The 176,995-nt window shown below is 35.5% G+C and carries 166 protein-coding genes, 1 rRNA gene and 3 pseudogenes; 51 read left to right on the top strand and 119 right to left on the bottom strand.

Going from position 1 to position 176,995, the window contains the following annotated elements:
* The 7 genes from DKK79_RS01505 to murA all read right to left on the bottom strand — a co-directional run.
* A 16S ribosomal RNA gene (locus DKK79_RS01505) occupies nt 1–94 on the bottom strand; the annotation flags it as partial.
* 547 nt (nt 95–641) lie between these two features.
* Nucleotides 642–1,712, bottom strand: a complete 1,071-nt coding sequence (locus DKK79_RS01500) for an acyltransferase family protein (RefSeq protein WP_110422540.1) — start codon at nt 1,710–1,712, stop codon at nt 642–644.
* Between the two features lie 147 nt (nt 1,713–1,859).
* On the bottom strand, nt 1,860–2,111 hold the full coding sequence (locus DKK79_RS01495; RefSeq protein ID WP_034883010.1) for a GNAT family N-acetyltransferase: 252 nt from the start codon (nt 2,109–2,111) through the stop codon (nt 1,860–1,862).
* Nucleotides 2,112–2,291: 180 nt separating this feature from the next.
* Nucleotides 2,292–3,254 (bottom strand): 6-phosphofructokinase, encoded by a 963-nt coding sequence (gene pfkA / locus DKK79_RS01490; RefSeq protein ID WP_034883011.1) that lies wholly within the window; start codon nt 3,252–3,254, stop codon nt 2,292–2,294.
* Nucleotides 3,255–3,348: 94 nt separating this feature from the next.
* Complete coding sequence (locus DKK79_RS01485) at nt 3,349–4,245, bottom strand: cation diffusion facilitator family transporter (RefSeq protein WP_034883012.1); 897 nt, start codon at nt 4,243–4,245, stop codon at nt 3,349–3,351.
* Between the two features lie 11 nt (nt 4,246–4,256).
* Nucleotides 4,257–4,832, bottom strand: a complete 576-nt coding sequence (locus tag DKK79_RS01480) for a DJ-1 family glyoxalase III (protein WP_034883014.1) — start codon at nt 4,830–4,832, stop codon at nt 4,257–4,259.
* 42 nt (nt 4,833–4,874) lie between these two features.
* Nucleotides 4,875–6,128: a UDP-N-acetylglucosamine 1-carboxyvinyltransferase gene (gene murA / locus DKK79_RS01475; RefSeq protein WP_110422539.1), complete on the bottom strand. Its 1,254-nt coding sequence runs from the start codon at nt 6,126–6,128 to the stop codon at nt 4,875–4,877.
* A 303-nt stretch (nt 6,129–6,431) separates the two neighbouring features.
* Between murA and DKK79_RS01470 the strand changes: the two genes are divergently transcribed.
* The 4 genes from DKK79_RS01470 to can all read left to right on the top strand — a co-directional run bounded on the left by DKK79_RS01470 (nt 6,432) and on the right by can (nt 9,590).
* Complete coding sequence (locus tag DKK79_RS01470; RefSeq protein WP_034883017.1) at nt 6,432–6,629, top strand: YbdD/YjiX family protein; 198 nt, start codon at nt 6,432–6,434, stop codon at nt 6,627–6,629.
* Nucleotides 6,630–6,646: 17 nt separating this feature from the next.
* Nucleotides 6,647–7,678, top strand: a complete 1,032-nt coding sequence (locus DKK79_RS01465) for a CobW family GTP-binding protein (protein WP_110422538.1) — start codon at nt 6,647–6,649, stop codon at nt 7,676–7,678.
* 138 nt (nt 7,679–7,816) lie between these two features.
* Entirely contained in the window at nt 7,817–8,875 is a 1,059-nt protein-coding gene (locus DKK79_RS01460; RefSeq protein ID WP_034883020.1) for an FAD-binding protein, read from the top strand.
* Nucleotides 8,876–8,930: 55 nt separating this feature from the next.
* Nucleotides 8,931–9,590, top strand: coding sequence for a carbonate dehydratase (gene can, locus DKK79_RS01455; RefSeq protein WP_034883021.1), 660 nt, complete (start codon nt 8,931–8,933; stop codon nt 9,588–9,590).
* A 2-nt stretch (nt 9,591–9,592) separates the two neighbouring features.
* Here the strand turns inward: can and nrdG are convergent, their stop codons facing one another.
* The 5 genes from nrdG to trxA all read right to left on the bottom strand — a co-directional run bounded on the left by nrdG (nt 9,593) and on the right by trxA (nt 16,098).
* Nucleotides 9,593–10,057, bottom strand: a complete 465-nt coding sequence (gene nrdG, locus DKK79_RS01450) for an anaerobic ribonucleoside-triphosphate reductase-activating protein (protein WP_110422537.1) — start codon at nt 10,055–10,057, stop codon at nt 9,593–9,595.
* A 17-nt stretch (nt 10,058–10,074) separates the two neighbouring features.
* A complete protein-coding gene (nrdD, locus tag DKK79_RS01445; RefSeq protein WP_110422536.1) occupies nt 10,075–12,210 on the bottom strand; it encodes an anaerobic ribonucleoside-triphosphate reductase in 2,136 nt (711 codons plus the stop codon).
* Nucleotides 12,211–12,586: 376 nt separating this feature from the next.
* Entirely contained in the window at nt 12,587–14,002 is a 1,416-nt protein-coding gene (gndA, locus tag DKK79_RS01440) for an NADP-dependent phosphogluconate dehydrogenase (RefSeq protein WP_034883025.1), read from the bottom strand.
* 168 nt (nt 14,003–14,170) lie between these two features.
* Nucleotides 14,171–15,433: a transcription termination factor Rho gene (gene rho, locus DKK79_RS01435; protein WP_034883026.1), complete on the bottom strand. Its 1,263-nt coding sequence runs from the start codon at nt 15,431–15,433 to the stop codon at nt 14,171–14,173.
* Nucleotides 15,434–15,771: 338 nt separating this feature from the next.
* On the bottom strand, nt 15,772–16,098 hold the full coding sequence (gene trxA, locus DKK79_RS01430) for a thioredoxin (RefSeq protein ID WP_110422535.1): 327 nt from the start codon (nt 16,096–16,098) through the stop codon (nt 15,772–15,774).
* A 153-nt stretch (nt 16,099–16,251) separates the two neighbouring features.
* Here trxA and rhlB point away from each other — a divergent pair, with 153 nt between their 5' ends.
* Entirely contained in the window at nt 16,252–17,478 is a 1,227-nt protein-coding gene (gene rhlB, locus DKK79_RS01425; RefSeq protein ID WP_110422534.1) for an ATP-dependent RNA helicase RhlB, read from the top strand.
* Between the two features lie 105 nt (nt 17,479–17,583).
* On the opposite strand, the gene DKK79_RS01420 is transcribed toward rhlB, so the two are convergent.
* Nucleotides 17,584–18,189 (bottom strand): TfoX/Sxy family protein, encoded by a 606-nt coding sequence (locus tag DKK79_RS01420; protein WP_034883028.1) that lies wholly within the window; start codon nt 18,187–18,189, stop codon nt 17,584–17,586.
* Nucleotides 18,190–18,555: 366 nt separating this feature from the next.
* Between DKK79_RS01420 and DKK79_RS01415 the strand changes: the two genes are divergently transcribed.
* Nucleotides 18,556–19,164 carry a hypothetical protein gene (locus DKK79_RS01415; protein WP_146211974.1) on the top strand — a complete coding sequence of 203 codons (609 nt, stop codon included), beginning with the start codon at nt 18,556–18,558 and terminating at the stop codon, nt 19,162–19,164.
* Here the strand turns inward: DKK79_RS01415 and glnB are convergent.
* Nucleotides 19,157–19,495, bottom strand: a complete 339-nt coding sequence (gene glnB / locus DKK79_RS01410) for a nitrogen regulatory protein P-II (RefSeq protein WP_034883030.1) — start codon at nt 19,493–19,495, stop codon at nt 19,157–19,159. The genes DKK79_RS01415 and glnB overlap by 8 nt on opposite strands.
* A 23-nt stretch (nt 19,496–19,518) precedes the next feature.
* Nucleotides 19,519–21,126, bottom strand: coding sequence for an NAD+ synthase (locus tag DKK79_RS01405; protein WP_110422532.1), 1,608 nt, complete (start codon nt 21,124–21,126; stop codon nt 19,519–19,521).
* A gap of 113 nt (nt 21,127–21,239) precedes the next feature.
* Here DKK79_RS01405 and aroB point away from each other — a divergent pair, with 113 nt between their 5' ends.
* Nucleotides 21,240–22,319 (top strand): 3-dehydroquinate synthase, encoded by a 1,080-nt coding sequence (gene aroB, locus DKK79_RS01400; RefSeq protein WP_110422531.1) that lies wholly within the window; start codon nt 21,240–21,242, stop codon nt 22,317–22,319.
* Nucleotides 22,320–22,416: 97 nt separating this feature from the next.
* Here aroB and DKK79_RS14810 read toward each other — a convergent pair.
* The 3 genes and pseudogenes from DKK79_RS14810 to DKK79_RS01385 form a co-directional block, all read right to left on the bottom strand.
* Nucleotides 22,417–23,101 (bottom strand): annotated as a pseudogene (locus DKK79_RS14810) (hypothetical protein).
* Nucleotides 23,085–25,541, bottom strand: coding sequence for a flavocytochrome c (locus tag DKK79_RS01390; protein ID WP_110422530.1), 2,457 nt, complete (start codon nt 25,539–25,541; stop codon nt 23,085–23,087). Before DKK79_RS01390 ends, DKK79_RS14810 begins: the two are co-directional and overlap by 17 nt.
* A complete protein-coding gene (locus tag DKK79_RS01385) occupies nt 25,538–26,164 on the bottom strand; it encodes an NADPH-dependent FMN reductase (RefSeq protein ID WP_110422529.1) in 627 nt (208 codons plus the stop codon). Before DKK79_RS01385 ends, DKK79_RS01390 begins: the two co-directional genes overlap by 4 nt.
* A 244-nt stretch (nt 26,165–26,408) precedes the next feature.
* On the opposite strand from DKK79_RS01385, the gene DKK79_RS01380 reads away from it, so the two are divergent.
* The gene (locus DKK79_RS01380) at nt 26,409–27,332 is read left to right on the top strand and encodes a LysR family transcriptional regulator (RefSeq protein ID WP_110422528.1); all 924 of its coding nucleotides are present in this window, start codon (nt 26,409–26,411) and stop codon (nt 27,330–27,332) included.
* Between the two features lie 46 nt (nt 27,333–27,378).
* On the opposite strand, the gene DKK79_RS01375 is transcribed toward DKK79_RS01380, so the two are convergent.
* Complete coding sequence (locus tag DKK79_RS01375) at nt 27,379–28,299, bottom strand: FAD:protein FMN transferase (protein WP_110422527.1); 921 nt, start codon at nt 28,297–28,299, stop codon at nt 27,379–27,381.
* Nucleotides 28,300–28,556: 257 nt separating this feature from the next.
* Here DKK79_RS01375 and DKK79_RS01370 point away from each other — a divergent pair, with 257 nt between their 5' ends.
* Nucleotides 28,557–29,627: a 3-deoxy-7-phosphoheptulonate synthase gene (locus DKK79_RS01370; protein WP_034883042.1), complete on the top strand. Its 1,071-nt coding sequence runs from the start codon at nt 28,557–28,559 to the stop codon at nt 29,625–29,627.
* Nucleotides 29,628–29,684: 57 nt separating this feature from the next.
* Here the strand turns inward: DKK79_RS01370 and purL are convergent, their stop codons facing one another.
* A complete protein-coding gene (purL, locus tag DKK79_RS01365; RefSeq protein ID WP_110422526.1) occupies nt 29,685–33,587 on the bottom strand; it encodes a phosphoribosylformylglycinamidine synthase in 3,903 nt (1,300 codons plus the stop codon).
* Between the two features lie 338 nt (nt 33,588–33,925).
* Here purL and DKK79_RS01360 point away from each other — a divergent pair, with 338 nt between their 5' ends.
* Both DKK79_RS01360 and DKK79_RS01355 read left to right on the top strand, forming a co-directional pair.
* The gene (locus DKK79_RS01360; protein ID WP_110422525.1) at nt 33,926–36,943 is read left to right on the top strand and encodes a DUF2339 domain-containing protein; all 3,018 of its coding nucleotides are present in this window, start codon (nt 33,926–33,928) and stop codon (nt 36,941–36,943) included.
* A 132-nt stretch (nt 36,944–37,075) separates the two neighbouring features.
* Nucleotides 37,076–38,485 (top strand): DUF3999 family protein, encoded by a 1,410-nt coding sequence (locus tag DKK79_RS01355; protein ID WP_110422524.1) that lies wholly within the window; start codon nt 37,076–37,078, stop codon nt 38,483–38,485.
* 54 nt (nt 38,486–38,539) lie between these two features.
* Here the strand turns inward: DKK79_RS01355 and glnS are convergent, their stop codons facing one another.
* The 4 genes from glnS to DKK79_RS01335 all read right to left on the bottom strand — a co-directional run bounded on the left by glnS (nt 38,540) and on the right by DKK79_RS01335 (nt 43,854).
* On the bottom strand, nt 38,540–40,210 hold the full coding sequence (glnS, locus tag DKK79_RS01350; protein WP_034883046.1) for a glutamine--tRNA ligase: 1,671 nt from the start codon (nt 40,208–40,210) through the stop codon (nt 38,540–38,542).
* A 237-nt stretch (nt 40,211–40,447) separates the two neighbouring features.
* Entirely contained in the window at nt 40,448–41,665 is a 1,218-nt protein-coding gene (locus DKK79_RS01345) for an MFS transporter (RefSeq protein WP_110422523.1), read from the bottom strand.
* Between the two features lie 120 nt (nt 41,666–41,785).
* Nucleotides 41,786–43,129: an ATP-binding protein gene (locus DKK79_RS01340; protein ID WP_110422522.1), complete on the bottom strand. Its 1,344-nt coding sequence runs from the start codon at nt 43,127–43,129 to the stop codon at nt 41,786–41,788.
* Complete coding sequence (locus tag DKK79_RS01335) at nt 43,126–43,854, bottom strand: winged helix-turn-helix domain-containing protein (RefSeq protein WP_110422521.1); 729 nt, start codon at nt 43,852–43,854, stop codon at nt 43,126–43,128. The genes DKK79_RS01340 and DKK79_RS01335 overlap by 4 nt, the downstream gene beginning before the upstream one ends.
* A gap of 159 nt (nt 43,855–44,013) precedes the next feature.
* Between DKK79_RS01335 and DKK79_RS01330 the strand changes: the two genes are divergently transcribed.
* Genes DKK79_RS01330 through DKK79_RS01315 form a run of 4 tightly spaced genes read left to right on the top strand, consistent with a single transcriptional unit; the run spans nt 44,014 to nt 46,342 of the window.
* Nucleotides 44,014–44,742 carry an MtnX-like HAD-IB family phosphatase gene (locus tag DKK79_RS01330; protein ID WP_110422520.1) on the top strand — a complete coding sequence of 243 codons (729 nt, stop codon included), beginning with the start codon at nt 44,014–44,016 and terminating at the stop codon, nt 44,740–44,742.
* A 10-nt stretch (nt 44,743–44,752) separates the two neighbouring features.
* Nucleotides 44,753–45,586 (top strand): alpha/beta hydrolase, encoded by an 834-nt coding sequence (locus DKK79_RS01325; protein ID WP_110422519.1) that lies wholly within the window; start codon nt 44,753–44,755, stop codon nt 45,584–45,586.
* Complete coding sequence (locus DKK79_RS01320) at nt 45,586–45,942, top strand: EamA family transporter (protein ID WP_110422518.1); 357 nt, start codon at nt 45,586–45,588, stop codon at nt 45,940–45,942. The genes DKK79_RS01325 and DKK79_RS01320 overlap by 1 nt, the downstream gene beginning before the upstream one ends.
* Nucleotide 45,943: 1 nt before the next feature.
* A complete protein-coding gene (locus tag DKK79_RS01315; protein WP_110422517.1) occupies nt 45,944–46,342 on the top strand; it encodes a DMT family transporter in 399 nt (132 codons plus the stop codon).
* A gap of 53 nt (nt 46,343–46,395) precedes the next feature.
* Here the strand turns inward: DKK79_RS01315 and DKK79_RS01310 are convergent, their stop codons facing one another.
* From DKK79_RS01310 to DKK79_RS01300, 3 genes are all read right to left on the bottom strand, one after another.
* Nucleotides 46,396–47,268: an arginase family protein gene (locus DKK79_RS01310; RefSeq protein ID WP_110422516.1), complete on the bottom strand. Its 873-nt coding sequence runs from the start codon at nt 47,266–47,268 to the stop codon at nt 46,396–46,398.
* Entirely contained in the window at nt 47,265–48,314 is a 1,050-nt protein-coding gene (locus tag DKK79_RS01305) for a GNAT family N-acetyltransferase (protein WP_110422515.1), read from the bottom strand. Before DKK79_RS01305 ends, DKK79_RS01310 begins: the two co-directional genes overlap by 4 nt.
* A gap of 73 nt (nt 48,315–48,387) precedes the next feature.
* A complete protein-coding gene (locus tag DKK79_RS01300; RefSeq protein WP_110422514.1) occupies nt 48,388–49,797 on the bottom strand; it encodes an aspartate aminotransferase family protein in 1,410 nt (469 codons plus the stop codon).
* 170 nt (nt 49,798–49,967) lie between these two features.
* On the opposite strand from DKK79_RS01300, the gene DKK79_RS01295 reads away from it, so the two are divergent.
* From DKK79_RS01295 to gyrB, 7 genes are all read left to right on the top strand, one after another.
* Entirely contained in the window at nt 49,968–50,717 is a 750-nt protein-coding gene (locus DKK79_RS01295) for a MipA/OmpV family protein (RefSeq protein ID WP_181415210.1), read from the top strand.
* A 115-nt stretch (nt 50,718–50,832) separates the two neighbouring features.
* Complete coding sequence (locus DKK79_RS01290; RefSeq protein WP_110422512.1) at nt 50,833–51,741, top strand: recombination-associated protein RdgC; 909 nt, start codon at nt 50,833–50,835, stop codon at nt 51,739–51,741.
* A 195-nt stretch (nt 51,742–51,936) separates the two neighbouring features.
* Nucleotides 51,937–53,043 carry a porin OmpA gene (gene ompA, locus DKK79_RS01285; RefSeq protein WP_110422511.1) on the top strand — a complete coding sequence of 369 codons (1,107 nt, stop codon included), beginning with the start codon at nt 51,937–51,939 and terminating at the stop codon, nt 53,041–53,043.
* Between the two features lie 162 nt (nt 53,044–53,205).
* A complete protein-coding gene (dnaA, locus tag DKK79_RS01280) occupies nt 53,206–54,561 on the top strand; it encodes a chromosomal replication initiator protein DnaA (RefSeq protein WP_110422510.1) in 1,356 nt (451 codons plus the stop codon).
* A 15-nt stretch (nt 54,562–54,576) separates the two neighbouring features.
* Nucleotides 54,577–55,680 carry a DNA polymerase III subunit beta gene (gene dnaN, locus DKK79_RS01275; protein ID WP_110422509.1) on the top strand — a complete coding sequence of 368 codons (1,104 nt, stop codon included), beginning with the start codon at nt 54,577–54,579 and terminating at the stop codon, nt 55,678–55,680.
* A gap of 47 nt (nt 55,681–55,727) precedes the next feature.
* Nucleotides 55,728–56,798, top strand: coding sequence for a DNA replication/repair protein RecF (recF, locus tag DKK79_RS01270; RefSeq protein WP_110422508.1), 1,071 nt, complete (start codon nt 55,728–55,730; stop codon nt 56,796–56,798).
* 42 nt (nt 56,799–56,840) lie between these two features.
* Nucleotides 56,841–59,252, top strand: a complete 2,412-nt coding sequence (gene gyrB / locus DKK79_RS01265) for a DNA topoisomerase (ATP-hydrolyzing) subunit B (protein WP_110422507.1) — start codon at nt 56,841–56,843, stop codon at nt 59,250–59,252.
* Nucleotides 59,253–59,684: 432 nt separating this feature from the next.
* On the opposite strand, the gene DKK79_RS01260 is transcribed toward gyrB, so the two are convergent.
* The 13 genes from DKK79_RS01260 to gss form a co-directional block, all read right to left on the bottom strand.
* Entirely contained in the window at nt 59,685–61,181 is a 1,497-nt protein-coding gene (locus DKK79_RS01260; protein ID WP_110422506.1) for a VWA domain-containing protein, read from the bottom strand.
* A gap of 56 nt (nt 61,182–61,237) precedes the next feature.
* Nucleotides 61,238–62,653, bottom strand: a complete 1,416-nt coding sequence (locus DKK79_RS01255; RefSeq protein ID WP_110422505.1) for a VWA domain-containing protein — start codon at nt 62,651–62,653, stop codon at nt 61,238–61,240.
* A gap of 61 nt (nt 62,654–62,714) precedes the next feature.
* On the bottom strand, nt 62,715–63,200 hold the full coding sequence (locus DKK79_RS01250) for a hypothetical protein (protein ID WP_110422504.1): 486 nt from the start codon (nt 63,198–63,200) through the stop codon (nt 62,715–62,717).
* Nucleotide 63,201: 1 nt separating this feature from the next.
* Nucleotides 63,202–63,891: a hypothetical protein gene (locus DKK79_RS01245; protein ID WP_110422503.1), complete on the bottom strand. Its 690-nt coding sequence runs from the start codon at nt 63,889–63,891 to the stop codon at nt 63,202–63,204.
* Nucleotides 63,891–65,498, bottom strand: coding sequence for an SUMF1/EgtB/PvdO family nonheme iron enzyme (locus tag DKK79_RS01240; RefSeq protein ID WP_220018966.1), 1,608 nt, complete (start codon nt 65,496–65,498; stop codon nt 63,891–63,893). Before DKK79_RS01240 ends, DKK79_RS01245 begins: the two co-directional genes overlap by 1 nt.
* A complete protein-coding gene (locus DKK79_RS01235) occupies nt 65,455–66,678 on the bottom strand; it encodes an ABC transporter permease (protein ID WP_110422502.1) in 1,224 nt (407 codons plus the stop codon). The genes DKK79_RS01240 and DKK79_RS01235 overlap by 44 nt, the downstream gene beginning before the upstream one ends.
* Before the next feature lie 15 nt (nt 66,679–66,693).
* The gene (locus DKK79_RS01230; protein ID WP_110422501.1) at nt 66,694–67,398 is read right to left on the bottom strand and encodes an ABC transporter ATP-binding protein; all 705 of its coding nucleotides are present in this window, start codon (nt 67,396–67,398) and stop codon (nt 66,694–66,696) included.
* 3 nt (nt 67,399–67,401) lie between these two features.
* A complete protein-coding gene (locus DKK79_RS01225; protein ID WP_110422500.1) occupies nt 67,402–69,372 on the bottom strand; it encodes a vWA domain-containing protein in 1,971 nt (656 codons plus the stop codon).
* A 12-nt stretch (nt 69,373–69,384) separates the two neighbouring features.
* Nucleotides 69,385–70,410, bottom strand: coding sequence for an SPOR domain-containing protein (locus DKK79_RS01220; protein WP_110422499.1), 1,026 nt, complete (start codon nt 70,408–70,410; stop codon nt 69,385–69,387).
* A gap of 132 nt (nt 70,411–70,542) precedes the next feature.
* The gene (locus DKK79_RS01215) at nt 70,543–73,209 is read right to left on the bottom strand and encodes a putative virulence factor (protein WP_034884711.1); all 2,667 of its coding nucleotides are present in this window, start codon (nt 73,207–73,209) and stop codon (nt 70,543–70,545) included.
* Nucleotides 73,206–76,232 carry a virulence factor SrfB gene (locus DKK79_RS01210; protein WP_110422498.1) on the bottom strand — a complete coding sequence of 1,009 codons (3,027 nt, stop codon included), beginning with the start codon at nt 76,230–76,232 and terminating at the stop codon, nt 73,206–73,208. The genes DKK79_RS01215 and DKK79_RS01210 overlap by 4 nt, the downstream gene beginning before the upstream one ends.
* A gap of 8 nt (nt 76,233–76,240) precedes the next feature.
* Nucleotides 76,241–77,845, bottom strand: a complete 1,605-nt coding sequence (locus DKK79_RS01205; protein ID WP_110422497.1) for an SrfA family protein — start codon at nt 77,843–77,845, stop codon at nt 76,241–76,243.
* A gap of 246 nt (nt 77,846–78,091) precedes the next feature.
* Nucleotides 78,092–79,984: a bifunctional glutathionylspermidine amidase/synthase gene (gene gss, locus DKK79_RS01200; protein WP_110422496.1), complete on the bottom strand. Its 1,893-nt coding sequence runs from the start codon at nt 79,982–79,984 to the stop codon at nt 78,092–78,094.
* Nucleotides 79,985–80,172: 188 nt separating this feature from the next.
* Between gss and ybeD the strand changes: the two genes are divergently transcribed.
* A complete protein-coding gene (gene ybeD, locus DKK79_RS01195; RefSeq protein WP_034883735.1) occupies nt 80,173–80,439 on the top strand; it encodes a DUF493 family protein YbeD in 267 nt (88 codons plus the stop codon).
* Nucleotides 80,440–80,615: 176 nt separating this feature from the next.
* Nucleotides 80,616–81,327, top strand: a pseudogene (locus DKK79_RS01190) (PLP-dependent transferase); the annotation flags it as partial.
* Nucleotides 81,328–81,378: 51 nt separating this feature from the next.
* Here the strand turns inward: DKK79_RS01190 and adk are convergent.
* The 11 genes from adk to putP form a co-directional block, all read right to left on the bottom strand.
* Nucleotides 81,379–82,023 carry an adenylate kinase gene (gene adk / locus DKK79_RS01185; protein WP_034883695.1) on the bottom strand — a complete coding sequence of 215 codons (645 nt, stop codon included), beginning with the start codon at nt 82,021–82,023 and terminating at the stop codon, nt 81,379–81,381.
* 39 nt (nt 82,024–82,062) lie between these two features.
* Entirely contained in the window at nt 82,063–82,314 is a 252-nt protein-coding gene (locus DKK79_RS01180) for a YfgJ family double zinc ribbon protein (RefSeq protein WP_110422495.1), read from the bottom strand.
* Between the two features lie 3 nt (nt 82,315–82,317).
* A complete protein-coding gene (gene der / locus DKK79_RS01175; RefSeq protein WP_110422494.1) occupies nt 82,318–83,784 on the bottom strand; it encodes a ribosome biogenesis GTPase Der in 1,467 nt (488 codons plus the stop codon).
* Nucleotides 83,785–83,802: 18 nt separating this feature from the next.
* Entirely contained in the window at nt 83,803–84,975 is a 1,173-nt protein-coding gene (bamB, locus tag DKK79_RS01170; protein ID WP_110422493.1) for an outer membrane protein assembly factor BamB, read from the bottom strand.
* A 26-nt stretch (nt 84,976–85,001) separates the two neighbouring features.
* Nucleotides 85,002–85,769: a YfgM family protein gene (locus DKK79_RS01165; RefSeq protein WP_110422492.1), complete on the bottom strand. Its 768-nt coding sequence runs from the start codon at nt 85,767–85,769 to the stop codon at nt 85,002–85,004.
* Nucleotides 85,770–85,792: 23 nt separating this feature from the next.
* Nucleotides 85,793–87,070 carry a histidine--tRNA ligase gene (hisS, locus tag DKK79_RS01160; RefSeq protein WP_110422491.1) on the bottom strand — a complete coding sequence of 426 codons (1,278 nt, stop codon included), beginning with the start codon at nt 87,068–87,070 and terminating at the stop codon, nt 85,793–85,795.
* 24 nt (nt 87,071–87,094) lie between these two features.
* Nucleotides 87,095–88,204 (bottom strand): flavodoxin-dependent (E)-4-hydroxy-3-methylbut-2-enyl-diphosphate synthase, encoded by a 1,110-nt coding sequence (gene ispG, locus DKK79_RS01155; protein WP_034883704.1) that lies wholly within the window; start codon nt 88,202–88,204, stop codon nt 87,095–87,097.
* 86 nt (nt 88,205–88,290) lie between these two features.
* Nucleotides 88,291–88,704: a helix-turn-helix domain-containing protein gene (locus tag DKK79_RS01150; protein ID WP_258363423.1), complete on the bottom strand. Its 414-nt coding sequence runs from the start codon at nt 88,702–88,704 to the stop codon at nt 88,291–88,293.
* Nucleotides 88,705–88,817: 113 nt separating this feature from the next.
* Nucleotides 88,818–89,684 (bottom strand): pyridoxal kinase PdxY, encoded by an 867-nt coding sequence (gene pdxY, locus DKK79_RS01145; protein WP_110422489.1) that lies wholly within the window; start codon nt 89,682–89,684, stop codon nt 88,818–88,820.
* A 4-nt stretch (nt 89,685–89,688) separates the two neighbouring features.
* Nucleotides 89,689–90,960, bottom strand: a complete 1,272-nt coding sequence (gene tyrS, locus DKK79_RS01140; protein WP_220018964.1) for a tyrosine--tRNA ligase — start codon at nt 90,958–90,960, stop codon at nt 89,689–89,691.
* Between the two features lie 49 nt (nt 90,961–91,009).
* Complete coding sequence (putP, locus tag DKK79_RS01135) at nt 91,010–92,503, bottom strand: sodium/proline symporter PutP (RefSeq protein ID WP_110422487.1); 1,494 nt, start codon at nt 92,501–92,503, stop codon at nt 91,010–91,012.
* A 265-nt stretch (nt 92,504–92,768) separates the two neighbouring features.
* On the opposite strand from putP, the gene nth reads away from it, so the two are divergent.
* Together nth and smrB are read left to right on the top strand one after the other, a co-directional pair.
* Nucleotides 92,769–93,407, top strand: coding sequence for an endonuclease III (nth, locus tag DKK79_RS01130; RefSeq protein WP_110422486.1), 639 nt, complete (start codon nt 92,769–92,771; stop codon nt 93,405–93,407).
* 6 nt (nt 93,408–93,413) lie between these two features.
* Entirely contained in the window at nt 93,414–93,959 is a 546-nt protein-coding gene (smrB, locus tag DKK79_RS01125; protein WP_110422485.1) for an endonuclease SmrB, read from the top strand.
* A 324-nt stretch (nt 93,960–94,283) separates the two neighbouring features.
* Here smrB and cgtA read toward each other — a convergent pair whose 3' ends face one another.
* From cgtA to rplU, 4 genes are all read right to left on the bottom strand, one after another.
* Entirely contained in the window at nt 94,284–95,447 is a 1,164-nt protein-coding gene (gene cgtA / locus DKK79_RS01120; protein ID WP_110422484.1) for an Obg family GTPase CgtA, read from the bottom strand.
* The gene (locus tag DKK79_RS01115; protein ID WP_110422483.1) at nt 95,447–96,412 is read right to left on the bottom strand and encodes a DMT family transporter; all 966 of its coding nucleotides are present in this window, start codon (nt 96,410–96,412) and stop codon (nt 95,447–95,449) included. The genes cgtA and DKK79_RS01115 overlap by 1 nt, the downstream gene beginning before the upstream one ends.
* An 86-nt stretch (nt 96,413–96,498) precedes the next feature.
* Nucleotides 96,499–96,759, bottom strand: a complete 261-nt coding sequence (gene rpmA, locus DKK79_RS01110; RefSeq protein WP_034883716.1) for a 50S ribosomal protein L27 — start codon at nt 96,757–96,759, stop codon at nt 96,499–96,501.
* 15 nt (nt 96,760–96,774) lie between these two features.
* Nucleotides 96,775–97,083, bottom strand: a complete 309-nt coding sequence (gene rplU, locus DKK79_RS01105; RefSeq protein WP_034883717.1) for a 50S ribosomal protein L21 — start codon at nt 97,081–97,083, stop codon at nt 96,775–96,777.
* A 232-nt stretch (nt 97,084–97,315) separates the two neighbouring features.
* Between rplU and narX the strand changes: the two genes are divergently transcribed.
* From narX to DKK79_RS01090, 3 genes are all read left to right on the top strand, one after another.
* Nucleotides 97,316–99,124, top strand: a complete 1,809-nt coding sequence (gene narX / locus DKK79_RS01100) for a nitrate/nitrite two-component system sensor histidine kinase NarX (protein WP_110422482.1) — start codon at nt 97,316–97,318, stop codon at nt 99,122–99,124.
* 3 nt (nt 99,125–99,127) lie between these two features.
* Nucleotides 99,128–99,781 carry a two-component system response regulator NarL gene (narL, locus tag DKK79_RS01095; protein ID WP_110422481.1) on the top strand — a complete coding sequence of 218 codons (654 nt, stop codon included), beginning with the start codon at nt 99,128–99,130 and terminating at the stop codon, nt 99,779–99,781.
* Nucleotides 99,782–99,996: 215 nt separating this feature from the next.
* The gene (locus tag DKK79_RS01090; protein WP_110422480.1) at nt 99,997–101,019 is read left to right on the top strand and encodes a DUF4272 domain-containing protein; all 1,023 of its coding nucleotides are present in this window, start codon (nt 99,997–99,999) and stop codon (nt 101,017–101,019) included.
* Between the two features lie 132 nt (nt 101,020–101,151).
* Here DKK79_RS01090 and cysG read toward each other — a convergent pair whose 3' ends face one another.
* From cysG to nirB, 4 genes are all read right to left on the bottom strand, one after another.
* Nucleotides 101,152–102,525: a siroheme synthase CysG gene (gene cysG, locus DKK79_RS01085; protein ID WP_110422479.1), complete on the bottom strand. Its 1,374-nt coding sequence runs from the start codon at nt 102,523–102,525 to the stop codon at nt 101,152–101,154.
* 119 nt (nt 102,526–102,644) lie between these two features.
* Nucleotides 102,645–103,412 (bottom strand): nitrite transporter NirC, encoded by a 768-nt coding sequence (nirC, locus tag DKK79_RS01080; RefSeq protein ID WP_110422478.1) that lies wholly within the window; start codon nt 103,410–103,412, stop codon nt 102,645–102,647.
* Nucleotides 103,413–103,434: 22 nt separating this feature from the next.
* Nucleotides 103,435–103,767, bottom strand: coding sequence for a nitrite reductase small subunit NirD (nirD, locus tag DKK79_RS01075; protein ID WP_110422477.1), 333 nt, complete (start codon nt 103,765–103,767; stop codon nt 103,435–103,437).
* Between the two features lie 3 nt (nt 103,768–103,770).
* Entirely contained in the window at nt 103,771–106,293 is a 2,523-nt protein-coding gene (gene nirB, locus DKK79_RS01070; protein WP_110422476.1) for a nitrite reductase large subunit NirB, read from the bottom strand.
* A 280-nt stretch (nt 106,294–106,573) separates the two neighbouring features.
* Between nirB and DKK79_RS01065 the strand changes: the two genes are divergently transcribed.
* From DKK79_RS01065 to DKK79_RS01055, 3 genes are read left to right on the top strand one after another with little or no spacing between them, the layout of a single operon-like run.
* On the top strand, nt 106,574–107,071 hold the full coding sequence (locus tag DKK79_RS01065) for a MarR family winged helix-turn-helix transcriptional regulator (RefSeq protein ID WP_034883728.1): 498 nt from the start codon (nt 106,574–106,576) through the stop codon (nt 107,069–107,071).
* A gap of 58 nt (nt 107,072–107,129) precedes the next feature.
* On the top strand, nt 107,130–108,272 hold the full coding sequence (locus tag DKK79_RS01060; RefSeq protein WP_181415208.1) for an HlyD family secretion protein: 1,143 nt from the start codon (nt 107,130–107,132) through the stop codon (nt 108,270–108,272).
* Nucleotides 108,269–109,429 carry an ABC transporter permease gene (locus tag DKK79_RS01055; RefSeq protein WP_220018962.1) on the top strand — a complete coding sequence of 387 codons (1,161 nt, stop codon included), beginning with the start codon at nt 108,269–108,271 and terminating at the stop codon, nt 109,427–109,429. Before DKK79_RS01060 ends, DKK79_RS01055 begins: the two co-directional genes overlap by 4 nt.
* A 322-nt stretch (nt 109,430–109,751) precedes the next feature.
* Here the strand turns inward: DKK79_RS01055 and DKK79_RS01050 are convergent, their stop codons facing one another.
* From DKK79_RS01050 to gatA, 8 genes are all read right to left on the bottom strand, one after another.
* Nucleotides 109,752–110,417 (bottom strand): HAD-IA family hydrolase, encoded by a 666-nt coding sequence (locus DKK79_RS01050; protein WP_110422475.1) that lies wholly within the window; start codon nt 110,415–110,417, stop codon nt 109,752–109,754.
* Nucleotide 110,418: 1 nt separating this feature from the next.
* On the bottom strand, nt 110,419–111,273 hold the full coding sequence (locus DKK79_RS01045; protein WP_110422474.1) for a tagatose bisphosphate family class II aldolase: 855 nt from the start codon (nt 111,271–111,273) through the stop codon (nt 110,419–110,421).
* 21 nt (nt 111,274–111,294) lie between these two features.
* Nucleotides 111,295–112,233, bottom strand: a complete 939-nt coding sequence (locus tag DKK79_RS01040) for a hexose kinase (protein ID WP_110422473.1) — start codon at nt 112,231–112,233, stop codon at nt 111,295–111,297.
* Nucleotides 112,234–112,417: 184 nt separating this feature from the next.
* The gene (locus DKK79_RS01035; protein WP_110422472.1) at nt 112,418–113,191 is read right to left on the bottom strand and encodes a DeoR/GlpR family DNA-binding transcription regulator; all 774 of its coding nucleotides are present in this window, start codon (nt 113,189–113,191) and stop codon (nt 112,418–112,420) included.
* 92 nt (nt 113,192–113,283) lie between these two features.
* Nucleotides 113,284–114,327, bottom strand: a complete 1,044-nt coding sequence (locus DKK79_RS01030; RefSeq protein WP_110422471.1) for an alcohol dehydrogenase catalytic domain-containing protein — start codon at nt 114,325–114,327, stop codon at nt 113,284–113,286.
* Nucleotides 114,328–114,435: 108 nt separating this feature from the next.
* Nucleotides 114,436–115,785 carry a PTS galactitol transporter subunit IIC gene (locus DKK79_RS01025; RefSeq protein ID WP_110422470.1) on the bottom strand — a complete coding sequence of 450 codons (1,350 nt, stop codon included), beginning with the start codon at nt 115,783–115,785 and terminating at the stop codon, nt 114,436–114,438.
* Nucleotides 115,786–115,789: 4 nt separating this feature from the next.
* Nucleotides 115,790–116,074, bottom strand: coding sequence for a PTS galactitol transporter subunit IIB (gatB, locus tag DKK79_RS01020; RefSeq protein WP_086359401.1), 285 nt, complete (start codon nt 116,072–116,074; stop codon nt 115,790–115,792).
* A 17-nt stretch (nt 116,075–116,091) separates the two neighbouring features.
* Complete coding sequence (gene gatA / locus DKK79_RS01015) at nt 116,092–116,544, bottom strand: PTS galactitol transporter subunit IIA (protein WP_110422469.1); 453 nt, start codon at nt 116,542–116,544, stop codon at nt 116,092–116,094.
* 442 nt (nt 116,545–116,986) lie between these two features.
* Between gatA and DKK79_RS01010 the strand changes: the two genes are divergently transcribed.
* A complete protein-coding gene (locus DKK79_RS01010) occupies nt 116,987–117,517 on the top strand; it encodes a gluconokinase, GntK/IdnK-type (RefSeq protein WP_034883731.1) in 531 nt (176 codons plus the stop codon).
* 45 nt (nt 117,518–117,562) lie between these two features.
* A complete protein-coding gene (edd, locus tag DKK79_RS01005; RefSeq protein ID WP_110422468.1) occupies nt 117,563–119,368 on the top strand; it encodes a phosphogluconate dehydratase in 1,806 nt (601 codons plus the stop codon).
* 96 nt (nt 119,369–119,464) lie between these two features.
* Here the strand turns inward: edd and DKK79_RS01000 are convergent, their stop codons facing one another.
* Entirely contained in the window at nt 119,465–121,186 is a 1,722-nt protein-coding gene (locus DKK79_RS01000; protein WP_110422467.1) for a thiamine pyrophosphate-dependent enzyme, read from the bottom strand.
* A gap of 260 nt (nt 121,187–121,446) precedes the next feature.
* Between DKK79_RS01000 and DKK79_RS00995 the strand changes: the two genes are divergently transcribed.
* The 3 genes from DKK79_RS00995 to fmt all read left to right on the top strand — a co-directional run bounded on the left by DKK79_RS00995 (nt 121,447) and on the right by fmt (nt 124,816).
* Nucleotides 121,447–123,315, top strand: a complete 1,869-nt coding sequence (locus tag DKK79_RS00995; protein WP_110422466.1) for an SLC13 family permease — start codon at nt 121,447–121,449, stop codon at nt 123,313–123,315.
* 66 nt (nt 123,316–123,381) lie between these two features.
* Nucleotides 123,382–123,723 (top strand): hypothetical protein, encoded by a 342-nt coding sequence (locus DKK79_RS00990; protein ID WP_110422465.1) that lies wholly within the window; start codon nt 123,382–123,384, stop codon nt 123,721–123,723.
* Nucleotides 123,724–123,850: 127 nt separating this feature from the next.
* Entirely contained in the window at nt 123,851–124,816 is a 966-nt protein-coding gene (gene fmt, locus DKK79_RS00985; RefSeq protein WP_110422464.1) for a methionyl-tRNA formyltransferase, read from the top strand.
* A gap of 34 nt (nt 124,817–124,850) precedes the next feature.
* On the opposite strand, the gene tehB is transcribed toward fmt, so the two are convergent.
* On the bottom strand, nt 124,851–125,711 hold the full coding sequence (gene tehB, locus DKK79_RS00980; RefSeq protein ID WP_110422463.1) for an SAM-dependent methyltransferase TehB: 861 nt from the start codon (nt 125,709–125,711) through the stop codon (nt 124,851–124,853).
* 193 nt (nt 125,712–125,904) lie between these two features.
* Between tehB and fabI the strand changes: the two genes are divergently transcribed.
* A complete protein-coding gene (fabI, locus tag DKK79_RS00975) occupies nt 125,905–126,693 on the top strand; it encodes an enoyl-ACP reductase FabI (protein WP_034902336.1) in 789 nt (262 codons plus the stop codon).
* Between the two features lie 108 nt (nt 126,694–126,801).
* Here fabI and ppnP read toward each other — a convergent pair whose 3' ends face one another.
* Nucleotides 126,802–127,092 carry a pyrimidine/purine nucleoside phosphorylase gene (gene ppnP, locus DKK79_RS00970; RefSeq protein WP_110422462.1) on the bottom strand — a complete coding sequence of 97 codons (291 nt, stop codon included), beginning with the start codon at nt 127,090–127,092 and terminating at the stop codon, nt 126,802–126,804.
* 272 nt (nt 127,093–127,364) lie between these two features.
* Here ppnP and slyD point away from each other — a divergent pair, with 272 nt between their 5' ends.
* The 3 genes from slyD to DKK79_RS00955 all read left to right on the top strand — a co-directional run bounded on the left by slyD (nt 127,365) and on the right by DKK79_RS00955 (nt 129,032).
* Entirely contained in the window at nt 127,365–127,940 is a 576-nt protein-coding gene (gene slyD, locus DKK79_RS00965) for a peptidylprolyl isomerase (protein ID WP_034885230.1), read from the top strand.
* A 168-nt stretch (nt 127,941–128,108) separates the two neighbouring features.
* A complete protein-coding gene (gene radC / locus DKK79_RS00960; protein ID WP_034884205.1) occupies nt 128,109–128,780 on the top strand; it encodes a RadC family protein in 672 nt (223 codons plus the stop codon).
* 48 nt (nt 128,781–128,828) lie between these two features.
* The gene (locus tag DKK79_RS00955; RefSeq protein WP_034884207.1) at nt 128,829–129,032 is read left to right on the top strand and encodes a SlyX family protein; all 204 of its coding nucleotides are present in this window, start codon (nt 128,829–128,831) and stop codon (nt 129,030–129,032) included.
* 477 nt (nt 129,033–129,509) lie between these two features.
* On the opposite strand, the gene DKK79_RS00950 is transcribed toward DKK79_RS00955, so the two are convergent.
* The 38 genes from DKK79_RS00950 to iscR all read right to left on the bottom strand — a co-directional run bounded on the left by DKK79_RS00950 (nt 129,510) and on the right by iscR (nt 153,462).
* Nucleotides 129,510–130,139, bottom strand: a complete 630-nt coding sequence (locus tag DKK79_RS00950) for a hypothetical protein (protein WP_034884209.1) — start codon at nt 130,137–130,139, stop codon at nt 129,510–129,512.
* Between the two features lie 1,718 nt (nt 130,140–131,857).
* Nucleotides 131,858–132,244, bottom strand: a complete 387-nt coding sequence (rplQ, locus tag DKK79_RS00940) for a 50S ribosomal protein L17 (protein WP_110422459.1) — start codon at nt 132,242–132,244, stop codon at nt 131,858–131,860.
* Nucleotides 132,245–132,273: 29 nt separating this feature from the next.
* Nucleotides 132,274–133,263: a DNA-directed RNA polymerase subunit alpha gene (locus DKK79_RS00935; protein ID WP_034884212.1), complete on the bottom strand. Its 990-nt coding sequence runs from the start codon at nt 133,261–133,263 to the stop codon at nt 132,274–132,276.
* A 25-nt stretch (nt 133,264–133,288) separates the two neighbouring features.
* Nucleotides 133,289–133,909 (bottom strand): 30S ribosomal protein S4, encoded by a 621-nt coding sequence (rpsD, locus tag DKK79_RS00930; RefSeq protein WP_034884213.1) that lies wholly within the window; start codon nt 133,907–133,909, stop codon nt 133,289–133,291.
* A 46-nt stretch (nt 133,910–133,955) separates the two neighbouring features.
* Complete coding sequence (rpsK, locus tag DKK79_RS00925; protein ID WP_025314405.1) at nt 133,956–134,345, bottom strand: 30S ribosomal protein S11; 390 nt, start codon at nt 134,343–134,345, stop codon at nt 133,956–133,958.
* A gap of 15 nt (nt 134,346–134,360) precedes the next feature.
* Entirely contained in the window at nt 134,361–134,717 is a 357-nt protein-coding gene (gene rpsM, locus DKK79_RS00920; RefSeq protein ID WP_034884217.1) for a 30S ribosomal protein S13, read from the bottom strand.
* 170 nt (nt 134,718–134,887) lie between these two features.
* Complete coding sequence (rpmJ, locus tag DKK79_RS00915) at nt 134,888–135,001, bottom strand: 50S ribosomal protein L36 (protein WP_034884218.1); 114 nt, start codon at nt 134,999–135,001, stop codon at nt 134,888–134,890.
* Between the two features lie 26 nt (nt 135,002–135,027).
* A complete protein-coding gene (gene secY / locus DKK79_RS00910) occupies nt 135,028–136,365 on the bottom strand; it encodes a preprotein translocase subunit SecY (protein ID WP_034884220.1) in 1,338 nt (445 codons plus the stop codon).
* Between the two features lie 8 nt (nt 136,366–136,373).
* Nucleotides 136,374–136,808, bottom strand: a complete 435-nt coding sequence (gene rplO / locus DKK79_RS00905) for a 50S ribosomal protein L15 (protein ID WP_034884222.1) — start codon at nt 136,806–136,808, stop codon at nt 136,374–136,376.
* 5 nt (nt 136,809–136,813) lie between these two features.
* Complete coding sequence (gene rpmD / locus DKK79_RS00900; RefSeq protein WP_025314400.1) at nt 136,814–136,993, bottom strand: 50S ribosomal protein L30; 180 nt, start codon at nt 136,991–136,993, stop codon at nt 136,814–136,816.
* Between the two features lie 6 nt (nt 136,994–136,999).
* Nucleotides 137,000–137,500: a 30S ribosomal protein S5 gene (gene rpsE / locus DKK79_RS00895; protein WP_034884224.1), complete on the bottom strand. Its 501-nt coding sequence runs from the start codon at nt 137,498–137,500 to the stop codon at nt 137,000–137,002.
* A gap of 14 nt (nt 137,501–137,514) precedes the next feature.
* Nucleotides 137,515–137,868 (bottom strand): 50S ribosomal protein L18, encoded by a 354-nt coding sequence (rplR, locus tag DKK79_RS00890; RefSeq protein ID WP_025314398.1) that lies wholly within the window; start codon nt 137,866–137,868, stop codon nt 137,515–137,517.
* Nucleotides 137,869–137,877: 9 nt separating this feature from the next.
* Nucleotides 137,878–138,411, bottom strand: a complete 534-nt coding sequence (rplF, locus tag DKK79_RS00885) for a 50S ribosomal protein L6 (protein ID WP_034884226.1) — start codon at nt 138,409–138,411, stop codon at nt 137,878–137,880.
* A gap of 11 nt (nt 138,412–138,422) precedes the next feature.
* Nucleotides 138,423–138,815 carry a 30S ribosomal protein S8 gene (gene rpsH, locus DKK79_RS00880; RefSeq protein ID WP_034884228.1) on the bottom strand — a complete coding sequence of 131 codons (393 nt, stop codon included), beginning with the start codon at nt 138,813–138,815 and terminating at the stop codon, nt 138,423–138,425.
* A gap of 17 nt (nt 138,816–138,832) precedes the next feature.
* Nucleotides 138,833–139,138 carry a 30S ribosomal protein S14 gene (rpsN, locus tag DKK79_RS00875; protein WP_025314395.1) on the bottom strand — a complete coding sequence of 102 codons (306 nt, stop codon included), beginning with the start codon at nt 139,136–139,138 and terminating at the stop codon, nt 138,833–138,835.
* Between the two features lie 11 nt (nt 139,139–139,149).
* Nucleotides 139,150–139,689 (bottom strand): 50S ribosomal protein L5, encoded by a 540-nt coding sequence (rplE, locus tag DKK79_RS00870; RefSeq protein WP_025314394.1) that lies wholly within the window; start codon nt 139,687–139,689, stop codon nt 139,150–139,152.
* 17 nt (nt 139,690–139,706) lie between these two features.
* A complete protein-coding gene (rplX, locus tag DKK79_RS00865; protein ID WP_034884230.1) occupies nt 139,707–140,021 on the bottom strand; it encodes a 50S ribosomal protein L24 in 315 nt (104 codons plus the stop codon).
* A 10-nt stretch (nt 140,022–140,031) separates the two neighbouring features.
* Complete coding sequence (gene rplN / locus DKK79_RS00860) at nt 140,032–140,403, bottom strand: 50S ribosomal protein L14 (protein WP_025314392.1); 372 nt, start codon at nt 140,401–140,403, stop codon at nt 140,032–140,034.
* A gap of 195 nt (nt 140,404–140,598) precedes the next feature.
* On the bottom strand, nt 140,599–140,859 hold the full coding sequence (rpsQ, locus tag DKK79_RS00855) for a 30S ribosomal protein S17 (protein WP_025314391.1): 261 nt from the start codon (nt 140,857–140,859) through the stop codon (nt 140,599–140,601).
* Nucleotide 140,860: 1 nt separating this feature from the next.
* Nucleotides 140,861–141,052 (bottom strand): 50S ribosomal protein L29, encoded by a 192-nt coding sequence (rpmC, locus tag DKK79_RS00850; RefSeq protein ID WP_034884233.1) that lies wholly within the window; start codon nt 141,050–141,052, stop codon nt 140,861–140,863.
* The gene (gene rplP, locus DKK79_RS00845; protein ID WP_025314389.1) at nt 141,053–141,463 is read right to left on the bottom strand and encodes a 50S ribosomal protein L16; all 411 of its coding nucleotides are present in this window, start codon (nt 141,461–141,463) and stop codon (nt 141,053–141,055) included.
* Nucleotides 141,464–141,475: 12 nt separating this feature from the next.
* Nucleotides 141,476–142,213, bottom strand: a complete 738-nt coding sequence (rpsC, locus tag DKK79_RS00840) for a 30S ribosomal protein S3 (protein ID WP_034884234.1) — start codon at nt 142,211–142,213, stop codon at nt 141,476–141,478.
* 14 nt (nt 142,214–142,227) lie between these two features.
* Entirely contained in the window at nt 142,228–142,560 is a 333-nt protein-coding gene (gene rplV / locus DKK79_RS00835; RefSeq protein WP_034884235.1) for a 50S ribosomal protein L22, read from the bottom strand.
* A 13-nt stretch (nt 142,561–142,573) separates the two neighbouring features.
* Nucleotides 142,574–142,852, bottom strand: coding sequence for a 30S ribosomal protein S19 (gene rpsS, locus DKK79_RS00830; protein WP_024496505.1), 279 nt, complete (start codon nt 142,850–142,852; stop codon nt 142,574–142,576).
* A gap of 19 nt (nt 142,853–142,871) precedes the next feature.
* Nucleotides 142,872–143,696, bottom strand: coding sequence for a 50S ribosomal protein L2 (rplB, locus tag DKK79_RS00825; RefSeq protein WP_065561019.1), 825 nt, complete (start codon nt 143,694–143,696; stop codon nt 142,872–142,874).
* 18 nt (nt 143,697–143,714) lie between these two features.
* Nucleotides 143,715–144,017, bottom strand: coding sequence for a 50S ribosomal protein L23 (rplW, locus tag DKK79_RS00820; protein ID WP_034885052.1), 303 nt, complete (start codon nt 144,015–144,017; stop codon nt 143,715–143,717).
* On the bottom strand, nt 144,014–144,616 hold the full coding sequence (rplD, locus tag DKK79_RS00815) for a 50S ribosomal protein L4 (protein WP_034902381.1): 603 nt from the start codon (nt 144,614–144,616) through the stop codon (nt 144,014–144,016). Before rplD ends, rplW begins: the two co-directional genes overlap by 4 nt.
* Before the next feature lie 16 nt (nt 144,617–144,632).
* The gene (rplC, locus tag DKK79_RS00810; RefSeq protein WP_034884715.1) at nt 144,633–145,259 is read right to left on the bottom strand and encodes a 50S ribosomal protein L3; all 627 of its coding nucleotides are present in this window, start codon (nt 145,257–145,259) and stop codon (nt 144,633–144,635) included.
* 31 nt (nt 145,260–145,290) lie between these two features.
* Nucleotides 145,291–145,602 carry a 30S ribosomal protein S10 gene (gene rpsJ, locus DKK79_RS00805; RefSeq protein WP_006120582.1) on the bottom strand — a complete coding sequence of 104 codons (312 nt, stop codon included), beginning with the start codon at nt 145,600–145,602 and terminating at the stop codon, nt 145,291–145,293.
* 451 nt (nt 145,603–146,053) lie between these two features.
* A complete protein-coding gene (locus DKK79_RS00800; protein WP_034884716.1) occupies nt 146,054–146,989 on the bottom strand; it encodes a pseudouridine-5'-phosphate glycosidase in 936 nt (311 codons plus the stop codon).
* A complete protein-coding gene (locus tag DKK79_RS00795; protein WP_110422458.1) occupies nt 146,986–148,077 on the bottom strand; it encodes a PfkB family carbohydrate kinase in 1,092 nt (363 codons plus the stop codon). The genes DKK79_RS00800 and DKK79_RS00795 overlap by 4 nt, the downstream gene beginning before the upstream one ends.
* A gap of 168 nt (nt 148,078–148,245) precedes the next feature.
* Nucleotides 148,246–148,584 carry an ISC system 2Fe-2S type ferredoxin gene (gene fdx, locus DKK79_RS00790; protein ID WP_034884110.1) on the bottom strand — a complete coding sequence of 113 codons (339 nt, stop codon included), beginning with the start codon at nt 148,582–148,584 and terminating at the stop codon, nt 148,246–148,248.
* Nucleotides 148,585–148,598: 14 nt separating this feature from the next.
* Nucleotides 148,599–150,458: a Fe-S protein assembly chaperone HscA gene (gene hscA / locus DKK79_RS00785; protein ID WP_110422457.1), complete on the bottom strand. Its 1,860-nt coding sequence runs from the start codon at nt 150,456–150,458 to the stop codon at nt 148,599–148,601.
* Between the two features lie 38 nt (nt 150,459–150,496).
* On the bottom strand, nt 150,497–151,015 hold the full coding sequence (gene hscB, locus DKK79_RS00780) for a co-chaperone HscB (protein ID WP_181415207.1): 519 nt from the start codon (nt 151,013–151,015) through the stop codon (nt 150,497–150,499).
* Nucleotides 151,016–151,029: 14 nt separating this feature from the next.
* A complete protein-coding gene (gene iscA, locus DKK79_RS00775) occupies nt 151,030–151,353 on the bottom strand; it encodes an iron-sulfur cluster assembly protein IscA (RefSeq protein WP_065577888.1) in 324 nt (107 codons plus the stop codon).
* A complete protein-coding gene (gene iscU, locus DKK79_RS00770; RefSeq protein WP_034884104.1) occupies nt 151,353–151,739 on the bottom strand; it encodes a Fe-S cluster assembly scaffold IscU in 387 nt (128 codons plus the stop codon). The genes iscA and iscU overlap by 1 nt, the downstream gene beginning before the upstream one ends.
* A 15-nt stretch (nt 151,740–151,754) precedes the next feature.
* On the bottom strand, nt 151,755–152,969 hold the full coding sequence (locus tag DKK79_RS00765; RefSeq protein ID WP_110422455.1) for an IscS subfamily cysteine desulfurase: 1,215 nt from the start codon (nt 152,967–152,969) through the stop codon (nt 151,755–151,757).
* Nucleotides 152,970–153,006: 37 nt separating this feature from the next.
* Nucleotides 153,007–153,462, bottom strand: a complete 456-nt coding sequence (gene iscR / locus DKK79_RS00760) for a Fe-S cluster assembly transcriptional regulator IscR (RefSeq protein ID WP_110422454.1) — start codon at nt 153,460–153,462, stop codon at nt 153,007–153,009.
* A gap of 163 nt (nt 153,463–153,625) precedes the next feature.
* Between iscR and sltY the strand changes: the two genes are divergently transcribed.
* Nucleotides 153,626–155,566, top strand: coding sequence for a murein transglycosylase (gene sltY, locus DKK79_RS00755; RefSeq protein ID WP_110422453.1), 1,941 nt, complete (start codon nt 153,626–153,628; stop codon nt 155,564–155,566).
* Nucleotides 155,567–155,577: 11 nt separating this feature from the next.
* Nucleotides 155,578–155,868 (top strand): trp operon repressor, encoded by a 291-nt coding sequence (trpR, locus tag DKK79_RS00750; RefSeq protein WP_220018960.1) that lies wholly within the window; start codon nt 155,578–155,580, stop codon nt 155,866–155,868.
* Between the two features lie 38 nt (nt 155,869–155,906).
* On the opposite strand, the gene robA is transcribed toward trpR, so the two are convergent.
* The 3 genes from robA to DKK79_RS00735 all read right to left on the bottom strand — a co-directional run bounded on the left by robA (nt 155,907) and on the right by DKK79_RS00735 (nt 158,266).
* Nucleotides 155,907–156,827, bottom strand: a complete 921-nt coding sequence (gene robA, locus DKK79_RS00745) for an MDR efflux pump AcrAB transcriptional activator RobA (protein ID WP_110422451.1) — start codon at nt 156,825–156,827, stop codon at nt 155,907–155,909.
* A gap of 85 nt (nt 156,828–156,912) precedes the next feature.
* Nucleotides 156,913–157,497, bottom strand: a complete 585-nt coding sequence (gene nfuA, locus DKK79_RS00740) for a Fe-S biogenesis protein NfuA (protein ID WP_309146324.1) — start codon at nt 157,495–157,497, stop codon at nt 156,913–156,915.
* Between the two features lie 97 nt (nt 157,498–157,594).
* On the bottom strand, nt 157,595–158,266 hold the full coding sequence (locus DKK79_RS00735) for a phosphoribosyltransferase family protein (RefSeq protein ID WP_034884096.1): 672 nt from the start codon (nt 158,264–158,266) through the stop codon (nt 157,595–157,597).
* Nucleotides 158,267–158,480: 214 nt separating this feature from the next.
* On the opposite strand from DKK79_RS00735, the gene DKK79_RS00730 reads away from it, so the two are divergent.
* Entirely contained in the window at nt 158,481–159,050 is a 570-nt protein-coding gene (locus tag DKK79_RS00730; protein ID WP_034884095.1) for a peptidylprolyl isomerase, read from the top strand.
* Nucleotides 159,051–159,125: 75 nt separating this feature from the next.
* Here DKK79_RS00730 and DKK79_RS00725 read toward each other — a convergent pair whose 3' ends face one another.
* The 4 genes from DKK79_RS00725 to DKK79_RS00710 all read right to left on the bottom strand — a co-directional run bounded on the left by DKK79_RS00725 (nt 159,126) and on the right by DKK79_RS00710 (nt 164,783).
* Nucleotides 159,126–160,049, bottom strand: a complete 924-nt coding sequence (locus DKK79_RS00725; protein WP_110422450.1) for an SEL1-like repeat protein — start codon at nt 160,047–160,049, stop codon at nt 159,126–159,128.
* A gap of 337 nt (nt 160,050–160,386) precedes the next feature.
* A complete protein-coding gene (locus tag DKK79_RS00720; RefSeq protein ID WP_110422449.1) occupies nt 160,387–161,634 on the bottom strand; it encodes an SEL1-like repeat protein in 1,248 nt (415 codons plus the stop codon).
* Between the two features lie 292 nt (nt 161,635–161,926).
* Nucleotides 161,927–162,742 carry an SEL1-like repeat protein gene (locus DKK79_RS00715; RefSeq protein WP_220018959.1) on the bottom strand — a complete coding sequence of 272 codons (816 nt, stop codon included), beginning with the start codon at nt 162,740–162,742 and terminating at the stop codon, nt 161,927–161,929.
* A 793-nt stretch (nt 162,743–163,535) separates the two neighbouring features.
* A complete protein-coding gene (locus DKK79_RS00710; protein ID WP_110422448.1) occupies nt 163,536–164,783 on the bottom strand; it encodes an SEL1-like repeat protein in 1,248 nt (415 codons plus the stop codon).
* Nucleotides 164,784–165,325: 542 nt separating this feature from the next.
* Here DKK79_RS00710 and DKK79_RS14805 point away from each other — a divergent pair.
* Nucleotides 165,326–165,471 (top strand): annotated as a pseudogene (locus DKK79_RS14805) (peptidylprolyl isomerase); the annotation flags it as partial.
* Nucleotides 165,472–165,530: 59 nt separating this feature from the next.
* Here DKK79_RS14805 and DKK79_RS00700 read toward each other — a convergent pair.
* Both DKK79_RS00700 and pepB read right to left on the bottom strand, forming a co-directional pair.
* Nucleotides 165,531–166,253 carry a tetratricopeptide repeat protein gene (locus tag DKK79_RS00700; RefSeq protein ID WP_110422447.1) on the bottom strand — a complete coding sequence of 241 codons (723 nt, stop codon included), beginning with the start codon at nt 166,251–166,253 and terminating at the stop codon, nt 165,531–165,533.
* Between the two features lie 66 nt (nt 166,254–166,319).
* A complete protein-coding gene (gene pepB / locus DKK79_RS00695) occupies nt 166,320–167,600 on the bottom strand; it encodes an aminopeptidase PepB (RefSeq protein WP_110422446.1) in 1,281 nt (426 codons plus the stop codon).
* Between the two features lie 101 nt (nt 167,601–167,701).
* Here pepB and DKK79_RS00690 point away from each other — a divergent pair, with 101 nt between their 5' ends.
* Together DKK79_RS00690 and ftnA are read left to right on the top strand one after the other, a co-directional pair.
* Nucleotides 167,702–168,466 (top strand): tyrosine-protein phosphatase, encoded by a 765-nt coding sequence (locus tag DKK79_RS00690; protein ID WP_086353756.1) that lies wholly within the window; start codon nt 167,702–167,704, stop codon nt 168,464–168,466.
* Between the two features lie 102 nt (nt 168,467–168,568).
* Nucleotides 168,569–169,090, top strand: a complete 522-nt coding sequence (ftnA, locus tag DKK79_RS00685; protein WP_034884515.1) for a non-heme ferritin — start codon at nt 168,569–168,571, stop codon at nt 169,088–169,090.
* Between the two features lie 48 nt (nt 169,091–169,138).
* On the opposite strand, the gene DKK79_RS00680 is transcribed toward ftnA, so the two are convergent.
* Nucleotides 169,139–169,756 (bottom strand): 4'-phosphopantetheinyl transferase family protein, encoded by a 618-nt coding sequence (locus DKK79_RS00680; protein WP_110422445.1) that lies wholly within the window; start codon nt 169,754–169,756, stop codon nt 169,139–169,141.
* 97 nt (nt 169,757–169,853) lie between these two features.
* On the opposite strand from DKK79_RS00680, the gene metC reads away from it, so the two are divergent.
* The 3 genes from metC to DKK79_RS00665 all read left to right on the top strand — a co-directional run bounded on the left by metC (nt 169,854) and on the right by DKK79_RS00665 (nt 173,883).
* A complete protein-coding gene (gene metC, locus DKK79_RS00675; RefSeq protein WP_110422444.1) occupies nt 169,854–171,071 on the top strand; it encodes a cystathionine beta-lyase in 1,218 nt (405 codons plus the stop codon).
* Between the two features lie 11 nt (nt 171,072–171,082).
* Nucleotides 171,083–172,387, top strand: coding sequence for a tRNA lysidine(34) synthetase TilS (gene tilS / locus DKK79_RS00670; protein ID WP_110422443.1), 1,305 nt, complete (start codon nt 171,083–171,085; stop codon nt 172,385–172,387).
* A 326-nt stretch (nt 172,388–172,713) separates the two neighbouring features.
* The gene (locus DKK79_RS00665; RefSeq protein WP_110422442.1) at nt 172,714–173,883 is read left to right on the top strand and encodes a serine hydrolase domain-containing protein; all 1,170 of its coding nucleotides are present in this window, start codon (nt 172,714–172,716) and stop codon (nt 173,881–173,883) included.
* Between the two features lie 321 nt (nt 173,884–174,204).
* On the opposite strand, the gene DKK79_RS00660 is transcribed toward DKK79_RS00665, so the two are convergent.
* Nucleotides 174,205–176,406: a heavy metal translocating P-type ATPase gene (locus DKK79_RS00660; protein ID WP_110422441.1), complete on the bottom strand. Its 2,202-nt coding sequence runs from the start codon at nt 176,404–176,406 to the stop codon at nt 174,205–174,207.
* A 120-nt stretch (nt 176,407–176,526) separates the two neighbouring features.
* On the opposite strand from DKK79_RS00660, the gene DKK79_RS00655 reads away from it, so the two are divergent.
* Nucleotides 176,527–176,931: a winged helix-turn-helix transcriptional regulator gene (locus DKK79_RS00655; protein WP_110422440.1), complete on the top strand. Its 405-nt coding sequence runs from the start codon at nt 176,527–176,529 to the stop codon at nt 176,929–176,931.
* The last annotated feature ends 64 nt before the right edge of the window (nt 176,932–176,995 follow it).

Genomic DNA, 176,995 nt, shown 5'->3' with positions numbered 1-176,995 from the left:
TCATCAAGTGCAAGCACTCATGTTACCGTTCGACTTGCATGTGTTAAGCCTGCCGCCAGCGTTCAATCTGAGCCATGATCAAACTCTTCAATTTAAAGTTTGATGCTCAATAACTGTCTCTGACATAATTCAAATGAATCTTCAGTGTCACTTATTAAGACTTAATTTTTGAGTCCGTAGACTTTTAATTTTTCGTCTCGTAAGTGCCCACACAGATTGTCTGTTTCTTCTTTTTAAAGAGCTGACAGCTTATTAATTAACTTCACAATTTCTTGTTTTAGTTTGCTGTCTCAAGGGCTGCGTATACTACGCTACACTTTTTCATTCGTCAAGATCTTTTTTAAAAATTTTTGACCTTGCTCACTAACACTTGTTTTGTCTGCTTATCGCTGACGTTGTGTCAGTGGATGCGCATTATAGGCGCTTCATTTTTTTTGGCAAGTGAAAAATAACACTTAAAATTCTGTTTGTTTTTTATTTGTTCAACGGCATTGTTGACACATATGTGATAATGAAAGATATCCTATTATAAACATTAAAAAAAATAAAACTTTGATGTTTGTCACATTTATTAATTCTTTCAACCATAAAAAAGTTAAATGTTTTATCTAAAAAACGCCCAGCTGTAACTATTAAGAATATTAACGATTACCACCAATTAAATATTTTGCTTTATCTTTAAATATGAATTTAATGGTATTGGCAATAAAAATACTGATAGTCAACGTGCATATTAAAAAGCTTATAGCACCAAACGACGCCAATTGGCCATTATCTGTTTTAATAATGTAACCAAAAGGAGAGTTAACTAATTGTTGTTCCAAAAATAATACTATAATTTGGTGAATAAAGTAGATTGGAAAACTGACATTAGCAAGATATGAAAAAAACTTATATATTCCACCTTCATTATTTTTATGATTCAAACCATCTAAAAAATAAAGTGCTAAGATAAATAAAATAATTTTTTGTAATGTATCGTAGTAAAGTCTTTCAACACCAAAATAATCAACATAACGATAAGCAAATGGAATAAAAAGACATAAACCAAAGAAAAATATAACTAAAGCCAAATTGTCTTCAACTAGTTTCATAATTTTTTCATAATTCTGTTTTATCATCATACCGGTTAAATATACCGGTCCATAATGCAACAAATTCAATAACGGTTGTTTATAATCAGGTTTAGTAAACATTACCACCCAAAACATCGAAACTAACCCTATGATAATCAAACTCTTTTTTGACCATTTATATAATAAAGGACTAATTGCAAAAATAATGATAATCATCGGCATAAACCACAGGGGTAAAAGCTGAGTTCCAGTCAACATCATTTTAACAATTGAAATACTCGAACTAGGTTCAGTTAACGAAAAAACAGGTAATTTGGACAAATATTGGTAATGGAAATATAAAAAACAAAATATTGATACAGAGATATAAGGGCATACTACCGTTTTAAATTTAGATAAGTAATATCCTTTTACATCATATTTATAAGTTAAATGCTGAAATAAAAAACCTGCAATTAACACAAAAAACGTTGTAAAATTAAAAGCAAATAAATTTAAAAAAGAAAATAAATAACTATTAGCTATTAAATGACTATTTTTAAATACACCTAAACAATGGCTAAAAACAATCATGATAATGGCTACGCCACGTAATAAATGAATAGAATGGATTTTTTTGGGTCTTACTGTTGTCATTTCAGTTATCAAAATATAACAAAAAAAATTTGTTATACATTAGCACAAAATCATTAGATAGAAACTAGTATTATTTTAGAAATCACTGAAAATATTACTTGACAACTTTATGAATAAATTACAAATATTTATCCAATATAAACTCCATTAATTAGTTAATTTGCCGGCAGCAAAAGAACATAAAGGTATAATTTCGCGTTTTTCTTGCATTAATACGTTTACCAAAAGCTCAAGTAACTTATCTGCAATTCCTTGTCCACGATAATTAGGATCCGTATAGGTATGATTGATGGTTGCTTTATCTTGCCCAACTCGAGTAAACGTTATTTCAGCTATTTCTTGATTATTGTCATTACACACATAGAAACGCTCGTTGTCTTGCTTATATTGTAATGTCATAAAATCCCTCAATTGGTATGATTTTTAGCTAATTTAGTTAAAAATAAGAAGAAATTACTTTTGAAATTAATTCGATTTTAAAGTTTTTATAAATTAATAATGTGAATAATAGATAGACTAAATTTAAACCATAGTATTACCAATTATTCACATCTTATTAGATTATCAATACTGCAACTTTTAGAATAAACGTTTTGCAGTATTGTAAAGATCCATATCAAATGGTCTTTTCATATTATTGATAGCATCAATAATATCATGATGCACTAATTTACCATTTTGGATACCAACACAACGGCCTGCATGACCATTAATAAGTAATTCAACAGCATAAGCACCCATTCGCGAACCTAAAATTCGGTCATAAGGCACCGGTGAACCACCGCGCTGTACATGACCCAAAATTGTTGCTCGAGTTTCATGATGGACAGCTGCTTCAATATCCTTAGCCAATTGGTTCACATCACACATATGCTCCGTAACAGTCACAATTGCATGTTTTTTACCTTTGGCAAAGCCTAATTTTATCTCTTCAATTAAGTCTTCTTTAGTATAAGAAACTTCAGGGATGATCATAAATTCACAACCGCCAGCCACTGATGCACTTAATGTCAAATCACCACAATCACGCCCCATGATCTCAATAACAGAAATTCGATGATGAGAAGAACAAGTGTCTCTTAATCTATCAATAGATTCTACAACTGTGCTTAGTGCAGTGAAATAACCAATAGTATAGTCAGTTCCACGAATATCATTATCAATGGTGCCAGGTAAACCTATGCATGGAAAACCTTCTTCAGTTAATCGCATAGCCCCCATATATGAACCATCTCCACCAATAACCACTAAGGCGTCAATTTGATGTTTCTTTAAATTCGCGATCCCTTTTTTTCTAACTTCTGGATCTTTAAATTCAGGAAACCTCGCAGATCCTAAAAATGTGCCACCTCGGGTGATAATATCTGAAACACTGGCGCGATCTAACTTAACAATGTGATCTTCACAAAGTCCCAAATAACCATCATAGATACCGAAAACCTCTAGACCTTCAGTTAACGCGGTTCTCACAACGCCACGAATAGCTGCATTCATCCCTGGGGCATCACCACCACTGGTTAAAATACCTATTTTTTTTATCATAAAAAATAACTCCAATTTATAAACCTTTGGCTATTATAGAGTCATAATAATTAACTAACAATATAAAGTTTAGGAGCTATTTTGAATAGTTTTTCTACTGATTCATTTCTAAAGGAACAACAGACACAGGATCTTGATGGATAATTACTGTTGCTGGGGAAAATTCTCGAGAGATATGTTTTTCAATTGCATCAGCAACTGCATGAGCTTTTATTAATGGCATGTCATCATCTAATTCAAGATGCAATTGTATAAATTTTAGCGGCCCTGATTGTCTAGTTTTCAAATCATGGAAACCACGTACATTTGCATAAGAAGAAACAATATCTCTGATTTTCTGATTATCACTTTCTGGTAAAGCTTTATCTAACAAGTCTTGAATTGCACTATAAGCTATTTTACAAGCATTATAAAAAATATATAACGCAATAAAAAATGCAAAGCAAGCGTCAGCATAAGTAATCCCATACCAATTTAAAAATAGCGCCATAATAACCGCAATGTTCATAAACATATCTGAAGAGTAATGTAACATATCTGCTTCTATCGCTTTGCTATTTGTCTCTTTTATAACATGTTTTTGATATAAAACTAATATACCTGTCACAATAACCGAAATGATAGATACGCTAATACCTAATAAAGGTGACTTTATCACAGTAGGATGAATAATTGATTTGATACTAGAAAGTAACAAAATGCTCGCTGAACCAATAATAAAGGTACTTTGCGCTAATGCGGCTAACGATTCGGCTTTCCCGTGACCAAAAGTATGATCATCATCAGCCGGTTTTAATGCATAACGAACCAAGAAAAAATTAAGCCCGGATGCCAGCAAATCGATACTAGAATCTAAAAGCGAAGCAAATAAACTCATTGAGCCGGTAAACCAGCACGTAAGTAATTTGATAATAATAAGGAAAACAGAAATTAAAACGGCACATAATGTTGCCGTTTTAATTAATTTTTCGTACAAATGTGATTTTGACATTTGTTACCTATTTATTGGTAAGATTCTATCCCTTGTGGAAGCACCAATTGTGCAGCTACTTCAGCCGCAGTCTTTTTATCTAACAGAACTTCAATTATTTTTAATGCAAAATCAATAGATGTTCCAGGACCTTGACTTGTGATAAGTTTATATTGAGCATCAAAATAAACTCTATCCGATTTCCAATTTTTAATTGTATCTTTGGTCGTTGGATAACCTGTCATATAAGCATTTGGGAATAAATTGTGATGTTGGAAAACCATGGCAGGTGTTGCACAAATAGCAGCAATGACGACCTTAGCCTGATGTGCTTGTTTTAATTTTTTAATTAATTGTTGAGAGTCTCGAAAGTTTTCAGCTCCAGTTAATCCGCCAGGTAAAATAATCACATCAAAATCAAGATTATCAACTTCTGAAAAGGTTTTTGGGGCTAAAATAGTGACACCACGAGAACATTCAACTTTTTTATCTTCAGTGATACTGGCGTAAGTAACTTTAATTCCAGCGCGTGTTAATAGATCAATAGTTGTAACCGCTTCGGTTTCCTCACAGCCATTTGATAAAAAAACTAATGCTTGCTTTGTCATATTCCACTCCGTTCTAATATTTAAATAACGTTAAACACGGCACTATTTTACACGCTCAATCTTTGCGCCTAATTTTCTCAACTTATCTTCAATATTATCATAACCGCGATCAATATGGTAAATACGATCAACAATTGTTGAACCTTCGGCTATACATCCGGCTAAAACCAAACTTGCAGAAGCACGTAAATCTGTTGCCATAACTTGGGTACCACTAAGTTTTTCAACTCCGTGAGTAATCAAGGTATTACCTTCGATTTCACCATGAGCTCCCATACGAATAAGTTCAGGAACATGCATAAAACGATTTTCAAAAATCGTTTCTTTAATAATTCCGGTTCCTTCTGCCACCATGTTTAATAATGAAAACTGGGCTTGCATATCGGTTGGAAAACCCGGATGAGGGGCTGTATGAATATTGACAGCCTTGGCTCGTTTACCTTGCATATCTAAGCAAATCCAATCTTCACCTGTTTCAATATTAGCACCCGCTTCTTTCAGTTTCGATAATACGGCATCAAGTAAATTAGGATCTGTTTTACGGCAAGTTATTTTACCGCGCGAAATAGCAGCTGCAACCAAAAAAGTTCCTGTTTCAATGCGATCAGAAACCACTTCGTGTACGCCACCACCTAGATTAGTAACGCCTTCAATTTCAATACGCATAGTACCAACACCGGTAATTTTAGCACCCAGCATATTTAAAAATTTTGCTGTATCAACAATTTCTGGCTCACACGCTGCATTTTCAATTATCGTTTTACCTTCAGCTAACGTTGCTGCACACATAATAGTGACTGTCGCACCAACACTAACCTTATCCATTACAATATGAGCACCTTTTAAACGACCGTCAACTGATGCTTTAACATAACCTTCATCTAAGGTAATCGTCGCGCCTAACTGTTGTAGACCAGTAATATGTAAATCAACAGGCCTTGCACCTATCGCACATCCTCCAGGCAATGAAACCTGACCTTGACCAAATCGAGCAACTAGTGGACCTAAAGCCCAAATTGAAGCCCGCATAGTTTTAACAAGTTCATAAGGTGCACAATAGTTATTAATCTCTCCTGCATCAAGATGAATAGAGCCATTACGTTGGTATTTCACACCTAATTGTGCTAGCAGTTCCAGTGTAGTATCGATATCTTTTAATTTAGGAACATTTTGTAACTCGACTGGTTTTTCAGCCAAAATCGCAGCAAATAAAATAGGTAGCGCTGCATTTTTAGCGCCAGAAATAACAACTTCCCCGTTTAAAGAGGTCGGGCCTGTAACATGAAACTTTTCCATTATTAACTCTTATTCATTTCAAATGGTCGATATTATAGAAGTTATTTACTAATAGATAAATGAATTTTATTAAAATATAATAATCAATTTATATGTACTAAAGTCATTCGAAGCAATTTCAATTATTTAATATATCTCTTTTATTAATTTTAATTTTAATTTAACAAATTAGATTAAAATTATTGTTAATCAGAGATTGACTCGTTTCACATCGGCATTTATAGTGAGATGGATATTTTCAAAATATCATCTGGTTAAAAATCAAATTAATCTATACTGATTTGTTTAATAAAAGAGATAAATATGTTTGACTCAATCGCTAAAGCAGGTAAATATTTAGGTCAAGCAGCCAAGTTAATGGTTGGGATTCCCGATTACGATACTTATGTTCAACATATGAAACTGACCCATCCTGAACAGACTCCTATGACTTATGAAGAGTTTTTTAAAGAACGACAAGATGCACGTTATAGTGGCAAAGGTGGCTTTAAGTGCTGTTAAATATAAAGAGATAATGTATGACACAAAATAATACATCATTATTACCTGCCACTTTATTAACCGGATTTCTGGGTTCAGGAAAAACCACTCTCATCAATTACCTGCTTGAAAATAATCATAACGAAAAAATAATGATTATTGAAAATGAATTTGGCCCAGTAAATCTCGATAGCAACTTACTTACACCAAATCATGATATTCAAGTGATTGAAATGACTAATGGTTGCATTTGTTGTACAGTGCAAGGAGAATTGACCAAGGCCCTTCATCAATTATATGCAGAAAGGCTAGCAGGTAAATTGCAATTTGATAGGCTTATTATCGAAACCACGGGACTCGCTGACCCAGCGCCAATTATTCAAACTTTTTTTATTGATGAGCTAATTAGACAAACCATCAGACTTGATGCGATTATTACTATTGTTGATTCTCAGCATATTTTGCAGCATTTAAATGAACATCGAGTTGCTGTTTCTCAAATTGGTTTTGCCGATCGTATTATTTTATCTAAAACTGATTGTATAACTGAACAACAACAAACTGAGATTGTAAATCGGATTCAAAAAATCAACAGTAAAGCAGTTATCTATCAAGCGGTTAATGGGAAAATAGCCAAATCACAATGGTTAGATATTCATGCCTTTGATTTAGATGAAGAGTTAGTTCTCAATAAAGGCTTATTTATCGTTGATCCTTCAAAAAAATTAGAAACTAAGTTTAAAAAAATTCCCTATCAAACCTCATCATGGAATGATGACATCTGTTCTTATTATTTTGAAGCAGGAGAACTTGATTTAAAAAAAATTGGTTCATTTATGGAAAATTTAGTTGAAAAATATGGCAATGATATGCTGCGCTATAAAGGTATACTTGCAATTAAAGACAATACTCAAAAACTGATCGTTCAAGGTGTCCATAAAATCGTCGGTTTTGATTATGGTTCACCTTGGCAACAAGCTTCGGAAAAAATATCTCGCTTAGTCGTGATTAGTCGAACATTACCATTTGATGAATTGAGCAAGGCATTTTTGCAAAGTGCCGCCAGTTAACTGGTTTTCAGCAATTCCCCTTTTTTCTCAAAAATTTTAATAAAATCGAAAAATCATCAATTTTACTATTAACTGCCTTTTTATCAAATATGATAGAATGAACAGTTTTCAACCTGTTATAACATACAATACAAAAATATGGACTACGATATTGCAATCATTGGACTTGGACCTGCCGGTAGTACGCTCGCACGCTTACTTAATTCCTCTTTTAAAATTATTGCACTAGATAAAAAACATCAAACGGGTAATGAAGGCTTTCATAAACCTTGTGGTGGTTTATTAGCTAACGACGCCCAAAAAGCCTTTGTGCGCCAAAAATTAAATTTACCTGCTGATATATTAACTGAACCGCAAATCTTTAGTGTTAAAACGATTGATCTTCAAACTAAACTAATTCGTAATTATCAGCGCAGTTATGTCAGCTTTGATAGGCATAAATTCGATCTATGGTTAAAATCACTGATTCCAAACAATGTTAACGTTTTACATAACACGCTATGCAAAGAAATTAGAAGAGTCATCGATGGATATCAAGTCACTTATATTGATGAAAATAACGTAGAGTATAAAATTACCGCTAAATATGTAGTTGGTGCCGATGGTGCTAACTCAGTTGTTAGACGTATGCGCTATCCTCATCATTCCATCAGGCAATATGTTGCGATTCAACAATGGTTTGCTGAAAAACATCAACGTCCTTTTTATTCTTGTATTTTTGATAATCAATCTACTAATTGCTATGCATGGAGTATTTCTAAAGATGGATATTTCATTTTTGGCGGTGCGTTCCCGAAAAAAACAGCGAATCAACATTTTGAATTATTAAAACAAAAGCTAACTAAGCAAGGTTTTATTTTTGGTGAATCGTTAAAAACTGAAAAATGTCTTGTGGTTTATCCAAATCGCTTCCGAGATTTTTATACCGGTAATGAAAATATTTTTTTAATCGGTGAAGCTGCTGGTTTCATTAGCGCAAGCTCGTTAGAAGGGATCAGTTATGCACTTGATAGTGCTGAGATTTTAAGCAAAATATTAAATAGTGGTCTAGCGAAACCAAACAAACATTATTACCAAAAAACTATACCTTTACGTTTAAAGCTCTATAGTAAAATTATCAAAGCCAAAATTCTTACTACGCCAATATGGCGAAAGTTAATAATGAAAAGTAAGATTCAGCATGTAAAAACAATTTAGCTATACAAAATAACAAACATTATTAACACAACAAAATATAATAAGGAATAGATATATGTTTGATGTAAGTGATTTAATTCGTTTTAACCATGAATGGTCAGAAAAAATAGAGCAGGAAGACCCTGAATTTTTTAAACAACTTGCTATTGCACAAAATCCAAAATTTTTATGGATTGGTTGTTCTGATAGCCGGGTTCCTGCAGAAAAATTGATTAAACTAAAACCAGGAGAAATGTTTGTTCACCGAAATGTTGGCAACCAAGTAATTCATACGGACCTAAATTGCCTTTCGGTTGTTCAATATGCAGTTGATGTACTTAAAATCGAAGATATTATTGTTTGTGGTCATTTAGATTGTGGTGGCATTCGCGCTGCGGTTGAAAATCCGGACTTAGGTTTAATTAATAATTGGTTACTTCATATTCGAGATTTATGGTTTCGTAATAGTTCTTTACTTGGCAAATTCCCTGCTGATATTAGAATGGATATTTTATGTGAACTTAATGTAATTGAACAGATCTATAACTTAGGACATTCCACAATCATTCAATCGGCATGGCAACGAGGTCAAAAAGTCAATTTGCATGGTTGGGTCTATGGGATCGATAATGGCAAGATTACCGATTTACACATTACATCATCAAGTAGTGAAAATCTTGAAATCAACTATCGCGAAGCGATTTCTTATTTGTTAAATCTGCATAAATTACAGTAAATTTATTTGAAACGATGGATTATTTGATTGCTGCTTCCTCGCCATAATAGTTTAGGATCAGCCAGTTCTTGCACAAATTTTCCATCAATCAATACATCAATATAAGGAATTACCGCTTGCTGATCATCGGTTAATTCATCAAGTTTATAACCTGTCCATAACCAAATATCTTTATTATCGCATTCGGTTTTAACTCGTTTAACCAATTTTAAAATAGCTGGGATATTTTGAGGGTGCAAAGGATCACCACCAGAAAGTGATAATCCTTGGCGTTTTATTTCGGTATCTTGTAAATCTTTAATAATTTGATCTTCAACTGTTTGTGTAAATGGCTTACCAGAGTTTACGCCCCATGTGCTTTTGTTATAACAGCCTGGACATTGATGTACACAACCTGCTACAAAAAGTGCACAACGAGTCCCCTCGCCATTAACGACATCCACAGGATAATAACGATGATAATTCATAATGACAAAATTATTGATTAACCTATTTGACCATTATCCAAATGTTTAACCCGACGTTTTACTTCCTCTTGCTTACCGGCATTAAATGGGCGAGCATCAGGACTACCTAAATATCCACAAACACGGCGAGTAACAGAAACTTTTGATGAATCATGATTACCACAACTAGGGCAAACAAAACCCTTGCTAGTACAGGAGAACTCACCGGTATAACCACATTCATAACATTCGTCAATCGGGGTATTGGTACCATAATAAGGTACTCGAGTATAGCTATAATCCCATACATCTTCTAATGCCTTAACATTATTAATCATGTTAGGATACTCGCCATAACAGATGAATCCACCACTAGCTAAAGCGGGGTAAGGTTTTTCAAATTCAATTTTTTCATATGGATTAACCTTTTTCTCAACATCAAGATGGAAACTATTAGTATAGTAGCCTTTATCGGTTACTCCAGGAATAATACCAAATTCAGCTGTATCTAAACGGCAGAATCGGTCACATAAATTTTCACTTGGTGTACTATATAAGCTAAAACCATAGCCAGTCTCTTTTTTCCACTGATCGACAGCTTTGGCTAAGTGTTCAACGATTGCCACACCTTTTTTACGTAAAGTTTCGCTATCAAATGGGTGAGTTTGGTTACCATAAAGAGCATTTAATGTTTCATGTAGACCAATATAACCTAATGAAATTGATGCGCGACCATTTTTAAAGATTTCAGAAACATTATCATCTTCTTTTAATCGAACGCCACATGCGCCTTCCATATATAAAATCGGCGCAACACGTGCTTTTACACCATCAAGACGAGCAATACGCGTCATTAATGCTTTTTTACAAAGGTTTAAACGTTTATCTAAAATTTCCCAGAAACGGGCTTCATCACCTTTAGCTTCAATTGCAATACGAGGTAAATTTAGGCTTATTACCCCTAAATTGTTACGTCCATCATGAATTTGTTGGCCATCTTCTTCATAAACACCTAAAAAGCTTCGGCATCCCATTGGCGTTTTGAATGATCCGGTTACGTCAACAACTTTATCATAGTTTAAAATATCCGGATACATACGTTTACTCGCACACTCTAACGCTAACTGTTTAATGTCATAATTAGCATCTCCTTGCTTATGGTTAATACCATCTTTAATAGCAAAAACCAGTTTCGGGAATACGGCTGTTTTATGATTTTTACCTAAGCCTTTTATACGCACTTTTAAAATCGATTCTTGAATTAATCGTGATTCCCAACTGGTTCCTAAACCAAAACCAAAAGTAACAAAAGGAGTTTGTCCATTAGCGGTATGGAGTGTATTAACTTCATACTCTAGAGATTGAAATGCATCATAACACTCTTTTTGGGTACGGCTTTCTGCATAAGCTTCAGGATCTGGAATATTCCATTCTTCTGCAACTTTTTTATGTTTTTGATAACTGATAGTCACGAATTTTGCTAAAATTTCATCAATTCGATTAATGGTGGTACCGCCATAAATATGACTGGCTACTTGCGCAATAATTTGAGCGGTTACCGCAGTTGCAGTTGCAATAGACTTTGGCGGCTCAATTTCAGCATTACCCATTTTAAAACCATTAGTTAACATTCCATCTAAATCAATTAACATACAATTGAACATTGGGAAAAATGGGGCATAATCAAGATCATGGTAATGAATTTCACCACAATCATGAGCATGAGAAATATCTTTGGGTAATAAATATTGTTTAGCATAATGTCGAGCAACAATACCAGCTAGTAGATCACGTTGAGTTGGAATAACTTTACTATCTTTATTGGCATTCTCGTTCAAAATGGCGACGTTACTTTGTTCTATTAAACCACGAATATCTTGGTTCAAACGGCTACGTTCTTCACGGGCACGATCACGATCATGTCGATATTCAATATAAGCTCTGGCCAATTTTTTATAAGGACCTGACATGAGCTGATTTTCAACCATATCTTGAATTTCATTAATATCAACACTGTCCCGATCCTTCATTTGATTGGTAACAACGCGAGCAACAGCAGCACAATAATCTGGGTCCTCAACATTGGCCGCAACAGCCGCTCTTATAATAGCATCTTTAATGCGATTCTCATTAAATGCAGTTTGACAGCCATCACGTTTGATTACTATGGGCATATATACTCCTTGATATTCATTAATAGTTAGCGTTCGGCATGATTTTTATATCAACCTTCATAGTTTTTGTAATAATTCAAAACTATTGATTTTTTGTTGAAATATGGGCTTTTTGATATAAAGTCGGATTTTCACATTGCTAAAGAAAACACTATATGTAGTAAATATGCGTGAATTATACACCATATATTGTGTTTTTCTAGTTTTTTAAAAAATAAATTTTCTTGACAAGACCAACGCCAATAACCACAAGTTTTCCCGAGAAATAAACTTCGGTAAATTTGGCTAAAAAGAGTGTAAAAGGTGTATAAATTTTGTAAGAGTGCAACCTATTTTGCACTCTTAAACTCAATATAAGAAAAAATAACAATCAAAATTAAGATTCAATATTTAACCAATCTGTATGGAACACGCCATCTTTATCGATACGTCTATAAGTATGTGCACCAAAATAGTCTCGCTGGGCCTGAATTAAATTAGCTGGTAATACTTCCGAGCGATAACTATCATAATATGCAATTGCTGCAGATAAAGTAGGAACTGGGATGCCATGTAAAACGGCTAAACTGATAACGTCACGCAATGGTTGTTGATAAGCTTCAACGGTTTTAGAAAAATATGGTGCTAAAAGTAAGTTATCAATATTATTATTTTCAGTATAAGCATCAGTAATTTTTTGTAAAAATTGTGCGCGAATAATACAACCCGCTCTAAAAATCTTAGCAATTTCGCCATAATCCAATTGCCAATTATAATGTTCTGATGCGGCTTTTAATTGCGCAAATCCTTGAGCATAAGAGATAATCTTACCCATATAAAGTGCTTTACGAACTTTTTCAATTAACGCTTGCTTATCCCCTGTAAATGCCTCTTTACTAGGTCCTTTTAGTATTTTTGATGCAGCAACGCGTTGATCTTTAATCGCGGAAATATAACGTGCAAATACCGATTCAGTAATTAAAGATAATGGTTCACCTAAATCTAATGCGCTTTGGCTTGTCCATTTGCCAGTACCTTTATTGCCTGCCGCGTCAAGGATTTTATCTATCAGATAATCGCCATTTTCATCTTTATATTTAAAGATATCAGCCGTGATTTCAGTTAAATAACTGTCTAACTCGCCTTTATTCCAATCAGAAAAAACATCAGAGAGTTCATCATTAGTTAACCCTCCTACATGTTTTAGCACACTATAGCTTTCGGCAATTAATTGCATATCACCATATTCAATTCCATTGTGAGCCATTTTCACATAATGTCCTGCTCCATCAGGGCCGATATAAGCTACGCAAGGTTCCCCATTCGCTTTTGCAGCAATTTTTTCTAAAATTGGGGCAACCAGTTCATAAGCTTCTTTTTGACCGCCTGGCATTATTGAAGGGCCTTTTAGTGCACCTTCTTCACCACCAGAAACACCAGCCCCTATAAAATTAAAGCCTTCATTTGATAACATCTTATTACGACGAATAGTGTCTTCAAAATAAGCATTACCACCATCAATAATAATATCACCTTTATCTAACAAGGGTCTAAGTTCATCAATGACAGCATCGGTACCTTTACCTGCTTGCACCATAATTAAGATACGGCGAGGTTTTTCTAAAGAATTAACAAAATCTTCAATACTATAATAAGGAACCAATTGTTTATCAGAATGTTCTGCTATAACCTCTTCTGTTTTGTTTCTAGAGCGATTGTAAATTGATACTGAAAATCCACGACTTTCAATATTCAGTGCTAAGTTTCGCCCCATCACGGCCATTCCAATGACACCGATTTGCTGTTTTGACATAATTTGGCTCCTTTATTTAATCTCTATACCCTTAATAAGGTTTTGCTACTAGTATATTAATTCAATGGAATATTACCATTAAGTTATATATTGCCATAAAAAAAACCGTATCAATACATAATACGGTTTTTTCATTATTTTAATTAAATTGTTTTGCAATTAAACGAATCATGAACGTTTCATCATTTCAAAAAACTCGTCATTAGTTTTCGTCATGGCAAGTTTATCAATTAAAAATTCCATTGCGTCAATTTCACCCATTGGGTTAAGGATTTTACGTAAAATCCACATCTTTTGTAGTTCATCAGGTGAAGTCATTAAATCTTCTTTACGCGTACCTGAACGGTTAAAATCAATCGCAGGGAAAACACGTCGCTCTGCAATTTTGCGCGATAAATGAACTTCCATATTACCGGTACCTTTAAACTCTTCGTAAATAACTTCATCCATTTTAGAGCCGGTATCAATTAGAGCTGTAGCAATAATTGTTAAGCTACCACCTTCTTCCACATTACGTGCCGCACCAAAAAAGCGTTTAGGGCGATGTAGTGCATTAGCATCAACACCACCTGTTAATACTTTACCTGATGATGGAATAACCGTGTTATATGCACGAGCTAAACGCGTAATCGAATCTAATAAAATAATTACATCTTTTTTATGTTCAACTAGACGTTTTGCTCGTTCAATTACCATTTCGGCGACTTGAACATGCCTTGCTGCTGGCTCATCAAACGTAGAAGCCACAACTTCCCCTTTGACTAAACGTTGCATTTCGGTAACTTCTTCTGGTCGTTCATCAATCATCAATACCACTAATTCACATTCTGGATGATTTACCGCTAAGCTTTGAGCAATGTTTTGTAATAACATTGTTTTACCTGCTTTTGGCGGAGCTACGATCAAACCACGTTGACCTTTACCAATTGGTGAAGCTAAATCAAGAACTCTGGCGGTAATATCTTCGGTAGAGCCATTACCACGTTCCATACGTAAGCGAGAATTAGGATGTAGAGGAGTTAAGTTTTCGAAAAGGATTTTATTGCGAGCGTCTTCAGGTTTATCGTGATTAACTTCATTTACTTTTAATAACGCAAAGTATCGCTCACCTTCTTTCGGTGGTCTAATTTTACCGGCAATGGTATCTCCCGTTCTCAAATTAAATCGTCTAATTTGACTTGGTGATACATATATATCGTCAGGACCAGCTAAATAAGAACTATCAGCTGATCGCAAAAAGCCAAAGCCATCTTGCAAAATTTCAAGAACACCATCGCCAAAAATATCTTCACCACTTTTTGCGTGCTGTTTTAAAATTGCAAAAATAATATCTTGTTTTCTAAGGCGGGCAAGATTTTCAAGCCCCATTTTTTTCTCACCAAGCGCTACAAGCTCGGAAACAGAAGTGTTTTTTAATTCAGTTAAATTCATAGTTTATAAATTCTTGAGGATAAAATTGATATGTTTGCAATTACTGCTATTTTTGTATATTTCTTTCATTTACTTATAAAAAATTCTCTTTCTAGCAATATGTAAAATTAATTTATTACCTAGCTTTCGATGATAATTATATACTTTGGATATTGAATTCTCACCACTTTATCAAGAAAAACAATGGATTGCTGAAAGGGGTCTATGTAAGAGTTTAGCAATTTACACTAAATTTATAGGGATGTCTATATTTTTAATTATATTTTATTGGAATAAAAAATAATAAGCGCTATTTTAAACGCTTATTATTATATTTACTGAACAAATTTAGATTTTTATTAAAGGAATGGCTCAATAAAAGCTTTAAGTTGCGCTTTTAATGATTCGCCTACATGAGTAGCAACAACTTGACCGTTTTTAAAAATTAATAACGTCGGAATACCACGAATACCAAATTTAGGGGCAACACTAGGATTTTGTTCCACATTTAATTTAGTAAAAATAATGTTGTCACCGTATTCTTCAGCAAGTTCCTCTAAAATAGGGGCAATTTGTTTACAAGGTCTACACCAGTCAGCCCAAAAATCGACTAGAATCGGTTTAGTTGATTCATTTATCGTCTTATCAAATGTAGCTTCAGTAAGTGCAACAATGTTATGACTCATTTAATTATCTCCTAAGGAATTTATCTAAAAATATATTAGAATATTTTCATATCTACCGCTAGTAATTATTCTAATAGGACATAATTATTAGTGAAGTTGTTGTATTTAGTGTGCTACAATTGCGACACTCTGATAATTATATTCTAAACAATAATGATTCAATCATATCTTACAAAAACAACTTTCAATCAATTTCCCTTACACCCTTCAGTCATCAAAGCATTGGAGACAAAAGGTTTCGTTTACTGTACCCCAATTCAAGAGCAAACATTGCCATTAACAACCAAAGGAATTGACATTGCAGGACAAGGACAAACCGGTACAGGTAAAACGATTGCGTTTTTGGCATCAACATTTAATCATTTATTGAATAATGATCCATTACCCGATCATAAACCTAATCAACCAAGAGCTATCATTATCGCGCCTACACGCGAATTAGTTGTACAAATATATAATGATGCTCAGCCTCTTTCAGAAGAAACAGATATTAAATTAGGATTAGCTTATGGTGGTGATGGTTATGATAAACAATTAAAAATGCTTTCTGCTGGTGTGGATATATTGATTGCAACTACAGGGCGCTTAATTGATTATGCGAAACAAAATTATATCAATTTAGGGGCAATCCAAGTTGCTGTTTTAGACGAAGCCGATCGTATGTTTGATTTAGGCTTCATTCGTGATATCCGATGGATATTTAGACAGATGACCCCACCACAAAATCGTCTTACCATGTTATTCTCAGCAACCTTAACCCACAACGTGCGTGAACTTGCTTTTGAATACATGAATGAACCACAATATGTTGAAGTAGAACCGGAACAAAAAATTGGTCATAGAATAAAAGAAGAGCTATTTTTTCCATCAAATGAAGATAAATTAGCTTTATTACAAACCCTTATTGAAGAAGAGTGGCCTGAGCGAAGCATTGTGTTTGCTAACACCAAAGTTGCTTGTGAAAAAATTTGGCGCCATTTAGTTGCTGATGGCCATCGTGTTGGATTACTTACCGGCGATATCGCACAAAAAAAACGTTTATCCATTCTTGATAAATTTACTCAAGGCGAACTTGATATATTAGTAGCAACAGACGTCGCCGCTCGTGGCTTACACATTCCAAATGTAACTCATGTTTTTAACTACGATCTTCCTGATGATTGTGATGATTATAGGCATCGAATCGGTCGTACCGGACGCGCCGGCGCTGAAGGCTATTCAATTTCATTAGCTTGTGAACGTTATTCACAAAACTTACCCGCTATTGAAAAAGCTATTGATCACTCAATTCCAGTCAGCCAATATGACCCTCAGGCGCTATTATCTGGCTTACCAACACCTAAACCATTTAAAAGAACCAACCGCAGAAAACCATCGTAAAAAAGATCATCGCTAAGTTTCTAAAAAATTAACACAATACCATTATTAAAAATAACACATTTAATGATGGTATTCTTCTTAATTAATAATTAATTAATTTAAAACCTATTTTGTCTTCAAAAAATCCTGATAAGCTAATTCGATTTTTTGTTTCGATTCGGATGATAATGTTCCAGCATGTCGACCATGTAATGCGCCAAATAGTCCAAATAGAATATTAATCGACAACTTTGAATTTTTACTTTTTATACGATAATAAGTTTCCAAATAGCCGACCTCTTTGAAAATGTTAATATCGATAATACCAGCACTTACCATTAATTTTTCCAAAGAAACTGTCATATTGGGTAAAGATTTTAAACGACTTTGGCTTTTAGCTAATTTCTCCTCAAGATCTTGTTTAGCATGTTTAATAACCATTTTTACAATAGTATGCAATTTTTGTCTATCTTGGCGTAATTCATTTTCAACTTTATAGTAATCAAGTAGTTTATGTGATCCATCAAAAATTAAATCAAGTGGCTGCATACCTAAATCAATAAACATTGACCGATACTTATCATGAGCCCTCAAATAAATATTATTTTGATCTATCCAGGCAAACATAATTGATTCGCTATTTAGACTAAATCCGCCAAAAAATGAACGCAAAGTAACGTCTTTGACGTAAGAAAACTCATGTTTAATATTTATTGCTAATGTCTTAAGCATAAAAATTCCCTTTTTCACTTACTATTATATGTAACTCCAAAGAATGAGTTTATGCTAAACTATAGTAATTTTTTTGATATTCAAACAATTATTTAGTAAAAATTAATAAATATGGGATCTGTCTTCCATAAATGAATATTTGTTTGATTTGTACTTGATTAATTATCTTTTTTTGTTCTAAAGATTTTTAGCAACTTTTTAACAGTTAACTATTTGTTCGTATCTTAATATTTCTTTAAAAAAGAAAAGACGCCTTAAGATTGTTATTCTGTTGTAATAATTATACAATCAAAGATATTAGCTAAATGGTATCCAATATTGTCAATTTCAATCAATATGTTTAAAAACGCTATATTAACGCTTTTTATGATTTTTTCATTTTTCGCATCAGCAGATAAATTACCACTGATTCAAGAATTGACATCTTGTAGTCCAGACTTTTTTAATCATGTCTACGAGCATAAAGAAGAGTTAAAAAACCATACTAATATTGAGGTTTTTAACCAAAGTCAAGCTTTTATTCCCGTTGAAAATCGCACGGATACTAACAAAAACTTTGTGTATTTCAATTCGCCTATTCAATATAAAAATCTAAAACTCATTGGCTATTATGATAGTGCAATGGATTTAAAAAAAATGGGTAAATACTATTTTTGGGGTTTTATTATTGAAAATGATATAAATGAGATCCGTGACAGTTTAGATTTTCTAGAATGGAAAAATATGGAGGATAATCTTCTGTATATCGCCAACCCAATGATTCGAAGTATTAATGATGATATTCAAGTCTGGCATAAAAACACAGGAACAGTTGTTGGAGTAAAAACGATTCCAGCGCCCAATACTACCGAAAAGTTATTATTACTTGAAAAGGGGGATAATATGCAACTTCTTATCTGTTCTATTCAAGGCGTTGTCACCAATAATCTACTTCGGCAAGAACGCCCTGATATTCAAATCGATAAAATTAAATAGCTGACTCGTCCATTTCGCCAGTACGAATACGTATTACTTGTTCAACATTATAAACAAATATTTTTCCATCACCAATTTTACCGGTTTGCGCTGTTTTCATGATAGTTTCAATGCATGTTTCTAAAATATCATCAGCAACAACAAGTTCTATTTTCACCTTTGGTAAAAAATCAACCATATATTCTGCCCCCCGATAAAGTTCAGTATGTCCTTTTTGACGACCAAACCCTTTCACTTCAGTGACTGTCATGCCGGTAATTCCTTGATCGGCAAGTGCTTCTCGAATATCGTCTAGTTTAAAAGGTTTAATAATTGCTTCAATTTTTTTCATATCTCTTTGCCCTTAATTCGAGATTACCAATTCTTAAATCCAAAAGCAGAAGTTATTGGATAGCGCCTGCCTTTACCAAAGTTACGAGCAGTTATTTTCGGCCCCACTGCTGATTGCCGTCTTTTATATTCGTTAATATCAACTAATTTAATCACTCGTCTTACAGTTGCTTCATCATAACCTTGCGAAATCAGTTGTTCAACGGAAAAATCTTGTTCAACATAACCTTTTAATATTCCATCTAAAATATCATAAGGAGGTAGGCTGTCTTCATCTTTTTGATCCGGCGCAAGTTCAGCTGATGGAGGACGAGTAATAACGCGTTCTGGGATAACATAAGATCGGCTATTTCGATATTTAGATAATGCAAATACCATGGTTTTAGGCACATCTTTAAGCACATCAAAACCACCAGCCATATCACCATACAATGTAGCATAACCAACCGACATTTCGCTTTTATTACCAGTCGTTAATACTAACCTTCGGCGTTTATTTGAAAGCGCCATTAAAATGACGCCTCGACAGCGCGCTTGTAGATTTTCTTCTGTAGTATCTTTTTGTGTTCCTAAAAACATTGGTGTTAAAGAAGACATAAAAGCATCAAACATCGGTTCAATTGAAATAATATCAAATTCAACACCTAATATTTCCGCCTCTTCTTTTGCATCAGCGATACTGATGTCAGCCGTATAACGAAACGGCATCATAACTGCTTGTACTTTATCTTTACCCAAAGCATCAACGGCAATTGCCAAAGTTAAAGCAGAATCAATTCCACCAGATAACCCCAATACCGCTCCTTGGAAACCATTTTTGGTAATGTAATCGCGAGTTGCAAGAACTAACGCCTCATAAACTTCGGCTAATGGTTCACTTTTAGAAACTGAGACAGGTTTATGGTTATCCCCCATTCGAAAAACGGAAATTTGTTCTTCAAAAGAGTTTAATTTATGAATAATATTGCCTTTTTCATTACATACAAATGAGCCGCCATCAAAAACAAGCTCATCTTGACCGCCAATCTGATTAACATAGATAATTGGTAAACCGGTTCTTAAAGCATGTTGTTTAATCAGTTCTTGGCGATATTTCTGTTTTTGATAAGCATAAGGTGACGCATTGATAGAGATAACCAAATCTGCACAATTTGCACCAATTCGATCGATAGGCTCAGATTGCCAAAGATCTTCACAGATTAATAAACCAATTTTTTTTCCTTTAAAATCGACAACACAAGTATGTTCACCGGCCGTGAAATAACGTTTTTCATCAAATACATCATAATTAGGTAACTGCTGTTTGTGATAACATGCTAACTGCTGCCCTTCAAAAAACAGTGATAACGCATTATAAACTACCCCATCTTGCCAATAAGGATGTCCAACAATCACTCCACATTGTTTACTGGCTTGTTTAATAGTTGATAAAGCATGTTGGCAACGAATTTTAAAATCATCACGATAAATTAAATCCTCTGGAGGATAACCACAGATTGCAAGTTCAGAGAAAATAATAAGATCATGCGATGAATGGTTTTGTATCACTTCAATGATTTGCTGAGTATTACCTTCAATATCACCTACACACCAATTTTTTTGTGCTAACACCAACGATAAAGACATATAAATTCAACATTACAGATAAAAATTACGGGTAAGTTTAAATGATTCTAAGTTGCACTGCTACTTTTTTATCGTTAACATGCAAGATTAAATTGGTATCAACTTATCTGGAAAAAATTATGCAAAAGATCTTAAATGTAGCGTTAGACAATCGCAGTTATCCCATTACAATTGGTGAAAACTTACTTAGTCAATTTGAACATTTTAAACTGCATAGTAGCCAGAGAGTTCTTATTGTCACCAATGACACCATTGCTCCGATTTATCTAAAACATTTGATGGATATGCTTGAGGCTCATGGCGTCAAAACTGACTTTGTCATTGTACCTGATGGTGAACAATACAAAACGATGGAAACATGGAATCAAATTTTAACTGCTTTACTTGCCAACAATCATACTCGAAGTAGTATACTTGTTGCCCTTGGGGGGGGAGTTATCGGTGATGTAGCGGGATTTGCGGCTTCTACTTATCAACGTGGAATTAAATTTATTCAGGTTCCGACAACCTTATTATCTCAAGTCGATTCTTCTGTTGGCGGTAAAACTGCCATTAATCATCCTCTAGGTAAAAATATGATTGGCGCATTTTATCAGCCTCAATCAGTGGTAATTGATATTAATTGTTTAAAAACCTTACCACAAAGAGAGCTCTCTGCCGGTCTAGCTGAAGTAATTAAATATGGCATTATTATGGATTCTGCATTTTTTGATTGGTTAGAGACTCATATTGATGATTTACTTAATTTAGATGTCGATGCCTTAAGTTATTGTATTTATCGCTGCTGTGAATTAAAAGCTCAAGTGGTTGCCGCCGATGAAACCGAACAAGATATGCGCGCTATTTTAAATCTTGGTCATACCTATGGGCATGCCATTGAAGCCGAGCTCGGCTATGGCAATTGGTTACATGGCGAAGCAGTTAGTGTTGGTATGTTAATGGCAGCACAAACAGCTAAATTACTAGGTCTGTTGGCAGATAAAGATATTGAAAGAATAAAAAATTTATTAATTAAAGCTAAATTGCCAGTTAAAAGACCAGGACAGATGGCAATCGAATCTTATATTCCCCATATGTTACGAGATAAAAAAGTTATTTCTGGTAAGCTTCGGTTAGTGATTCCAACTAAAATTGGTCAGGTTGAAGTAATAGATGGAATAGAGAAAAGTGTGGTACTAGAGTCAATAAACAACTCATAAAATTTATTTAACTATGTTAAATGATATTGTATATGTAAATAAAAGAGCACTAACAGTGTGCTCTCTTTACCAATATAATAGACAATAAACTTGACTATTATTGTCTATTCTTTAGTGATTTATAGATTATATTTAATATTAAACCAACAAATGCTACTGAAATAGCGATATAAAAGGCATAAGTATAACTTCCACCATTATTTGCCCAAATATCAGCAATTACTTTGGGGGCAAAAAAGACCGCTGAAGAATAGCCAATAAAAATGACACCATAGTTTATAGCTTGATTAACTGAATCATAACTTTATATTAAATGATGATCTATCGGTGCAATGATAATAGATTCACCGCCCATCCCGGCGGTGATAATTCTGGATGCAAGCCCTTTTTTATCCGGAAAGAACCTTATGGTATTACTCAAACAGCCTGAATTGACCAATCCTTGGTCAAAACCAATTAATAATCCATAAGTTATATACAACATAATTGAACTGGTAACAAAACCAGATAGGAAAAAAACAAGTCCAAATAACCGTCCATCAATAATATTAGACCATTTGCTAACCCTTTATCGGTTAAAAACCACCTAGTATCATTGGAATAGGACCAACTGCTAAATTAATTGAAAATGCAGTCATGATTTCCGCTTTACTCCAATTTTTTGCAAAACTTAATGGTTAGACGACTACACTCAAAGCATAAATTGTCCCAGTACAAAGTAAAATCAAAATTGAGGCAATCAGAACTAACCAATAATTTATCGTTTTACTTTTTTGCTCTATGGTTGGTATTCATCCTTAGATTTATGTCGTGTGAAGCCGTTTTTCCTGCAATTCGACCGAATGTGAAAATATCAGTTAGAGAGTTACCACCCAAACGATTACCCGCATGGATACCTCCTGCCACTTCACCTGCAGCATATAAACCTGAAATTTTTTGTCCCTTACTATCTAATACATGTGTTTGTGTATCAATTTTTAACCCGCCCATTGTATGATGCACTGCCGGTTTTCTTGGCGTTGCATAGAATGGCGGAATTTCAACTTTTAGATCAAACACATCTTTACCAAATTCAGGATCGTGTCCAGCATCAACATAAGCATTATAATCAGCAATAGTTTGTTTAAAGACTGTCGGATCCATTGCTAGTTTTTCAGCTAACTCTTCTAGGGTATTCGCACAAAATAGCGTTCCGGCAGCAATTTGCTTATCAATTTTTTCTTGCGAAGTGTTGTAAGCCGTTTTTTTAATTTGTTCATCAGCAATTAAATAAAATAACCCTCCATTATCAATAGCGGCTTGAGTAAGTTTATCTCGACTACCATATTCATTCACAAATCGCTTACCTTGTTTGTTTACCATAATGAAATTTTGTGGTGGTACTTGTAATCCACTGAATAATGCACCTGTGTCAGGATCGGAAACCGGCATCATTTGTGAAAAGCCCATACCAACCAAATCAGCGCCAACACTTTGCCCTAAAATAATACCATCACCTGTAATAGCTGGTGAGTTAGAGGTTTTAATATCATCGTCAATCTCTGTCCAATAAGTATTATACTCTTTTAACATTTTAGTATTTGCACCAAAACCGCCTGATGCCAAGATTACTGCATTAGCTCTAATAGTAATTTTTTTACTATTTAAACCAATACCAATAACTCCAGATACATGTCCCTCCTCAACTATCAGCTCTTTAACCGCCGTATCAGTGATGATAATGCCACCATGATTTTCAACATATTTCTGTAAAGCAGAAACATATGCATAGCCTTCACTTTTTAACGGTTTATGACCTCTACGCCATAAAGCACCAACTGGCATTGTCACGTCGTGTTTGTCAAACTCAACACCAACATCTTCAAGCCACTTGACCGATTCTAACGCCTCGTCAGTTAAAATTTTAACCAAATCATATTGACCATAAATAATATTACCTAATTGGTCTGTACGTTTACCACCAAGATAAGTTTGGATACGATGCAATAATGCTGAATCAAACAAATAACCTGTTTTACCGGTATTTTCAGCTAAATAGTTGGTAATTTGTTGTTTTAACTCTTTAAAATCATCAAGATATTCACTATCAATCGTTGACTCATCAATAGTAGAAATTTCCTGTAAAGTATGACTTTCACCCGCAATAGCATCAAAAGTATTTTGCCATTGTGGATTTGCTGCATTCATTGGACCGCCAGTCCGTACAGTATTACCGCCAATAGCTGGGAATTTTTCCACAACTATGACCTTTTTACCTTCCTGCAAAATACTTGCAGCGGCAGATAATCCAGCCCCACCAGCACCAACTACCACTACATCAGTTGTATACTGTTCATCTGATGTATCGACCGCACTCAGTGCTTTCGGTCTTTTACGTAATACATCCGGGTTAGCTCCTGCCATTTTTATTGCTTTAGCCACGCCGTCGATGACACCATTACTCGTTACTGAAGCACCTGATAAAATATCAACATTAAGTGTCTGACCTTCAAGAATTTGTGAAGGAATACGTTTAAATACGACATCAGCAATTCCCTCTGATTCACCTTCAGTATCAATATCAATTGATTCAATACGATCCATTGATAACGTAACTACCATAGGTAAATCACCATTATGTCCAGGCGCAGTTACACAATATTGACCCGGTTCATAGGTAATCTCTTCCGGCTCATTAAGTAAATTAGCAACTTGAGTGAAACGTACAAAACGCAAAAAGCAACTTTCGAGAAAATCGATAGTACGTTCTGATTTAATATTACCCTGTTCATCAAAAGCATGATGTGCCTGACCGAGCAAAAATTCATAGCCGGGCATGACGGTTGCATTAACACCTGGAGCATCAAGAATTTGGCGTAAATGTAATTGAGCACGTGACGAACCTTGTACATCATAAGACGCACCAACAATCATAACAGGTTTACCATCAAAAGGATGTAAATTAAATGAAAGCCATTCAAGAATACTTTTCAAGGCTGAAGGAATCGAATGATTATGTTCTGGTGTTGCGATAATAACACCATCAGCCTCAATAATTTTATTATTAAAATGCTGAATAATATCACTATTGGATTGATCATCTGACTCATTAAACATTGGGACATCAGTCAATTCTAATATTTCAATTTCTGCTTTATGCTTAAAATGCTTTTGCATAAATTGTAATAGCATTCGGTTATAAGATTCTTGAGCATTAGTTCCAACAATTCCAATTAATTTCATGACAATGCTCCTTCTTCTGCTGTTTTTAACCAACTAAATTTTTTATTTTGTTCGGTATTAAATTTTTCTGTCGCTAGCAATTGGTTAGTTAATTTTACAAATAATAAAAATTCGTCAAAACACGCTTCCAATTCTTTTACTTTATCTAAATAAACCAGATTACCTTTTTCATCAAATGCTTGCAGAGATTTTCCTAATAAAAATTCAGAACTAGGCATAATACGGGCTTTCAATTCTGGAGCATCTAAGATTTGCCTTAAATGAGCTTGGGCTCTTGAAGAACCTAACATACCGTGCGATGCACCAACAATCATGACACATTTATTAACCAACGGTCTGGTGGTATAAGACAGCCATTCTATAGCACTTTTCAACGCGGCTGTTATTGAATGATCATATTCTGGGGTCGCTATGATGATTCCATCAGCCAATTCAATTTTATCCGATAACGCTTTAACCGCTGGTGGAGGAGTTTTATCCTTTGGTTCATTAAATGCCGGTAACGATTTTATTTCACAAACTTCAATTTCTGCTTTATCAACAAAATGTTCTCTCATATAATGAAGTAATTTTCTATTAGTAGAACTATCTGAATTAGTTCCAACTATACCAACGAATTTCACTTTATAACCTCACTTAGTAGCTTACAGTACAATTAAATCAATATTAAAAGTTTAGTAATACAAATTTTTTAGTCGACAGCACAAAGTGATAGATAGAATTTTAGTTATATTAGTCCTATTGACTATTGTGCAAATCATTATGTAAGCTAGTGTAGAACAGAAAAAAAGGTTTGTGAAATAGCTGATTAATTATGGGGTTATAAGTAATTTATTATAATGAGGTTTAATAAAAGAATTTAAACAAATGGCTAAAATTAATTCGCTTAGTATGTTGCAATACATTGATGTTTTACTTAAGCACGGCAATTACACCAAAGCTGCGCAAAATTTGTATATTTCTCAATCATATCTAACCCAAACAATAAAAAAAATAGAAAATGAACTAGGTATTGATATTATCAATCGACAAAGTACCCCCTTACAATTAACCGAAGCGGGAAAGATCTATTATCAGTATTTAACATCATTAGTTAACGAACAAGAACAATTTAAAAGAAAAATCAAAAAATATACTGATAGTGATTATACCGTCATTCAAATTGGTGTATTACCAAGTTTAGGGACTTATCTGCTGCCGCTATTTTTACCTAAATTTATGAATAAATATCCTGATATTAAAATAGAATTGCATGAATATATTCCTAAAAATAGTGAAGAAAAAATTGAAAATCAAACCCTTGATTTTTTTATAGGACAGAATCCAGAAACAATATCCCAAAATTTAATTTGTCATAAATGTGGTAAACACCGATACTATGCCTTAATACCAGAAACCTCAAAAATATATCAAAAAGAAGTTAATGCTAATAAATATAATCCTAGATTCATGAAATCCTTATTACAAGAAAAGCTTATTTTGACTGCACATGGCTCAGCAATTCGTCAACAAGTTGATTATCTTATTCAAAAATATCGGATTCAACCCAATATTATTCTCGAAAGTAGTAACATTTTTACACTTGTTGAGTTAGCTAAAAAAGGGCTAGGAATTACTTTTATTCCTGAAAGCGTCTGTGTCAATGAAAAACAAAGTGATCTAGCATATAACTTAATACCACTGCCTTTGGATCTTATTTCGTTGAGTTATTTTATTGCCTACTCTAATCATAAAATGCTAAGCAGTGTGGAAAAAGAGCTCATTGAGCTATTCATCTCTTCTATACCATAAATTATCGGGTTAATGACCAATCTTAAGTAACCAAATTAGCTTTAGATTACGTCAATAACCCATTTGAACAAGCAAATTCTTTATTGGTGGTAATTACCATTCCTTCAATATTGGCTAATTGATTAATTTTTTTAATAGCATTCTCGGCACTATAACCATAGAGTTGCGTTGTCAAAATTTCACCATCTATTGAATGCGTTGATACAATAGTTAGGCTTTCGATGTCTGTTTCTACAGGATATCCAGTTTGACTATTGAAAATATGATGATAAGTTTTACCTTTACAATTAAATGTTCTTTCATAAATCCCTGATGTGACTACTGATTGATTTTTAATTTTTAATACCTTTATTACATTACCGCGACTTTGAAACGGATTTTGAATACCTACTCGCCAAAATCCATCATCATGAAAGGGGCACTCACCATAAGTTAATACATTGCCCCCTAAATCAATAAATGCCGATTTTGCGTTCAGTTTTTTAAAAATTTGCAGTATGTTATCGGCAAAAGACCCTTTAGCTAAAGCCCCTAAATCAATGGCCATACCCTGGTATTTTAAAAATACCGACTTATTTACCTCATCCAAAACAATATCATTAGGATCGATGAGAGTTAAAAGTTGCTGAATTTCTGAATCGAGTGGGTATCTAGCGTCATGAAATCCGACACGCCATGCTTGAATGAGCGGACCAATTGCAATATTTAAAAAACGATTATTAATTAGACTTCGTGCCTTACCTATTTTAATCAAGGTAAAAAGATCGGATTTTACCGTAACAGGCTTAATACCGGCATTGAGATTGATTTGCATTAAGTCTGAATTGTAACAATTTGCGCTAAAACGACGCTCATAATCAATCAATTTTTTTTCAGCTATATCTAATAAATCTTTCGCTCGATCATGTTCGACCCAAATTTGAATTATGGTCCCCATTAAATTGAGGAATCGTTTATTATTCTTCATGCTGATGAATTCCCAATAGTAAAAATATGCTGGTCACAACTACCTAATCTTAAAGTCAGTTATAACAAAAAAATAATCGGCTATCAAATCACAGTTTCACAGAAAAATGTAAACATTTTATTACAGAATTAAATTAGTTAAGTTAAATATTAAAAAATAAGTTTACTATAATGTAATTTTGTGTTTACATACACCATGTTTATGTATTTAATATTTTACATATAAAAAATATGAATGATTTTAACAAGGAAAATAAAATGTTAAAAGACACACTAAATAATGTTCGAATCAGAGATGAACACATGTTAATCACCCCAGAAGATATTAAAAATCTTTATCCATTATCTTCGGAATTAGAAAACCAAATTGCCGCTTCACGCCAAACTATCGTAAATATTTTAGAACGTCGTGATCACCGTTTATTAATTGTTTGCGGTCCTTGCTCTATTCACGATACTCAAGCCGCAATTGAATATGCGCATAAACTAAAAAAACTTTCTGATGAAGTTAAAGATAACTTATTTATTGTCATGCGTGTCTACTTTGAAAAACCAAGAACGACCGTCGGTTGGAAAGGTATGATCAATGACCCGCATATGGATAGTTCGTTTGATATTGAACATGGTCTGAAAAAAGCTCGTAAATTACTTCTTGATATCACTAAAATCGGCTTACCCATTGCCACTGAAGCATTAGACCCAAATACACCTCAATACATTGGTGATTTAATCAGCTGGTCGGCTATTGGAGCCAGAACCACTGAATCACAAACTCACCGCGAAATGGCGTCTGGGTTATCAATGCCTGTTGGCTTTAAAAATGGTACTGATGGCAGTTTAGATGTGGCAATTAATGCCATGAAATCAGCTTCCATGTCTCATCGATTTGTGGGTATTAATCAACAAGGACAAGTTACCGTATTACAAACCTTAGGCAACCCGCACGGTCATGTAATCCTAAGAGGTGGCAAAGCACCTAATTTTGATGCTGAAAATGTTGCATTATGCGAATTGCAAATGGATAAGGCTAAATTAGTACCTAACCTAATGATAGACTGTAGTCATGCCAACTCAAACAAAGATTACCGTAATCAACCAATTGTTGCTGACTCAATTATTGAGCAAATTAAGCAAGGTAATAATTCAATTATTGGTGTCATGATAGAAAGTAATTTATTTGAAGGAAATCAATCATCCGAACAACCAAAAGAAAATTTCAAATATGGCGTATCAGTTACTGACGCTTGCATTAACTTTGAAACAACTGAGCAATTATTGCGAAGAATGAATAATGATTTAGCTCAGCCGTTAAAGAGTAGAAAAAAGTAAACGGTTAAAGCTAAAATTATGTTTATAAATCGCCGACTATTGTCGGCGATTTTTTTACTAACCAAGTTGCTTACGAGCATTACGGAAAATACGCATCCACGGGCTATCTTCACCCCAATTATCAGGATGCCACGAATTGGTTACCGTTCTAAATACTCGCTCTGGGTGCGGCATCATAATCGTTGCTCGACCATCACTTGAGGTTACTGCGGTAATACCATTTGGTGAACCATTTGGATTTGCCGGGTACTGCTCTGTCGCTTTGCCAAAATGGTCAATATATCGAACTGCAACCAAGCCAGAAGCTTCTAAACGAGTCAAATGATCTAAATCACAGGTTTCCACTTGACCTTCACCATGTGAAACCGCAATCGGCATATGCGAACCAGCCATATCGGTAAATAGTAATGACGGACTAGATTGAATTTGAACTAAACTGAAACGCGCCTCAAAACGTTCCGATACGTTACGTACAAAACGCGGCCATAATTCAGCCCCAGGAATCAGATCTTTTAGATTCGACATCATCTGGCAACCATTACAAACCCCTAATGACAAAGTATCATTACGATGGAAGAATTGCTCAAATTCATGACGGACTTGTTCATTAAATAAAATCGACTTAGCCCAGCCTTCGCCTGCCCCTAATACATCACCATATGAAAAACCACCACAAGCAACAAGTGTATTAAACTGATTCAAGGTCACTTGGCCAGATAATAAATCTGTCATATGGACATCAACTGATTCAAAACCAGCGCGAGCAAATGCTGCTGCCATTTCAACATGTGAGTTCACGCCTTGTTCGCGTAGAATTGCCACTTTCGGTTTTACGCCTTTGACTATGTAAGGTGCAGCAATATCTTGCTCAATATCAAAAGTAAGATGAACATTTAAGCCTGGATCATCATCATTTTGCTTAGCTTGGTGTTCTTGATCTGCACATTGTGGATTATCACGTAAGCGTTGCATCTGCCAAGTGGTTTCTGCCCACCATGTTCTTAATGTCAATCGCGATTCGCTATACACCACGGCACTATTATTACGAATAATAAATTGCTGTCCTGTTTTAGCTGTTCCTAATCTATGAATCACCTGAGATAACCCAAACTGCTTAAAGCATGTCATGACTTTTTCTAAATCACTATTACGAATTTGAATAACCGCACCGAGTTCTTCATTAAACAGTGAGGCAATGACATCGCTACCAAGTGAATGAATATCAACATCAATACCACAATGCCCAGCAAATGCCATTTCTGCCAATGTAACCAATAAACCACCATCTGAACGGTCATGATAGGCCAATAAGCTTTTTTGAGCGACTAACGCTTGGATAGCTTGATAAAAATCCGCTAACTCTTTGGCATCACGGACATCAGCGGTTCTTTGCCCTAGGTGACGATAAACCTGCGCTAATGCTGTTGCCCCTAATGCTTGATAACCTTTGGATAAATCAATAAATAATAATAGGTTATCTTCATCGATAGAAAGTTGTGGTGTAACGGTTTTACGTACATCTTCGACACGCGTAAATGCAGAAATCACTAACGATAAAGGTGAAGTTACTGTTTTTTGTTCACCATCTTGTTGCCATGTTGTTTTCATAGACATGGAATCTTTACCGACTGGTATAGCCAGTCCCAAAGCAGGACATAACTCTTCACCAATGGCTTTAACAGCTTGATAAAGACCTGCATCCTCACCAGGGTGACCAGCGGCAGCCATCCAGTTAGCCGAAAGTTTAATGCGTTTAATATCGCCAATGTTTGTCGCAGCAATATTAGTAATTGCTTCACCTACAGCTAAACGTGCTGATGCGGCAAAATTAAGTAAAGCAACCGGCGCACGTTCCCCCATTGACATTGCTTCACCATAATAACTGTCTAAACTGGCTGTTGTCACCGCGCAATCGGCAACCGGTACTTGCCAAGGTCCAACCATCTGATCACGAGCGACCATACCGGTTACCGAACGATCACCTATGGTAATTAAAAAGGTTTTTTCCGCTACAACTGGCAAATGTAAAACTAGTTTTACTGCATCATATAAATTGATATCCGCTGTTGAAAAATGATCCCCTTCTGCTTGGCTAGATTTAACATCTCGTAACATTTTAGGGGTTTTGCCCAATAACACATCTAACGGTAAATCTATCGGATTATTGTTGAAATGTTCATCATGTAACACTACTGCTTTATTTATTGTGGCTTCACCAATCACCGCATAAGGAGTGCGTTCTCGTTTACAAAGTTCATCAAATAGCTCAAGACTTTGCGGATGAATCGCTAGTACATAACGCTCTTGGGATTCATTACACCAAATCTCTAACGGCGACATACCCGGTTCATCGCTTAATATTTTACGTAATTCAAACTGACCACCACAGCCACCATCGCTAACCAATTCCGGCATAGCATTAGACAAGCCACCTGCGCCCACATCATGGATAAATAAAATAGGATTTTTATCACCAAGCTGCCAACAACGATCGATTACCTCTTGGCAACGACGCTCCATTTCAGGGTTATCTCGTTGAACTGAAGCAAAATCAAGATCAGCATCCGACTGCCCGGATGTCATTGAAGATGCCGCGCCACCACCTAAACCGATATTCATGGCTGGCCCACCCAAAACAATTAATTTGGAACCGATAGGAAATTCACCTTTTTGGATATGTTCACGACGAATATTTCCCATACCACCAGCTAACATAATCGGTTTATGATAGCCTCTGACCTCTTCGCCATTAAAGCTATTGACTTTCTCTTCATAAGTACGGAAGTAGCCTAATAACGCTGGACGACCAAATTCATTATTAAATGCCGCACCACCTAAGGGTCCATCCATCATAATGTCAAATGCACTAACAATTCGATCCGGTTTACCAAAATCTTGTTCCCAAGGTTGTTCAAAATTGGGAATTCGTAAGTTCGAAACAGAAAAACCTACTAATCCTGCTTTTGGTTTAGCTCCTTTTCCTGTCGCTCCTTCATCTCGAATCTCACCGCCACTACCGGTTGCCGCCCCCGGCCAAGGAGATATTGCCGTTGGGTGATTATGGGTTTCCACCTTCATTAAAATATCAGCATATTCCTGATGATAATCATAGCTTCGACTATCATAATCAGCAAAGAATCGTCCAACTTTCGAACCATCCATAACCGCGGCATTATCCTTATAAGCGGATGACACATAATCTGGCGTATGTTCAAAAGTATTTTTGATCATTTTAAATAATGATTTTGGTTGTTTTACACCATCAATAATCCAATCAGCATTAAATATTTTATGACGACAATGTTCAGAGTTTGCTTGACCAAACATATAAAGCTCAATGTCAGTTGGATTACGGTTTAATTTCTGAAAATTCTCAACTAAATAGTCAATTTCATCTGGTGCTAAAGCCAAACCTAATTTTAGATTAGCTTCCTCTAATGCTTGACGACCTTGTCCTAACAAATCAATAATTATTACTGGTTTGGGTTGATCAGCCCTAAATAATTGTTCAGCTTGCTCAAAACTGCTTAAAACGGTCTCCATCATTCGGTCATGTATCAAGCCCAGAAAAGCATTTTTTTGACAATCAGTTAACGGAGAACTAGCTTGCACATAATAAGCAATACCTCGTTCTATTCGATGGATTTTTGATAATCCACAATTATGTGCAATATCAGTAGCTTTAGATGACCATGGCGAAATAGTACCTTCGCGTGGAGTAACTAAAAAGAGTATTTTACTGGTTTTATCTTCGACATCTATTTGTGCACTTTTAGGGCCATATTGTAACAACTTATCTAAGGTTAATTGTTGTTGAACAGTTAATTCAGCACTTAAATCAATAAAGTGAATGTATTGGGCTTCAATATTTGTTATAGGGATAGATTGTTCACGACAAGAGGATAAAATTTTATTAATACGAAATGCAGATAGAGCAGAAGAACCAGCTAAAATTTTCATGCTAAGTACTCTTTTTAAGCCAAAAAAGGGAAAAAATAGAGCAGTATTATAAAAGAAAGTCACTAAAGAGGCTATCTTAAAAATCATTATATGATTCAATAAAAAGAAATTGAGCAACCGTTTTTACCTTAAATGAGGTATCTTACTGTCATGTAGGGCTTTGATTACCATTTCAAACAGCACTTTTAGCGGAAGAAGCTCGTTAAATTTAAAAAAATAAATTGATTTATTGTATAAATATTGATTTACTGAGTCTGTAAATCAATATATTTGCATTAACAATTTTAAAAAAATACAAAAGCTATAAGTATCTTTGTTAGAAATATAAGGAAAGTAGGGTGGAATTCTTTTTTTATTTCCTCATTATCATTCTGTTTATTGCAGTATTTGCTAATTTTGCTAATTTGAAGCAACAAATAACGGCCTTACAGAACCAATTAACCGAACTGCAACAACATCTTTTATCCTTTACACAGCAGCTTTATCAATCAGATAAAACCCATGTAGAAGAAGAAAACAATACGGCACAAGAAGAATCCGTACTCAATACCCCTTCTATCTCTAAAAATGAAACTAATTTTATTGAGATTGAGCAAGAAATGTCTCAATCAACGGTTAATATGCATTCTAATGAATTAGAAGAAAACAATTCAGAATCAATAACAGCAGAATTAGAGATAATACAGCCATTAAAACCATCCCATCAACAAGAAACATTTTCAAACTTGGCACTTAATGAGCAAAATGAATCAGTTTTAGCTGATACTAGTGGGCAACCTAATTCTGAATTGATAGTTGAAAGCACATTAAGTGTTGAACATGATGAACCAAAAATCGAAACTCTAACAATTAATGAGCAAACATTATTAGCACAAATCACCGAACCTGATAACCAACCTGAGATTAAACAAGCTTCATTTGACCCGTTTGGGTCATATCATAAACATTCTCGTAGTAGTGAAACTAATATCGGTTACAGCTTGTTTAATTGGTTAATTAAAGTCAATATTATTACTAAAATTGCTATCATAATTCTATTTTTGGGACTGACTTATCTATTTAAATACGGCATTGAACATCAGCGCCATTATCTTTCACCTGAAGTTAGAATTTTAGGTGCACTTATATTAGGAATTGGTTTATTAGCTATTGGTTGGAAATTACGCCGCAAACGTCAAATTTATGCCCTCATATTACAAGGGGGTGCAATAGCAATTTTATATCTGACCATTTTTGCTGCCTTCAAGTTATATGAGTTAATCCCAACATTAATCACCTTTGCTATTTTAGTTGTGATATGTTCTTCCAGTATTTTATTTTCCATTTTGCAAAGAGCCATAAGTTTGGCAATCATTGCCTGCGTTGGTGGCTATGTAACACCAATTTTATTATCCGATGGTTCTGGTAATCATGTTGCGTTATTTAGTTATTATTTAATGATTTCAACCGCAATCTTGATAATCAGTATCACACAATCTTGGCGAATTCTTAATCTATTAGGATTTACCTTTACTTTTGTTGTATCGCTAGTTTGGGGAATACAGAGTTTTACGCCAGAATTTTATACTGAATGTCAGATCTTTATACTTGCTAATTTAGTGATTTACGGTGTGTTAGCGGTATTGTTATCAATCCGAAGTATCCATAATAAAGAAAAATACCAGAATATTATTGATCTGTTATTACTGTTTGGCGCCCCTTTATGCGGATTTGGATTGCAATATGCTATTACGCAGCAATGGGAATTTGGTCCAGCATTTTCATCACTAGGCTTTGGATTATTCTATCTTGTTGGTGCCTTTATTATTTTCCATTTATGGAAATCATTAGCGAAAACACTATCCTTATATTGGTTGACTATTGGTGTTTCATTTATCACATTATCTATTCCACTTGCACTTAGTGCCAATTGGACTGCTACATTGTGGATGTTTGAAGGAACCGCTATTACATGGGTTATGCTCTCCCAAAAATACTACCGTACAGCGTTATCTGGTACCTTAATCATGTCGTTAGGAATTATATCTGCGGCAATATCTTTAGAAAATAATCAACTAACTCCAATACTGTACACTTCCCTTTTAGGAATTAGTAGCATTATTTTATTAGTTCATGCTTGTTTATGGCACCAATATGGACAAAAAACCGAAGTAACAAAGTTAATCAAATCTTTCTGTTTATCTATAGCTGCTATTGTTTGGATATTGTGGATTTTATTAAGTATCCCACTATTTTTACAGCAAATTATGATACAAATACCATTAATTTTATTATGTTTTACTGCTTCCTTTTGGTTATGGTATTTCATTGGTAAAAAGATTGATTGGAATATCATCTGTCATGGAATGTTATTACTTTGGGCGGTACTTGCAATAAGTTTGCTAAAAAGCCATGCTGTTTCCTGCTACTATTTTTCTAGCTATTGGCCTTGCAATCTAGCTTGGATCGCAGCCTTCATAAGTGGTTATATCTATCTATATAAAATCCAAAATAGCAAAATAAATAGTAATACTGGTATAAATAACCTATTTATTTTATTACATATTAGTCTATTTTGGATGTTACTCGGATGGTTTGCTCGGGAAATATTCCATCTTTTCGATACTTTACCATGGGGATATGAGGTAATAAAATGGAGTTTATTGGCAACGATTGCTAGCGGTATCACTTTGCTATTCTATATCCTTATTAAACGCCAATATATTACGTCATTCTCATTGATAAAAAGTTATTGGTCAATCGGTTTGCTACCACTTATTAGTTATATGGCACTCTATTTGATTGTAGGACTTGGTATGAGTGGACAAATTATCTATTGGCCTTATATCCCAATTATTAACCCACTTGAAGAAAGTGCCATTTTTAGCTTAATCATGTCTTGTGTTTGGTTAAAATTAACAATGAATTATTGGCAAATTCAAAATAAAACAACCAATTTAGCTAACTTTAAAATACCATTGCCTAATTTGATTGTGATATTGTTACTGACATTAACTTTCATTTGGGCTAACAGTATTGTTCTGCGTTGTTTGAGTCAAACATTTGATATTAGTTGGAGTACATTTAATTTATGGCACAACAATATTGTACAAATGACCTTATCGTTACTTTGGATGTTAAGCGCAGTGATTTTAATTGCCATAGGACACCGTTATTCACTCCGAAAAATATGGTTTTGTGGTCAATTAATGCAAATGATTGTTATTATTAAATTGATATTTGTTGATATCAGAGAAATTGATGGTTTACTACGAGCGTTTGCCTTTATTGGCGTAGCATTACTGATGTTACTGATCGGCTATTTAGCACCGTTACCACCGAAACTAAATGATGAAAGCGTGGTCGAAAATGAATAAATATAAATATTAACGATATAATTTAAATTGATAAACCAATATCACACAAATTCAGGAAGAACAAAATTGCTTATTCACCATTGAGAGCAATACAACTTCCTGAATATTATTTAATTTAATGGATAAAAAGTTATGAAAAAAATCTTATTAAGCTCACTTTTGCTAATAAGTGGTTTAAGTCAAGCAGCAGATCAAACTAATCAATATGCCTATGGTGCTATGATCGAACTTAGCAACAGCGAAAGTATGTATAACCGAATAGAGTTAACCGGGGATATTTATACTCAAGCATTATCAAGCACATTAGATGATGTTCGAGTTTTCAATCAAAAAGGCCAACCCGTCCCCTTTGCATTAGCTAATGTTTATCAACAAAATGATGAAAATCAGACTTTTCCGGTCACCGTTTATAGCTTAGATAACCATCAAGAAAACGATAACAATAATAATCAAGAAGATGAGATAGAAGGGAAAAAACTATCTGCAATTGGCCAATATAATATCAACATCAATAATAAGAATATACAAATTAACCTTGATAACGCCAATAAACCAAATGAATATCATGCAACCTATTTGTTACAAATTCCTAGTGAAATTAAATTAGGCCAACCATTTAGTCGTTTATCCATCGATTTCGAGGAAATGTCAAATTGGCAGGCAACCGCTAACCTCCTATATAGTAACGATTTGAAAAAATGGCAAACTGCGATAGATAATGTTCCGATAATGTCTTTAACAGATAATAACAATAATCAGTCATTAAACGTTAATACAATTGACTTACCGTCTGGTATGAATTTCAAATCTATCTATTGGATTTTACAGTTAAAATCAGATAAGCAATTAATACCTAGTATTAAAACAGTTAAATTCACATCAAGAAAAGCAACGCCAGTAAGGGATCTTTATCCAATCGATTTAAACTTAATCTCAGCTGATGAGCAAGAAGCAACTTATCAATTATCTACCTCACTACCGATTAAACAGCTCACTATTAAACTGCAAAATGAGCGGACTGTTTTACCGGCAACTATTTTTTATAAAACTAGTGACAATGATAAAACCTGGCATAAACTTGATGATTATATTTTTCGCAGTATTAATGATACCAATCAAAGTCAAACAATTAATATTAACAATTCGATTTTAAATATTAAACAGTTAAAAATTAAAGCAATTAATGCATCTTTAGATAACCCACCTTCTGTTACCGCTTACTTATATCGGATGAGGATTATCTTTAACAGCGCCAATAATGGACCATTTATTCTTGCTTGGGGTTCACCAATAGCTAAACCGGCATCATTAAGTGAAAAAGCACTATTATCTGACACAATATCTGCACAAGATGTACCAGAAGCTTATTTGGGCGATAAAGTTAAATTAGGTAACCGAGAGGTATTATCGCAAACCGATGATAATTCGAGCAAATCATCTTCTTTATCTAAATGGTTAATTTGGGGCGTTTTAATAGCTGGTGCATTATTTTTAATGCTGTTAGCTTTAAAATTATTAAAAGAGGTTAAAAAAGCCGAATAATATCATTAGAGATGAAAATAAAAACGCCAATTAAAATTGGCGTTTTTATTATAATTATGCTTCGTTCCAGCTATCTCTTAAACCTACCGTACGATTAAACACGAGATTATCTTCAGTCGCATATTTACTATCTAGACAGAAATAACCTTCACGCTCAAATTGATAGGCTTGTTCGGTTTTCGCCTTTTGTAAACTAGGCTCAACAAATCCTTGTCTAATAATTAAAGAGTTTGGATTAATGGTTGATAAAAAATCTTCAGCACTACCAGGATTTGGGGTATTAAATAAACGATCATAAAGACGAATTTCGGCTGGTTTGGCAAACTTGGCTGACACCCAATGAATAACACCTTTCACTTTACGTCCATCTTCAGGATTTTTATTTAAGGTAGCTGGATCGTAACTACAATAAATAGTTTGGATATTACCTTCGGCATCTTTTTCAACGCGATCAGCACGTATCACATAAGCATTACGCAAACGAACTTCTTTACCTAATACAAGTCGCTTATAATTTTTATTAGCTTCTTCTCTAAAATCCGCGCGATCGATATAAATCTCGCGAGTAAACATGACTTCTCGGTGACCGAGTTCTGGTCGATTAGGGTGATTTGGCATGCTTAATACTTCATCAATTGTTGCCGAAAAGTTTTCAATGACCACTTTAACCGGATCAATTACCGCCATGGCTCGTGGCGCATTTTCGTTGAGATCTTCACGAATACAAAATTCAAGAGTACTCATTTCAACGGTATTTTCTTGTTTAGTTACCCCGATTCGACGACAAAATTCACGGATTGAAGATGGAGTATAGCCACGACGACGCAAACCAGAAACAGTTGGCATACGCGGATCATTCCAACCATCAACAATTTGTTCAGCAACTAACTGAGTTAATTTTCGTTTAGAAGTAATCGCATATTCAAGATTTAATCTTGAAAACTCATATTGATGAGGTCTGGCTTCGATAGTAATATTATCTAAAACCCAGTCATATAAACGACGATTATCTTGGAACTCAAGGGTACAAAGTGAATGGGTGATATTTTCAATGGCATCCGATATACAGTGAGTAAAATCGTACATTGGATAGATACACCATTTATTACCAGTTTGGTGATGTTCAGCAAATTTAATCCGGTATAACACAGGATCTCGCATAACAATAAAAGGTGATGCCATATCAATTTTCGCTCGTAAGCAAGCTTTTCCTTCAGCAAATTTACCCTCTTTCATTTGGATAAATAATGCTAAGTTTTCTTCAATACTGCGGTCGCGATAAGGACTATTTTTACCGGGTTGTGTTAAGGTGCCACGATATTCGCGAATTTCATCAGCAGACAGTTCATCGACATAAGCAAGACCTTTATTGATAAGCTCTAATGCATATTCATATAAACGATCAAAATAGTCAGATGAATAGCAAATCTCACCATCCCATTCAAATCCTAACCAACGAACATCTTCTTTAATTGATTCAACATATTCAATATCTTCTTTAGCTGGATTGGTATCATCAAAACGTAAATTACATTTACCCTGATAATCTTGGGCAATACCGAAGTTTAAACAGATAGATTTTGCATGACCAATATGTAAATAGCCATTAGGTTCTGGCGGAAAACGAGTATGCGTTGTTTTATATTTTCCGGCAGCAAGATCTGCATCAATAATTTGACGAATAAAGTTTGTTGGACGAGTTTCGTTCGGTAAATCACCGCTCATAAAAAACCTCTGATTATATATTTATTTGCTCATGACCAATTTAGAAATGAGATTTATCATTTTTATCATTTTGACCGACGAATATAACAAATTTTTTGTTTTTTCGAAACGTTAAAACATGAGATTTAAATTTTTTGAAAAAATATCTCAGCTCAAACGGATAATACTGCGCAATAATCTTAGCAAAACTATTGATTAATAATAATGATTAAAAATAGATAAAAACATTACTATGAATTAACTTTGCTTAGCGGATTTTGCTTCTTTAACAAATAACATTGCAGTAATTCCAACCAATGTTATAACTGCTGCAAGGTAAAATCCACTATTTAAACTTCCTGTCTTATCGGCAATAAGGCCGGTAAAGTAAGGGGCACAGATTGAGGCGGCCATACAAAAAAAATTATATAGTCCAAATGCAGTACTTAATGATGCTTTAGGCGCATTATCAGCAACTAAAGCGATCAGTACCGGATTTAAACTAATTTTACCAATAAAACCATATAATATTAGCACTGCAACAAGCACCGCATAAGAATCACAATAGACTATTGAAAAAATCGCTATTAAAGATAACGGCATCATAAATAAGACCACCGGTTTACGGCGACCTAATTTATCTGAAACATAACTACACAATAGTGTCCCAATAATTGAGATCCAAGGTACAATTGAGGCAATTTGTGACGCTTCAATTTTATTCATGCCGCGTTCTACTTCAAGATAATTAGGTAACCAAGTGATAATAACAAAAAAACCATAAATAGAACAAAAGATGGTGATATATGCCAAAACTAAATTTCTATTTTTAAACAGTTGAGAAAAATTAGTTTTTTCTGAAGTTTGGGATGCGACTGAAAATTTGGATTTGTCTTTAATAAAAACAATCATCAAAACAGTAACTATTACGATTGGCATCGCTACCATCACAAAAGGTATTTTCCATGAAGTATTGAAAACCGAGATCATCACACTGGACAGATAATATCCTATTGCTATACCAAAAGACATGCCACTACCAATAATGGCACTGCCTAAAGTTATCCATTTTTTCGGAATGGCTTCGGACGATAACGCATATTGAGGTCCATAGTAACATCCTTGCGCGGCACCAGTTAGCATCCAAAGGATTAAGAAGCTTGTAAAGGAAGGCGCAAAATAGATTGCTGCAATGAAGATAGCATACAAGGAAAATCCGGTTACTAAAACTCGCTTACGACCAATTTTATCACCGAGAATACCTGATGGTATTTGAAATAAGGTATAAGCAAGAAAAAACAAACTCATGATGCCGCCGGTTGCAGCTTTAGTTAAACCAAATTGAGTTTGTAATTCACCAACTAAAGGACTTAAAACCGATCTGCCAGCATAAATTACTATCCATCCCAAAAAGAAAATTATAACCAATTTAAGCCAATAAACTGTTGGAATAGAAGGTTTTAAATCATTTTCCATAATACTCACCTCATTGAGCAATAGAGTAAATATTATCCTATAATAGCAGTAAAAAAATGAAATACCGATAAATAACAAATATGATCATTTTTTATCATAAATCTTAATGTTAAAAAATGATTAAAAATCACCTGATTTTATTGAAACCACAAATCGTGCGCCACCTAATGGGCTAGTAACCACAAAGGCTTTACCGTCATGAAATTCTGCCATTAATTTTACATAAGCTAAGCCTAATCCATACCCCCCCGTTGATCGGGTACGGCTAGTATCAAGACGAGCAAATGGCATAAAGATCTTTTCACGAGCATCAAATGGAATCCCTGCACCATCATCATCAATTTCCAAAATAACACGATTATCCTGTTTAGTGATATTTAATACTGCTTTATGCGCTGCATATTTAAAAGCATTGAGTAGCAGATTTTTGACGATAGTTTCTGCTAAATTTGTATCAATTTTGGCGTTGGCATCTTGGCTATGGCAAACGAGCTCAAAACCTTTAGGTTTAAATAGAGCTAATGACTGACAAATTTTTTCACCCCACTGTTTTAACGATACTGTAGTGAGATTTAATTCAATATTGCTTTGCTGCATTTTGAAATAATTCAAACTGGCGTTAATCAGTGTTTCGAGTTCATCGATATCATCACTCATCCCTTTTTGTAAAGTGGTTCTTTCATCTTCGTCAGTAGATTCTTCAAGCATACTTAACTCAAATCGCATTCGAGCAAGAGGAGTGCGCAGTTCATGTGCCATTGCATGCGAAATTGTTTGGTTTGTGCTGACCAGATGCTCTATATGAGTGCCCATATTATTTAAAACGTTGGCTAATGGTTTGAATAGCCAACCTTTCACATTTTCGGTACGTGCTTTTAAATTGCCCTGTCCTAGTTGTTCAGCAGTTTGACGTATATTAACCAAATCTTTCCATACGGCGCTGAAGGCAAAATAGATTAAAATAAAAAAGATTATGGCACTAAATAAAGCCCAAATAATAAGAAAAACACTTAACGACATGGTATTTGATTCTAATATATCTCGCATTAGAATCGGACCTAACTGCAATAAATGCCCATCATTGAGGTCGATATATACCACCTCTTCATCACCATCATAAGCAAAATCAAGTTTTTCTAACTCTTTTTTTACCGAATGAGATAATGTGGTGTTTGCTGGTAAAATTTTTATGGGGTAGCCGAAATAAGGCTGTAACTCATCAATGACTGTTTGCAGTGGTCGCTGTTTATTCTCATCAATGTGTTTACGAATTAAGTTAACCGTTCCTCGCTGAGACTCACGAAAAACGATATGATCATCAGGCATATCAGTTAATGACGAAGGCAACGAATCAAATACTAATAATGCACCATAGGCAATAATACATTGTAATGAAAGTAAAATAACCAGATAAAAGACTATGCGACGATTGAAAAATAGCGGTTTAGCTAATAATTGTCTCAATGGTTTTCCCCTTCTCGCATGAATAAATACCCCTTTCCTCGAACCGTTTTAATTCGTGATGGATTATCTGGATCATCAAATAGCTTACGTCGTAATCGAGAAATTCGGGCATCAATTGAACGATCACTACCGTCAAAGTCAATACCTCTAACTTGGGAAAATATATCATCTCGAGATAGAATCTTACCGGTATTATTGGCCAACAACCAGAGTAAATCAAATTCGGCAGTCGTTAAATCAATTTCTTGTCCGTCTAATAACACTTTGCGATTTTCACCATCAATCACTAAATTTTCAAAGGTTAAAGTATTATTGTTAAATACGGTGCTATGTTCTTTTAAGCCTTCTTTATCATTTTCAATCTGTTTTCGTCGTAGCAATGCTCGAATCCGAGCAAGTAATAATCGCGGCTCAACGGGTTTGGCCAAATAATCATCCGCACCCAACTCTAATCCGACAATTTCATCAATATTGTCTTCGCTAGCAGTCATAATAAGAATATAGTTAGTAAACCATGAACGTATGTCTCGACAGATATCAAAACCCGATTTTTCAGGGAGCATTACATCTAAAATAACCAGATCAGGATTGATTTGTTGTATCTTCTCTTCTGCACCTTCACCGCTATTATGCCAATCCACCATATATCCTTGACGGATTAGGTAAACTTGTATTAAATTGGCTAATCTTTCATCATCTTCGATAATTAATATACGTTCACTCATTTCGGGCTCTCTTTACCGTAACGTGGACTTCGAGATGCCTCATTATACAGGCAAATTCAGCTTCGTTACAAAATATATACAAAGAGCCAACAAAGTTGATTATGGCTTTATGAGAAAATTGGCGACAATATCTATAACCAAACAATTTTTACTTTGAATATGAATAATTTTTCATCAATTACTAATCATCTTTTTCAGCCAGCTTATACTCATCACCATAAACCTATTATACTGTGTGATTTTGATGGTACCATTAGTGTTAAAGATGTAACTGATACTTTACTTAGCGAGTTCGGCCGAGATGGGTGTGACGAACTCGAAGAATTATGGGTCAGTGGTAAAATTGGTTCTCAAGAGTGTATGAGCAAACAGATCGCCCTAATGGACGCAAGTTTAGAAGAACTTAATTCTGCATTGGCAAAAATTGAAATTGACTCTAATTTCAAAGCATTCATTGATTACACCGAAAAAAATCATATTCCAGTTCATGTAGTTAGTGACGGTTTAGATTATGCTATCCAATTTGTCTTAAAACGTCATGGTATTGAGCATCTACCGATTTATGCTAATAAGTTATTGCATGATAATCATCGAAGTTGGCGTCTTGAGTTTCCTTATGCTAATAAAAATTGTATTAAACAAAGTGGTAATTGCAAATGCAATCATGTAAAACAACAGCAACATTTTCCTCAAATACTGTATGTTGGTGATGGTACTTCCGATTTTTGCGTATCTCATCATGTCGATCTGGTTTTTGCTAAAGACAAACTAGTCAGTTATTGTGAGAAAAACCATATTAAACACACGGCTATTGTTAGCTTTGCTGATGTTACCAAGGCGTTAAAACAAACAGAACAATCACTAATTCCAGTCATTATGGTAAAATAAAGGAAGAATAATGAGTACAATTGAAGATTTATCTTATTTTTTACCAGGTAATAAAAATGGGGTGTTGTTGATTCATGGTTTAACCGGCACCCCAAATGAAATGCGAATTTTGGCCAATGGTTTACATAAAGCAGGATTTACAGTTTATGCAATACAGTTAGCCGGCCACTGTGGTACTGAAGCTGATCTGTGTAAAACAACTTGGCAAGATTGGTATAAAAGCGTGCAAGATGGTGCTGATTATTTAGCCAAACAGGTAGATAATCTTTTTGTTGCAGGTTTGTCAATGGGCGCCCTTCTGGCATTGAAACTAGCTGCCGATCGTCCCAACCAGATTAAAGGAGTTGGCGTTTTAGCACCGACATTTTATTATGATGGTTGGAGTATGCCATTTTGGGCAAAAAAATTCTTCTTTTTATTGGTCTACTTTAAAAAACTCGGTATTTTTCAGAAAGTCTCTTTTATTGAAAAACCACCTTATGGCCTTAAAGATGAACGAATTCGAGCCGTAGTATCTGAAAGCATGTTAAGTGGCGACGCCGCATCGGCTGGCCTTGCTGGAAATCCATTTCCTGCATTAGCAGAAATGCAATTATTGGCAAAACATGTTCGTCAAGAATTATCCAAAGTTACCTCGCCTTGTTTGATTATGCATTCAGGTAATGATGATATCGCCAATATTGAAACTAATGCAAAATTAGTAGAAAAATTAGTCTCTGGTCCTAAACAATTAATTGTATTAAATGATAGTTATCATTTAATTACTATTGATAGCCAACGCCGAGAAGTAATTAAAGAGTGCGCTTCATTTTTTAATAATCTGGCAGAAGGAATTCAAGCATAATGTCATCCTTAGTTATTTTTCTTTGGATTAGTAATATCTGTTTTGATACCTTAGGACAAGTTGCTTTTAAATATGCTGCAACATCACCTACCAACAGAGATGGGTGGTACTACTGGTTGGATCTTGCCAAAAATCATTGGATTTGGATAGGAATATCATCATACATTGCCGAATTTTTACTGTGGTTAGCCTTTTTGACTTTAGTTCCGCTTTCCCAAGGTGTATTACTCGCCTCATTTAATATTATTACGATTATGTTAGTAGGCCGAGTTCTATTTAAAGAATTACTTACACTTTATCGTATTATCGGCATGTTATTAATTACTGCTGGTGTAATCTTTGTGGGGCTATCTTAATATGGCTAGATTCTATCTAATTGGTTTTACAGTATTATTAATGTTTGATACCGTTGCACAATGCAGTTTCAAATTAGCCGCTGAACATGCCCAACCTCTGGCAATGAGTATTGAATGGTTAGTCAGGGTATTTTCCGGCCATTGGATATATGTATCAATTACTGGCTACATTTTAACCTTCTTTACCTGGATGACTTTATTAAAAAAAGCACCTGTAGGCCCGGCTTTTGCAGCTTCGCATTTCGAAGTTGTGACGGTAATGATTGTTTCTGTTTGGCTATTTCATGAACCTATCACATTATTTAAGTTAATTGGTACAATATTGATTGTTTCTGGGATTTTGTTTTTGGCACTGGCAGAAAGTAAACTAGCAAAAAAAACGAATAATCAGAGTGATTAATAGCTTAAAACCGTGAGTTTAAAGGCCTAGATAGTTCAATCCGTTAAAGAATACTAGGCTTTTAACGCCTTTAATAAAGTTAAATTGAGTTGATGTTGTTCTTGTTGCCAATCATTTAACTTTTCTAACGATATTTCTGGCTGTTTATCAAGTGAACTTAGTAACCGCTTAAACCAACTTTTTGGTTGCCATATTGATAACTCACCAGTGATATCACTACCTATAATTCGCGACTTAATTGAGGAAATAGTATCTAATAGATGGTACGTCTGTAGCTTACCTTGATCCCAATTGGTGTGAATAACCTCTTCACTTAACGCATCTTTATCTATCGATAAATATATCGGTTTAGCATCACGGTATTGTTCAGATAGAAACTGAGTAATAAGATCATCTGGTGAATCAAAATAACGAAAAGCATGGCTTAAACCAATTTTCTTAGTCCACAAAACATTGACATCTAAGCTCCAATAGGTCAGCTTTTTTTGAAAAAGTGGTGACCATCTATTTTCCCAAAAATGCCATAAGCCAATATCATGTGATGTAATGCCTAATACATGGACATGACTAACAAAAGGTAAACTAGCCACATAACTCACCCATGATCCACAATGAACACCAAATAGATAACGCATATTGTCTGGGTGGTTATCAAAAATAACCACTTCAATTGGATTATCTGCACTATAGTGCTTCGCTAGTTGCTCAATCAATAATAACGAAATATGATGGTAATCACCACTACCCATTAACACTGTACCATAATGTTCTGGTAACGATTGTTGCAATACATTTTTAAATTTTAGGAATTTTTTTTCACTACAACCAAAACGAATGACATCTTGCCACTGAGTAAAATCAATCGTTCTGGCATCATCAATTTCTCCAACGCTTTGATCAAAATTAAGGATAACTGGCGATGTCATGCTACTTTCTCCTTATCTGTTTCAAAATGGCCAATTAATTTACGTAAAATCGCTCTTAATAAAGGATTCCGAATATAGACTAAGTGTTTAGTTAACGTAAAACTAGCTCCCAGTGAAGCCTTAACTTCTGGATCAGTCCAGCCAGCTACATAACTATTAAGATTTTGTTGCAACGCATATTCAAGATTAACAAACCAACTAACAAAATAGAGGTTTAATTCTCTTGCTTGTGGATAAACCATACCAATATATTTATCGATTAAAACGTTATTTTCCACAAAACAGATGTTATAACCAATTAATTGTCCATCATAATGATAAGTGAAAATGCGTCCATTTGCTGCTTTGCTTTGTAATAATTCGACAAAAAATGGTTTGGTTAATAAATCAAAATGTACTTCACTCTGTTCATATACATTGAGATAAAGCTGATAATATAAATCAAGATTGGCGTCATCAAAAAAACAATCATCGCCTGTTTGCAAGATGTTAATCGCCAATTTTTCACGAGACCTTAGTTTTCTTCTAAGATTCTTACGGCGGCTATATGACAATTTTGCCAAAAAATCATTTATCGATTCAAAATCAATGGGAACCCAAGCTAAAGCTTGCCCTTCAACTTCAATAAAACCACGTTCTTTTAAGCAATCAATAATCTCCTTTGAATATTGATTATCCTGCTTGCTAAGTAAAGGTGAATCAGAAGGTAAATCTTTAACAATGACAAAAGGATATTTTTTGGTATAAGTTGCTTTAACATTATCCGCTAATTGATGGGCTTCGACTTTATTTGTCAATAAACTATATTCTGAAACGGTTGTCCCCACAAAACATGTTTTTGGTTGTAACCAATGTCGCCATTTTTTATAAAAAGGCAATTTATGAACTTTATTTTTAAAATCATCATCAGCAGTTGTGAGCAAATCAAACTTAGCAGAAAAAGCCGGTATACCATCTTCACTCATCCAGCTAGTAAACTCTTGTGGTGGGTGAGAAAGGAAATTATTTATTAGTTCATTTGGTTCTAGTTGATTGATATATCGCATAACTTTTTATAATTGATCGGGTATAGCTATAATCCCGTTAATTGCTATTAAAGGGATTATTTTAATTTAGGACTTAAAGTTCTTTTTTAGCTCGAGTGATTAGTTGATCAAGTAATTCAATACCTTGATCAATTTCTTGACGAGTAATATGTAATGAAGGAGCAAAAGTGATAACATTTTTGTAATAACCACCAATATCAAGCACCAAGCCCATTTTATTACCTTTCCAGTCAAGATCACCTGACATACCGATATCAACCATTTTATCAACTAATGCTTTGTTAGCGGTAAATCCGTCTTCAGTACAAATTTCAGCACGAAGTGCTAAACCTAGGCCATCAACTTCACCAATTTCTTTGTGTTTCTTCTCAAGTGTTTTTAATCCTTCAAGGAAATATGCACCACTATCCATTACCATTTTTTCGTAGTCGGTTTCTGAAGTCATTTTTAATACTTCTAGACCAACTGCAGTGCCTAAAGGATTTGACGCAAACGTTGAGTGGGTAGAACCAACAGGGAATACTTCTGGATTGATTAACTCTTCACGAGCCCATAAGCCACCTAATGGATTTAAACCATTTGTTAATGCTTTGGCAAATACCACCACATCAGGTTTAACATCAAAATGTTCAATTGACCATAACTTACCTGTACGATAAAAGCCCATTTGGATCTCATCAACAACTAATAAAATACCGTATTGATCTAAAACTTTTTTCAGACCTTTAAAGTAGTTACGAGGAGGGACAATATAACCACCAGTTGCTTGTAATGGTTCTGCATAAAATGCTGCATATTCAGCTTGGCCGACTTTTGGATCCCAAACACCGTGATATTCAGTTTCAAATAAACGTGCAAACTCAGCAACTAAGTGTTCACCATACTCTTCGGCGGTCATTCCTTTAGGACGACGGAACGGATATGGGAATGGAACAAACATTGCGCGATCACCAAAGTGACCATAACGGCGACGATAACGATAACTTGAGGTAATTGAAGATGCCCCCAAAGTACGACCATGGTAACCACCTTGGAAGGCAAACATTAGTGATTTACCACCGGTAGCATTACGCACCACTTTTAATGAGTCTTCAATACATTGAGAACCACCAACATTAAAATGAACACGTCCTTGGTAACCGAATCGCTGTTCCATACCTTGAGCTATGGTTTTTGCTAATTCAATTTTAGTTGGATGTAAATACTGGCTAGCACACTGAGGTAACGTATCTATCTGCTTTTTCAGTACATTATTTAGACGCTCATTAGCATAACCGAAGTTACAAGCAGAGTACCACATTTGTAAATCAAGGAAGGCTTTACCTTCTTTGTCATACATGTAACTACCTTCACAGCCATCAAAAATCTTTGGTGGTTCAACGTAATGCACGGTATCACCAAATGAGCAATATTTTGCTTCATCTGCTAATAATGTTGCATCGTCAGGACGACTATTAATCATTTCTAAAGTTGGTTTACTCATAATTTATCTCACTAATCCATATTCAAATATGACAAAATGTGGCATTATTATCCAAGAAAACAGATTGTAACAATGTACAATTAATGTATAGATTTTGTGACGATAAGCGCAGTGTGACAGAATTACTACAATGATTGTCTTAAATCGTATCGCTATAAATGGGTATCAAAATGAAAAATTTAAGGTGCATAATTTCGGTTTTATCAATATTTCCATTAGGGTATACGCAAATTGCATCGGCAGATCCTACATCATTAGGTATCGGTTTAGGTTGGTCTAATTCACCATACAAAAGTTACAGTTCAAGTTACTATCCAGTTCCTCATATTGATTATGACAATGGTTCATTTTTTATTGATGACCTATCAGCTGGTATTTACGCGATTAATGATGATAGTCAAAGTTTATCTTTTGGTGCTCGCTATCTTGCTAATGAATTTAAACCTCATGATTCAGACAACCATAAGTTAAAACAACTTGATAGTCGTCATTCTACCGTGTTAGCCGAAATTGATTATGCAATCAATACTAATTGGGGAATTTTTTCAGGCAGTATTGGCGCTGATGTGCTTGATAAAAGTAACGGAATCCTAGTAAATACCGGCTATACTGTGCCTTATATACAAGGAAACTTTATTGTCGCACCTACTATTGGGATAAACTGGGCTAATAGTAAACATAATGACTATTATTATGGTATTTCGCATAAAGAGTCTTCACGTTCAGGTTTACATTACTTTAATGCCGAAAGTTCTTTTACACCTTACTTTGAAATTAATGCGCAATACTTTGTAACAGATAACATCGCTACTTTTGGTGGCGTTCATATTGATAAATTGACTGGTGATGCCGCTGATAGCCCTATGGTTGATGATACTACCATCACTTCAATCTATATGGGTGTATCTTATAAATTCTAAATTTTTTATTAAACTTTATTAATAAAACAACAATACTTTATTTGCTACGAAAATTTTATTGAAATCAGTCATGATTAATTAATTTTCATAAACTATTTTTTGGAAAAATTACACTATGCTTTGGTTTAAAAATGCAATTATTTATCAACTTAATAACGACAATTTACTTGATAAACAGACGATAGAAAACGCGGTTAAATCTGCTTCATTTTCTCCTTGTGGTAATTTAGATTCCACTAAAATGGGCTGGGTATCGCCTTACAGTGATAATAATCAGAATGATTTCATTATTGATATGCAAGGGCATTTATTATTACGCATCAAAAAAGAGACTAAGATTTTACCAGCACCAGTTATTAAGCAAGCTCTAAATGATAAAATTGACAAACAAGAAAAAGCATTAAGCCGTAAATTAAGTAAAAATGAAAAAGCAACATTAAAAGATGAAGTAATGATCGATTTAATGCCTAGAGCATTTAGCAAATATAACTACTATTGGTTATGGATCGACACGCAAAACAAACGGATAATTATTGATTGTAGTAGTTTTAAACTTGCTGAAGATATTTTAGCTATCTTACGCAAAGAACTTGGTGCACTAGCATTAACTCCGTTATCTATTGAGAAACCACTTGAGAAGATTATGACAACTTGGGTTAAAGAAAAACTAAGTTTTCCTCCTTTTATACTAGGTGATGAAGTGGAATTAAAAGATCCACTTGAGGGTAATGGAATTATCAGTTGCAAAAATCAAGATATCACCAGTGATGAAATGTTAGTTCATTTGGATTCGGGTAAATGGGTCACCAAACTTAAAATCATTGACGAACATGGCATCAATTTTATTATCCATCCCGATTTAACGTTGAAAAGAATTAAATTTGATTCGGTTATTTTGGACGAAAATGAAGATATTGGATCCGATGAATTTGATAAACGTCTTGAAGCTGATTTCTATATTATGGCTAATACATTATCAAATTCAATAAATGATTTATATATTACTATTAATAAAATTATTTAACCTAAATAGCGCTGTTTATTTTTACAAAAAAATACCATTACACCTAGCTTCGAATAATATTTGTGCTATAATTTATGGTAGATTATGTGAAGCATAATTATTTATAAATAAAATTAACACTTTTTAAAAAGTAAAATTTAACAATAAAAGCAAATTAAACAACGTCTATCACAACAAACAAGTTGAGGCAAAAAAATGAAAAAAACAACTCTAGCTCTAGCAATCGCAGTTGCAAGTCTAAGTGCTACTGCCGCTAATGCAGCATATGAAGATAATACTTTTTATATAGGTGGTAAATTAGGTTGGTCAGAACTTTATCGTTTAGATGCAAATAAAGTTCGCGGTTATGATAAAGATGAAGCTGGAATTAAAACTTCAAATAGAAGTAATGTTGCTGGCGGTGCTTTCTTAGGTTTCCAAGCTAATCCTTACTTAGCTTTTGAATTAGGTTACGACTGGTTAGGTTCAGCAAAATATAAAAGAAATAATCTTACTGATACTTCTGGTATTGGCGGTAATAGCAAAGTTTCAGCGCAAGGTGTCTCTTTAACCGGTAAATTGAGCTATCCATTATCATTCATTTCTGATGATTTAGATATTTATGGTCGTGCTGGTGGTATGATTACTATTTCTAAATGGAAAAATAGTGGTTATGTTAAAACGAATCACAGACTTGATCACGGTACAAAAACTGATGTATCACCAGTTTTCGCGCTAGGTCTTGATTATCGTCTCAACGAAGATTTCTCAACTCGTTTAGAATATCAATATGTTCAACATATTCATACTCAAACTAACGCATCTCCAAATGCAGGAGCTGTAACCTTAGGTGTAACTTACCGTCTAAATTCACCATCTGTTGCTGTACCAGTTGAAATCAAATCTGAAGTAAACCGCTATATTTTAAATGAAGATATACTATTCTCTTATTCAAAAGCGGATTTAAAAGCAGAAGGTCGTCAAGCGCTTGATAACTTATTAACAACTCTTATTAAAATTAACCCGACTCAAAGTGCGATTATCGTAATTGGTCATACTGACCGTCTTGGTTCAGATAGCTTTAACCAAAAACTATCAGAACGTCGTGCTCACACAGTAGTGAATTACTTAGTTCAAAAAGGTGTACCAGCAGGTATCATCAGTGCGCGCGGTATGGGTAAAGCTCAACCAGTTACTGGTGATAAATGTAATGCACTACGTGATGGTGAATTAAAAGAATGCTTAGCACCAGACCGTCGTGTTGAAATTGAAGTTAAAGCACGTAATGTACAAGAAGTTCAAGTAATTGATCAAACAAATTAATTTTTGTTATTAATTATGCCTTTAAACCCAGCTTCGGCTGGGTTTTTTCATTTATTAATTATGTTAGTAATTGATTAATAGCTTACTTAGACTCTATAAATTATCCACAAAAAAGATTATAATTATTTTAATATTGTTAGTATCCCAATTAAAGGAGTAACCGTGCCTAACGCTATTTGGCAAGATTGTATTTCTCAATTACAAGAAGTACTTCCGACAACGGAATTCAATTTATGGATTAGACCGTTGCAAGTGGAGATGATTGAGAACAAACTCTATATTTATGCGCCAAACAGATTCGTATTAGATTGGGTTAAAAATAAATATCTAACTACTATTTCTCAATTGTTGAATAAACTGTTAGATAATGATTCATTAAAGTTATCTTTGGAAGTCGGTTCAACTTTATCTGAAGAAAATAAATCTGAAACTAACCAATCTAAATCCGATATTGTACCTTCTTGGAAGACAACCAAAGAGAGTAATAATCACACTTATTATTCAGGTATTAATCATAAACATACATTTAATAGTTTTGTTGAGGGTAAATCCAATCAACTAGCGGTGGCAGCAGCTAAACAAGTCGCCGAGAATCCAGGTAAAGCTTATAATCCCCTATTTTTATATGGTTCTACTGGTTTAGGTAAAACACATTTATTACATGCCGTTGGCAATGAAATTATGGCTGGCAAAGCTAATGCTAAAGTGGTTTATATGCATTCCGAACGTTTCGTTCAAGATATGGTAAAAGCTTTACAAAATAATGCTATTGAAGAATTTAAAAATTATTATCGCTCCGTTGATGCTCTACTTATTGATGATATTCAATTTTTTGCAAATAAAGAGCGTTCACAGGAAGAGTTCTTTCATACATTTAACGCATTATTAGAAGGTAACCAACAAATTATCTTAACCTCTGATCGTTATCCGAAAGAAATTGATGGTGTTGAAGATCGTTTGAAATCTAGATTCGGCTGGGGATTAACCATTGCTATTGAACCACCAGAGCTTGAGACTCGCGTTGCGATTTTAATGAAAAAAGCAGAAGGAAATAAAATAAAACTACCTGAAGAGGTCGCTTTTTTCATCGCTAAACGATTACGATCAAACGTCCGGGAATTAGAAGGTGCGCTTAATCGGGTTATTGCCAATGCCAATTTTACCGGTAAATCTATCACTATTGATTTTGTCAAAGATGCCTTGAAAGATTTACTTGCCTTACAAGAAAAATTGATTACTATTGAAAATATTCAAAAAACGGTTGCTGAATATTATAAAATTAAAGTTTCTGACTTACTATCTAAACGTCGTTCTCGCTCTGTGGCAAGACCAAGGCAAGTTGCAATGGCGTTAGCCAAAGAGCTAACCAATAAAAGCCTTCCTGAAATTGGTGATGGTTTTGGTGGAAGAGATCATACAACAGTATTACATGCATGCCGGAAGATCGCAGAGTTAAAAGAAGAAAGCAATGATATTAAAGAGGATTATTCCAATTTAATTCGAACATTATCAACCTAAAAAAGAATTAACACTATGAAATTTATTATAGATCGTGAAAAACTTATCAAACCATTGCAACTGGTTAGTGCACCATTAGGTAGTCGCCCTACTTTACCCATTTTAGGTAATTTATTACTACAAGTGAGTGAAAACACGCTATCCATGACGGGTACAGATCTAGAAATTGAAATGATATCTCACATTCTTTTAACCGAACCTTGTGAAGCGGGTGCAACGACTGTTCCTGCGAGAAAGTTTCTTGATATCTGTCGAAATCTTCCTAATGATGCGCAAATATCGATAAGTGTTGATGATAATCGATTAATTATTCAATCTGGTCGAAGTAAATTTTCATTAGCCACATTACCGGCTTCTGATTTTCCTAATTTAGAAAATTGGCAAAGTGATGTTGAACTTTCTATACCGCAAAAAACCATCAAACGACTTATTGATGCAGTGCAATTCTCAATGGCTAATCAGGATGTAAGATATTATTTAAACGGTATGCTATTTGAGATTGAAGATGGTTTATTAAAAACAGTTGCCACCGATGGGCATCGATTAGCGGTATGTGCTCAACCAGTTGGTCAAGACATATCTGAAACCTGTTCAGTGATTTTACCAAGAAAAGGGGTAATTGAGCTTGCAAAACTTGTGGCTGATAATGATGAACTCGTTAACATGCAAATTGGTAATAATAATTTACGCGTTAGTCTTGGCGATTTCACTTTTACCTCAAAACTCATTGATGGCAAATTTCCTGATTATAAACGTGTAATGCCACGAAATCCGGATAAACCACTGGAAGTATCATGTGAAGAACTGAGAAATGCATTATCCCGAGTTGCCATTCTTTCAAATGAAAAATTTCGAGGCATAAGATTATATGTACATAGCAATCAGATAAAGATTACGGCTAACAACCCTGAGCAAGAAGAAGCTGAAGAAGTGATTGATGTAAAATATGAATCGCAAGAGTTGGAAATTGGTTTTAATGTAACTTATTTGTTGGATATATTAAACACCTTAAAATGTGATTGTGTTCAATTATTGTTAACCGACGCCACATCAAGTGTGCAAATTGAAGATATTAACAATCAATCGGCAACTTATGTTGTTATGCCTATGCGCTTATAATTACTAACCATTTAAAACTTCCGGCTTAGGCCGGAAACTTTAGCAACATGACACTTTCTCAAATCAAAATTCATCACTTTCGAAATATTGATTATGCTGAATTATCATTATCCAATCACTTTAATTATATAGTTGGCGATAATGGTAGTGGAAAAACCAGCCTGCTTGAGGCAATTTATATGCTTGGCCATGGTCGAGCTTTTAGACATATACAATCTAATCGAATTATACAACATGAAAAACCAGAGTTAGTATTGTTTAGCCAAATTGAATCTTCACAACAAACGCGAACAATTGGTTTATCAAAAACACGCCATAACGAGAATACGATAAAAATTGATGGAGATGAAGGATTTCGCTTAACAGACTTAGCTAAGTTATTACCCATTCAACTAATTACGCCAGAAGGATTTGATTTACTTACTGGTGGGCCAAAATATCGTCGATCTTTTATAGATTGGGGCTGTTTTCATCATTATCCTGAATTTGTATCACTTTGGAATAATTTAAAGCGTCTTTTTAAACAGCGTAATGCCTTATTAAAACTGTCATCAAACTATAACCAATTATTACCTTGGGACAAAGAGTTGGCTCCAATAGCCGAAAAGATCGGCGATCTTAGAGCCAATTATTGCCAAAATATATTTCCTCAAATTATAGAGACTTGCCATGATTTTCTCCCTGAATATCAACTAAACTGCCAATATTATCAAGGTTGGGAATATGGTACCCCTTATGCAGATATATTATATAGACAATTTGAAAGAGATAAGTTTATTAATTATACCTCGTTAGGTCCCCACAAAGCAGATCTAAAATTACGAGTAGATAATATTCCAGTAGAAGATTTATTATCTCGAGGACAGTTAAAATTAGTTATGTGCGCATTACGATTGTCTCAAGGTGAATACTTTTCAGAAAAAACGGGGCAATCCTGTATTTATTTAATTGATGACTTTGCTTCTGAGCTCGATCAAAATAAACGAAACTTATTAGCTAAACGATTAAAATCAGCCAATTCTCAAGTTTTTATTACCGCAGTTAATCAGGCGCAAATTACCCATATGATCGATGAAAATGATAAGATTTTCCACATAAATTCTGGTATAATCTCTTAAATATACAAAATGCTATAAATAACCAAATAAGTCGAGAAATCCATGTCTAACTCTTATGATTCTTCCAGCATTAAAGTGCTTAAAGGGCTTGATGCTGTCCGAAAACGTCCAGGTATGTATATTGGTGATACTGATGATGGAACAGGACTTCACCATATGGTTTTTGAAGTGGTAGATAATGCCATTGATGAAGCATTAGCAGGTTATTGTCACCATATTGAAGTTACCATCCATCCTGATAATTCCGTTTCGGTACGAGATGATGGTCGCGGTATACCTACTGGAATTCACCAAGAAGAAGGTATTTCTGCTGCCGAAGTTATTATGACCGTTTTGCATGCTGGTGGTAAATTTGATGATAATTCTTACAAAGTGTCTGGTGGTTTACATGGCGTTGGTGTTTCCGTGGTCAATGCATTATCAGATAAATTAGAATTAGTTATCTATCGTGAAGGTAAAATTCATAAGCAAATTTATCATTTAGGCGTACCTGAAGAACCACTAAAAATCATTGGTGAAACAACTGAATCTGGAACTTATGTGCGTTTCTGGCCAAGCCCAGAAACATTCTCTAACATCGAATTTGTCTATGAGCATTTAGCCAAAAGATTGCGCGAACTATCATTCTTAAATTCTGGTGTTTCTATTAAACTTAATGATGAACGTACAGGTAAAAGTGAACACTACCACTACGAAGGTGGTATTCAAGCTTTTGTTGAATATTTAAATAAAAATAAAAACCCAATCCATCCAAAGATTTTTTATTTTAGTACTGAGAAAGATAATATTGGCGTCGAAGTCGCTTTACAATGGAACGACGGTTACCAAGAAAATATCTACTGTTTTACCAATAATATTCCTCAACGTGATGGCGGAACTCACTTAGCAGGCTTCCGTGGAGCGATGACTCGTACATTAAATAACTACATGGAAACCGAAGGCTATAGTAAAAAAGCGAAAATCAGTGCCACGGGCGATGATGCACGAGAAGGCTTAATTGCGGTAGTATCAGTCAAAGTACCAGACCCTAAATTTTCCTCACAAACCAAAGATAAATTGGTTTCATCTGAAGTTAAATCTGCAGTTGAATCAGTGATGGGGGAAAAATTAGCTGAATATTTATTAGAAAATCCATCTGATGCAAAAATTGTGGTGGGTAAAATTATTGATGCAGCCAGAGCGCGTGAAGCAGCGAGAAAAGCGCGTGAAATGACTCGTCGTAAAGGTGCATTGGATCTAGGTGGTTTACCGGGTAAACTTGCTGATTGCCAAGAAAAAGATCCGGCATTATCGGAACTTTACTTAGTGGAAGGGGACTCTGCGGGTGGCTCGGCAAAACAAGGGCGTAACCGTAGAAACCAAGCAATTTTACCGTTAAAAGGTAAGATCCTAAATGTTGAAAAAGCCCGTTTTGACAAAATGCTCTCCTCTCAAGAAGTGGCGACATTAATTACAGCTCTAGGTTGTGGTATTGGTCGTGATGAATATAATCCAGATAAAATGCGTTATCATAGCATTATCATCATGACCGATGCGGATGTTGATGGTTCGCATATTAGAACGTTATTGTTAACTTTCTTTTATCGTCAAATGCCTGAGATCATTGAACGAGGTTATGTCTATATTGCCCAACCTCCGCTTTATAAGGTTAAAAAAGGCAAACAAGAGCAATATATCAAAGATGATGATGCCATGACGCAGTTCCAAATTGCTTTGGCTTTAGAAGATGCATCATTACATGTCAATGATCATGCTCCTGCTTTGGCTGGTGAAGCTTTAGAAAAATTAATTGCTGAATATCAGAAAGTCGAAAAATTAATTTCTAAAATGGAACGACGCTATCCAAAAGCGTTATTATCTGAATTAGTCTATCAAGATGTATTGGATGAAAATATCTTAAAAGATCAACAAAAAGCTGAAAACTGGGCAAAATCAATTGTTCAAAAATTATCTAATAAAGAACAACATGGTAGTACCTATCTTTATAGTGCCGATTACAACGAGAAAGCAGCGTTATACATACCGGTTATTAAAGTAAGAACGCACGGTGTTGATACCAATTACACACTAGATCAAGTATTTATTCATAGTAATGAATATCGAAATATCTGCCATTTAGGTTCACAATTGAAAGATTTACTTGAGGAAGGCGCATTTATACAACGTGGTGAGAGAAAACAGCCAGTTAATTCATTTGAGGATGCGGTTGATTGGTTAATTCGTGAATCTCGCCGAGGATTAACTATCCAACGTTATAAAGGTTTAGGTGAAATGAACCCAGAACAATTATGGGAAACCACCATGGATCCAACCAGCCGAAGGATGTTACAAGTTACCATTAAAGATGCTATTGAAGCAGATCAATTGTTTACGACATTAATGGGTGACGAAGTTGAACCTCGTAGGTTATTTATTGAAGAAAATGCCTTAAAAGCAGCCAACTTAGACTTCTAGTAAATTAAACAAAAAAACCAGACACAACGTCTGGTTTTTTCCGCTATTTTATTAATAAAATATTTAATTGTAAAAACACTAAGTTTAAATAGCCGTGAGGCGGTATAGACTTATCAATTATTTTTACCGCCAAATCCCAATAATCAAAAACAAAGTAAAGGTTATCGGCAATCTAAAATCATCCTGACCTAAAACAGGACATTATCAGTTTAAATCAGAAATTGATTACAGTTAGATGTTAATAAGAAAAACGATACAAATATCGCTACCATAGGCCATAATACCGTAAGGTTATTAACACGGCTGTTTAAATAGATCGATGCCATGAATACCGACTACTATTTTAGCCTGAATGACTTTTTGCCCAGCTTTTTTGGCAGATTAAGACTGAGCTACTACTGATTATAGTTTGATTTCATAAGTGACAGTTAGTTATTGGCAAACCGGTCGATTAATCTTGAGATCAGCAACAGCTTTATTCATTTGTTTAATCATATCGTTAGGGCTTTGAGCAATATACACTTTGCCTCCTGTAACATTAGCGATACAATCTATTTTGTGCTCTCCAGCAATATCTACAATATTGATCTTTAAACGAGGTTGTTTAGCTGCTATATGATTAGCAAGAGTACAAATATTCGCTCGAGTACAGTTATCATCCCCATCACTAATTATAAGAATGTAATCATTACGTTTTACCCCATCAAGCATCTGGCTGGCTTTTTGTAACCCGCTATAAAGCGGTGTTCCACCACCACCAGCTCCACTTGGCGTTAATCGATTAATTTTACTTTTCAATGCCGATCTATTTGAATAACTATAAAAAGGGGTTGTATCGGCTGCTGGGCAACTATTAAGCGCAACTAATGAAATATTAATATTTTGCTGTATTTTATCAATACTTGAAAGTGCAACTTTTTTGCTAGTTGATAAACGAGTTGGCAAGCGCGTCATTCGTTTGTCATAATTAATTTTTTCTAGCTGAGACATATTTCTTGGATAACCATAAGTTAAATAATTGAAATATTTCCCAACTTCTAATGGAGATTCGGCTAAAGTTACCGTCATCGATAATGAATTATCGAATATTAAGGCCATTTTAGATGGATTACTATTTTTTACTAACTCTTCTTTAGTAATACAATTCACTGGATTTTTTACTTTTGGTTTCGGTTCAGGGGTAACCACAGGTGGTTGAGGTTGAGGTTCAGGTTCAGGAACCTGAGGCTGTGGTGTTACTTCAAGCTCTGGTTGTGGCATAGCAACTGGTTCAGGTTCTTTTAGTAACTCAACAATCGGTTCCGGTTTTTTTTCTTCAACAGGTTGTATCTCTTCCACTTGCTTTGTAACAGCCGGTACAATTAGCGGTTCTACTTTTTTAGGCTCTTTAAAAGGATTAAAAAAGTACCATACTAATCCTAACACGGCTAATAAAAGTAGAGCTAAAATTAAGGTATACCACCATTTCCAAAAAGGTTTTGGCACTATTGCTGGGGCAACTGGAGTTTGAGGTAATATAACCGGCTCAAAGGCATCGACAATGACTGGCTCATCATTAATCACATAGACATGATCCACGGAATGTTTGATCCTTGTTAACCAAGAAGAAACTACCGTTTTTTGTTCATCAGTTAAAGGAATTAATTTTACTGTAGTTTCAATATCATTAATCCGAGTCGTTAAAATTTGTTCAATTTTAACTTTATGAGACGCATTGCTTATATCATTGAGTAAGACAGGTTGCCCTTCAAGATTGGTGTACCAACCTAGGTATTGGTTGTTTTCAATTAACTTTGGCACAGCAAAAATTGAATAAGTCCGTGCAGTTAGGTGGGGTTTAAGTATTGAAAGCAAAGAACTATACTGTTCTAATAACTGTATCTTATTTAAGTTATTATGATCAAAAGCAATGCGAGTTATTCTTTGCATCTTTAAACTTATTCCTTATTACTAAACCGGTAGTTTGAAAAAATTACTATAATATTTTATTCACAAATAGGCTTACTAATATCCATATTAGAAACTGCACTATTCATTTGATTAATAAGCTGTGTTGGGTTTTTAGCGATGTAAACATTTCCACCTGTACTTTTGGCAACGCAATCTATTTTATGTTCACCTGCAATATCAACAATATTGATTTTTAGACGTGGTTTTTCTTTAGCAATTTTATTAGCAAGAGTACAAATATTGGCACGAGTACAATTATCCTCGCCATCACTAATAATTAAAATATAATCATCTCGATTAACGCCATCAAGTAGTTTACTTGCCTGTTTAACCCCATTGTATAATGGAGTCGCACTGTTATACTCCAACGGACTTAATCGTTTAATTTTATTTTTTAGTTTATTTCTATTTTGATAACCGTAAAATGGCGTTGTTTGTGCTGCAGGACAACTGGTTAAGGTCACAAGTGAAATATCTATGTTTTGTTGTATTTTATCAATGCTAGATAATGCCACTTCTTTACTCTTTGATAAACGATTAGGTAAACGTGTCATCCTTCTTTCATAAGCATCCGCTTCTTCTTCACTCATCGCATCAAAATTAGCATTTAAATACCTATTAATACTTGCCTGTGACTCCATTAATGTTATCGTCATTGAAGCTGAATTATCAAATATCATTACCATTTTAGGCGCGTCTTTATTATTGGTGACATTTTCTTTAGATATACAATTTTTAACTTCCTCAACGGGTGCCGGCGCAGGTTCAGATTTAGGTTCAACAACGGGTTCAACCTCTTGCGGTATCGGCTTTATTTCTGGCTCTTTTGGTGGTTCAACAATTGGATTTGCTACAGTTTGAGGCTCTTCAACATTTTGAACTACTATTGGTTCTGGCGTTTTTTCTTTACCGTATGGGCAGAAGAAGTACCAAAGAAAAGCAAGCAATCCAATTATAAACAATGCAAGTAGTAGCCAATACCACCATCGCCAGAATGATTTTTGTGGGGGTAGCGGTGTTACAGGAGATTTAGGTAAAATAGGTTCTTCTAAAGTATTTACAATAACAGGTTCATCATTGATCACATAAATGCTATTACCTAAACTTTTAATTCTTGGTAACCAACTTGAGATTAAAGCCCGCTCCTCGTTGGTTAAAGACATCGATTTAATCGCTAATTCAATATCATTAATGCGAGTATGCAAGGTTTTTTCTATCTGCTGTTTATGCTCCTCGTTTTCAATATTATTAAGTAAAATAGGTTGCCCTTCAAGGTGACTATGCCAACCAATATATTGATTATTATCAATTAACTTAGGTTGTCCTAAAATTGAAAAGGTTCGTTCTGTTAAATTTTTTCTTAGCAATGCTAACAAAGAATTATATTGTTCTAATAAAGAGAGCTTATTTGAATCTCTATTATCAAATATAATTCTTGCTATTCGCTGCATTGTTTCTGTATTTCCCTATGTTTAACTAAATCTGTTGTTTAATTCAACAATCAGATTATCTTTAAATATTCAAAGCTTTCTGTAGCTGTTGAAGTTTTTTATTTAACTTATCTAACTCAACTTGTTTTTCCATGTCAGACGCATTTGAATTATTAACTTTATTCATTTGCTGTTCAATATCTTTAACTTGAGCTTGTAAATCATCACGATTTTTTGCTTTTTCTTTGACTTCTTTGGTCAGCTGAGTTAATTCAGTTTTTAATTTTTGCAACTGTGCTTGTTTCTGTTTAACACTCAGTGACGTTGATTTTTTCTGTTTTTCAATGGTTGCATAAATTTCTCGGAACTGGGCATTAGCTCGTTTTTCATCCTCTAATATCCGTTCTTTTTTATCAATACGCGCTTGATAATTCCCAGAATAGTTACAGCTAATTTTATCCATAATACCAATATTGGTATTGGTGGGATCACATTGTTCTGGTGTTGTTGTACAACCGGTTAATAAAACCAGTGGACTGAGTAATAAAATAAGGGATATCTTCTTCATATTAGCTTACCTTCACTGCTGAACGTTGTTGAGAAACAAGATTGACTTGCTTTTCAAGCACGGCAATTTGTTTATGTAATTGGTTAATTTGTTTATCAAGTTTTGAAACATTTACACCTGATTGTTTTTCTTGAGCTGCAATTGAAACCCAATCTTTTTCGACTTTTTGCATACGAGATAATTTATCTTTTAAATAAGCAATATTGGCATCAATTTGGGTTAACTCATTCTTAGCTTGCGTTTGATTCATAGTTTGCGACTTAATCTGTTTATTTAAAGTCTTAAGTGTCGCTAAATTTTTATCTAATACTGCTTTAGCGGTTTCGGTTACCGCTTGAACTTCATAGGTATTTTGCTGAACATCTTGAATGTAAGCGTCAAGTCGCATTTCAGCATCGGCATATTCAGCACGTTTAGTATCAAGATAGTAATTTGCTCCCATCAATACGCCACACCCGACAGCGGCAGAAGCAAGACAAGTTCCGGTTTTACCACCCAATAATACACAGCCAATACCGCCTATTCCAGCACCTACTGCACAAGATTGCCATGCTGATTTACTAAAAAATTGGGCACTATTACTTTTAGTTAAGGTAGGATCGACATCCTTAGAACTTGTGCCACCAGAATTTTGACAACCAGTTAAAATCATCGAGATACATAGGGTTATTGTTACTATAATTTTATTCATTATTTTTTTCCTTTTATTTCATTACATGTTTCAAGCCAAAGATTACGTTCTATCTTCCCTGATTCAATATATTGATTTATATGTTTGAAATAGAGTTTTAAATAATCACTCATATTTGCTTTACCACTATTTTCTAAAATAAATAGCGTAGGTTTAGATTGCTGATTAATCGTTTCCTTTTCATAATTTGTTGCCGTATTTACAATCGTATCCGAATAATATTTTAATATAAAATCACGCGCCGATTTAGATTCATCGAGAACATTTTTTAAATTAGTGAGTTTTGCTTTAGAACACATATTTTCATCATCTAAAGAATCCGATTCATCTGGATCACAGATTTCTTGACTCATGGTTTGATACAAATTGTTATTGTATTCAAATTTACCGTTCAAATCGGATACATTAGCACATAAAAAAGCACCTAATTGTAAAGCAGATTGGATGGAACGATCTCTTTGCTCATCTCGGGCTTGATTAGCACTGCGTAAAAGCGCATTAAGTTGGTTCAATTCTTTCTTGGTTTTTTCATCATCTATTTGTTGGGTGATTTTCTCAAGTTCACTAACAACATTATCGTTTTTCGACACACCCGCTTCATTACCCAACTCCTGCCACTCTTTATCCAACTGTTTTACCAGATCATTCGACTGGATAACTTCACTGGTATAAACTAAGCGAAAACCAACATCTTTGCTTTTATAAACACTTTGCCCATCATAATAGGGTTTTTCGGTTCTAAACGCTGTTGTCATTGATGATTCAGGTGTTAAATAGCTACCACCACGAACGATTATACCGCCTTGTTGACCATGATAGCGATCAAGCTTATTCATCCTAAATGAATCAAACATCATTTCACTAGCGTTTCCTAAAATATCATAAATATCGAGAGGATTTGCTTCTAATCGTCCAATAAGCTGTAATTTACCATTTGCAGATTTTGCGCCAGAAAACCAGGCATAATTTTCTAAATTATTTTTCTTAGGAAATCTTAATTCACGAAATTCTGATTCGGTAACTTTCGAGCCACCTCGGGCGGCATATTCCCACTCATTATTATTCGGTAAGCGAACATAGCCTTTAGGTAAATCATTTGATTTAACTTTTGTTTGCTTGAGTAGCCATTGATTATATTTATCAGTAAAAGCGACAGCATCAAACCAACTAATATCAGTGATTGGAAAAGCCAGATTTGCTTTAGCCGTTGGACACTTATCATTCATAACGGCTTGATATTGAAGTACAGTAATTTCATATTTACCAATCAGATAATATCTCTCTTTCCCAGCATCTGAAAAACTGCCCGATATATAATTAGGGGTGGCATACTCGGCGAAACCAAGTTCTTTATTATTACTACCTAAAACAATCTTAACATCATCGAGTGGTTTACGTGTTGGAGTAAAGACCTTTTTCATCACCAAACTGCCTTCGCATGGCATGGGTAAAATTACGTCATCATTTGCCGGTTTTGGATTATAAAATTTACTATCCCATGGTTCTGCATGACTTAAACCAGGAATTAAACCAAGCACAATTAGCCAGAGAGCAGATCGACTATTACGCTTCACGTAAGCTTTCTGCGGGTTGAATTTTGACAGCACCTCGTCCTCCTATCGCAACAACAACAAATGATATAAATAAGGTTAATATAAATGCGATAATAAAATGATAAAATTGTAATTGACTAACAATTGGTTGTGAAACTAAATTTTTACCTAAAACCAGATTAAATGCACAATTACCTAATAAAAAAAGTAGGCATGAAACGAGAAAAGCTAAACAACTTAATGCCATCGCTTGAGTAAGCAAATAAACCATCACTTCCTTAGACTTAAATCCAATAAGCCGCATAAAAGCAATATCTTTGCGTTTCCGCTCAATATTAGATAAGAATGAACCACTAAAGGATAATATACAACCAAAAATTGCCGTAATGGCAATCACGCCGAAAATAAAACTCAGTACTCTATCAATAGCTTGCATATTTTCAATCGCCATTGCTTGTGTGCGAGTTTCAATATTTTTCTCTCGTAACTTTAAGGCTAAGGGGGCAACATCATCCAGAGATTTAGCATAAATTCGAGCTCTAGCAAATGAATCCGGATAGGTAGAATTAGTTAAACCTGTTCCAGTTGGAAAAGTTTCACTTTGATAACCATCATAGAAATGTTCCATTTCAATCAAAAGGTCTAAACTGATAAAACCAGCAGCTCGACTATAATAAACTTCAGGAATAATGCCAATAACCTCTAATTCTGTTATCCCTTTTTCCAGCTTGCCATCTAATTGCCTAGTGATAACCATCTTGATGCGGCTACCGGTTTTTATTTGCATTTTTTCAGCTGCTAATGAACTCAATAAAACTTGATTTTTTTGGTTTATTAATGACATATCTTTGGTTATAGGATCACCTTTTGAAGTGGGAATAACTTCAGCATTATTAACAAAATGTCCTGAATCTTTAAGCATATCAGCTTGGGTGTTTAAGGAACGAGTAAGAGGAATAACAAATGCGGTTTCCGGCTGATTTTTAATCCAATCCAACATTTGTTGATCAAATTGTAAATTACCGACAATTTTTACTTCTAAATTTTGTGGATCATTAAGTAATTGATGACGCAGTTGAGCAACAACACCATACTTTAAACTAAACAATAGCAACAAAGGGGTAATAACCGATATTACCGCGGCGATTATACAAAATGATACTTTCTTGTCATAGCATAAATCTGCCAATGATAATCGAGTAATTAATCCCCATTTTGCTGTTACTTTATCCATCTCTTATACCTTACTCTATAACGGTAAAAATTCTGATGACTGGGTTGAAGTTAATTTTGCCGATAACGTGAACAACCCTTTACTTTCAATGCGTTGCCAATCATGAGTGACAATCATCGCGGCAATATTATCTTGTTGAGCTTGTTCTATGATTAAATCAAATAACAAATTAGCATTATAAGGATCAAGCGCAGAGGTTGGTTCGTCGGCTAACAGTAACGCAGGTTTATGAATAATCGAGCGTATGAAAGATGCTCGTTGTCTTTCCCCTATTGAGAGCTGTTTTGGGTATTTATTTAATAAATGAGCAATATTAAGTTTATTGACTAAATAATCAAATCGTTGGGAATCGATATTTTTTTGTAATAATTTAGCTGATAATAAAATATTATTCTTAATATTTAAAAACGGCAACAATCCACCCGTTTGTAACATAAATCCCAAATATTGCGCTCGAATATTGGCCAATTGGTTGATATTGTTTTGATTAATCACATTAGCAATATCATAAGTTTGATTATCAACCATCAGATCATAACGAGTGACTTCATCTGGCTTAAGAATCAAGCCTATCATTTCAAGTAAAGTACTTTTACCGCAACCACTATCACCCTTAATAACAACCACTTGCCCGGCTTTCACCAAAAGTTCTGGTAAACAAACCCTAAAAAAAGATTTACCTATCGGTCTAGAAATCACCAAATTATTTATAGTTAACATATTTTATGGCAACATTTCTAATGGTATAGGATAAACATTTTCTCGAGGGTCACTACCTTCAGATAATGAGATCCAACGATCAACATCAGCGTTACATTTTTGATAATATCGTACTTTACTATTTAAATTACGGATGAATTTTTCTTGTTCAATTCCACTCATGCTTTTCCATGTTTCTTGATCCAGACCAGTTACATCACTTTTATAGGGAATATTATCTAAATATTCACCCAGTAAACCTAAATCAGCAATTTTGGTGACAGAATCGGATTTTAATTTGCTTGGATCTTGCCCCATCGCGGCAGCAACTGAACGTAATTGTGAAAACATATCATCAGCAGAAATCAAGCCATCGTTAGCAGCATTAGCGATTTTAGTCACAATATCGCTTAAATCACTTAATTGTGATTTAGTTAATAAAATTCGCGGTTCAGCGGTTGGTATAGTCGGTTTGATAAAGTCTTTATCCGCAATCCATGCTTTAAACACTGACGGCGCTTTAGTTCCTTTGGTATCACCTAAATAAGCTAGCTGCATTGCTTTACTTAGTAGTAAAGCATCATTTAACATATTAGAGTTATTATCATCTTTAGCATTAAGCGCATTGCCAACAGAAGATTCGCCTTTATAGGCTAATTTAACCTGCTCGGATAATGCTTGGGCTAATAAATCAACTTTTTTACCAAACTCATTCACATCGCCAGCATCAACAGGATAATAGAGTGATTTATGAATAAAATCGTTATAAGTCAGATCAGAATATTGGCTTGCTGCCACCTGATGATCTTTTTCTCCACTAGGTGTTTTTAAATGTAGCGCATAAATTGCGACACCTTTATGTTGTGCTTCCAGTCGCAATTGGGCCGCATCCATACCAGTGCTTGAGAGTTTATCATCACCAGGAATAGCGCTAGCATCAGTGATTAAAATCATATAACGAGCACCGAAACTATTCCAATTAATATCATTCAATGCTTGTGCAACGCCCGCATAAGAATCTTCAGCATAATAAGCGGTTGAGACAGAGGCTTGTTTTAGTGAGGCACTAAGTTTTTTGAACTCATCTTTATTTTTGACTTGATTAGGATCGGCAAACACTTTACTGACAAATTCCAATTTATCCGACGCTTTTAAGCTTGAGCGAAAGGAGACCAAACCAAATTTAACTTGATCTTGTAAATGCTCTTTTTCAATACGCTGATAAACCCGTTCAATCGCCTCTTTTGTTCTGGAAATATAAGGATCCATAGAGATAGTTGAATCAATAACAAATACAATTGCCGCCTTAAACGGAGCGACTTGATTAGTATTGTCATCAGTAGATGAAGATGAAGTTGATGGTTGGTTATTTTTGTTAATAATAGTCTGTTGCTTACTAACCGAAGCAACCTCTAGAATCCGTTCGTAAAAACCTTGGCCATTCATTACCTCTTCACCTTGTAAAATCGGTAATAAATAAAAATTACTTTTGAAATCAACAAATTCCTTCGGTTCTTGTGCCAAAATTTGCGCAGAAGGTTTATTCTCTTTTAACGCATCTCGAATCGGTTTTAATAAAGTTTCCGGTTTATCTGCATCAACAATTGAAGATAACGAGGTTTTATCTTTAAAAAATAACAGAGGATCACGATCAACGGGATTAGTGAACACTAAAGTCAACTGCATATTCCAAGCAATCGCACATGAATTGTTAATCCAACCAACCGTTTTACCATAAGAATCCGGCCCCACATTCAACCACTCTTGATTACTTTCATTTTTACGTTCATAAACATAATAACGAGAAAAAGCTGGTACAGCTTGACCAGTGGCATCATTAATATTCTTTTTCAGCTCACAATTCGGCGTGCTAAGAACTCGTTGGTAAAGTGTTGTTTTTCCCGCTTGCTTTAATGGCTCTAAAGCCGAACTAACCAAAGGTAAGCAAGTAAGGCTAAATCCAATAAGCAATGTTGACAGTACTGTTTTTTTCATACCCACACCTTTTTATTTTTGCAATTCAACCAAACGTTCTTTAGCTAAAGCATTATTAGGGTCATTGTTTAATGATGTTTCATACCAATAAATAGCGGTTCCTTTATCAACTTTAAAACACCGATTATCTTGATAAAATTTTTCATCGTACTCTTTAGCATAAAGCAAGGCTATTTTAGCATTCAACATAGATTGATTTGCATATAAACGCTGAGCAATATCACATTTATTAACCTGTTTTGCTTGATTTATTACCTCAATTAACGCATCTGTGTCAGGTTTCGACTGTAAACATTGTTGAATAAAAGATAAATCATCACTGGTTGCATTGCTTACATTACATTGGCTATTGGTTTGTGTTGTCGTAATAAGCGGATTGTTATCTTTAGAGAATAAGAAGTACCATACAGCGCCACCAATTCCAGCTAAAATCAGCAATATTACCAAAATTAGGATAAATGTCCCCGATTTGCTTTTTGATTTAGTTGGTTCTGGAATCGAAACCACTTCTTGGGCAATTACTGGTTCTGGCGCAGCTTCTTTGTCAATTTCAGGCTGATTTTCTGCGTCAAGTGTCGCTTCTTCTGGTTCTGGAGATTTAGAGTCATCAGGTGTATTAAGATTAGCAGCCTCTTGAGCTGGCTGTGATCTATTTTGTTCAATTTCATCAGGTACAGTTTCGGTATTTAAAGCAGCTGAAGGGAATACATTATCCGCAATATTTACCACACCTCGGTCTTTATTGTTGTCATTCTGTCTATCGCGAATTTCAATAAGGAATCTAACCTGTGTTCCTTGAATTATTAAGGAATCAACTAACCACTCCTCAACTAGACCACTTAATTGTTGATTATCTACTGACAGATTAGTTAATGTATGCCAATGCTTTTCCGGTCCCCATTGATTGAGACCTAATAAATAATAGCCATCCTGATTACGTTGAATAAGTATATCAATATCAGCACTACCACTCCATTTTTGTGCTAAAAATTTAGCAATACCTGGTTTATAGCCTTCTAATTCGATTCTTAATGCCATGATATCCTCTATTTCACCATTGTGATTTTATCAATATACGTTGATAAATGTTACATAATGTAAGGTAGCGTTATGCTACCTTATTTTTATTAATACTATTAATGGTTGTCCATTTACTCTATTGACAAGCCATTATTCTATTTTTGATTGCTTAAATACCGTTAAAACCTCTCCAAGTCGAGCGTTTTGTTCTTGACTTATTTCACGACCAGCATGATGACCAACATTTTCTTGAGCAAGCATAGCAAATGCAATAAACCAATCAAATATTGCAAATTGAGAATAACTTTTAGTCTTATCATCAAGCACCGGGAGTGGATGTGATAATTGATTTGAGAAATCATTCACAGGTGAAGAAAATATTGGCTTACCTTGATTAACTCGGCTTGCAGGAATCTCACTTGCTTGCCCAGAGATAAAACCAAGCCATGCAATAAAGTCGGTCAACAACAGATGAATTGAGCTAATTTGTCGAGACTCAAGATCATCGCGTTTACTACCGGTATTTTCATTATCTAAAATTTTCTGAGTTAAACTTGCTTCAATTTTTAAACGATTGGCGGCAGTAATCAGTTCTTCAACAATAAAGGAGAGTGATTTTTGTTCGAGTCCAAAAAATTGTAAAATATGCTTATCTAATACAATATTTCTTAAATGTTCCAGCCATGCGGTAAATACATTTTTAGCAAATTTTGATTCAGTAGGTAAGGTAGCTGCCACTTTAGGTTCTAAAGGCGAGCTTGAATCAGGAAAAAGTTCAAATTCAGTATTTAAACCAAAATCGTTTGATGAGTTATCTACTACCTCATCACTATTGCTAGCATCATTACTCAAATGGCTAGAATGATAAAGCGCCCGAATAGTTTGATCTGGTAACTCTAAAACTTTCAGTAATTCACCTAATAATAACGCTTTTCCTTGTAGTTCTTTAACAACGCCACTAATAACTTGTTTTTTCTTACCAAGTTCTTCATCACTACCGGCTTGATACCATGTATCAAAACGCATATTGATAATATAATCGATTTTCTCATTAAGTTGCTCAACAATCCGTTGTTGCTTAACTTCCGTTATCGCGACTTGTTCTAAATACTGGCTTATTCGACCTATCCCACCATCATTTAATTTCAACATCGCATCCCAAGCCTGATCTGGAGTATTGACATACTCTTTGATATCGGAATTTTCAACAAATGTCTTTTTCAACACTGACATTTCTTGTTGATAATTATCATTGTAAGATAATTCAAGGTTTGCCTTAGCATCGACATTTAAAAACGGTACATCAAATCCTGGTTTACGCACCAAAAATACGTTATTAAATTTACCATTATTTGACCAATTGGATAACCAATCATAACTACCAAATCGCTCTAAAATAGTTTGCTGTAATAAACCACCTTTACCCCACGTATTGCTCAGGTTATCTTCTGATTGATGCAACGATGCTCCGATTCGTTTATCAAACATGGTGATCGCCCACAGCAATCCCGCTTTTTTGGTAGCTCTCTTTTCTGCAGTTTCACCTTGTGTTTTATCAATCCAACGTTCTAACACTGGGCCAACGTCATTCACATCAGACTGTTTATCGGATGGAGTACAAACAACAAGAACATTCATCTCTTGGCTATCGGTGTATTTTTCAAATAGATAAGCGACTTTTCCTCGCAATAACAGCTGAGCAATCGGATTACCTTCTTTAACATCAGAGATAGAAATTAAATTTAATCGACCACGATATCCTGGAAAATCAAGCAGATCGACCTTCTCAAAAGTAGGAACGCGAGTTTGATTTACTAATGGGAAGATTAATTCTGCTGTTAAAAAAGCCAATTGAGCTAATGATATTGAGGTTGGCACACCGTTTACAGGGGTAACCGATACCGATGAATCCTTTTCAGTATTTAACCTTTCAAGCATATCCACATTCATGATGCTATCAATCTGTGACTTTTTACCATCATTTTCCTTCACTAATACTGAAAGTGGTGCATAAACTGTATTAACATGATTTAAGCTTGACAAAGTTGTGGCTAATTGCACATAAATTGCGGTGAGTTCATTAATACCTCCCCACAAAACAGAAAATAATATACCGCGATCAACAGTAGCAAGATAAGGTAGTAAAGATACTGCTTTTTCCCAGTATCCGCCTTTTAATCCTTCCAGTGAATTACCAAAGTTTTCCGATAAATAATCATAAAGATCAACGATATCATCTTCAGTTATACCACCAGTATAATCGGCTTGTTTTTTACTTTCAGCACGGGCAATAAGTTGATTTAATTCCGAAAACTCAATCTTATTCACCACTTTTTGTTGATCAAAATCTTTAAAATAGGCATTAATTAGAATTTTAACAATTTCGATTTCTTGAAAGAGTTTTAGTTCTAGTGGATAGTTAGCAATGCCACCTTTAGCTGTTCGGCTAAATCGGGTCACGAGCCCTGTTGCTTCTTTACCACCGCCAACGGGGTTAACGTGATCAATAAAATCTAAAGTTTGATTATCAACCACGGTTTCAAGTTTACCATTCTCACCTGCGGCTAACGCTGAGATAAGATACGACTTACCAGCTTGCGATAATCCAAAAAAGCCTACTGCAACCGATTTAGTTGCCACATCTCCTAATCGTTTAGCGCTATTACGCAACCGACGTAGATCAAGAATTAAATTATCAGCCTCACTATTCAAACGCTTTGATGAATCTCGGGTTTGTTGCACCCACTCAATTGCCTGTGCTGATGCCTGATAAACCTGTTCCCAAGACTGAGGAAGTTGTTCGTTTAAATTTTTCATCGTTTTATCATTCCACTATCAAGCCAATATTGTGTGCTAATTAAACCTGAATTTACCATTGTGTTTAAATTAAGCTTTATATCTTTGGTTTTATCGCAAGTACGCCCATCTGAAGCTTTGACATCTTTAATATAGAAATTCTCAACCGTTTTTTGGCGATTTTTGATACCTAAAGTTACCTCTAAAACCGCCCCATCGGCACTCAACCTTTTAGCAACTTCACTATTTTCAATCGTTAAAATATAAATTGGTGATGCCGGCCAACGGTCGATCTCTAGCTGTTTAAAACCAAGCCTCGTTGTGCCTCGGATTTCAAAAGAGAGATCAGGAAAATCATAGTCAGGATCATCTAAATCAATGTCGCGATAATAAATATTTTCTTGCTTTATCATATTTAGATTATCTAGCAGACCAATGTATTTGACCGTTGAATACAAATCCATATTGGCTGATCTAAAATAGAAATTGGCTAATCTTAAGTTTTTACTTAGAAAACATAACATCGCACCTACAGCCGCCGTTGTTTTTGGATCATCAATACGTTCTTGTTTATGGAATGGATACCATCCCCCTGTATAATAACCATGCAATGGTAAAATACGTCCTGCAGGTATTGATAATCGTGAACGGAAGTAGCTTTGTACTCCAGGTAATCGCGAAGGACGACCAGTTAATAACAGTACATCACATTGATAACAGCTAATAATTTCAGATAACGCATCAAACGTTTTACAAATATTGTAATAATCTCCACGGATAAATAAGTAGTGAATACGTTTAAGGTTAATCTCAACATTTAAATCAAGAACCGAAAATTCAGGATTATTTAATGCGCGACTAATAGGTTCATTGATAAAATTGAGGACATTAGCTGTCATCATATTATTCTGTAGTAATTCACCAAAAGTCAGATTATAAACATGTTGCTCTGCATGTAATGGATCATAAAGCTCATAGAGTTTTAATACATGCAAGCCTACTGGCGTAAACAGCTGTAAAGTTAATTGTTGACGCAATACCGCATCTTGTATTGATACCTGCTGTGAACCAATAATGGTGGATAAAATCGGATTAGGATCGGCAAGCCCCGCTTGTTTTAATCCATTAATTAATGAAGATAAAACGGTATCTTGAATAATATCAAGTAGTATATCATCACCAGCGACTTTAAACCCATCGCGAAAACGTTGCGTAGGCACAAGATAAGCATTACTACCACTAAGTTGTTTATTGGTGCCATAATCAAGTTCATAATCATTAATGACTAAATCAGTGGTACCTCCGCCAATATCGACGGTAGCAATCGTTAGTTTTTGTTTATTACTTTTATCTGGTCGTACCATTGAAGCAATAAACTCTTCTGATCGGCCATTATAATTGTTTTGCGTCTCATTAAAGAGATAAACTACTTGGCCACAGGTCGCTTCATCCCACTGGATATAAACTTCAGGAATATTTGGCCAAATACTTTTTAACTGATTAGGGTTATCAAAATCGATATCGTCATCAGAACTATCCCAGCCTAAGCTTTTCCAAACCAAGCCGATAGCTTGATAAACACAGCTTTTAAAAATAGCTTGTTCTGGTTTTGGCATTGCCGGAGGGATGGTAAGAATAATTGAACGTAAATTACGCGGTGTTCTTGCATGTTCAAGTTTATTACGTTGAGCAACACTATTAATTTGCATCAATGCATGCATTAATACTTCACATAGCATAAATGTCATTAATGAGCTACGTGAATATTTGGGATGGAACACTGGCATTTTTCGATCATATTCCTCCTCAATGTCATTCCTGAGGATATGCAAAGCCTCACCATACTCATTGATTAAACTAGAAAAGGGTTCAGCCGTTGCGAAGGGTTCATGGTCACTCTTGACATAATGGGAATTAAATCGCCAACCTTGCTCATACTTCTCCTGATCCCACAAATAGCGTTTCGGGCTTGAAAGACCAGTTGCGCCTTCATTTCCTTCACGACGACTCGCTAAGCGACTCGCTTCTTTGCCAACACGAACAATACTTGGCCAACGGAAAGTATCACGTCGCCCACTTTGCAGAGAAAAGTGCTCTTTACCAAAAAAGGTTTGTGCAAATTCTACTCGACTTTCAAACGGTTCATTATAGATATGTTCAGGTTGAGTTAAATCACGAATTTCAAGTTCATAACGACGATTCAAGCTATCTTTATCTTGTACATGGTCTTCAATTAAGATGCCACATGTTCTTGAATTACCAACATCTAAAATCATATCAACCGGAATGGATTTAACCACATCATCACGATTATTAGAGACAATTTTAATTTTTGGTAACTGCAATGAATCGGCAAGCAAATTAAGAACATTTAAATAATGACCATAATAAGCTTTATTACCTATTTCTAGATCTATATCATCTTTATGAATTTTTAATCGTTCTGGTTGCGGCGCTAACTCCTGAAATAGATCAATTAACCAACTGGTGATCCACTTTTGCTCTAAATACCAGGAAACGTGATCTGAACGATGAGCTAAGCTAAATACAGCCCCAGTTTTAACATCATTATCAGTCGGTGCCAAATAAGCCACATCCTGCATATTGGTGAAAATTTTGGTATCAAAGGCAAAGGTAATACGATGTGTATTGCCATCTGGATCTTCACCCTCGGGAATACTTACAATTCGAACACGACTCCAGTTATGTGGACCTTTATCAAAGCGCTCAGGCGGTATCGATCTTAAAACTGGCACCGGCAACCAAATGCCATCAAATAGTTTTAATGATTGGTCGACACTAATCTCTTGAGTTGGTGTGACCGCAAAAGAGAGATTATCCGGCGCAAAAAATTTACCACTATCGACATCTTCAATTAGCCTAACTAGTGCTCCACTTTCTGATGGATTAATAAAACAACCATTAACTTTACTGCGCCATTGATTATCTTTCCAATCTATTTTTAATGCAAAATCAAGAAATTGAATACCACTATTCATGATAAGAGTAACTTCTTGACCATAGTTGCGTATTTCTGGAAGCATATACAACCCTATTGTTTTTTCATCGTAATTGGGAACGAAGTCCCGTTATCATACATTCCCTGACAATCAGCTTGATTATTTTTGCCTGGTTTGCACTGAATACTTGGTAATTTATATTTAGTATTATCACTGCAGATAGCTTCGTTATTACCGGCTATATTTAAATTGCCATTTTGGATGCCGCTACCGACATTACCAGTACATTTAACGCCATCACTGCGAGTAAGCGTCACGTCACCATTACCTTGATTAAAGTTATAACTTAATTGTAATGGTTTCCCCGTTGCTTTATCTTGAATACCTGCACCTACAGACCATTGACCATTTAAAAAGTTTGTTGAGCCTTGTTTTAATACATCCGCCGGTAAAGTTAAATGGTTGGATTGGGCAGCATTAGCACCATTGACTTGATCTGTATTGTTAGCGTCAGGATTACTGGCTAAATCAGGTGTAGGAGGTGCCATTTGACCATTTTTGTCATCTGTATTCTGCTCATTTTGTTTGTCTTTATCCTCAGGCGAACTAGGATTATTTGGGTTATCACCGTTATCTTTCTTATCCCCCTGATCGCTATTATTACCTTTATCATCGGGAGTATTTACCTCTGGAGGGTTAAGTTGATCACCTTGCGGATTGGCACTATTTTCCACGCCTTCATCAGGTGTTGATGGTATAGCTGGAGTGTCAACTTGAGCCGAATTAGTAGGGGTACCATCGCCGGCTAATGTTCCATTAGACGCAACGCCATTAACCACACCCACAGGTTTATTATCTATAATAACCTCTTTAGGTTTCAGCTCTGGTGCGTTGATATCTAACTTATCATCTTGGTTATCAGTTGCTACAGGAAGATTAACATTACCATCTAATGATAGATTTGGATTAAAAGACAAACTTGGTTTAAACCAACAACCTTTCAACCAGAATATAGCTAGCAGTAATAATAAGAGTGGTAATAATCCTAATAACCATATCCACCATCGCTTCGACCAAGGTTTGCTAACGACAGCGGGCACCTCTTGAACAGGAGGTGGAGCAACTACTTCTGGTTGTGGCGTTGGATTTCTAACAGGTTCTAAACAATAAAATGGCGAAGTCGCTTGTGGTGTTTGGGGATTAATAAATCCCCAAAAAGTAATAACCGGTTTACCATTAACAATATAGACAAACTGATTACTAGGAAAACGTAATGCCATTAAATTAGGTTCAAGACTATCTGAGCTCTGTTTTGGATCGTAAATGAGGCGACTAAAAAGCAATTGATCACCTTCTAGATTAGGATTTTGGGATAATTTTTTGCCTAATTCGATAACTTTGTTTTCAAATTCCTTGAGCAAAATTAGAGCGGATTCTTGTTCTGATTCACTTGCCGATGTCCATGGAATAATATCATATTCCCCATCAGGTAAGTCTGAATCGAAAGGAATATACCAATCAACAAGATTGCCCTGATCATTACGTTGTGGGATAGCTAAACAATCAGAGTATTGACGGCCTAATTTGACTCGGAACATTTCACGAATTTGCGAAGCGACCAGATAAGCAGCTTTGCCATCATGCCCGAGCATTTTAAAATCTTTTATATCACCACTTCGAAGTAATGTGTTTGCCATATATTTCCTGATATTCCTTGAAATTACTTATATTTTTTATAATTATTTTTTAATAAAATCAATTCTATCAGAAATATTAACCAGTTGTCATTGCCGTCCCTAAAGATAAAATGATTTTTTTGTCATTTATAATTCAAAAAAATCATTTAAGTGACGATTAATCAAATTGTTAAATAAGTTGCAAAACATTTATCATCATGAAATTTAATGATAGATTTGTCAAATTAGACCTAAAAGCCCTGCTCTTCAATTTTTTTTCGATATTTCTTTTAAAAATTCTTCATCGGTTAGCACACGGAGTGGTTGCATATCACTTTCGCCTTTTATAACCAAAGAGGGATCTGAACGTAAACATGCGCCACCATAATGACCTCCAACAGTAAAAGTACAAAGTTGCAAATAACGATCATCAACTTTGGGTAAACACCACAGTTCTTGATAAATATTTTCTTGTTTTGCAAATCGACCAACCGTTTTATCCAACACTTGTTCATGACTACCAACTAACTCAATATCACTACCACGACGCCCGGCAATCGGCTTAATGGCATAACCTTTTTTGATTAAGTTGTCATTGAGTTCAAATGTAGATTCCAGCAAATAACGATGGTTTGGAAATAGCGACCATAATACAGGTAAAATAGCTTTGTTACTTGGGATGACCGTCCATAAAGGCTCAAAAACCGAAACTTCAGGTCGCAGTAATACATCAATTAATCTAACCGCATTTTCAGGATGCCATGTTCGAATCGGTAATCCAGCGATTTGCGCCTCACTTTCTTGGCGTAGTTGTTCAAGTACAGTTTCCCATGCCCAGGTTTTCCAAACACAGGTAACTTGACGATCGTCATCATCAACTAAACGTCCTCTTTTATCCCATCTAAGTCCTGTTAGTCCGCGTAAGATTTTGCTTTTAAATCCAGCTTGCGTTAGAGCTTTTTGCATAAATAATGCGTGATAATTTTCCTCGCTGTCATTATCTTGCATAATGTGAACAAACGCTTTTGCATCGCTATGCTTCCAACAGTTAGCCAATGCATTAAGTAATCCAGCACTCGGGTTTACGCCAACATTTAATTCGGCTTGTATAGCCCAATTTTCCAAAATTTTGCCTGCTTCGGTATGACATGATGCCGAATCAGCATTATACTCATAAACTTTAAAACCTCGTTCATCCATACAAAAATCTAACCGACCGGTGATCATTTGATAACGACGTTGTTGCCAAGATAATCTAAGTCTTGGCCAAAGGATTTCCGGTATATTGAAATTGCATAACAAACTATCTTCTTTTAACACTTTATCTGTCGCATGCAAATACATTAAATGGAGCTCGTTTGTGGCACGAATAAGCTCTTGTTCCGCACTTTCAGAAATAGTGAAATAGCGATACTGATCATCATGACTAATGGCATGACCAGTTGCTGACACATAAGCACTTTCTAAAGGATCGTTTTCATCTAACCATTTACCATCAAATTGACCATGGTTTTTAATATGTACGCTATGGATATCAAGTAAGTGTTTATCAGCATTAGGTTGCGGTAAACTGTGAAGTGTATCGTCAGTTTGAATCATCCAACCTAAAATTTTAGTATCATCAAAAGTATCATGTAAATAATACCCCTCATCAGATACCGTCATAGCTAACTCACGCGTCCATTGTTGACCAATAGGAAGTCGAGTATGAATAACATTTTGTTCGGCAATTCGAATTTTGTTGTCAAAAACTTCGGTAATAATAGCCACATGACCAGTTCTATCAAACATACCGCCGTCATCCCATATCAACAAGGCACCTGCCTCTGGTTTCTTTTTGCTACCGTTAGCAAAGGCTTGTAATGGTAAAATGGCTTCGTTGATAACTTGGCGAAGAAACCTTAACGAAAAAATTTCATGCGCCATACCGACATCGGTAAACACAATCCCATAATTCAAAAATAGAAATCTTCTAGCAAATTCAACACATTGCCACTTATATCCCATATATTCATGACCGGAATAGCTGCGAAATGAAGCATCATTAGGAAATTGTTCAGGATCTAAATTCTCATAATCAGATGAATAAATTGCTACACCACCTGGTGCATAACCAAGTAATGTACCAAAAGGTTCTTTACTAGTAGATTGGGATAACATGTTATTTTAGCCTTTTAGAATAATAGTCAGGTAGGTTTTACTAAGCTATGTTAGAATTTGTTTATCATAGATCAAATTATAAGCTTTAAAAAGTAATGTTTATTGTTTTAAAGCTTGAAGAATAATAAATTGACTATATATACTAGATCATGTTAGTGGGTTCATTGATAAAACGAGAAAAAACCGTTATGCAACAAACAAAATTAAATGAATTATTAGATTTTCCTTGTTCCTTTACCTATAAAGTAATGGGCGAAGCAAAACCGGAGTTGGTTGACAAAGTAGTATCAGTTATTCAACGCCACGCGCCGGGGGATTATACTCCGTCGATCAAACCAAGTAGCAAGGGTAATTATCATTCCGTTTCAATTACGATTAATGCGACACATATTGATCAAGTGGAAAGTTTATACAAAGAATTGGGTGAAATCGATATAGTACGAATGGTTTTATAACTCACTACTTTTTTGATAATTTTTTGCACAAAATAAGAGCCTTATCGTTGTGAATATGAGGCTCTAACATGAAACCAGAGACAATTGCTCTGCACACTGGCTATACGCCTGAATCAACAACCCATGCCGTCGCAGCTCCGCTCTATTAAACCACTTCTTATGCCTTTGATGACACCCAGCATGGCGCGGATATTGTGGTGCATTCATTAACTAAATATATTGATGGACATGGTAATAGTTTAGGTGGAATGAATGATAGTTGATTCCGGTAAATGTCCTTGGAAAGAGCACACCGATAAATTGCCTATGCTCAATCAACCCGATCCTTCTTACCATGATGTTTCATCATATACTCAAAACTTTGGACACGCAGCTTATATTGCTCGTTGCCGAGTAATACCACTGCGTAACATGGGAGCAGCTTTATCACCGTTTAATACCTTTTTATTATTACAAGGTCTCGAAACACTCTCTTTACGCATTGAGCGACATTGCCAAAATACCATTAAGGTTGCCAATTATTTGGCATCACACCCTCAAGTTGAATGGGTCAATTATGCTGGATTGGCTAATCATCCAGAACATTATTTAGCAATAAAACAGATGGACAATGGTCTACCTGCTGGCATTTTATCCTTTGGTATCAAAGGCGGTAAACAAGCTGGAGCTAAATTTATCGATGCCCTGAAATTGATTATTCGTTTAGTCAATATTGGTGATACCCGCTCATTAGCTTGTCATCCGGCATCAACTACCCATCGACAACTTAATGATGAAGAGTTGCAAAAAGCTGGAGTTAGCCAAGAAATGATACGCCTATCAATTGGCATTGAACATATTGATGATATTATTGCTGATTTAGAACAAGCACTTAATTTAGCAAAATAATAGATTGAATAAGATGAGGGATGAAAAGTCTATCATCCCTCTTTTTTGTAATTAGCCTAAAATTTTAGTCAATTCATTGGTCACAGCTGAAACAGCCTGTGTTCCGTCAATACGGAAATATTGAGTACGACCTTCTTTGGCTTCATGTTGATAATAGTTGATTAATGGTTTGGTTAAATCATGATATTCAATAAGACGTTTACGAACAATCTCTTCATTATCATCTTTACGAATAGTTAATGGTTCACCTGTTACATCATCAATATTTTCCACTTTTGGCGGATTATGGCGAATATGGTATACACGTCCTGAACCTGCATGAATACGGCGACCACTCATGCGATCAATAATAACTTCATCAGGTACATCAAACTCAAGGACATAATCAACATTGATTCCTGCTTCTTTCATTGCATCCGCTTGTGGAACGGTACGTGGAAAACCATCTAGTAAAAAGCCATTTTTACAATCGCTTTGCGCAATACGCTCTTTAACTAAAGCGATAACTAATTCATCAGTAACAAGCTTACCATGATCCATAAGCTCTTTTGCTTGTAGACCTAATGGACTTCCTGCTTTTACTGCTGCACGTAACATATCCCCCGTTGAAATTTGCGGAATACCATATTTTTGCATAATGAATTGTGCTTGAGTTCCTTTTCCTGCTCCTGGTGCGCCTAATAAAATAATTCGCATAAAATAACCTCTTATGGCTTTGAATATAGATACAATTTTCTACTCTGATAAATACTGAAATATCACTTTACTGCTGGATATTAAGCCATCAGTCGGACAAATATAGTTTATAGCCCCGCAACCTTTAACCATTTGAGCGCTCTGCTGACAAATTGGACAGATATACTGCTCTAAATAATGTTGTTGGCAATGAGGACAGTCATAATGTTGTGGTGCCACAATACTCATTTTATTATGGCATTTAGGACAAATACCTTCTTGTCCACCGGCGATCATCTTTTGGTTTGTCATAAGTTATTTACGACCTCGTACATGTTTCATTAACCGACGACGCTTACGTTGTTGGGAAGCCGTTAAACTATTTTTTCGACCTTCAAATGGATTAGCGCCTTCTTTAAATTGAATCCGTATTGGTGAACCCATAATTTTTAATGAGCGTCTAAAATAGTTCATTAGATAACGTTTGTAAGAATCTGGTAAATCCTCAACTTGATTACCATGAATAACCACAATTGGCGGGTTATATCCACCTGCATGAGCATATTTTAATTTTACGCGACGTCCTCTCACCAATGGTGGTTGATGGTCATCTTGCGCCATTTGCATTATCTTGGTTAACAGTGCAGTATTAACTCGACGAGTTGCACAATCGTACGCTTCTTGAATTGAATCAAATAAGTTACCTACGCCACTACCATGAAGTGCCGAAATAAAATGTAAACGGGCAAAATCGATAAAATCAAGCCGATCATCTAACGTGGTTTTCACTTGTTCTTTGATATCTTGTGATAATCCATCCCATTTATTAACTGCGATAACCAGTGAGCGCCCACTATTAATGATAAAACCAAGTAAGGATAAATCTTGATCGGAGATACCTTCTCGAGCATCTATCACTAAAATAACCACATTAGCATCTTCAATTGCTTGCAACGTTTTGATAACCGAGAATTTTTCAACCGTTTCGGTTACTTTGCCTCGTTTACGAACACCAGCAGTATCAATCATGATATATTCACGATCATCGCGTGTCATTGGTATATAAATACTGTCACGTGTTGTACCGGGCATATCATAAACCACAACCCTTTCTTCGCCTAAAATTCGATTAGTTAGTGTTGACTTACCAACATTTGGTCTGCCAACAATAGCAACTTTGATTGGTTGGTTGATAAGCGACTCGGCTTCATCTTCAATATCATCATAAGATTCAGGAAGAACTTCATCTGGCTCATCCTCTGATAAGGCCTCATTTTGATCATTGGCAAAATGAAAAATAGGATCGAGCACCGTTTCGATTAATACATTTACCCCACGACCATGACTCGCAGCAATCGGATGAATGTCACCTAATCCTAAACTATAAAAATCAGAGATTGCGCTATCGGCATCAATACCATCAATTTTGTTAGCAACTAAAAATGTTGCTTTTTGGCGAGATCGGAGATGCTTAGCAATAGCATGATCAGCAGGCATGGTACCTGCTCTGGCATCAACTAAAAAAAGGACAATATCTGCTTCTTCTATTGCTTGCAGGGATTGTTCCGCCATAAAGCTTTCAACCCCATCTTCAGTGCCATCAATACCACCAGTATCAATGACAATATATTCATGCCCTTTGATTTCGGCTCGCCCGTACTTACGGTCACGAGTTAATCCCGGAAAATCAGCTACTAAGGCGTCTCGTGTTCGAGTTAATCGATTAAATAAAGTCGACTTTCCTACATTCGGACGACCAACTAGTGCGACAACAGGTACCATATTTATTCTCTAATTACCTTATTTTTTTGTGAATGCGTAAATATCACCATTTTTAGCTTGGACAACAATTTTATTGTCGACAACTAATGGTTTCGAAATTAATCCACTGCTACTAACTTGGGTTTTAGCAACGATTTCACCGTTATCTTTGTCTAACCAATAAAGATAACCTTCGAAATCGCCAACCACAATATAGTTTTCGTGGATAACCGGATCGGTTAATTGACGATGTAACAAACCGGCTTGAGTCCAGAGAATTGCTCCGCCATTTTTGCTTACCGCTCGTACATTGTCATTTTGGTCTACGACAAATAATTGTTGTGAGTCAACCACAAAGCTATGTGTTGAACCCATCTCTTTACGCCAGACAATCTGACCATTACTTAAATCAAGCGCTACAACATTACCATTATAGCCGATAGCATAAGCTAAATTGCCTTCTATTACCGGCGTTGAATCCACATCATTCAATTTTGCAATTTCTGTCGAGCCACTTGGTTGCGAAATACGTTGTTGCCAAATCAATTGACCATTATTGATGTAGTAAGCATTTACATGCCCAGTATCATCACCAAATATTGCCGCACCATGTGCAATTGTTGGAGTTGAATTACCTCTTAGTGAAAGAGGAGGAACTTCAAGCATGACATCCCATTCATCAGCACCAGTGTTACGGTTCAAGGCTTGTAAATTACCATTAGCGGTATGGATAATGAGTTTATCGGCAGATGATACTGGACGAGCAAGAACTTCACCTCTCACCGGTTTTTCCCAGATAACATTACCATCGTTACGATCTAGCGCATATACCACAGCACGTTCACTACCAATATAAACATATTTATCATCAGCGCTTACACCACCGGAAAATAGCGCTGTTTTACTACTGAATAATGTACTTTGTGATAAATTTTTATCCCAGATTGTATGACCATTAGATAAATCAACAGCTTTAACTTGTCCGCTACGGCTAGCAACATAAACAGCATTTTCATAATTAATAGGTCCTAATAATGAATAAATATGTGTATTGCCAGCTGTACTATTTCGCCATACTTGTTGTATTGAAAATTGGTTGTTTACGGTTGGTGAAGGCGAAACTTGTACGATTTCTTCCTCTTTACCAAACAATGAACATCCAACAAGTGAAAACATAAAAACACTAATAAAAAGACTTTTTGATAACTTCATTGTATAGACCCTTATATCAGGATAAATTAATTTTTATTTTCTTGTGCGGCGTTTTTCTTAGCTTCAGCTTCTTGCTTAGCTTTTTCTTTGGCGGCTTCAGCTTCTTGTTCAGCTTGTTGCTTATCTTTAAGATATTGAGCCTGATTTAACTTCATTTTGATATTTTCATCTAACTGTTCAGTTGGTAATGAAGCTTTAACAATATTTTCATCTGAACCATCAACAGGAGTAGGTGTCAATGCAACAGTATAAGCAGCAACAGCTTCAGTGTAGTTATTCATTTTCATATAGACGTCACCACGAATATCATTAACTACCGGTGTCCAACTTTTTTCAGTAACTTTGCTTAATGTTGCTAAAGTGTCTTGATAACGTTCAAGTTGATATTGTATTTTTGCAATACGAATATAGCTGATTGATTTAATAATTTCTGAATCGGTTTTACTTAATGTATCAGTAAGTAACTTTTCAGCTTTGGGATAATCTTTTATTTCTTCAACATAAAATTTAGCTGCTTTTAAATTAGCGAAAACACTATAAATAGTATCATCACTTTCCGCGAAAGAGACTAATTCATTTATTGAATCTGGATTATTTTTGTCTAGATTAGCAATTAATTGTTCATATCGATCTGAAGATTCTATCGTTTTTGCTAATTTATGAGATTGCCAATAACGCCAGCCATAAAAAGCCAGTAACCCAATTACAATAACCGCAACAATGATTTTCCAATTTTTAGCAAGAAATTCTTTTATCTCTGAAAATTGTTCTTCGCCAGATAATTGATGACTCACGTTTTTCTCCTATTTTCCTTGATTTACAATATTGCCAAACAAGTTTGCACAATCGCTTTTTGGGCAACTTCGACTTGTTCGCCTGTTTGTAAATTTTTAATCGTTACTGATTGATTTGCTATTTCATTTTCACCAATGATTACAGCTATTTTAGCACCTAATTTGTCAGCTTTGGCAAATTGTTTCTTAAAATTGCTACTGCCGTAATTGGTCACAATTCGTCTGTCAGGTAAACCATCACGTAATGTCTCCGCCATGATTTGAGCAGCAGATATTGTCTGCTCATTGCCGGAAGATATCATATAAATATCAATTGAACTATCACGATTTAATGAAGGATTAACCGCTTGTACCAGTAATACTAAACGTTCAACGCCCATGGCAAAACCAACCGCAGGAGTGGGTTGCCCGCCTAGCTGACTGACAAGTCCATCATAACGTCCACCACCACAAACAGTACCTTGAGCGCCTAAGCTTGTAGTAACCCATTCAAAAACGGTTCGATTATAATAATCTAAACCACGGACTAATCGTTGATTAATGTTATATTTTATCCCTGCTTTATCCAATAAATGACACAACCCGTCAAAATGATTTTTAGACTCCTCATCTAAATAATCAAATAATTTTGGTGCCTGATTAAGTAATTCTTGAACATCAGGATTTTTGGAATCTAACACCCGTAATGGGTTAGTATACATTCTACGTAAACAGTCTTCATCTAATTTATCTTTATGTTGTTCTAAGAAGCTAACCAAAGCGTTACGGTAATTGGCTCGGGCTTCAACTGAGCCTATTGAGTTGAGCTCAAGCGTAGTATGTTTTTCAATACCAAGTGCTTTCCAAAAACGAGCGGTTAGTAATATAAGCTCGGCATCGATATTAGGACCTTCAAGCCCAAATACTTCAACACCAAATTGATGGAATTGGCGATAACGACCTTTTTGCGGTTTTTCATAACGAAATGCTGGTCCTAAATACCATAAACGTTGTTCTTGATTATAAAATAGGCCATGTTCAATACCAGCGCGCACACAACCAGCTGTAATTTCTGGGCGCAGTGTAAGACTTTCATCATTACGATCGTTGAAAGTATACATCTCTTTTTCAACAATATCGGTAACCTCACCAACTGCGCGTTTAAATAATGCCGTATCTTCAACAATCGGTGTTCTAATTTCATTATAACCGTAACTATTTAGTACATTTTTGACAATTTTTTCAATTTGTTGCCATGTTGCACTATCACTCGGGAGTAAATCATTCATTCCCCGTATTGATTGGATTTTTTTTTCTGTCATTTTTTTATTCGCTATCTAATAAAATTATAGTTCAGTCGTTGTAATTCTGTTTTTCAAAATTAAGGCTTTAGCGCGTATTTTCGCTTCCAACTCATCTATCATTTGTTCATTATCAATACGCCCTATGCGCACACCATCTTCATAAAAACCACTTTTATTGTGCCCTCCAGCAACCCCCATAGTGGAAGCTAAGGCTTCGCCGGGACCATTAACAACACAGCCAATAATTGAGACATCCATTGGTGTTATAATATCTTCAAGTCGCTGCTCTAGCGTGTTAACGGTACTAATTACATCAAATTCTTGCCTAGAACAAGTTGGGCAAGCAATAAAATTAATCCCTCTGGCTCGGATGCGTAAAGATTTCAAAATATCAAATCCGACTTTGACTTCTTCTGTTGGATCGGCGGCTAGTGAAACTCTTAACGTATCGCCGATACCTTCAGATAATAACAAACCGAGTCCGATTGCTGATTTTACTGCACCACTTCGAACGCCACCAGCTTCGGTAATCCCTAAATGTAATGGTTGTTTAATTTGTTTTGCCAATAATCGATATGAATCAACCGCAGTAAATACATCTGATGCCTTAACACTTACCTTAAATTGGTCAAAATCAAGTCGATCTAGGATATCCACATGGCGCATCGCAGATTCAACTATCGCTTCAGGTGTCGGCTCACCATACTTTTCTTGAATATCTTTTTCAAGTGAACCAGAATTAACGCCAATGCGTATCGGAATATTCTTATCTTTAGCACAATCAACAACCGAACGAATCCGCGATTCATTACCAATATTTCCGGGGTTAATTCTTAGACAATTAACACCATATTCAGCAACTTTTAAGGCTATGCGATAATCAAAATGAATATCGGCAATCAAAGGCACTTTAACTTGCTGCTTAATAAATTTAAATGCTTCAGCGGCATCCATTGTAGGAATAGAGACTCGTACAATATCAACCCCTACCCGTTCAAGTGCTTGAATTTGTGCTACTGTCTTTTCAACATCGGTTGTTCGAGTATTCGTCATTGATTGGACAGCAATTGGTGCACCACCGCCAATAGGCACATCACCGACATAAATTCGGGTTGATTCTCGCCTAATAATTGGTGATTCTTGATGACTCATAAGATGCCTAATCATGTTACAAAATAACTAGGTCGCAATCTTAACAAGATTTGAGGCAAATGTCTGTAAGTGAATTCGAAAATTTGCTAACCGTTAACGCGATCTGCAGAGCTCGGCGAAATATAATGGCTAACTTCAACATAACTGTTTTTAGTTTGATAGTTATTATAATATAACCCAAAACCTAACAAGCAGACTAGAATGAATAAAACAAAATAGAACCCTTTTTTACTATGCTTTTTTTGTTTGATTATTGATTTGAGTTTGAAAGGTTGTGATGCAAAATATTCTTTTTCTAATTCGTTAAGATAGGATTGACATTCTTCATTAGGTAAACCAACAATGTTTGCATAATTGCGAATATAACTTTTAACAAGAACAAAAGGGGCATGAACTAACTTGTTGTTTTCAATTTCTGAAATAACTTCTGTTCTAACATGAATTTGAGCGGCAATATCTTTCTGGGTCAACCCCATATTACCCCTTAAATCGGAAAGCATTTTACCCAATGAAATACTATCTTCCATCATTCCCTCTATACTTCACATTCCGTAAATTTACATTACATTTACTTATTATTATATTTTTCGTACATTTTTACATATTTTGGAAATTAATCAATTCTTTTTGCATTAAACCTTAATTTTGGTTTTTCGATTTCATTTTGTGCCGCAATTAATTGCAATTCATATTCATTTTGTTTTAAGGTTTCAAGCATGACCGCATAAACTGCTGAGGTGGTGTGCTCTAAAGCTTCGACCATTGATTTACCAAGCATTATATTCGCTAAGAATAGTCCACTTGTCATATCACCCACACCTACCGGTTGTTTAACACCAAAATCGACTAACGGACGATGAATATGCCAAGCTTCATCTTGAGTGACTAACAACATTTCAAAACGGTCTTTTTGATAACCCGCACGACTCAAATGTTTAACTAAAATCGCTTTAGGTCCTTTTTGACAAATTGCACGGCATGCTAAAACGGCTTCATTAACATTACTAATGGCTTGTTTGCCATTGAGTTCCTCGAGTTCTAAAACATTAGGCGCCATGATATCTGCAACAGGCAAAGCAGTGTTACATAAAAACTCTGATACGCCGGGGGCGACAAAACAGCCTTTTTCAGGATGGCCCATTACTGGATCACAAAGATAAATTGCTTCTGGATTTTCAGCTTTTACTTTTTTTACAATTTCAATAATTGCATTACCTTGTTCTGCTGAGCCCATATAACCACTTAATACGGCATTACAGCGTTGCAATTCGCCAATAGCATTAATCCCATCGGCGATATCGGTTAAATGAGATGCTGGCATTACCGTTCCAGTCCATTGATGATATTGAGTATGATTGGAAAATTGAACCGTATTTAACGGCCAAACATTCACCCCCAAACGGCGCATAGGGAATACTGCTGCACTATTCCCTGCATGACCGAAGACAACATGCGACTGAATCGATAATATATTTTTCATGCAATCATCTCCAAATAAGTAAGCAATAGTATTTTTTACCTCGACGCAATAAGGTATAACGATTAAAGAGTTTATCATCATCTGAGAAACGATAATCCGTTGTTGCGTTACGTTCACCATTAACGGAAATAGCATTTGATTCAATCATGGTTCTTGCCTGACCTCTTGACGGTGCGAACTCGGCATTAACAATTGCTTGTTGTAAATCGAGATCTTCTTCAACGGTTAAAGTTGGCATACCATCTTGAGCTAACTGCTCTAAATCAGCCTCAGATAAATCAGTTAATTTACCTGAAAATAAACTTTCAGTGATACGTTTAGCCGCGGTTAAACCCTCTTCACCATGAACTAGACGAGTCACTTGCTCAGCTAGCACATATTGAGCTCTTGGCGCTACACCACTATTCTTATCTTCTTCTTCCAATGCATTAATTTCTTCCAATGACATAAAAGTAAAGAACTTAAGGAAGCGATAAACATCAGCATCAGCAGTATTAATCCAAAATTGGTAAAATTTATATGGACTGGTCTTTTTCGGATCTAACCATACCGCACCACTTTCGGTTTTACCGAATTTGGTTCCATCCGATTTGGTAATTAAAGGTACAGTCAAACCATAAACTTGTTTCTGATGTAAACGACGGGTTAAATCGATACCACCGGTAATGTTCCCCCACTGGTCAGATCCTCCGATTTGTAATACAACATTATGTGCTTTGTTTAGGCAAGCAAAATCATAAGATTGTAACAAACTATAAGAGAACTCAGTAAATGAAATACCTGACTCATCGCGGTCAATCCGTTGTTTAACCGATTCCTTGTTAATCATGGCATTAACAGAAAAATATTTACCAATATCACGTAAAAAAGATAAAACATTCATGCCACCAAACCAATCATAGTTGTTGGCAACAATAGCGGCGTTATCACCACATGTAAAATCCAAGAACGGTGAAACTTGTTGCTTGATTTTTTCACTCCACTCTATCACGGTATCTTCCGTGTTAAGTTTACGCTCAACCGCTTTGAAACTTGGATCACCAATTAATCCTGTTGCACCACCAACTAACGCAATTGGTTTATGACCAGCCAATTGAAAACGTTTTAAACAAAGTAACGGAACTAAATGACCAAGATGCAAACTGTCAGCTGTTGGATCAAACCCACAATATAACGCAATAGGATTTTGTTCGATTAATTCCATTAACGCTTTTTCATCAGTAAGTTGAGCAATCAGTCCTCGCTCTTGCAGTTGTTTGATCACATTTTTTGTCATGATATTTTACCTATTAAATTTGTTACGTTTATATTCTACTTAATTAAACTTATTCTGTTTTATTATGATATCTTTGATGCGCTTGTTTAAAATGGTCTTCGACTATTTCATTTGGTTTTTTGTCTAATAAACTAAAAATAATTATCGCTATTGACGCAAATAAAAAACCAGGAATAAGTGAGTATAACTCAAACCAGTTAAAGTTAATCCAAAGTAAGACCGTAATTGCGCCGGTTATCATTCCAGCTAAAGCGCCATTACGCGTCATTCGTGCCCAAAAAACCGAAAATACGACAATAGGACCAAATGCTGCACCAAATCCTGCCCATGCATGGCTAACTAAATCGAGCACACTGTTATTAGGATTGATCGCTAACAAAATAGCAATAACAGAAACAAGTAAAACCATTATACGGCCAACCCAAACTAACTCTCTCTGCTTAGCCTTTGGTCTGATAAAGGCACGATAAAAATCTTCAGTTAAGGCACTTGAACAAACCAATAATTGACAACTTAAGGTGCTCATTACTGCCGCTAGAATAGCGGCAAGCAAGATACCTGCGATCCATGGATTAAACAGTAATTTGGATAACTCAATAAAAATCCGTTCATGCTTACCATTATCAATTAAATAAGCTAAATTAGGATTATTAGCAAAAAAAGCAATACCAAAGAAACCAACTGTAATCGCACCCGCTAAGCACAAAATCATCCAAGTCATACTAATTCGACGCGCGTTTTTCATGACTTCATGCGAATCAGCGGCCATGAATCTGGCTAAAATATGCGGTTGACCAAAATAACCAAGTCCCCAACCTAATAAAGAGATAATAGCAATCAGATCCATATGTGCAAAGATATTTGTATAGTCAGGGTTTAATGATTGAATATTAGCTAGTGCATCGGTAAAACCACCGGCATTCACCATAACCATAATTGGCGTTAAGATAAGGGCAAACATCATCAAACTAGCTTGAATCGTATCGGTCCAACTCACGGCTAAGAAACCACCGATAAACGTATAAGCAATAGTTGCTCCTGCACCCGCAAGCATAGCCCAGTCATAACTAAGCCCAAAGGTGCTTTCAAATAATTTAGCGCCGGCAACCACACCTGAAGCACAATAAATCGTGAAAAAAATTAAAATTATTACTGCCGAAATAATTTTTAATAATGAACTGTTATCATCAAATCGACGAGAGAAATAATCAGGTAAAGTTAATGAATTATGATTTATTTCAGTAAAAACTCTTAGTCTACCGGCAATCAGTAACCAATTTAAATAAGCACCTATAATTAAACCAATTGCGATCCAACTTTGTGAAATACCAAATAAAAAGACGGCACCTGGTAATCCCATTAATAACCAGCCACTCATATCAGAAGCGCCAGCAGAAAGTGCCGTCACCACACTGCCAATACGACGTCCACCTAATATGTAATCACCAAAATTACGGGTTGCTCGGAATGCAAAGAAACCGATAGCAATCATTCCTAATATGTAAACAGCGAAGGTGACAATCATTGGTAATGACATTTTAATAATAAACCTTGAATGATGAAATTAAAAAATAGTTGGCTAGCTTATCATAAAAAGCGAATGCTAAAAAGCAGGCGATTTTTGCAGATCAATATAATATGCAAAAGAAAGAAAAATAATTCCAGTCACCTAGTAAAAATATTTTATAATTTTTTATATAGATAGATTTTTAATAGTTTTAACCTATATAAAAACTTAAGATATCCTACGGTTAAATTTTAAATAAAGTATATAATATTAACTAACCATTTTATGTTTATAATATATTGTGAAACAATCAACTCGTATACAAATTTTAGAAAGGTTAAAAGATCACATTAAAGATCCGACAACAGAATTGGTATATCAAACCCCATTTGAGTTACTTATAGCTGTTGTACTTTCAGCCCAAGCTACCGATGTTAGTGTTAATAAAGCAACTAAACCGTTATTTGCGGTTGCCAACACCGCTGAACAAATTTTGGCGTTAGGCGTCAATAAATTAAAAGATTATATTCGAACCATCGGTTTATATAATAGTAAAGCTGAAAATATCATCAAAACTTGTCAGATTTTGGTTGATAAATACCAAGGTGAAGTGCCTGAAAATTTTGATTCATTAATAGCTCTTCCTGGCGTAGGTAGAAAAACAGCTAATGTTGTTTTAAATACCGCGTTCGGTTGGCCAACTATTGCTGTCGATACACATATCTTTAGGGTAAGTAATCGAACTGGTTTTGCTCCGGGTAAAAGCGTTGAAGCTGTTGAAGAAAAATTACTCAAAGTAGTACCAAAAGAGTACAAAATAAATTGTCACCATTGGTTAATTTTACACGGTAGATATACCTGTATTGCTCGAAAGCCACGTTGTGGTTCTTGCGTTATTGAAGATTTGTGTGAATTCAAAGAAAAAGTTTATCCAGAGTGAGAATCAATGTCGAATAAATTTATATTAGATCATGAAGACATAGACTTATTTAAAAGTAGTATTGGTAAAACCAAACAACTTAAACAAGATACTGTGATTCATAAACCACAAAAGCGATCTCAAAAACTAATAGAAAAGCAAAAAATTCAACATGAAAAAATAAATAATGAATTTTACTTTTCTGATGATTACCAACCGCTATTACAAGAAGATCCTATCCGTTATAGTCGTGAAGATTCAGATCCCAATGAATTAAAAAAATTACGCCGAGGATTTTATACTCCTGAATTCTTTTTAGACTTACATGGTTTAACGCAACAAGAAGCAAAAAAAGAGATCGCTGCTTTGATTGCTGCTTGTTTAAAAGAAAATGCCAACTGCGCGTGCATTATGTATGGACATGGTAAAAACATCTTAAAAAAACAAACCCCCATGTGGCTAGCACAACATCCACATGTAATATGCTTTCATCAAGCACCTAAAGAGTTTGGTGGTACTGCGGCATTACTGGTTTTATTTGATATCGATAACCCAGCAGTTAATTTAAGATAATCTTTAAATTAAGCAATAAAAAAGCCAGCTTAGTTTAACTAGGCTGGCAAACATTGGAAGCAATGTGAGCAATGTCATACTTTTTCAGAAGTCTTTCGAGTTCTAATAAAGTGCAATTGAATGATAATCATTCTCACTCTTGAATGCAAGATATTTTTTGACTTTTTTCAAAATAATCACAAAAGCTTGGCAATTTTAAAACCGCTATAATATTAACTTATTGTTTTTATGTAAAGAATAGACAGAAAAGGAGCAGGATAATATCATCCTGCTATTTTGATATATTTGCTATAAATGGAATATCATAGTTGATTGACGATATTTTTATTTTTGGTAGATAAATTCGACACCCTCTTCATCACTTTCATCCCAATCATCAAAATCATCGTCATCCAAAGCATCATTCATCACTTGTTGATGGTAATCATCCCACATAAATTCTACTTTTTCAGGGGAATTATTCTCTTCTTCGGTCTCCCGAGGATGCGCATTGATATACTCCATCAAATCCCAACATAGTGCTTTTACACCTTCACGGTTAACTGCCGAAATAACATAATATTTATCATCCCAATTTAAAGCTTGGGCAATCTCGGCTGCTCGTTTTTCACTTTCTTGGCCGCCTAATACATCCATCTTATTAAACACTAACCAACGCGGTTTATTGGCTAACTTTTCACTATATTGATGTAATTCTTGGATGATAACTTTGGCGTTTTCAATCGGATCTGAACCGTCAATTGGTGCAATATCAATTAAATGCACTAACACACGGCAACGTTCAAGGTGTTTTAAAAAACGAATTCCAAGCCCTGCACCATCTGATGCGCCTTCGATCAATCCAGGGATATCGGCAACCACAAAACTCTGTTCATTATCCATTCTAACCACACCTAAGCTAGGTACTAAAGTTGTGAATGGATAATCAGCTACCTTTGGTTTTGCTGCTGAAACGCTACGAATAAACGTTGATTTACCTGCATTAGGTAGACCTAACATACCAACATCGGCAAGTAATAACAGTTCTAATAAAACATCTCGTTTTTCACCTGGCGTACCATCGGTTTTTTGTCTTGGCGCACGGTTGACTGAGGATTTAAAACGGGCATTACCCAGTCCATGAAAACCACCTTTAGCAACCAGAACTTTTTGTTGATGATGAGTGAGATCACCAATAATTTCACCGGTATATTTATCGGTTATACGCGTGCCAACTGGTACTTTAACGGTAATATCTTTACCTCTTTTACCGGTACAATCTGAACCTTGGCCATTTTGACCACGTTCAGCGCGATAGTTTTTTTCAAATTGAAAATCAACAAGTGTATTTAGATTTTCATCAGCAATAAAAAATACATCACCACCATCGCCGCCATCACCACCATCAGGACCGCCTTTAGGTATATATTTCTCACGGCGGAAACCAACACAGCCATTACCACCGTCACCAGCTTCGACGCGAATTGAAGCTTCATCTACAAATTTCATTATTTGTCCTCTTTATTGCGGTTAATTAGCCAGCCTTTTCTTGGTTGCCATAAATGGTGTCCAACTGTTGCAAACATAGCACCTGCCACCACCGATACCGCGCCAATATAACCTATAATATTTAAATATTGCATTGCAAACTTTTCTGGCCATAGTAAAGCAAATAGATCTGAAAAAATCAGCGCAAAAAGTGGGGTTAATGTTGTTATAGCACTTACTTGCGCCGCTTGCCAACGTTCCATTGCCATCACTAAAGCACCATAGGCAATAATGGTATTTAACCCACAAAAAATAATTGCAAACAATTGACTAAAATCAGCATTAGCAATTTTAGTCGGTGATGCTAGTGGCCATAAAAAGATACTACATATAAGATAAATCAACCAAAGTAGCTGTTCTGCACGTAATTTTCTTAATAATACTTTCTGTGCTAATGCATAACATGCCCATGAAACCGAAGCTAATAAAGCCAACCACACCCCTTTACCGTATGAATACATATTAGCAAAAAGATCGGCTAGATTTTCATTGAAAAATAGCCCTAACCCAATTAACAATATAGTAATACCAATAATTTGAGTGGGTCTTAATTTCTCCTTGAAAATAAAAGCACTTGAAATCATAAATATAACAATACCAGTTTGACTAACAACTTGCGCTGTAGTTGCAGATAAATACTGCACAGCTGTGGCAAAAAGTGCAAAATTACCTAATAAACCAAATCCAGCAATCATCAATAAAATAAAACGGCGACGTTTTTTAAACATGGCTAAATTAGGAAACTGCTTTTTATAAGCTAGCCAAAGCGTGATCCCCACTGCCGATATACTCAAACGAGACCAAGCTAATGTTAAGGGATCAATAACAACTAATGCATATTTCATGGCAATTGGCACCAGTCCCCACATCACTGCGGTTAACATGGCTAGTGCAAAACCTAATTTGACATTTTGCTGTTTTATCATAATGAATTACTTTATATAAATTTCAAGAAATGAAAAAAGCCCCACAATAACTGTGAGGCTTCTATAACTTATGAACCGCTAGTTTATTAACTGTTAGCAACTACACTAACATAACGGCGGTTTTTAGGTCCTTTAACTTCGAATTTTACTTGTCCATCAACTAAAGCGAATAGGGTATGATCACGACCACAACCTACGTTAGTGCCTGGGTGGAATTGAGTTCCACGTTGACGAACTAAAATGTTACCCGCAAGAACTTCTTGAGAACCATAACGTTTAACACCTAAACGTTTACTCTGGGAATCACGACCATTACGTGATGAACCACCAGCCTTCTTATGTGCCATTGTTCGATACTCCTATTAAGCGATTGCAGTGATCTTCACATCAGTAAACCACTGACGGTGACCTTGTTGTTTACGATAGTGTTTACGACGACGGAATTTAACAATTTTCACTTTCTCGCCACGACCGTGCTCAACAATTTCTGCTTTAATTGTTGCACCTTCAACAAACGGAGCACCAACTTTGATGTCTTCACCATTTGCTACCATTAAAACTTTATCGAAAACAACTTCTGCGCCTGTTTCGACTTCAATTTTTTCCAAGCGAACGACTTGTCCTTCGCTAACTCGGTGTTGTTTACCACCACTTTGGAAAACTGCGTACATACTTAACTCCGCAATAAAAAGCAGACGATTCCTGATTAAAAATATATGTCTGCATTGATTAATCTTATAGGGCGTGAATTTTACGCAAAATTTATGCTTGTTGCAAGCGCTGTTTAATAAAAGATCGCAAAAAGTCATAAAAAAGATCTTAGGCTAGCAATTTTCACGTTACAATAGGCCTAAATTATTATTTATTTAAACAATATTTAAAAACAAAATATTGAGTACCAATATGTTAAAAAGAAAATTTCGCTACAGTGCATCCATTATTAATCGTTTAACACTTTTAATGTTTTTTTTAGGTGCTATAGCGTTATTGGCTTTGTCTTTATCAATACAAGTCGCGAATGAGACCAAAGGTAGCGCTTATATGATAAATCAATTGGGCTTGATCAGAATGAAAAGTTACCAACTTTTATCAATGATACCCATTGAAAAACAGCACTATGACCAACTTAATATTTTTAATGATATGCCATCTTCTGAGCAATTAAAATTATTTGAACGTTACCATTTAATTGCTGAGCTTAACCAATTGCAGTCTTTGTGGGTTACAACTATTGCCCCGAAAATTAAACAAGCAAGTAATATACATGAAATAAAAAATGAAATTGATGATTTTGTTGCTCAGACCGATAAATTAGTTAATCAAATTGATCAAAAGACAGAAAATCAAATCCATTATATTTCACAATTACAACTTGTTTTTATCATTCTTATTGCACTATTTCTTCTTGTGCAAACTTACTATTTGCGTCGCTATCTTCTTGCGCCATGGCGCAAATTAATTAGTATGGCAGAATCGATTTCTCAACATAACTTTAGCCAACGATTCAACAGTAAAAAAAGTAAAAAAAACGAATTTGATCTGTTGGGACAAGCTTTCAATAAAATGGCTGAACAGATTGAATTACAGTACCAATTACTAGAAGAACGCGTCACAGAAAAAACCGCTGAATTACAACAAATCAATAAAATTTTATCGTTTCAGTATCAAGCTATCAAACAGCTGCATACATCGGATCCCTTGTGTGAACGCTTTTTAATAATACTGCGGAAACTTGAAGAATTAGTGCCATTAACACAGTTTCAAATTCGGTTTTATGAGTCAGATAATATTGAACATTATCAGCAAATCAGTTATGCCAACCAACAAAAACTCCCTTATTGCCAAAATTCAGAATGTAATGCTTGTCTTATTCCAGCAAAATCCTATCAAGAAAATGGATTTCAACGTTATTGGTATCTTCAGGAAAATGGAGAGAAATTTGGTATTTTATTCGCTGTACAACCCTCAAAAATGCATCTGAGTGCAGAACAAGAAAATTTAATTACCGCCTTAGTTGAGCAAATGACAACGGCACTCATGCTTGATAGACAAATAGAACAACAAAAACAATATCTATTAATGAAAGAGCGTTCAGCCATGGCAAGAGAGTTACATGACTCGATAGCACAATCGCTTTCCTGTTTAAAAATTCATCTTAGCTGCCTACAGATGCAACCCGATTTAACCTCACACACAAGTATTGATTTGCTAGCAACGATGCGTAAAGAGGTTAATATTACCTACTCTCAATTAAGAGAATTAATAACCTCTTTTCGTTTACGTCTTAACCAGACCGGTTTTTATGCTAGCTTAATGGAATTGATCGAAGAATTTAATCAAAAATTAAAATTTACCATACAAACTGAATATCAATTACCGCTTAATCTTATTAATAGCAAATATGCATTCCATCTATTGCAATGTGTTCGCGAATCTCTAAATAATATTTATAAACATGCCAATGCCACACAAGTCAAAATAAGTTTAACTATTGATGAGAATCAAATTATTACTGTCAGCATAAAAGATAATGGGGTTGGTCTACAAAATAATACTAATCAAGATAATCATTATGGATTAATCATTATGCGTGATAGAGTTGAAATATTAAATGGCAATTTAACCATTAATAGTAAACCTAATTTGGGTACCGAAATTGTAGTAACGTTTAAAGCAACGACAATGATCCCTGTTAGAAGGATAGAAGAGTAACAAATGGAAAACGTTAAAAGTTCAATATTGCTTATTGATGATCATCCCATGTTGAGAAATGGGGTAAAACAGCTGATTAACACCATCAATGATTTTGAAGTTATTGGCGAGACAGGCTCTGGTATAGAAGGCGTTAAGCTTGCACAAACGCTTGACCCTGACATTATTTTGTTAGATATCAATATGAACGATGTCAGTGGTTTAGAAATTTTACGTTATTTACGAGAAAAGAATATTTCTGCACGAATCATTATGTTTACCGTATCTGATGCCAAGGAAGATATCGTTACCGCGCTCAAAACTGGGGCTGATGGCTATTTGTTAAAAGATATGGAGCCTGAAAATCTTCTTAAAGCACTAAAAGATATTTCGGAAGGTAAAATCATCATGGATGAAGCAATTTCACATATTATTCTTGATTATATGCGTCATGGTGGTGGCTCGACTACCAATCAGAGCCATGATATTAATTTACTTACCCCAAGAGAACATGAAATATTTAATTTATTAGTTCAAGGATTATCCAATAAATTAATCGCTAAAGAGTTAGATATTGTCGAAAGCACGGTTAAAGTTCATATAAAAAGTATTTTTAAAAAGCTAAACTTTAAGTCACGTATGGAAATGACGGTATGGTATTTGCAGAGTAAAGAATAACCTTGGCAATGTATTAATGCCTATTTATATCATATATCAGCTTACGCTTTTAATTGGATAGAATATCTAATCCTAATCATTAAAAATCTTCCATAAAAACCGTTTTCTTTTACTTGATTCAATTGAAAAACAATATTTATAATTATTTAAATCAATTGAATTGATTTATTAAACAAAATTAAGAACAAAAAATTAAAAATAGGATGAAGTTGTAAATGTCTCTATTAGTCAATGCTTACTCTACACTCACAAATCCAATAGCAATTAATTTTAGTTGTAAAAAATTAAATCAGCGTGGATTGAACTCACTAAATTTTACAGATCACCTTAATGGTTTTATTGGTTATGTTATGCAAGCAGGTGACGGTGAAATGAATTCCCGCCGTTATGAACTGTATCGACATATTCAAAAAACTAAACATCAGTTTACGTTTGAGATAGAAGATAATCAATTTGATGAACTAACGATTTGGGCTGAGCAGGCTAATGTCATTTTATTTATGCCCGATGGAACGATACGCAATCCTAACATGGAGGTACTACAACATCCAGATGGAAAATTTGATATCAATGTTAAAATGCCTTATCCGTCAGAAGCATTACAACGCAAAGCAAAAACCGAGCAGTATTTAGCAACGTTAGGATTACAACCACTTGCAAGTTTACCACCTGTTGTGGCTGAATCTGAAGTGATACTTAGAACCCCTGATGAAGTAGTAAAACGTGCCTTGGCACTAATGTTAACCGGCCTTCAAGCCGAAAGCTTTCGAGAAAATGACCCATTAGATCCCGAAGAATTCAAAACGCGTTGTCCGTTGGGGTTTGCTGCTTTATCAAATATTGAATATGATTTTATTCACGATCCTCAACCGCAAGAACAAGATGTTATGAATATGAGTTGGCGCTATGAAGCCTTATTACCATTACAATGGGCACTAAATTGGCAATCAACATTACTTTTTGCCGATACTTTTTGTAATGTATCTTCATTGGTTGAAATCGGTGTAGAAAATAGTAATCCCGAACTCTCTAACTTAACCTTAAGACCAACAAGTGAACTGCTAGATGCATTGGATTTAAATTACCGCTTACATTGGCTAGCAAGAGATTATCGTCTTAACAATAAATCGTTACCGATAGAAATAATGGAAGGGGTCATTCAAGAGAGACAATATGCTTTAAATTGGCTAACGAATTTTGAAAATGCCGATTGGGATGATGTCGATACTCCAACCTAAATTTCTGATAAAAAAGCAAAGTGCGTATTGTTATAAAATACTTTTTAACAATATTATTTAGCTAAATTGCTTGGTTACAAAAGGCAAGAAAATAAAGAATCGTTTACCTTATCCTTTTCTTGCCAATTGCTGCTAATTGTGAGAAAACCAGTTGAGTTTTTCTCGTAATGCCACTACCGGACCAACAATAATTAAACTCGGGCTACAAGCTTGTAAAGCTAGCTCATCAAGCTCGGATAATAAACCATCGATGACTTTTTGCTTGGTTGTGGTGCCCTCTTCAACAATAGCAACCGGTGTATCACCATTCATACCGTGTTTAATTAAATTTGCTTTAATATTTTCTGCTTGTGATAATCCCATGTAAAAAACCAGTGTCTGTTTTTCAGCCGCTAAACTATGCCAATCTAGCTGAGTACCATCTTTCAAATGACCGGTAATTAAACGAACACTATGGGCATAATCACGATGAGTTAACGGGATACCACTATAGGCTGAGCATCCTGAAGCAGCGGTGATCCCTGGTATTACTGAAAAAGGAATATTCGCATTATATAATGTTTCCAGCTCCTCTCCTCCCCGACCAAAAATAAAGGGATCACCGCCTTTCAGTCTGACTACTCGCAACCCTTTCTGCGCTTGCTCTAATAATATTTGGTTAATTTGTTCTTGGGGCACGCAGTGAAAACCGGGGCGTTTACCAACAAAAATGCGTTGAGCATCTCGCCGAGCAAGATTCATTATTTCATTGGATACTAATCGGTCGTAAACAATAATATCGGCTTGTTGAATTTGTTGCAGACCTTTTAATGTCAATAATCCCGGATCACCAGGACCGGCACCAACCAAAACCACTTCACCGCGATAATCAACCGGCTCTGCAAATAATTGATTAGTTAGCCTTTCAACATTTTCTGAATCATTATTAGCTACAGCTTGCGCTAATCTATCATGGGTAAATAGCTTTTCCCAAAATCGTCGCCGTTCAGTCATACTTTGGTAAGTTGCTTTTACTTTATTACGTAGATAACCCGCATATTTGGCTAATTTGCCAATATTTTGTGGCAATATCGCCTCTAATTTTTCGCGTAATAAGCGTGCTAATACGGGAGCATGACCTTCGGAAGATATCGCGACCATTATAGGTGAACGATCAATAATAGACGGCATAATAAAACTAGCGCCTTTAGGTGAATCGACAACATTACAAAATATCCGACGCTTTTCTGATTCAGTGCTAACTTGTTGATTGGTTTGTGGGCAATCGGTGGCAGCAATAACTAACCATTTATTATCAAGTAGTTGGGTAATAAATTCACCTTGCACTAAAACTAGTTGCTTCTGTTCCTGCCAACAGAGAAACTGCTGAGTAAATTCGAGTGCATTAACCGTTAACTTTGCGCCTGCCTCAAGTAATAACCGAGCTTTACGCTCGGCTATTTCTCCACCACCAACTAACAAGCAATCACGGTTTTCTAATTTACAAAATAAAGGTAAATAATCCATAGACTTTTAAAACAACCATTCATATTAATATCTTATTGAACTAAAAAAATTTACGGTTAGCAATCCAACAACGATTAAAAACCAGCAATTTGCGCAATTAAAATCCTATTCTATACTAATTAAGGTCGCTCTGCCTTAGGTGTTGAAAACCAATATCCTAAGCCCATAAATAGTGCTCCTGACACCAAATTACCTAATGAAACCCATAGTAAATTATGACCGATTCCGCCTAACGTGTAGGCATCAGAATGATTACCAAACCAAGAGAGTGAAAATAACGTCATATTAGCGACACTATGTTCATAACCACAAGCAATAAATGCCAGTAAGCACCACCAGATGGCAATAAATTTAGCCGAACCTTCAACTCGATTTGCCATCCAAATAGCCAAACAAACTAACCAATTACATAAGATTCCTCGGAAAAATAGTGCCGTTGCCGGTGCAGATGTTTTTGCTAATGCCGCGGCATGCACCAGAGAAGTATCGGTTGCCAATAATGGACTTGACCCCCAATAAAATAGCGCAGCGACAAAAATTGATCCTAGCAAATTGCCTAACCATGTTTGTGGTAATACACACCACATTTGGCAATGGGTAATTTTTTTTGCCTGAACGCCAAAAGTTAAAAACATGGTATGGCCAGTAAATAACTCTGAGCCGGCAATCACAACTAAGGTTAATGCAATACCAAAGGTTGCACCCATAACTAAAGGCCTAACCGATGGATCAAGTAAATTACCTAGCGTAAAAATTAAGATAATCCCTAAACCGACATAAGCTCCTGCCATTGCAGAACTTAACCAAAATCCGATTGGGTTAGTTTTAGCTAGTCGAACGATACGTGCAGCATTAGCCGCACATTTGTTAATTGTTTCTGTATACATTTTCTATTCCTTAGGCAATTAATTAATTAGATTTTATTTGTACAAAATCTTCGTTATCTACTTTGACCTCATAATGAGCAACAGAATAATTTTCATTTTCAAGACAATAACCATCCTTTAAACGAAAACGCTGTTTTTTCAAAGGACTAGCAACCCACAACTCATTTTCATGTTCAGCGATAATACCTCGAGAAAGAACACTAGCATTTGCAAAAGGGTCAATATTACTAATGGCATAAAGCTCATTAGTATCATAAGGTCGAAAAACTGCAACATGCTCTTTACCGATTAGCGCACAGATACCTGTTTCCGGCAAAATATCTTCTAATTTACAGATAGTAATCCATTGGCTCATGATCTATTCTCCTAACATAGCTTGACGTTCTTCAAAAGTAGCAGGGCGATGTTGATCGCGCTCAGGCACAAATTGAACATTATCATCACGTTTAGAACTATTAACAAAATGGGCAAAACGGATTTGTGCTTCAGGGTTATCTACGGTTTCTTTCCATTCACAGACAACTAATTTGCGAATCCGTGCCATCTCTTTTTCTAGTTCGGCATTAATACCTAACTTGTCATCAATAATCACGCTACGTAAATAATCGATTCCTCCTTCAAGATTTTCAAACCAGACCGAAGTCCGTTGTAATTTATCGGCGGTACGAATATAGAACATGATAAAACGATCCAAATAGCGTATAAGTGTCTCTTTATCTAAATCGGCAGCAAGTAAATCTGCATGACGAGGCTTCATACCACCATTACCACAGACATAGAGATTCCAACCTTTTTCAGTAGCAATAACCCCTATATCTTTACCTTGCGCTTCTGCACATTCACGGGTACAGCCTGAAACACCAAGTTTAAATTTATGCGGAGCACGAATACCTTTATAACGATTTTCTAATTCAACGCCTAAACCAACACTATCGCCAACCCCAAAACGGCACCAAGTACTACCTACACAAGTTTTAGCCATACGCAACGCCTTAGCATAGGCATGACCACTTTCAAAACCAGCGGCAATGAGCTCTTTCCAAATCGCCGGAAGATCGTCTTTTTGCGCACCAAATAAACCAATCCGTTGAGACCCGGTAATTTTCGAATACAGATTGTATTTCCTAGCAATTTGCCCTATGGCAATTAAGCCTTCAGGGGTAATTTCCCCACCAGCACTTCGCGGAATAACTGAATAAGTACCATTTTTTTGGATGTTACCTAAAAAGATATCATTACTATCTTGTAACGGCACAAGATCAGGTTTGAGAATATAATTATTCCAACATGACGCTAATATGGAACCGACTGTTGGTTTACAAACTTCACAGCCATAACCGCTACCATGTTTTTTTATCACTTGATCAAAAGATGTTAATCCTTCCACCCGAACTAAATGAAAAAGTTCTTGGCGAGAATAGTTAAAATGTTCACAAAGCGCATGGCTTACTTCGATTCCTTGTTTCGCTAACTCCAAATTAAGGATTTGTGTTACTAACGGAATACAACCACCACAACCAGTACCCGCTTTGGTTTCAGCTTTAATTGCAGCGACAGTATGACAACCAGCATGAATAGCCTGAACAATTTTCGCTTTCGTCACATCAAAACATGAGCAAATTTGTGCGCTATCCGGTAATGCATCTGCGCCTAATGCAGGTTTAGCGCCGGCATGAGAAGGTAAAATTAAGCTATCTGGATGTTCTGGCAGATCCATATTATTAAGCATTAATTGTAATAAATTACTATAGTCTGATGTATCACCGACCAATACAGCACCAAGCAATTTACTATTATCATTTGAAACCACTAATTTTTTATAGACCGGAATATTTTCGTCTAAGTAAACATAACTCCGGCAACCGAGCGTCTTCGCTTTGGCATCACCAATACTGCCAACATCGACGCCCAATAATTTAAGTTTAGCGCTCATATCAGCGCCTTCAAATTTAGCATTTTCGCCATTCAAATGGGCTAAAGCGACCTGTGCCATTTTGTATCCTGGGGCTACAAGGCCATAAACTTTACCTTGCCAACAAGCGCATTCGCCAATAGCATAAATATCCGGATCGGATGTTTGGCAATAATCATTAACAACAATCCCGCCACGCGGGCCAATATCGAGCTCACATGCTTTAGCTAATTGATCGCTAGGTCGAATACCGGTTGAAAAAACAATAAAATCAATTTCAAGTGATGAACCATCAGCAAATTGCATAATTTTACCAGATGGAGTATGAATAATTTCTTGGGTATTTTTACTGGTATGAACACCAACCCCCATCGCCTCAATTTTCCGACGTAACTGCTCACCGCCCATCGCATCAAGTTGTTCCGCCATGAGTACTGGTGCAAATTCAACGACATGTGTCTCAATGCCTAAATTCTTAAGCGCTCCGGCAGCTTCCAGCCCGAGCAACCCACCACCAACAACAGCGCCGGTTTTACAATTGCTAGCACAATCACGAATAGCATCAAGATCTTCAATAGTACGATAAACAAAACAATTCGCACCATCGGCACCTTTAATTGGTGGTACCCATGGATAAGATCCAGTTGCAATAATCAACTTATCATAGGGAACTATACGCCCTGTTTGTGAATGCACTTCTTTACATTGTCGGTTAATTAAAATAACCGGCTCATTAAGTAAGATATTTATATCATTTTCTTGATATAACCCTTCTCGAACTAAAGACAATGCTTCTGCGCTGTGGCCTGAGAAATAGGAAGAGAGATGAACACGATCGTAAGCAACTCTTGGTTCTTGGCAAAAAATAGTGATGTTGAACTTATCTGCCTGCATTTTGTCGATAATTTCTTCGACAAAACGATGTCCAACCATCCCATTGCCAATAATGACGAGATTGGTTTTACTCATAAAAAGCTCCAAATATATTTTTAATTCAATTATTTAATTTTTATCTATTTGATATTTTAAGGAACTTTAAACAGAATATAATTACCCTCAAGGATTACCACTTTAGTGGTAGTCAAAATTATAATTTTGAAAACAATAAGTTATCCATTTTCACCATTTTGATATCAAAAATATATTAGTAGATTAATGTGATAAACATCTCAAATCCAGAATAAAAAAGGATTGCCAATTAGGGTTAAACTAGTATAATTAGCCGACTAAATAAATTAGGTAATAACAATTGAACTACAATTCAAGAATACTTCCTTCACGCGAAACTTTAGCAAAAGCTCAAAGACTTAATGATGAAATTATCGAGGTTTCAGGCGTTGATCTGGTCTTAAGTTTAATCACGACCGCCGATTTAATTCGTTCAAATATCTATGCGCAACTGGCAAAAGATTATGATGTATCAGAAGGAAAATTTGCGTTACTCATGTCACTGTATAGTGAAGGTGAGACCTGCGCTAGCGAGCTGGCATTAAGAGTAGGGGTGACGCCTGCAACCGTTTCGGTAATGGTAAAACGAATGTTAGCCGCACCAGATCCCTTGATATCCATGACCAAAAGTGGAGAAGATGGCCGTTCTCGACTAATCACCCTTACCGCAACCGGTGTAACGCTTATCCAAAAAGCATTACCTAATCACTTAAAATCGATTCGTGCTTTTGCTCAGGTTTTAAATCCACAAGAGCAGGAATCCTTAATTGCAATGTTACGCAAGCTATTGCGCAAATAATTGCCATTAATCACCAATTATCATAATGTTTTAACCATATACTTAGCTGACTAAATAAATGAAAAATAAACTAAACTTAATTTCAAATTTACCCAAAAACATTAAAATTCCAGCCATATTCTTGTTACTACTTTTAGTTGGATCAACGTTAATCTGTCTTGGTTCAAGAAACGATGCAGTATCTGTGGCTAAAAGTATCAAATCAGGGGTATTAACTGCTGATGAAATCAATGTTGCCTTCCAAAATGTAGGCGGCAAAGTTGTTAAACGCTTTGTCCAAGAATCACAATTTGTCAAAAAAGGTGATCCATTAATGCAACTTGAAGACATTGATACTCAGCTATCAATAGATCGCTTACAAGCGCTAGTTGATAGTCAAACCGCCGCCGTTAAACAAGAACAAGCGGCCATTGAAATCACTGAAAATGAAACGAATCTTAATGAATTATCTACATGGCGCAAAATAGAAGAAGTCAAAGCTAATTTAGAAGCAGCAATCTCTTCTCGAGATTTAGCTAATACTGAATTTCAACGTCATACTCAATTAAGAAAAACCGGTGGGGCGTCACAATCACAACTTGACGCTGCCCGTAATGCCTACATTAATTCCAAAATGCTCGTTGTTCAAATTGAAAGTCAACTTTCAACCTTGATGATTGGTGCAACACCAGAACAAATCGCCCAATTCGAACAAACAAGAAATGCAACAGGTATGACATTGCAGTCCATCACAATTGCTAGACAAAAACTGCAAAATCGCCAAAATCAACTAGCTCAAATCAAAGCTCAACTAGCACAAGCCGAAGCTGATTTAAAACAACTGAAGGTGAATTACAGTCGGCTTACCTTAGTTGCCCCCGAAGATGGCAAAGTGTTAAAACTCATGTTTGAAGATGGTGAAATGGCCCCAGCCGGCGCACCAGCAGTACTGTTAGAAACTGATCGCAAATATGTCGATATTTATGTTAATGAAAAAATGGTTAATGACTATCAACCGGGTACCAAAGTAAAAGCTAATGTCATCGCTCTGGACAAAACCGTAAAAGGTACAGTTCGCTTTGCCACAGCCGCACCTTCATTTGCTGACTTGCGCATGACTCGCGAACGAGGACAAGCCGATTTAACCTCTTACCAAGTCAGAATTTATATGGAGTATATTCCACACCTATTAACCGGTATGACAATTGAGGTGGATCAATGATGCGACAAAACATCATTAAATCTATGCTTGAAGAGCTTGATGCTATGTTATCAGGCCACTTCATCCCTTATTATAAAGTGTGTTTGGGTTTAGCTGCTATCGTATCGCTTGTTTTTTCAATAGTATTAAGCCATGGTTCAGTTTTCGAAGGAAAGATCGCGGTTATTGATCTTGATGGTTCAAATTATTCAACTGAATTAATCAGCAAGGTAAATACCTCACCATTTATCGAAATAACAGAAGTGATTCGTTCGCCTGTTAATCCTATTACTTTAGTTTCACACGATCGTAATTTAGGCGTGCTATATATTCCCAAAGGATTGGAAAAGTCTTTGAAGAAAGGTGATCAAACCGTTAAATTGGGTTATTTTGCTGATGATTCAAATGATGCACAAAATGCCAAGGTGATGCAAAGCCTTAATGAAATTATCCCTGAATCCGGTGCCGAATTGAGTGTTGGAAAAGTTGCAGCATTAGGACTGGGAAGAGAAGCAACTGAAGCAACGCTATCGCCGATGCAATTAAAAACAAGAACTATGTTTAATCCGGCTAGTTCATCAACAATATCCACGATTATCTATTTCGTTTACTTTTTTTCGTCATTAACGTATGGATTAACCTCGTTGATGATCATTGGTCGATTAAAAACTATGGGTATGTGGAATACAGTAATAGAGCGAGGTTTCCTACCACTATTAGCTAGAACGGTGCCTTATGCTCTATTTTATACTACAGCTTTAACCTTAATTACCGCAATACTGGTTTTATTTGGACAATTACGTTTTGATGGTAATTATTTTGTTTTCGTGCCAAGCGTATTTATGACAGGACTTGCTTTTGGTTGGTTGGGTTTCTTATTATCTTGGAATACTCATCATCCAGGAGAAGGGGCGAGCAGAATGATTTTTCTTGTGCCGCCAGGATTCATCATGGGAGGTTCAACCATGGCGGTAGGTATTATGCCAATCTGGACATTTTATGCCAGCCATGCCTTTCCATTAGTTTGGCTATTTCGCTTCTTTCGTGATATCGGCATACGCGGACGTTCATTTGTCGATATGCTATCAACATATGGGATCTTTATTATTTATTTAACAGTTATCGCTTTTATCGTGATGCTATTTGTTAATCGCATTAAAAATAGCCAAGTAGAATAAAATAAAAATGGTATATAGCTTAAAGAAAAACTACCAATGGTAAAAATAGAGCCCAAAAAATGGTAATATAATCATATTGATAGAGTATCTATGATTATTGAATATTTTTTGTTAAAAAAACATTAGGATTAGAAAGCGGTCAAATTAATACCTACCTTTTGTTGATTTTCGAACTTTAAACAGATCATCGGCAATATAAATAATGGGTAACACCATTGATAATATGTTCAAATTAAGCAAATTTTGAACATATTATCTACAATTATTCGATAATCATATTTAAGGATTCAAATGTAATTAAATAAAGTAATATATAAGTTTGCTAATCATACTTCATACTTTTTTTTAAAATTTCAAAATTGTTCTGTTTTAATTTATTGATGACTAGCTCATCAAAAGAATTAATATTTAACATACGATTATCATCAAGTGAGTTAGGACAGTTAACAGTAATAATTTGACAATGCGCATTTAATGCTGATTCAATACCCGTTTTAGAATCTTCAAAAACAATACACTCATCAGCAGGCAACCCGAGTAAATCTGCACCTTGTAGATAGCTATCAGGCGCAGGCTTTGTTTTAAAAACCATTTCACCAGTAATAAAAACTTTCGGTTTAGCTACATTGAGAATAGCAAAGCGAGAATCCGCTACTTTTTTGGTACCAGAGGTTACAACTCCCCAAGGAATATTAAGTGAAGATAACTGTTGTAAGAAATGACTTGCACCAGATATTTCATCAATATCTTTGATATCTTGAGCCTCTAATTGTTCCAGCCAATGATACTCTTGTGCGATAAAACTTTCTGGCTTATTCGGTAAGAATAGTTTTATATTATCGATAGCTTTCCGGCCATGAATGGTTTTTAATACATAGGAATGATTAAGTTGGTGGCGTTCGGCAAAACCTAACCAGCAGCGCTCAACTGCTGGTAATGAGTTAACTAATGTGCCATCTAAATCAAATAAAATACCCTTTGCTTGCATATTATAATTTACCTGCACTGCCACAAATGCGAATTTTTTCTTCAACTATTTTCTTCATCGCTGCTTTAGCTGGCTGCATATAGTGTCTTGGATCATTAGCATCTGGATGTATATTAAAGTCTTGTTTTAAAGCATCAGAAAACGCAATTTTTAATTCTGTTGCAACATTTACTTTACAAATTCCTAATGAGATAGATTTTTTGACCATTTCCTCAGGAATACCGGAAGCACCATGTAAAACTAAAGGAATATCAACTTTATCTCGAATTTTTGCTAATCGTTGAAAATCAAGTTTAGGTTCTCCTTTATATAATCCATGAGCAGAGCCAATCGCTACCGCTAATGAATCAATGCCGGTTCTTTCAACATACTCTTTAGCAGCATCAGGATCGGTAAAAGCGCTTTGTTTATCATCGACAATCAAATCATCTTCTTGCCCACCTAGACGACCAAGTTCAGCTTCAACACTTGCATTATATTTATGACTGAAAACAACCATTTCTCTTACTATATCAATATTTTCTTCAAATGGATAATGAGAAGCATCAATCATAATTGAACGAATACCTGCTTCGATCTTAGATTTAATATCACTCAAATTTTCATGATGATCTAAATGCAAAGCAAATGGGAAATGATGAATCTCAGCGGCTTGTTTACAGATACTAATTAAATATGGTGTACCGGCATAACTATAGGTAGCAGGCGTTGCCGCAAGTATAACTGGTGAACCTAACTCTTTAGCGGTATCAACCACAACTTGAATTGTTTCAAGATTATGAATATTAAACGCAGGAACAGCGTACTGCTCACGTTGAGCTTTTTTTAACATTTCTTGGCTGGAAATAAGATACATAATTTACTCCTAATTAAAATTTTAAATAATTTCTTTAATCTCAACTTGTTGATAATATTCATGATAGTTATTCATATTAACAAACCCAGTTTGAGCCTCCATGGCATTTAACATTCCCATAGTCATGGCACGTTTTAACATAACCTCTATTGATTCATTTTCATGTAGACTGACCGCAAGCCCTGCTAAAGTGATATCACCAGAGCCTACTGGATTAACAACATTGATTTTCGGGATGGAAACCTGATAATAGTGATTAAAACAACGAGCAAAAGCACCATTTTTACCTAATGAAATAACAATCAAGGGGATATCATCAAGAGAGTCGTGTTTGAGTGCTTTTATTAATGAATGGCTATCATTAACATCTATATCCATCTGAATAATCTGTTTTAACTCTTCTTGATTGGGTTTTATTAAATAAGGTTTATATTGAGATTTGAGGGTGGTTAGTAACATTTGCCCCGAAGAATCAAGCAAAACCGGGATTTGATATTCACTAGCTAGCTCAATTAAATTCACATAGAAATTGACGGGAAAACCAAGAGGTAATGATCCGGAAATCGTAATAATTTTTACTTGATTGAGTAGCTTTTTATAGTGTTGTAAGAATTGTTCAACATCATCATTATCTAACCGAGGACCGGCCTCAAGAATCTCGGTTTGATTACCCTGATGTAAAATTGCTATGCAATTTCTTGATTCTTTTGGGGTTACATAAAAGTTATAAGCTATATTATCTTCATCTAACTGCTCTTGAATAAATTTACCGGTAGTGCCACCAATAATTCCTGTCGCTAAAACAGGAATATTTGAAAAATTTATTCCTCGCGTAACATTAAGACCTTTACCACCAGCGGTTTTTCTTGTATTTGATACCCGATTGACATCATTAATAACTAATTTATCTAAAGAGTATGAAATATCGACTGATGGATTCATCGTAATTGTTAATATCATTTTCTCACCTATGCATTTACATCATTGTGAGAAATAACAATCTTAAATGATCTTCATTTGCCAATATGCTTGAATTCATCGACAACTATGAAAAAATTTCATATTGCAATGAATTACAATTTATTATCTCGCCAACTATTTGAGATCAATATTAAATAAAGTTTAAAAATCGACAGTGACACGATTAAACCGCTATTAAATTAATGCCTTGCTTTGCAAACTCTTGCTGGTATTTATTATCTACATTGGTATCTGTGATGATGACATCAAGTTTATTCAATGGTAATACAATATTAATACCATTACGCCCAAATTTAGATGAATCCAAAACTGCAACGACTTTCTTTGCGACATTCGCCATTACACTGCTAATTGTATAACCTTCATTAAATGTTGTTATTCCTCTTTGTGCATCAATACCATCAGCACCAACAAATAAAATATCAGCAGAGATACCATCTAAAGATTGCTCGGCAATTTTTCCATGAAAAGAGCGGGTTTTGTGTCTAAGTGTACCACCACAAATTAATAACATAATGTCACTATTATCAGATAGGATAAAAGCAGAGGTAAGACTATTGGTAATAACTGTAATGTGTTTAAGTTTTACCAACTCTTCTGCTATCAACATAGTTGTACTACCACTATCTAAAATAATAATATCACCCTCTTTCACTTGTTTAACTGCCTCAATAGCAATACGTTTTTTAGCCTCAATAAATCGCTGATAACGTTCTTCTAATTGCAGCTCTTTAAATGATTTAATGTCATCGTTATCTATAATTTTGGTTGCACCGCCATGAAATCGAGTAAGCACTCCTTGCTTTTCTAATAATCGAAGATCTGTCCGTATGGTGACTTCAGAAACATCATATTTCTTGGATAAATCACTCACTAACACGGTACTGTTCATATTAAGAAGCTCTATTATTTCTTGGCGTCTTTCACTTGCATTCATAATATTTCCTTTTTCGAAATTATTTCAGCAGTGTATAACAAACAAAATCAAAAGATAAGTTTTCATTTTCAACGATTAAATTAAATCAAAAACTACATGCAATTTAGTAAAATCTTCCCATTCATAGGATGACCATTTAATTCGGTAACTTGTGCAATAAATGTATGAAAGTCACCAATACTGGTAATAAGTGGTTCAAGTTTTATTTTTCCTTCAAGAAAAAATTGGCTCACAAGTTGCCATTCCTCTCCCGGCCATGGTGCAGAATAATTCATCCAACTACCCAAAATGTGTAATTCTTTTCGTAAAATTAAGCCGAAAGTTTTTTCAGAAAGTGTAATGTCATTATGTAAAGTACCAACTAAACCAATTTTTGCTCTAGGACCGGCTATCTCAATGGCTAATTTAACGGTAATCGGTGAACCTGCTGTTTCTAGAACAATCTGCTCAAATCGATTTATTGATAACGCCTGAGATATTTCTTCTGGACTAAGATTTTTAGAGTTGTAAATTTGATCGGCCCCTAATGATTTAGCAAGATTTAAACGCGTATCATTAATATCAATAACAGCTATTGATTTAGCCCCCATGGCTTTGGCACATTGCATGGCAAGTAATCCAATTGTTCCGCCGCCGACTATAATGACATTTTTATCTCTGCAACCATCTGCTAATAATAGCGCGTGCATCCCAACAGTCATTGGTTCAAAGAAGGCCCCCTCAAGAGGAGTTACACCTTGGGGTAATTTGAAGGCATTTTTTTTATTTAATACTATATATTCAGCAAAGCCACCACTGATTCTTGAACCAACAAAGGTATAATTTTTACAAAGTGAGTAGTAATGTTTTCGGCACTCATCACATTTAAAACAAGGTAATAAAGGTACACAAGAGATTAAATCACCAATAGTAAATTCTGTAACATCATTGCCAATTTCCGTTACCGTACCACTAAACTCATGACCAAGGGTTATTGGATAATAGTGAGCGCCTTGATGAAATATTCTTGGAATATCTGAACCACACAGTCCAGAATAAGCCACTTTAACTAAAATTTGATCTGAAGATGTTATTTTGGGTTTTTCCATTTCTGTAACAGATAAATTACCCCCATCATTAACGATAACTACTTTCATCTTTTTTCCTTATAGCTAATAAATGATGTTTATTTATGGCTTTCACTGGCTTTCCAGTGAAAGCTTGCAAATGAAATACTTACTGATTGTTGTTAATTTTTAATCTATTTATTCTTTAACTGATAATTGATATCTACGTGCTCTTTTCCATGTCAAAAATAAGCAGAATAGATAAAACAATCCAATAAGAACAAAACCTATAGGTTGTTTTAAATTAACCAACTGAACCATAAGGTAAGTAATTGGTGACCCGCCTTGATCCATTGCCCCAACCAAAATATTGTTATCTGCCGCAATCGTGCCGGCATTAACTGCCAATTGTGTGGTTAATGGGATCATTTGTGTCGCAATCCATAATGTAATGGCAATAATGATTGCCCCCGATATAACAATTCTAAATAAGTTGCCTTGATGGATAGCCACCCCCATAGCAACAAAAAAGCCAATGGTTGCTAAGTCACCGAATGGTAAAACCTCATTACCAGGAAGGATAATGGCAATAAAAATACTTAAAGGAATAAAGATTAAACTTGCCGAAACGACTGTTGAGTGGCCTAATAATAAGGCAGGATCTAAACCAATAAGAAAATCTTGTCCGCCAAATTTAGATTGTAAATGTTTGCGAGCTTGTTTGGATATTGGTGTCAATCCATCCATAATTGGTTTGATTACTCGTGGCATGAGTAACATCACCGCGGCGGTTTGAATAGCAAGTTGTAATGTTTCCTTCACGCCATACCCTGCCAATAAACCTAATAAGATCCCCATAAATAAACCAACGGTTACCGGCTCACCAAAAGCACCAAATTTCTTTTGCATATCGACAGCATTAAAATTAATTTTGTTAACACCGGGGATTTTTTCAATAACTGCATCAACAAATACCGCGATAGGTCCACAATAGGCTGAGGTGCCATGAGGTACAGCAATACCCTCAAGTTCAAAAAATTCTTTAGTATCTTTAGCGAACCAGTCTCCCAATTTATAAGCGATAACCGCGTGCACAATGACGCCAACTATACCTAAGTAGTAAGAATCGGTAGCAATATAGACAAGTGCACCGGTAAAGGTCATATGCCAGATATTCCATATGTCCACATTGACAACTCTCGTTAATCGCAGAACTAACATCAGGATATTAACCGCAATAGCAATCGGTATTGCAACTAAAGCAATTTGCGAAGCCCAAGTCATTGGCGCTGCGCCCGGCCAACCAACATCAACCACTTTTAAACTGATATCAAATCTTTCCGCCATTGCTTGCGCGGCTGGTCCTACTGAACTAGTTAGCAATCCAACCACTAAGCCAATACCAACAAATCCAATACCAATATGAATACCTGCTTTTAATGCATCACCAATTTTCATTCTTAATACTAATGAAAATAGAATAATAACAATCGGCAACATTACTGATGGGCCAAGATCCAAAATGTACTGCATAATTTCAGTAAACATATACTCATCCTTTTAAAATCGATAATATTTTATCTTTTAGCTGCTCAATCCCAACGCCTGAAACAAAAGGCATACCATGAACGATAGGAATATTCCCAAAGGTTTGATCCATCCTTGCTGTAGTGCAGATCAAATCAACATCATCAATAAATGTATTAATTTCATTAATACGACATTGAACCAGATCGAGATCTATACTATTTTCTTGGCACAACTCTTTTATTTCTTCTGCTGCCAGTGTTGAAGTCGCAACAGCTCCTCCACATGCCACAATAATCTTTTTTTTCATAATGCCTCCTAGTCAATTTATTGGTTAATAATCACTTTTTTAAAATGCTCAGCGACTGCATTCGCTTCAGCACTAATTAAAAAGTGATAAAACTCTTTATTTTGTAAATTTGAAAAAAGTGCTTTCAATAGATTCAGTTGATCCTCTGGAGAAGTAACAACCAGTGAAATGATTAATGAAACTTCAACCGTGCTATCTTCATCAGCACGATTGAAAACAACTGGAGATTGAGGACGAATTATATAAATAGCAGGACTAATAGCGTGTTCAGCTTCACAATGAGGGATAGCCACGGCATAACCATCAAGTGCAATACCGGTAGGAAATAGAGCTTCTCTCTCTATTAACGCTTTTAGATGACTTTTTTTAACAATATTCTTTTGTTGTAATTGTTCACTAATAAATGTTAAGGCATCACGCTCATCTTTAAACTTGATATTGTCTTCTAGCAAAAATTGACATTCATTCATGTTTGATCTCCATTATCACTTTACATTTGACTTTCGTTATCTTTCGAAATCAAAAATCATAACGAAAGATTATTTCCTTTCGAAATTAAAAGCAAATGACAAATATTGTTTTTGTGATCGAAATCTATTTTTTAAAAAAAAGTTAAAAAGCGAAAGTTGATGCAATAAGGTAGGGATTGGTTGTGCTGTAAGATAAGAATGAATTTATTTTTTAATTTCAAGAATTGGCGGTGATAGCTAAAATACACTTTATTAAAAGATATATATAAATTAGTAAGTTAGTTATTTTTAGATTTATTTTAGCTTATAGTTATCCAAAAAATCGCTAGTTAACTGATTAACAAAAATATGATCTAAATCACAAAAAAAACTTTTTTATATTGCAATAAAGGATTATAGTGACAAAATGTTACCCGTAACAGATAATTAGGAGAAAGAAGCAATGACGCAACAAAAGAAACATGTTTTCGTTTTCATGGGAGTATCAGGTAGTGGTAAATCGGCTGTGGCAAAACAGATAGCCGATAACCTAAATGCCGCTTTTTTGGATGGTGACTTTTTACATCCAAAAGCCAATATATTGAAAATGCGCAGTGGTACGCCACTAAATGATGAGGATAGGATGCCTTGGTTAAATTTAATTAGTAATGCTGCATTTGCAATGAGTAATGTGAATAACATTTCGATCATTATTTGTTCGGCACTAAAAAGAAAGTATCGCGATATTATCCGTGGCGAAAATGAAAATGTGCACTTTATTTATTTAAAAGGAAGTTTTGATGTTATTGCCCAGCGTTTAGCCAAACGTCAAGGACATTATCAAAAAACCGGCATGTTACAGTCGCAATTTGACGCATTAGAAGAACCATCAGCTGATGAAAAAGATGTCTATGCTATCAATATTGAACAGTCGCTAAACGATGTTATTCACGATGCCACAAAGGTGATTAATTCAATATGTCATTGTGAATAAATTGATGGTAACTAAAATTATAATAAATATAATCCAGAGGTTAATGTGAATTCCACTATTTTAGCTGTAACTCAGCGCATTATTGATCGGTCTAAAGCAACACGTGAAGCTTATCTGCAAAAAATAGAACACGCTATGTTAAAAAAAGTCACGCGGGCAAGTTTACCATGTAGTAACTTAGCTCATGGGTTTGCCGCTTGCTGTCTTGATGAAAAAAATGATCTTAAAAACATATTAAAAAGTAATATTGGCATTATCAGTTCTTATAACGATATGTTATCAGCACATAAACCTTATGAATTTTATCCAGAACAAATTCGCAAAGTATTACACGAAATAGGTGCTGTTGGACAAATGGCTGGTGGTGTACCTGCTATGTGTGATGGAGTAACCCAAGGCGAACCGGGTATGGAAATTTCGCTAATGAGCCGAGATGTGATTGCCATGTCAGTTGCTGTTGGGTTATCACATAATATGTTTGATGGCGCACTTTATTTGGGGGTCTGCGATAAAATCTTACCCGGGTTATTTATTGGTGCCTTATCATTTGGCCATTTACCGGCAATCTTTGTTCCTTCTGGACCGATGCCTTCAGGGTTACCAAATAAAGAAAAGGTACGTATTCGTCAACTTTATTCGGAAGGAAAAGCCTCACGCGAAGATCTATTAGAATCTGAATCAGCCTCATACCATACCAGTGGAACTTGTACTTTCTATGGCACCGCAAATAGTAATCAAATGGTCATTGAGCTAATGGGATTACATCTACCTGGAGCGGCCTTTGTGCATCCTGAGACCTCATTACGTTATGAACTCACCAATGCCGCGGCAAAACAGATCACTCGGTTAACTAATCAATCCGGTAACTATATGCCAGTTGGTAAAATGGTTGATGAAAAAGTGATAGTTAATGGTTTAGTTGCACTCTTAGCTACAGGCGGTTCAACCAATCTGACTATGCATATCGTCGCTATGGCTAAAGCGGCCGGTATTATTATTAATTGGGATGATATTTCAGACCTATCCACTGTTGTGCCGTTATTATGCCGAATATACCCAAATGGCCCAGCTGATATCAACTACTTCCAAGCAGCTGGTGGTACTTCTTTATTGGTTAGAGAATTATTATCTGGTGGTTTATTACATGAAGATGTTGAAACGGTAGTTGGTCGTGGACTAAGCCGTTATACTAAAGAACCTATTTTGGAAAACGGTAAACTCATCTTCCGTGAAGGCCCAAGCAAATCCTTAGATGAAAATGTGATTGCTTCAATTAACAAACCTTTCAACTCGCATGGTGGATTAAAGGTGATGTCGGGTAATTTAGGTCGCGCCATAATGAAAACATCAGCGGTTACGGCTGACCATCAAATAATTGAAGCACCAGCCGTGGTATTTAATAGTCAGTATGATTTAGATGCAGAATATAAAGCCGGCAATCTTAACAAAGATTGTGTTGTAGTGGTGCGTTATCAAGGGCCAAAAGCTATCGGGATGCCAGAATTGCATAAATTAATAACACCATTGGGCGTTTTGCAAGATCGTGGTTATAAAGTTGCTTTATTAACTGACGGACGACTATCTGGCGCTTCAGGTAAAGTGCCTGCGGCTATTCATGTAACACCGGAAGCCTATGCGGGTGGGTTATTAAGCAAAGTTCAACAAGGTGATATGATTCGTGTCAACGGTCAAACCGGCGAAATAACTTTACTGGTTGATGAGGCCGAACTGGCAGCACGAAAAGTTGAGCCAATTGATTTAACCAATTCACACCAAGGCTTTGGGCGAGAGCTTTATAGCGTTATTCGAGAAAATCTTAAATCAGCGGAAGAAGGTGCGGTTAGTTTTTAATCCAATTTATCTGCCGCTAAATGCGGCAGATATGGTTAAACAGCCCGCAAAACTACTTCCCCAATTTTTTCTAAGATAAAAATATAAGTAGTTAATTTATTTCTTTACGAAATTATCCATCAACAAATTAACCACATCTTTCATTTTGCCACTCAATGATGCTCTTACACTATAAAGCGCCATTCCCATTACTTGTGAGGTATGAATTTCAGGTGGCATAACCAATTCATATTCGCTCGTCTTAACATCTAATAATGCAGGTCCAGAGTGAGCTAGGAATGATTGCACTGCTGCTTCTAGTAAATCAGAACTCTCAACACGAATAGCAAATAATCCCATCGCACTAGCTACTTTAGCAAAATCAGGATTTTTTAAGTCAGTATAGTGATCAACCAACCCTTCTGATTTTTGTTCTAATTCGACAAAGTTAAGTGAACTATTATTTAGTACGATAACTTTGATGGGTAAATCCTCTTGGACTGTGGTCAATAAATCACCTAACAACATACTAATACCACCATCCCCTGATAAGGTAATTACTTGACGATGAGGAAAGGCTTTTTGTACGCCTAATGCTTGTGGCATTGCATTGGCCATAGTGCCGTGTTTTAAGCTAATGACGGTACGTCTTTTACCATTAGTTGAAAAGTGCCGACACGCCCAAACCATGGCGGAGCCAACATCAGCACAAAGCACGGCATCATCATTAGCATGTTTATCAATTAATTCGGTTAAATATTGTGGATGAATAACGGCTTTTGATGGTATCGCTTTTTTATTTAATTTATCGATTGCTTTAGTGTGTAATCCAAGGCATTTGTCTAAAAATTGGCCATCTGTTTTTTCATCAACCAATGGTAATAAAGCCGCTAAGGTTGGTTTACTAGCACCTACTACACCAATATCTACACTGTGACGGTGACCAAGATGAGTTGCATCAATATCTACCTGAATAATTGTTGCGTTATCAGGATAAAATTGTGACCAGGCAAAATCAACACCGAACATCAAAAGTACATCACACTCTTTAATTGCCGTTGCTCCAGACGCCATACCAAACATACCGGTCATGCCAACATTATAAGGATTATCATATTCTACAAAATCCTTAGCTCTTGAAGTATGAACTACCGGCGATTTTAATTTCTGGGCTAAGGCAACTAACTCATCATGAGCTTCAGATACCCCATGACCAGCAAAAATTGCCACTTTACTGTTTTTATTTAAAATTTCAGAGATTTGTGCCAGCTCTTCATCAGATGGTCGAATAACCGGTTTGGGGTGATAAATTTTATGTCCACTATTATCTTCTACTTTAGCTAGGCTAATATTGTAAGGAATCACTAAAACCGCAACGCCTCGCTCATTTATCGCCGCTTGTACCGCCGCTGTGGTGATTCGTCTTGCTTGAGTGGGATCGGTAATTTGTTGACAAAAGACAGAACAGTTTTTATAGACAGCTTCAAAGTCAACTTCTTGCGGAAAATCAGTGCCTTGTTGCGAAGTAACTAACTGACTAGCCAATAAAATCAGTGGTACTTTATTACGTTGGGCTTCATAAATACCATTGATAAAATGTAAGCTACCGGGTCCACAAGAACCAGCACAAGCAGTTATTTGATCGGTAAGATAGGCTTCAGCGCCTGCGGCAAAGGCACCAACTTCTTCATGACGAACATGCACCCACTCAATATCACTTTTTTTGATAGCTGAGGTGATTTGATTTAAGGTATCACCAACAATACCATAACAATGTTTAACACCGGCTTGAGATAAAACATCAACAACAATTTGTGCAACTGACTTTTTTGATGACATACTGTCTCCTCAACATGGTTTTCAGATTAAACAGCTTAAGTTGTCTAAATTACACCTAAGTTTTGTGAATGCGAATAGTATAAAAATAAAACAGCAGAAAATGTTAAAAATGTCATATTAACTAGAGGTGGTCAGCAATAATCTTTATTTCAAAATATTCCCTATTACAATAAATCAAGGTATTATGTCGAAAATCCAATCAACTTCATGAGCTACCTTTTGTGGAACATTCGTCATCTGGGCATAGTTTTTTATCATTAATGTCTACTTATTTACCTAATTATATCATCGAATATTATCCACTCATTACTGTCTGTTTTTTACTTTTTACTGCTATTTTATTGTTTTCATTCAGTAAATTGAGAATGGATATTATTGCGCTACTGACGATAGCAGCAATCACCGTTACTGGTGTATTAACCCCAGCTGAAGCACTTTCGGGATTTAGTGATCCCAATATTATTCTCATTGCTCTGTTATTTGTAATAGGAGAAAGCTTAGTCAGAACAGGCATCTCTTATAAAATGAGTGAATATATCTTAAAAGCAGCCGGTAAAAATGATATACGGATAATTACATTCATTATGTTAGGGGTGGCTTTATTGGGTTCCATCATGAGCTCAACTGGGGTTGTTGCAATCTTTATTCCAGTCGCTATCAGTATTGCTAACCATACAGGTATTCATGTTAAAAAACTCATGATGCCACTGTGTATTGCCGCCCTAATTAGTGGCATGATGACCCTTGTCGCCACAGCGCCAAACCTAGTAGTAAATAGTGAACTTAGCCGAGCGTCCTTGACTGAATTTGGTTTCTTTTCAATTACCCCAATTGGCCTAGGAGTATTAATTGTAGGGGTGGGTTATTGCTTATTAACCCGTAATTGGTTACTAACCGCTGACCAAGTTACCGCCAACAATAGTCAACCGCAACGACGTAAAATTACCGATTTAATTAGAGATTATAAATTAATTGGCCGAGCGCATCGAGCCCAAATTCTTGCCGGCTCACCTTTTGTTGGGCGAACCATTGATGGGTTACATTTACGCAGTGAACATGGGGTAAATGTCATTGGTATTGAACGTTGGCGAAAATTTCAAAAAGTACTTATCCCGGTTAATGGTAGTACCGAATTTCGGGAAAACGACATTCTTTTGTTGGATATGTCGCATTCCGAAGCTGACTACCGTACCTTCCTAACCACCAACAATCTTGAGCCAAAAGTACTGCGTGGTGAATATTTTTCAGAGCAAGTCAAAGAAGTTGGCATGGCTGAAGTCGCACTACTACCAGAATCATCATTATGTGGAAAAACACTCAATGAAATTGATTTTAGGGAAAAATATTTTCTGACAGTTATTGGAATTTGGCGAAATCATGCACCGGTTGAGACCAATAACTTATTCCAAGAACGGTTAGAAATGAGTGATACACTTTTGGTGTGTGGCGATTGGGGATCAATACAAAAACTGCAAACCCGTACTAGTGATTTTGTAGTATTAGATTATCCGTCAGACATTGATGATGTTGCACCAGCAAGCTCTCAAGCTTTCGTGGCACTATTTAATCTGGCGGTAATGATTATTTTAATGGTAACCGGGCTTGTCCCAAATGTCGTTGCGGCACTTATTGCTTGTTTATTAATGGGTGCTACTCGCTGTATCGATATGACCAATGCTTATAAATCGATTCATTGGCCAACGTTAATTCTCATTATTGGTATGATGCCTTTCGCGGTCGCGTTAAATAAAACGGGAGGGATTTCACTCATATCACAATGGCTTGAAATCCATTTACGCTCCTTTGGTCCTTATGTCGTGTTAACTTTTATCTTTTTGTTATGCTCAACGGTAGGATTGTTTATTTCCAATACTGCAACAGCAATTTTGATTGCCCCCATTGCGATTGATTTAGCGATAAAATTTGGTTATTCACCCTATCCGTTTGCAATGACTGTTGCTATAGCAACATCGGCTTCATTTATTACTCCTGTTTCATCACCGGTCAAAACAATGGTAGTCGCGCCTGGAGGATATAGCTTTAGTGATTTTGTTAAGATTGGTGTTCCATTAACTTTTCTGGTAATGGCTGTTGATATAGCATTAGTTCCAATCTTTTTTCCATTTTGATTAAAATAAATATAGATTTTACAATTAACTGATTAAATTAAGTAATTCAGATACAGGAGTTAGAAAATGAGTAATGCTCAACAATTTTTCATGTTTATAGGCATAATGACATGCCTAATTGGCAGTTTTAGTTTATTTATTTATATATTAACAGTGTTGCATACATTAATGGTTAAAAAATCAATAAATAATGTTAAAACATCAGATGAAAGATTAATCAAATTATATAATGGTATGAAAAATACTCTTGATAATAAATCTAAAATTATCATAGCGGCGGTTGTTATGGGCATATTTTGTGGCGGAATTATTGGTGGATTTTTTTACTATTATTTTATCAAAAAACTTTTTACCAACTCTTATGAAATTTACAAAAATGCGATGATTCAACGTAACTTACCGCTGTAACCTACGTAATATTTTTTTATATAACACAAAAGTGATATCTATTAAAGGTATACTTTTGTGATTAAAGATTCTTAGAACAATTTGAAGTATACTATCTATTATATTTTGATTATGGATATTATCACTCATGACATCAACAACAAATCCCTTAAATATTATTTTTGCCGGCACGCCTGATTTTGCAGCTACTCATTTAAAAGCTTTGATTGATTCCAGCCATAATGTCATTGCTGTCTTTAGTCAACCCGATAGACCGGCAGGTCGAGGAAATAAGTTAACAACTAGCCCAGTAAAACAATTAGCAGTCGAACACAATATACCTGTTTATCAACCGACGACGCTCAAAACTGAAGAGATTCAAAAAATTATTGCCGATCTAAATGCTGATATTATGATTGTGGTTGCTTATGGATTGATTTTACCTCAAGCTGTGCTTGATATACCAAAACTAGGATGCTTAAATGTTCACGGTTCTTTATTACCTCGATGGCGAGGTGCAGCACCAATTCAGCGCGCCTGTTGGGCTGGTGATAGCGAAACCGGCATCACCATTATGCAAATGGATGCTGGCCTTGATACTGGGAATATGCTGTATAAATTAGCTTGCCCAATTGAAGCGAATGATACTAGTGCAACATTATATGAAAAATTGGCTAAATTAGGCCCTCAAGCATTACTTGATACGCTAACATTAATTAACCAAGGAAAAGTTAAACCTGAAAAGCAACAACAATCACAAGCCACTTATGCCGAAAAATTATCTAAACAAGAGGCTAAATTAGATTGGAATTTATCAGCGAAACAATTGGAACGATGTGTGCGGGCATTTAACCCGTGGCCAGTTAGTTACTTTGAAGTAAATGGTGAACCGGTAAAAGTTTGGCAAGCTCAAGTTATTACTGTTGAACATAATCAACCCATCGGCACCATTTTGCAGGTTGATAAAAAAGGCATCTGTATTGCCACTAGCGATGGGGCGTTAAATATGACAGTATTACAACCAGCAGGTAAAAAACCAATGTCAGCCCAAGATTTATTAAACTCACGAAAAGCGTGGTTTGAAGTTGGTAAAATACTGGGTAATAACCAATAGTAAAAAAATATATTACAGGAAGCATCCTGTAATATTATGGTTTTTTGGCGAATAGTGTCGCAAAACGGAGTTTTATTCGGTTGCCATGGATATCCGTTTTATGCAATTCGCCAACATCCTCATTATATTTTATAATCTGCCAATCTTGATAATAATTACGTAGCTCATTCTCTTTAAACGTAAACGAAAAGCCAACTGTACAAGGAAAATCATCCGTTGACATAGCACAAACAATTAAATTATAACCGCCTGATTTAGTTATCGTTTGCATATTGTGAATAATATCGGGAATTCTATCAGGTTGTAAAAACATCATCACAACGGTTGAAATAATTAAATCGTAATTACCTGTTAAATTTGTTTGGTTTATATCATAAATAGATGCTTTGATATGCGCTAAATGATCGTTGGCAATAATTTGCTGTAAATTATTAATACTCACCTCTGACTTATCAACGGCATCAACATCAAAACCAAGTAGCTGTAAGTAGAGTGAATTACGACCTGAACCACAACCTAAATCTAACGCTTTTCCGGCTTGAATCATTTGACAGATTTCTGTTACATCGGAATGGGTTTGCGTCATTTGATATTTTTTATGTGTATAATCTTCAGGTTGGCAATAAAAAGCCAGTTGGCACTGTAAATCATCGGATACATTAGCTATTCGATGCCATTGTTGAGGCTGAATAAAAGGCGGTTGATGCTCAACATCAAAAACATGCTGAGAAATGATCTCACCCGACTCGGTTAACATATCAAAATTCACACGACCTTTAATAATACTTAATTTGGCCCATGTGCCTACTTGGGTATTATGCTTTTCACAAAACATTTTCGGTAGAGTTGTGGCATCCCAAACTGGTAACGTTTTATAGCAAACTAAATTCTTCATCACAAAGTACCAAACCAAATCGCTTAATAGTTGAGTATTATAGTCAACTATTAACCTAATAAACAACTTCTTTTTTAGAAATAAAATGACAATTAAGTAGTTAAAAATAAATTTATAGTAGCGAAGTTAACTATATCAACATATAATCATCAACATTCTAGACTATATAGTAAAAATATTAGAGGAATAATTTATGGGATTTTTAACTGGTAAACGCATACTGGTTACCGGCGTGGCAAGTAATCGTTCTATTGCTTACGGTATTGCAAAAGCGATGCACCGTGAAGGCGCTGAATTAGCTTTTACTTATCAAAGCGAAAAATTAAAAGGCCGCGTTGAAGAGTTTGCTGCTGATTTTAATTCTAAAATCGTTTTACCTTGCGATGTGGCACATGATGACAGTATCACATCGTTATTTACTGAGTTAGCCAAAACTTGGGATAAATTTGATGGTTTTGTACACGCTATTGCTTTTGCGCCAGGAGATCAATTAGATGGTGACTATGTTAATGCCGTAACACGTGAAGGTTTTGCAATTGCCCACGATATCAGCTCTTATAGCTTTGTTGCGATGGCTAAAGCTTGTCGTTCAATGCTTAATCCTGATTCAGCATTAGTTACCCTTTCTTACCTAGGTGCTGAGCGTGCAATTCCTAACTATAATGTGATGGGTCTTGCTAAAGCATCTTTAGAAGCAAATGTACGTTATATGGCTAATGCTATGGGACCTGAAGGTATTCGTGTAAATGCAATTTCTGCTGGTCCTATTCGTACCTTAGCAGCATCAGGCATCAAAGATTTCAAAAAGATGTTATCACACTGTGAATCAGTCACCCCTATTCGCCGTACAGTAACAATTGAAGACGTTGGTAATTCAGCAGCATTTTTATGTTCAAACTTATCTTCAGGTATTACTGGTGAAGTTATTCATGTTGATGGTGGATTTAGCATCGCGGCAATGAATGAATTAGAACTTAAATAATTGAGTAAAATATTTTTTAATAAAGGGCTAATTGCAAAATTGGCCCTTTTTATTACATCAATGCGGCATCTCAACAATTATTTTTTTGTGTAATTTTAAATATCATTGCTATTTTGCTAAATATCGACATAAATAAGCCGTCGGTTCGACAACTTGCACATCAAATTGGCTCTCTTTGGCTACATGAAAAACTTGCCCTGCTTCGAAAATTTGCCAATCACTTGCCGTAGGCAATAAGACTTTAAGAGAACCGGTAATGACAGTCATTTCCTCTGGATTATTGGTGTTAAAAACATATTCACCGGGCAGCATCACACCAATAGAAACTTTACCGGTAGAGCCATTTTCAAAACCTATTGACTTGACTTTGCCATCAAAATAATCATTAATTTTCAACATAAAAGCTCCTTTCCTCACATTTTGTATATAGTAAAAAGTGTTATTTAAGTTACACCGAAGTTTTGTATAATATATCACCTTATCAGCTTAATTGATTTCAATTAGCTATCCAACCATTATTTATGATTCAAAGACTATCTTTAAACTAAATTTGCAGCAAATAATAAAACAATATTAAAACTTTCTAAATTACAAAGAAAATAGCATACAGATGGATTTTTTTCCGTTAAAATTTAATATTATTTGCTCAGTAACAGTTTGTTGGAGAAAACATGAAAATAGCAAAAAATACAGTGGTAAGTTTAGCGTATAAAGTTCGTACTAAAGATGGTGTATTAGTTGATGAAGCCACTGCAGTTGCACCACTTGAGTATTTACAAGGTGCAGGAAACTTGTTACAAGACCTAGAAAATGCTTTAGAAGGTCATCAAGTTGGTGATAAATTTGACGTTGAGTTAGTTAATCCTTATGGTGACTTTAATGATGCCCTTGTACAAAACGTACCTCGTGACGTTTTTGTTGGGGTGGATGAACTTGAAGTGGGTATGCGTTTTTTTGCTGACACCGATCAAGGTTCATTACCAGTTGAAATCACAGCTATTGATGGCGATACCGTCACTATTGATGGCAATCACATGCTGGCAGGTCAGGATTTAAACTTTAATGTTGAAGTGCTTGCAATTCGTGAAGCGACACCTGATGAAATATCTCATGGCCATATTCATGGTGCGCATAGCCATGGACACGATCATGGTGGCTGTGGTTGTGGCGGTCATGGACACGATCATGAAGATGAGGAAGAAAGTGGTTGTTGTGGCGGTGGTCACGGCAGTTGCGGATGCCATTAATATCTTTTACATAACACATAATTTGAAAAGCGCTGATTAGCGCTTTTTTATTTTTTAGTAAAAAATCTTTTATCTTTGCGAACCATTTCACAATTTTTTATCTCTCTGGTTATTAATGGATAAAATATAATCAATAATCTCATTTTTATTTAATGAGAATTCCTATTTATGTCAATACAAAGTATGCCCTTAATGCCCCGAGAAAAATTATTACAATTCGGGGTTGAAACGCTCTCTGACGCTGAATTACTTGCGCTTTTTTTGCGTACAGGTACACGTAATTTACCAGTATTAAAATTATCTCAAAAACTATTAAATGAATTCGGTTCCTTTTACCACTTAATAAATGCAAACCATGATGAGTTTTGCAAAAAACCAGGGCTTGGAACGGCAAAGTACACTCAATTAAAGGCGGTGGTTGAACTTTCTCACCGATATTTAAAAGTTAAAATGACCAATGAAAATTATCTTACATCACCAAGTTTAACTCATCACTATCTCGCTAATCGTTTAATGGATAAAGATCGTGAAATTTTTATGGTGATATTTTTAGATAATCAAAATCACGTCATTAATTCTGAAGAGATGTTTGTCGGAACGTATAACTGTGTTGAAGTTCATCCAAGAGAAGTAGCAAGACGAGCATTACAATACAATGCAGCAGCGTTAATTTTAGCTCATAATCATCCTTCGGGCTTAGCTGAACCAAGTCAAGCTGATCGGATATTAACTAAAAAAATTGAGCAAGTCTGTGAGCTCATCGATGTCCGCATTGTCGATCATCTCGTCATTGGTAAAGGAGAGTATGTATCTTTTGCCGAACGAGGATGGATTTTATAATGACTTTTACTTACAATATAAAACTTACAAGCCATTAAGAAACTGACTATGAACCAACAACTGGAATTATTAGAAACAAAAGTTGCATTTCAAGAGATGACCATTGAAGAATTAAATAAAATGGTGGTTAATCTACAAGCCGATATCAGCAAACTTAAAGAACAATTAATGTTATTGTCTCAAAAATTACAGGCAACCCAAGCTTCAAACATAGCCAATCTTTCAGAAGAAACACCACCGCCGCATTATTAAATCGCAAATTCTTTAGGGCGATGATTTAGATTTAATGAAAAGTAAAAATTCTTTACGCATTTTTTAGGATTCGGTGGTATTAATGACAAAGGTTTGAGCTCTTGCTCCAAAACTTAGTTCTGAATGCTCTAAATCATATCATTTGGACAGAGAGAATTAATCTTTAGAGCTCGGTAATAGATCGTATCATAAATGAATTTCACAATTTGATTATCCAGAAAAGAGGACGGTATTATTCTTTTGACTATTGAAAAAAATAATGAATAGATTTCATTGCGACAAATTAAAAATTTATATATGTATAAGCTAAGGTATAGCAGATAAATTATTTTTTGATATACAAAAAACTGGTTGAGTGAATAGTCGGAAAGGGTACTATTAACAGATAAGAAAATTATACATTTAAAAGATTATGGTAATCTTATTTCAACTAAGAGTATAGGTGTATACTCTTAGTTATTTTTTTATCAAACTAATTTACTTATTAATACATGCGGCCACAGCACTAGTCACCATTCTATTCCCATAATATCTTGCAATCACAGATAATAACAAGGAAATTATACAAAGAAATATCAGAACACCCCATTTTATATATAACCCATTAATTGTGATTATCTTCAAAATACAAGCACATAAAAACATCACTAAAGTCGCACTACACAAATCTCTGAATAATAGAAAATGCTGATGCGCATCCATTACTTGAATCGTGGTCTCCGTTTTCTTATAAATGTTATTATACCAAAAAGAATTTCTTTCGTGCTTAGGTATTATCTGCCGAAAAAGTTTATTCCATTTCTTTTCCAAATCATTCATATTTAGACGTTCATCTTTACGGCAAAGCTCTATAACTCTATTTCCTGGTAATACTTGTTTAACTCTCCAAAAAACAAAAGTATGTTTTAAATTTTGCGGTACAATATTAACTAATAAAATCGAGATAACAGATAAACCACCAGAAATACCAATTCCTTTATAAATATTTTTGATGTTTACATACCCCTCAACGCCTAATTGAATTAGAAAAATAACAACACAAACTCCGCCTATCACAGCATAGGTAGGAATTTTATTTAATTCTTTTAAATTTTTAATTTCACTCATGTAATCACCTTACTTACGAGGCAAAATAACATATTACTATAGTTAAAATCATGTGAATCTCCATTAACAAGTTATAACTAACAAAGAAAAAAACACATCTTTATACCTGTAGAGCACGGACTGATTATTAATGTGTTATTTTACATAATTTATTTTAATTAGCTATATGGCTCTACAAGAGATTTGAATATTTTTATATGTTGTCATTTTTGATATATTTACCTGATTTATCGAGATTTGGTACAACAACTGACAATATATAAATATCACAAACTTGTCGGTTACTAAGCCTGCCAATGTTGTCTGCTGGAAGTTATTATAGTTGGATTTTTCAATTGATTTATCATTGATGAAAAAGAAGGACAAATCTTCTGATCCTCATGTCGTAAAAAGTTGGCGAAACATACACTGAATGCATTACCATCTTTGGATCTATTGAACCATACCTTATCATAATATTTATGTAGATCATCTTCAAAACTGGTAATCTTTTGTCCATCTATCATAATGAAGAACTTACACTGAGAAATACCCCCAGTTCAAGGCCGTTGAACATCACAGTTATAACCATTAAGAAACAATGCAACCATTGAACTCATAGTTTTACTTCTTTGTTGCTTGCGTTTGGTTATAGTTTTGTTTTTCGGGTTTGTATCCTCGAGCACTATCCGTTTTTTACTCTTTATCAGTTTAATCATTTGCAAGCAAAATGTTATTGGTCGAACGTAAATTCGGCTAAAAAGCGTTTTCTATATATTCATCCAAATCATTATATTCATCATAATAGACAGACTTCGTTAACTTTTGAATCCAAATATCTTTCGCAATAAAGCAGGTACTACTATGATCGGATACCACTTTGTAAGAAGAAGCTACTATTCTTTTTTCTTTAGCTCGATCAAGATTGGCACATATAACATAGGTATCACAGAACAGATCTGGGTATTTAAAATTGAATTTTGTGTGAATGACCCTTTACTGGTAGTAATAATCGGCATCGATAGCTACTATAATTTTATTAAGTTCCAGTAAAAAAGCATTGTCTAGTATCATCATCGTTTTACTTGAAATAATCCGAGGCTATATCCAACAAAAATTTAGTTCTTATACATCCAAATAATTATTAATCAACTTAAACATATGAATTATTTTTATTGTGCATATACCTGTCGATACTATTTTTACTCGTAGAACATGTATATTTACCTCTCAGATTACTCGCCAATTCGGAATATTATCCATTTTATATAAACATTTTAGTTTTATAGCTTATTTAAGTTATATTAACTTAAAATTAGAGATAAAAAATAGATACTAAACATCATCAATTTTTTTCATAGTCGAACTATGATACAAGAGGCGATCGTATTAAATAATTTTAAATCACAAAGTTGTACTTTTGTTACCTATTTATAATATATCAACCTCGTTTATTTATACTCCAATAGTAGCATAATCACGTTGGTGACCTAAGTAACCTGTCATTTTTGCATCAGCTGAATTTATCGAATCAATTCATTAAATTCTATTCACAATTTTGTTTACAACTTAACATGTTAAAGTTATACCTATGATACCTAGGAGTAAATATGTAGAATATGATTTAAACATGCCTTGAAATTGCTTTTAAATTGAATAGTTATATAAAAATTATCGGTAAAAATTTCAACAATAAAAAAACCGGCTTATTAGCCGGTTTTAATATTACGCTTTATTATTTATTCAGTTGCTGCTTCTGCTTCAACTGCAGGGCGATCAACTAATTCGATATAAGCCATTGGAGCATTATCTCCATCACGGAAACCACATTTTAGGATGCGAACATAACCACCTGGACGGGTAGCAAAACGTGGACCTAAATCAGAAAATAATTTTTTTACTGTATCTTTATCACGGATACGAGCGAAAGCCAGACGGCGATTAGCTACACTATCGCTTTTAGCTAACGTAATTAACGGCTCAACAACACGACGCAACTCTTTAGCTTTAGGCAATGTTGTTTTGATGATTTCATGTTCAACTAATGAACTTGTCATATTACGAAACATTGCTTGACGATGGCTGCTATTTCGGTTCAGTTGACGACCACTTTTACGATGGCGCATAACTTTATCCTTCTTATATAAATTTTATTTTAGTCTTCAACAATACTTGCTGGTGGCCAGTTCTCAAGACGCATGCCTAAAGATAAACCACGTGAGGCGAGCACATCCTTAATTTCAGTAAGTGATTTTTTACCAAGATTAGGGGTTTTAAGTAACTCGACTTCAGTACGTTGCACTAAATCACCAATATAATGAACTGCTTCTGCTTTTAAGCAATTAGCAGACCGAACAGTTAATTCCAAATCATCTACTGGACGTAAAAGAATTGGATCAAATTCCGGTTTATCTTCTTTGACTTCTGGTTGACGTACATCTCGTAAATCAACAAAAGCTTCAAGTTGTTCAGCCAAAATAGTTGATGCGCGACGAATAGACTCTTCTGGATCGATAGTACCATTGGTTTCCATATCAATAACCAGTTTATCTAAGTCAGTGCGTTGTTCCACACGAGCAGCATCGACCGAATAGGCGATACGCTCAACTGGGCTATAACATGCATCAACTAATAGACGACCAATTGGTCGTTCTTCATCTTCTGACTTAACGCGAGCAGAAGCAGGGACATAACCACGTCCTCGTTGTACACGAATACGCATACTAATTGAAGCATTGGCATCAGTAAGATGACAGATCACTAAATCAGGATTAACAATTTCAACATCACCATCGTGAGTGATATCTGATGCGGTTACTGCACCTACGCCTGATTTAGTTAATGTCAGCATAACATCATCTTTAGTATGTACACGTACTGCTAATTTTTTCAAATTAAGCAGAATATCGAGCACATCTTCTTGAACGCCTTCTTTAGTACTGTACTCATGCAGAACACCGTCAATTTCAACTTCGGTTACTGCATGTCCCGGCATAGATGATAATAAAATGCGGCGTAGTGCATTACCTAAAGTATGTCCAAAACCACGCTCAAGTGGCTCTAAAGTCACTTTTGCATGAGTTGGGCTGTATTGAACAACGTCAACTAGGTGAGGTTTTAAAAACTCTGTTACAGAACCCTGCATTATGTCCTCTCTTAAGTGCTAAACTTTACTTAGAGTAAAGTTCGACGATCAAATGTTCGTTGATGTCAGCAGATAAATCTGAACGTTCTGGTAAGCGTTTAAATACACCTTCCATTTTGCTAGCATCAACTTCTAACCATGTTGGTTTTTCACGTTGTTCAGCTAACTCTAAAGCGGCTTTAATACGTGCTTGTTTTTTAGATTTCTCACGAACACTAATCACATCTTCAGGTGAAACTTGGTAAGATGCGATATTCACTACGTGACCATTAACAAGAACAGCTTTATGACTAACTAATTGACGAGCTTCAGCGCGAGTTGCACCAAATCCCATACGATAAACAACGTTATCTAAGCGACGTTCTAAAAGAGCAAGTAGGTTTTCACCAGTGTTACCTTTAATACGTGCTGCATTTTTGTAGTAATTACGGAATTGACGTTCTAGAATTCCATAAATACGTCTAACTTTTTGTTTTTCGCGTAACTGAACACCATAATCTGATAAACGCGGTTTGCGCGCACCATGTTGTCCAGGAGCTTGATCTAATTTACATTTACTATCAACCGCTCGGACACCAGATTTAAGGAATAAATCTGTACCTTCACGACGACTTAATTTGAGCTTTGGTCCCAAATATCTTGCCATTTTTTTTCTCCAATAATCCTATAAACATTCAATGTTTAACAAAAAATTAAACACGACGTTTCTTTGGTGGACGACAACCGTTATGAGGAATCGGAGTAACATCAGTAATATTAGTGATGCGATAACCCGCTGCATTTAATGCACGAATTGTTGACTCACGACCAGGACCAGGTCCTTTAACCATAACTTCCAGATTCTTAATTCCGTAGTCTTTTACGGCTTCAGCACAACGTTCTGCTGCTACTTGAGCTGCAAACGGAGTTGACTTACGAGAGCCGCGGAAACCAGAACCACCAGCGGTTGCCCAACCCAACGCATTACCTTGACGATCGGTAATTGTTACGATTGTATTGTTAAATGATGCATGAATATGAGCTATACCATCAGAAACTTGCTTTTTAACACGTTTACGTGTACGAACAGGTGTCTTTGCCATTTATTATCACCTCAATTATTTCTTGATTGGCTTACGCGGTCCCTTACGGGTACGAGCGTTAGTCTTAGTGCGTTGACCACGGACAGGAAGTCCACGACGGTGACGCACACCACGATAACAACCAAGGTCTAATAAACGCTTGATACTCATAGTTACTTCACGACGTAAATCACCTTCAACAGTGAATTTAGCGACTTGTTCACGTAACTTCTCAATCTGATCTTCAGATAGTTCTCTGATCTTAACATGTTCAGGAATACCAGCTTCAGCACAAATTGTCTTAGCACGAGTATTACCGATACCGTAAATTGCTTGTAATGCAATCACAGTATGTTGTTGATCAGGAATGTTAATGCCTGCTATACGGGCCACTATGCACTCCTTTATTGTTAATGTTCAGCAAATCCACCATACTGAAAAGCCCGTTTTCAGGATACTCAAACGGTGGATCTACAAAAAAATTTAGGCTGGCTATTCTAGCCAGCTTTACTATACTTTGGCAAGTAAAATATGCAAAAGTTCAATTTCGCAGTTAAATAATATTAACCTTGACGTTGCTTGTGTTTACCTTCAATGCAAATAACACGAACAATGCCATTGCGTTTGATGATTTTACAATTTCTGCATAATTTCTTGACTGAAGCACGAACTTTCATGTTTTTCTCCGTAACTTCTGGCTAACTTATCGGCCGTAGCCTTTAAGATTCGCTTTCTTTAACACTGACTCATAACGATTTGGCATCATTAAAGTCTGTACTTGTGCCATAAAATCCATGATTACAACAACTACAATTAATAATGATGTTCCACCAAATTGGACCGGAACTTTCATTGCACTTGTCATAAACATTGGTACCAAACATACAAGAGTAATGTAAATAGCGCCAATTAGCGTTAAACGTGTCATTACTTTGTCTATATACTTCGATGTTTGTTCACCTGGACGGATACCTGGAATAAATGCGCCAGATTTTTTTAATTGATCTGCTGTTTCTCTAGGATTGAAAACCAATGCCGTATAGAAGAAACAGAAGAAAATAATCGCGGCAGCAAAAAAGATTATGTATAACGGTTGATCATGAGAGAAATATTGTCCGATAAGAAGAAAAATATATCTCCAGCCTTCACCATTTCCTTGGAACCAAGAAGCCATCATCGATGGTAACATAACGATTGTTGAAGCAAATATAGCAGGAATAACACCCGCCATATTAATCTTTAATGGTAAATGTGTGCTTTGTGCAGCATACACACGACGACCTTGTTGTCTTTGCGCGTAATTAACAACAATACGTCGTTGACCACGTTCAACAAAAACGACAAAGTAAGTCACACCAACCACTAATGCTGCGACGACTAATAATAAAATCGGATGCAATGAACCAGAACGAGCTTGTTCAATTGTTTCATATACTGCATGAGGAAGACTTGCCACAATACCAGCAAAGATAATGATAGAAATACCATTACCTACACCGCGTTCTGTGATCTGCTCACCCAACCACATAAGAAACATAGTGCCAGTAACTAAGCTAATCGATGCAATAAAGTAGAAAGAAAATCCTGGATTAATAACAACATCCGCATAACCAGGAATATTAGGTAAACCCGTCGCAATACCAACTGCTTGTACTATCGCTAAAGCTAATGTGCCATAACGAGTATACTGGCTGATTTTTTTACGACCTGATTCACCTTCTTTCTTCAATTCTGCTAATTTAGGATTAATAGCCGTTAATAACTGCACAATAATAGATGAAGAAATATAAGGCATTATCCCTAAAGCAAAAATTGAAGCACGGCTTAAAGCACCACCAGAGAACATATTGAACATACCTACAATACCATTAGATGATTTTGCCAGTAATTCCGCTAACGCTTTAGTATCAATACCAGGAACTGGAACATAAGAACCAAGACGAAAAACAATAAGCGCTAAAAGTACAAACAATAAACGTCTTTTAAGCTCACCGCTACCGCCTCGTGTGCTTTGAAAATCTAATCCTGGTTGCTTTGCCATCTTTCTAATTATTCCTCAATTTTTCCGCCAGCAGCTTCAATTGCAGCTTTAGCACCTTTAGTTACTCGAATACCACGAATTGTTACAGGTTTAGTAACTTCGCCAGATAACATGATTTTCGCATATTCGATTTGTGAATTAATCACATTAGCAACTTTTAAGCTATTTAGGTCAACAATATCACCTTCAACTTTCATTAAATCTGAAAGACGAACTTGCGCTGTTACCATAGCCTTACGTGAGGTAAAACCAAATTTTGGTAAACGACGATATAAAGGCATTTGACCACCTTCAAAGCCACGACGAACGCCGCCACCTGAACGAGATTTTTGACCTTTGATACCACGAGTACCAGTTTTACCTAACCCAGAACCGATTCCACGGCCCACGCGTTTAGGTGCATGCTTTGAACCTTCAGCAGGAGATAAAGTATTTAAACGCATTACTATTACTCCTCAACTTTAACCATGTAATAAACTTGGTTTACCATACCGCGAATTGCAGGTGTATCTTCACGTTCAACAGTATGACCAATGCGACGTAATCCTAGACCAACTAACGTTGCTTTATGCTTCGGTAGACGACCAATAGAACTACGAGTTTGTGTAATTTTAATTGTCTTTGCCATGGTTAATTACCCCAAAATTTCTTCGATGGTTTTACCACGCTTAGCAGCAACCATTTCTGGAGATTTCATATTTTCTAAGCCATCAATCGTTGCACGAACCACATTAATTGGGTTTGTAGAACCATATGCTTTAGCTAGAACGTTACGAACACCAGCAACTTCTAATACAGCACGCATTGCACCACCGGCGATAATACCAGTACCTTCTGATGCTGGTTGCATATAGACACGAGAACCTGTGTGAGCACCTTTAACTGGATGCTGTAAAGTATCGTTATTTAATGCAACGTTGATCATATTACGACGTGCTTTTTCCATTGCTTTTTGGATTGCTGCTGGCACTTCACGTGCTTTACCATATCCAAAACCAACGCGGCCATTACCGTCACCAACCACTGTTAGTGCAGAAAAACTAAAAATACGACCACCTTTTACGGTTTTAGAAACTCGGTTAACTGCGATTAGTTTTTCCTGCAGTTCACCAGCTTGTTTTTCGATGTTTGACATCTTTAACTCCTACCTTAGAACTGTAGGCCAGCTTCGCGAGCAGCATCTGCTAGCGCCTGAACTCGACCATGATATTGGAAACCTGAACGATCAAAAGAAACTTCTTTGATATCTTTCGCTAATGCGCGTTCTGCAATTGCTTTACCAACTGCTGCCGCTGCATCTTTGTTTCCAGTGTATTTTAAACTTTCACTGATAGCTTTTTCTAATGTTGAAGCCGCTGCCAGTACTTCTGATCCGTTTGGTGCGATAATCTGCGCATAAATATGACGCGGAGTACGGTGAACTACTAAGCGAGTTGCAAGTAGTTCATGCATCTTGCGACGCGCTTTAGTTGCACGACGGATACGAGCTGATTTCTTATCCATAGTGTTACCTTACTTTTTCTTAGCTTCTTTAGTACGCACAACTTCATCTGCGTAACGAACACCTTTACCTTTATAAGGTTCAGGACGACGATAAGCACGGAGATCAGCAGCTACTTGTCCGATTAACTGTTTATCAGCACTTTTCAGAATGATTTCAGTTTGCGAAGGACATTCAGCTGTTACACCCGCAGGTAATTGATGATCAATTGGATGTGAATATCCAAGAGATAAACCAATTGTATTACCTTTAACTTGTGCACGATAACCGACACCAACTAGCTGAAGTTTTTTAGTAAAACCTTCAGTAACACCAATTACCATTGCATTAATCAATGCACGAGCTGTACCTGCTTGAGCCCAAGCATCAGCAAAACCGTCACGAGGTGCAAATTTAATTTGACCTTCTTCTTGATTAATTACAACAGCATTATTTATAGTGCGAGATAACTCGCCATTTTTACCTTTAATCGTAATTACCTGACCATTGAGTTTTACCTCTACGCCAGCAGGAACAACGACAGGTGCTTTTGCAACACGAGACATTTTTTTCTCCCTTACGCTACGTAGCAGATAATTTCACCACCAAGACCTGCTTGGCGTGCTGCACGATCAGTCATAACACCTTTAGAAGTAGAAATAACTGCAATACCTAATCCAGCCATTACTTTTGGTAATTCATCTTTACGTTTATAAATACGTAAACCTGGACGGCTAACACGTTTAATACTTTCTACTACAGCCTTACCTTGGAAATATTTTAAAGTGATTTCCAATTCTGGTTTAGTGTCACCAACTACTTTATAGTCGCCGATATAACCTTCTTCTTTTAGCACATTGGCAATTGCCACTTTTAGCTTAGAGGAAGGCATGGTGACTGCAACTTTATTCGCAGCTTGACCGTTACGAATACGGGTCAACATATCTGCTATAGGATCTTGCATGCTCATCTATAACACTCCCCTGATTACCAACTTGCCTTTTTAAGACCAGGAATCTCACCACGCATGGCTGACTCACGAACCTTAATACGGCTTAAACCAAATTTACGAAGGACGCCATGAGGACGACCGGTTTGACGACAACGACGACGTTGACGTGATGGACTAGAATCACGAGGAAGCGTTTGCAATTTAAGCACTGCATTCCAACGATCTTCATCTGATGCATTAAGATCAGAGATAATCGCTTTTAATTCTTGACGCTTTGCAAAATATTTTTCTGCTAGCTTTACGCGTTTCTTATCGCGTTCAATCATTGATTGTTTAGCCATTATGCCCTACCTTACTTACGAAATGGGAAGTTAAAGGCAGATAATAAAGCTCGGCCTTCTTCATCTGATTGTGCTGTTGTTGTGATAGTGATATCTAAACCACGAACACGATCAACTTTATCATAATCGATTTCAGGGAAAACGATTTGTTCACGAACACCCATGCTATAGTTACCACGACCATCGAATGATTTTGCGCTTAAACCACGAAAATCTCGAGTACGAGGAAGAGCAATATAAACTAGACGTTCAAAAAATTCCCACATACGTTCGCCACGTAAAGTGACTTTACAACCAATAGGATACCCTTGACGGATTTTAAAACCAGCAACTGATTTGCGTGCTTTAGTGACAAGTGGTTTTTGACCACTGATTGCTGCTAAATCAGCAACCGCATTATCTAATAATTTCTTATCAGTAATTGCTTCACCCACACCCATATTCAAGGTGATCTTTTCGATCCGAGGGACTTGCATGACAGATTTGTAGCCAAACTGTTCTTGCAGTTTATTTACTACCTGTGCTTTGTAGTAATCATGCAGTTTCGCCATCGTACACTCCAAATTACTTAATTGATTAATTTATTAGTAGACTTGTAAAAACGGACTTTTTTTCCATCTTCAAAACGAAAGCCTACGCGATCTGCTTTGCCTGTATCTTGGTTAAAAATTGCTACGTTAGAAACGTTAATTGGCGCTTCTTTCTCAACAATTCCACCTTCTTGATTTAATGCAGGTACTGGTTTTTGGTGTTTTTTCACCAAGTTAATACCTTCAACAATCACTTTACCAGTAGACAAAACACTTTTTACTTTACCGCGTTTACCTTTATCTTTACCGGCTAACACGATAACTTCATCTTCTCGACGGATTTTAGCTGCCATTACCCGCTCCTTACAGTACTTCTGGTGCTAATGAAATGATCTTCATAAACTTCTCAGAACGAAGTTCACGAGTGACCGGTCCAAAAATACGCGTACCAATCGGTTGCTCACTGTTATTATTTAAAATAACACAAGCATTGCGATCGAAACGAATGACAGATCCATCAGGACGACGAACACCTTTTCTAGTGCGCACCACTACAGCTTTAAGTACATCACCTTTTTTAACTTTACCACGTGGAATAGCTTCTTTAATGGTAACTTTGATGATATCACCAACCGCTGCATAACGACGATGCGATCCACCGAGAACCTTGATACACATTACGCTACGTGCGCCAGAGTTGTCAGCAACATCGAGCCTAGTCTGTTCTTGGATCATTTTAATGCTCCGTATAAATTAATTATTGTCTAATCTACCTTCATCCACCTCAACTACCATGGATAAGAATAGACAACCAAAAACCCACTTACGTGAGGGCGCATAGTATAACACCACTCAAATAAAATGGATAGCATAAAATAAACGGCCGGTGAGCCGTTTATTATATTATGTACAGTTTTTAATCAAATTTGATTAGCTAACTGCTTTTTCAACGATTCGAACAAGAGTCCAAGATTTGGTTTTTGATAATGGACGACACTCTTTAATTTCTACAGTATCACCAATACCACACTCGTTGTTTTCATCATGTACATGCAATTTAGTCGTACGTTTAATGAACTTACCATATAACGGATGCTTCACTTTACGTTCAATAGCTACAGTAATAGATTTATCCATTTTGTCGCTAATAACACGACCTTGCTGAGTACGAATTTTTACTTCAGTAGTCATATTACGCACCCGCCTTCTCAGTTAATAACGTTTTAACTCGTGCAATATTACGACGCACTTGTTTTAACATATGAGTTTGTTTCAACTGACCCCCAGCTAATTGCATACGTAAGTTAAATTGCTCACGTAATAAATTAAGAAGTTCAGTATTTAACTCTTCAACGCTTTTTTCGCGTAGCTCTTTTGCTTTCATTTACATCACCGTCTTAATCACAAAGGTGGTTTTAATTGGCAGTTTTGCAGCTGCCAACGCAAATGCTTCACGAGCAACTTCTTCCGGTACACCGTCCATTTCATAAAGGACTTTACCTGGTTGAATCTGAGCAACCCAGTATTCAACGTTACCCTTACCTTTACCCATACGCACTTCAAGTGGTTTTTCAGTAATAGGTTTATCAGGGAAAACTCGAATCCAGATTTTACCTTGACGCTTAACTGCACGAGTCATTGCACGACGTGCTGCTTCGATCTGGCGCGCAGTCAAACGACCACGACCCACAGCCTTAAGACCGAATGTACCGAAACTTACATCAGTACTCACAGCAAGACCACGATTGCGGCCCTTGTGCACTTTACGGAATTTTGTACGCTTTGGTTGTAACATCAGCGACGCTCCTTATTGTTTTCGGCCTTTGCGCTGCTTTTTCGGTTGAGCAGCAGGTTGTTTTTCTGCTTGTTCAACGGCAGCCATACCACCAAGGATCTCACCTTTGAAGATCCACACTTTAACACCAATAATACCATAGGTTGTCAATGCTTCTGATAAACCATAGTCGATGTCCGCTCTTAATGTATGTAATGGTACGCGACCTTCACGATACCACTCACTACGAGCAATTTCAGCGCCGCCTAAACGACCACTTACTTCAACTTTGATACCTTTAGCACCCGCCTTCATTGCATTTTGTACCGCACGTTTCATTGCGCGACGGAACATAACACGGCGTTCTAACTGAGAAGTAATACTGTCAGCAACTAATTTTGCGTCTAGTTCTGGTTTACGAACTTCAGCAATATTAATTTGTACTGCAACATCACGTTTCTCTTTTTTGTCTTTGTACTTATTGACAATAGAAGCTACGGCATTACGTAATTTTTCAACGTCCTCACCTTTTTTACCAATCACAATACCTGGACGAGCAGTGTGAATAGTAATGCGAACGTTAGTTTCTGCTGAACGATCGATAACAATTTTAGAGATTGATGCTTGTGCTAACTCTTTGTTCAAGAATTCACGCACTCTAAAATCACTTTCTAAATTATCAGCGAATGTCTTTGTACCCGAATACCATGTAGATGTCCAAGGCTTGACGATGCCTAGTCGGATACCATTTGGATTTACTTTTTGACCCATTGCTATTCTCCAGCCTAGCGATCTGAGACGATCACGGTGATGTGACTCGTACGCTTCAAAATTCGATCTGCACGACCTTTTGCACGAGGCATAATACGCTTCATGGTTGGGCCTTCGTCTACGAAAATTTTCGCAACTTTTAGATCATCAATATCAGCACCATCGTTATGCTCTGCATTAGCAATAGCAGACTCTAATACTTTTTTAACAAGTACAGCCGCTTTTTTATTGGTGTACGTTAAAATATCAAGTGCCTGAGACACTTTTTTACCGCGAACAAGATCTGCAACTAAGCGAACTTTTTGTGCAGAAGAACGAGCGTGGCGGTACTTTGCAATTGTTTCCATCTCTTTCTCCTACTTATTTCTTCTTAGCTTTCTTATCCGCAGCGTGGCCGCGATAAGTACGAGTCGGCGCGAATTCACCTAATTTATGACCAACCATTTCGTCGGAAACATAAACAGGAACGTGCTGACGACCATTATGGACAGCGATGGTCAATCCGATCATGTTAGGAAAGATCGTTGAACGACGGGACCAAGTACGAATTGGTTTCTTGTCCCCGCTTTCCACCGCTTTCTCTACCTTCTTCAGCAAGTGTAGGTCAATAAAAGGACCCTTCTTGAGAGAACGTGGCATAGCTAATCCTCTATATTAATTATTTCTTATTGCGACGGCGAACAATATACTTATCAGTACGTTTGTTGCTGCGCGTTTTCAATCCTTTGGCTTTTTGACCCCATGGAGACACAGGATGTTTACCAAAGTTACGACCTTCACCACCACCATGTGGATGGTCTACCGGGTTCATTGCTGTACCACGAACAGTAGGACGAACACCACGCCAACGCGTTGCACCCGCTTTACCTAGTACGCGAAGCATATGTTCTGAGTTACCGACTTCACCGATAGTGGCGCGGCAATCAGATAATACTTTACGCATTTCACCTGAACGTAGACGTAATGTTACATAAGCACCATCACGCGCAACGATTTGAACATAACTACCAGCAGAGCGAGCAAGTTGTCCGCCTTTACCTGGTTTCATTTCAATATTATGCACGGTAGAACCTACTGGAATATTACGCATCGGTAAACAGTTACCTGTTTTAATCGCTGCATCAACACCAGATTGGATCTGATCACCTGCTTTTAAGCCTTTAGGCGCTAAAATATAACGACGTTCACCGTCTTTATATAGAACCAATGCAATATTTGCACTACGGTTCGGATCATATTCCAAACGTTCAACAACTGCTGGAATACCATCTTTATTACGCTTAAAGTCGACAATACGATAATGTTGTTTATGACCACCACCGATATGACGGGTAGTGATACGACCATTATTATTGCGACCACCAGTTTTGCTTTTTGAATCAAGCAACGGTGCATAAGGCTTACCTTTATGCAACTCTGGGTTAACCACTTTAACAACGTGGCGACGACCCGGAGATGTAGGTTTACACTTAACAACTGCCATTGTTCTTACTCCTCCGAATTACTCAGCGACGCCAGCAAGGTCTAAGTTTTGACCTTCTGCTAAAGTAACGTAAGCTTTTTTCCAGTCGCTACGGCGACCGATTTGTTGACCACGACGTTTTACTTTGCCTTTAACAACAAGAGTATTCACGTCATCTACTTTAACTTCAAATAGTTGTTCAACTGCGGCTTTAATCTCTCTCTTAGTAGCATCTTTAGCAACTTTCAATACTAATGTATTTGTTTTCTCCATTGAAATAGATGCTTTTTCAGAAACATGTGGTGCTCGCAGGACTTTAAGCAGACGCTCTTCACGAATCATGCTAACATCTCCTCTACTTGTTTAACGGCATCAACAGTGATAACCACTTTGTCAAATGCAATCAAACTAACTGGATCAATACCTGCCACATCACGCACATCAACTTTATATAAGTTACGTGCTGCTAAGAAAAGATTTTCATCAACTTCAGAGGTAATGATTAGAACATCTTTTAGGTTCATATCATTTAATTTCTGAGTTAATAATTTAGTCTTAGGTGCTTCAACAGTAAATGTTTCAACCACGATTAAACGTTCTTGACGCACTAATTCAGAGAAAATACTCTTTAATGCACCACGATACATTTTACGGTTAACTTTTTGGCTATGATCTTGTGGTTTTGCTGCAAATGTTACACCACCACTACGCCAGATTGGGCTCTTAATAGAACCTGAACGAGCACGACCGGTGCCTTTTTGACGCCATGGTTTTTTGCCTGAACCAGCGATTTCTGCACGAGTTTTTTGTGCGCGAGAGCCTTGACGAGCAGCAGATGCATAAGCAACAACTACTTGGTGAACTAACGCTTCATTAAACTCACGTCCGAAGGTAGTTTCGGAAACAGAAAGCGCTTGCGCGTCTTTTACTACTAATTCCATCTCTATCTCCTCGACGTTAAGCCTTGATTGCCGGTTTAACAATTACGTCACTATTGATTGCGCCTGGTACTGCACCTTTAATTAATAAAAGGTTACGTTCAGCATCAACACGTACAATATCTAAGTTTTGAACAGTTACACGTTCATTACCTAGGTGACCTGCCATTTTACGACCTTTGAACACTTTACCTGGAGTTTGGTTTTGACCAATTGAGCCATGACCACGGTGTGCCAAAGAGTTACCATGAGTAGCATCTTGAGTACGGAAATTCCAACGTTTAGTTACGCCAGCAAAACCTTTACCTTTAGATGTTCCAGTAACATCAACTTTTTTAACGTCTGTAAAAATATCAACGTTAATGCTTTGACCTACAGTGTATTCGCCTTCTTCAAAACGGAATTCCCATAGACCACGACCAGCTTCAACGCCAGCCTTAGCGAAATGACCTGCTTCAGGTTTGTTTACACGGCTTGCTTTTTTGCTGCCAGTAGTAACCTGAATAGCTTGATAACCATCATTTTCAAGTGTTTTAACTTGAGTAATGCGGTTGCTTTGAACTTCAACTACGGTGACAGGAATAGAAACACCCTCTTCGGTGAAGATTCGTGTCATTCCTACTTTACGACCGATTAAACCAATCATTGTTTCGACCTCTCAATCATTCAGCTTAGGATTAACCTAAACTGATCTGCACATCAACACCGGCAGCAAGATCTAGACGCATTAAAGCATCAACTGTTTTTTCAGTTGGCTCAACAATATCAACTAGACGTTTATGAGTACGAATCTCATATTGATCACGCGCATCTTTATTAACATGCGGAGAAATCAATACTGTGAAACGCTCTTTGCGTGTCGGTAATGGAATAGGACCACGAACTTGTGCGCCTGTGCGCTTCGCAGTTTCTACAATTTCAGCAGTTGATTGATCAATCAAACGATGATCAAACGCTTTTAACCGGATACGGATTCTTTGGTTCGACATGAGACCAGAGCTCCACTATTTAAAAGTTATAACAAAAGATTACTCCTCTTGCCCTGTTTCGATTGACAGGAGAGTGTAATCCGTTCTTTTCGTAATTCCCAAATCGGGAATGTTGTTGATATAATTCAATATTTTTACATAAAGATTATATCTTCTTACGCATTTGCTTACATAAAGACAATAAACAAAGTGGCGGGATTATACCCTGATAGTTAATTAACATCAAGTATTAATTATCATATAGATAGAGAAAATCTGATAATTGATAGTTGCAAAAAAAATTAAGAAATGGAGTTTTTTTAATTAGACTATTTTGCCATTAAAGGTAGTCGATTACTGAGCTTCTTTGATATATATAATATAGATATTTTTTCGAAATCTAGATATTGAGAGTATCATCAGTCACTTAAGTTTAACCACTTAAGTGACTATATGACTCAATACATTACTGTTATTTAATATTGCAATAACTCATCGCAATTTCAGAAGCTAATTTTGCATTATTAAAGACAAGATTAATATTTGCTTCTAAACTATCACCACCGGTTAACTCAACCACTTTAGCTAACAAGAATGGGGTAGTTTCTTTACCTTTAATTCCTTGCTCAACTGATTCTTTTAAGGCTTTTTCAATTGCTGCTGAAATTAACTCTTCATCCATTGCATATTGTGTTGGAATAGGATTAGCAACCACGACTCCACCATTTAAGCCTAAATCCCATTTTACTTTAATCATTTCAGCTATCTGTTTTGCACTATCTAGTTTAACACTAACATCAAATGGGCTAGTTCGACTAAAGAATGACGGTAGTTTTTCAGTTTGATAACCAACCACAGGAACGCCAAATGTTTCTAGATATTCCATAGTTAAGCCTAAGTCTAAAATTGATTTAGCACCAGCGCAAACAACGGCAACACTGGTATTGGCAAGTTCTTGAAGATCGGCAGAAATATCAAATGTATGTTCTGCCCCACGATGAACACCTCCTAATCCACCAGTTGCAAACACACGTATACCAGCTAATTCAGCGATAATCATGGTTGCAGCGACAGTAGTTGCACCATTTTGTTTATTGGCAACAACTACTGGTAAATCTCGACGACTCACTTTAGTTACATTTAATCCTTCTTTACCCAGAATCGTTATCTCTTCTTTTGACAAACCCGCTTTTAAACGACCATTAATTACCGCAATAGTGGCAGGTATCGCGCCATTTTGTCTGACAATTTCTTCTACTTTTAATGCTGTTTCAACATTTTGTGGATAAGGCATGCCATGTGAAATAATGGTAGATTCTAAAGCCACAACCGGTTGATTATTTTCAAGCGCTTGTTTAACTTCAGGTGAAATATCAAGATATTGATTATATTTAGACACATTGTTCATGAAAGGGACTCCAAAATATTTTGAACACAATTAATTGATAAATTAGGATTATTAGTGAATTCAGATGATAATGTTAATGCTGAACAAGCTTGGCCAAATCTCACACTTTGATAAAAGCTAAGCCCATCCAAATAACCTTGTACCAGTCCTGCCAGCATAGCATCTCCAGCGCCAGTAACACTGATAATATCTGTTGGAATTGGGGCAGACCAACCACGGTCACCATTGATTTCACTATAATAAACACCATCAGCCCCAGCACTAATTGCGATCCGTTGCACGCCTTGCTGATGGAACCAGTCAACTACTTTAGGAATATCATCATTGGTCGTGATTTTTATCCCACTTAAAATCTCTGCCTCTAGTCGATTAGGTTTTAAAGTATGAATATATGACAACCAATTTTTAATCTTGTGAGATTTAAATGCAGATACCGTATCAACAAAAATAGGTACTGTTCCAGCATTGTTAAACAACCAAGTCAATGCATCTTGTTGTAAATTACAGTCAATAATTAGTAATTTAGCATGTTGAATTAGCTGTTTGGATTCATTTAATAAACTTGGCGTTAGCTTGTTAATAATATCCATATCATTAATAGCAATCACCATTTCGCCTGATTGATCAAGCAGAGAGAGGTAGGTTGAAGTAGAATCGCCATTTATCACATGGCAATGATCCATATTAACACCCGCTTTTCGAGTATGTTCAATAAGCTGAGCACCATAAAAATCATCACCAATCATTGAAACAAGATAGGTATCAAGTCCTAAAAGCGCTAAATTTTCAGCTATATTTCGCCCCACACCACCAGGTGTACAACGAATTTTACCGGGGTTAGAATCTTGATAAACCAATTTTTTATCTGAATATCCAGTAACATCCATATTACAAGAGCCAACGACAACCACATGATTATTTTCAGATAAAAGATAACCTTTGCCTTTTATGTAACCTTTTTGAGTCAATGTCATTATGTAACCTGCTACACTTGAACGGGTAATGCCTAACATTTCAGCAATTACATGTTGTTGAATGAAAGGATCTTGGCGAATAATCGTAAGGATCTGCTTTTCTCTTTGATTCATAAACACCTGTTTATTTTTAAGCACATGTTTAGTCTTTGACTATAGCAGAATCATGACCAAGTTAAAAGCAAGCAAGTACACTTGATAGCTGAAATGTGATAATTATCACAAGAAAAAGTTGAGAGATGAGGTTTTTAAACAAAATTATGTCGCCATAAAGGCGACTGATTAATGATCTTCTTTGGCGTGATTAAGGCTATATCTTGGAATTTCGACTTCAAGATCTTCATCGGCTACTCGAGCTTGGCAACTCAAACGACTATGTGGTTCAACGCCCCAAGCTTTATCTAGCATATCATCTTCTTGTTCATCACTTTCTTCAAGTGAGTCAAATCCTTTTCGAACAATACAATGACAAGTTGAACATGCACAAGACATTTCACAAGCATGTTCTATTTCGATGTCATTGCGCAAAGCAACTTCTAAAATGGATTCGCCTTCTTCTGCCTCTACAGTTTTTCCTTCAGGGCAAAGATCGGCATTTGGTAAAAAGGTAATTTTTGGCATAATAATCTCATTGGTTAAATATCATCAACGCTATGCCCAGTTAAGGCATCACGTATTGATCTATTCATACGTTTAGCAGCAAAGGTTTGTGTTGCGTTATCAATAATCTTTATTTGCTGCTCAATCAAAGAACAATCATTAGATTCAGTGGCTTGCCGTAATTGATGTTTAGCTTTTAAGATGAGATTAAGTTCCTCTTCATCTAATAAATCGGCATCTTTATCTAAAGCGGTTTGCAATGTTTCAAGTACTCTAGCCGCTTCCACCTTCTGCTCAGCAAGCATTCTTATTTGTTTATCTTGATTTGCATAATTGATTGAATCTTGAATCATGGTTGCAATTTCATTTTCGGTTAGTCCATAAGATGGTTTAACTTGTATTGCAGCCTCAACCCCGGTCGATTTTTCCATCGCCGTGACACTCAATAAACCATCAGCATCGACTTGAAAAGTAACTCGAATATGCGCACCACCTGCAGGCATAGGCGGAATACCTCTTAAAGTAAATTTTGCTAATGATCGGCAATCAACAACGCTTTCACGTTCACCTTGTAAAACATGAATCATCATCGCCGTTTGGCCATCTTTAAATGTGGTAAACTCTTGTGCTCTAGCGCATGGAATGGTGCTATTACGAGGAATAATTTTTTCAACTAATTCCCCCATTGTTTCAATGCCTAAAGATAAAGGTATAACATCTAGCAATAACATGTCTGAATCAGGTTTATTGCCAACCAGTATATCCGCCTGTATTGCGGCACCAATGGCAACAACTTTATCTGGATCAATCGAGGTTAAAGGTTCAGTTTTGAAATAACGACCAACTAATTGTCTTACTAATGGCACTCGGGTTGAACCACCGACCATCACAACTTCACTAACTTCATCAAAATCAATTTGCGCATCTTTCAATGCTCGGCGACAAACTGCCAATGTTCGTTTAACTAAAGGTTCAATTAAGTCTTCAAATTGTTTACGAGTTATTGTTAAAGACTGCCCTTCTATATTAACTAAAGCAGAATCTTGCTGACTTAGTACAATTTTGATTTTAACCGCTTCATCGATAATTTTTTGGTTTATATGGGGATCTGTATTGTTTTCTAAACCTAATTGTTTTTTTAAATAATCCGCTAGCAGTTGGTCAAAATCATCACCGCCAAGGGCTGAATCGCCACCGGTTGCTAAAACTTCGAACACTCCTTTATGTAAGCGCAAAATAGAGATATCAAACGTACCACCACCTAAATCATAAACAGCAATCACACCTTCTTTGCCTGAATCTAAACCATAAGCGATTGCGGCAGCGGTTGGTTCATTCAATAATCTTAAAACGTACAGTCCAGCTAATTTAGCCGCATCTTTAGTTGCTTGCCTTTGCGCATCATCAAAATAGGCTGGTACGGTTATTACCGCCCCATCAATTTCACTTCCTAAGCTCAGCTTAGCGCGATCGGCTAAAGCAATCAAAATTTCAGATGAAACTTGTATAGGATTAACCTGTTGATTAGGTAAATTTAATAAAGGTACACCATTATCAGTCTGTGAAAAAGTATAAGGGAAACGAGTAAGATCAATATCAGATAAACTTCTACCCATTAAGCGTTTTATTGAACTAACAGTATTTAATGGATCGCTTGCCGCATTGATTTTAGCATTTTTACCAACAGTTATAATCGTATTATCATCATGGTCAACACCATAATGCACAACTGAAGGTAATAAAGCATCGCCTTCTAAATTAAGCAAAACTTCGCATTTTCCACTGCGCACGGTCGCGACTAAAGAATTAGTTGTGCCAAGATCAATGCCAATAGCCACACGACGCTGATGAGGTTCTGGTGTTTGTCCTGGTTCACTAATCTGTAATAATACCATTTGATCTATCTCTAATTGATGTGTTACTTAATCTTAAATTATAAAGCAAATTGCTTTTCTTGTAACTTTTCGATCTGTTCAATCAACCTAGCCAGATAGCGGATTTTATAGATTTGATTAAGTGCGGCTTGCCAATTTTGTTGTGAAATATAGTCCAATAATTGTTGATAGACCTGTTTTTTTCGTTGTGAAATTTCAGAATGAAAATCATCTAAAAGTTCAACATTATTTTGGTTTTCAATATCGTCCAATTTTTCTCGCAAACTAAATTGTTCCATTAAAAAATCGGCATCGTGAATAATATTTTGTTCGGTAGCGACATCAAAACCTTGTAAAGATAACAAATATTCAGCCGCTTTTATCGGATTTTTTAGCGTTTGATAACCATCATTGATCATTGCCGATTTTTGAATAATTGACACTTTTTCATTATCAGTTGCCTGAGCAAAATTATCAGGATGATATTGCCGTTGCAATTGTTGATAGTTGACCGTTAACTGACCACTATCAATTGGCAATTTAATCGGTAATTGAAATAGTTCAAAATAATTAGTCACAATTCATATCCTAATTAAACATTAAAGCTTTCGCCACAACCACATTCATTGCTAGCGTTAGGGTTATTGAATTTAAAGCCTTCATTTAGACCTTCTTTGACAAAATCAAGCTCTGTTCCATCAATATAAACTAAGCTCTTTTTGTCAACGATAACTTTGACATCTTTATCTTCAAAAACACTATCATCATCATTAATAATATCAGCAAATTCTAATACATAAGCCATTCCAGAACAGCCAGAAGTTTTAACACCTAAGCGAAGCCCAACACCTTTACCTCTGTTAGCTAAAAAGGCCTGAACTCGATTTGCTGCGCTATCAGTTAATGTAATTGCCATTAACGTTGTCCTTTTTTGGTTTTATAGTCATCAATTGCTGCTTTGATGGCGTCTTCAGCTAAAATTGAACAATGAATTTTAACCGGAGGTAAAGCTAATTCTTTTGCTATATCAGTATTTTTGATTGCTTCAGCTTCATCTAATGATTTACCTTTAATCCACTCAGTCACTAATGAACTTGAGGCAATTGCACTACCGCAGCCATAAGTTTTAAATTTGGCATCTTCAATAATGCCATCATCATTAACTTTGATTTGCAATCGCATTACATCACCACACGCTGGCGCTCCAACCATTCCACTACCAACATTCGGATCATTCTGGTCGAAAGAACCAACATTGCGCGGGTTTTCATAATGATCAACGACTTTTTCACTGTATGCCATAACTTGCTCCTAATTTTAATGGGCTGACCACTTAATCTTAGTTAAATCAACACCATCTTTAAACATTTCCCAAAGTGGTGAAAGCTCTCTTAATTTACCGATAGAATCTTTAATTAACTTAATCACATAATCGACTTCCTCTTCGGTACTAAATCGTCCAAATGAGAATCGAATTGAGCTATGTGCTAGTTCATCGTTAAGTCCTAATGCTCGTAATACATAAGATGGTTCTAAACTTGCAGATGTACATGCTGAACCTGACGATACAGCTAAATCTTTTAAAGCCATCATAAGTGATTCACCTTCAATATAAGCGAAGCTTACATTTAATATATTAGGGACACTATGTTCTAAAGAACCATTAAGATAAACTTCTTCGATATCTTTTAAACCATTCCATAAACGGTTTTTTAAAGCCAAAAGACGCGGCATTTCGGTAGCCATTTCTTCTTTAGCTAAGCGATAAGCTTCACCCATACCTACGATTTGATGAACCGGTAGCGTACCAGAACGCATACCACGTTCATGTCCACCGCCATGCATTTGCGCTTCAATACGCACGCGTGGTTTACGCCTAACATAAAGTCCGCCAATTCCTTTTGGTCCATAAATCTTATGGCCAGAAAATGACATTAGATCGACTTTTAATTTAGACAGATCAATCGGTAACTTACCGACGCTCTGGGTTGCATCAACATGAAATACAATACCTCTTTCACGGCACATCTCACCGATTTTTTCGATATCTTGAATAACGCCGGTTTCATTATTAACATGCATAATCGATACCACAGTTGTATCACTACGCATCGCCGCGGCAAGTTTATCAAGGTCAATAATACCATCAGATTCAGGCGCTAAATAAGTTACCTCATAGCCTTCTCGTTCTAATTGACGACAAGTATCAAGAACAGCTTTATGTTCCGTTTTGCAGGTAATAATATGTTTACCTTTAGCATGATTAAAATGTGCGGCCCCTTTAATGGCTAAGTTATCAGCTTCTGTCGCGCCTGATGTAAAAACAATCTCACGTGAATCGGCACCAATTAAATCAGCGATTTGGTTACGTGCTATGTCAACAGCTTCTTCTGCTTGCCAACCAAATTTATGGGAACGTGAAGCGGGATTACCAAAAACACCATCCGATGTTAAATATTGCATCATTTTTTCCGCTACTCTTGGATCTACAGGGGTGGTGGCTGCATAATCCATATAGATAGGCAATTTCATTAATTACTCCCAATTACAAATTCTGTATTTTATTTCTTTAGTTGATTCTGTTGTGGTGGAGATGACTTTGTCGATCAGCTACGGTTCTCACTTCTTGGTGATTAACTAATTCGCTTAAAGTGATACTGGTCAAAAAATCATTGATTCGTTCACTTAAATCATTCCATAAACTATGAGTAAGGCATCTTACACCTTTTTGACATCCAGTATGTCCATGGCACTTGGTTGCGTGAACTGTTTCATTAACCGCTTTAACAATTGAACTAATCGCAATTTGATCCATACTACGACCAAGTACATAACCGCCACCAGGACCTCTAACACTCGAAACTAAACCATTTTTACGCAATCGAGAAAATAGTTGTTCTAAATAAGATAGTGAGATTTCCTGACGTTCAGAAATATCAGCAAGTGATACAGGGCCAGATGCTGAATGCAAAGCTACATCTAACATAGCTGTAACTGCATAACGCCCTTTTGATGTCAATTTCATTACTCATTCCCCTATATTTAATAGTCAATATTTTATATATCCTTCAATTTTAGTCAAGTATTTACTTGACTATTTTAGTGGGAATTAAGTTATTAGTTCTTCATCGACGAAATATAAGCAAATATGCTAATCTATTAAGCTGATTTGATAAAGGAGTTAAGCAATGAATTTAGTAATACGTTGGTGTTTGATATTAAGTACTTTATTAGCAAATAGTGTATTTGCAGACCCATCGCAAAATGATTGGCGACAAAATTATCAAAAATGGCAAAACACTTATCAATCATTAAGTTTTGATGAACAACAGGCATTACTAAAACAATTGAAGAATTACCCACTTTACCCTTATGCTGCTGTACAATTTTTTCAAACTAATATTAAAAAGGTATCACCACAATCAGTGAGTGAATTTGTAAAAAAATATGATGACTTTCCGTTAACTTCATCGTTAACCCAAGCTTATTTGACAGAACTAACTAATCGTCAAGATTGGAACGCAATTATCTCTTTCCCTAAAGACAATTCCATTATCGCTAATTGTCGATATCAATATGCCAAATTACAATATAATAATGATAAATCGGCGTTAGACAATGTCGAATCCCTATGGTTAACGGGAAATGAGTTACCTTCAGACTGTGATCCATTATTAGATATATGGTCAAAAAATGGAAAACGCACGTCAAATCTTATTTTGTTACGTATTGAACTTGCTCTTGAAAACAATAATGTAAAACTAGCACGTCATTTAACCAGTTTATTAGATGATAATTATCAAACCACCAAAAACTATTTGCTAGCCGTTTTTAATGATCCACGCAAACTTGAACAATTTTCGCAAAATATTAATACTAGCACCTTTACGAAAAAAATTGTGTTAGCATCTTACCCTCGCTTAGTCAAAGCAGACAAAAATTTTGCGGCAGCATTGCTACCTCAACTGATTAAAAAACAGAATTTAACTGATGAAGAGCAGAATAGATTACAAAGTAGCTTAGCGAATAGCTATTTTAGTGATTCTGTGACAAAAGAACAAAGCAAATGGCGAGATAATTATCTAGCCAAAAGTCATGACACCCCATTAGTTGAAAAACGTATTCGTTTAGCTATTGATGCCAATAAATACCAAGACATTGCGTATTGGATAACACAATTATCCCCAGAAGACCAATTAAAAGAAGAGTGGCAATACTGGCATGCACGAGTATTACTCAATAACAAGAAAACCAATGAAGCAAAGAAAATCCTAAAATCGTTAGCCAATAAACGTGGTTTTTATGGAATGGTTAGTGCTCAAACACTCAATCAACCTTACAAAATTAATAATTTATCTAAAAAACTACCAACTGGCGAACTAAGTTCTTTAAAAAACAAATATGACCAACAACCATTTGTTATTAGAATTAAAGAGTTGAGATTTTTAGGTCTATTAGCTGAATCAAAACAAGAGTGGCGCTATAGACTAAATAACCAAACACAAAAAAGCGAATATTTAGATTTAGCTAAATATGCTTATCATAAAGGTTGGGGCGATCTTAGTATTCAAGCAACAATATCTGGCAAATTATGGGATAATTGGACAGAACGGCTACCTATCATGTACAAAAACTTATATAATGACGCTTTAAAAGATAAAGCGATCCCATTATCTTATGCTTTAGCTATTACACGGCAAGAAAGTGCATTTGACACTACAGTAAAATCTCCTGTTGGTGCCAGTGGTTTAATGCAATTAATGCCAGCAACCGCTAAAGATACAGCCAAAAAGGTCAACAATATTACCTATTATTCACCTAAACAACTATTAGAGCCAATAACTAATGTACATTTAGGCACTTATTATCTAAACAACGTTTATTTACAAAATGACAATAATCGTATTTTATCTTCTGCAGCCTATAATGCCGGCCCAAACCGAGTAAAAAAATGGTTGAATAATAGTAATGGAAAACTTGATGCCGTCGCATTTATTGAAAGTATTCCTTTTAATGAAACCCGAAACTATGTCAAAAGTGTTTTAGTATATGACCATATTTATCAGCAAATTTTAGGTGAAAAGAAACCTCATATACTGACAAAAAACGAATTTAATAGACAATACTAATGGTACATTACATGAAAACTAAAGAATGGAACCAAACGGTTGAAATATTACACCAAGCTTTTAATAACGGCTATTCATTAGATATATTAAAACTACTTATGACAGCCGATGAACGTGATGCTTTAATCACAAGAGTCAAAATTGTGCGCTCATTACTTGACGGTTCAATTAATCAGCGCCAACTTAAAGATCAACTAAAAATCGGTATTGCCACTGTCACCCGAGGATCAAATAGTTTAAAGGAAGCAACACCAGAATTTAAAGTGTGGTTGGAAAACATTCTATTGAAATCAGATAAATAAAATAATAGTCAATATTTATAAAAACTAGTTAAAGTAGACTATAACAAGTTTGACTGGATATTGACTTCATCATCTGCAACCACAGGAACACAATAATCGCATTCCATAGTATGAATATCTTTAAAACATTTAATCGTATCATCATGATGATTATGATGAATCTCAATTAAACAGCTTGAGGTGCGTAACCGAACTTTCAATGCTGGCATTGCAGCTAAATGGACTTGAGAAATAAAATCACTGAAATTTTCTAGCGAACCGATATATTTAAAACAAAGATATAAACCACCTTCATTAACAATTGGTTCAATATGCTCAAGATTATTATTGTGCTCTAAAGCAATTGTATATAAAAGTTCTTGTTCATTAGCATTATCTTTACTTTTTAAAATACGACTAAAAGCAAAGATTTTGTCTGGCAAACTGTTACTATTATGCTCATAATGAGATAGATAATTATGAAAAAATTGTGATCGTAATTTATTTTCTTCATCTAAGATTTGGCTCAAATTACAATTGTTCTTATATGAAATTCCCCAAAAGGTTTGCTTAGGCATATTAACAAATTTAGGTTCAGGTAAAGAAAGCCGATTTTTATTTAATTCAATGGCAGGGGTTAAGCCGGTTGGATCCCAAAGTTCACCGCGACGATAGCTTGCAGGTGTTTCATTAAATTGCTTTTTAAAAGATCGGGTAAAAGTTTGTTGTGAATCAAAACGATATTGCATAGCAATATCTAAAATAGGTTTACTTGTCATTCGCAAAGATAATGCCGCATAAGTTAATCTGCGGTGACGAATATAAGTACCAAGTACTTGTCCTGTTACTTCTTTAAACATCCGTTGTAAATGCCACTTTGAATAACCTGATTTTTGAGCAACATTATCAATAGATAAAGGCTGCTCCAAATTTTTTTCAATCCAAACGATAAGATCTGAAATAATACTAACTTGATTCATAAAACCCCATCATAAAGTGAATTGGCAGACATCATGCGATTATGACTTAATCCTAGCAATAAGCAAGGTTTAAATCGAAAATTTTTTAACAATAAGAATGGCTTCCAGCTTGATGTTCGGTAATATCTTTAACACCTGCCAATTCAGGGAATTCGGCGAGCAACTGTTTTTCAATTCCCTCTTTTAGAGTAAAATCAACCATTGAACAACCATTACAACCACCGCCAAATTGTAATATTGCATAATTATCTTCAGTCAATTCCACCAAGCTTACATGACCGCCATGACTAGCTAACTGAGGATTTACTTGGGCTTGAATAACATAATTGACTCGTTCAATTAACGGAGCATCATCAGCAACTCTTCTCATTTTTGAATTAGGTGCTTTTAAGGTTAATTGTGAACCTAATTCATCAGTGACATAATCAATCACGGTTTCTTCTAAAAAAGGAGCACTAATCTCATCAATATAAACAGAAAAACCGGCTTGTTGTTCTTCTTCAATATCATTATCTTCAATAGTATCCACAGGGCAATAAGATACCCCACATTCAGCAGATGGTGTACCAGGATTAATTACAAAAACCCGAATTTGAGTACCATCAGGCTGATTAGCAAGCAATTTTTTAAAATGTTGTTGAGCTGATTCAGAAATGGTAATAATAGACATAATCCCTCACTTAGACACGATTGATATTAATTGTAGCGATTCTCAATCGATAATAGTTGACTAACTTTCTTGGTTATTATAGGGAGTGTTTTGGATTTTACAAGACTGTACGACACAAACAAACGACCTGCACATAGGTTGCTCCACGCTCTTTTAATTGCTGGCTAATGACATTTACCGTATTTCCGGTAGTAACGATATCATCAATAAGCATTACCGATTGATTAGTTAAATCAGAGTGACACCTAAAAAGTGTTTTTACATTACTCATTCGCTGCTTGAGTGATAGGCTCTTCTGATCACGTGCGGCTAGTTTTCTTGATAACAGATGCGGTTGAAAATCCCGCTTTAACCACCTAGCTATTGGTTTAGCTAATAATGCCGCTTGATTAAAACCTCTAAACCAATAACGAAAATGGTGTAAAGGGACACAAGTCACTATATCAGGTTTAGCGAGACTATCGATCAATCGACGTTGATACCATGCTAAAAACATTAATCTGGCTAACGCATTAGTTAACTCTACCTTTTTATGAAATTTTAAATGATGGATTAAATTTTTTAATGGTTCAATATATTCTGTCACGGCAACCATTTCATCCCAATAAGGGCTCTTTTCACGACATCGGTAGCATTCTTTAGTTGTTAATGAATGAGGAAGGCAACATCTATGGCAAACCTTATTAAGCTTTGGCAAATTTTTAACACACTCACTACAAATCCCATGGTGAGATAACATTAAAGGCATATTACATAAAATACATCGCATAACAATTCTTCATTCAGCATCAAAAAATAGCCATCTAATAAAATACAATCTTACTAACATTCTGAATTATAGAGAATAAAAATTATTTTTTTATCATTTAGAAAAGTATTGCGATCTGCCAAACAAAATTTTAGATAATTTTTCATATTAATGATTTCAATTAAATCAATATTCGGTATAATTTGCCGGCAATATAATAATAAGGAATTATAAAATGAAAAAAATCAAACTGTTATTCATAGGGCTATTATTAAGCCTTTTTTCTACCATCACTTTGGCTGATACTAAAGTTTTAATACAAACCAGTATGGGCGATATTGAAGTTGAGTTAGATAGCCAACTTGCTCCAATTACCACAAAAAACTTTCTTGAGTATGTCAATAGCGGTTACTATGAAAACCTAACCTTCCATCGTGTCATTCCTGGATTTATGATTCAAGGTGGTGGTGCTGATGATCAATTAAAATTCAAAGAGACTAAACAACCAATCAAAAATGAAGCTGATAACGGTTTGAAAAATGATCGCGGAACTATCGCAATGGCAAGAACTAATGCAATCAATAGTGCAACTAGCCAATTCTTCATAAATGTTGTAAATAATGATTCTCTTAACTACCAAAGTCCGCAAAAATATGGTTATGCTGTTTTTGGCAAAGTTACTAAAGGAATGGACATCGTTGATAACATTGTGAATGTACCAACCAAACGCGTAGGGCCACATCAAAATGTGCCTGTTGAACCAATTTATATTAAAAAAGCAACAGTAATTGAAGATAAACAATAAGTTGTTCTAGAATGAATAAACACTTCAAGCAAACCACCTTAGTGATTTAAGGTGGTTTTTTATTAAATCATAGGATTATTTTTTTAATTTATTACAAGCCATTTCAAGACCGGCATTACAAGCTTGTTTATAATACGCTTTAGCTAAAGATTCATTTTGTTCAACACCATCGCCTTTATCATACATTAGTGCTAACTTGTATTGAGCCTCTAAGTAATTCTGTTTTGCAGCTTTAGTAAACCAAAATGCTGCTGCTTGTTTATCTTTTGTAACCCCTTCACCATTAAAATATATATTCGCTAAATCGTATTGTGCATCAAGATAACCTTGCTCTGCTGCTTTTGTATACCAAAAAATAGTTTTTTGTGTATCTTGCTCTATTCCATCACCGTTACGATACCTAACAGCTAAATTATTTTGAGCTTCAGCTAAACCTTGTTCTGCCGCTTTTAATAACCAAAATATCGATTTTTGTATATCTTGCTCAATACCTTCACCTTGATAATACATCGCTGCTAAATTATTTTGAGCTTCAGCTAAACCCTGTTCTGCTGCTGCCGTATACCAAAAAATAGCTTTTTGTGTATCTTGTTTAACTCCTTCACCATAATAATACAAAAGAGCTAAATTGAATTGTGCTTCTATATCGTTTTTCTCCGCAGCTTTAGTAAACCAGAAAACTGCTTTTTGTTTATCTAGTTCTACTCCATTACCTTCATAATATAAACTTGCTAAATTATTTTGAGCTTCAGTTGAACCTTGTTCTGCTGCTTTAGTTAACAAAAAAATACCTTTTTGTTTATTTTTTTCTATTCCTTGACCATTATAATACATAAGTCCCAAATAAGTTTGAGCATCAGCATACCCTTTTTCTGCTTCTTGGGCACATATATCAAACGCTTCTTTATACTTTTTTCGTTCAAATTCTGTTTTACATTGACTTGCATAACTTGAAAAAGAACACAGGACTAATAGCCCAAAACATAACAGTTTTTTCATTGTATTTCCTATACAGATTAAAAGAGATATTAATTTTTTTAGACATTATATATAAACGTATGTAACAAGATAATCATTAGTATTAACTTCTTAATTACCGATCACTAAAAATGAAGTTATTGTATTATGGACAACCTCAGTAAAAAAGAGAGATTGTGGATAAGATTGTGACTAATCAAATTAACATATGTGACCACATCAAAATGATCCCATTGAACCAATGACATATAACAAAGCAACATTTATTTAAGATAAACAATAAGTTGCTCTAAAATGAATAAACATTCCAAACAAACCACCTTAGTGATTTAAGGTGGTTTTTCATCAAATATTAGGATTATTTTTTTAGTTCATCACAAGCTATTTCAAAACTCTGCTCACAAGACTGTTTGAAATACTCTTTAGCTAATGATTTGTTTTGCTCAACGCCATCACCTTTATCATACATAACCGCTAAATTATATTGTGCGGTAAAATGACCTTGCTCAGCGGCTTTAGTATATAAATTTACAGCTTTTTCTTTATCTTGTTCTACGCCATCACCTCGTTTATACATACCCGCTAAATTGTTTTGTGCTTCGGGATGTCCCTTCTCCGCTGCTTTTGTATACCAATATATTACCTTTTGTTTATCTGGCTCTATGCCATCATCTTTATTATACATAAACGCTAGATTGTATTGTGCACGAGAATGACCTTGCTCCGCTGCTTTTGTATACCAATAAAACGCCTTTTGTTTATCTGGCTCTATTCCATCACCCTCATCATACATAACTGCTGAATTATATTGTGCTTGGGGAACACCTTGCTCCGCCGCTTTTGTAAACCAATATACCGCCTTTTGTTTATCTGGCTCTATTCCATCACCGCCATAATACATAACCGCTAAATTATTTTGTGCACTGGAATATCCATTTTCCGCTGCTTTTGTATACCAATAAAACGCCTTTTGTTTATCTGGCTCTACTCCATCACCGTTACTATACATAACCGCTAAATTATATTGGGCATTAACATCACCTTGTTCGCCTGCTTTCTCATACCAAAATACAGTTTGTTGTTTATCTTGTTCTATTCCTTCACCTTTATAATACATATTTCCTAAATTTTTTTGGGCGTTAGAATCACCTTGTCGTGCCGCTTTAGTAAACCAAAAAACTGCTGTTTGTTTATCTTGTTTTACACCATTACCTTTATCATACTTAACCCCTAAATTGTTTTGTGCACCGGAATGTCCTTTCTCCGAGGCTTTTGTATACCAATATACCGCTTTTTGTTTATCTTGCTCGGCACCATCTTCATCATCATACATAACCGCTAATTTTAATTGGGCATCAAGATAACCTCGTTCTGCTGCTTTTGTATACCAATACACCGCCTTTTGTTTATCTTGCTCAATGCCTTCACCTTCATCATACATAATCGCTAAAATATATTGGGCTTCGGCATACCCTTGTTCAGCATCTTCTTTACATGGCGTAAAGGCTTTTACATAATTTCCCACAGACCAATATATTTTGCATGGATTGGCATAAACTGCAGAAGAAAATAAGACTGATAATATGACTAATAATCCTTTTTTCATGATTTTCCTTATATTCACTACGAAAACTTATTTATGCTTTTTAAATGTTATTTTATGGATATTAACTATCAATATATTTAGGAAATTTATACAAATTATTAATAGGATTTTTATAAAAAATCAAAGAAAACTATATCTAGTTTTTCAGAAAAAATCATTAATAGAATGGCTATTTTGATTAAGATTAAAAATACCTCAACTCATTTTTGATCTTAAGGGAAAATAGAAAAAGCACTCGTAGAATGCTTTTTGTGAAAAACGGTGATTTAAAATGTTTTCTGAAATAATTTAATTATTCTGTTAATTGATTTAATTTATCACAAGACTTTTCATAATGTTGCTCGCAAGCTAGTTGGTAATACTTTTTAGCTAAAGATTTATTTTGCTCAATACCATTACCTTTATCATACATATACGCTAAAAGATATTGGGCTTGAGCATCACCACGCTCCGCGGCTTTTGTATACCAATATACCGTTTTTTGTTTATCTGGCTTTATGCCGTCTCCCTCATCATACATAGCCGCTAAATTACATTGAGCGTCAACATTACCTTGTTCTGCCGCTTTTGTATACCAATATAACGCCTTTTGCTTATCAGGCTTTACGCCATTTCCTTCATCATACATAATCGCTAAATTGTTTTGTGCGTAAGACTCACCTTGTTCTGCCGCTTTTGTATACCAATATAACGCCTTTTGTTTATCAGGCACTATGCCATCACCTTCATCATACATAAGCGCTAAATTATATTGGGCATCAGCATTATCTTGTTTTGCTGCTTTTGTATACCAATATAACGCCTTTTGCTTATCAGGCCCTATACCATCACCTTTATCATACATAAGCGCTAAATTTTTTTGTGCAATGGAATTACCTTGCTCCGCTGCTTTTGTGTACCAATAAAACGCCTTTTGTATATTTATCTCGGTGACATCACCTTCATTGTACATAACCGCTAAATTGTTTTGTGCATCTACGTTACCTTGTTCCGCGGCTTTTTTATACCAATAAAACGCCTTTTGTTTATCTGGCTCTGTACCATTACCTACATCATACATATACGCTAAAAAATATTGAGATTCAGTATTACCTTGCTCTGCTTCCACTTTACATAAAGTTAAGGCTTTCTCATAATTTTCCTTATATTCAATATGAAAACTTATTTATATTATTTGAATGTTATTTTTGAGATATTAACTATCAATATATTTAAAATCATTTATACAAAATTATTAATAGAATTTTGTATAAAAAAATCAAAGAAAACTATAACTTTTTTTCTCAGAAAAATTCATTAATAGAATTGATATTTTGATTGAGATTAAAAATGTATCAATTCATTTTTGATCTTGGTAAAAACAGAAAAATCACTCATTGAGTACTATTTTGATAAAACTGTGATTTAAAGTAATTTTGCAGAATAATTTAATTATTCGTTTAATTGCTTTAATTTATCATAAGTTTTTATATAATTTTTTGTTCAGCTTTTGCTTTCTCATTACCCAAATAAATTTATAAATAAAAAATAGTTAGTAATCAAAAAATAATTCCATCTTCATTGTAATTCCTATACAGATTAAAATAGACATCAATTTTTTTATGTTACTCATTATATATAAATACATGTATCGTAAATAACTATTATTATTGATTTTTTTATTATCAGAAATAATGGTTATGCAGTTTTGGAAAAGTAATAAAAGGAAAGAACATCATTGATAAAATTACAAATCTAGCAACCAAACACATGGGTGGTACACATTAAAATATACTTGTTTTACCAATCGAAATTAAAAAGACAGCGGTGATTGAAGATAACAATAAACTTTTTTAACATTAATAAACATTTCAAAAAAAACACCTTAATGATTCAAGGTGTTTTTTCATTTAAAAATAGGATTATTGTTTTAATTTATCACAAGCTATTTCAAAACCTAGCTCACAAGACTGTTTAAAATACTTATTAGCAATTGTTTTGTTTAGCTTAACACCATCACCATTCTCATACATAGTCGCCAAATTGTATTGTGCGCTTAAGTTTCCTTGTTCCGCGGCTTTTGTATACCAATATACCGCCTTTTGTTTATCTTGCTCGATACCATCACCGTTATAATACATATACGCTAAGTTATATTGTGCTTTAGAATGACCTTCTTCTGCGGCTTTTGTATACCAATATACCGCCTTTTGTTTATCTCGTTCAATGCCATCACCGTTATTATACATAAGTGCTAAATTATATTGTGCGCTAGAATGACCTTGCTCTGCAGCTTTTGTATACCAATATACGGCATTTTGTTTATCTTGTTCAACTTCATCTCCATTATAATACATAAAAGCTAAATTATTTTGGGCGTTAGAATAACCTTGTTCTGCGGCTTCTGTATACCAATATACCGCCATTTGTTTATCTTGCTCTATGCCATCACCTTTATAATACATAAAGGCTAAATTATTTTGGGCGTTAGATTCACCTTGTTCAGCTGCTTTTGTATACCAATATACCGCTATTTGTTTATCTGGCTCGACACCTTCACCATTATAATATTTAAGAGCCAAATTATATTGAGCACCAGGATGATCTTGCTCGGCAGCTTTTGTATACCAATATACCGCCTTTTGTTTATCTTGCTCAGTGCCATCACCTTCGTCATACATAACCGCTAAATTATATTGTGCTTTGAGGATACCTTGTTCGGCACTTTTGGTATTAAACACAAAAGCTTTTTGTTTATCTTGCTCTATGCCATTTCCGTTATAATACATAAACGCTAAATTGTATTGACTTTTAGCATCCCCTTGGGCTGCAGCTTTTGTAAACCAATATGCAGCCTTTTGTTTATCTTGCTCTATGCCATCACCTTCATAATATCTAAGTGCTAAATTATATTGTGCGCTAGAATTACCTTGCTCTGCTGCTTTTGTATACCAAAATAAGGCCTTTTGTTCATCTTGAACGACACCTTTACCAATATCATACATAACCCCAAGGTAGTATTGAGCTTTATTATTACCTTTCGCCGCCTCTCTTGTACATTTTGCAAATGCTTTATCATAATTTTTTTGTTCAATATATGTAGTGCACTGGCTTGCATAAATTGAAAAAGAAAATAGAACTAATAATCCAGAAGTTAAATATTTTTTCATGGTTTTCCTATACCTATTGCAGCAGACATTAATACTTATATATTTTAATGATATTATTTTAGTGATATTAACTATTAATGTATTTAGAAAATTGATACAAAATTATTAATAATATTTTCATAATAAATCAATAGAAAAATATAGCTATGTTTTTTTGAAAAAAATCATTAATTGAATGGATATTTTAATTAAGATTATAAATACATCAACTTACTCTTGATATTGGCAAATAAAAAACGAGGATTTAGAGTGTTTTCCAAAATAATTTAATTTTGCATATTAACATTTCTTTGTTTTGTTTCTTGTGCACATCCGACAAAGGCTTTTTATAATTTTTATTGGGAATCTGTTTTATATGGACAAGCATAACTTGAAAAAAACACAGAATTAATACCCCAAAAGAAACCAGTTTTTTCATAGTATTTCCTATATATATTAAAGTAGACACTACTATTTTTTATTTGCCAATATAGATAAAGTATATTTCTAAAATAACCGTTATTATTGATTTCATTAATTACCAATCACCAGACTAATATAGTTATGCTGTTTTTGGTAAAGTCATTAATGGAATGGATGTCGTTGATAAAATTGTTAACGAGCCACTAAACGAATGGGACCACATCAAAATGTCCCTGTTGAACCAATCTATATTAAAAAAGCAACAGTTATTGAAGATAAACAATAGACCTTAAAGTTAATCAATACTTCAAGTAAACCACCTTAGTGATTTAAGGTGGTTTTTGATTAAATCATAGGATTATTTTTTAATTTATTACAGGCCTTTTCAAAACCCAACTCACAAGACTGTTTCAAATAATTGTTAGCTAAAGATTTATTCTGCTTAACTCCATCTCCTTTATCATACATAAACGCTAAATTATAGTGTGCTCCGGGGTGACCTTGCTCCGCTGCTTTAATATACCAATATTCAGCGTTAATTTTATCTTGCTTTATACCTTCACCGTCATCATACATCACTGCTAAATTATATTGAGCGCTTGAGTCTCCTTGCTCCGCTGCTTTTGTATACCAATATAACGCTTTTTGTTTATCTTGCTCTATACCATCACCTTTATCATACATAGCCGCTAAATTATTTTGTGCGTTAGATTCACTGTTTTCCGCTGCTTTTGTATACCAATATGCTGCCTTCTGTTTATCTTGTTCTACACCATCACCTTTATCATACATAACCGCTAAATTATTTTGTGCGTTAGATTCACTGTTTTCCGCTGCTTTTGTATACCAATATAACGCCTTTTGTTTATCTTGTTCTATTCCTTCACCATCATCATACATACGAGCTAGATTATATTGTGCCACTTTGTCATTTTCTTCTGCTTCTTGTGTACATTCAACAAGTGCCTTTTCATAATTTTTATTTTCAAATTCTGTTGCACAATCCCTCGCATAAGTAGCAAAAGAAAATAAGAGGAGCATAACTAATAGTAACTTTTTTATATTCATGAGATTCCTTATATAGTTATAAACTTTTTTAAAATTCTATTTAATGCATCATGAAATCATTACTAATCATTTTAATATAGTTAACAAATTAGCTAGCGTTCTTACCCCGATACCTGTTGCACCAGTTGCCCATAAAGCGGTGGCGCTTTTACGGAATGTCGCTGAACAGTCAATGTGTAGCCAATTTTGTTTATAATTTTTTATAAAATGTGATAAAAATGCCGCAGCAGTGCTGGCTCCAGCGGTATTGGGTAATCCTGAATTGGCCATATCAGCAAACGATGATGGAAATTGAGAACGGTGAAAATCAGCTAATGGTAATCGCCAAAATGCCTCATGTTCAGCTTGGCTACTTGCTAATAACTGATTAGCAAATTTGTCATCAAATGAGAGTAATGATTGATAATCGTTACCTACAGCAATTTTTGCTGCACCAGTAAGCGTTGCGCAATCAATGATATAATGAGGTTTATCATTATCTGCGCTAATTAATCCATCAGCTAAAACCAAGCGACCCTCGGCGTCGGTATTATCAACTTCAACTGTTTTACCATTACGATAACGAATAATATCACCTAGTTTGAATGCATTACCACTTACCAAATTATCAGCACAGCATAAATAAAGTTTGATGCGATGATTGACTCCGCGAGCAATAGCAAGAGCCAAAGCACCAGTCACCAATGCCGCGCCTCCCATATCCGATCGCATTGATTCCATAAAACTGCTTGGCTTTAAGCTATAACCACCAGAATCAAAAGTGATACCTTTACCGACTAAACACGCAACAATTGGCGCTTTGGAGTTGTTAGTCGGATTATAATCAAGCTCAAGTAACGCTGCCGGCCGATCTGATCCTTTGCCAACCGTATAAATTCCCATAAAATCCTGTTCTTTTAATGCTTCGCCGGAAATGATGTTATAGGTAATATCTGTGGAATAATTGCTGATTAAGTTTGCACTTTGCGTGGCCAATTCTAGAGGACTTAATGTTTCTGCTTGTTGATTAACAATATCTCGACACCAATCAATAATCGCTAAGCGATATTTTAGTTCTTGTTTATCTTGGCTATTAAGTTTTGCCCAACTCACCTTATTATTATTTTTGGCATTACGATAACCGAGCCAAAAATGCCAACACGATTCTAGATCCCAATTATCACCACTAAGTTTAACCGACTTAATACCTTGATTATCTAATTTTCTTGCGGCTCGCTGAATGGCGCCATGTCGATGGTCGGGTTGATAATGAATGGTAACAGCATCATCTGAAAAACTAAGTAACGCCTCTTTTCCCCACTTTGATGGTGCAGGTTTTTCCGAAAGTAATATAGATAAACTCGACATAATAAATTCCTCAAGCAATAAAAATGCAAAAACGATAAATCAATTCTAATCAGAAACATGTTAAGATAGCAAGCAAAGTTAAGCGCAAATAAGGATCTATAATGACATCAGTTGTACCAATCCAAAATGGCATCAATTTTCGTGACTTAGGTGGCATTAAAACCAGTGATGGTCGCCAAATTCGAACAGGAATGTTGTATCGTTCAGGTGAATTTTCACGTCTTAATGATAGTGAAAAAAACTTTTTATCTGATGAGCTTAATTTGCATTATGTATTAGATTATCGAGATCAACATGAAATTGATCGTCATCCCGATAATCTTTGGAATAACAGTCAATATATTAATGTGCCAGCAAACCCATTAAGTGATGAAATTACAGCAAGCCTAACCAGTGATGATATTTTCGTTATGAAAAAATATTCACCGTTTGATTTTATGATTAAACTTTATCAATTATTACCTTTTAATAATCTTGCTTATAAAAAGTTAACATCACTACTACTTAGCGCTAATGGAAAACCCTTAGTGCAACATTGTGCAGTAGGTAAAGATAGAACTGGTGTTGGCGTAGCTTTAACCCTATTTGCATTGGGGGTAAGTGAAGACGTAGTTATGCAAGATTACTTACTTACCGAACGCCATTTAAATGATTATCGTCAAGCCATACTCAGCCAAAATGAAAGTAAATTATCGGCTGAAGAGTTTGAGAAACAGAAAATCATTTTTGCGGCTAAACAAGAGTTTTTAACCGCAGCTCTTGATGAAATCAAAAAACGCTATACCACCATCGACGATTGGTTAACTAAAGAGTATCAATTGGATGATAAAAACAGGAAAATTCTGCAAGATATTTATCTGATATAAATAACCTAAGGGGATGGGTCATCACTGTGCTCTTATTATAATCAGATTATCTTTAATGACAGAGAAGTGAAAACAATAAAATAACAATGTGAGGCAAATAAAATGTTAACCAACCAAATGGTCAAAAAACTTAATGACCAATTAAATCTAGAATTCTACTCTTCTAACCTTTACCTACAAATGAGCGCATGGTGTGATGATCAAAATTTTCCATCTTTCGGAAAATTTTTAAGAGATCATGCCGGAGAAGAGCGGCAACATATGGAACGCTTATTTGATTATGTGTTAGATTGCGGTTCGTTAGCGCTTATTGGCAAAATTGCAGCGCCAGAATCAGAATATAAATCACTACTTGATGTGTTTAAAGCGGCATATCAACATGAACTTAAAATTACCAAAGAAATTAATGAACTTGTTGACTATGCTTTAACCCAAAAAGATTTTTCAACCTTCAACTTTTTACAATGGTATGTAGCTGAACAACATGAGGAAGAAAAACTGTTCAAGAGCATTGTTGATAAACTCGAATTAGTTGGTGAAAACAAACGTGATTTATTCTTTATGGATAAAGACTTCAATAAAACGTTAAGTGAATCAGGCCTAACGACCTCAAGCGAAGAGTAAATTGATGATATTAATCTGCTACCACATTAGTAGCAGATTATTAATAGATTAAGTTTGCAGAATAAATTTTTTGATTGGTTTATTCTGATTAACAGCAAGATGAACCGATGCCACTTGCTGATATTGATAATAAAAATCCTGTCCAAATGGCGCACTAATCAACTGGTTTGCGACATCAACTTTTACCGATTTCATTTGCCAAACACCTTTCGCATATAATTTAAGGGCTGACTCTTTTAATGTCCAAAGTTGCCAAAACGCCGCTAAAGTATCCGATTGTTTTAATATCCATTGATATTCTTCATTAGCAAAATAATTTTTGGCGACATTCAGATAATTTTTACGCTGCCTAGCAACTTCAATATCAATCCCAACCCTACCATTTAAGGATATGGCAACTGCCACCCAATCTTTACTATGACTGATATTAAAATCAGGCAGGTTATGTTGTAAAAAGCAAGGACGGCTATTATCACCAATAATGATGGGAGGCAAACTATCAATATGACAATATTGTTTAAGTAAACTAGCTAAAATTGAACGACAGACTAAAAACTGTTTTTTTCGTGAACCACTTAATGACTCAGCATCATTAATGATTTGTGGTGATAATAGTGAATAGTTCACTTCCGCCGTATCTAAATGAGCAAGTTGAGCAATTAACATGTTGTGTAAGCCAATTTAAACAAAAATTATTTTTTACTATTTTAACAGCATGCTATGCTAACTGTTATCGAAATTATTAGATCACTAAGGATACATCATGTCATTACAAACAAAATTAGTTCATGCTGGTCGAAAAAAACGCTATACCCAAGGTGCAGTTAACTCAGTTATTCAGCGAGCATCATCGCTGGTTTTTGATTCAATTGAGACAAAAAAAGAAGCGATGGAAAATCGCACTAAAGGAGCACTATTTTACGGTCGTCGCGGTACATTAACTCATTTTGCCTTGCAAGATGCCATGGTGGAAATTGAAGGTGGTACTGGTTGTTACCTCTATCCTTGTGGTGCGGCAGCTATTGCAAATGCTATCTTAGCTTTTGTAAAAACCGGTGATCATATTCTGGTATCAGAAGCCAGTTACGAACCAACGCAAGAATTTTGTGAACATATACTCAAAGATTTTGGTGTGGAAACCGATTATTTTTCTCCGCTAATTGGTCGTTATATCACGAATCATATTAAACCAAATACCAAAGTGGTATTTCTTGAATCACCAAGCTCAATCACGATGGAGCTGCATGATGTACCAGCAATTGTTAAAACAATTCGCAAGGTAAATCCGGAAATTGTCATTATGATGGATAACACTTGGAGTGCTGGCGTTTTATTCAAAGCGTTAGAGCACGATGTTGATATCTCCATTCAAGCGGGTACTAAGTACTTAATCGGCCACTCCGATGCCATGTTAGGTACTGCTGTTGCTAATCAACGTTGTTGGGATCAATTACGTGAACGTTCTTATCTAATGGGACAAATGTGTGATGCCGATACCGCTTATATGGCAGCACGAGGATTACGAACGTTGGCGGTTAGACTAAAACAACATCACGAAAGTAGCTTAAAAGTGGCAAACTGGTTAGCTAATCATCCTAAAGTGGCAACTGTTAATCATCCGGCTTTAGCAAGTTGTAAAGGGCATGAGTTTTTTAAACGTGATTTTAGTGGTGCTAGTGGTCTATTTTCTTTTGTACTTAAAGATCATTTAAGTGATGTACAACTATCTGATTTCTTGGATAATATGACTCACTTTTCAATGGCGTATTCATGGGGTGGATTTGAATCATTAATTTTAGCCAACCAACCAGAAGATCTGGCAAAAATACGACCGGTATCAGGTATTGATTTCACTGGTACATTAATTCGATTACATATTGGTCTTGAAGATCCTGATGATTTAATCGCCGATCTTTCCGCTGGCTTAGATAGAATTAAATTGCATAAAAACAAAGTTAATGCATTACAAAGTTTAGTATAGATGGATAACCGATGAGTCATCAAAATCAAGCTAAGACTAAAAGTATTATTGAACAAACAATTTTACAACATCTAAACGGTCGACAATCACTACTGGTTGCTTTTAGTGGTGGTGTCGATTCGACTGTTTTACTGCAAGCATTAGTCAACTTGAGACAAAAGTTACAAAATTTACAACTTAGAGCCATTTATATTCACCATGGTTTAAGCAAAAACGCTGATAGTTGGGCTGAACATTGCCTGCAACAATGCCATGTTTGGCAAATTCCTTTGATTATTGAAAAAGTCAAACTTGATAGAGCGGCGGGCAATATTGAAGAACAAGCCAGAGAAGCTCGCTATCAAGCTATTTATCGACATTTAAAAAGTGATGAGTTGTTATGTACTGCTCAGCACCTTGACGATCAATGTGAAACTTTCTTCCTAGCCTTAAAACGTGGTAGTGGTCCTGCTGGCTTATCCGCTATGCCACTTGAAAATGGCCAACATCTTCGGCCGCTACTCACGATTTCTCGTCAAGAGATTGAACAGTATGCCAATCAACAGCAATTAATTTGGATAGAAGATGAAAGTAATCAAGATGACCATTACGATCGTAATTTTTTACGTTTAAAGGTACTACCAACACTTAATCAGCGTTGGCCACATTTCTCGCAAATGGTGGCGCGTAGTGCCGAGTTATGTCAACAGCAAGAAGCATTAATCCATGAGCTTTTATCGGCAGAATTTAAACAAATTATTGGCAATGCCAAACAACTTAATATTCAACCACTATGTGATTATTCAGATTATAAACGTAATGCAATATTGCGAATGTGGTTTAAAGAACAACATATCGGCATGCCAAGCCGAAAGCAACTCTCACTAATTTGGCAAACCGTTATTCAAGCGAAAGATGATGCTAATCCACAATTTATTTTGCATAATCGACAGATTCGCCGCTATCAAAACCAACTTTATTTATTGCCTCTATTTCAAGATATTGAACAGCAAATCCTGCCTTGGGATTTAGCTACGTCACTCACTTTGCCTGATAATTTAGGCCATTTACAGCCTAATTATCAAACTGATCTAACCTGCCGTTTACCACATAAAGATGAGACGGTTTCGGTACGTTTTCATGCGCAAGGTCAGTTTCAAATTGTGCAGCGCAAAGGATCACGATCGATAAAAAAACTGTGGCAAGAACATCATATTCCGCCTTGGATGCGCAACCGTATTCCATTAATTTACTATAATGAGCAATTGATTAGTGCTGTCGGGGTATTTGTTACTGAACAAGGTAAAGGATCACAAGTTGGTTTTAATCTAAAATAAATTATAAGAATAAAAATGTGCTTGAGCCTAATTGACACTAAACCAAATTCAATCTAATCATACTAACCTGAATTAGATTATATAATTAAGCAACCTTATACATAACAGGGCTGTGGTTCTTCATGGCTAAACAGAATACACTTTATACAAACAAATCAAATCGAACCGGTAATAGAAAAATAATTTTAAATTACATCAATATACCCATTAATAGCAAGCCAACTCAACTAAACTCCGTCAAAATAAATTCATTTAGCATATTTACTACCTTACAAAAAACATATACTATTAGGTGAAATAATAATCAATCAAGAGTTAAAATAAAAATGAAAGTTAGTCGTTTTTCTGCAAATGTTGGACAAGCAATCAATAAAGTGAATCAATATGCGATAGATAAAAAACATATAGTTGGATCTGTTGTTATGGTTGCTAAAGAGGGACAAATAATCTATCAACAAGCATCCGGCTATGCTGATAAAGAACAAAAATCAACAATGCAAGTTGACTCACAATTTTTGCTTTCATCCGTTACCAAACCGATAGTTAGTGCAGCCGCATTATGTTTAGCAGAAAAAGGGCTACTAAAATTGGATTCGCCTGTTACTAATTATCTACCTTATTTCACTCCAAAACTAGAAAATGGCCAGCAACCAGTTATTACTTTGCATCACTTATTAACCCATAGTGCGGGACTAAAATATCGTTTTTGCGAACCTCATGGTGAAGGCATTTATAATACATTACAGATTTCAGACGGCTTTGATCAAATAGCAACTGATTTAGATGAAAATCTTCATCGGTTATCAAAAGCTCCTCTTCTTTTTGCACCTGGAACAAATTGGTGTTATTCATTGGCATTAGATGTCCTAGGTGGAGTATTAACTGCCGTCACTCAACAACCATTAGAAGAAATAATAAAAACTACCATAACAATTCCTTTGAATATGGCAAATACTGGCTTTACCATACCAGATAATAATCAATTAGTTACTCACTATTATAATGCTTTACCGGAACCATTACCTATGCCAAGCCCTTATTTTATGCAATTAGATGAATCATGGAATAACGGGATTGTTTCTTATGATCCTAAACGCATATTTAATCCTAAAGCCTACCATTCAGGTGGGGCTGGTATGGTTGGTACTGCACCAGATTTTATGCAATTTCTGTTATCACTAACTTCAATAAATAATGATTTAAGTAGCAATAAACTAATGGATACAATGGCGAAGTGTTATATAAGTAGTGAATATGGTACAAAAGGACCAGGATGGGGATTCGGTTATGGTGGTGCGGTGCTTGATGACCCGATCTTAGCACAAACACCTCAGAGTAAAGGAACAATTCAATGGGGCGGTGTGTATGGTCATAATTGGTTTTATGACCCTCAACAAGAATTAGCTGTAGTCATTTTGACTAATACCGCAATTGAAGGAATGTTGGGACGCTATCCAGTAAAAATTAGAGATGCTATTTATCATTGTTTAGCATGATGCTATTCCGATAGGAAAATTTTGCCGGTTTTTGGCTTTAATTTATCTGAAAATGATTTATCGATTGAAAAAACACCCTATAAGATGGTGCTTTTTCAATCAAGTATTTGAATCTTCACATAGTGAAATATTTATACTTATCCAATTAATCGTTTTTTCAGTTAGTTTCATTCTGATTTATATTATATTCGCCACTAATTTACTCCTTGTTAGAACTGAGCAATAAAAAGGATCCAAAATCGACTAATTTGGGACAATATTTGCATTAATAACTTGTTCTAAAATTAATTTATTACCATAAAGAATTAGGTCAAAATAAAATTATTTTGACCCAGAACGTGCTTGCCAACGTTTTAACAATAAAGCATTAGTCACTACACTTACACTGCTAAGTGCCATAGCAGCGCCGGCTATCATTGGATTTAAGAAGCCGAAGGCAGCAAGTGGAATGCCAATTAAATTATAGAAAAAAGCCCAAAATAAATTTTGTTTAATTTTATTGTAGGTTCTTCGTGAGATATCAATGGCATCAGCAATTAAAAATAGATTGCCGCGCATCAAGGTTATACTTGCTGCATGCATCGCGACATCGGTCCCCGTTCCCATAGCAATACCAATATCAGCCGCAGCTAAAGCTGGAGCATCATTAATACCGTCACCCACCATTGCCACTTTATGATTACTATTTCTATTGTTAAGGTTTTGGCTCTCTTTTTGTAATTGATAAATATAATTAGCTTTATCTTGTGGTAAAACCTCAGCAATAACTTTATCTAAATGTAATTGCTGTGCTACATAATTAGCCGCTTGCTGATTGTCACCGGTTAACATAACCGTATTTACGTTGAGTTGATGTAATGCATCAATGGCGCTTTTCGCTTCCGATTTAATCACATCGGCAAAACCAAATAAGGCTAATATCACAACACCATTTTCCGATTGCTGTTTGGCTAAAAATGAGATTGTATAACCTTTTTGCGTCAGTTCATTAATTTTATCCTGCATATCCACAAAATAGGCATTTAACGATTTCATCCAACGTAAACTACCTAAATAATATTCATGATTATCAATGGTTGCCATTACCCCTGAACCAGCAACTGAGGTAATATTCTGCGCATAATTATGTGATTTAGCTTTCGCTAAAATTGCTTTAGCGAGTGGATGCTCACTTCCAGCTTGCATTGATACCGCTAGTGCGAGAATTTGATCGGCAGTTTCTGTGCCCATTACATCCAGTTCAACTAATTCTGGTTTACCAATGGTTAATGTGCCAGTTTTATCAAATGCTACCGTATTAATGTTATGTAAGGTTTCAAGCGCCTCGGCATCTTTAATCAAAATACCATGGCGAGCAGCAACACCTGTACCAACCATTATCGCCGTTGGTGTCGCCAATCCTAATGCACATGGGCAAGCAATCACTAACACGGCGACCGCATGTAGTAAAGCTTGCTGCCAATCATGAGAAATAACGCCCCAAGCAAGCAGTGTAATCAGTGCAATGATTAAAATTACAGGAACAAAAATAGCACTTATTCGATCGACAATACGTTGAATTGGCGCTTTTTTCGCTTGAGCAGATTCGACCATAGCGATAATCTTAGACAAAGTCGAATCAGCTTGAACGGCCGTGGTTTTTACTATCAATAATCCTTCACCATTAATGGTGCCACCGGTTACCACACTATTGAGGATTTTACTAACCGGAAAACTTTCTCCCGTCAACATAGATTCATCACAACTTGATGCACCGTCAATAACCACACCATCAACAGGAACTCGCTCACCTGGTTTAATCACAATCACATCATTAACCTTAACCTGATTTATCGGCAAACTTACCTCTTGATTACCTTGTCGAACTAATGCAACTTCCGGGCGCAGCGCGGAAAGTGCTTCAATCGCTTGGGTCGTTTGATGTTTGGCTCTTGACTCTAACCATTTACCAATCAAAATTAACGTAATAATAACAACCGATGACTCGAAATAAAGATGATCGTTATTACCGATAATAAGCTGATAAAGTGACAATCCATAAGCAGCACTGGTACCAATAGCCACTAACAGATCCATATTACCGGACAACGCCTTAGCAGCATTAAAACCACTACGATAAAACTTAGCTCCAAGCCCAAATTGCACAACCGAGGCAATAATTAATTGCAACCAAGCAGGCATCATCCAATGAATGCCAAATGGCTCAAGTAACATCGGCAACACAAAAGGAATCGCTAGGATAACCGAGATAATAATCAGCCAGAGTGACGCTTGCTTATTTATATCTTTGGCATGAATTTCCGGCTCGGTTATCTTCACCGCGTGGTAACCAGCTTTATCTACCGCAGCCATTAAAGTGTCTAATTTTACATTGGCATTGGCCTCAACGGTGGCCTTTTCAGTTGCTAGGTTAACACTAACATCAATCACGCCATCAATCTTTCTTAATGCTTTTTCTACACGACTAACGCATGATGCGCAGCTCATCTCTTCAACAAAAAAATGGTATTCGACAGTTTTCATTTAACACATCCCTTAATTTTTGGTCTGGTTTAGATAGCTATTGTAATAATAATTATCCTTTTAACAAGAATGCACTTTTTTGATATATACTACCCAAAAAGATATTATTGAGATAACCGAATGCAAAATGATTCAATAAACAAAAATTGCTGTGAAAAAGAGCATCAATCAATCACCCGTTGTCCAGTTGATGCCACAATTAATATGATTGGTGGTAAATACAAATCACTCATTTTATGGAAGCTCATAACCGAAACTACCTTAAGATTTTCTCAATTACGTAAGGAAATTCCAACGGCTACCCCGAAAATGTTAACCCAACAACTACGTGAACTTGAAGCAAATGGTTTAATTCATCGACAAGTTTTTCCGGTGGTGCCACCTAAGGTTGAATATTCTTTAACCAATTTTGGCAAAAGTATCAGGCCAGTGCTTGAATCAATGTATATATGGGGCAGTGACTATCTAAACAATCAAGGCTTACAAGTTAATTGTTCAATGACCGCATTAAATGAGGCTAAATAATTACTTTTATGGCTGAGGAAAAGTATAACATGCAGGGATCAATCATCCCTGCATTTGGCTAAAG

It is taken from the genome of Gilliamella apicola, from assembly GCF_003202915.1.
Classification (GTDB): domain Bacteria; phylum Pseudomonadota; class Gammaproteobacteria; order Enterobacterales; family Orbaceae; genus Gilliamella; species Gilliamella apicola_Q.
This window is presented reverse-complemented; position numbering and strand designations above follow the sequence as displayed.

What these genes read in the sequence shown, in the direction of transcription:
- nirC (WP_110422478.1), bottom strand. Translation starts at nt 103,412, where the DNA reads ATGTATACAGAAACAATTAACAAATGTGCGGCTAATGCTGCACGTATC.
- rpmJ (WP_034884218.1), bottom strand. Translation starts at nt 135,001, where the DNA reads ATGAAAGTTCGTGCTTCAGTCAAGAAATTATGCAGAAATTGTAAAATC.
- nrdG (WP_110422537.1), bottom strand. Translation starts at nt 10,057, where the DNA reads ATGAATTATCATCGTTATTATCCTGTGGATGTCGTTAATGGCGAGGGG.
- DKK79_RS01055 (WP_220018962.1), top strand. Translation starts at nt 108,269, where the DNA reads ATGATGCGACAAAACATCATTAAATCTATGCTTGAAGAGCTTGATGCT.
- DKK79_RS01215 (WP_034884711.1), bottom strand. Translation starts at nt 73,209, where the DNA reads ATGAAAAATTTAAACGAACAACTTCCTCAGTCTTGGGAACAGGTTTAT.
- ppnP (WP_110422462.1), bottom strand. Translation starts at nt 127,092, where the DNA reads ATGTTGAAAATTAATGATTATTTTGATGGCAAAGTCAAGTCAATAGGT.
- ompA (WP_110422511.1), top strand. Translation starts at nt 51,937, where the DNA reads ATGAAAAAAACAACTCTAGCTCTAGCAATCGCAGTTGCAAGTCTAAGT.
- DKK79_RS00990 (WP_110422465.1), top strand. Translation starts at nt 123,382, where the DNA reads ATGAGTAATGCTCAACAATTTTTCATGTTTATAGGCATAATGACATGC.
- ybeD (WP_034883735.1), top strand. Translation starts at nt 80,173, where the DNA reads ATGCAACAAACAAAATTAAATGAATTATTAGATTTTCCTTGTTCCTTT.
- rpmC (WP_034884233.1), bottom strand. Translation starts at nt 141,052, where the DNA reads ATGAAAGCAAAAGAGCTACGCGAAAAAAGCGTTGAAGAGTTAAATACT.
- nirD (WP_110422477.1), bottom strand. Translation starts at nt 103,767, where the DNA reads ATGAGCCAATGGATTACTATCTGTAAATTAGAAGATATTTTGCCGGAA.
- bamB (WP_110422493.1), bottom strand. Translation starts at nt 84,975, where the DNA reads ATGAAGTTATCAAAAAGTCTTTTTATTAGTGTTTTTATGTTTTCACTT.
- tehB (WP_110422463.1), bottom strand. Translation starts at nt 125,711, where the DNA reads ATGAAGAATTTAGTTTGCTATAAAACGTTACCAGTTTGGGATGCCACA.
- DKK79_RS00700 (WP_110422447.1), bottom strand. Translation starts at nt 166,253, where the DNA reads ATGAATATAAAAAAGTTACTATTAGTTATGCTCCTCTTATTTTCTTTT.
- DKK79_RS00665 (WP_110422442.1), top strand. Translation starts at nt 172,714, where the DNA reads ATGAAAGTTAGTCGTTTTTCTGCAAATGTTGGACAAGCAATCAATAAA.
- DKK79_RS01390 (WP_110422530.1), bottom strand. Translation starts at nt 25,541, where the DNA reads ATGAAATTAATTGGAATTGTTGGAACTAATGCTCAAGAATCTTATAAC.
- DKK79_RS01225 (WP_110422500.1), bottom strand. Translation starts at nt 69,372, where the DNA reads ATGAAAAAAACAGTACTGTCAACATTGCTTATTGGATTTAGCCTTACT.
- DKK79_RS01355 (WP_110422524.1), top strand. Translation starts at nt 37,076, where the DNA reads ATGAAAAAAATCTTATTAAGCTCACTTTTGCTAATAAGTGGTTTAAGT.
- DKK79_RS00795 (WP_110422458.1), bottom strand. Translation starts at nt 148,077, where the DNA reads ATGAATCAAAGAGAAAAGCAGATCCTTACGATTATTCGCCAAGATCCT.
- rpsJ (WP_006120582.1), bottom strand. Translation starts at nt 145,602, where the DNA reads ATGTCGAACCAAAGAATCCGTATCCGGTTAAAAGCGTTTGATCATCGT.
- DKK79_RS01460 (WP_034883020.1), top strand. Translation starts at nt 7,817, where the DNA reads ATGGACTACGATATTGCAATCATTGGACTTGGACCTGCCGGTAGTACG.
- DKK79_RS01245 (WP_110422503.1), bottom strand. Translation starts at nt 63,891, where the DNA reads ATGAATAAAATTATAGTAACAATAACCCTATGTATCTCGATGATTTTA.
- DKK79_RS01260 (WP_110422506.1), bottom strand. Translation starts at nt 61,181, where the DNA reads ATGCAAAGAATAACTCGCATTGCTTTTGATCATAATAACTTAAATAAG.
- rplW (WP_034885052.1), bottom strand. Translation starts at nt 144,017, where the DNA reads ATGATTCGTGAAGAGCGTCTGCTTAAAGTCCTGCGAGCACCACATGTT.
- can (WP_034883021.1), top strand. Translation starts at nt 8,931, where the DNA reads ATGTTTGATGTAAGTGATTTAATTCGTTTTAACCATGAATGGTCAGAA.
- DKK79_RS00725 (WP_110422450.1), bottom strand. Translation starts at nt 160,049, where the DNA reads ATGAAAAAACTGTTATGTTTTGGGCTATTAGTCCTGTGTTCTTTTTCA.
- DKK79_RS00720 (WP_110422449.1), bottom strand. Translation starts at nt 161,634, where the DNA reads ATGAAAAAAGGATTATTAGTCATATTATCAGTCTTATTTTCTTCTGCA.
- der (WP_110422494.1), bottom strand. Translation starts at nt 83,784, where the DNA reads ATGGTACCTGTTGTCGCACTAGTTGGTCGTCCGAATGTAGGAAAGTCG.
- gatA (WP_110422469.1), bottom strand. Translation starts at nt 116,544, where the DNA reads ATGAATGAATGTCAATTTTTGCTAGAAGACAATATCAAGTTTAAAGAT.
- iscA (WP_065577888.1), bottom strand. Translation starts at nt 151,353, where the DNA reads ATGGCAATTACATTAACTGATAGCGCAGCAAATCGAGTTCAGGCCTTT.
- sltY (WP_110422453.1), top strand. Translation starts at nt 153,626, where the DNA reads ATGAATTTAGTAATACGTTGGTGTTTGATATTAAGTACTTTATTAGCA.
- rpsC (WP_034884234.1), bottom strand. Translation starts at nt 142,213, where the DNA reads ATGGGTCAAAAAGTAAATCCAAATGGTATCCGACTAGGCATCGTCAAG.
- rplN (WP_025314392.1), bottom strand. Translation starts at nt 140,403, where the DNA reads ATGATCCAAGAACAGACTAGGCTCGATGTTGCTGACAACTCTGGCGCA.
- DKK79_RS01090 (WP_110422480.1), top strand. Translation starts at nt 99,997, where the DNA reads ATGTCTCTATTAGTCAATGCTTACTCTACACTCACAAATCCAATAGCA.
- tyrS (WP_220018964.1), bottom strand. Translation starts at nt 90,960, where the DNA reads ATGACAAAAAATGTGATCAAACAACTGCAAGAGCGAGGACTGATTGCT.
- DKK79_RS01500 (WP_110422540.1), bottom strand. Translation starts at nt 1,712, where the DNA reads ATGACAACAGTAAGACCCAAAAAAATCCATTCTATTCATTTATTACGT.
- DKK79_RS01330 (WP_110422520.1), top strand. Translation starts at nt 44,014, where the DNA reads ATGAATAATTTTTCATCAATTACTAATCATCTTTTTCAGCCAGCTTAT.
- DKK79_RS01050 (WP_110422475.1), bottom strand. Translation starts at nt 110,417, where the DNA reads ATGCAAGCAAAGGGTATTTTATTTGATTTAGATGGCACATTAGTTAAC.
- DKK79_RS00730 (WP_034884095.1), top strand. Translation starts at nt 158,481, where the DNA reads ATGAAAAAAATCAAACTGTTATTCATAGGGCTATTATTAAGCCTTTTT.
- DKK79_RS01220 (WP_110422499.1), bottom strand. Translation starts at nt 70,410, where the DNA reads ATGGCATTAAGAATCGAATTAGAAGGCTATAAACCAGGTATTGCTAAA.
- rplC (WP_034884715.1), bottom strand. Translation starts at nt 145,259, where the DNA reads ATGATTGGTTTAATCGGTCGTAAAGTAGGAATGACACGAATCTTCACC.
- gyrB (WP_110422507.1), top strand. Translation starts at nt 56,841, where the DNA reads ATGTCTAACTCTTATGATTCTTCCAGCATTAAAGTGCTTAAAGGGCTT.
- DKK79_RS00800 (WP_034884716.1), bottom strand. Translation starts at nt 146,989, where the DNA reads ATGAACAATGTGTCTAAATATAATCAATATCTTGATATTTCACCTGAA.
- DKK79_RS01030 (WP_110422471.1), bottom strand. Translation starts at nt 114,327, where the DNA reads ATGAAAGTAGTTATCGTTAATGATGGGGGTAATTTATCTGTTACAGAA.
- iscU (WP_034884104.1), bottom strand. Translation starts at nt 151,739, where the DNA reads ATGGCATACAGTGAAAAAGTCGTTGATCATTATGAAAACCCGCGCAAT.
- gatB (WP_086359401.1), bottom strand. Translation starts at nt 116,074, where the DNA reads ATGAAAAAAAAGATTATTGTGGCATGTGGAGGAGCTGTTGCGACTTCA.
- pdxY (WP_110422489.1), bottom strand. Translation starts at nt 89,684, where the DNA reads ATGAAAAATATATTATCGATTCAGTCGCATGTTGTCTTCGGTCATGCA.
- tilS (WP_110422443.1), top strand. Translation starts at nt 171,083, where the DNA reads ATGAGTCATCAAAATCAAGCTAAGACTAAAAGTATTATTGAACAAACA.
- DKK79_RS01000 (WP_110422467.1), bottom strand. Translation starts at nt 121,186, where the DNA reads ATGTCATCAAAAAAGTCAGTTGCACAAATTGTTGTTGATGTTTTATCT.
- DKK79_RS00660 (WP_110422441.1), bottom strand. Translation starts at nt 176,406, where the DNA reads ATGAAAACTGTCGAATACCATTTTTTTGTTGAAGAGATGAGCTGCGCA.
- ispG (WP_034883704.1), bottom strand. Translation starts at nt 88,204, where the DNA reads ATGAGTCATCAAGAATCACCAATTATTAGGCGAGAATCAACCCGAATT.
- pepB (WP_110422446.1), bottom strand. Translation starts at nt 167,600, where the DNA reads ATGTCGAGTTTATCTATATTACTTTCGGAAAAACCTGCACCATCAAAG.
- robA (WP_110422451.1), bottom strand. Translation starts at nt 156,827, where the DNA reads ATGAATCAAGTTAGTATTATTTCAGATCTTATCGTTTGGATTGAAAAA.
- rpsE (WP_034884224.1), bottom strand. Translation starts at nt 137,500, where the DNA reads ATGTCAAACATCGAAAAACAAGCTGGTGAACTGCAGGAAAAACTAATC.
- DKK79_RS01380 (WP_110422528.1), top strand. Translation starts at nt 26,409, where the DNA reads ATGGCTAAAATTAATTCGCTTAGTATGTTGCAATACATTGATGTTTTA.
- DKK79_RS00995 (WP_110422466.1), top strand. Translation starts at nt 121,447, where the DNA reads ATGTCTACTTATTTACCTAATTATATCATCGAATATTATCCACTCATT.
- DKK79_RS00935 (WP_034884212.1), bottom strand. Translation starts at nt 133,263, where the DNA reads ATGCAGGGTTCTGTAACAGAGTTTTTAAAACCTCACCTAGTTGACGTT.
- DKK79_RS00955 (WP_034884207.1), top strand. Translation starts at nt 128,829, where the DNA reads ATGAACCAACAACTGGAATTATTAGAAACAAAAGTTGCATTTCAAGAG.
- rplE (WP_025314394.1), bottom strand. Translation starts at nt 139,689, where the DNA reads ATGGCGAAACTGCATGATTACTACAAAGCACAGGTAGTAAATAAACTG.
- DKK79_RS01495 (WP_034883010.1), bottom strand. Translation starts at nt 2,111, where the DNA reads ATGACATTACAATATAAGCAAGACAACGAGCGTTTCTATGTGTGTAAT.
- nrdD (WP_110422536.1), bottom strand. Translation starts at nt 12,210, where the DNA reads ATGCCCATAGTAATCAAACGTGATGGCTGTCAAACTGCATTTAATGAG.
- DKK79_RS01310 (WP_110422516.1), bottom strand. Translation starts at nt 47,268, where the DNA reads ATGACATCGCCAGTTATCCTTAATTTTGATCAAAGCGTTGGAGAAATT.
- DKK79_RS01295 (WP_181415210.1), top strand. Translation starts at nt 49,968, where the DNA reads ATGAAAAATTTAAGGTGCATAATTTCGGTTTTATCAATATTTCCATTA.
- DKK79_RS01315 (WP_110422517.1), top strand. Translation starts at nt 45,944, where the DNA reads ATGGCTAGATTCTATCTAATTGGTTTTACAGTATTATTAATGTTTGAT.
- trpR (WP_220018960.1), top strand. Translation starts at nt 155,578, where the DNA reads ATGAAAACTAAAGAATGGAACCAAACGGTTGAAATATTACACCAAGCT.
- DKK79_RS01180 (WP_110422495.1), bottom strand. Translation starts at nt 82,314, where the DNA reads ATGACAAACCAAAAGATGATCGCCGGTGGACAAGAAGGTATTTGTCCT.
- narX (WP_110422482.1), top strand. Translation starts at nt 97,316, where the DNA reads ATGTTAAAAAGAAAATTTCGCTACAGTGCATCCATTATTAATCGTTTA.
- DKK79_RS01290 (WP_110422512.1), top strand. Translation starts at nt 50,833, where the DNA reads ATGCTTTGGTTTAAAAATGCAATTATTTATCAACTTAATAACGACAAT.
- rplX (WP_034884230.1), bottom strand. Translation starts at nt 140,021, where the DNA reads ATGGCAGCTAAAATCCGTCGAGAAGATGAAGTTATCGTGTTAGCCGGT.
- DKK79_RS01205 (WP_110422497.1), bottom strand. Translation starts at nt 77,845, where the DNA reads ATGGCAAACACATTACTTCGAAGTGGTGATATAAAAGATTTTAAAATG.
- iscR (WP_110422454.1), bottom strand. Translation starts at nt 153,462, where the DNA reads ATGAAATTGACATCAAAAGGGCGTTATGCAGTTACAGCTATGTTAGAT.
- nirB (WP_110422476.1), bottom strand. Translation starts at nt 106,293, where the DNA reads ATGAGTAAAACCAATCTCGTCATTATTGGCAATGGGATGGTTGGACAT.
- DKK79_RS01235 (WP_110422502.1), bottom strand. Translation starts at nt 66,678, where the DNA reads ATGGATAAAGTAACAGCAAAATGGGGATTAATTACTCGATTATCATTG.
- DKK79_RS00950 (WP_034884209.1), bottom strand. Translation starts at nt 130,139, where the DNA reads ATGAGTGAAATTAAAAATTTAAAAGAATTAAATAAAATTCCTACCTAT.
- cysG (WP_110422479.1), bottom strand. Translation starts at nt 102,525, where the DNA reads ATGGATTATTTACCTTTATTTTGTAAATTAGAAAACCGTGATTGCTTG.
- pfkA (WP_034883011.1), bottom strand. Translation starts at nt 3,254, where the DNA reads ATGATAAAAAAAATAGGTATTTTAACCAGTGGTGGTGATGCCCCAGGG.
- rplD (WP_034902381.1), bottom strand. Translation starts at nt 144,616, where the DNA reads ATGGAATTAGTAGTAAAAGACGCGCAAGCGCTTTCTGTTTCCGAAACT.
- aroB (WP_110422531.1), top strand. Translation starts at nt 21,240, where the DNA reads ATGCAAAAGATCTTAAATGTAGCGTTAGACAATCGCAGTTATCCCATT.
- purL (WP_110422526.1), bottom strand. Translation starts at nt 33,587, where the DNA reads ATGAAAATTTTAGCTGGTTCTTCTGCTCTATCTGCATTTCGTATTAAT.
- murA (WP_110422539.1), bottom strand. Translation starts at nt 6,128, where the DNA reads ATGGAAAAGTTTCATGTTACAGGCCCGACCTCTTTAAACGGGGAAGTT.
- hisS (WP_110422491.1), bottom strand. Translation starts at nt 87,070, where the DNA reads ATGACAGAAAAAAAAATCCAATCAATACGGGGAATGAATGATTTACTC.
- adk (WP_034883695.1), bottom strand. Translation starts at nt 82,023, where the DNA reads ATGCGAATTATTTTATTAGGCGCACCAGGAGCAGGAAAAGGAACTCAA.
- DKK79_RS01320 (WP_110422518.1), top strand. Translation starts at nt 45,586, where the DNA reads ATGTCATCCTTAGTTATTTTTCTTTGGATTAGTAATATCTGTTTTGAT.
- rpsQ (WP_025314391.1), bottom strand. Translation starts at nt 140,859, where the DNA reads ATGACTACTGAAGTAAAAATTCGTACTCAGCAAGGTCGTGTTATTAGC.
- dnaN (WP_110422509.1), top strand. Translation starts at nt 54,577, where the DNA reads ATGAAATTTATTATAGATCGTGAAAAACTTATCAAACCATTGCAACTG.
- gndA (WP_034883025.1), bottom strand. Translation starts at nt 14,002, where the DNA reads ATGTCAAAACAGCAAATCGGTGTCATTGGAATGGCCGTGATGGGGCGA.
- DKK79_RS01300 (WP_110422514.1), bottom strand. Translation starts at nt 49,797, where the DNA reads ATGAGTAAACCAACTTTAGAAATGATTAATAGTCGTCCTGACGATGCA.
- hscA (WP_110422457.1), bottom strand. Translation starts at nt 150,458, where the DNA reads ATGGTATTATTACAGATTAGTGAACCAGGACAAACACCAGAACCTCAT.
- DKK79_RS01470 (WP_034883017.1), top strand. Translation starts at nt 6,432, where the DNA reads ATGTTTGACTCAATCGCTAAAGCAGGTAAATATTTAGGTCAAGCAGCC.
- fdx (WP_034884110.1), bottom strand. Translation starts at nt 148,584, where the DNA reads ATGCCAAAAATTACCTTTTTACCAAATGCCGATCTTTGCCCTGAAGGA.
- DKK79_RS01115 (WP_110422483.1), bottom strand. Translation starts at nt 96,412, where the DNA reads ATGATAAAACAGCAAAATGTCAAATTAGGTTTTGCACTAGCCATGTTA.
- glnB (WP_034883030.1), bottom strand. Translation starts at nt 19,495, where the DNA reads ATGAAAAAAATTGAAGCAATTATTAAACCTTTTAAACTAGACGATATT.
- DKK79_RS01325 (WP_110422519.1), top strand. Translation starts at nt 44,753, where the DNA reads ATGAGTACAATTGAAGATTTATCTTATTTTTTACCAGGTAATAAAAAT.
- DKK79_RS00765 (WP_110422455.1), bottom strand. Translation starts at nt 152,969, where the DNA reads ATGAAATTGCCTATCTATATGGATTATGCAGCCACCACCCCTGTAGAT.
- cgtA (WP_110422484.1), bottom strand. Translation starts at nt 95,447, where the DNA reads ATGAAATTTGTAGATGAAGCTTCAATTCGCGTCGAAGCTGGTGACGGT.
- DKK79_RS01025 (WP_110422470.1), bottom strand. Translation starts at nt 115,785, where the DNA reads ATGTTTACTGAAATTATGCAGTACATTTTGGATCTTGGCCCATCAGTA.
- metC (WP_110422444.1), top strand. Translation starts at nt 169,854, where the DNA reads ATGTCATTACAAACAAAATTAGTTCATGCTGGTCGAAAAAAACGCTAT.
- rplR (WP_025314398.1), bottom strand. Translation starts at nt 137,868, where the DNA reads ATGGATAAGAAATCAGCTCGTATCCGTCGTGCAACTAAAGCGCGTCGC.
- DKK79_RS01060 (WP_181415208.1), top strand. Translation starts at nt 107,130, where the DNA reads ATGAAAAATAAACTAAACTTAATTTCAAATTTACCCAAAAACATTAAA.
- DKK79_RS01010 (WP_034883731.1), top strand. Translation starts at nt 116,987, where the DNA reads ATGACGCAACAAAAGAAACATGTTTTCGTTTTCATGGGAGTATCAGGT.
- DKK79_RS01150 (WP_258363423.1), bottom strand. Translation starts at nt 88,704, where the DNA reads ATGCTTTCCGATTTAAGGGGTAATATGGGGTTGACCCAGAAAGATATT.
- slyD (WP_034885230.1), top strand. Translation starts at nt 127,365, where the DNA reads ATGAAAATAGCAAAAAATACAGTGGTAAGTTTAGCGTATAAAGTTCGT.
- DKK79_RS01345 (WP_110422523.1), bottom strand. Translation starts at nt 41,665, where the DNA reads ATGGAAAATGATTTAAAACCTTCTATTCCAACAGTTTATTGGCTTAAA.
- DKK79_RS01305 (WP_110422515.1), bottom strand. Translation starts at nt 48,314, where the DNA reads ATGCGATATATCAATCAACTAGAACCAAATGAACTAATAAATAATTTC.
- ftnA (WP_034884515.1), top strand. Translation starts at nt 168,569, where the DNA reads ATGTTAACCAACCAAATGGTCAAAAAACTTAATGACCAATTAAATCTA.
- narL (WP_110422481.1), top strand. Translation starts at nt 99,128, where the DNA reads ATGGAAAACGTTAAAAGTTCAATATTGCTTATTGATGATCATCCCATG.
- DKK79_RS01485 (WP_034883012.1), bottom strand. Translation starts at nt 4,245, where the DNA reads ATGTCAAAATCACATTTGTACGAAAAATTAATTAAAACGGCAACATTA.
- DKK79_RS00710 (WP_110422448.1), bottom strand. Translation starts at nt 164,783, where the DNA reads ATGAAAAAATATTTAACTTCTGGATTATTAGTTCTATTTTCTTTTTCA.
- rplQ (WP_110422459.1), bottom strand. Translation starts at nt 132,244, where the DNA reads ATGCGCCATCGTAAAAGTGGTCGTCAACTGAACCGAAATAGCAGCCAT.
- DKK79_RS01480 (WP_034883014.1), bottom strand. Translation starts at nt 4,832, where the DNA reads ATGACAAAGCAAGCATTAGTTTTTTTATCAAATGGCTGTGAGGAAACC.
- fabI (WP_034902336.1), top strand. Translation starts at nt 125,905, where the DNA reads ATGGGATTTTTAACTGGTAAACGCATACTGGTTACCGGCGTGGCAAGT.
- DKK79_RS01250 (WP_110422504.1), bottom strand. Translation starts at nt 63,200, where the DNA reads ATGAAGAAGATATCCCTTATTTTATTACTCAGTCCACTGGTTTTATTA.
- rho (WP_034883026.1), bottom strand. Translation starts at nt 15,433, where the DNA reads ATGAATTTAACTGAATTAAAAAACACTTCTGTTTCCGAGCTTGTAGCG.
- rpsS (WP_024496505.1), bottom strand. Translation starts at nt 142,852, where the DNA reads ATGCCACGTTCTCTCAAGAAGGGTCCTTTTATTGACCTACACTTGCTG.
- recF (WP_110422508.1), top strand. Translation starts at nt 55,728, where the DNA reads ATGACACTTTCTCAAATCAAAATTCATCACTTTCGAAATATTGATTAT.
- DKK79_RS00680 (WP_110422445.1), bottom strand. Translation starts at nt 169,756, where the DNA reads ATGTTAATTGCTCAACTTGCTCATTTAGATACGGCGGAAGTGAACTAT.
- rhlB (WP_110422534.1), top strand. Translation starts at nt 16,252, where the DNA reads ATGATTCAATCATATCTTACAAAAACAACTTTCAATCAATTTCCCTTA.
- DKK79_RS00655 (WP_110422440.1), top strand. Translation starts at nt 176,527, where the DNA reads ATGCAAAATGATTCAATAAACAAAAATTGCTGTGAAAAAGAGCATCAA.
- secY (WP_034884220.1), bottom strand. Translation starts at nt 136,365, where the DNA reads ATGGCAAAGCAACCAGGATTAGATTTTCAAAGCACACGAGGCGGTAGC.
- rpsH (WP_034884228.1), bottom strand. Translation starts at nt 138,815, where the DNA reads ATGAGCATGCAAGATCCTATAGCAGATATGTTGACCCGTATTCGTAAC.
- rpsD (WP_034884213.1), bottom strand. Translation starts at nt 133,909, where the DNA reads ATGGCAAGATATTTGGGACCAAAGCTCAAATTAAGTCGTCGTGAAGGT.
- DKK79_RS01255 (WP_110422505.1), bottom strand. Translation starts at nt 62,653, where the DNA reads ATGCAGCGAATAGCAAGAATTATATTTGATAATAGAGATTCAAATAAG.
- DKK79_RS01230 (WP_110422501.1), bottom strand. Translation starts at nt 67,398, where the DNA reads ATGTTAACTATAAATAATTTGGTGATTTCTAGACCGATAGGTAAATCT.
- trxA (WP_110422535.1), bottom strand. Translation starts at nt 16,098, where the DNA reads ATGAGTCATAACATTGTTGCACTTACTGAAGCTACATTTGATAAGACG.
- DKK79_RS01465 (WP_110422538.1), top strand. Translation starts at nt 6,647, where the DNA reads ATGACACAAAATAATACATCATTATTACCTGCCACTTTATTAACCGGA.
- rpmA (WP_034883716.1), bottom strand. Translation starts at nt 96,759, where the DNA reads ATGGCACATAAGAAGGCTGGTGGTTCATCACGTAATGGTCGTGATTCC.
- rpmD (WP_025314400.1), bottom strand. Translation starts at nt 136,993, where the DNA reads ATGGCAAAGACAATTAAAATTACACAAACTCGTAGTTCTATTGGTCGT.
- smrB (WP_110422485.1), top strand. Translation starts at nt 93,414, where the DNA reads ATGTCGAATAAATTTATATTAGATCATGAAGACATAGACTTATTTAAA.
- DKK79_RS01375 (WP_110422527.1), bottom strand. Translation starts at nt 28,299, where the DNA reads ATGAAGAATAATAAACGATTCCTCAATTTAATGGGGACCATAATTCAA.
- nfuA (WP_309146324.1), bottom strand. Translation starts at nt 157,497, where the DNA reads ATGTCTATTATTACCATTTCTGAATCAGCTCAACAACATTTTAAAAAA.
- rplB (WP_065561019.1), bottom strand. Translation starts at nt 143,696, where the DNA reads ATGGCAGTTGTTAAGTGTAAACCTACATCTCCGGGTCGTCGCCACGTT.
- rplO (WP_034884222.1), bottom strand. Translation starts at nt 136,808, where the DNA reads ATGCGTTTAAATACTTTATCTCCTGCTGAAGGTTCAAAGCATGCACCT.
- DKK79_RS01420 (WP_034883028.1), bottom strand. Translation starts at nt 18,189, where the DNA reads ATGCTTAAGACATTAGCAATAAATATTAAACATGAGTTTTCTTACGTC.
- DKK79_RS01370 (WP_034883042.1), top strand. Translation starts at nt 28,557, where the DNA reads ATGTTAAAAGACACACTAAATAATGTTCGAATCAGAGATGAACACATG.
- DKK79_RS01335 (WP_110422521.1), bottom strand. Translation starts at nt 43,854, where the DNA reads ATGAGTGAACGTATATTAATTATCGAAGATGATGAAAGATTAGCCAAT.
- rplF (WP_034884226.1), bottom strand. Translation starts at nt 138,411, where the DNA reads ATGTCTCGTGTTGCAAAAGCACCTGTCGTTGTTCCTGCTGGCGTAGAG.
- DKK79_RS01415 (WP_146211974.1), top strand. Translation starts at nt 18,556, where the DNA reads ATGATTTTTTCATTTTTCGCATCAGCAGATAAATTACCACTGATTCAA.
- DKK79_RS00690 (WP_086353756.1), top strand. Translation starts at nt 167,702, where the DNA reads ATGACATCAGTTGTACCAATCCAAAATGGCATCAATTTTCGTGACTTA.
- DKK79_RS01045 (WP_110422474.1), bottom strand. Translation starts at nt 111,273, where the DNA reads ATGTATCTTATTTCCAGCCAAGAAATGTTAAAAAAAGCTCAACGTGAG.
- DKK79_RS00735 (WP_034884096.1), bottom strand. Translation starts at nt 158,266, where the DNA reads ATGCGATGTATTTTATGTAATATGCCTTTAATGTTATCTCACCATGGG.
- rplP (WP_025314389.1), bottom strand. Translation starts at nt 141,463, where the DNA reads ATGTTACAACCAAAGCGTACAAAATTCCGTAAAGTGCACAAGGGCCGC.
- radC (WP_034884205.1), top strand. Translation starts at nt 128,109, where the DNA reads ATGTCAATACAAAGTATGCCCTTAATGCCCCGAGAAAAATTATTACAA.
- gss (WP_110422496.1), bottom strand. Translation starts at nt 79,984, where the DNA reads ATGTTATCCCAATCTACTAGTAAAGAACCTTTTGGTACATTACTTGGT.
- glnS (WP_034883046.1), bottom strand. Translation starts at nt 40,210, where the DNA reads ATGAGCGGTGATTTACCGAACGAAACTCGTCCAACAAACTTTATTCGT.
- DKK79_RS01035 (WP_110422472.1), bottom strand. Translation starts at nt 113,191, where the DNA reads ATGAATGCAAGTGAAAGACGCCAAGAAATAATAGAGCTTCTTAATATG.
- rpsN (WP_025314395.1), bottom strand. Translation starts at nt 139,138, where the DNA reads ATGGCTAAACAATCAATGATTGAACGCGATAAGAAACGCGTAAAGCTA.
- DKK79_RS01210 (WP_110422498.1), bottom strand. Translation starts at nt 76,232, where the DNA reads ATGCTTCCAGAAATACGCAACTATGGTCAAGAAGTTACTCTTATCATG.
- rpsK (WP_025314405.1), bottom strand. Translation starts at nt 134,345, where the DNA reads ATGGCAAAGACACCTGTTCGTACACGTAAACGTGTTAAAAAGCAAGTT.
- fmt (WP_110422464.1), top strand. Translation starts at nt 123,851, where the DNA reads ATGACATCAACAACAAATCCCTTAAATATTATTTTTGCCGGCACGCCT.
- rplU (WP_034883717.1), bottom strand. Translation starts at nt 97,083, where the DNA reads ATGTACGCAGTTTTCCAAAGTGGTGGTAAACAACACCGAGTTAGCGAA.
- DKK79_RS01040 (WP_110422473.1), bottom strand. Translation starts at nt 112,233, where the DNA reads ATGATATTAACAATTACGATGAATCCATCAGTCGATATTTCATACTCT.
- rplV (WP_034884235.1), bottom strand. Translation starts at nt 142,560, where the DNA reads ATGGAAACAATTGCAAAGTACCGCCACGCTCGTTCTTCTGCACAAAAA.